The sequence below is a fragment of the Sphingomonas sp. 22R3R2A-7 genome (assembly GCF_036856055.1).
Taxonomy (GTDB): domain Bacteria; phylum Pseudomonadota; class Alphaproteobacteria; order Sphingomonadales; family Sphingomonadaceae; genus Sphingomonas.
Window position 1 is genome coordinate 1053057 of sequence record NZ_JASPFR010000001.1, and the last position, 230686, is coordinate 1283742.

Below are 230686 nucleotides of genomic sequence, written 5' to 3' on the forward strand. Positions count from 1 at the left end.
TGTCACCGACCGAGGCGGGCCGGATCGCCGCCGTCCTCCCGCTTCCCAAGAAGCGCGCGGCAATCGCCCCCCGTGGGTTCGTCCGCAAACACGGCAACACGCTGTCACGCCGCGTTTCGACCGTTCGCAGCGAAGGCCTCGACGGCTGCCTCCGATAGGGACAGCCGCCGGGACAATCTCGATAATAGGCTAGGCGATCAGAACGGCAGCTTGAAACCTGGCGGCAGCTGCAGACCGCTGGTCATCTTCGACATCTCGGTTCCGGAAACGGCGTCGGCCTTGGCACGCGCGTCGTTGAACGCCGCGGTCAGCAGATCTTCAAGCATCTGCTTCTCGCTAACCTGAATCAGCGAGATCGTCGATCGCGATACCGATGATCCGGCCCTTGGCCGACGCCTTGACCTTGACGAGGCCGCCACCGGATGCGCCTTCGACCTCGATCGTGTCGAGATTGGCCTGCGCCTTTTCCAGCTCGCTCTGGACGTTCTGCGCCATGGCGAGGATTTCGTCGATATTCTTCATGCGTTGCTCCTTTGACCCGGCCACGATTCGAGCTTGGCGTCCGGAAACGCTGCCACCGCGGCCTTCATGATGGGGGATTCGAGAATGGCTTGGCGCACCGCGTCGTCCGCTGCGTCCTGCGCTTCACGCAACGTCGGCGCGCCGGGTGCATCGACGATCGACACCTTCCACGCAGTCCGCGTCACCGTCTTCAACAGCGTGTTGAGCTCGGCAAGCGTGTCCGCCGATATCGGTCGGCTACCGCTGAGCGTGATCTCGGGGGGCGCATAGCCGACGATTCGCGCGCCGTGCCGCAATCGCGCCGCGATCGCGAGGCCACCCGATTCGTCGAGCAGGTCGACCAGTGCCTCGAACGTCGGCGGCAGGATCGGGCCGGTTGCGACGGGCTCGGGAGCCAGCGTCGACGCAGCGGCATTCCACGGCGGCGATCTCGCCTGCCCCCGCAGGCGCCGGTGGCGGTGCAGCCGGCGCTGCGGTCGCAACGGGCCCGCCATTCGCGATCTGCCGCGCGAGCTCGCCCGGATCCGGCAGCGTCGACGCATAGATCGCTCGCAGAAGCGCCATTTCCGCCGCCTCGATCGGCAGCGCCGCCTTGGCGACCTCGTCATGCCCTTTCAGGAACAGCTGCCATAGGCGGTGCAGCGCGGGATAGGACAGGCTCGCCGCCCACTCCTCGCGCGCGGCGCGTTCCTCGGCGGGTTGCGCCGCGTCGATCGGCGTCCCGACCTTGGTCAGCGTGATACCGTGGACGGTCTCGAGCAGTGAGCGCAACACCGACAGCGGATCGACGCCATAGTCATATTGCCGCCGCATCGACGCGAGCGCCGCCGCGCCATCCCCTGCAAGAACCAGCGTCAGCAGGTCGCGCACCGCACCGCGATCCGACAGGCCGAGCATTTGCCGCACCGCATCCGCGGTCACGCCCGCGCCGTCGAGACTGCCGTGCGCGATCGCCTGGTCGAGGATCGAAAGACCATCGCGCGCCGACCCCTCCGCCGCGCGCGCGATCAGCATCAGCGCCTCGGGCTCGGCGACGACGCCTTCCTCGCGCGATACCCAGTCGAAATGCTTTGCAAGCTGTTCCGCCGAGATCCGCCTGAGGTCGAATCGCTGGCAGCGCGACAGCACCGTCACGGGCACCTTGTTGACCTCGGTCGTCGCGAACAGGAATTTCACATGCGCCGGCGGTTCCTCCAGCGTCTTCAGAAGCGCGTTGAACGCGTTCTTCGACAGCATGTGGACTTCGTCGATGATGTAGATCTTGAAGCGAGCGGTGACCGCCGAATAGCGCGACGCGTCGATGATCTCGCGCACGTCGTCGACGCCCGTGTGGCTCGCGGCATCCATCTCGATCACGTCGATATGGCGTCCCTCGGCGATCGCGCGGCAGGGCTCGCACACGCCGCATGGATCGATCGTCGGACCACCCTGCCCGTCGGGACCGATGCAGTTCAGCGCCTTGGCGATCAGCCGCGCGGTCGACGTCTTGCCGACCCCGCGCACGCCGGTCATCAGGAACGCATGCGCCAGCCGGTCGCGCTTGATCGCGTTGCCGAGCGTCTGCACCATCGCATCCTGCCCGATCAGTTCGGAAAAGGTCTGAGGACGGTATTTGCGCGCCAGCACGCGGTAGGCGACATCCGCCTTGGCGGCCGGCTGCGGGGGTTCGCCCAGGTCGAAGGAATCTGACATTGCGCTCGATATAGGAGGTTTGGGTCGCGCTGTCGAAGGGCTAGCGAACCCTTTCTGTTCCCTCGCGGTCGGGAAGGCGGATTGCCAGGCTCAGGGCGCCGTGCGGCATTCGCGGTGGGAGCCGGGACGACCCGGAGCGAAATCGTTGTGGCTGCTTCCTTCCGGACCTGACCAAGTTGGCGACGACCCCGTCCGCCCGACTCCCGCGGCGCATATGGCGGGGTCGGGCGGGATGATCAAGCGTTTGCTGTGATCACCGGGCTGCCGGATGGGTCAGCGGCTGAGGCGCACCGTGCGGCAGACGCGCTGGCGGTGATGATTGCGCACGACATTGCGGCAGACCTGACGCGTCCGCGTGCGATGACGAATGCCCGGACGGCTATCGTTGTGACGAACGACGGTACGCTCATGAACGACCGTCCGTTGCGCCGAGGCCTGCGCCATCATGGCAGCAGGCGCGAACCCGGTGAACGCGACAAGACCGGCGGCGGCGAGTGTAAGCAACTTCATGAGAGTCTCCTGATCGGCCGGAAACGTGAGCGATCCTGACCTATGCGCACAACTCGCTGCCGTTCGTTACGGTTCCGTATCAGCGACGGAAGCAGCGACGCACCGGCCCGTAATAGCCGCGCTGGATCCGACAGACGACGCGCGAGCGCCCGTAACCGCGCGGACCGCCATAGCCATAATGACGGCGATACCCGCCGCGCGGCCCATGATAGCCGCCGCGATACCCCCGATACCCGCCGCGATACCCGTCATAGCGATGACGCGGCCCATGCCAGCCGCGACCGCCATGACCATGACCACCGCGCGGCCCGTCCCATCCGTGACGCTGCGCGTCTGCAGGCGCCGGGGTGACCAGCGTTCCGGCCGCCAGCGCGCCGGCAGCGAAAAGGGCTAATATTTTCATGATGATACTCCTCTCATGCCCGAAGGTAAGGCCCCGTACATTGGGGCGATGGAGGCATAATCATCTTGGCGCGCTGGACACTCCCTGAACCGCGTGTTGCGGATTTGTAAGGTTCGCGGTTCAACCCTGGCCAGTGCCGTCAGGGGATCTGCACGGTCAGCCCGTCGAGCGCCTCGTCGAGCCGGATCTGGCAGGCGAGCCGGCTGGTCCGCGTCGCGCCGGGGGCGAGGTCGAGCATGTCCTCCTCGTCCTCGCTCGCCGGGGGCAGCCGCGCGAAATCGTCGGGATCGACGATCACGTGACAGGTGGCGCAGGCGAGCTGGCCCTCGCACGTCCCCTCGAGCGGCTGGCCATCGGCCTGCGCCGCATCGAGCAGGCGGTCACCCGGGACGGCGACGACGGTACGGATGGTCCCGTCGCGAGCGACGAAGCGGACGTTCATGGCCATTGCGTCCGGGCTGCGGCGGCAATCGCATCGACCGCGTCGCGCAGTTCCGCCTCGCCGGTATAGCGCCCGAAGCCCAGCCTGATGCTCGATCGCGCCTGCGTCTCGCTCAGCCCGATCGCACGCAGGACATGGCTCGACCGCCCCGAACCGCTGGCGCAGGCCGATCCTGCCGAGAATGCGATGTCGCGCAGGTCGGACATCAGCCGGTTCACGTCGAGCCCGTCTCGACGGACGTTGAGGTTCCCGTGATAGCGGTTCGCGACCGCGCCGCCGCCCGTCGCACCGTTGATCATCCATCCCGGCCCGAGCCTCTCGACCGCCAGCGTCCAGAGCCGCTCGACATGCGCGGCATCGGCGTCGCGACGATCGACCATCAGCCGCGCCGCCATGCCGAACCCCGCGCACAACGCGGGCGATAGCGTCCCCGAACGCCCCGGCGTTTCCTGGCCGCCGCCATGCAACAGCGGCGCGAGATCGACGCCGTCGCGGATCCAGAGCGCGCCGACGCCTTTGGGCCCATGGATCTTGTGCGCGGAGATTGCGACGAGATCGACCGCGTCGGGGATCGCGACCCGCCCATAGCCCTGCACCGCGTCGCACAGCAGCAACGCGCCGGCATCGTGCGCGGCGTCGGCAAGCGCGGCGATCGGCTGGATCACGCCGATCTCGTTGTTGACCAGCATCGCGGCGACCAGCCCGGGGCGGATGGCCCTGCGTGCGACGTCGAGGTCGATCCGGCCGTCGGCACGGACCGGAAGGACGCTCACATCACGCGCTCCCGGCCCGGTGCGCACCGCAGCGACGGTGTCGAGCACGGCGGCGTGTTCGGTCGACAGCGTGACGATCGCGCCGGTGCTGCCCTTGATCGCCCAGTTGAGCGCCTCGGTCGCACCGCTGGTGAACGCGACCCGGCCACCCGACGGCAGCAACGCCGCAACCTGGTCGCGAGCCGTCTCGACGGCCGCGCGCGCACGGCGACCCTCGCGGTGCGCCGAATGCGGGTTGGCATGCTGCGATTCGAGCCAGGGCAGCATCGCGGCGAGTGCTTCGGGCGCGAGCGGCGTGGTCGCCTGGTAGTCGAGATAGGTCATGCGGCGCGCACCACGTCGCGGGCGATTGCCGCCCACGCGTTGGCGAAGCGCGCGACGTCGTCGGGCGTGGTGGTCCAGCCGAAGCTGACGCGGACGATCTCGGCGGCGACGTCTGGCGGATAGCCCATCGCCGCAAGGACATGACTTGGCCGCATGCTCCCCGACGAACATGCGCTGCCCGCCGAGACTGCAAACCCCGCCATGTCGAGCCGGATCAACTGCGCCGCCGAACTGACACCCGGCATCCGGTAGGCGGCGATCGTCGCGATCCGCGGCGAGCCCTGCGCGACGACTTCGCCGCCCGCGGCAATGATCGCGGCATCGAGATCGGCGCGAAGCTGCTCCATCCCTGCGACCCAGTCGCGCGGTGCCTCGAGCGCAGCGGCAAAGCCCAGCGCGCCGGGCAGATTCTCGGTCCCGCCGCGATAGCCGCGCTCCTGACCGCCCGTCGGTTCGATCGTCCCCAGATCGCGCACCAGCAAAGCGCCGATCCCCGGTGGTCCGCCCAGCTTGTGCGCGGACACGATGACGATATCGGCATCGGGCAGCGGCAGCTTGCCCGCGGTCTGCGAACAGTCGGCGATCCTAAACCCCGCGACATGGGGCTGCACGACACCCGTCTCGCTGTTGGCGGACTGGAGCGCGATCGCGGCCGGGGACGAATCCTGCGCGACGACGCGCCCGCCCAGATCGACCCCGAGCATGACCGGCTGCTCGGCGACGCGCAGGACCGCATCATGCTCGATCGCCGCCAGCCCGATTCCGGTCCGCCCGCGCAGCGCGATCGCCGCGGATTCACTCGCGCCGCTCGTCAGGATCACATGGTGCGGCCAGTCCAGTGCAGCCGCGATTCGCCTGCGCGCATCCTCGAGCGCTGCGCGTGCCGCGCGCCCCTCGGCGTGCGGCGACGACGGATTTGCCCAGCGCGTCATCCCCTCGATCACCGCCGCGGTCGCCTCCGGGCGCATCGGCGTGGTCGCGGCATGATCGAGGTAGATGCGGGACAGGATCGGTTCCAATTGCGAAAAGAGGCGTGTGGCCTATATAGCGCGCATAGCCCGGCACTCCACCCGAGTGCGTATTCCAGCTCGCGAGTGCTCATGCCAGAAGTCATTTTTCCCGGCCCCGAAGGCCGTCTCGAAGGTCGATTTGCTCCGGGGCCGCGCCCGCGCGCGCCCGTTGCGATGATCCTCCACCCGCATCCCTCGGCTGGCGGCACGATGAACAACGCGATCGTGCAACAGCTTTACAAGACCTTCCAGCGCCGCGGCTTCGCGACGCTGCGGTTCAATTTCCGTGGCGTCGGCAAGAGCCAGGGCGTGTTCGACAACGGCGTCGGCGAGCTCTCCGATGCGGCAAGCGCGCTCGACTGGGTGCAGAGCTTCCACCCCGAGGCGCAGACGACATGGATCGCAGGCGTGAGCTTCGGCGCGTGGATCGGCATGCAGTTGCTGATGCGACGCCCCGAGATCCGCGGCTTCATCTCGATTGCACCGCCTGCCAATCTGTACGACTTCACGTTCCTCGCGCCGTGCCCGTCGAGCGGGATCATCATCCAGGGCGAAGGCGACGAGGTCGCGACACCGGGTGCCACGCAGAAGCTCGTCGACAAGCTGCGCACGCAGAAGCACATCACGATCCATCACGATACGATCCCGAAGGCGAACCACTTCTTCGAGCATGAAATGCCGCAGCTGATGGGCAGCGTGGACAAGTATCTCGACATGCGTCTCGACCCCAACTCGCCGATCCGCTGAACCCTGACGACGTTTAGACGAGGGGCGTCAGGCGGACCGGTTCCGCGGACGTCCCCGTCCACCGCGCGACGTGCAGCGCGTTCTCGCCAGCGCAGGTGGGGCGTTACAGCGTCCAGATCGCGACATTGGCGAGCAGCACGGCCGCCATCACCAGCATCAGCACGCCCTTGGTGCGGTCGCGTTTCTTGACGATCAGCACGACTCCGCCGACCAGGCAGGCGAACATCCCGAGCATGGCAATTGCGGGCGCGGCGGCGGCGATCGTGACGAGGGCAGCGTTCATGCCCCGTGTTAGACACAGGCGCGGCGATAAGGAAACCGGCTCGCCGCATTGACTCGGGCGAGCACGAAAATAGCATCGCGATCGTCCATCCGGACATGGGAGCCGTAATGCCGATCCTCATTGCCCTAGTCGTCGCGCAGGCCGCCCCAGTCGCTGCCGGTCGGAAGCCCCCGCTCGCCGCGCCGACGCCTGCGAGCTGCCGGTACGACAAGGCCGCGATGCTCGCACTCGACGAACGTGCCTTCGACCAGACGATGTCCGGCGGCTGGCGCGCGCTCGCGGCGGCCGGGTGCGATCTCGCCGCGGCCGACGCGATCCAGGCGTGGCGCGCGGCGCATGGCGGCGAGCCGAGAACCGCCGGGTTGCTCAACTGGCACGAAGGTCAGTTGCGCGCCAATGCCGGCCAGACGGCCCCGGCGATCGCGTTGTTCGAAGCCGCAAGCAAGGCTCCGGCCGAGGATGCCGCGTTCGGCTGGAACCTCTATGTCGACGGCAGCATCGCCTTTCTGCGCCGGGACCTTGCGGGTCTCGATGCCGCGCGCGCCAGACTGGCGGCATTGCCGCGACCGCCCGGCTATGCACCGGTCGGCGTCGACGGAAAGCCGCGCGCCTTTGCCTGGCCGATGAACCTCAACATCCTCGACGGGCTCGTCGCCTGCTGGAACCGCGGCTACAAACAGGCCTATGCCTGCGCGAAACCGGCGGTCCGCACGCTGTCGACCGCACCCTGAGATCAGCCCGCCATGACCTTCGCATAGGCCGCCCGGTCGACATTGCCGCCCGACAGGATGACGAGCAGTCCCGGCTCTAGCGGCACCTTGCCCGCCAGCACCGCCGCCAGCCCGACCGCACCCCCCGGCTCGACCACCAGCCGCAACGTCTCCGCCGCCCAGCGCTGTGCCGCGGCGATCTCCGTTTCGCTCACCGCGACACCGGTCGCATCGCGCCGCGACAGCACGTCGAAGGTCAGCGGCGACACGCGCAGCGTCTGGAGCGAATCGCACGCGGTCGGCGGCGGGTTGTCGCCAACGGGTTCGATCCACGACGCTTCGAGCGACCGCCGCATGTCGTCCCAGCCCTCGGGTTCGACGACGGTGATCCGGGCGTCCTTCACCGCCAACGCGACCCCCGCGGACAGACCGCCCCCGCCGCACGGGATGACGATGCGCGCGGGCGTACCCAGACCAAGCGCCGCCATCTGTGCCGCGGCTTCGATCCCCGCACTTCCCTGCCCTTCGATGATCCACGGATCGTCGAAGCTCGGCACCAGCGTCGCGCCGCGCGCCTCCGCCAGCCGTGCCGCAATCGCCTCGCGGCTTTCGGTCGCCCGGTCATAGGCGACGACTTCCGCCCCCAGCGCCAGCGTCGCATCGCGCTTCGTCCGCGGTGCGTCCGACGGCATCACGATCGTCGCCGCGATCCCCAGGCGTTTCGCTGCCCACGCGATCCCCTGGGCATGGTTGCCGGACGAAAAGGCCACGACTCCCCGTGCGCGAGTCGCGTCGTCGAGCGCGGTCAGGCGATGCCATGCACCGCGGATCTTGAACGCTCCGACCGGTTGCAGCGATTCCGCCTTGAAAGACACCACGACACCCTTGATCTCATGGGTGAAAAGCGGCGTTGCGGGGAGGATTCTGGCAATCTTTTCCGCTGCGTCGCGAACCCCCGCCCGTGTCGGCTGTCGCAAAATCGTCACACGTCGTCTCCTACGCGGCCTACGCTATTTACATGGGGGGCAAGCGACCCTAAATCGCCCTTCCGCTGCCCCATGGGACTTCCAACCGCAAGGCAGTGTTTTCGTAATTTGTCTCAGGACATTGGAGGTCCCTTGAATTGCACAAGCATCATAACGCGCTGGGGCTAGCGAAAGCCCATTCGACCGCCGTCTCCGCCAATCAGGGGCGCGGCATCGACATCGCTAAGGGGCGCCCGGTTGACCCGGTCACGCTCGTTCGACCGCACGCCGCTGCGCGCGCCGCCCGCTTCTTCTCGGAGAAGTTTCCGGGCCGCTCGATGTATGCGGTGAAGGCGAACCCGAGCCCCGAACTCCTGCAGATCCTGTGGGACAATGGCATCACGCATTATGACGTGGCGTCGATCGCGGAGGTGCGCCTTGTCGCCCGTACGCTCCCTGAGGCGACCCTGTGCTTCATGCACCCGGTCAAGGCCGAGGAAGCGATCCGCGAGGCGTACTACACGCACGGCGTACGGACCTTCAGCCTCGACAGCCTGGAAGAGCTGGACAAGGTCGTTCGTGCCACCAACGAAGCCGTCGACCTGACGCTGTGCGTCCGGCTGCGTGTGTCGTCGGAGCATTCGAAGCTTTCGCTCGCATCGAAGTTCGGTGTCGCCCCCGGCGAATCGAAGGAGCTGCTGTTCGCGGCCCGCCAGGCGGCGGACGCGCTGGGCATCTGCTTCCATGTCGGTTCGCAGGCGATGACTCCGGAGGCCTATTCGAACGCGATGGAGCGCGTCCGTGCGGCGATCGTCGAGGCGGCGGTCACGGTCGACGTGATCGACGTCGGCGGCGGCTTCCCGTCATCCTATCCGGGCATGGAGCCCCCACCGCTCGAGCATTTCTTCGAGACGATCCACCGTGCGTTCGAATCGCTGCCCGTCAGCTATTCGTCCGAGCTGTGGTGCGAGCCGGGCCGGGCGCTGTGCGCGGAATATTCGTCGATCATCGTGCGCGTCGAAAAGCGCCGCGGGACCGAGCTGTACATCAACGACGGTGCCTATGGCGCGCTGTTCGATGCGGCGCATATCGGCTGGCGCTTCCCGGTCGAGCTGCTCCGCGAGCCGGACAGCCGGGCGAAGGACATGGAGTTCAGCTTCTACGGTCCGACGTGCGACGACATGGATTACATGGTCGGGCCGTTCCTGCTGCCCGCCGACATCCAGGCCGGCGACTATATCGAGATCGGCATGCTCGGCGCATACGGCTCGGCGATGCGGACCGCGTTCAACGGGTTCGGATCGGACGAGACGGTGATCGTCACCGACGAGCCGATGGTCTCGCTGTACGACGAACGCTACCAGGACCTCGCGTCCAACGTCGTCACGCTGTAACAGCCGACCGCAATAATAACCGTCATCCTGACGAAGGTCAGGATCCAGAGCCACCAGCGATCGTCTGGGTGGCTCTGGGTCCCGGCTTTCGCCGGGATGACGACGTATGAGGACCTCTCCCAATGACCGAAGACACCCGCATCGACGCGCAGCGCAAGGCTGAGCTCCTGTCCACCACCGTCGAGCATATCGACATCACCAGCTTCGACGCGCGGCCGATCGTCGACGCGATGAAGAAGATGTCGTTCACCAGCCGCGACCTCGGCCGTGCGACCGACATCTACAACCAGATGCTCGCCGACAAGGACTGCACGATCTTCCTCGTGATCGCGGGCTCGACGAGCGCCGGCGGCTGCATGGACCTGTATGCCGAGCTGCTGCGCAACAACATGATCGACGGCATCGTCGCGACCGGCGCGACGATCGTCGACATGGATTTCTTCGAGGGCCTTGGCCACAAGCATTACCAGGCGCTCGAAGTGCCGCACGACGACGTGCTGCGCTCGCTGATGATCGACCGCATCTACGACACCTATATCGACGAGGAAGAGCTCCAGCACGTCGACCACACGATCTTCGAGATCGCCGAGACGCTGGAACCCCGCCCCTATTCGAGCCGCGAGTTCATCCGCGAGATGGGCAAGTATCTCGTCGAGCACGGCAAGAAGGAGAACAGCCTCGTCAAGCTCGCCTATGAGCATGACGTGCCGATCTTCTGCCCGGCGTTCGTCGACAGCTCGGCCGGCTTCGGTCTGGTCAAGCACCAGGTCGATGCCGCGAAGGCGGGCAAGCCGTACATGGTGCTCGACGCAATCGCCGATTTCCGCGAGCTGACCGAGATCAAGATCAAGGCGGGCACCACCGGCCTGCTGATGATCGGCGGCGGCGTGCCGAAGAACTTCATCCAGGACACCGTGGTGTGCGCCGAGATCCTCGGCCATGACGACGTCCAGGTCCACAAGTACGCGGTGCAGATCACGGTCGCCGACGTGCGCGACGGTGCGTGCTCGTCCTCGACGCTGCAGGAGGCCGCCTCGTGGGGCAAGGTCAACACCGGCATCGAGCAGATGGTGTTCGCTGAGGCGGGTTCGGTCATGCCGCTGCTGGCATCGGACGCGTATCACCGTGGCCTCTGGAAGGACCGTCCGGTCCGCAAGTGGGGCGCGAGCTTCGACAAGGCCTGACCTCTAAATCCTCCCCCGCAAAGGGGGAGGATCGGAATGGGGACGACCTTGCTACGCGCCGGTGATTGATGCAGCCTCCTCCGGGGAACCGGGGAGGCTTTTTGATGCATGACGACCTGATCCACAGCGAGATCCTGCGGCCGATGGTGGCGCTGATCGCCTGGACGCTGGTGATGCTCCTCTGGATGCTCGCGACGCGGCTGCCCGCAATGAAGGCGGCCGGCGTCCGCCTCGGCAGCCTGGTCGGCACCCGCGCCGCCGATGCCGATCGCTCGCTGCCCGCCAGTGCGCAGTGGAAGGCGCATAACTACAATCATCTGATGGAACAGCCGACGCTGTTCTACGCGGTCTGTACGGTGATCGCGCTCACCGACACCGGCGACGGCGTGAACGCCTGGATCGCCTGGGCCTATGTCGGCTTGCGGATCCTCCACAGTATCGCACAGGCGACCACCAACCGCGTGCAGACCCGGTTCATCCTGTTCCTGCTCTCGAGCCTCGCGCTGGTAGCCCTCACGCTGCACGCGGCACTGGCGGTGTTCTGACGACGCAGCCGTTTCGCCGGGCGTCGATGTCCCCTTCCCCTGCGCGATCCGGATCGGCTAGCAGGGTCACCATGACCTTCGACCGTCGCACGCTGCTCGCGCTTCCGCTCGCTGCCGGGCTCGCTCCCGCCGCGCTGGTTTCCGATGCTGCCGGCCAGTCCGCGGCGGCCACTGGCACGACGCGTCTGCCCGGTGACCCCGTCTGGCCGCCCGCCGAACGGTTCGGCCTCTGGCCCGGCATTCCGGCCGGTGCGCCAACGCCGCTGCCCCGCCCGCGTCCGATGATCACCGGGCGCCCGGGCCAGTATCGCGACGTCCAGATGCGCGGCGTCGTCCAGCCCGAGGTCGGCGTCTTCCGCCCGCAGCGCCCCGACGGGCGCGCGGTGCTCGTCTGCCCCGGCGGCGGCTATTCGATCACCTCGCTGCGGAACGAAGGGATCGACGTCGCGCGCGTGCTGAACGGCTTCGGCATCACGGTGTTCGTGCTCAGCTACCGCTTGCCCGGCGAAGGCTGGGCGGATCGCGCCAACGTGCCGCTGTCGGACGTGCAGCGTGCGATGCGGCTGATCCGCGCCAATGCGCGCCGCTATGCCATCCGTCCCGATACGCTCGGCGTGCTGGGCTTTTCGGCGGGTGGGCATCTCGCCGGCTCGCTCGAGATCCATCACGGGCTGGAGGTGTATCGCCCGGTCGATGCCGCCGACCGCCAGTCGGCGCGTCCCGCCTTTACCGGGCTGATGTACGCCGTCTCTAACATGGATCCCGGCCGCAGCCATGGCGGGTCGCGCGCGCAGTTGCTCGGCCCCGATCCGGATCCGGGGATGCAGGCGCGCTATGCGATCGACCGCAACCTGCGCAACGGCGACTCACCGCTGTTCCTGGTGCATGCGGAGGACGACGACACCGTGCCCGTCGCCAACAGCCTCGACATGCTCGCCGCCGCGCGCCGTGCGGGTATCCCCGTCGAAGCGCACATCCTGCGCCGCGGTCGCCACGGATTCGGCACGCGCCTGCCCGTGAGCTCGCCGGGCTCGCTCTGGCCGCAGTTGTTCGACCGCTGGATGCGCGAAGCGATCGGCCCCGAAGCGCCGCTCTGACGGCGGGTATGCGCGACTGGTGTTAGCCGAACACCCGCTTCAGCGACCGCTCGAGCATCAGCAGCTGCCACAGCGTCCGGCCATGCTGGGCACGCCCGCCGCGATGCGCCTCGGCAAGCGCGGTGATCGCCGCCATGTCGAACCACCCCGTCTCGCCGAGCATCCGCGACGACCCCAGCGCACTCGCCTCGCCCGCCAGCGCGCCGCGGAACCACGCGCTGATCGGCGTCACGAACCCCATTTTCGGGCGATACAGGATGTCCTTGGGCAGATACGGCTCCATCGCCTTCTTCATCAGCCACTTCCCCTGCCCCGCGTGCAGCCGCATCCCGACGGGCAGCGTCGCGCAGAATTCGATCAGCCGGTGATCGAGCAGCGGCTCGCGCGCCTCAAGCCCGACCGCCATGCTCGTCCGGTCGACCTTGGTCAGGATATCGCCGGGCAGCCAGTGCTTGATATCGGCATATTGCGCACGGTCGATCGCATCACGCGCGGGCGCATCCGCCATGCTCGCGACATAGCGCTCCTCCGCCCGGTATCCGCCAAGCGCGACCCGCGCCACGCCCGAGAACAGCTGTGCACGAACCTCGGGTGCCGTCACCCCGACCGACCGCGCATAGGCCTCGCCGCCGCCCGCCGCGAGCGCGAGCAGGGTCGACTTCGCGCGAAACGGTCGCGGCGCCCAGTCGGCCTTGGGGTAATGCCGCCCCAGCGCCCCGAACACCTGCGTCCGCAACGACGCCGGCAGCATGCCGCGCACGCGCTCCTCCGCCGCCTGGAACCGATAGCGCCTGTAACCCGCGAGCGCCTCGTCCGCGCCATCTCCCGACAGCGCGACCGTCACCCGCTCGCGCGCCAGCGCGCAGACCTGATAGGTGGCAAGCGCCGATCCGTCCGCAAACGGCTCGTCGAACGCCGCGACGAGCGTATCGATCAGCGCGAAGTCGTTCGTATCGACCACCCGCTCGACATGATCCGTCGCGAACCGCCGCGCGATCGTCGTGGCATAGGTCCGCTCGTCATGCCCTGCCTCGTCGAAGCCGATCGTGCAGGTCCGGACCGCGCGCGGACTCGCCTCCGCCATCAGCGCGACCACTGCCGAGCTGTCGACCCCGCCCGACAGGAACGCACCCAGCGGCACGTCGGCGACCATCCGCGACCGCACGCCCGCGCGCATCCGCTCGACCAGTTCCTCGCCCAGCGCCTTGGCAGAGCCCGTCGCGCGATTGGAGAAATCGACGTCCCACCAGCGCCGCGGCGCGGGCACGCCGCGCCCGCGCTCGATCAGCAGGAAATGCCCCGCGGCGAGCTTCTTGACGCCCGCGACGAGGCACGCGTCGTCGGGGACATAGCCGAGCGCCATGTAATCCTCGACCGCGGACAGATCGGGCGCACGCCGCACCAGCGGATTGGCGAGCAGACCCTTCAGCTCGGAGGCAAACGCGACTGACCCGTCAGCCAGCTCGACATAGTGCAGCGGCTTCACCCCGAGCCGGTCGCGCGCGAGGAACAGCACGCGCGCGCCCGCGTCGTGAATCGCAAAGGCGAACATCCCGTTCAGCCGGTCGAGCATCGACGGCCCCCAGGCGCGCCACCCGTGCAGCAGCACCTCGGTATCGCCTTTGGTCCGGAACCGCGCGCCGCCCGCGATCAGCTCGGTTCGCAGCTCGGCGAAATTGTAGATCTCACCATTGTAGCTGATCGTCAGATCGCCGTCCGACATCGGCTGCGGCGAGCCTTCAAGGTCGATGATCGACAGCCGGCGATGCCCCAGCCCGACGCCCGGCGCGGTCCAGATGCCGTCGCCGTCGGGACCACGATGTGCCTGCGCGGCGATCATCGCGTGGATACGGTTGGGATCGACCGGCTTGGGGATGCCCGGGTGGAAGATCCCCGCGATACCGCACATCTAGCGCAGCCCTGCGGCGTGATCGGCGACCGCGCCGACCGGCCCCAGCGCCTCGAGAAACCGCGCGATCGGCCGTGCGTCCGCCCCCTCGACCGACACATGTATCGCCACCGCGCGCTGCGGTCCGCCCAACAGCCGCGCCTTCATCGTCTCGATCTTCACGATCATCCCGTCATCGGTGGTAGCATTGCCGACCCGGTACCACGTCGCGACGATGCGCTCCACGGGTCCGGGCGCGGTAATCCGCATCGCCGAGCCACGCGCGCCCGCGGCGTCCGCGACCGCCGGCAGGTCGGCGACGCGGACCCAGCGATCCTCCTCGCGCAGCACCCCCGTGCCGAACGCGATCAGCTCGTGCCCGTCGCCCTGCCGCCCGAACACTGCAAGGCTCATGTCGACGGTCGCGCCCGAGGCGTCGGCATAGCGGCCGAACAGATAATGGTCGGCGCCCGGATACCAGGGCATCCACGGCGCGCGGACGCTGACATCGACGCGGTGCCAGCCCGGCACGTCGGGCAGCGTGATCTGCGCGGGCAGCGCCTGCCGCCGCCCCGCGACTGCCGCACTCCACGCGGGAAACGCCAATGCCACCGCCAGCACGAGCAAAGTGACGATGGCGAGATCGCCACGATAGCGCGGCATTGCCTGTAGCTGCGCAGGATCGAAGGCGGGATCGTCGGGCGCGCGATCGAACCAGCGCCAGCCGATCGCCAGCACGGCGGCCATCACGAGCGCGAAGAACAGCCAGCCATAGACGATATGATCGATTCCCGTCGCCGCCTCGACCGAGGTCAGCTCGGCCGCCCAGATCGTCCCGAACGCGCGAAACCCGTTGGCGATGACGGGCACGACCACTGACACCGCGAGGAACACGGCGCGCCGCCGCCACGACACGAAACAGACATTGGCGACGAGCACCCCGAACGCGACCATCGCAATCACGAACTTGGCGCCCGAGCACGCCTCCGCCACCTCGAAATAATAGCGACCGGCATGGATCAGCACGCCGTCGACGACCGCGGGCACGCCGACCAGATGCAGCAGCGGCATGACGATCGCGACGGTCATCGCCTGCAACGGCGGCTCGATCCCCTCGCCGAAGGGCACGAGGAACACCGCATAGCCGAGCGGAAACAGCAGCCCGCGCGCGACATTCGGCCCGAGGATCGTGACGATCGCGCCCTGCAGCATCATCACCAGCCCCAATTGCCGCGCGAGATTGACCGACGCCGCATCGCCCATCAGCCACCCCGCGCCGCCGACCGCGACCAGCGCCAGCCCCGGCCACCAGCCAACCGGCGTCAGTTGCGCGAGCTCGCCACGACGCTGCCACACCAGCCAGGCGATCACCGGGCCGATGAACAGACAGTGCCCGAAGGTCGTGCTGGTCCACCAGATCGTCGTCAGATCGGCGACGTCGCGGCGGAACAGCGCGAGCAGCGCGGTCGCCGCGATGCCGAGCGCGAGCAGATGCCGGGGCCAGGACGTCGCCAGTCGACCGGTCACAACGCGGTCCGGTCGCGGTCCTCGAACCCGAACAGCGCATCCAGCGGCGCGAGCCGCGCATCCCAGCCATAGCGTCGCAGCACCTGCGCACGCGCCGCCTGCCCCAAAGTCGCGGCTGCGGCAGGCGTATCCAGCACCGCGCAGACCTGCGTTGCGAAGTCGGCCGCGTCCGCCGCAACGCGGATCGTGCCGGCGTGGTCGATGCCTTCCGCCGCCGCCGCCGAGGCGACGACCGGCCGCGCCATCGCCATCGCCTCCAGCACCTTGTTCTGGATCCCGCGTGCGAGCGTCAGCGGTGCGACGCACACATCGGCTGCGGCGAGCCAGCCGCGCACATCGTCGACCGCGCCGGTGACGGTGATGGCATCGTCTGCCAGTGCCTGCACCGCCGGGGTCGGCGCGCGACCGACGATCGCGAACCGCGCCGTCGGATGTCGCGCGCGGATCTGGGGGAGGATGTCGCGCGCGAACCACGTCACGGCTTCGATGTTCGGGCGGTAGTCCATCTGGCCGGTGAAGACGATCAACGGGTCGTCGCAACTGCCGCCTGGTAGCGCCCCACCCTTTACCTCCCCAGCCTGAACCGCCCCAGCCTGAACCGCCCCACCCAGCGCCTCCCCGGCGGAGGCCGGGGTCCAGTTGGGGGACGTCGATGACGACGGACTGCTCGTCGTTACTGCGACCTTTCCAACTGGGCCCCGGCCTTCGCCGGGGTGGAAAGCAAGGATTGCACCCTGCCCAGCCGGATCGAACGTCGCCGAATCGATGCCGTTCTCGACCGCGAGGATGCGTCCGGTCGCGCCGCCTGCGCGGAACAGCGCTGCCTCGGCCTCGCTGACGAACAGGCTGGCCGAGACGCCCGCCGCGATCTCCTGCTCGAACGCGCCCAGCAGCCGCGCCTCGCGACGCATCATCCAGCGCATCGGGCCACGCGAATCGTCCGCGAAACCCGCGAACTTGGCGGAGTCCATGTCGACGAAATCCATGACCACGCGCGCCCCGTCATCGGGGAGATACTGCGCCATCTGTCCCGAGAAGCAGTAGATGCCGCCGACCTGTGGCAGGATGCGGTCGACCGCGACCTGCATGGCGGAAGACGCGAACGCCGTGAGCGATACGGGCTTGCCAGTGGCCAGCGCCTCGATCGCGGCACGCGGCTGCGACTTGCCGCGTGGCAGGATCGTGCAACTCGCCAGCATGTCCGTGAAGGCCACAGGCGGATCGAGGTCCGCCGCGTCGTCGGCAAACGCTACCAGATGGACGCGCATGCGCTGCGCCAGATAGCGGAGCACATGAAAACTGCGGATCTTGTCGCCGCGATCGGGCGGAAACGGCACGCGGTGCGCCAGGAACAGCAGGTCGCTCACCCCAGACCCCGGGAGATCCACGGTCCCGCGAGCTTGGCCGCCCAGAGCGGCATCTTCTTCCAGCTCCGCACCATCAGCGCATATTTGGGGTTGAGCGGATTGACCTCGCGCGCCGGCCCGTCGCTACGCTTCGCATAAAGCCGCGGCACCGGCGTGAAGCCCCAGTTCTTCTTGAACGCGGCCGCCCCCGTCCCCGTCTTCGACCGTCCGAAATCGAACCGTGTACAGCCGCGCGCGCGCGTGCGCCATCAGCGCGAAATACATCCGGTCATTCGCGCGCAAGCCGCGCGCTGCCTCGATCCCGCCCCCCAATAGGGATAGACCGTGCCCCCGAAATACAGGCTGAGCACGCTCGCGACCGCCCGCCCCTGATGCCGCACGGTCAGCACGTCCGCATCCATCGTCTCGACGACAGACCGGAACAGCCGCGCCGGAAAGACCGGCGTCCCGAGGTTGCGGACCGATTCGGCATAGACCCGGTAATGCTCGGCGAGCAGCGCGCGATCGTTCCCGGTCACGACGTCGAGCGCATAGCCCAGCGCACGCCGCACCTCCGCGCGTTGCTTGCGCGGGATGGCGAGGAGTTCCGCATCGTCATCCGCGGCCAGATCGCGCGCAAAGCCGAGATAGCTGTCCGCGTCGCTCTCCCACCCCGCCGGCACCGCGCCACCGCGCAGCTCGACCGAAGGGCAGCCGATCCGCTGCGCCAGAGCCCAGGCCGCCGCCGCCAGCGGTTCGACCACCGCATCGCCCAGCACGCCGCCATCGACCGCGAACCCCGCGGAGACCAAGGCGCGCCCGAACAGTGGCGAACGCATCTCGGTCAGCGGCAGCACGCCGACGATCGCGCCGCCCTGTTCCGCCACCAGATAGCGCGCGCGCTGCCCGCAGCCGCGTGCGACCGCGATGCTCCACGCGGGCAGATGAAACGGCGTCCCCCCTTCGGTCGCGGTCACGAACGCCGCGATCCGCGCGCGATCGCCCGCGTCTTCCAGATCGGCCTCGCGGACCATGGCCGTCGTCACTGCAAACGGCCCGCCTCGGCTGCGACCACCGCATCGACGCGCCCCCAGTCATGCCGCCCGATCAGCCCGCGCAGCTTGCCCGCCATCGCCCCGAGCCGCGAATAATGCCGGATCTTCGAGCGCAGCGGCGCCGCGGCGACACGCGGCTGGCCCGGATCGATCTCCCAGGGGTGGAAATAGAACATCGCCGCGCGGTCCTGCGCGTTCACCTGGCGCACCGCGAAATCCATCAGCGCCGACGGCAACAGCCGGAAGAACCCGCCCCCCGTGGCGACGCGCCGTTGGCCGAACTGCGCAACGGTCACCGGCACTTCGAGCAGCGTGGTGTCGGGCAGCGGCCTGAAGGCGAAGCGCGGCGCGTCGCGCCAGCCGTAATGATCGTGGACGAGCGGTGCGACGCTCGACGAATAGGCATAGCCCTCCTCGGCCAGCACGACGTGCGCCCAGGGGGTACGCTGGTCGATCGAGAAGCTGGGCGCACGATACCCCGTCACGCGCTGCCCCGCCGCATCCTCGATCGCCGCGCGCGCGCGGGCGAGATCGGCGCGAAACAGGCCTGCATCCATCGTGAAGACGCGCTGGTGATCCCAGCCGTGGCTGGCGATCTCGTGCCCCGCATCGACGATCCGGCGGATCAGTCGGGGATAGCGATGCGCAACCCAGCCGAGCGTGAAGAACGTCGCCCGCACCTCGCTTTCGGCGAACAGCGCGAGCACCGCATCGGTATTCGCCTCGACGCGCGGCTGGAGGCTGTCCCAGTCGCCCTTGTCGATGACCGTCTCGAACGCGCCGACCTGGAACCAGTCCTCGACGTCGACCGACATGCCGTTCAGGATCGTCCGCTGCGTCATCCGGTCAGGCCGCGTCGTGCCAGTGCGCAGCCCCGCGGATCGGCGCGTAATCGGGCTTGGGCTCGTCGCCCTCGATCCAGTCGACGAGCAATGTCAGGATCCGACGCATCGCCTGATCCTGCTGTTCGACGCGCGCCTCCAGCGCAGCCACGCGATCGCTGATTGCCGGGTCGGTCATCATGGCGGCCGGCTCGGCCGCCGCCACGGCGGCGGGCTGGACGTCTGGCGCAGGCTTTGCCGCCGCCGTCGTGACGACCGGCATATCGGACATCAGGTCGCGCTGCACCGTGCGCACCACCTCGCCGTCGATCACGCGCAGATCCTCGATCGCGGCATACAGCATCACGCGACCGGCGAGCATGTTGAGCCGCCGTGGTACGCCGTCCGACCCGTGGTACAGCGCGGTGAACGCATCGTCCGCAAAATCGGGATTGCCCTGCCAGCCGACCACCGAAAGACGGTGCGCGATATAGTCGGCGACCTCATGCTCCTCCATCGGATCGAGGTGGTGGATCGCGATGACGCGCTGACGCAGCTGCTCGAGCCGGTCCGACCCGTGCAGCCGGTCGCGGAATTCGGGCTGGCCGAGCAGCAGGATCTGCAGCAGCGCGTGCCCGCCCGTCTGGAAATTGGACAGCATCCGCAATTCCTCGAGCGCGGACACGGGCAATGCCTGCGCCTCGTCGACGATGAGCAGCGTTCGCTTGCCCGTGCGCGCGACGGCGTGAAGCCCGCGTTCGATCGCCGTCAGCAGCTGTGCCTTTTCGAGCCCCGCCGGATCCACGCCGAGCGCGGTCGCGATGATCCGCAACAGGTCGTCCGCCTCGATCGCGGTCGACACCAGACGGATCGCGTTCAGGCTCTCATGGTCGATCGTGTCCATCAGATGCCCGACCAGCGTCGTCTTGCCCGCGCCGATGTCGCCGGTGATGACGATGAAGCCCTCGCCCTGCGCCAGGCCATAGCCGAGATACGCCATCGCCTTGCGATGCGTCCCCGTCTCGTACCAGAAACGGGGGTCCGGGGTGAGCTGGAACGGGCGTCCCGTCAGTCCGTAATGTTCGTCGTACATCTGCCAAATATCCTAGAACTGATACCGTGCACCGAGCAGCGCCTGCGCGGACCAGTCGCTGTCGAAATCGCCGACCTTGAAGCTGTACAGTCCGAGCGACGCGGTCGTGCCAAGCCGTCCGAAATTATGATAATAGGTCCCGGTCGCGCCATAGGACCACACGCCGTCGTCGCCCGTCGCGATCAGCCCGCTGCCGGGCTGGCCGCCAGACTGCCCGCCCAGCTGCGTCTCGAAATAGTTGACGAACGCGGTGGCGTTCAGACCCGACACCGCACTGAGCGAGCGGCCGTAATAGAGCTGACCGTAATAGCTTTCGTCCTCGAGCCCGCTGACCACGAGCCCGGGGGCACCGTCGGGCGCATACAGCTTGCGGCTGGCATAGCCGATCCCGCCGCCGAACGTGTTGCGCCCACGCGTCGCGACCAGCACCGCGTCGATCCCGCGCGCGCGGTAGCTCGACGTCGAGATCGACTGGAACACGTCGTCGAGGCACCCGCCCGGCGCCGCACCGGTCGCACCGAACACGCACCCGTTGAACTGCTGCGCAAAACCCTGGCTCGGCGAGATGAAGCTCGTCGGCAGGTTCGCCAGTCCGGTGCGCAACTGCCGTCCGAACGTCTGCACGCCGTCATACACGTTGACCGCGAGCCCGACGTCCTTCGATGCCTGATAGGTCGCGGTCCCCGTGAAGCTGAGCGATCCGTATCGCTCGCCGACGCGCGCCGCGACCGAGGTGCGCCGGTTCGGCCGCCAGATCACACCCGCGTCATAATATAGCCCGTCGGTGCGATACGCGATCCGGCGCGGCGATCCGGGCGCGGTCCGGAACCGGCCGTCGCTGTCGAGCACGGGAACGCCCGTCGCATCGACCAGCGCGTCCTTCTGGCTCGTCTCGATCTTTTCATAACCGACGCCCGCGGTCAGCGCGACATAGGGCGACACCGGCAGCAGCGCGTCGCCGCGACCGAAATACCCTTCGTAGCGCTGGCTCAACTGCCCCGCCGTCTCCCGGTCGTAGCCCGCGCTCGCGGTCAAACCGACGGGCAGCAGCGTTCCCGGCCGGAACCCCGCGCTCGCCGTCGCGGTGTGCCCGACCGAATCATCGTAATAATCGAGCCGTTGCCCGCCGGTCGCCGTCGTCCCGAACGTCGGCGTCTCGACCTTGGTATAGCCGAGACGGTAATTGGCGTTGACGACGACGTCGCCCGACTGCGCGTTGAAGCTCGGACCGCCATACACCGCATAGACCTGCGCGATGTTCGACACGTTGCCGACCAGCACGCCGGGCGCGGCACCACGGATGTCCGACCGCGACCGCGTCGCGATGCCCCCCGCCTCGAGCGACAGGTTCCGGGTCAGCTGCGCATCGACGCGCGCGAGACCCGAATGGATATCCGTATCGCCGATGTCGTCGTCATAGGAGAACCGGCGCTCGTAGCGATAGCTCAGCTGCCCGTTGACGCGCGCGGTCGCGACCGCCGCATCGACGCCCGCGGCAAGCGAGGTGTAGGTCAGCACGTTGCTGTCGCCGCTCAGGTCGGCGGCGAGGATCTGCGTCGCCTCGATATACGGCACGACCACGACCCGGCGCGTGGCCCCGCCCGCGGACGACGCATCGGCCTGGGCCAGCGCGGGCGTGGCGAACAGCGCCGCCGTCCCGCCGATCATGGCCCGAAATTTCGTCACCTCGCGCCTCCCTGATCATAATAGCTGCCGAACCGCGCGCCGCCGGGGACGAACGATACCGCGTTCAGGACGAGTTGAATATGCTCGCAGCTGTCAAGCCGCTGAACCGCAGCGCGAACCTCGCCCTCCGGGGTCCGATCCGCGCGCACCACGAGCATCACCTGCCCAACCAGCATCGCCAGCACGCCGGCAGGCGACGCCGCGAGCGCGGGCGGCGAATCGAAGATCACAATGCGGCGCGGATCGGCCGCCATCAGCCGCGACAGCACGTTGCGCGTCCGGGCGCTGGCGAGCAGTTCGGTATCCATCGCGGTCTTGCGACCCGCAGGCAGGATCGACAGATGCGGGACGTCGGTCCGCACCACGAGCGTCTCGACGTCGATGCTGGTATCCGCCAGCGCGTCGAGCAACCCCGGCGCATCGGTCAGCCCGAGTTGCTTCAGCACGTCGGGCTTCGCGACGTCGGCATCGACCAGCACCACCTCGGTGTCACGCTCGGCGGCGATCGACATCGCCAGGTTGATCGCACAGAATGTCTTGCCGTCGCCCGGCCTTGCCGAACACACCAGGATCGTCCGCGCGCGTTCGGATGCGCCGTCGATCTCCGCGATCCGCGCGCGCGTGATCAACAGCTGCCGCTTGATCAGCCGGAATTCCTCGGCGAGCGGGCCGACCGGCGCACCCGGCACCATCATCCCGTTGGCCGCGAGCATCCCGCGATCGATCATGGCGACGTCGCCGGGCTCGTCGGGCAGATGAAACTCGTCGGGCAGCTCCTGCCCGATCGGCGCGCGCAGCTCCTCGGGAATCGCGAGAAACGTCGGATCGGTGAAGACCGCCGCGTCGGGATCCGGCACCGATCCGGCCCCGGTTCCGGCGTCCGTCATCGTCCGGTCGGCCGTCCTTGCCGACGCCGGATCCACCAGCGGCGGCACCGCGGCGCGGCTGCGCACGTGCTGGCTGAAATCATAGACCTTGGCGGCGCGCTCCAGCAGCGAGGCTTCGCGCGCGCGCGACCCGGTCGATGCCGGCCGCTTGTCCGATGATGGTGTCGTGTCGGGCATGGTCATGTCCTCAGGCCGCGAGGCCGCGCTGCAGGATCTCGACCCCGAGCAGCAATATATACGCACCGCCGAGCGCCGCCGTCCCGCCGAGGAACAGCTTCAGCTGCTTGGCGCGGTGATCGGATTGCGTCCGCGTGACGACCTCGCCGATCGACCCGATGACGGGCATGCCCGCGGTCCGCTCCAGCTTCGCGCTCGTCGGAAACGTCCCACGGAGCTGGCCTAGCGCGAACGCTCCGCCGATCCCCGCGCCCAGACCTGCGATCAGCACCCCCGTCAGCAACAGCATCCGGTTCGGCGCGCTCGGCGTCTGCGGCGTCGTCGGCGGATCGATCACGCTAAACTTCACGCGATCGGTCTGCGACTGTGCCTGCCCGCGCAACGCGATCTGTTCACGCTGCGTCAGCAGCTGGTCATACTGGTCCTTGAGCACCTGGTAATCGCGGTCGATCGATCCCTGCTCGGCGGCGACCGTCGGGTCTTCGGACAGCTTGGCGTTGAGCTGCTCGAGATCACCCTGCAATTGGGCCTTGCGGATCCTCAGCGACGCGACTGCGGCCTGCTTGTCCGCCATCATCGCCTGCAACGACACGTAAAGCGGGTTCGGCGTCGACCCTGCCCCCGAGCCACCCGACAACGGCTCGCTCCGCGCGGCGGAGGTGGCCTGGGCAAGCTGTGCCTTCAGGGCGATCACGTCGGGATGGCTCTCCGTATAGCCCCGTGCCCGTGCATCCGCGAGCTGGCCCTGGATTGCCGACAGCCGCGCGCGTGCGGGTCCGGCGGTGCCCGCGGTCCCGCCGCTGCCCGCAACCGACTGCGGCGTGCCCGCCATCTGCCCCTGGACCGCGGCAAGCCCGGACTGCGCCGCCGCGAGGTCGCCATCGACCTGTGCCATATGCGCACGCGACGCGCCGATCCGGTCGCCGACCGATCCGGTGCCCGGCAGTGATCCGAGATAGCGGTTCTGGAAATCCGCGCGCTTGGCCTCGGCGTCCTGCAATTGCTTCTGTCGCTGCTCAAGCTGCTTGTCGAGGAACGACAGGCTCTGGCTCGTGCTCGTCCGATCGCCCGCCAGATTGGCCTCGACGAAGATGTCGATCAGCTTCTGCGTGATCGTCCGCGCAAGCTTCGGGCTCGCGGCGGTCGTCGCGATCTCGAACAGATTGTCCTGCGCCGAGGTCACCTTGATGTTCTGCGCCAGGCTCGCGACGCGGTCGGCGACGTCGCGGTCGCTGGCGACCGTGTTGGCGAGGTCGGTCCCGCGCACGACCTTCTCCAGATTGACCGCGGAGGTCAGAGTCTGGCGGATCGTGTCGATGCTCGTCTGGCTCGACGGCGTCGGTTGGTCCATGCTCGCAGGCAGCAGCGACTGCATCTGGACGAAGACGCGCGCGCGCGATTCGTAGCGGCTCGGGATCTGCGACACGAACAGCCAGCCCAGCACGCACACGCCCCACGCCACCGCGAGCGCCAGCCAGCGTCGCGTCCAGATCGCGTGGAGCGCGACCCGCACCTCGTCGTAAATGCCGTTCATGCGATCACGTCCCTCAGAACATCGATTCGGGGATGATGATCACGTCGCCGGGCTCGAGCCTGACATTGGCTGACGAATCGCCCTTCTTCAGCAGGTTCGAGATCTGCAGCGAGAATTCGGTCTGCTTGCCGCTCGCGCGGTCGTACCGCACCAGCCGCGCCTTGTTGCCCGCGGCATATTGGTTGAGCCCGCCGACCGCGATCATCGCGTCGAGCAGCGTCATGTTCGCGCGGTACGGGATCGAGGCGGGCTTTTCGGTCGCGCCGACGATGCGGACCTGCTGGCTGTAGGTGCCGCTGAAATTCTCGACGATGACCGACACGATTGGGCTCTTAACATATTCGCCGAGCGCGATCTTCATGTCGTCGGCCAGCTGTGCCGGGGTCTTGCCGACCGCGGGCATGTCGTTGACCAACGGCGTCGTGATCCGGCCATCGGGGCGGACCTGCACCTTCGACGACAGCTCGGGATTGCGCCAGACGAAGATGTTGAGCTGATCGAGCGGCCCGATCACATATTCCTCGCCCGGCAATTCCTTGTTCGCGACATAGGCCGCGGGCGGGAGCACGGGCCGGCTGCCGCCGCTCGTACACGCGCCGAGCGTCGACGCTGCGAGCCCCAGGATCGTCAGGGAACGGGATACGGGTCCGGAACGCATGGGCACTTATTCTCCTGGCGCCATACCGGCCGTCGGACGTCCGACAGCCGGCTAAACTCATGATCGGCTATGCAGGGAACAGGTGAAGATAGCGTTAGGAGCGCCCCGTAACCATGCTCCCCTCGGCGCGGTGGCTGGGGTTAGACTGGAGTAACGATCTCGCGCGCCGGAGGATGCCCGAGAAACGCCGCGGGGCTCGCGCTCGCGCCATAAGCGCCCGCCAGGAAGATCGCGACGAGGTCGCCGACCGCGACCGGCGGCAGCGCGACCTTGTCACCCAGCCTGTCGAGCGGCGTGCAGAGCGGCCCCACGACCGACACCGTGTCGGCGGCCGGATGCCCCATCCGCGTCGCCACCGCGATCGGATAATTGCGGCGCACGACCGTCCCGAAATTGCCGCTGGCCGCGAGCTGGTGGTTCAGCCCGCCATCGACCACGACGAAGGTCTCGCCTTGGCTCTGCTTCACGTCGATCACGCGTGTCAGGTAGACGCCCGCCTCCGCGACCAGCCACCGCCCGAGCTCGATCGCGAACCGCGTCTCGCGCAGGATCGCCGCGCGGTCGTCGAGCGCGGCGCGCAAGGCTTCACCGACCCGCTCGACGTCGAGCGCAACGTCGCCCGCGAAATACGGCACGCCGAACCCGCCGCCGAGATTGACGAGCGGCGGCGCCACGGCAGCCTCTTCCGCCAGCCGCGCCGCGAGCGCGATCGTCGCCGCCTGCGTCTCGATGATCGCCCCCGCATCGAGCGCCTGGCTGCCCGCATAGATGTGAAACCCGCGCCAGTCCGCACCGGCCGCGACGATCGCCGTCACCAGCGCGGCGGCCCGGACGGCATCGACCCCGAACGGCGACGCCCGTCCGCCCATCCGCATGCCCGATCCCCGCAGCTCGATATCGGGGTTCACGCGCACGGCCATCCGCGGCGCGATGCCCAGTCGCTCACCGATCGCAAAGCCGCGTGCCGCCTCGCCTTCCGATTCGACGTTGAGCGTCGCCCCCGCGCGGATCGCCGCCGCGAGTTCGTCGTCGCGCTTGCCCGGCCCGGCGAAGCTGATCGCCGACGCGCGCTTGACGTCGAGCGCGGTCGCGAGCTCGCCCGCCGATGCGACGTCGAGCCCGTCGACCAGCGGCGCGATCGCCGCGAGCAGGTCGCCGTGCGGATTGGCCTTGATCGCATAATGAAGGTCGATCGCGGGCATCGCCGCGCGAAACCGCGCGATCCGGGCCGCAACGATCGCGCTGTCGTAGACGAAGAGTGGCGTGTCGCCGGCCTGCGCGACCCAGTCCGCCGCCGACCGCCCACCGATCACCAGCGGCCCATGCTGCTGCGCGAACTCAGGCGAAAATGCACCCATCGGCTTCATTGCGCGCCCTCCTCATCCGCGGCGGACCAGGACCTGATCTCACCCGCGATGGCAGACCTGTCCAGCTTCCCATTGGCATTGCGCGGCAATTCGTGTCGCCACAGATATACGCCCGGCTGCATGAAGCTCGGCAGCGCGGTCCGCAACCGCGCTCGCAATGCGGCCTCGCCTGACGCATCGCCCGCCAGCATCACGATGATCGCCTGTCCCAGTCGCGCGTCCGGCACGCCGACCGCGACCGCTTCGTGCGCCTCGCCGCCCGCCAGAACCGCCTCTTCCACCTCGAGCGGGCTTATCCGGTTGCCCGCGCTCTTGATCATCTCGTCGTCGCGACCGACGAACCGGAGCAGGCCGTCCGCCCCCTCGATGACGGTATCGCCCGACCAGACCGCCATTCCCCCGCCCGAACCGAGTGCCGCCGGCACGGGGCGGAAGCGTTGCGCCGTCCGCTCCGCATCGCGCCAATAGCCCTGCGCGACGAGCGGTCCCGCATGGACCAGTTCCCCCGTCTCGCCCGGCGCCGCACGCGTGCCATCGGGCTTCACGACCCAGACGTCGGCGAACGGGATTGCCCGCCCCATCGCGTCGGGATGCGAATCGATCAGCGACGGGTCGAGATAGGTCGAGCGGAACGCCTCCGTCAGCCCGTACATCGCGTAGATGTCCGCAGCCGGAAACCGTGCGCGCAGCCCCCGCACCAGCCGCGGCGTCAGCGCACCGCCCGAATTGGTCAACCGCGCGAGCCGCGCTGCGGTCGCCGCCGGCCAGTCCGCCTCGAGCAGCTGCACCCAGAGCGGCGGCACACCCGCGAGCGTCGTCGCCCCCACGCGTTCGACGGCCTTCACGACGTCGCGCGCGACCAAGTAGTCGATCGGCGCCACCGATGCGCCCGCCACCCAGGTCGAGAACAGCTGGTTCTGCCCATAGTCGAACGAGAGTGGCAGCACGCCCAGCACGCGGTCGGTGCGGTCGAGCTTCAGGTAATGCGCGACGGAAATCGCACCCAGCCACAGATTCGCATGGCTCAGCATCACCCCCTTGGGCCGCCCGGTCGATCCCGAGGTGTAGAGGATCGCTGCAAGCGTATCCGGATCGGCATCGGACGGCCCCGAGCCCCCATCACGCTGCAGATCGAGCACTGCCTCGTCGACAATTCTGCAGCCCTTGGGCACGTCGCCCGGCTCGAGCGTCGCCGCCCGCGCGCCTTGCGTCACCAGCAGCGCCGCGCCGCTGTCGTCCAGGATATGCGCGACCTGCGCGCGCCGCAGCAGCGGATTGACCGGCACATGGACCAGCCCCGCGCGCGCCGCCGCGAGCGGCATCACGCACGCGACGCGCGTCTTGGGCAGCCAGGTCGCGACGCGCGCACCCTTTGCCAACCCCTGCCCCGCGAGCCAGCCTGCGAGCGAACCAACCGCGATTTCGAGGTCGCGGAACGTCATCGTCCCCGCGCGGTCGATCAGCGCGACATCGTCGGGCACACCACGCAGCGGGAGGTGGTCGATCGGATACGGGACGGGGTCGAGCGGGATCATGATCCCCCCATAGCGCCAAGCCGTTGCCGAATTCACCCCCACAGGCTAGCGGGGCCGGGTTCGTAACGGTTCAGGCGATGCTCGTGATCTTCGAAGGCACTTCCCAAGTCGAAACGACGGTGCGCGCCGTCCTCGCCGACATCCTCGGCCTCGACGCCGGCCGAGTCGCCGCGTTTACCGCCGACACGCCGCTGTTCGGCGCGCTGCCCGAACTCGATCTCGATGGCCGTGGCAAGCGTCCTGACCGAACTCGAGGACCGTCTCGCTATCCTGATCGAGGACGACGAGATCGACGGGGAAATGCTTGAGACGTTCGGCGCGCTCGTCCAGTTTGCCGCGCGCAAGGCGCTGGTCTAGCCTCCGCCGGGATGACCGGCGCGCGCTTCGACCATTATGACTGGGCCGGTGGGCGCGAGGCGACGTTGCGCTTCGGCCCCGACACCGGACCAATCGTCGTCGCCGCACTGCCATTGTTCGAGGAGGCAAACCGCACGCGCGCGTTCCTCGTCGAAATCCTGCGCGCGCTGGCCGGGCGCGGCATCGGCAGCATCCTGCCCGACCTGCCCGGTACCGGCGAGAGCCTGATCGATACGGGCGGCCTGCGGCTGGCCGATCTGCGTCAGGCCTTTGCCACGCTTGCCGGCACACTCGACGCGCCGGTTTACGGGCTCACGATTCGCAGTGGTGCGCTCGTCGATAGCGACGCGCGCCTCGTCGGGCGGTGGCGGCTCGCACCGCAGACGGGCGGTGACCTTCTGCGCGAGCTGAACCGGATCCGCGGCGCGTCGACGATGCCCGACGAGGATGGTTACGCGGGTAACAGCCTGTCCGAGGCGCTGCTCGCCGATCTGCGCGACGCCGCACCGCATGCCGCGTCGCGAACGGTTCGACTCGAAAGCGATCCGCGTCCCGCGGATGCGCGTTATCCCGGCGCGCCGCTGTGGCGGCGATCGGAACCCGGCGGCGACGCGACGCTCACGGAGGCGCTCGCCGCCGACGTGGCCGGGTGGATCGCCACATGCGCCGACTGATCGCGGTCCCCTGCGAGGGCGAGACGCTGGTCGCGACGCTCGACGACGCCGCGGGCGCGACCGGGCTGCTGATCGTGTCGGGCGGCAACGAGATCCGCAGCGGCGCGCACCGCGGCATGGCGATGCTAGCGCGGCGGCTGGCGGCGGGGGGCACGCCGGTGTTTCGCTATGACCGCCGCGGTGTCGGAGATTCGACGGGGGAGAATACGGGCTTCCTCGGCGCGCAGCCCGATCTGGTCGCCGCCGCCGCCGCGTTTCGCGCCGCCGCGCCGCACGTCACGCGGCTGGTCGGCTTCGGCAATTGCGACGCCGCGAGCGCGCTCGCGCTGTTCGGGGGGCGGCCGGCATCGACCGGCTGCTTCTCGCAAACCCCTGGGTGATCGCGCCGACCGACGACCTCCCCCGCCGCCGCGATCCGCGCGCGCTATGCGGCGCGGCTGCGCGATCCGGCCACGTGGAGACGCCTGCTCCGCGGCGGGATCGACCTGCGCAAGCTGGTCCGGGGTGTGGCGAGACTGTCGCGTCCGTCGGGGGAGGTCGAGGGCGACCTCGCGAGCCGGGTCTGCGGCGCGATCGACGGCTGGGCGGACCGCGTCGTCATCCTGCTCGCGACCGGGGATGCGACCGCGCAGGTGTTTGCGGCGCGTTACCGCGGCGCGGCACGGATCGTGCGGCTTGCCACCGGTTCGCACAGCTTTGCCGGTTCCGCCAATGCCGCTGAATTGGAGGCCGCGGTCAGGGAGGCGATCGCCTGCACGCACGATGCACAGCCCCCCACCTCCCATCACTCGTCATCCTGACGAAACTCAGGACCCAGCGTTACGGGCGGTGCCGTTCCTGGCTCTGGATCCTGACTTTCGTCAGGATGACGGAGGGTGGGATGGGACGCTGGCGCTTCCCCCGCCCGTCAGCCGGACGAAAGATGTGAGGGGAACACAGGCACCTCCCCACGCTCGTCATCCTGACGAAAGTCAGGATCCAGGGTTACAGACGATGCCGTTCCTGGTTCTGGGTCCTGACTTTCGTCAGGATGACGGGTGGAGGGGCGTGGATCGGAAGGACGCACGCCCCCGCAGTTACTCCGCGGCTTCGGCCAGTTCGGCGAATTCCGCCGCCGCGAGGAACCGCTCGGCGTCCAGCGCCGCCATGCAGCCCGTGCCCGCGGCAGTCACCGCCTGGCGGTAGACCTTGTCGGCGACGTCGCCGCACGCGAACACGCCCTCGACGCTGGTACGCGTCGACCCCGTCTCGACCGAGATATACCCGTCCGAATCGAGATCGATATGCCCGCGGAACAGCTCGGTGGCGGGGTGATGCCCGATCGCGACGAACCCGCCATCGACCGACAGCCGCGACCGCTCGCCCGTCACCGTGTCCTCGAGCTCGAGCGCAACCAGCCCGGCATTGCCGCCGCCGTCGACGAACTCGCGGACTTCCTTGTTCCACAGCACCGTCACGCCCTTGTGCGCGAACAGCCGCTCCTGGAGGATCTTCTCCGAACGCAGCGAGATCGCGGCGGTGGATCAGCGTCACGTCGGGCGAATGGTTGGTCAGGTACAGCGCTTCCTCGACCGCGGTGTTGCCGCCGCCGATCACCGCGACCTTCTTGCCGCGGTAGAAGAAGCCGTCGCAGGTCGCACACGCGCTGACGCCCTTGCCCTTCATCGGCTCCTCGCTGTCGATGCCGAGCCATTTCGCCTGCGCACCCGTCGCAATGACGAGCGTCTCGCCCTCATAAATGTCGCCGCTATCGCCGGTCAGCCGGAACGGCCGGCTGCTGACGTCGACCTTGACGATCGTGTCCCACATCATCCGCGTGCCGACATGCTCGGCCTGCGCCTGCATCTGCTCCATCAGCCACGGCCCCTGGATGACGTCCTTGAAGCCGGGATAATTCTCGACATCGGTGGTGGTGGTCAGCTGGCCACCCGGCTGAATGCCCTGAACGACGATCGGCGCCATTCCGGCACGCGCGCCATAGATCGCGGCCGACAGCCCGGCGGGCCCCGAACCGAGGATGAGCATGCGGGTGGTATGCGTCGTCATTCTGATATCCTTGGAGAGTCAGACGTCATCTAGGCGATCAACCGTGTGATTTGAACCATCGACAGAACGCTTTGGCCTGCATCGAAACCATTCGCGCTTCGTTGAAGGAGGAAATCGGAGATTATGATGAGCGAAGACCGCACGATTGAGATCGAGGATTACACCGCACCCGCAGGTGGCTGGGGATCGATGAAATCGCTCATCGAGATATCCGCGCGCGAAAAGGTCGGTCCCGAAGTCGTCCGCGAACTCGCACGCCAGAACAAGCCCGACGGCTTTGCCTGCGTCAGCTGCGCCTGGGGCAAGCCCGCGCACCCGCACGTCGCGGAATTCTGCGAGAACGGTGCGAAGGCGACTGCGTGGGAGCTCACCTCGTTCCGCGTCACCCCCGCATTTTTCCAGGAGCATACCGTCAGCGAACTGCTCGGCTGGAAGGATTACGACCTCGAACAAGCCGGGCGCCTCACGCATCCGCTGAAATACGACGCCGCCACCGATAAATATGTCGCGTGCAGCTGGGACGAGGCATTTGCCGGGATCGGCGCGAAGCTCAAGACCTACGACCCCACCAAGGTCATCTTCTACGCCTCGGGCCGCGCCAGCCTCGAGACCTCGTACATGTATAGCCTGCTCGCGCGGATGTACGGCAGCCAGAACCTGCCCGACAGTTCGAACATGTGCCACGAGACGACGTCGGTCGGGCTGAAGTCCGCGATCGGCTCTGCGGTCGGCACGATCCATCTGACCGACTACGAGAAGTGCGACGCGATTTTCTACTTCGGGCAGAACCCCGGCGTGAACAGCCCGCGGTTCCTCCACCCGTTGCGCGACTGCGCGAAGCGTGGCGTCGAGATCGTCGTCTTCAATCCGCTGAAGGAGCGCGGCCTCGAGAAATTCCAGGATCCGCAGAACCCGATCGAGATGGTCACCGGCAAGTCGACGCCGATCGCATCGCAATATCACCAGGTGAAGACTGGCGGCGACGTCGCCGCGATCATGGGGATGTGCAAATATCTGATCGAAGCGGACGACCGCGCGAAGCAGATCAACACGCTGCCCGTGCTCGATCACGCGTTCATTGCCGAGCACACCACACGGTTCGACGATTTCGCGAATTCGGCGCGCCAGACCGACTGGGCGACGATCGAGCATGAGAGCGGCCTGCCTCGTGCCGATATCGAAGCGGCGGCAAAGGTGTATGCGAAGTCGAAGGCGGTCATCGCGGTCTATGGCATGGGGCTGACCCAGCATGTCGGCGGCATCGACAACGTCCACATGGTCGTCAACCTGATGCTCTTGCGCGGGAATATCGGCAAGCCGGGCGCGGGCATGGGCCCAGTGCGCGGTCATTCGAACGTGCAGGGACAGCGTACCGTCGGCATCACCGAGAAGCCCGAACTCGCCCCGCTCGATCTGCTCGCCGAGCAATATGCCTTCGAGCCCCCGCGCGAAAAGGGCTGGGACACGGTCGCCTCGTGCGAGGCGGTCCTCGACGGCAGCGCCCAGGCGTTCATCGGGCTCGGCGGCAATTTCGTCCGCGCCATCCCCGACCATGCGACGATGGAGCCCGCATGGGGCGATCTCGACCTGACCGTCCACATCGCAACCAAGCTCAACCGCTCGCACCTCCTGCCCGGCCAGACCTGCTACCTGCTCCCCTGCCTCGGCCGGATCGAGACCGACATGCAGGCGACCGGCCCGCAGAGCGTATCGATCGAGGATTCGTTCAGCCAGATCTACGGGTCGAAGGGCAAGGCGACGCCTGCCGCGGAGACCCTGCTGTCCGAACCCGCGATCGTCGCCGGGATTGCCAAGGCCACGCTCGCGCCCAACCCGAAGCTCGACTGGGATACGTGGGTCGGCGACTATGGCCATGTCCGTGACGCGATCGAGGTGTCCTATCCCGACATGTTCGGCAACTTCAACGCGCAGATGTTCACCCCCGGCGGCTTCTGGAAGGGCGTCCCCGCGGCACACCGTGAATGGAAGACCGAAAGCGGCAAGGCCGAATTCAACGTACCCCAGTCGCTCAACGTGACCGGGTTCGAGGAGAGCGAAGGCCGCTTCCGCCTGATGACGCTGCGGTCGAACGATCAGTTCAACACCACGGTCTATGGCTATCACGACCGGTTTCGCGGTGTGAAGGGGACGCGCGACATCGTCTTCATGAATGCGAAGGACATCGCACGGCTCGGCATCGCCGACGGCGACGACGTCGATCTGGTCGGTGATGCAGGGTCGAACGCGGACCGGCGCCTTGGCAAGCTGAGGGTCGTCGAATATTCGATCCCGGAAGGCTGTGTCGGGGCCTATTATCCCGAGTGCAACCTGTTGATGCCGGTGTCGCATCACGCGCGCGAAAGCCATGTTCCCGCCGGCAAGTCCGTACCCGTCCGGATCGAGAAATCGCGCTGACGCAGGACAGTATCCTCGGGGTCGTCCTGGCGGGCGGGCAATCCTCGCGCTTCGGGTCGGACAAGGCACAGGCGCTGTTCGGTGACCGGCCGCTCGCGCATCACGCAGGAAACCTGTTGCGGCCCTATGTGGCGGACGTCGTCATCGCTGGGATCGGCGGTACCATCGTCGACCTGCCCGAGCCCGGACTCGGGCCGCTCGGCGGGATAGCGGGCGCACTCGACCATGCCGCGACGCTCGGGTTTACCTCGGTCATGACGATCGCCTGCGACATGCCGGTGCTGCCCGATGGCCTGCTCGCGGCACTCGCGCGCCGTGCGCCCGCCTATTGCAACGATGCGCCTGTGCTCGGCCACTGGCAGGCCGCGTTCGCCGCACATCTGCTCGCGCATATCCAACGGACGCCGCGGCGGTCCGTACGCGGCTGGGCCGAGGCGATCGGCGCGTTGCCGATCATCGCCGCGGGCCCGGTCCCCAACGTCAACACGCCGGCCGACATGGCAGCATTATGACCGTCTCGCGGATCCAGCCGACCACGATCCTGCGCCCCGATTCGCAGACGCGCGGCGAACGCGCGATTGCGGTCGAAGTCCCGGTCGCGATCGAGGTCGACGGGCTCGGCTATGCGGTGATGATGATGACGCCCGCCGACCTGGCCGAGTTCACCACCGGGTTCCTCCTGACCGAACGTCTTGCCGACGCTGCCGACGACGTGCGCGACATCGACGTGTTCGAGGCGGAGGCGGGCTGGATCGTCCGCGTCGGTCTGTCCGACCGGTGCAAGGGGCGAATTCATGACCGCGTCCGCCACCGCACCAGCGACACGAGTTGCGGGCTGTGTGGCATCTCCGGGCTCGAACAGCTCCGCAAACCCGTCAGGACCACCCCGCCCCGCCCGGAGGCGTCGGTAGAGGCGCTGTTCGCCGCGCTGGCGGGGTTGCGCGCGCATCAGCCGCTCAACGCCGCGACGGGGGCGATCCATGCCGCCGCCGCGTGCGACCGGTCGGGAGACGTGCTGGCCGCCTATGAGGATGTCGGCCGCCACAATGCGCTCGACAAGCTCGTCGGCGGGCTGGCGATCCGGCCGACCGAGCCGCCCGCCTTCATCCTCGTCACGTCGCGGATCAGCTTCGAGATGGTCGACAAGGCGCTGGTCGCAGGCGTGGCGATGCTGGTGGGAATTTCCGCACCGACCAGTCTCGCGATCGATCATGCGCGGGCGCACGGCCTGACGCTGCTCGCGCTCGCCCGGAGCGACGCGATCCTGGTCGTCAACGATCCGTTCGGCGTGTTTGAAAATGGTAGCGAAGGAGGGACTTGAACCCCCGACCCCAGGATTATGATTCCCGTGCTCTAACCAACTGAGCTACTTCGCCGTACCGTCTGCAGGAGCGCGTTCGTCCCTGCGAGGCGCGGCCTATAGGAAGCGGATTCGAGGCGGTCAAGCAAACATGTGCCGGGAAATCGCTTCCCAGGGTCCGCCGCGGTACCACCACGCACCCAGACCGGCGATCTCGACGTCCCGCGATACGAAATCACGCTGCAGGTTGCCGAGCAGCAGCTTGGCGACCGACGGATTGACCTTGTTCTGGATCGTGACGTGCGGACGCCAGCCGCCCGCGTCCTGCGGCGTCAGCATCCCCGTGAAGGCATCCGCCAGTCGCGCACGGATCCCGACCAGCTCGGGCGATTCGATCCGGTAGGCGACGCCGCGCCCCAGCGACATCAGCCCGCCGATCCGCGCCCGCGGTGCTGGCAGCCCGCGCGTCTCCTGGTTCAGCCGGTGCTTCAGCTCGTCGAGCCCTGACGGTGGCAGGTGGTGGAACAGCGTCAGGTGCAGAATCGAGCTGGTTGCGCTCGGGCGGAAAATGCTCGCGCCGCATGGCGTCGAAGAACGCCGTGTCCTGCCGCCCGAACAGCGCCGTCACGATGATCGGCGCAGGCACTATCTCGGTCATCGTCAAATCTCGATCTGGCTGCCGAGTTCGACCACGCGGTTGGTCGGCAGACGGAAGAATTCCATCGCGCTTTCGGCGTTGCGCAGCATCCACGCGAATAGCTTCTCGCGCCAGATCATCATCCCCGGCTTGTCCGACGCGAGCAGCGTCTGCCGCGACAGGAAGAAGCTGGTGTCCATCATCTTGAAGTCCGCGCCGCAGCTATGCACCTGGCGCAGCGCCGCGGGGACGTCGGCGTCCTCCATGAAGCCATAGCGCAGGATCAGCCGGTGGAAGCCGTCACCCAGCTCCTCGCGCACCGCCCGGTCATGCGCCGGCCAATAGGGCTGGCCGACGATCTTGACCGTCAGCAGGATCACGCGCTCGTGCAGCACCTTGTTGTGCTTGAGGTTGTGCAGCAGCGCGTGGGGCACACCGTCCGAGGTCGAGGTCATGAAGACCGCGGTGCCCGGCACGCGCGACGCCGAACCGGCCGCCGAGCCGATGAACACCTTGATCGGCATCGCCGCCTCGCGCATCCGGTCGATCATCAGCTGCCGCCCCTTCGACCACGTCGTCAGGAAGGTGAAGATGATGAGGCCGATCAGCAGCGGGAACCAGCCGCCATCGGGCACCTTGGTGAGGTTCGCGGCCAGATAGGCGCCGTCGACGGTGAAGAAGATCGCGAGCAGCGGGATCGCGGCGATCTTCGGCCAGTTCCACAGCCGGAAGAGCACGACGCCGAGCAGGCAGGTGTCGATCAGCATCGCCCCCGTCACCGCGATGCCGTAGGCGCTGGTCAGGTTCGACGAGGTGCGGAAGAACAGCACCAGCAGGATCACCATCACCATCAGCGCGCCGTTGACCAGCGGGATATAGATCTGGCCCGCGGTCGCGGCACTGGTATGCTCGATCCGCAGCCGCGGGATGAAGCCGAGCTGGATCGCCTGTTGCGTGACCGAGAACGCGCCCGAGATCACCGCCTGCGACGCGATCACCGCGGCCATCGTCGCGAGGATGACGAGCGGCAGCTGAAGGCTTTCGGGCGCGAGATTGTAGAACGGGCTGACGAGCGCCGCCTGCCCGTCGCGGAACAGCAGCGCGCCCTGCCCCATGTAGTTGAGGATCAGCGCGGGGAGCACGAAGAACAGCCAGGAAATGCCGATCGGCCGGCGGCCGAAATGCCCCATGTCCGCATAGAGCGCCTCCGCGCCGGTCACCGCGAGCACGACCGAACCGAGCGCGAGGAAGGCGCGGGTCGGGTCGATCAGGAAGAACTCGACCGCATAATGTGGCGAGAACGCCCAGAGCACGCCCGGCGTCTGGATGATGCTGAGGATGCCGAGCACCGCGATGACGCTGAAATACACCAGCATGATCGGCCCGAACACCATGCCGATCCGCGCGGTGCCGCTCTTCTGGACCCAGAACAAGGCGATCAGGATCGCGATCACGATCGGCAGGACGAGCCCGGCAAAGCTCGGTGCGGCGACCGCGAGCCCCTCGACCGCGGACAGCACCGACACCGCGGGCGTGATCATGCTGTCGCCGTAGAACAGCGCGGTCGCGAAGACGCCGAGCAGGATGATCCCCTTGCTCCATCGCCGCGTCTTGGTCTTGCCCGAGACGAGCGCGAGCAGCGCGAGACTGCCGCCCTCGCCCTTGTTGTCCGCGCGCATGATGATGATGACGTATTTCACCGTCACGACGATCATCATCGACCAGAACATCAGGCTGATGACGCCCATGATGTGCGCCGAATCGAGCGCGAGCTTGTGGTGGCCGGCAAAGGTCTCGCGGAACGCGTAGAGCGGGCTCGTGCCGATATCACCGAACACGATGCCGATCGCCCCGAAGGCGAGCTTGAGCATGCCGTCCGAATGATGGTGGCCGGTATCCGGATCAAGGCCGGCGGGGGGCACGGTCGAAGCCGCGGCGGTCTGGTCGACGCTCACTGGACGGTGAATCGACCCGGAAGTGCAGCAATCATCATCGAATGTCCGATTTCACCCTGTGCCCCAAGCGCGCGCATTTAGCATGCACGTCAGGGGGCGGCAACGGCACCGCCGGCAACGTGGATTAACCGCTGCTGATCATGTACCGCCGCTCCCCGAGCCGGTTGCGACGCATTTTGCGCCCGTCTGGGCGTCGAACCGTCAGCGCGTGATCACCTCGCGAATCACGAAGTGCGACGCCAGCCGCGTGACGCCCGGCAATTGCGACAGCGTCTCGCGGTGGATGCGTTCGAACGTCTCGCCCTGCCGTATCTCGACGTGCAGCATATAGTCGGCCTCGCCGCTCATCAGGAAACACTGCACCACCTGCGGGCAGCGCACGATCTCCGCCTCGAAGGCCGCCATCGTCTCCTTGCGCTGGTCGCGGAGCGTCACGTTGACGAGGACGATGCTGGGATCGCCGCGCGCCGCGCGCGACAGCACCGCGCGGTACCCGCTGATCGCACCGCTTTCGCGCAGCTGCGCCACCCGGCGATGCGCCGCGCTCGCGGACAGCCCGACCGCCTCGCCAAGCTCCGCACTCGTCAGATCCGAATTCGCCGCCAGCAGGTCGAGGATCCTGCGCTCGATCGAATTGCTCAAGAATTTCTCGCTAATGAGCAGGGGATCACACAAATCATGCGTTTGACATAGCTGACCGGGACATGTTTGCGAACCCTTCCCGCGCGAAGCAGCGTAAAAGGCGCGCAAACATAAGGAGTGGAAGCAATGCGTGTCGGTGTCCCCAAGGAAATCAAGAATCACGAATATCGCGTCGGCCTGACCCCGCCGTCGGTCGCCGAGCTGGTCGCCGCAGGCCACGAGGTCGTCGTCGAGACTCAGGCCGGGTCGGGCATCGACTTCGAGGACCAGGATTACATCGACGCGGGGGCGACGATCCTCCCCGACGCGAAGTCGGTCTTCGCCGCCGCGGACATGATCGTGAAGGTCAAGGAGCCGCAGCCGGTCGAGATCGCGATGCTCGAACCACGCCACCTGCTCTTCACCTATCTCCACCTCGCCGCCGACAAGCCGCAGGCCGAAGGGCTGATGAAGTCCGGCGCGACCTGCATCGCGTACGAGACCGTCACGGACCACCGCCGCGGCCTGCCGCTGCTCAAGCCGATGTCCGAGGTCGCGGGCCGCATGTCGGTGCAGGTCGGCGCGCATTATCTCGAAAAGGAACAGGGCGGTCGCGGCGTCCTGCTCGGCGGCGTCCCCGGTGTCGCGCCCGCCAAGGTCGCGATCCTCGGCGGCGGCGTCTCGGGCGTCAACGCCGCGCAGATGGCGGTCGGCATGCGCGCCGACGTCACGATCTACGACATTTCGAACGACCGCCTCGCCGAGCTCGACATGTTCTTCTCCAGCCAGATCAAGACCGCCTATGCCTCGAAGGCCGCGATCGCGGCGGCGGTGAAGAATGCGCATCTCGTGATCGGCGCGGTGCTCGTCCCGGGCGCAGCAGCCCCCAAGCTCGTCACGCGCGAGATGCTGAAAACGATGAAGCGCGGCTCGGTCCTCGTCGACATCGCGATCGACCAGGGCGGCTGCTTCGAGACGAGCCACGCCACCACGCATGAGGATCCCGTGTTCGAGGTCGACGGCGTGATCCATTACTGCGTGGCGAACATGCCCGGCGCGGTCGCGCGTACGTCGGCGTTCGCGCTCAACAACGCGACGCTCCCGTTCGCGCTGAAGCTCGCGAACCTGGGTGCGGAGGCGGCCATGAAGGCCGACCCGCATCTCGCCAACGGGCTCAACGTCTACAGGGGCAAGATCGCCTATAAGGCGGTCGCGGATGATCTGGATCTACCTTACGAAGCGTGGTCGAATTAACCGGGAACGGATGCGGAACGCGGGTGTTGGACAGGGGAAAGGAATTTCCGATGTCCGACACCCCGAACCCCAAGTCCGAGCCCTTTTCGAACGCCGAGAAGGATCCGCACGACTGGACCACCGGCGACGAAAAGATGACAGGCGCACAGGCGAGCTATCTCAAGACGCTCTCCGAGGAAGCGCATGAGGAATTCGACGAGACGTTGAGCAAGGCCGATGCCTCGCTCAAGATCGACGAGCTCCAGGGCAAGACCGGCCGCGGCCAGTAACGGCTCGCGCGGAGGAGAGATCGGACGCGATGCGCCGATCTCTCCCCGTCTCCCCTAATTCTCCGAACCGCCCTGACGAACGTCGGGCCTCAAAGACCGCCACCCCGCGACCATCAAGGTCGCGTCGCTTGGGCCTCCAGCAGCCGGTCGAGCAGCGCCAGCCGCGTGGCAATCGCATCGTGATAGGAAATCCGCGCCGGCGTCAGCGCCAGCGCGCGCGCCCAATAGGGTCGCGCCGCCGCGAAATCGCCAGCACGCACATATGCCAGTCCCAGAAAGAACGGCGGCGCCGGATGTCGTGGCGCCAATCGCGTTGCCTGCTGGAATGCGAACAGCGCGGCCGACGATACTTGGTTGCCGTCATGCGCGGCGAGCGCGTTGCCGAGGCCGGTCCACAACACCACGCTGCGCGGCGCGATGCGGATCCCGCCGAGCAGCACCTGCACCGCCGCACGACGGTCACCGAGGCGCGTCATCGCATCCGCTGCGACCAGATACGCCGCTGCCCCGGTATACCGCTCGAGCATCTGGTCGCGCAGTTCGATCGTCGCGCCGTCGTCGGGCGCCGGCGCGAGTCCGCCGATCACCGGCTGCCCCGCAAGGCCGGGCCGGCCCTGCAGCGCATAGCCCGCCGCGCCCAGCATCAGCGCGGACGCGACCATCGACCACAGCATCCGCTCGACCTTGAGCAGCGCCAGAACGCCGAACGCCGCAGCCGCGATCGCCGCCAGCATGACCCAGCCCATCAGCGCGCCCTCCGACGAAAACTCGACCGCGCGATCCAGATCCCGGCCAGCAACAGCGCGATCGGCGCCAGCCACAACGGCCAGGTCAGAGCCGACAGCGGCGGGTCATAGGTGACGTAATCGCCATAGCGCGACACCAGCCACGCGCGGATCGATGCGGGTGCCTCGCCCCTGTCGATCCGTTCGCGGACCAGCGCGCGCATGTCGGCCGCCATGTCCGCATCGCTGTCGGCGATCGACTGGCCCTGACAGACCAGGCACCGCAGCGTTTCCATCAGGGCCTTTGCGGAGGCTTCCTTGGCGGGATCGGCGAGCTGGACATTGGCATAGGGCGCCGGCGGGGTGACCGGCTGCGCGGTGGCAGGCGCGGCGACCAGCAACAGCGCCGTCAAGACACGACCCCGCATCACCGCGCCGCCCTGACGGCCTGGACGATCTCGTCGACCTGCTCGGGCCGGATGTCGCCGATGATCTGCTTCACGACGATCCCGCGGCCGTCGACGACGAAGGTCTCGGGGACGCCCGACGATCCCAGCGCCATCTGGACGCGGCTTGCCGAATCGCTGCCGATCCGCGCATAGGGATCGCCGTTGCGCGCGAGAAATCCCGCGATCGCCGTCCCCGTGTCCCGAACCGCGATCGCGTCGATCGGCACGCCCGCCGCCTTCAACCGCATCAATTGCGGCGCCTCCGCGATGCACGGCACGCACCAGCTCGCGAACACGTTGAGCAGTCGCGGCTGCCCCTGCCTGAACGTCGCAGCACTCAGCCCCGGCTTGCCCGCGACCATCGCCGGCAGCGCGAAGTCGGGGACGGGCTTGCCGACCATCGCCGAGCGCACGACAGTTTCGCCGGGCTTCACCAGCCCGCTGATCACGACGACGAACACCAGCGCGAAGATCGCCAGTGGCGCCCACAAGGCGACGCGCTTCACGCCCACTCCGCCCGCAGCATCGTACGGCGTTCGCGCCGCACGCGTCCGATCAGCGACAGCATCCCGCCGAGCGCGATCAGCACCCCGCCGAACCAGATCAACGTCACGAACGGCTTCCACCACAGGCGCAGCTGCCAGCGTCCCTGCGCGTCGGGCTGGCCGAGCACCGTATAGAGCTGCCCGTCGAGCGCGGTCAGGATCGCGGACTCGTTGGTGCTCGTCGGTGGATTGGCAAAGAACCGCAGCTGCGGGTGCAGCACGCGCGTCTTCGTGCCGCGGACCACGGACAGGCGTGCCTCGAGCGCCGACCAATTGTCGCCGATCACCGGCGCGATCCCGTCGAGCGTGACCTGGTACGGTCCAACCCGCGCCGGCTCGCCCGCACGTACCGCGACCAGCGTTTCCTGCGTGAACGCGCTGTCCGACGCCATTCCGGCAAGGCTGACCGCGATGCCGAGATGCGCGATGACCATGCCGTAGGTGAACAGCGGCGTGCGGCGCAGGTTGCGCTTCCACAACGGCGCGACGCTCGCCACCGCGAGTCCGGCGGCCAGCGACAGCCCTGCCCAGGCCAGTACGCCCGGCCAGACGAATATCAGCGCGATCGCGGCAGCGACCGTCGCGCCGATCGGCAGCGCCATCCGCGCGATCACCGCGCGAGCCTCGTCGCGTCGCCAGCGGAGCAGCGGCCCCGCCGCCATCACCGCGACGAGCAGCAGCGCGATCGGCCCTGCCGCCTTGTTGAAGAACGGCGGCCCGACCGAGAGCTGTACGCCGAAGCTCGCCGCGACGATCGGATAGAGCGTTCCGATCAGCACGATCCCGAGGATCACCGACAGCAACAGGTTGTTGGCGACCAGCCCGCCCTCGCGGCTGACGGGGTCGAACGTCGTGCCCGCGCGGACGGTGCCGATCCGCGCGGCGAACAACGCGAGCGCACCGCCGATATAGATTGCCAGCAGCGCGAGGATGAACGCACCACGCTCAGGGTCCACCGCGAACGCATGCACGCTCGTCAGGATGCCCGACCGGACCAGGAACGTCCCGATCATCGACATCGAGAATGCGACCACCGCGAGCATCACCGTCCACGCGCGCAGGCCGTCGCGCGTCGCCAGCACGGTCACTGAATGGAGCAACGCCGTCGCCGCCAGCCACGGCATCAGCGACGCGTTCTCGACCGGGTCCCAGAACCACCAGCCGCCCCAGCCGAGCTCGTAATAGGCCCAATAGCTGCCAGCGGTGATCCCGAGCGTCAGGAATATCCAGGCGATCAGCACCCAGGGCCGCATCGCCCTGGCAAATGCCGGCCCGACGTCGCGCGTCACGAGGGCGCCGACCGCGAACGAGAACGCGACCGACAGTCCGACATAGCCGGCGTACAGAGTCGGCGGGTGGAACGCCAAGCCGGGATCCTGCAACAGCGGGTTGAGCCCCAGCCCGTCGGGCGCCGCCGGGCTCAGCCGCGCAAACGGGTTCGACGAGAATAGCAGGAACGCATAGAATCCGAGCGCGATCACCGCCTGCGCACCCAGCGTCGCGGTCAGGGTCCGCTCCGCCAGCGAACGCTCGAAGATCGCGACCGCGCCCCCCGCCAGCCCCAGGATCGTCACCCAGAGCAGCATCGAGCCCTCGTGATTCCCCCACGCGCCCGCGAACTTGTACAGCCACGGCTTGGCCGAATGGCTGTTCTCGACGACGAGCTTCACCGACATGTCCGACCGCAGGAACAGCCAGATCAGCAATATCATCGCCAGCGCCGACAACAGACCCTGGACGATCGCGACCGGCCGCACCGCCGCCGAGACGTCGTCGCGGTTCCGTGCGATCCCGATTGCCGCCATGGCGAGTTGCAACGCCGCCAGCGCGCCCGCGAACCAGAGCGCGGCAAGGCCTGCCTCTGCGATCACGGCGTCTGGTCCGTCACCAGCGTCTTGGTCTCGTGCATCTTGCCCGCCATTTCGGGCGGCATGTATTTCTCGTCGTGCTTGGCGAGCAGATTGGACGCGACGAAGCGGCCATCGGGCTCGAACCGGCCCTCGGCGACGACGCCCGACTTTTCGCGGAACAAATTGGGGACGATGCCGGCGAACACGACCGGTGTCGTCGCCGCGCCGTCGGTGACGGTGAAATGCACCGTGACGCCGTCGGCCGCACGCTTTACCGAGCCGTCCTCGACCATCCCGCCAAGCCGGACCGCGCGCCCCAGCGGGATGCCGTCGCGCCGCACGTCCGACGGCGCATAGAAGAACGCCGCCTGATCCTTCAGCGCCGACAGCGCGAGCAGCCCCGCGACGACGACCGCGCCCAGCGCGAGCAACGCAAGCGTCAGCCGCTGATGCTTCGCCTTCATCGCTCCGCCTTCCGCATCGCAAGATAGCTCAGCAGCGCGACCACGCCGCCGCCGCCGAGCGTCACGCCATAGGCGGCGATCACGAATGGCCAGGCGGTCATGACCGCGCCATCCGCCGCATCCGGGCCTCGGCCTTGGCCACCGCTAGGATCGTCCGCATCCGCATCAGCACGATGCCCGCGAACAGCAGCGTGAACCCCAGCAGCATGATCGGCAGCGGCCACAGGATCGCACCGGCAATGCTCGACTGCGTCAGGCCGATGCTCGGCCCCTGGTGCAGCGTGTTCCACCAGACCACCGAATAGCGGATGATCGGCAGCAGCACCGATCCCGCGACGCCGTACAGCGCGGGGATCCGCCCGTCGCCGCCACGATCCGCATCCGCCTTCGCAAGTGCCATATAGCCGAGATACACGAAGAACAGCAGCAGCATCGACGTCAGCCGCCCGTCCCACTCCCACCACGTCCCCCAGGTCGGCCGGCCCCAGATCGACCCGGTCGTCAGGCACAACGCCGCGAAGACCGCCCCCGGCAGCGCGATCGCGCGCGCGGCGATCGTCGCCAGCGGGTGCCGCCAGACTAGCGCCATGATGCTGCTGATCGCGATTCCACTCCATCCGGCCATGCCCAGCCACGCGGCGGGAACATGGATATAGAGGATCCGCACCGTCTCGCCCTGGAGATAATCGGGCGGCGTCAGCGTCAGTCCTGCCCAGCAGCCGATCGCGACAAGCACTACCCCCGCCCAGAACAGCAGCGGCGTCAACGGCTTGGCGATCTTCAGAAAGCGCGCAGGATTGGCGAAGGCATGGAGCGTAGGCACTGCCGCTCCCTTATCGGCTCATTGCCCGGCCGTCACGCGAGACTTCGCCCGACGACGGCAACGAAGACGCGGCGGAGACGCATGCCGGACAACGCCTCCGCCCATGACGCAACACGCGTCCCGCGCTTACCGCCCGATCAGTCGCTTCGCGATCGAGTCCGCGACATCCGACGACGGCTCGCCGCTGCGATCGCTCTCGTCCCAGACCTGGATCAGCCGCTCGGGAATGCGCGCGATCCGCGACTTCACTTCGGCTTCGTCGCCCTGGCCGAGATATTCGAGCCCGACATTGATGATCCCGCCCGCGTTGATCACGTAATCCGGCGCGTACAGGATACCGCGTGCATGCAGCCGCGCACCGTCTTCGCGCACGCTCAACTGGTTGTTCGCGCCGCCCGCGACGACCTTTGCCTTCAGCGCGGCGATCGACATCTCGGTCAGGATCGCGCCGAGCGCGTTCGGGCTGAAGATATCGGTCTCGGTCGTCAGGATCGCTTCGGCCGCAACCGCCGTCGCGCCGAGCTCGCCGGCCAGCGCCTGTGCGCGCGCCTCGTCGACGTCCGCCAGCGTCAACACCGCGCCGTCCTTCGCCAGCAGCCGCGCGAGCCCGCCGCCGACCGAGCCGACGCCCTGGATCGCGACGCGCACGCCCTTCATGTCGGTCGCGCCCAGCCCGCGCTGCGCCGCCGCCTTGACCCCCAGATAGATGCCGAGCGCGGTGTACGGCCCCGGATCACCACCCGCCGCGCCGCTTGCGACCGGCAGGCCCGAGACATACCGCGTCTGCGTCGCGATGACCTTCATCCGCTCCTCTGACATGCCGACGTCCTCGGCCGTCACATAGCGACCGCCGAGTGCCTCGACCGCGCGACCGAAGGCTTCGAGCTGCGCGGTCGTGATGACGTCGCCGGGCTTCGCCGCCAGCACGACACCCTTGCCGCCGCCGAGCTCGAGCCCGGCCATCGCGTTCTTGAAGCTCATGCCGCGCGACAGGCGCAGCGCATCGGTCACCGCGCGGCCATTGTCGGCATAATGCCAGAAACGCGTCCCGCCCGCCGCCGGACCGAGCTTGGTCGAATGGAGCGCGATTACCGCGCGCAGACCCGATTCGGGATCGGTAAAGCTGTGGACGCCCTCATGGTCGTCGAAATCGGGAAGGTCCCAAACCGCTGTCATCGCCGGCTCCGTCAGGAGGAATAAAATTGCTGTAAGGTGAAATATTATTTTCCGGCAGGATTTACCAGCGCAAAGCTGCACGATGCCAGGGACTTGGCAAAATAATGCCAGTGGGGAAAATAACGCCCGGTACCAGGACCGGGAAATAATGGGGCGACCGACGGGACTTGAACCCGCAACATCCGGCATCACAAGCCGACGCTCTAACCAATTGAACTACGATCGCCGCGAAGGCCCGTGCCCCTAAGCGGGCTGTCCGGGTCCGTCAAGCGCCGCGATGTCGCTCGCGTTCAAAAACTGCCCTCGATCGCCTGGCGGTACCCGCCTGCCCCCGTACGAACCCGAGCGTTTCGAGCGTCTGCTGTGCAACCGGGTCGGTCGGCTGGAGCGTCAGCTCTGCCCGATACCGTCCATCATTCTCCAGCCGCAGCGTCACGCCCTCGGTCCCCGCCTGGCTGACGAGCGGCAGGATCACCGCGCTCCCGTCGCACCGCGGCGTGCCCGCAACCGACTGCGGCAGCGTGATCCCCGCCACCGTCCCGCCGAGAGTCGCCCGCACGCGCCCCTCCGCACTCTGGCACTGGCCGTCGGCGAACCCCACAGTGACCGCCTCCAGCTCCAGCGCGGTCACCGGGACGGGCGCGAACACCGCCCCCGCCGCGATCGTCCCGCTCAGTGCATCGACGCCGAAACCGTGACGGCTGACGCTGGCCGCGCCGCGCAGCGCCCGGGTAGCCCGTCCGGCCCTGCCAGCACTATGCGCGCCTTCCCGACCAGCAGCGGCAGCGGCGACAGCCGCGCGTGGAGCGACCCGAGCGCGACGTCGCCGAACCGCGCATCGGTCAGCGTCGCACCCCAGATCGTTCCCGTGACGCGCCGTGCCACGAGCCCCGCGTCACCGACGCCGAACCAGCCGAGCGCCGCGCGCATCGGCAGGAACACGAGCAGCGCAACGACCAGCATCGCGCCGAACAACGCGGTCGGTCCGGTTTTCAACCTGATCCGCCTCATGCCGCGCGCGCCTTCAGCGTCATCGTCGCGCTCACCGTCCGGTCGCCCGAATTGGTCATGGTCGCCGAGTCCACCAGGATCCCCGCGCGCTCGAGCCGTGCCAGCCAGGCGGTCAGCGCTGCCGGGCGCGCCGAGGGGATCGCGATCCGGACGCGGTCAGGCCCATCCTGATCGAGGCTTGTCACCGCGAACCCCGCGACATCCGCCTGCACGCGAACCACGTCGGCGAGCGCGCCCGTGAGCGGCGCGGGTCGCGTGCGTTGCGCCTCGCGCAGGATCGCGACCTGCGCCTGCGTGTCGCCCAGCCGCGTCACCGCGCTTGCATGCCGTTCACGCGCACTCGACAGTCCGTCGCCGACGGGCCGGATCACCGCGCCCCAGATCAGCGTCAGCACCGCCAGCGCCGCCATCGCGACGAGCAGCCGCTTTTCCCGCAGCGATCGTCCCTCGAACCAGTGTCGCAGTCCCGTCATCGTCACGCGCCCCCACCGGTGCTGAGCGTCAGGTCGCCGGCGACGCGCCCGTCGGCCGCCTGGAAGACGCTCGCCTGGACGGCGAACCCGGCCGCCTCGAACGCGGTCTTCAAATCGGTCGCGAGCGATTCGCGCTCGACGGCCACGCTCAGCCTCACGGTCCCGTTTGGCTGGAAGTCGAGCGCGGTGATTTCGCTGCCGGGCACCGCGCGCACCACCGCGAAGATCGCTGCGCTGGTTGCGCTGAACCCCAGCCCGGGGCCGCGCACGCGCGACAGCCGCTCGTCGAGCTGCCGCGTCGCGTCGGTCACCGTCTCGCCGCGTGGCAGGCCCGATCTTGCGACTAGGTCCGCCTGCGTCGCGAGCATATCCGCACCGAAGCTGTATTTCGCGATCCGCACCAGCGAGATCGCCAGCGTCACCGCCAGAATGAGCCCGGCAAGAACCGCCAGCCGCCGGATCAGCGCCCAGTCGAGCGCGAACCGCCGCCGCCGTGCGAACACCCCCTGCCGAAGGTCGAGCGACGGTGCCGCGACCGCCCCGACCAGCGCCGCTTCCAGGTCTGCGCGCTCGATCGCGACCGGCGCGCTGTCGCCCGTGACGAGTGCGGTCATCGGCGCCTCGTCGGCGAACCCGCAGGTCGTCCCGCGGATGATCGCGCTGCCCGCCAGGACGGTGCCGACATATCCCTCGTCCGGGCGTGGCAGCAGCATCGGTGCGGGGATGACCGCGACCGGATCGATCCCCGCCTCCGCGAGCATCCGCAGCCAGCCGAGCATCACCGCGCTGCCGACGACGCCGATCGGTCGTTCGGCGTTGCCCTCGTCGCCGACGACGACGTGAAGCTCGGCCAGCGGCGCGGCGCTCGCCTCGGTGACGAGAAGCCGCGCCGCCGCGGTCGCCTGCGCGGGGCTGCGCGACGGGAGTTCGGCCCAGTGGAGCGTCACCGCCTCGGCCGGGGCGACCGCGAGCGTCGCACCATCGGGATCGGGCGCGGGGATCCCCTCGCCCTCGTCGACGACGCGCCTGTCCGCCATGCAGAATCCAGCGATAACCGGTCTCGCCGGACGGAAGGAACACCAGGGTCGTCATGAGTCTTCGCCCCATTGCCGCGATACGAGCCGCGCGGGAAGCGTCGTCGCATCGATCAGCGCATGTTCCTGCAGAACCGTCGTGCCGATCGTCACGTCGATCTGCAGCGTGAACCATTTCGACACGATCGCGGTCCCGCGCTCGCCATCCGCATTGGCATTGCCCTGCAACGCCGCGCTCTTGAAAAAAACATCGGTGCTGCCAACGCCCTGCGGCGGGCGCTGAAGGATCATCTGGCGCGCGCCGGCGATCGACATCGTGTCGGGGAACAGCATCGCGAGGATCGGCGCCTGCTCGGGGAGCAGCGTGTTGACGTTGATCGGCGCGGCCTGCGCTATGGGCAGCGTGCATATCCACGGCTTCAGCGTCGCATAGATTTGCGGCGTCATACCCGCCACCGCGCAGATCTCGCTCGGGTCGGTCATCAGCGTGTCCGCGGTCCGGTACGGCGTCTCGCGGTTGAGATACGCGGCGTCCTCCGCCCCCATCGCCTGCTGCGCCTGATCGCTGTCGATCCAGTCGGCGGTCCCCGCCGCGATCTGTTCGGCAACCTGCACGGGCACGTCGAGCAGCCGCATCAGCCGGACGAATTGCGGGCGCATCAGCGGGTCGGTGACATAGGCCCCCGCCCGACCGCTCACGAGGCTGTTGAGATTGAAGCAATTCCCGCCGTCGCGCACGCGCGCGGTCGCAAATCCACCACCCGGCAACGGCATCCCGAACGGCCGGCCGCTCCAGTCGCCCTGCAACGTCACGCGCTTCGGGCTCGCCTCGAGCATCGCCCCGATCCGCGTCGTCGCAAGCGTCTCGGCGGCCAGCGCATAGGCGCGCGCCTGCTCGCCCGCTGCCGCATTGCCGGCCAGTCGCGTCGACAGCCGCAACTTCTCGAGCGCCGCCCCCGCCATCACCGCGATGATCGCCACCAGCATCAGCACGGTCAGCAATGCCGCGCCCCGCTCGCGGGCTGGAATTGCAACGTCACGGCGTTTCATTGACGACCTCCCGGGGCGGCGGTGCATAGCCCGATCCGACGAGGAACATCTGGCGGAACAGCGTCCCGTCGGTGCGTTGCAGCGTGAGCTCGAGCGCCTCGGGCAATGGCACACCCTGCAGGCCGTCCCACCGGTCGCTCCACGCGCCCGCCAGCCGATAGCGCAGCCCGATGCGCGTCACCCCCGCCATCAGCGCGGCGGGCGGCAGCGGGCCCGCGCCATCGACCATCGGATAGGCGATCCGCTGCACCACGCCGTCGCTCAGCCGATAGGCGACCTTCTGCGCGTTCGATCGTGCCGCACCGTCGATATTGGTCCAGCCCCCGCGCACCAGCCGCAGAATCGGGGCGTCGCCGCTGCCACTCCCGCTGTCACCGACGAACGCGGGAATCGGCGCACCCGATTCGTCCCGCGCTGCCCGCAGCGACGCCTGACCGAGATCCGCCGACATAATCGACAGCGTTCGCGTCAGCGCGCCGATATCGTCGAGCCGCGCGCCCGTCGTGCGCTGCGCCGTCACGCTGAACGACAGGATCGCCGCCCCCGCCGCGGCGATCATCCCGAAGATCATGAGCGAGACCATCACCTCGACGAGCGTGAAGCCGTGTTCGGCGGACCGTCGATCGTCTTCGAGTGCGTGTTCGAAACGTTGGCCGCTCTCGGGCATGAACGAGACAGCCGCGCCATGCGCGTGCGCGTGCGTCCTCAGCGAGGCAGCGCGCCGCCCGCTCATGTCGACGCCGCCACTGCCGTAGCCTGGCGCGGCGCAGGACGGATCATCGTCGATCGGCCGAGGATTGCGCCGCTGCGATCTCGCCACCGTGACGTCGATCCGCAGCACCTGCGATCCGCCCATCGCGCGCACGCTGCGCATCCAGGCCCAGCTTCGCCCGCCATTGGGCTCCGCACCCGCGACCGCACCGGCGGTCGGCGGCTGCGCGGCGGTCACCGCGTCGATCGCGACGTTGCGCGCGACCATCTGCGCGATCAGCGTATCGTCGAGGATCGTCGCCCCCGGATCGTCGCGCTCTCCAACCTGACGAGCGCCATCGCCGCGAGGCTGAACACCGCCAGCGCGACCATGATCTCGATCAGCGTGAAGCCCCGTTCCGGGCGGCGGATTCGTCCCGCGCGCAACGGCGCGCGTATCGCTCGTTCAGCGCGCATCGGCGCGCACGCTGCCATCGGCGTCGATCGTGACGCTCGCCTCGGCTCCACCGCGGCTGAGCGCCACCGTCGCCGGTCGATCGACAAGACCCGTCGGATCGAACGTCACCCGCACGCGTCCGCTCAGGTCCCCGATCGTCGCGCGCGTACCTTCGGTCCAGCGTTCGACGCGCAACGGCTTCTCGCTGATCGGTGTCCAGCCGCCCGCAAGTCGCCGGTCGAAGCCGTAGCCGCCCCCCGTGATCCACACGCTGACCGGTCGCGCCTCGACGATCGCCGAGTCATGTGCAGCGCGCACCCGCGCGGCAAAGCGCGTCGCCTCGTCGAACACGCGGCCGCGCGGATCGGGCATGACGAACACCGCCACGGCCGATGCCAGACCGATGATCGTGACCACGACCATCAGCTCGACCAGCGTGAAGCCGTGTTCGGCGGAACGCTTCGAGGACGTGAAGCCGTGTTCGGCGGAACGCCTCAAGGACGTGAAGCCGTGTTCGGCGGAACGCCTCAAGGACGTGAAGCCGTGTTCGGCGGAACGCCTCAAGGACGTCAAGCCGTGTTCGGCGGAACGCCTCAAGGACGTGAAGCCGTGTTCGGCGGAACGCCTCAAGGACGTGAAGCCGTGTTCGGCGGACCGCCTCAAGGACGTGAAGCCGCGCCTGCCCCCGCCGGCACGAACGCCGACGGAAAGCCCGGCCAGAGGCTTACTGCCAGCTGCCGATATCGGCATCGATCCCCTCGCCGCCTTCCTTGCCGTCGGCGCCGAAGGTCCAGACGTCGGCCTCGCCATGCGTCCCCGGCGAGGCATAGAGATACGGACGACCCCAGGGATCGTTCGGCAGCTTCTTCAGATACCCGCCCCGCTGATAGCGCGACGGATCGGTCAGCCCGGCCGGCGCCGTGACAAGCGCGTTCAACCCCTGCGACGTGTTCGGGAAGGTCATGTTCTGAAGCTTGTACAGCTCGAGCCCGCCCTCGATCTGCGCGATGTCGGCCTTGGCCTTCTGGATCCGCGCGGTATCGCCCGATGGCAGCACGTTGAGCGCGACGATCGTGGCGAGCAGGCCGATGATCACGATCACGACCATCAGCTCGACCAGCGTAAAGCCCGCTTCGCGCTTCCTGGAGAGTACGGGACGCTTTTTCTGTTCGGTACGCATACGAGACCTCATTGTCCGGCCAGCGTGTTGAGCTGGAGGATCGGGAGCAGGATGGATAACACGATCGTGGCGACGATGCCGCCCATCACGACGATGATCAGCGGCTCAAGCAGCGACAAGGCGGTGGCGGTAAATCGGTCGAACTCGCGCTCGAGATAGTCGGCCGCGCGCTCGAGCATCTCGTCGAGCCGCCCCGCCGCCTCGCCCGATGCGGCGAGATAGGTCAGCAGCGGCGGGAACACGCCCGCGCGCCGCATCGCCGCCGACAGGCTGCCACCGCCGCGGATCGCCTCGACGATCTGGTCCGACGCGAGCCGGAGGCGGCGGTTGTGGATCGTGCTGGCGGTCAGGTTGAGCCCGTCGAGCAGCGGCAGGCGGCTCGCGACCATCGTCCCGAGCGTGCGCGCCATCCGCGCCGCATGCAGATCGCGCAGCAGCCGCCCGAGCAGCGGGATCCGCAGCAGCCAGCTGTCGAAGGCGAGCCGGATCGACGGGTCCTTCAATGCCTGCCACCCACCCAGCGCGGCGACCCCGACGACCAGCAGCATCACCCACCAATAGCCGACGAGGAACGCCGAAAACGCCATCACCATCCGCGTCAGCAGCGGCAGTTCCTGGCCGACCGTATCGAACTGCTCGACCACCTGCGGCACCACGAACATCATCAGCGCGGTGACGACGCCCAGTGCAACCAGCGCGAGGATCGCGGGATAGGCGAGCGCGGTGATCAGCTTGCCGCGAATCTCCGCCTGCCGCTCGAGCAGCGCGGCGAGCCGGTCGAGGATCGTCGGCAGCGACCCCGAGCTCTCGCCCGCCGCGACCATCGCGCGGTAGAGCGGCGGAAAGCTTTTGGGCTCGCGCGCCATCGAATCGGCGAGACGCCGGCCCTCGACGACGCCCGCGTGAACATGCTGGACGATCGCGCGGACGCTGTCCTGCTCGGTCTGCCGCGTGATCGTGCGGAGCGATTCCTCGAGCGGCGACACGCGGTTGAGCGTCGCGAGCTGGCGCGTGAACAACGTCAGATTCTTGCCCGACATCTTGGGCTTGCCGAGCTGCAACCCGAACAGCGGGCGGCCCTTGGTCGCCTGCGGCGGCGCGCCAGGCGTGATCTTGACGACGTAGAGCTTGCGCGCATCGAGCGTCGCGCGTGCGGTGTCGATGTCGGACGCGGCGACATGGCCGCGGCGTTCGGCACCCTTGGTATCGATGGCGAGATAGTCGAAATCAGCCATGCGGGTGCATCACGCCGCCGGCTCGCCGACGATCTCGGTCGTATCGCGCCGCGACACGCGAACCGCTTCCTCGGCCGTCGTCTGGCCGGACAGCACGAGGTCGCGCGCGGACTGGGCAAGGTTCGGCGACCGCGCGAACGCATGCGCCGTAATCGCCGATTCATGGCCGTCGGTGTTGATCAGGCGGCGGATCGTGTCGTCGACGCGGACCGCCTCGAACACGCCGATCCGGCCCTTGTATCCCGTCTGGTTGCAGTCGTCGCAGCCTTGCGCGACATAGACCACCGCATCGGGCGCGATCCCCAGCAGCGGCGCGACCGTTTCCGAGGCCGCCACGGGTTTCCGGCAGGTCGGGCACAGCCGCCGCACCAGCCGCTGCGCGATCACCGCGCGGAGCGTCGAGGCGAGCAGGAAGCTCTCGACCTTCATGTCGCGCATCCGCGTGATCGCGCCGATCGCGTCGTTGGTGTGGACGGTCGACAGCACGAGATGCCCGGTGAGCGACGCCTGCACCGCGATCTCGGCGGTCTCGCGGTCGCGGATCTCGCCGACCATCACGACGTCGGGATCCTGACGCAGGATCGCGCGCAGTCCCGCCGCAAATGTCAGCCCGACCTTCGGATTGACCTGCGTCTGGCCGACGCCGTCGACCGCATATTCGACCGGATCCTCGACGGTCAGGATGTTGCGGCTGCCATCGTTGAGCAGGCGCAGCGCGGCGTAGAGCGACGTGGTCTTGCCCGAGCCCGTCGGCCCGGTGACGAGGATGATGCCGTTGGGTTCGCTCAACGCTTCGTTGAGCAGCGCGAACAAAGCGGGCGGCAGGCCCAGCGCCTCGAGGTCGATGCCGGCATTCTCCTTGTCGAGGATACGCAGCACGACGCGTTCGCCCGCGCGGCTCGGCAGCGTCGAGACGCGCACGTCGAGCAGCTTGCCGCCCAGCGTCAGCCCCATCCGGCCGTCCTGCGGCACGCGCCGCTCGGCGATGTCGAGCCGTGCCATCACCTTGATCCGGCTGACGACGACCGGCGCGACGTTGGGCGGCATCCGCAGCGTCTCGCGCAGCACGCCGTCGATCCGCATCCGGACGACGAGCCCCGTTTCATAGGGTTCGATATGAATGTCGGACACGCCGTTGCGCGCCGCGTCGGCGATGATCCCGTTGATCAGCCGGATCGCGGGCGCATCGTCCGCAGTATCGAGGAGATCCTCCGCGGTCGGCATGTCGCCTGCGAGCAGGTCGAGTTCGTCGCCCATCCCGACCGCGGCCAGCGCGTTGGCCTGTCCGTCCATCGCATAGACGTTCGACAGCAGCCGGTCGAACGCGGGCGCCTCGACCAGGCCGACATCGAACGCGCGACCGAGATAGCGGCGCAGTTCGAGCAGCACCTTCGGATCCGCCCCCGCGCGCATCGCGATCGTCAGCTGCGAGTCGGTCTCGGTGTGGTCGACGACGACGCCGAACTTGCGCGCGAAGCCATAGGGAATGGTGATCTGGGGAAGGTCGCCCCCGCTGGGTCCCCGCCCCGGCGAAGGCCGGGGTCCAATTGGGCAAGGGGCTCGATCGGGTCGACGGCTTCGCCCAATTGGACCCCGGCCTCCGCCGGGGGTGTCGAGATCGGCGGGGAAGCCCTCGCGGATGATCATTTCTTCACCGGCCGGAACACCGTCGTCGAGGTCCGCACCGGCACCGCGATCCGAGGGTCCTCGATGCTCCCTGGCACAGGGCCGGACGGGATCGGCGGCGCGGCGCCGAGGTAATCGCGGACCAGCTGGTCGATCGACGGTTCGCGCTCGGGCTCGGCGAGACCCTGCTGCAACCGCAGATAGCCGTAACGCTGCTCGGTGATCCGCCGGCTGTCCGCGGCGGTGCGCAGGATCGTCGGGCGGATGAAAATCATCAGATTGGTCTTCGAGCGCTGTTTCGCCTTCGACGTGAACAGATGCCCGAGCACGGGCAGGTCGCCGAGCAGCGGGATCTTCTCGATCGTCCGCCGCTCATTATCGTCGAGCAGCCCGCTGATCACCGCGATCTGCCCGTCGTCGACGGTCCGCGTCGTCTCGACCTCGCGCTTGTTCAGGATCAGGTCGCTATTATCGCTCGACACCGGTCCCGCGATCGAGCTGACCTCGAGGCGAAGGTTGAGCTTGACCGTACCACTCGAATTGACCTGCGGCCGCACGGTCAGTTCGATGCCGACATTCTGCCGCTGCGTCGTGCGGAACGCGTTGTCGAAATTGTTGCTGAGCGCCTGCCCCGTCGTGATCGGAATCTCCTGCCCGACCAGGCTGTGCGCCTCCTGGTTGTCGAGCGTGACGAGATGCGGGACCTGCAACAGGTTGGACGTCGTGTCGCTCTTCACCGCGTTGATGATCGCGCCGAAGAAGGTGCTGCCGATCTTGCCGCCGAACCCGCCAAAGCCACCCGTCGCGGCGAGGATCGACGAGATCGCCGACTGCGCGAGCGAGTCCGCGGCGGCATTGGGCGTGTTGGTTTCCGTGCGCGTGCCATCGGGCGCGACGACCATCGTACCGTTGCCCGTGATCGAGCGCGCGCCGATCGCACCCGCGATCTGCAGGATGTTGGGCGCCGAGTTCGAGAAGGTCGACGCGCCGAACGCCCCGCCGCTGGGATCGCCGACGATGAACTGCGCGCCGAGCGTCCGCGCGGTCGTGTCCGACACCTCGGCGACGATCGCCTCGACCAGCACCTGTTCGCGCCGCGTGTCGAGCTGGCGGACGACCTCGGCGAGCTGCCGCTGGATCTCGGCGGGTGCGGCGATGACGATCGCGTTCGCGCCGACGAAGCGCGTGACGACCGCGGCAGTCCGTCCCCCGGCGGCGGTGATCGCCGGCTGGCCCGACCCCGATCCCGACGATCCGCCGCTGGTCTGGACCGGCTGGATCGCCTGTGCCTGCTGCGTGCCGCCAAAGCCCGATCCGCCACCGCCGTTGCTGCCGCTGTTCGCGCCGAAATTCGACCGCGACAGCGCCTGCGTGGTCGGCTGGGTCGGCGTCTGCCCGACCAATTCCTGCAGCACGGGCAGCAGCTGCTCGGCATCGGCGTTTTCGAGGAAGACGACCTTGATCTCGGTCCCGTTGCGCGCCTTCTGGTCGAGATCGGCCGCCACCTGCGCCAGCCTCGCGACGGTCGTCGGGTCGCCGCGCAGCGCGACCGCGTTCGATCCCTCGACCGCGACCACCGACGCGCTCGGCCCGGTCGCAGCCGCGCCGCCGCCCTGCCCACCGCCGGTGCCCGTCCCGATGAGCCCCTGAAGCGCGGTCGCGATCTCCTTCGCGCTCGCATTCTTCAGTGCGACGACGCGCGTCGACGAGCTGTCGGTATCGATCCGGCGGATCACCTCGCGGATGCGGCGGATATTGTCGGCGAAGTCGACGACCACCAGGCTGTTGCCGCCGCGGTTCGCGGTGACCGACCCCTGCGCGCTGACCAACGGCCGGACCGTGTCGACCGCGCTTGTCGCGTCGGTCGATCGCAGCCGGATGATCTCGGTGACATAGCTGTTGCGCGCGGCACCCGCGACGCCGATCCGGCTCGGCTGCGACGCCGCATTGTCGAGCGGCTGCACCCTGAACGCCCCGTTCGACGTCGGCACCGCGACCAGCCCGTTGGCGCGCAGCGTCGAGAGGAACACCTCGAAATATTCCGACCGCGTCAGCGGCCGGTCGGTGACGACGGTCACCTTGCCCGCGACGCGGTTGTCGATGATGAACGTCCGCCCGGTGACCTTGGCGGCATCGGCAATGAACGCGCGGATATCGGCATCGCGGACGTTGAGCGTCGTCTGCGCGCGCGCCTCGCTCGCGACGGCGAACGCCAGCACGGGCGCCAGAACCGAGGCGAGAACCAGTTTCTTCATTGCGGCCTTGGAGTTTCGAGAAGCGGGGGACGGCGAATGCGTCATTGCGGAGGGGCGATCGTGATGGCGAGCGGCAGCGTATCGGTGCCGCGCTCGACGGTGATGGGGACGTTGCCGCCCTTGGCGAAATCGGTCGCGACGCGGTCGAGGTCGGCGGGGCCGCTGACGGGGCGCCCGCCGATCGAGGTGACGACGTCGCCGTCGCGCAGCCCCGCCTGGCGGAACGCCGCGCCCGATCCCTGCGATCGCACCGTCAGCCCGCTCACGCGGCCGCCGTCGATCCGCGGGATGAAGCCGATGTCGCTGCGCAGTTGGCCGATCTGGATGCCAGCGCCCGTCGCGGATGCGCCGCCGCCGATCGCCCCACCGGGTGCGCCCGTCGGCGACACGGGCGCGACCGCGTCCGACTGGTCGAGGAACAGGTCCTCGTCGACGCCGCCGCGATCGATCGTCACATGATCGAACGCGACTGCCTTGAGCTTGACGCCGGGCTGGATCTCCTCGCCGACGACGACGCTGCGCTGGACGCTGTCGGCCCCCGCGAGGATCGCCGAACTCCGTCCCGTCGCATCGTCGATCCGCGTCCCGAACAATGTCAGTTGCAGCGCGGTGACGGTTGCCGGCCCGGCGCTCGCGGGCGTGCCGAGGCGGAAGAACGGGTCGAACCCCCGCAGGATGTCGGCGGTCGCGCCCGCAACCGCGACCGGCACCGGGCGCCACGCGCCGAGTGGACTGACCGGTGTCACCGCGACCCAGATCAGCCGCGCGCACTGCACCGCCAGCCCCGCCATCAGCGCCAGTTCGGCGGCCGAATAGATCGTGATCACGGGCAATCGTCGCAGGATGCGGCGCGCGCGCGCGTCGAACGTCAATCGCATCTGCAAACCCTCCCGCCACAGTCCCCGGCCACCCAGGCCCCCTGCCCGCCTAGGCATGCCATGTTACAGTTACGCGTCAAGGCGCCGATAGATTAATCCTGGTCTGGCGCAGCCGCGGATCGCTTGGCAAAACAGGACCATGGCCCAGACTCCCCGCCGAACCCGACCCCGTCCAACCCGACCCCGACGGATGCGCGCCTGCTCGGCAGCGGCCTTGCCGCCGAGCCGATCGTCGCGCGTCTGACGGCGGCGCCCGGCGTCCAGCGCGTACCGAGCCCCAAGCTCACGCTGTTTCTCAGACGTGGCTTGCTGTCGCCCGAGCTTTGCGCCGCGTTGATCGAGCGGATCGACGACGTCCGTCGCCCTTCGACGATCTCGGATCTCGAACGGCGACGCGAGCTACCGGACCAGCGAGACGGGCGACCTCGACCCTGCCGACCCCGTCGTGCTCGAGGTCGAGGCGCATATCGCCGCGCTGACCGGGCTCGACGGGATCTACGGCGAGCCGCTCCAGGGACAGCGTTATGCGATCGGGCAGGAGTTCAAGGGCCATACCGATTATTTCGAGCCGACCGGTATCGACTATGACCGCTATTGCAGCGTTGCCGGCAATCGCACCTGGACCGTGATGGTCTATCTGAACCAGCCCGAAGCGGGCGGCGCGACGCGGTTCAAGGCGATCGACAAGATCGTCCAGCCCGAGACCGGCAAGCTGCTCGCCTGGAACAACCGCCGACCCGACGGCACGCCCAACCCCGCGACGCTCCACCACGGCATGAAGGTCCGCAGCGGCGTCAAATACGTCATCACCAAATGGTACCGCGAACGGCGCTGGGGGTAGCCACCCCCGTCATCCCGGGGTCGACCCGGGATCCAGAGCCAAACAACGCCGTCCTCTGCAACCCTGGATCCCAGCCTCCGCTGGGATGAGGGGGAAGGAGGCAGACGCACTGCTCACCTCACCCACCCCGTCATCCTGGGCTCGACCCAGGATCCAGAGCCAAACAGCGCCGTGCTCTGCAACTCTGGATCCCAGCCTTCGCTGGGATGACGGAGGAGGGGGACGGCGCCCTGCTCACCGCCCCACCCCGTCATCTTGGGCTCGACCCAGGATCCAGAGCCACGCAGTGCCGTGCTCCGCGACTCTCGATCCCAGCTTTCGCTGGGATGACGGGCCGGGGTAGCCCCCCGGCTCGTCCCGACCTCAGCCGGCCTCAGAACGTCGTGCTCAGTCCCAGCGTGAACACCCGCCCGAGATTATACCGGTTGATGAACACCTGCGCGCCGTTGTCGAAGGTCTGTCCCTCCTGGAACCGCGTGCCCGTCAGGTTGCGCGCCTCGGCCTTGAGCTCCCAGCGCCCGCCGACCAGATCGAAGCCCTGCCGCGCGACGACGTCGAGGCGGATACCGGGCTTCTCGACGATGTCCGGCTGGAACCCGACGCCGCTGAGGTTCGACGGCCCGCGATTGGTCACGCGGTTGCTCGCATAGTTGAACAGCACCGTGACCTGCGACAGCGACGCCGTATCCTCGAGCCCGACCTGCACGTTGACGAGGTGATCCGACTGCCCGGTCAGCGACGCGCCGTCGCGGAACTGGAGCGCGGCCGGACCGAAGCCCGCCTGACACCCGCCGAGCGTCTGGTTGAGCACGTTCGGGACGCAGCTGTCGTCCGCAGTGATCGACGACTTCGAATAGGTGTAGTTGGCGATGAACAGCGCGCGCCGCGTCGCGAAGAAGTCCGAATTGAGGAAATCGAGCGCGAAATATTTCTGAAGCTCGACCTCGGCGCCGTACAACGTCGCTTCGGGCAGGTTGGTGAAACCGGTCTGCAACCGGTCGTCCGCGCCGGTGTAGAAGCCGACCTGCTCGACCGGGTTCTTGATCTCCTTGTAGAAACCGCCGAGCGTGAAGCGCTGATCGCGCGCGAAGAACCACTCGTAGCGGCCTTCGAGATTGTAGAGCTCCGAGTCCTTCAGCAGCGGGTTGCCGAAGAACAGCCGATCCGATTCGGGATCGCGGAACTGCTGCGGTGCGAGCTCGCGGAACTGCGGACGCGAGATCGTCTTCGACGCGCTCGCGCGCAGCTGCATGTTGCTCGCGAAATTATAGGTGAGCGTCGCGGCGGGCAGGAAATAATCGTTCTTCAGCCGCGTCGTCGTGGTGCCGATCGGCGTCACGCGCTCGTCGGCGGTCTCGTAGCGCACGCCGATCGTCGCGCGGACGCCGTCGGTGGCTTCCGCCTCGGCCTGCACATAGCCCGCATGGATGCGCAGCGACGCATCATAGGCATAGGCGCCGAGCGGCGTGTTGAACTGCAGCTGGATCTGGTTCGCGTCGAGCGAATCGATCCCGAGCAGATAGTCGGGCCGCAACAGATTGTACGGATAGCCAGGCGCGGTGCCACCACCCGCGGCGGTCTGGTAATTGAACTGGAGGCGCGTCGAATTACGCGTCGTGTCCGAATAGAAATAGCCCGTCGACAGCGTCATCGGCCGCTCGGTGTCGAGCTTGTACGACAGGTCGCCCTGCCCCGTGTACAGATCCTCGTTCAGGTCGCTGAAGATGATCGAGGCGAACGGCGTGAAGCGCTGCGTCACCTGATACGCGCCGTTGCACTGCGCGCCGTCGGAGCCGTTGGGCGCCTCGACGCTGATCGGCAGACCGGTCGTCGTCGTCGCCGAGCAGAGATAGTCGAACTGCCGCTCGTACGGCGCGTTGCGCTTCGAATTGGCATAGGCGCCGCGCGCGTCGAATTTCAGCGCGTCGGTGAGCTTGAACTCGCCGACCAGCTGGCTCTCGAACAGCTGGCGTTCGAACCAGTTGGTGTTCTGCTGGAAACGCAGACCGCTCGAATTGTTGTAGACCAGCGCGGACGATCCGCGCGCCTGCTTCAGCGTGTCGTGGATATAGACCGTGGTCGAGCGGATCGTGTTCGGCCCGAATTCATAGCCGAGCCCGATCAGCGCGTTGGTGACGATCCGGTTGTCGGTCAGCAGCGTCTGGAAGTCGTTGCGCAGCGTACCGTCGGTCGACACCGAATCCTGCTGCGTCGACGATCGCGTGCGGAACGTGTTGCTCGCGCTCAGCGACGCGATGACGCCCAGCCGGTCCGAACCGAAATTGAACACCGACCCGCCGCTGATCTCGCCGGACCAGTTCGCCGGCAGCTGGTTGTTGCGCTGGAGCAGGGTCGTGCTCGCGTTGCTGAGCTGCGCGACCTGGTCGGTCGGGATCAGTCCCGTCCCGTTCGGCGCGTTCTTGATGAACGCGGGCACCTTGCGCGTGCCGTCGTCGAAGCCGATCCAGTCCGCATCGCCGCCATAATAGGTGTAGCCGAGCTCGCTGGTCGTCGCGGTATCCGCCGAGATCGAACCGCCGACGCTCAGGAAGTTCTTCTCGGGGATCGCCTTGGTCGTGAGGTTGATCACGCCGCCGCCGAACTCGCCGGGATAGTTCACCGAATAGGTCTTCTGGACCAGCGCCGATCCGACGATCGCGGTCGGGAAGATGTCGAGCGGGACCGACCGGCGCAGCGGCTCGGGGCTCGGCAGTGGCGATCCGTTGAGCAGCGACGACGAATAGCGATCGCCCAAGCCCCGGACATAGACGAACCCGTTGCCGACGACGCTGAGCCCGGTGACGCGTGACAGCGCGCCGGCGATGTCGCCCTCACCCGTCCGCGCGATGTCGGCGCTCGACAGCACCGAGACGATCTGTGCGGTCGCGCGCACGGTGTTCGGGATGTTGCGCCCGACGACGACGATGTCCTCGCCCGCCGCGGCGTCATAGCCCGGGCTCGAGACCTCGACCCCGGCTTGCGGCGTCGCATCCTCCTGCGCGGACGTGCCCGGCGTCGCGGCGTTGGTCTGGGCGGCGTCGGCCTCGGGCGTCTGCGTCGGGCGCGGCGGTGCGGCCGGCGCGGGCGCGGTCTGGGCGAGCGCGGTCTGGGCGAGCGCGGCCGGGGCGACCAGCGTCGAGGTGAGGAGGAGGAGCGTTCCGTAGGCGAGGCGCTTGGACATGGCCTGTAATCCCGATCTCGATAAGTCATAGGCGAATGCCGGGACGGCCCCCAAGGACCGCCCCGGCATCACGGCGCATTCAGATGGCGCCCGCCTCAGCGGCCCTGGCAGGCGAAGTAGATCGAGCTGAACGCGGGCGGCCCGACGTCCTGCAGCGCCGCATCCGCCGGACGAACCGTCGTGCGGCCGCCCGTCGTCTGCTCGCCCGCGATCATGTTGACGCAGGCGACGTTCGCAGGAGTCTTCACCACGCCGTTGACGAAGGTCATGTCCGCACCGCCACGCAGACGGATTGCGGCCGGGGCCAGCGCGGTCTGGATGAAGGTGAAGTTGGCGTAGCGGCCGAACGTGCGCGGCAGCAGATCCTCGGCATTGTTCGAGTCGATCTCGGTCGAGAACGAATCCGCCGTCGCGCCGATCGTGCGCTGTGCGGCGATCATGAACTGGATGAAGCCGCGATAGCCATTGTCGATATCGAAGCCGTCATCGTCCGCGCCGGTGATCGCGATATACTTCATGTTGCTCGTGCCGCCGAAGATCTCGACGCCGTCATCCGCCGAATTGTGGCTCTGGATGTGGTCGAGCACGGTGCCCGAGCCGGTGCCGCCGAGCGTCAGGCCCTGCAGCTCGTTGCCGTCGCTGATCGCGATGCCGCTGTAGCGGATCTGGACGAACTGCATCGTGCCGCTGCTGTCGTTGGCGGTCGGGCCACCGTAGAAGCGACCCGTGACGCCCTCGATCGCCTGCTGGCAGGTCGTGCTGCCGCCCGCGGCGTTGTTCGGGCCCGTGCCGGTGGCGCAGACCGCGACCGGTGCGCGGCCGAGCATGACGATCCCGCCCCACTGCCCTTGCGTCGCGTCGCTGACGCCGTTCGACGCGAGGTTCTGCTGCGAGGTGAAGACGATCGGTGCGGTGGCGGTGCCGACCGCGTTGATCTTCGATCCGCGGTTAACGATCAGCAGGTCGTTGGTCGTCTCGCTCGAATCCGCGGCGATCACGACGCCCGCCTCGATGTTGAGGATCGCGCCATTGTCCGCGCCGGTCGTGCCGACGTCGGTGCCTACCTCGGTCTGCCCGCGCAGGCGATAGAAGACGCCCGCGATCTTCGGCAGGTTGAGCGTGCCGCTGATCACCGTCGGCAGGCGGCAGGCGCGGAACGTCGCGACCAGGCCGTCATCGGTCGTGCCGGTCGGGCAGACGCTCGCCGCGGTGACCGCGCCGACCGAAGGCACCGCGGTGCAGCGTGCGCCCGCGCCGCCGAATTCGGCCGAGGTCGAGTTGCAGGTCCAGCCCTGGAACGCGGTATCGGTCGGGCCGTTGAGCGCGCCGACATAGTTGGTGCTGGTGAAGAAGCTGTTGAGCGTCGACGGGTCCATCGCGGTGGTCAGCGAGGTCGCGGCGACCGGATAGATGCCGTTGAGCGTGTTGCTGACGCCGCTGACGTTGTTGTTCGTGCCGGCGTTGACGATCGCGAGCTGTTCGTCCGCGGTGACCGAGATGCCGTTGACCGGGGTGACGGCCGCGAACTGCGCCGCGGTGATCGCGGTCGGCGTGGGCGTCGGGGTCGGCGTGGGCGTCGGCGTTACCGCCGGCGGGTTGATGATGACCGAGCCTGCGCCCGGCGACGCGACGCTGTCCGCGCCTCCGCACGCCGAGAGCGCCGCACAGGCGGTGCTCGTCAGCAGGATAAGGCCGATGCGCTTGAAGCTGGTCATTCACGGAACTCCCGGTCGATCATTGATTGCGTGGATCGACTCGGGTCCCCCTGCCGATCTCGAGACCGCGGTTAGGCGGCACAGATGACAGTGCGATGCGGTTTTGGTGACGGTTGAATGACTGTAATATTGCAGTGCTGTGACGCTCGACGCGGGCGATGCGCGCTAAGCGGTTCTTGCGGCAGATTAGTTGGCGCGGCGCAATCCCAAACGAATCACCCGGCTTTCGCTGCGCGGCACAATGATTTAAGGAGCACGGACGCAAGCACGGCCCGGATCCGGGCAATCCCGCGGATTTCACCGCGATTACAGGAATTTTCGACGAGTATGGCCTCTTTCAAGGACCCCGGTTTTCAGGAACGTACTGCCTCCGCGAACGACGCGAAGCTGAAGGCGCTGGAGAAATTGCGCGCCAAGCCTGCGATCGATCCCGCGGTTGTCGCCGAGCGCGCCGCCGCCCGCGCCGCCAAGGAGGAAGCCGAGCGCGCCAAGCGCCAGGCCAAGCGCGATGCCGAGGAGGAGGCCAAGGCCGCCAAGAAGGCCGCCGCCGCCGAAGCCGCAGCGCGCGCGCTCGAGGCCGAAGCCAAGTCGCAAATGTCCGACGCCGACAAGAAAGCGCTCCGCGACGCCAAATACGCGGCGCGCAAAGCCAAGAAGAAGTAACGAAACGGCCGGGTAACCCCCGGCCGTTTTCTTTTGCGGTGCCGGGATGTCCGGTCGCCGCGATCCCCCACCGTCATCCTGACGAAAGTCAGGACCCAGAATCACAAGCGCCGACGTCCGCAACTCTGGATCCTGGATCAGGTCCAGGTTGACGGAGGCTGGAGACGCCCACCCCACACACACCGTCATCCTGACGAAAGTCAGGATCCAGAGCCACGAACGCCCCCGCCCGCAACTCTGGATCCTGGATCAGGTCCAGGATGACGGAAGCGGGAGAGGCGCATTCCACAAACGCCCCGTCATCCTGACGAAAGTCAGGATCCAGAGCCGCAAGCGCCCCCCACCCGCAACCCTGGGTCCCGGATCAAGCCCGGGATGACGGAGGGGGTGAGGCGCCCGCCCTTCAGGCGGCGAGCGCGTCCTCCTCCTCGGGCGCCAGCCGGATCATGTAATCGAACGCCGCCAGCGCCGCCTTCGACCCCTCGCCCATCGCGATCACGATCTGCTTGAACGGCACGGTCGTCACGTCGCCGCCCGCGAACACGCCAGGGATCGACGTCTCGCCGCGGTGATCGACCTCGATCTCGCCGCGCATCGTCAGCGCGACCGTGTCGGTCAGCCATTCGGTGTTGGGCACCAGCCCGATCTGGACGAAGATCCCCTCGAGCTCGACCTGATGCACCGTGTCGTGGTTGCGGTCCTTGTAGCTCAGCCCCGTCACCTGCTTGCCGTCGCCGAGCACCTCGGTGGTCATCGCCGAGGTGACGACCTTGACGTTGGGCAGGCTGGCGAGCTTGCGCTGCAACACCGCGTCCGCGCGCAGGTCGCTGTCGAACTCGATCAGCGTGACGTGCGCGACGAGGCCCGCCAGGTCGATCGCCGCCTCGACGCCGCTATTGCCGCCGCCGATCACCGCGACGCGCTTGCCCTTGAACAGCGGGCCGTCGCAATGCGGGCAATAGGTCACGCCCTTGTTGCGATACGCCTCCTCGCCCGGCACGTTCATCTGGCGCCAGCGTGCACCGGTCGACAGGATCACGGTGCGTGCCTTGAGCGACGCGCCGCTCGCCAGCTGCACCTCGTGCAAGCCACCGACCTGCGTGGCCGGGATCAGCTTGCTCGCGGTCTGCAGGTTCATCACGTCGACGCCATATTCGGCGACATGCTGCTCCATGTGCGCGACGAGCTTGGGCCCCTCGGTATGCGCGACCGAGATGAAATTCTCGATCGACATCGTGTCGAGCACCTGCCCGCCGAACCGCTCGGCGGCGATGCCGGTGCGGATGCCCTTGCGCGCGGCGTAGATCGCCGCCGCCGCGCCGGCGGGGCCGCCACCGACGACGAGCACGTCGAACGGATCCTTGCCCGCGATCTTCTCGGCGGCGCGCGCGGTGCTGCCCGTGTCGAGCCTGGCGACGACCTGCTCGACGCTCATCCGGCCTTGCGCGAACGGCTCGCCGTTGAGGAAGATCGCGGGCACCGACAGGATGTTGCGGTTCGTCACCTCGTCCTGGAACACGCCGCCTTCGATCGCGACATGGCTGATCCGCGGGTTGATCACGCTCATCAGATTGAGCGCCTGCACCACCTCGGGGCAGTTCTGGCAGCTGAGCGAGAAATAGGTCTCGAACGCGAAATCGCCGTCGAGCCCGCGGACCTGCTCGATCACCTCCTGTGTCAGCTTCGACGGGTGCCCGCCGACCTGGAGCAGCGCAAGCACGAGCGACGTGAACTCATGCCCCATCGGGATGCCGGCGAAGCGCACGCCGATATCAGTGCCAGCGCGGCGGATCATGAACGACGGACGACGCTTGTCGTCATCCTTGCGGACCATCGTCACCGAATCGGACAGCGCCGCGATCTCGGTCAGCAGGCCCTCGAGCTCGCGCGACTTCGCGCCGTCGTCGAGCGAGGCGACGAGTTCGATCGGCTGGACGATGTTCGCCAGATAGGTCTTGAGCTGCGCGGTAAGGTTCACATCGAGCACGGACGCTCTCCTGTCGGTCAAAAGGAACGCGCGGCAGGCTGCCGTCGCGAAAATCGTCACCCCGGACCGGGTCCGGGGTCCACCGTGCCGCACGACATCGGGGGTCATGCGGCAGGGTGGCTGCCGGACCGGAGTTCGGCAGGCCGGGGAAGGCGCGAACCCCTTCCCTTTGGTGACGAAGCCGGGCGACCGGCTCCGTCAGTGGCTCAGATCTTGCCGACGAGGTCGAGCGACGGGGCGAGCGTGGTCTCACCCTCTTCCCACTTGGCGGGGCAGACCTCGCCGGGGTGCGCTGCGATATACTGTGCGGCCTTGACCTTGCGCAGCAGCTCCATCGCGTTACGGCCGACGCCTTCCGAGGTGATTTCCATCAGCTGGATCACGCCCTGCGGATCGACGACGAACGTACCGCGATCGGCCAGCCCCTGGCCTTCGCGCATCACGTCGAAGTTGCGCGTGATCGTGCCCGACGGATCGCCCAGCATCGTGTAATCGATCTTACCGATCGCCGGCGACGTGTCGTGCCAGGCCTTGTGCGAGAAGTGGGTGTCGGTCGACACGCTGTAGACCTCGACGCCCATCTTCTGGAACGCTGCATAATTGTCGGCCAGATCCTCGAGCTCGGTCGGGCAGACGAACGTGAAATCGGCCGGGTAGAAGAAGAAGACCGCCCACTTGCCCGTGACGTCGGCGTCCGACACCTCGATGAACTTGCCCTGGCGATACGCCTGGGTGGTGAACGGCTTCAGCTGGGTGCCGATGATCGACATGGGGTAGCTCCTCAAATTTGTGCGACGCATCATATATGGGATGCTGCGGCGCAGCGTGAAATGCAGAATGCCGATCTAGTACATTCACGCAGTCGATCACAGAGGCATCAAAGATCGACTAAGGCACTGAAACACCTGTAGAGACAGAAACGCCGGCCCGCTCGCGATGGAGAGGACCGGCGTAAATCTGGTGGGCGCGACAGGGATTGAACCTGTGACCCCACCCGTGTGAAGGGTGTGCTCTACCGCTGAGCTACGCGCCCGAAACTCGTTCGGAAGCGGGCCTTTAAGCGCGGCCGCCCGCGCTGTCCAGCCCTCTCGTCATGATCGCCCGATCAGTTGACCGAATCCTTCAGCCCCTTGCCCGCCTTGAACTTGGGTTGGGTCGATGCCTTGATCGTCATCGGCTCGCCAGTGCGCGGATTGCGTCCGGTCGACGCCTTGCGCTTCGAGATCGAGAAGGTGCCGAATCCGACGAGGCGGACCTCTTCACCCTTTTTGAGCGAGGCGGAGATCGCGTCGAATACGGCTTCGACCGCCTTGGTCGCATCGCCCTTCACCAGCCCGGACGTATCGGCGACCGTAGCGATCAGTTCCTGCTTGTTCATACTCTTAATCCCCCAGAGACTATCGAATCGCTCGCGACCGGATCGCGACCATGCTTCCCCGGCAGTAACCCGGCCAGCCGGTCCGCTGTCAAATTAATCCGCCGCACAAAGCTCTCGGCACGGCTGTTTCCCGTGCCGAGCCCAGCATTTACACGCGATCGATCGCGGATCCGTAGCGCTGAACGCCCCGATCCCGCTGTCGCCCCATGCGGACGGCGGCGGGATCGGCAGCACATCACGCTCAGTGGTGCAGCGTGGCCCCCACCGGGGGGATCGGCGCGGGGGCAGCGCCGCCAGTTCGTCCGCATCGGTCCACTCGATCGCCTCGAGCGGCTCGGTCAGTGCGAGGCGGAGCACCTCGTCGACATGGCTGACGGGGATGATCTTCAGCCCCTCCTTGATGTTCGCCGGGATGTCCGCGAGGTCCTTCTCGTTCTCCTGCGGGATCAGCACCGTCTCGATGCCGCCACGCAGCGCCGCGAGCAGCTTCTCCTTAAGTCCGCCGATCGGCAGCACGCGACCGCGCAGCGTCACCTCGCCGGTCATCGCCACCTCGCGCCGCACGGGCACGCCGGTCATCGTCGACACGATCGACGTCACGATCCCGACACCCGCCGACGGCCCGTCCTTGGGCGTGGCGCCCTCGGGCAGATGGATGTGGATGTCCTTGCGGTTGAACAGCGACGGCTTGATGCCATAGCTCGGCGCGCGCGCCTTGACGTAGCTGAACGCGGTTTCGATCGACTCCTTCATCACGTCGCCGAGCGTGCCCGTCAGCTTCGCCGCGCCCTTGCCCGACACGGTGACGCTCTCGATCGTCAGCAATTCGCCACCGACCTCGGTCCAGGCGAGCCCGGTGACCGCGCCGATCTGGTTCTCCGTCTCGGACAGGCCGTGGCGGTATTTCTGCACGCCCGCGAACTCGGCGATGTTGTCGGGGGTGATCGTCACGCTCGTCGCCTTGCCCTCGAGGATCCGGCGCAGCGCCTTGCGCGCGAGCTTGGCGATCTCGCGCTCGAGCGTCCGCACGCCCGCCTCACGAGTGTATTGCTGGATCAGCGTGCGCAGCCCCTCCTGAGTCAGGATGAACTCGCCGTCCTTCAGGCCATGCGCCTCGATCTGCTTGGCGATCAGGTGCCGCTCGGCGATCTCGACCTTCTCGTCCTCGGTATAGCCCTCGAGACGGATGATCTCCATCCGGTCGAGCAGCGCCTGCGGCAGGTTCAGCGTGTTCGCGGTGGTCACGAACATCACGTCGGACAGATCGAGGTCGATCTCGAGATAATGATCCTGGAACTTGCCGTTCTGCTCGGGGTCGAGCACCTCGAGCAGCGCGGACGCGGGATCGCCACGGAAATCCTGACCGAGCTTGTCGATCTCGTCGAGCAGGAACAGCGGGTTCGACGCCCCTGCCTTTTTCAGGTTGGTGACGATCTTGCCCGGCAGCGAGCCGATATACGTACGGCGATGCCCGCGGATCTCGGCCTCGTCGCGCACGCCGCCCAGCGACTGCCGGATGAACTCGCGGCCGGTCGCCTTGGCGATCGACTTGCCGAGCGAGGTCTTGCCGACGCCCGGAGGGCCGACGAGGCACAGGATCGGCCCCTTCAGCTTGTTGGTGCGCGCCTGGACCGCCAGATACTCGATGATCCGGTCCTTGACCTTCTCGAGCGCATAATGGTCCTCGTCGAGCACCGCCTGTGCCGCCGAGATGTCCTTCTTGATCTTCGACTTCTTGCCCCAGGGAAGCCCCAGCAGGACGTCGAGATAGTTGCGCACGACGGTCGCCTCGGCGCTCATCGGCGCCATCGTCTTGAGCTTCTTGAGTTCGGCCGTCGCCTTCGAGCGTGCTTCCTTGCTCATCTTGAGCGTCGCGATCTTCTGAGTCAGCTCGGCGATTTCGTCGCCTTCACCCTCGTCGCCCTCGTTGCCGAGCTCGCGCTGAATCGCCTTCAACTGCTCGTTGAGGTAATATTCGCGCTGCGTCTTCTCCATCTGGCGCTTGACGCGGCTCTTGATCTTCTTCTCGACCTGCAGGACGCCGAGCTCGCCTTCCATCGCCGCAAACGCCATTTCGAGGCGCTTGGCAGGATCGGTCTGCATCAGCATCGCCTGCTTGTCGGCGACCTTGATCTGGATGTTCGCGACCACCGCGTCGGACAGCTTTGCAGCGTCCGTGATCTCGGACAGCTGCGTCGCCGTCTCGGTCGGCAGCTTGCGGTTGAGCTTGGCGTAATTCTCGAACTGATCGACCACCGATCGCATCAGCGCGGTGACCTCGGCGCCCTCGACCTCGACATCGGCGACGGTCGCGACCTCGGCCTTCAGGAAATCGCCGCTCTCGTCGAGCGTCTCGAGCGTCGCACGGACCTTGCCCTCGACCAGCACGCGGACGGTGCCGTCGGGCAGCTTGAGCAGCTGGAGCACGGTCGCGGTGACGCCCATCGTGTACAGGTCGTCGCGCGAGGGATCGTCCTCGGCCGGATCGAGTTGCGCGACGAGGAAGATCTCCTTGTCGGCCGCCATCGCTGCTTCGAGCGCCGCGACCGATTTGTCACGACCGACGAACAGCGGCACGATCATGTGCGGGAAAACGACGATGTCGCGCAGGGGAAGGACGGGATATTGGGTCATGCAAGCTCCGGTACCGGACCAAACGAGGTCCGCGTCATCACATTATATGGTGCGGATCGCGCGTCCATCAATCTCACGCGTATCTTGACGCCTGTCATCCCCCTGATCCTCCCCCATCGCCCCTTGCCATGCGGCGTTTGAGCGAGGACACCGGCACGACAATCTCCGGAGATCCTGCCACATGGTCCGCATGCCGTCCGCCGTCCGCCTGCGTCCTCTCACGGCGCCGCTTGCGGGTCTCGCGATCCTGCTCGCCGCCCCGGCGCTGGCGGATCCGGGCAAGCCGCCGCTGACGGCACAGACCACGCAGTCGGGTGGCCCCCTGGACGCTGCGCAGAAGCGCGTCCGCTTCGACAGCGCGGACCTCGCGATCGAGGTGTTTCCCGACCGCGAGCAGATCGCCGGCGTCGCGACGCTGCGTTTCACCACCACCGCGACGACCGACCGGCTGGTGATCGACCTCGACCGCAATCTCCCGGTCAGCGCGGTCGCGATCGACGGTGTCGATCTCAAGCCGGGCGCATGGCGCAACCCCGAAGGGCGCATGACGATCATGCTGCCGCGCCGCATCGCGAAAGGCGGCAAGGTCGCCGCGCGGATCACCTATGCGGGCACGCCGCACGTCGCGGTCCGCGCGCCCTGGGACGGCGGCTTCGTCTGGTCGCGCACGCCCGCCGGTCAGCCCTGGGTCGCGACCGCGGTCCAGATGGAGGGCTGCGACCTGTTCTGGCCGTGCATCGACTATCCGACGTACGAGCCCGACAGCATCGACCTGCACATCACCGTCCCCAAGGGCCTGAAGGCGCCGTCGAACGGCAAGTTCATGGGCGTCACGACGCTCGCCGACGGCCGCACGACGTGGAACTGGCGTGCGCTCGACCCGACGCTCTACGGCATCGCCCTCAACGTCGGCCCCTATGAGGAGATCAGCGGCAGCTACAAGAGCCGCTTCGGCAACGTCATTCCGATGTCCTATTGGTACCTGCCCGGCGAAAAGGCGCAGGCCGAGGCGCTGTTCGCCGAGTTCGCGCCGACGCTCGACTTCTACGAAAGCATCGTCGGCCCCTATCCCTGGGCGAACCAGAAGGTCGGCGTCGTCGAGACCCCGCACAAGGGCATGGAGCATCAGACGATCAACGCATATGGCAACGCCTATGCAAAGACCGTCAACGGTTTCGACGATCTCTTCCAGCATGAATTCGGGCATGAATGGTTCGCCAACCAGCTGACCGCGAGCAACTGGGACGACTTCTGGCTGCACGAGGGGTTCACCGCCTATATGCAGCCGCTCTACGGCCGCTGGCGCGAGGGTGACGGCCGCTACACCGCGATGATGCTCGCCGCACGCGCGGGCATCCAGGCGAAGTCGCCGCTGGTGACGGGTACGCCGCAGTCCGCCGAGGACGTCTACGAAAAGGCGCCGGGTCGTGGTGGCGACATCTACACCAGGGGCGAATGGACGCTCCACACGCTGCGCAACCTGATTGGCGACGCGGCCTTCGCGCGGCTGCTCCGGCTCGAAGTATACGGCCGCGAGGATCCCCGGCCCGGCAATTTCCGCCCGCAGTTCCGCACCACGCCGCAGTTCATCGCCTATGTGAACCAGGTGACGGGGAAGGATTATCGCTGGTTCTTCGACGTGTATCTCTATCAGGCTGCGCTTCCCAGGCTGGTCCAGACGCGCACCGCCGACGCGCTGACGTTGCGCTGGCAGGTCCCCGGCAACACCCCCTTCCCGCTGCCCGTCGAGGTCGAGGTCGACGGCCAGACCCGTCTCGTCCCGATGCCGGGCGGCACCGCCACGCTGACCGTCCCCGCCGGCGCGCACGTCGTCATCGACCCGATGGCGTGCATCCTGATGCAATCCGATCAGGTCGACGCCTTCCAGACATGGCGCGCCGCGCAGCCCCCGGAACTAACCGATCCCGACCCCGGTCCAGGCGAAGTTCAGGACCGGGGACCAGCCTGCCACCACCGCCACCGTATCGCTCTTGTGTCGTCCCGCCCCGCGCGCGACAACGCAGCGCATGATCCCGCGTCTTCTCCTCACCGCCAGCATCTGCGCGCTTCCCGCCGCGCTGCTCGCCCCGCCCCTTTCGGCCCAGCTCCCGCAAAAGGGCGAGCCTGCGATCACCGCGCAGACCGAGCGATCGGGCGGCGTACTGACCCCCGAACAGACCGCATTACGCTTCGATCACGCCGATCTCGTATTCGAGGTGCTGCCCGACACGCGCACGCTGAACGGTGTCGCGACGCTCGCCTTCACCGCGACGGCGCCGATCGCGCGGCTGCCGATCGATCTCGATCGCAACCTCCCCGTGAGCGCGATCGCGGTCGACGGTGTCGCGCTCCCCAGATCCGCGTGGAGCAATCCCGAGGGCCGGTTGACGATCACGCTCGCGCGGCCGCTAGCCGCGGGTGCGAAGACCAGCGTCAGGATCACCTATGGCGGCACGCCGCACGTCGCGGTGCGCGCGCCGTGGGACGACGGCATGGTCTGGTCGCAGACCCCCGATGGGCGCACTTGGTTCGCGACCACCGCGGAGGGCTATGGCTGCGATCTGTTCTGGCCGTGCCTCGACTTCCCGACCGGCGAACCCAGGCTGGTCGATCTCCACATCACCGTGCCCAAGGGGCTGAAGGCCCCCTCGAACGGCGTCCTGCTCGGCGTCGACACGCTGCCCGACGGTCGCACGCGGTGGAACTGGCGCGCCAAGCATCCCAACACCTATGGCATCGCGCTCAACGTCGGTCCCTATGAGGAGATCAGCGGCACCTACAAGAGCCGCTACGGCAACAGCATCCCGATGTATTACTGGTATCTGCCGGGCGAGAAATCGCAGGCGGAAAAGCTGTTCGCCGAGTTCGCGCCGACGCTCGATTTCTTCGAAAGCATGATCGGTCCCTATCCGTTCGGCGACGAGAAGGTCGGCGTCGTCGAGACCCCGCACAAGGGCATGGAGCACCAGACGATCAACGCGTACGGCAACGACTATGCGAAGGCGCCCGAAGGGTTCGACTGGCTGTTTCAGCACGAATTCGCGCATGAATGGTTCGGCAATCAGCTGACCGCCGCCAACTGGGACGATTACTGGCTGCACGAGGGCTATGGCAGCTACATGCAGCCGCTTTACGGACAGTGGCGCGAGGGGCGCGCGCGCTACGCGACGATGATGCTGGGCAGCCGCGGCGCGATCCTCAACCGCAGGCCGATCACGCAGCAGCGCGTCACCACCGAGGAGGAGGTCTACGAGCTCGACAAGGGGGAGCGGGCCAGGACATCTACAACAAGGGGTCGTGGATGCTCCACACGCTGCGTTCGCTGATCGGCGACGCCGCGTTCTTCGACGTCACGCGCCGCGCGGTCTATGGCCGCGCCGATCCGAAGCCCGGCAATTTCAGCCCGCGCTTTGGCTCGACCCGCGAATATGAAGCGCTGGTCCGCACCGTCACGGGGGAGGATTATGGCTGGTTCTTCGACGTCTATCTGCGTCAGGCCGCGCTTCCCGACCTTGTCGAGACGCGCACCGCCGACACGCTGACGCTCGCGTGGAAGGTCCCCGGCAACGGCCCCTTCCCGCTCCCCGTCCAGATCACCGTCGACGGCGAGCTTCGGACGCTGCCGATGACGGGCGGCAAGGCAAGCGTCGCGGTGCCTGCCGCGGCGCACGTCGTGATCGATCCCGACGCACTGCTGCTCCGCCGCAGTCCAGCGCTCGAGGATGTCGCCGCCTGGAAAACGGCGCAGGCGGCAAAGGCCGATGCGGCAAAGGGCAAGCCGCAATGACTGCTTCCCCGCCCCGCCGCGACAATGCGAGCGACGCGCCCCGCGAGACGCCATCCGTCGTCGGTGCAGGACCGAAGGCCCCCTGGATGGCGCGTGCGGCGGAAATGGCGGCGATCTTCATGGTCGGCGACGGCCTGATCGGGCTGACGCAGCCGCGCCGCCACGTCGACCTGTGGAAGGACGACGCGCTCGGCACCGAGACGCTCGTCGCACCGTTCGTCGATCGTCCCACCCGCCGGCGGCTCTACGCCGTGCTGCAGATCGCCGCCGGGCTCGCGCTGGCGGCGCGCCAGCGGCCGTGATCACGGCGCGCTGGACCGCGTTGGTGCCGATAGCGGCGCTGTCGCTTGCGGCCTGCGGTTCGGATCCAGCAGGCGACACCCGCCGCGCCGCGAGCGGCGTCGCCTCCGCCGAGGCGGGCGCCCGAATATTCCGGCGCTGCGCTGCCTGCCACACGATCGGCCGCGATCTCGACCGACACCGACGGACCCAATCTCTACGGCGTGATGGGCGGCCCGATCGGCGAGCGCCGCGCGCGCTTTTCCTACACCGCCGGGCTCAAGGCGCTCGGCGGGCGCTGGGACGACGCGCGCATGGACCGGTGGCTGACCAATCCGCGCGCCCTTGTCCCCGGCACGACGATGAACTTCGGCGGCCTGCGCGACCCCGCGGACCGCGCCGACGTCATCGCCTATCTCAAGACGCAGGGGCCCTGACCCCCGCCAGCGCCTTCCCCAGCGTTTTGGTCAGCGAACGACGAACGTCGTCGTCGTGATCCGGTGCAGCGTCGTCACCGGCCCACGCGGCAGGCGATGCTCGACCGAATCCTTCGCCGCCGACGACAGCAGATAGCGTCCCTTCTCGGTGAACCGCGGCGCGATCATGCCCTTGGCATCGGCGACGACATTGGTCGAAACGCGCGCCGGCGACACGATCGTCACCTTCGCACCCGGCACGGCCCGCCCCTCGCGCGTCACGACGAAGCGCGCTCCGTTCGGTGTCGCGGGTGCGATCTCGAACGGCAGCCGTGCGCGCGCTTCGGCATGACCGGCGCGCGCATAATAGATGATGCCTTCCTGCTTGTCGGGATCACCCCAGGGCGCGAACACGTCGTCGTCCCAGACCCGTACGTCACCCGCAGGCAGCGCTGCCTCGAGGAACCCCGCCTTGCGGACCAGCGTCGCGCCAGCCTTGGACAGTACGCGCGGTGTCTTCAGATTGGCGAATTCGGGATCGCCACCCGGCGGCTGCGCTTCTGCCGGTTCGCCCAGATAGATCCGCGCCGGTCCCGCACCATCGCGCTCGACCCAGACCTCATGCGCCTGCGCAGTCCCTGCCAGCACCAGCAACGCCGCACCCATCCACGCGATCTTCACATTGGCTCTCCCGTTTTGCCGGCCATATACCGACCAAACGGACGCTATTGCAAATCACTCGCGCAGATTCAGTCCGTCGCGACATTCTCCCGTCACGGCCACCCGATCCAGCCTCAATCCGCGCGCATCCAACTTCTGCGGGCAAAAGAAAAGGGCGCCGATCGCTCGACGCCCCTTCTCTAACACTGCGTACGCGGATTACGCCGCGTCGCCGGCCTTCTTCTTCTCGGCATAGACGCGGATCGGTTCCTTGCGGCCCTCGATCACGTCCTTGTCGATCATCACCTCATCGACCCCGTCCATGCCCGGCAGGTCGAACATCGTGTCGAGCAGGATGCTCTCGAGGATCGAGCGAAGCCCGCGTGCACCCGTCTTGCGTTCGATGCCCTTCTTGGCGACCGAGACCAGCGCGTCGTCGGTGAAACCGAGCGCGACGTCCTCCATCTCGAACAACTTCTGGTACTGCTTGACCAGCGCGTTCTTCGGCTCCTTGAGGATCTTCACCAGCGCGTCGACGTCGAGATCCTCAAGCGTCGCGATCACCGGCAAACGGCCGACGAACTCGGGGATGAGCCCGAACTTGAGCAGATCCTCAGGCTCGACCGACTTCAAGGTCTCGCCCGTCTTGCGCTCGTCCGGCCCGGCGACATACGCGCCGAAGCCGATCGACTTGCCCTGCAGACGATCGCCAATGATCTTCTCGAGACCCGAGAACGCACCGCCGCAGATGAACAGGATGTTCGTCGTGTCGACCTGCAGGAATTCCTGCTGCGGATGCTTGCGACCACCCTGCGGAGGAACGCTTGCGGTCGTGCCTTCCATCAGCTTGAGCAGCGCCTGCTGGACGCCCTCGCCCGACACGTCGCGCGTGATCGAGGGGTTCTCGGCCTTGCGGCTGATCTTGTCGATCTCGTCGATGTACACGATCCCGCGCTGCGCCCGCTCGACGTTGTAGTCGGAGGCCTGAAGCAGCTTGAGGATGATGTTCTCGACATCCTCGCCGACGTAACCGGCTTCGGTCAGCGTCGTCGCATCGGCCATTGTGAACGGCACGTCGAGGATGCGGGCGAGCGTTTGCGCGAGCAAAGTCTTGCCGCAACCGGTCGGCCCGACGAGCAGGATGTTCGACTTGGACAGCTCGACATCGGCACCCTTGGCGCCGTGATTGAGCCGCTTGTAGTGATTGTGCACCGCCACCGACAGGACGCGCTTGGCGCGCTTCTGGCCGATCACATAATCGTCGAGGACGTCGCAGATCTCCTGCGGGGTCGGCACGCCGCCATCCTTCTTGGACACCAGCGCCGACTTCGTCTCCTCACGGATGATGTCGTTGCATAGCTCGACGCACTCGTCGCAGATGAAGACCGTCGGCCCGGCGATCAGCTTGCGCACCTCGTGCTGCGACTTGCCGCAGAACGAGCAATAGAGGGTGCTCTTCGAGTCGCCACCGCTCAGCTTCGTCATTCAATCACCTCTCGTGCATGTCGGTGCACGTGCCGTTTCCGGGGCGGTCATCGTAACGCACCCCGGATATCCTACAATCAAATAAACCCGCGAGGCTTACGATCTGCCTTATGCAGGCTTCGTATCGTCGGCGACCGCGGGCCGCTTTTCGAACACTTCGTCGAGCAGGCCAAACGCCTTGGCCTCGTCCGCCGACAGGAACTTGTCGCGATCCATCGCGAGTTCGATCGCCTCGAGCGGCTGGCCGGTGTACTTGGCGTACAGCTCGTTCAGACGCGCGCGGATCCGGAGGATCTCCTTCGCCTGGATCTCGATGTCGGTCGCCATGCCCTGTGCTCCGCCCGATGGCTGATGGATCATGATCCGCGCGTTGGTCAGCGCGACGCGCATCCCCGGCTCGCCCGCGGCCAGCAGGAAGCTGCCCATCGACGCGGCCTGGCCGATGCACACCGTCCCGACGCGCGGCCGGATATACTGCATCGTGTCATGGATCGCCATGCCCGCCGTGACGACACCGCCCGGCGAGTTAATGTACATGAAGATGTCCTTCTTCGGGTTCTCGGACTCGAGGAAGAGCAGCTGCGCGGTGATCAGCGAGGCCATGCCGTCCTCGACGCCACCGGTCACGAAGATGATGCGCTCGCGCAGCAGGCGCGAGAAGATGTCGAACGAGCGTTCGCCGCGGTTCGACTGTTCGATGACGATGGGAACCAGGCCTGCTTGCGTCTGCTGCAGGCCGAGCCCGGCGCTGGCCAACGGGCTCGCGAAATCGCCGGTCTCGAACGGATTGTGCATGGAAATCTCTCTTATGCCCCAGTGAACCGCCAACATCGGCGCTCGCACGGGGAGTTCAAGCCCATCCAACGCTTCCCCTCGCCCCTCCGGAGAGAGGGAGGGGCCCGCACGCACTTGCGGGCGGGAGGGTGAGGGGCAGTTGCGATCCACCAACCGCCCCTCACCCTCCCGTCGCCTACGGCTCCTCCTTCCCTCTCCCCGCAGGGGCGAGGGAGTCAGACGCCAGGTGCGGGATAAGCCAGATAGGCCAGCCGGCGCACCTCGCGACGACCGCGGACCACCGTGTCGAGGATAAGCCCCGTAAAGACGTTCAGCGCGGCGAAGATGCCCAGCCCCGTGATCAGGATCGCAGTCGGAAAGCGCGGCACCTGGTGGATCTCGAGATAGGTCAGCACCAGCGGGATACCCAGCACGAGCGCGAGCAGCGCGAACGCCCCGCCGATTGCGCCGAAGAACCAGAGCGGCCGCTCGATCCGGTAGAGCGTCATGATCGTCCGCAGGATACGCCACCCGTCCCCGTACGTGCTCAGCTTCGATTCGGACCCCTCGGGCCGCGCGAAATAGGGTGTCTCGACCTCGCCGATCGGCATCTTCAGCTCGAGCGCGTGGACGCTGATCTCGGTCTCGATCTCGAACCCCGCAGACAGCGACGGGAAGCTCTTCACGAACCGCCGCGAGAACACGCGGTAGCCCGACAGGATATCGGTGAAGCTACGCCCGAACAGCCGCGCGAGCATGCCGGTCAGCAGCGCGTTGCCGAACCGGTGCCCGCGGCGATAACTCTCCTGGACCTGACTGATTCTGCGAGCCGACGACCATGTCGAGCTGCTCGTCGAGCACGCGTGCGACCAAAGCCGGCGCGGACGCCGCGTCATAGGTCGCATCGCCGTCCGCCATCACATAGATGTCGGCGTCGACGTCCGCGAACATCCGCCGCACGACCGCGCCCTTGCCCTGGATCCGTTCGGTCCGCACGACGGCACCCGCCGCGCGTGCAACCGCGACCGTGCGGTCTGCGCTGTTGTTGTCGTAGACATAGATGGTGGCGCCCGGCAGCGCCGCGCGGAACCCCGCGACCGTCTGCGCGATCGCCGCCTCCTCGTTGTAGCACGGCAGCAGGACGGCGATTCTCGGTTCGGTCATGCCCTGCCCTGTACACTTGGACAGGGTATCGAAGATCGAGCAGCGGGCGAAGCTTCAGTCACCGAACCATCCCAAAACGCACTTCCCCGGCGGAGGCCGGGGCCCAGTTGGGGAAGGTCCATAACGAAGCTTTGCGCGCCGTCACAGCAACCTTTCCAACTGGACCCCGGCCTCCGCCGGGGAAGTGGCCCGAAAACGGGGGAGTGCCTCAGCGACGAGGCGCTCCGATCGGCTTACGCCTCGGTCTTGGTCGCCGCCTTCTTGGCGCGCGGCTTCTTAGCCGGCGCGTCGGCAGCTTCGGTGCCCTCGGCATTTTCAGCCGCGACCGGCGACGATTCCGTCACGGCCGTCTCTGCCTCGACCGGAGCCGCCTTCTTCTTGGCAGGTGCCTTCTTGGCAGGCTTCGGCGCGTCTTCCGCGGTGTCCGAGGCGGCTGCCTCTTCGGTCACGGCCGCGTCGTCGGCAGGCGCTGCCTTCTTCTTGGCGGCAGCCTTCTTCTTCGGCTTGTGGTTGTCATGGTCATGCACGTGCGTGCCGCTGGCGAAACCGTCCTCGCTCTCGATCGCAGCTTCCAGCTCCTCACGGGTGGCTTCGCGATCGGTGATCTCGGCCTTCTCGAACAGGAAGTCGACGACCTTGTCCTCGTACAGCGGTGCGCGCAGCTGGGCGGCCGCCATCGGCTCCTGCTGGACGTACTGCATGAACTGCTGACGCTGCTCGGCCGGATACTGCTGGGCTGCCTGCGCCAGCAGACGCTGCATTTCCTGGTTGGAAACCTCGACGCCGTTCGCCTGGCCGATCTCGGACAGCAGCAGGCCGAGGCGCACGCGACGCTCGGCGATCTTGCGGTAATCGTCGCGCTCGCCTTCCATCTCGGCCATTGCGGCCTCGGGATCGGCTTCATGCGTGGCTTCGTGCTGGAGTTGCGACCAGATCTGGTTGAACTCGGCTTCCACCATCGACGGCGGAACCTCGAAGTCATGACCCTCGGCGAGCTGATCGAGCAGCTTGCGCTTCATGTGCGTGCGCGTGAGCCCGTTATGCTCCTGCTCGATCTGACCCTTGAGCAGGCCCGTGAGCTGCTCGAGGCTCTCGAGACCCAGCGACTTGGCCAGATCCTCGTCGATCGCGCTCTCGCCCGCGGTCTTCACCGACTTGACGGTGATGTCGAACGTGGCCGGCTGACCCGCGAGCGACTTCTCCTGATATTCCTCGGGGAAGGTCACGTTCAGGACCTTGTCGTCGCCGGTCTTCACGCCGACGAGCTGGTCCTCGAAGCCCGGGATCAGACGCCCTGCGCCGAGCTCGACGCCCATGTCGGTGCCCGTGCCGCCGTCGAACGCGACGCCATCGGCGGTCTTGCCGACGAAATCGACGGTGACGAGATCGCCCATCGCCGCGACGTAATCGTCAGCGGCGTCGTCCCACTTCTTCTGCTGGTCGGCGAACTTCTGGAGCTGCTCGGTGACCGCCTCGTCGGCGACGGGCACGGTCAGGCGCTCGAGCTTCAGGCCGTCGATCGCGGGCGCCGGGACCTGCGGCAGGACTTCCAGCTCGACCTTGACGACCGCGTCCTTGCCGAGGTCATAGCCGTCTTCGAGCTCGACCGAAGGCTGCATCGCGGGGCGAAGCTGCTTTTCGGCGACGAGGTTCTGGACGCTCTCCTGGATCGCCGCGTTCAGCGCGTCCTGCGTCAGCGCCGGGCCGTGCATCTTGCGGATGAGGTTCGCCGGCACCTTGCCCGGACGAAAGCCCGGCATTTTCATCTGCGGCGCGAGGCGCTTCAGCTCGACATCGACCTTCGCATCGATATCCTTCGCAGTGATGGTGAGGGTGTAGGCGCGCTTGAGGCCCTCGTTCAACGTCTCGACAGTCTGCATGTCCGGCCTTTGTCTAAAAGAGCATTCGGGAAAAATTCGTCTGGGTGTCGCCCCGCCTGGGCGGCGGAGTGGTGCGGGCGAAGGGACTCGAACCCCCACATCTTGCGATGGCAGGACCTAAACCTGCTGCGTCTACCAGTTCCGCCACGCCCGCACAGGACATCGCCGTAGCGGGCGCGTCTATACCAACGTTGTATCCCGGGGCAAGCACGCAAGGCAACACGGTTGGCACTACCGGGGCAACTCCCGACGATTGCGCGCGTTGATGCACGAGAAGGAGAGACGATCATGGCCACCCAGCCGCCGCAAGAGACCCCTGCCCCGACGCCGCCAAGCGAGCCGACGGCGCCGCCGCCTGAGTTTACCCCGCCCGCGCCGGACAGCGACGTCCCCGCACCCGGCATGCCGTCGAATGATCCGGCCCCCGTCCAGCCAGAGTTCTGAGGACCATCATGCCTGACACGAAATCACCGACGCATTCGGGCACTGATCCCGACACGCTTCCCGAGGACCGCGACGCGGACACGCGAAGCGACATCGAACAGGCTGTCGCCTCCCGCTCCGACGCGGTCGAGCGTGGCGACGGCGGGGCAGAGCCCGGCACCTTCACCGATACGGGGCTTCCCGACGGTGTCGGCGGCACGGGCGGCGTGACCAAGAACCAGGACGCGGACGCTCAGTAACCGCGTCGAAGCGCGTTCAGGACTGCGGCAGATGGTGGTCGGCGCGATACGTGTCGACCGCCATTAGCATGCCGGCGATCTCAGCGGTCGACAGCATCAGGATGCGCGCACTGCCCGCCCTTGCGGACACCTTGAACTGCCACGGGGTCAGCAGGCCTGGCATGTACCGCTCGGCCTGTTGCCGGAAAACACTCGCTGCCACCCCGAACCCGATCGTTTCGGAGCGCGGGCAGACCCATCCTCGACGACACACGGTCCGCAGCCGGGCAATCCGATCGACGTGCGCGGCCTGCGGGCCTCCCGGCGTTTCGTAGTTCGCACTGTCCCACTGTGCCCAGCTATAGCCGCGGTACCGAATGGTTACATAAACCTGATAGCTGACGCGGCCCGTCGCCTTCTCGACAAACGCGCGCAGGAAGACATCGTCCGATGCGTGCCCCCCGAAACTCCGGTGCTCGACGAACCCGTTCGTAGTGGTCAGCGTCGCAAACTGGTCGAGCGCATCGTCGGACACGCTCGTCCGAGCCTGAAAATCCGCCGGGGTCATCACGCGCAGCCGGTCGACATCCCCCGTTTCGACTGGCGCGACCGGCACCGTCGTGGCGGGCGCGATCGCGGTCAACGCGGTCGCCGCTGTCAGGAGCACAGCCGCATAGCTACCGTGTTTCAGCATATCTCGCCCGCCCCCGCCCCGCGCAGGACCAGACGTAGCGTCCGCGCCATACTTGCGCGACGGCAACCCGGACCGTTCTGGACCGGCTTGCGACCAGCCATTCGCACGACGCACAACCGGTCAGCCTCGATACAGCGCTGCGTCGACACTATGTTCCCGTTTCACCCTGCCGCCCGAGGACCCGCCGATCTTCACCTTTCCTGATTTCGCGCAGCATCAGACGCTTTATGGCGCGATCGCCGTCGCGGTCCTCGTGCTGATCGTCGCCCAGCGTATTCCGATCATCCGCACGCTCGTGAATGGCGCGATGACGCTTGCTCTTGTCGCGCTGCTGTTCGTGGCGATCGGCCAGCGGAGCCAGTTCGATCCTTATCTGGGCAAGCTCGCGAAGCTGCTCCGGATCGACGAGCAGGAGGTCGTCGGCGGCGAGGTGCGGATCCGCATGTCGCCCGACGGGCATTTCTGGGCGCGCGCGCGGATCGATGGGGTCGAGCGCCGGTTGCTGATCGACAGCGGCGCGACCATCACCGCACTGTCGACTAAAACCGCGGATGCCGCGGGGATTGATGCGCGGACTAGCGTCGTGCCGATCGTCCTTCAGACCGCTAATGGCGCGATCCCGGCGCAATCGGGGAAGATCGGCGAATTGAAGCTCGGCGCGATCGTCGCGCGCGACCTGCAGGTGGTGGTGTCGCCCGCGTTCGGGGACACCAACGTGCTGGGGATGAACTTCCTGTCGCGCCTCGCGTCGTGGCGGGTCGAGGAGAATGTCCTGATCCTGGTGCCGCATCATCCACAGAAGGTGAACGCGTAACGCCTTCCGCTAGCTCAACCACCCCGGCGAAGGCCGGGGCCCAATTGGGAAGGTCTTGATAACGAAGCGCCGACCTTCGTTAGCACCGTTCCCCAATTGGGCCCCGGCCTTCGCCGGGGTGGGGCCGGTGGGTGGACGTTTCTCTTTGTCTGCTTCTACCGTTCCCCCGCGAATGCGGGGGCTCAGGAATCAAGCAGCGCTGCGCTCCATTACCCTGGGCTCCCGCCTTCGCGGGAGAACGGAGGCGTTACGGCGCCACCGACTCCCCGAGCGCGCTCTTCAGCACCTCGTTCACCACAGCCGGGTTCGCCTTGCCACCCATCGCCTTCATCGTCTGCCCGACGAAGAACCCAAACAGCTTGTCCTTGCCACCACGGTAGTCCGCGACCTTGTCCGCATTCGCCGCCATCACCTCGGCGATGACCTTCTCGATCGCGCCGGTGTCGCTGGTCTGCTTCAACCCGCGATCCTCGACGACCTTCGCCGCGCCGTCGCCGGTCTCGAGCATCACCTCGAACACCTGCTTGGCAAGGCTCCCCGACAGCGTACCGTCGGCGATCAGCCCGAGCAGTTCCGCCGCCTGCGCGGGCGACACCGGCGAGTTGGCGATATCCTTGCCCGTCCGGTTGAGCGCACCGAACAGCTCCGACGTCGTCCAGTTCGCCGCCGCCGCCGGCTTCACGCCCGCATCGAGCAACGCATCGAACCACCGCGCCGCCTCGACCTCGGCGGTCAGCACCGTCGCCTGATACGCCGTGATCCCGAGCGCCTCGTACCGCGCCCGCTTCGCGTCGGGCAGTTCGGGCAGCGACGCGCGGCATTCCTCGAGAAACGCATCGTCGAGCACGAGCGGCAACAGGTCCGGATCAGGGAAGTAGCGGTAATCATGCGCGTCTTCCTTCGACCGCATCGACCGCGTTTCGTTGCGATCGGGATCGTAGAGCCGTGTCTCCTGCTGGATCTTGCCGCCGGCCTCGAGCACCTCGACCTGGCGCTTGGCCTCCTGCTCGACCACCGCCATCACGAAGCGCACCGAATTGACGTTCTTCGTCTCGGTCCGCGTGCCGAGTTCGTCGCCGGGTTTCCGCACGCTGACATTGACGTCGGCGCGCATCGAGCCCTCTTCCATGTTGCCGTCGCACGATCCAACATAGCGCAGGATCGACCGCAACTTGCGCAGGTACGCGCCGGTTTCCGCCGGCGATGCGAGATCGGGTTTCGACACGATCTCCATCAGCGCGACGCCCGAGCGGTTGAGATCGACATAGGACTGGGTCGGATGCTGGTCGTGCATCAGCTTGCCCGCATCCTGCTCGACATGGATCCGCTCGACGCCGATCCGCTTGCCCGCAGCATCGGGGTTCTTCTCGTCGAGGCTGATGTCGATCGCGCCTTCGCCGACGATCGGATGATAGAGCTGGCTGATCTGATAGCCCTGCGGCAGATCGGCGTAGAAGTAATTCTTCCGGTCGAAGCGCGACCATTTGTTGATCTGCGCCTCGATCGCCATGCCGGTGCGCACCGCCTGGCGGATGCATTCGCGGTTCGGCACCGGCAGCATGCCGGGCATCGCCGCGTCGACGAGGCTGACCTGCGTGTTGGGCTCAGCCCCGAATGCGGTCGCCGCGCCGGAGAACAGCTTGGCGTTCGACGTCACCTGCGCATGGACTTCGAGGCCGATCACGACCTCCCACTCGCCGGTTTCGCCCTGGATTCTGTAATCGCTCATGTTACCACCAAGCCTCTGGCCGTGCCGTAAATCCTGCCCGCTGTTCGATCGCGAGCCCTGCGTTCAGCACACCTTGTTCGTCGAGCGGCTTGCCGATGATCTGCAAGCCCAGCGGCAGGCCCTGCTTGTCGAGACCACCCGGCACCGACATCGCGGGCAGACCCGCCAGCGACGACGGCACGGTGAAGACGTCGTTCAGATACATCGCGATCGGATCGGCCGATTTCTCGCCAAGCGCGAACGCGGCGGAAGGGGCGGTCGGCGTGAGCAGGACGTCGCACGTCTCCCACGCCTTCTCGAAATCGCGCGCGATCAACGTCCGGATCTTCTGCGCCTGCGTGTAGTACGCGTCGTAGTAGCCGGCCGACAGCACATAGGTGCCGATCATGATGCGGCGCTTCACCTCGGGACCGAAGCCGTCAGCGCGCGTCGCGGCGTACATGTCCTGCAGCCCCGAGCCCGCGGGCAGATCGCGAATGCCGTAGCGCACGCCGTCATAGCGCGCGAGATTCGACGACGCCTCGGCGGGTGCAATGATGTAATAGGCGGGCAGCGCGTATTTGGTGTGCGGGAGCGAGACCTCGACGATCGTCGCGCCGGCATCCTTCATCCACTCGATGCCCTTCTGCCAGAGCGCCTCGATCTCCTCGGGCATGCTGTCGACGCGGTATTCCTTGGGAATACCGACGCGCAGGCCGGCAAGGCTGGCCGACAGACCCGCTTCCCATTTCGGCACCTCGAGCTGGAGCGAGGTGCCGTCCTTCGAATCGAAGCCGGCCATCGCCTCGAGCAGGATCGCGCAGTCGCGGACGTCGCGCGCCATCGGCCCGGCCTGGTCGAGCGACGAGGCGAACGCGATCGTCCCCCAGCGCGAGCAGCGGCCATAGGTCGGCTTGATCCCCGAAATGCCGGTAAAGGCGGCAGGCTGGCGGATCGAGCCGCCGGTGTCGGTGCCGGTCGCGCCGGGGCACAGCCGCGCGGCGACTGCCGACGACGAACCACCCGACGACCCGCCGGGTGCGAGCGAGGCGTTGCCCCCCACTCCATTGGCGTCGTTGCGCTTCCAGGGGCTGATGACGTTGCCGAACGCGGAGGTCTCGTTCGACGATCCCATCGCGAACTGGTCCATGTTCAGCTTGCCGAGCATCCCCGCGCCCGCATCCCACAGATTCTGCGAGACGGTCGACTCATAGGTAGGCGTGAAGCCTTCGAGGATATGGCTCGCCGCGGTCGTCGTGACGCCCTTGGTGCAGAACAGGTCCTTCATGCCGATCGGCACGCCGGCCAGCGGCTTGAGCGTCTCGCCGGCGGCGCGCGCGGTATCGGCGGCGGTGGCGGCGGCGATCGCATGCTCGGGCGTCTCGACCAGGAACGCGTTGAGCGCCTTGGCCTGGCTCACCTTGACGATGAACGCATCGGCGACGTCGCGCGCCGTGAAGCTGCCGTCGCGCACGCCGTCGCGAATGCCGGCAATGCCGAGATCGGTAAGGTCGGTCATTATTCGATCACCTTGGGCACGGCGAAGAAGCCGTGCTCTGCCACGGGGGCGTTGGCCAGCACCTGCTCGCGGATGTTGCCGCCGGTCAGCGGATCGGCGTTGACGACGTCGTCGCGCAGCCGCAGCGTGTTGGGGATGACGGCGGTCATCGGCTCGACGCCGGTCGTATCGACCTCGCCCAGCATCTCGATCCAGCCAAGGATGTTTCCGAGTTCCGGCGCCATGCGGGCGGCGTCCTCGTCGGTGATCGCGATGCGCGCAAGGCTCGCGATCCGCTTCACGGTTGCAGTATCTACGGACATGCCCCGCGGCTAGCACCGCGCGACGCGGCCGCGCAATATGTTTAAGCCGAGCGCCCCCTCATCCTCCCCCGCCAGGGGGAGGTGGCAGGCGCCAGCCTGACGGAGGGGGAGGAACGCGAAACGCCTGATCCGTGTCCGCCCCCTCCGTCGCCTTCGGCGCCACCTCCCCCTGGCGGGGGAGGATTCATCAGAAGCTCACACCCCGCTTAGCGAGACGCGCCCGTTGCAACCGCCCCCGGGTTGCGGCACGGGGGCGGCACCGCCTGCACGGAAGGTCCCGCTTGGCCCGCAAATTCCTCTATTTCGTCACCGCGATGATCGTCCTCGCGATCGCCGCCCTGCTCGCCTATCGGCTTTTCGGCACCGACCTGATGCGGATCGCGATGGTCCCCAGCGAGACGTTCCAGCCGCAGCGCGAGGCGCCGCGCAACATCTATGCGCGCAAGGTCCTGTGGCTCGCGCGACCCGACCGCCCTGGCAATCCGGCGCTCTGGACGCCGCCCGGCTACACCCCCGGCAAGCCGGGCACGGGCGCCGCGATCTTCTTCATCCACCCGACATCGTACATCAACCGCGACCATTGGAACGCGCCGATCGACGATCCGGAGACGAATGCGCGCGCCGAGCTCTTCCTGCGCGGCCAGGCGAGCGCGTTCAACGAAGCGGGCGACATCTGGGCGCCGCGCTACCGCCAGGCGACGTTCGGCGCGTTCCTGACCAGCGAGGCCGACAGCGAACGCGCGCTCGCGCTGGCGTACGGCGACGTCACCGCCGCGTTCGACCGCTTCCTCAAGGAAGCCGGCCCGACCCGCCCGATCATCCTCGCCGGACACAGCCAGGGCGCGCTTCACCTTACCCGCCTGCTGCGCGACCGCATCGCCACCGACCCGAAGCTGAAGGCACGGATCGTCGCGGCCTATGTCGTCGGCTGGCCCGTCTCGCGTACCACCGACCTGCCGCGGATGGGCCTTGGCGAATGCCGCACCGCCGATCAGACCGGGTGCATCCTGTCGTGGGAAAGCTTCGCCGAGCCCGCCGACCCTTCGCTGATCGTCGACACCTATGACAAGACGACGGGCTTCGATGGCCAGCCGCGGAAGGATACGCCGATGGTCTGTACCAATCCGCTGACCGGCACCGCTGACGCGGCGGCACCCGCGACCGCCAATCTCGGCACGCTCGTACCGTCCGCCGACCTCGCCACCGCGACGATGACGCCAGGCAGCGTGCCCGCGCGCTGTGCCGATCGCGGCATCCTGCTGATCGGCGACGCGCCCGATCTCGGGCCCTATGTCCTGCCCGGCAACAATTATCACGTCTATGACTACAGCCTGTTCTGGGCGAACGTCCGCGCGGACGCCAACCGCCGCCTTGCAGCCTTCACGCGATGATCACGCTCTCCCCCGCGCAGTTCCGCGACGCGCTTCCCGACGGCGGCCGGCTGATCGGGCTCGACGTCGGCACCAAGACGATCGGCACCGCTTTGTGCGACGCGGGCTGGTCGTTCGCGAGCCCCGCGCTGCTGATCCGCCGCACCAAGTTCCAGAAGGACAAGGCCGCGCTCGCCGAGATCATCAAGGCGCAGAAGGTCGTCGGCCTCGTCATCGGCCTGCCCATCAACCTCGACGGCAGCGAAAGCCCGCGCTCGCAATCCACGCGCGCGTTCGCACAGAATCTAAAGGACATGGGGCTGCCGATCCTGCTCCAGGACGAACGCTGGTCGACCGTCGCGGTCACGCGCACGCTGATCGAACAGGACGCCAGCCGCGCCAAGCGCGCCGAACTCGTCGACAAGATGGCCGCCGCCTATATCCTACAGGGCGCGATCGACGCGCTGGTGACCAGACAGATCTAGCGGACGACCTGGTACAGGGTCGAAGACCCGTTGGTCCACACGACGCGCAGGTCCGCGGCCTGTGCCGCCCCCGGTGGAAACCCGATCGTCCAGACATGCGTGAACGCCGCACGGGGGAAGCCGGCGATCGCTGCGTTGAAGTTGGACCCGATATCGGAACATTGGGCGGGATAGACGCTCTGGCTCGGATCGGCGAGATAGGGGGCGGCGACCTGGTGCCGGATGCTCAGCAGTTGCTGGCCCGCGATCACCCACTGGTCGTTGGTGAAGACGTCGCGCCGGACGATCGCCAGCCCGGGCAGGTGATCGCGACGCAGATCGGTCCACGCATTACCGCATGGCCGTGCGATCAATGACAGCACCGCCGCACCCCGCGGGATCGCAGCGATCGCGGCGAGTTCGCGCTGCTGTTCGGCGGAGCGCTCGGCAAAGCTCAGCGTCGTGCCGCCAAGGCGGACCGCGACGAACAGCAAGGCGAGCAACGCGGTCGTCCGCGTCGCCCTCGCCGCGATCGGCGGCGCGATCGGCGGCGCGATCGCGACGAGCGCGAGCATCATCGCGGCGGGCGCGATCCGCATGTCGACATACGCGCCGCCCATCAACAACCGCGGCAGGATGACGAACGCCGCCAGACACGCAGCGGCAGGCCAGCCGAGGAGCCGCGAAAACCCCCAGTCGGGGCTCCGCACCGCGACGTAGAGCAGCAGGACGAGCGGAACCAGCGAGAGCAGATCGAACGCCTGCCACCGGTCCCTGAACAGCGACAACAGCCAGAGCGCCTTGATCGGCGCGTTGAACCAGTCCGACGCGCCGAGGCCACCTGCCCCCGCTCCCGCCCCGTATCCCGCCTGCGCGGCCATGACGATCACCGGCCCCGCGAGCGGCAGGCACTGCAGCATCGTGGTGCCGAGCGCGGCCCCCAGCCCCTCCCCGCCGCACGCATGCGCGCGAGTTCGGCGGCTGCTGCCATCAACCCGAACATCCCCCAACCGAAGCTGTGCGACACCCACAACACGAACGCGATCGCGAAGAACGCCACCGCGCGCACCGCAAACCGCCCCTCGCGCCCCCAGCGGATCCACAAGGCCAGTGCGCAGAAGGCCAGCGCCTGCGACAGCGTAAAATTGACGAAGCCGAACTGGAACGGCCAGGCATAGGCGAGCGGCACCGCAAGGATCGCGGTCGGTGGAACGCGCCCATGCGCCTCGCGCGCCGCCCACAGCAGGCCGATGACGGTCAATACCGGGATCGCCATCACCGCGAGCTTGGTCGCTGCCTCGAAACCGACCACGCGGGCGAGCGCGGGCACCAGCAGGTCCATCCCCAGATTGGGGATCAGCGCCCAGTGAAACGCATAATAGCGCGCCAGATCGGGCGAGTCGCGCAGCGCCATCGCGATATGCCAGCGACCCATATGCCCCGGCAGGTCGCTTAGCGGCGGCAGCGACGGCCATGCCAATGGCACCGCGGCGGCGACGACGAGCGCGGCCAGGACCCATCGCCGCTCCCACCACCGCGCGCTGCTGCCGATCACGCCATCGTTCGCGTTGCTTGTCCCCACCATGCGCCGCCCATCGCACGCTGGCCCTAAAACGGGGTTAACCATCCACGGCCCGGGGGCAAAGACGGCGGCAAAGGCGCCGGCAAACCTTGCCCCCGCCGCCGCAGCCCACTACCCAGCGCGCTTGATGCAACGTTCAGATCACCGCCCCGCCACCCTTATCGAGGGCGGCGCCGTCTTCCCGCACCGGCACCTCACCGGGATCGACGGGCTCCAGCCGCACGAGATCGCGTTCCTGCTCGACGAAGCGGAGACCTGGGTCGAGGCGAACCGCACGCATGCGACCCCCGACAAGCGGCTCGCCGGCCTCACGCAGATCAACGCGTTCTTCGAGAACAGCACGCGCACGCTGCTGTCGTTCGAGATCGCGGGCAAAAGGCTCGGCGCCGACGTCGTCAACATGCACGCCGCGCAGTCGAGCGTGAAGAAGGGCGAAACGCTGATCGACACCGCGATGACGCTGAACGCGATGCGCGCGGACGTCATCGTCATCCGCCACATGTCGAGCGGCGCGGTGCGGCTGATCGCGGACAAGGTCGATTGCCCCGTCCTGAACGCGGGCGACGGCCGCCACGAACATCCAACCCAGGCGCTGCTCGACGCGCTGACGATCCGCCGCCGCCGCGGGTCGATCGCGGGGCAGCGAGTCGTGATCTGCGGCGACGTGCTCCACAGCCGCGTCGCACGGTCGAACATCCTCGCGCTGACCGCGCTCGCCGCCGAGGTCCGCGTCTGCGCGCCCTCGACGCTGATGCCCGCCGCGATCCACAAGATGGGCGTGACCCCGTTCACCGATTTCGATGCCGCGCTGGAGGGCGCCGACGTGGTCATGATGCTCCGGCTTCAGAACGAGCGGATGGACGGCGCGTATGTCCCGTCCACGCGCGAATACCGGATGCGTTACGGGCTGACGCTCGACCGGCTCGCGCGCGCGGCGCCCGATGCGCTGGTGATGCACCCCGGCCCGATGAACCGCGGCGTCGAGATCGATTCGGCGGTCGCCGACCATGCCCGATCCGCGATAACCGAACAGGTCGAGATGGGCGTCGCGGTGCGGATGGCGTGTCTCGACGTGCTGACCCGCCGATCGCGCGGCGTGGAGGGCTGGGCATGATCCTCGCGCTCACCAACGCGACGCTCGCCTGCCCCGTCGGCGGCGTCACCAAGGGCAATCTGCTCGTCCGCGACGGCGTCGTCGTTGCGACAGGGCTGGTCGAGATCCCCGCCGACGCGCAGACGATCGACTGCGCGGGCAAGACGATCGCGCCCGGGATCGTCGACCTCGGCGTCGCGCGGATCGACCGCGCCGCGTTTCGCGCGGGCGGAATCGTCCGCGTCGGGCTGATGCCCGACCAGTCGCCCGTGCTCGACGATCCCGGCATCGTCCAGCGCGCCGCGCTGATCGGCAAGCCCGATCTGTGGATCCACCCGATCGCCGCCGCGACTAAGGGGCTTGCCGGCACCGACCTCGCCGAAATGGCGGTCTGCCTGTCGGCGGGTGCGCGCGCGGTCGGCACCGGCAAGCGCTGGATCGCCGATACCGGCGTCATGCACCGCGTGCTCGCCTATGCGCGCGACCTCGACATCGCCGTCGTCACGCATGCCGAGGATGGCGGGCTGACCAATGGCGCGGTCGCGACCGCGGGCGAGACCGCGACGCGGCTCGGCCTGCCCGCCGCCCCCGCGATCGCCGAGGCGCTCGCGATTGCGCGCGACCTGATGCTGGCGGAGGAAACCGGCGCGCGCATCCATGTCCGCCAGGTCACGACCGCCGCGGGTTTCGATCTGATCCGCGCGGCCAAGCGTCGCGGCGTCGCCGTGACGTGCGGCATCACGCCCGCGCATCTCCATCTGTCCGATATCGCGGTCAGCGATTTCCGCAGCTTCGCGCATCTCTCGCCCCCGCTCAGAGGCGAATCGGATCGTCAGGCGGCGCTGGCGGCGGTCGCCGACGGCACGATCGACGTGATCTGCTCGGCGCACGACCCGCGCGGTCCCGAGGAAAAGCGCCTGCCCTTCGCCGATCTCGACCGCGGGGATGGCGGGTGCCGAGACGCTCCTGCCGCTCGCGTTGATGCTCGTGCGCGACGGGCACGCGACGCTCGACCGGCTGTTCGCGCTGCTCGCGCGCAACCCCGCTGCGGTGCTTGGGCTCGACACCGGTACGCTCGAGGTCGGCAAGCCCGCCGACCTGCTCCTGTTCGACGCGGATGCACCGTGGCAGATCACCGGCGACGCGTTTGCCGCGAGCGCGAACAACACGCCGTTCGACGGACTACCGGTGCAGGGAAAAGTGCTGCGCGTGTGGAAGGGCGGCCGCGAGATCGTCTGAAGCGGGATAGCCCGCCAAGACGTCTGCGCGGGGATCCCGGTCGGTTACCGCGAAGCCACCTGCATCCCGCCCTTTCGCAGCCACTGCGCCATCTGGTCGCCCGCGCCCTCGCGGACGAAGCACGCGCCCCCCGTCGTGCGATAGCGGCGGCAGAGCCGGTCCGCCTCGCCGCGGCTGAAGCCCCCGACCGACAAGCGGTAGAACGCGTCGCCGTTCGCCCTGAACGTCATCCCGTTGGGCTGCTGGCCGGCAAATGCCGCAAAGCGCCGCGTCGCGCGGGTCCAGGCATCCTTCGCCACGCCGACCGTGTCATAGGCGCCGATCTGGACATACCAGTCGCCCGAGCGTGCCGGGATCGCAGACCGCATTGCCGCCGCCTGTACGGCCGACGCCGCGGTATCGGGTGCAACACTTGTACTGCGGTCGGCGAGCCGCGGTGTGGCGTCACGCAGCATCATCGCGGGGCTTCGCGACGGCAGCGCCTGGACGACCTCGCGCCGGGGCGCGAACGTCACCTTTGAAAACCCTGCGACGACGCCCGGCGTTACCGTCGCATCGTCCTGCCCGGCCGCCGCGAAGGCACGACGGTCGTCGGATTCGTCCGTGGTCGCCGCCGCCAGTGCCTCGACCGGTGCGGCGCCCGAGGCCGGCGCCATCGGTGCCATCAGCGGCGCGCGGTTGAGCGCCAGCGCGACGGGCTGCCCGGCATCTGCCACCGCGCGAACGCCGAGCAGCGCGGCAATCTGCTCATGGGCCGCGGCGGGCTGCGCGAAGGCGGCCCATTGCGCGAGCCGGACATCGACGTCGGCCGGTGCGAGATCGGTCGCCGCGACGACGCGCGCAGCCTGCCACTGGCCCGCAAGCGCGAGACTGAGCGCAAGATTCTGCCGGACCTTCGCATTGCTCTCGGACGAGCGGGCGACGTCGGTAAGAAGCGTGATCGCGCCCTGCGCATCCCCCGCCAGCGCCAGCGCCAGCCCGCGATCGCTCGCCGGGATGATCGCCGCGTTCTGCGCCAGCGTGAGCCGTGCCGCCTGCCAGTCGCCCCCCGCGGTCTGCATCAGCGCGAGGTTCAACGCCGCCTTGCCATTCTCGGGTGCCAGCGCGAGCGCATCGGCAAATCCCTGTCGCGCGGAGGTGAACCGACCCGCCTCGAGATAGCCTTGCGCCAGCAGCAGGCGATAGTCGGCGGATTGCGGCATCATCCCCACGGCAGCCTCGGCGAACCGCACCGCGCCGTCACCATCGCGCTTGGCGAGCGCCACTTGCGCGCGGCGCGCGTTCGCCATCCCGGCCTTCGCTGCAAAGGCATCGTCGCGGCTGCTCGCCGAGGCGATGCCGTTGCCGCCGTCGGATGCACTGCACCCGACCATCGTGCCGCCAAGGACTAGCGCAGACAGGCCCATCGAAAGGAAAACGCGCGTCTTCATCGGATCAAACCCCACCGGTTTACGTGTCGCCCGTCATCGGCAGGCGCGTCGACCGCGTCCTCCCCGGGCAATGTCTCTAGAAAGGCGTCCAGCGCCTCGGTCAGCAGAAACTGGGCGGATCGCCCCGTCGCCGCACTCGCCTGTTTCAGCCGCGCGTGCCGCGCAGGCTCGAGCCGCAGCGTGAAGGCGATCCGCTTGACCTTGGCGGGCATCACCGGATCGTCCGCAATATCGTTCGCCATCGCCATGTCGGCGGCCGGCAGGCTGAGCGCCATGCGCCTTGGCCCGCGGCGATCGCCCGGCTTGCGCCCCAGCAATGCCGACGACAGCGACGCCAGCGGCTTCGGGTAGGGCGTCATGCCCCTCCCCCACGACGCGGCGACCGAAGCCCACAGGCGCGGTGCGCTGGCCTCGGGGTGCCGGATGAACCGGGACCGCGAACACCGTCCGCCGGAAATTCTTCTCGAGCCGGTCGCAGATATAGGTCCAGAGCGACTCGACCTCGGCCGCCGACTTGCTCCGGGCATCGACCTCCATCACCGTCCGGCCGTCGATCATCGAGGCGGCGAAGTCGGTGCGCTGGTGGATCGTGATCGGCGCGACCGTCCCGTGCTGCGACAGCGCGACGATCGCCTCGCCGGTGATCCGCGCCTTGGGAGTCGCCGCGTTCACGACGAAGATCAGCGGTTTGCCGGCACGGTCGCACAGGTCGACGGTAGCACCCACCGCGCGCAGGTCGTGCGGGCTCGGCCGGGTCGGGATGACGATCAGCTCGGCGACCGCGATCACGCTCTGGATCGCAATGGTGATCGCGGGCGGCGTATCGATCAGCGCCAGCTTGAACCCCTGGAGACGAAGGATCTCAAGATCGGCGGCCAGCCGCGAAACCGTCGTCTGCGCGAACGCCGGCGTCTCGTCCTCGCGCTCGTTCCACCAGTCCGTGAGCGACGCCTGGGGGTCGATGTCGATCAGCACGACCGGCCCGTGGCCGGCGCGCTCGGCCTGCACCGCGAGATGGCCCGACAGCGTGGTCTTGCCCGATCCCCCCTTCTGCGATGCCAACGCCAGAACGCGCATGAATCCGCCAACCCCTTGAATGCCTATCTCGAATATCGTCGGGAATGCCATGATGGCGGATAAGAAGAGGTTAACGCGGAGGCAGGAATCGCCTCCGCGGTGCGCGGCAAAAGGCTTAACGTGATCTTTGCCTTCACCGGGCTATGACGGCATGAGGAACGGCAATGGCTTCGATGAGGTGGACGATGCGGAACGTGTTTTTCGGCGCGGTGGCGATGGCAGCCGCCTGCGCCGCTGTACCGGCGGCGGCGGATGTGAAGGCGGGCGTCGACGCATGGAGCCGCGGCGACTATCGCACCGCGATCGACCAGTGGCGGCCACTCGCGATCGCCGGTGACGCCGACGCCCAGTTCAACCTCGCCCAGGCCTACAAGCTCGGGCGCGGCGTCCCGCTCGACCCCGCGCTTGCGGAAAGCTGGTTCCGCAAGGCCGCGGCGCAAGGACACGTCCAGGCGCAGGACAATTACGGGCTAGCACTGTTCCAGGCGGGCAAGAAGTCGGAGGCACTGCCCTGGCTGGAAAAGTCGGTGGCACGCGGCGAACCCCGCACACAGCTGGTGCTGGGGACGATGCTGTTCAACGGCGACGGCGTGCCCCGCGACTATCCCCGTGCCTATGCCTTGATGACGCGCGCCAGCAGCGCGGGGCTGCAATCCGCCTCGCAGACGCTCGCGCAGATGGATCAGTACATCACCGCCGAGGATCGTCAGCGCGGTACCGCGCTCGCCCAGCAGATCGCCGCGCAGCAAAAGCTGGCGCAGGCCAGCGCTCCCGCAACCATTCGCCCGCAGCAGGCGCCCGCACCGATCGTCCGCACGCCCGTCCCGGCCTCGACACCGGCACAGCCACCGCGTGTCGCCGCGAGTACCACCCCCGCACGCACGGCAGCGCCTGCCCGCAAGGCCGAAAAGCCGGCGCCGAAGCCCGAGGCACCGGCCAAACCTGCCCCCAAGGCAGCGCCCAAGCCCGCACCGGTGAAACCGGCGCCAGCCGCCGCACGCGCATCGGGCAAATGGCGGATCCAGCTCGGCGCGTTCCGCGACCGCGCCAATGCCGAGACGCTGTGGAGCCGTGTCCGCGGAAAACTCGGTGGTGCACAGCCGAGCTATGTCGCCGCCGGCCCCGTCACCCGGCTTCAGGCCGGCGGGTTCGCGACGCGCGCGGATGCGACTCGCGCCTGTGCCGCGTCGGGCCAGCCCTGCGTCGTCGTCAATCCCTGACGCGTCCGGCGGCGGACCTGCCCGCGTCCGGGCACGTCCGTCGCCTCGGTCATCTCACTCGGTTCGCGCCGGGATCCAGCTGATGTCGCGCTCGGCGCGCTGCGGCAGCTCGGCATAGTCGATCAGCCGGGAATGGTCGGTGATCGTGATCTCGCCGCGGCGCCACACCGCGACCCCCTCGGTACGCAGCTGCCGAAGCGTCCGATTGACATAGACCGGGGTCAGCCCCGTCAGATCGCCGATATCCTCCTGCGTCAGGGGGGCCGGGAACGCGGTGTCGACCGCCGCATCGCTGCGCCGCAGCCGCGACCGCAATTCGAGCATCAGCGCGGCGACGCGGCTGATCGCGCTGGTGCGTCCGATCGAGGCAAGGCGCTCCATCAGCAGCACGCGTTCCTGCTGCGCGACGAGGAAGAACAGCGCAGCAAGCCGGGGGTTCTCGGCGAAGACACGGCCGATCGCCGTGGTCTCGACCACCCCCATCGTCACGTCGCTCAGCGTCTGGATCGTGTCGCACGCCGTGGTTGCCGCGATGCTGGGCATCCCGACCAGATCGCCGGGCAGATGCACCTTCACGATCTGCCGTGCGCCATGCCCGACGTTGATGCTGCACGTCACCCAACCACTGATCAGCATGTAGACCTGGGGATCGGACGAGCCTTGGCGCCGTACGATATCACCGCGCTTCAGCCGTATCGACGGCCCCGCCATCTGCTTGAACCGCTCGATGTCCGCGACGTCCGCGCCCGTGAATTCCTTGAAGCGCTCAACATTCCAGCCCGCATCCATCCCGTCGACCATTCCTCGTAACGCGTTGAGCAAGCCCCTTAAAACGCATTGGTCGGGTAACAAGGCCGGAGTGGTAAACCCGCTAACCTATATCAACAACTCAGACGACATGCATGCGCGCCTTCACGTCGGTTGTCAGGGTGTCAGGCGACGATCCAGTCTCGCCGCGGCAGTCCCTGCGCATGGAGGAGCGCGGTCAGGTCGCCGTGATCGACGCGCGCCGCCGCGGCCGCCGCGACGATCGGCTTCGCACGGAATGCGACCCCCAGCCCCGCCGCCTCGATCATCGCCAGATCGTTCGCGCCATCGCCCACCGCGAGCGACTCCTGCACCGCGATCCCCCGCTCGGCAATCGCCGCGTTGAGCGTCGTCAGCTTCGTGGCGGACCCGACGACCGGCTTCGTCACCGTCCCCGTCAGCACGCCACCCGCAACCTCGAGAACGTTGGCGATCGCGCGGTCGAAGCCGATCGCCTTGGCCACCGGCTCCGCGAACCGCGTAAACCCGCCCGACACCAGCACCGCCAGCGCCCCGCGCGACCGCATCGTCCGGACCAGCGCCTTGGCGCCCGGCATGATCGTCACGCGCTCGGCGAGACATCGCTCGATATCGCTCTCCGCCAGCCCCTTGAGCAACGCGACGCGCGCATCGAGTGCCGCCTCGAAATCGAGTTCGCCGCGCATCGCGCGTTCGGTGATCTCCGCGATCTGCGGCTTGATGCCGGCATAGTCGGCGAGCTCGTCGATGCACTCGACGGTGATCATCGTCGAATCCATGTCCGCGACCAGCAACGTCTTGGTACGTGTGTGGCTCGGCTGGACCACCACGTCGGTACGGTCGAATGCCCCCTCGAGCGCAGTCCGGGCCGCATCCGGCGCCATCCCGAAGATCAGGTCGGCGGCATCGCCCTCGTCGATCCAGCCGCTCGCGCCCGGTGCGCAGCCGGCGTCGCGCAGCCGATCCATCGCGGTCGAAATATCGCCTGCGGTCAGCGTGCCCGAGGCTATAAGCGTTGCCGTGAACATAGAACATCTCCCGAAGGTCGCGCTCATCGCAGGGCCGACCGCGAGCGGCAAGTCCGCGCTCGCGGTCGCCATCGCCGCGCGCCACGACGGCGTCGTCATCAACGCCGATTCCGCGCAGGTCTATGCCGATCTCCGCATCCTCACCGCGCGCCCTTCGGCCGAGGAGGAGGCGAGCGCCCCGCACCGCCTGTTCGGCCATGTCGACGCCGCCGACGCGACCTATTCCGCCGCACGCTGGGCCGCCGAAGCGACGGACGCGATCGATGCCACGCTCGCCGAGGGCAGACTGCCGATCCTAGTCGGCGGCACCGGGCTATACGTGCGCACGCTGCTCGACGGCATCGCCCCCGTCCCCGCGATCGACCCGGCACTTCGCGAGCAGATCCGCGCGCTCCCCGTCGCCGACGCGCATGCCGCGCTCGCGTTGCTCGACCCGCCCGCCGCCGCCCGGCTGAACGCCGCCGACACGACGCGCGTCGCGCGCGCGCTGGAGGTGGTCCGCGGCACCGGCCGTACACTGGCCAACTGGCAGACCAAACGCGTGGGCGGCATCGGCGACCGGCTCGACGTCCGCGCGCTGATCCTGATCCCCGACCGCGACTGGCTGAACGCGCGCATCGACCAGCGCTTCGCCGAGATGGCCGAGACCAGCCAAGCGGAAGTCGCCGCGCTCCTCGCCCGCACCGACATCCCGCAGGACGCGCCGATCCGCCGCGCGATCGGCGTCCCCGAAATCGCCGCACTGGTCCGCGGGGAAACATCGCTAGCCGACGCGATCGCGGCCGGATCAATCGCCACGCGGCGCTATGCCAAGCGCCAATATACCTGGCTAAGGCACCAGCCACCAGCCGCCTGGACCCGCACGGACGCGCTCGATTTTCCAACGCGCCTGCAGCAATTTGAAACTATATTGCTCAAATGATGTTTGACACGCATCTTTTATATCGGTAGCCGCCCCCTCCACGAGGCGCTAAAGGCGGCGCATTCGAAAGGATTTTGACGTGATGACCGAGAAGAGTGGAGCCGATATCCTGATCGAGGCGCTGTGCGATCTCGGCGTGGAGGTCGTGTTCGGTTATCCGGGTGGTGCCGTGCTGCCGATCTACGACGCACTGTTCCGCAGTGGCCGGATCAAGCACATCCTGGTGCGCCACGAACAGGCCGCGACGCACGCGGCGGAGGGCTATGCCCGCTCGACCGGAAAGCCCGGCGTTGTGCTCGTCACCTCTGGGCCCGGCGCGACCAATGCGGTCACCGGGATCACCGACGCGCTGATGGATTCTGATCCCGATGGTGGTGATCACCGGCCAGGTACCGACCGCGCTGATCGGCACCGACGCGTTCCAGGAGGCCGATACCGTCGGCATCACGCGTCACTGTTCGAAGCATAATTATCTCGTGAAGGATCCGGCCAAGCTCGGCGGGGTGATCCACGAGGCGTTCCACATCGCCACCTCGGGTCGTCCGGGGCCGGTGGTCGTCGACATCCCCAAGGACGTGCAGGTCGCGACCGCGCGCTATGCGAAGCCCGGCCCGATCCAGCACAAGACCTATCGCCCGCAGGTGAAGGCCGACCAGTCGCAGATCGAGCAGCTGGTGGACATGCTCGCCGCGGCCGAACGCCCGATCCTGTACACCGGCGGCGGCATCATCAATTCGGGGCCTGCCGCGAGCCAGCTGCTGTGCGAGCTCGTCCGCATCACCGGCGCGCCGGTGACGTCGACGCTGATGGGCCTCGGCGCCTATCCCGCGAGCGGCGAGCAGTGGCTCGGCATGCTTGGGATGCACGGCACCTACGAGGCTAACATGGCGATGAACCAGGCCGACCTCGTCGTCGCGCTCGGCAGCCGGTTTGACGACCGCGTGACCGGACGGCTCGACGCGTTCAGCCCGAATTCGCGCAAGGTGCATGTCGACATCGATCGCTCGTCGGTGAACAAAACCGTACGTGTCGATCTCGGGATCATCGCGGACGTCGGCCATGCGCTCGAGGACATGGTGCGGATCTGGAAGAGCCGCCAGCATCCCAAGCCCGACACCACCGACTGGCAGCGGCGGATCGCCGGCTGGCGTGCAGTCCGGTGCCTCGACTTCCCCGAGAACGACCCGAACGCGATCATGCCGCAGCGCGCGATCCGGGCGCTGTTCGACGCGACGCACGCGCGCAACCCGATCATCACGACCGAGGTCGGCCAGCACCAGATGTGGGCAGCACAGCATTTCGGCTTCGAAAAGCCGAACAAGTGGCTGACCAGCGGCGGTCTCGGCACGATGGGCTACGGCCTGCCCGCCGCGATCGGCGCGCAGCTCGGCAATCCGAACGCGCTGGTGATCGACATCGCCGGCGAGGCATCGATCCAGATGAACATCCAGGAGCTGGCGACCGCCACCCAATACCGGTTGCCGGTGAAGATCTTCATCCTCAACAACCAGTATATGGGCATGGTCCGCCAGTGGCAGGAGCTCACCTATGAGAGCCGCTATGCCGAGAGCTATTCGGATTCGCTGCCCGATTTCGTCCGGTTGGGCGAAGCTTATGGCTGGAAGGGCATCCTGATCGAGACGCGCAACCAGCTCGACAGCGGGATTGCGGAGATGCTGGCCTATGACGGCCCGGTGATCGTCGATTGCCGCGTGTCGCAGCTGACCAACTGCTTCCCGATGATCCCGAGCGGTGCTGCACATACCGACATGATCCTGCAGGCGAACGAAGTGTCGGGCACGATGGACGACGAAGCGAAGGCGCTGGTTTGATGCATATTTCCGAGGAAAAGGCCGAGCGGCACACGCTCGCGGTGATCGTCGACAACGAGCCGGGCATCCTCGCCCGGATCGCCGGCCTGTTCACCGCGCGCGGCTATAATATCGAGAGCCTGACCGTGTCGGAGATCACCGCCGACAAGGCGGTCAGCCGGATCACGATCGTCACCAGCGCGTCGCCCGCGACGATGGAGCAGATCCTCGCGCAGCTCGACCGGCTCGTCCCCGTCCACAAGGTCACCGACCTGACCGCGCAGGGCGCGCACGTCGAACGCGAGCTGGCACTGGTCAAGGTACGCGGCACCGGCGACCACCGGATCGAGGCACTCCGCCTCGCCGACGTCTATCGTGCGCGTGTGGTCGATGCGACGACCTCGAGCTTCGTGTTCGAGGTGACCGGCGGGATCGACAAGATCGACAAGTTCGTCGAACTCATGGGCGAAGTCGGCCTGATCGAAGTCGCCCGCACCGGCATCGTCGCGATCGCCCGCGGCAAAGAACCGGCCTGAATTTACCCCCAACCAAGATTTTTACCGAAGCGCGTCGCCCCCACTCCGTCACCCCAGCGAACGCTGGAGTCTCCCGCGGCTCCTGTCCTGCAGGAGCCGCATGAGATACCAGCTTTCGCTGGTATGACGGATGTGCGGGCGCCGACGCTTTCCAACGCAACGCTTCAAGAAAGGACTCTCCCAATGCGTGTCTATTACGATCGCGACGCCGACCTGAACCTGATCACCGACAAGAAGATCGCGATCGTCGGTTACGGCTCGCAGGGCCATGCGCATGCGCAGAACCTGCGCGATCTGGGCGTCAAGGACGTCGCCATCGCGCTGCGTGAGGGCTCGGCGACCGCCAAGAAAGCGATCGAGGCCGGCTTCGCAGTCAAGTCGAACGCCGAGGCGGCCGCCTGGGCGGACATCGTCATGATCCTCGCCCCCGACGAGCATCAGGCGGCGATCTACGCGACCGACCTGCACGACAATCTGAAGCAGGGTGCGACGATCGCGTTCGCGCACGGCCTCAACGTCCATTTCGGCCTGATCGAGCCGCGCGCCGATCTCGACGTCATCATGATCGCGCCCAAGGGCCCCGGCCACACCGTGCGCAGCGAATATGTCCGCGGCGGCGGCGTCCCCTGCCTGATCGCGATTGACCAGGACAAGTCGGGCAACGCGCACGACATCGCGCTCGCTTATGCGTCGGGAGTCGGCGGCGGTCGCTCGGGGATCATCGAGACCAATTTCCGCGAGGAATGTGAGACCGATCTGTTCGGCGAGCAGGCCGTGCTGTGCGGCGGCATCACGCATCTGATCCAGGCCGGGTTCGAGACGCTGACCGAAGCCGGCTACGCGCCCGAAATGGCCTATTTCGAGTGCCTGCACGAGACCAAGCTGATCGTCGACCTGCTCTATGAGGGCGGCATCGCCAACATGCGCTATTCGATCTCGAACACCGCCGAATATGGCGACATCACCACGGGTCCGCGGATCATCACCTCGGAGACCAAGGCCGAGATGAAGCGCGTGCTGGCCGACATCCAGTCGGGCCGCTTCGTGAAGAAATTCATCCTCGACAACCGCGCCGGGCAGCCCGAGCTGAAGGCGGCGCGCAAGCAGGCGCTGGCGCATCCGATCGAGAAGATCGGCAGCGAACTGCGCGGGATGATGCCATGGATCGGGAAGAACGCGCTCGTCGATAAGGCCAAAACTGACGCCGTCAGTTTTCGCTTTATCGACCGGCCGGCACGCCGGAGCCCGCCCACAGGGCGCGGCTTCGCCGTGGCCGACGGGCGGGCGTGGGGCATGGGCGTCGCTCGGCCCAACACCCCTACCCACCCCGGCGAAGGCCGGGGTCCAATTGGCAAGGTTGTAGTAACGGAGAACGATGCTTCGTTACCGACGTCCCCCAATTGGGCCCCGGCCTTCGCCGGGGTGGTGGCGTTTTGGGGGTAGCACTTCTCTCCCCCACCACTCCCCTTGCTAGCCCACGCCCGCAGCCCGTTACTCTCGTTCCCGACCCAGTCCCCCCTCTCGTTCCCCCGCGAAGGCGGGGCCCAGGATTCCGGGCGGTGATCGTGGTTTAGCTGGGCTCCCGCGTCCGCGGGGGAACAACAGCGAGCGTGGCTTCCCCCCGCCCCCCACCGACCAAAATCCGAAACACAGCGTTGGCATAACGCCGTTTGACGCAGCGCAGCCGCTCGGCCAGCATCACGCGTTCAACAGGAGACCCCCCATGCGCCTAGTCCTAGCCACGATCCTTGCCCTCACCGCCGCCCCCGTCCTCGCCCAGACCGCCGCCGTCCCCGGCGCCCCCGTCAAGGCGCGCGTCGCCGCCGGTACCTATGCCGTCGACCCCAACCACACGCAGGTCACGTGGCAGGTCAACCATATGGGCTTCTCGATGCTTGAAGGTCAGTTCGGTGCATCGGGCGGCAGCATCATGATCGATCCCGCCAAGCCGAACGCGACCAAGGTCGAGGTCAATTTCGCCATCGACCAGCTGTCGGTCACCTCCGCACCGTTCACCGGCCATCTCAAGTCGAAGGATTTCTTCGATGTCGCCACGCATCCGACTGCCAAGTTCGTCTCGACCAAGGTCGTCGCGACCGGCGACAAGGCGACGATCACGGGTGACCTGACGATCAAGGGCATCACCAAGCCCGTCGTGCTGCAGGCGACGTTCGTCGGCGCGGGTGCCAACCCGATGAACAAGAAGGTGAACTTCGGCTTCCGCGCGACGAGCTCGATCAAGCGCAGCGATTTCGGGCTCGGTGCGGCGGTACCGGTGGTCTCTGATCGCGTCGACCTGACGATCAACGCGGCGTTCGCTGCGCAATAATACGTAACCCTGCCCTATCGCGCTGGACATTTACCGTGTCCGCGCGATAGGGAAGACGCAATGACTCACGGTCGCCTCCTGCTGCTTCGACTTACGCGCCCTTAGGCGCGCCGATCGTTTGCGTGGTGGCCAGCCCCCGCGCCTCGCGCCTAAGGGCTGACCCGAACGCTCCCGATCACGAGAGACACGAGCCATGCTGCGCGACCCATCGACCAAATACCGACCTTTCCCACAAATCGACCTGCCCGACCGCCAATGGCCGTCGAAGACGATCGTCCAGCCGCCGCGCTGGCTGTCGACCGATCTTCGCGACGGCAACCAGGCGCTGATCGACCCGATGGATGCCGAGAAGAAGACGCGTTTCTTCGACCTGCTCTGCAAGGTGGGGCTGAAGGAGATCGAGGTCGGCTTCCCGAGCGCGGGCGCGACCGAATTCGACTTCATCTCGGGGCTCGTGAAGACCGGCCGCATCCCCGACGACGTGTCGATCCAGGTGCTGACGCAGTCGCGCCGCGACCTGATCGAGACGAGCTTTGCCAGCCTCGTCGGCGCGAAGACCGCAATCGTCCACCTCTACAACGCGGTGTCGCCGGCATGGCGCAAGATCGTGTTCGGCATGGACCGCGCGCAGGTGAAGCAGATCGCGATCGACGGCGCCAAGGTGCTGCGCGACGAGGCCGCGAAACAGCCGAACGTCCGCTGGCAGTTCGAATACAGCCCTGAGACCTTCTCGACCGCCGAACTCGATTTCAGCCTCGAGGTCTGCGAGGCGGTGATGGACGTGCTGATGCCGACGCCCGAAAATCCGATCATCTTCAACCTGCCCGCCACCGTCGAGTGCGCGACGCCGAACGTCTATGCCGACCAGATCGAATGGTTCGGCCGCCACATCCGCAATCGTGACTCGGTCGCGATCAGCCTGCACACGCATAACGACCGCGGCACCGGCGTCGCCGCCGCCGAGCTCGGCATGATGGCGGGCGCGGACCGCGTCGAAGGCTGCCTGCTCGGCAATGGCGAACGCACGGGCAATTGCGATCTCGTGACCGTCGCGCTCAACATGTACACGCAAGGCGTCGACCCGAAGCTCGATCTGTCGGACATCGACGGCGTCGTGAACACGGTGAATTATTGCACCAACATCCCCGTCCACCCGCGCACGCCCTATGCCGGCGACCTCGTCTTTACCGCGTTTTCGGGTAGCCATCAGGACGCGATTAAGAAGGGCTTCGCCGCGCAGGAGGCGAAGAACGACACGCTCTGGGAGGTCCCGTATCTTCCGATCGACCCCGCCGACCTGGGCCGCAGCTACGAGGCGGTGATCCGTGTCAATTCGCAGTCGGGCAAGGGTGGCGTCGCCTGGGTGATCGAACAGGACAAGGGGCTGAAACTCCCCAAGCGGTTGCAGGCCGACTTCAGCCGCCACGTGCAGGCCTATGCCGACCAGACGAGCCGCGAGCTGAATGCCGCGGATATCTGGAGCCTGTTTGAGCGCACCTACATGCCGCAGGCGGACGACCGCGTGACCCTGCGCGATTACGAGGAGAGCGGCACCGCGGGCCAGCGCGTCTTCATCGGCCGCGTCGCGATCGATGGCGAGGAGCGGTCGATCTCGGGGCGCGGCAACGGGCTGATCTCGGGCGTTATCGCGGCGATCGCGGAGTCGACCGGGCCGACGCTCGATGTGGTGGATTATAACGAGCACGCGATCGGCCACGGCGCGGATGCGCAGGCGGCAGCGTATGTCGAATGCCGGACCGCGGCGGGCAAGACGGTGTTTGGTGTCGGCATGGACACCGACATCGCCACCGCCTCGGTGCGCGCGGTGCTGTCGGCAGCGAACCGCGCCTGAACCACCCCACCCCCGTCATCCTGGGCTCGACCCAGGATCCAGAGCCACGAGCGCTGGCGTGAGTGGCTCTGGATCCTGACTTTCGTCAGGATGACGGGGTTAGGCTTAGCGCTCGCGGATAATCTCGCAGCCGACGCGGGCGTCGGGATAGACGTCGGCCTTCACCGTCCGCACCTTCACCCGCCGCACGCGCGCATCGCCGAGACACAGCGCGGCGATCGCCTCGCACAGCGTCTCCTGCAACGCGAACGGCCGGTCCGCCGCGAGCGCGAGGATCCCCTCGCGGACGAAATCATAATCGAGCACCTCCTCGATCGCATCCTCGCCGAGCGGCGCCGGATACGCGACCGTCATCTCGACCGCGACGACTACGCGTTGCGGCGCGACCTCGTGCGGGTGGATTCCCAGCCGCATCATCACCTCGAGCCCGTCGAGGATCGTCGTGAATTCAGCCATTGCGCCCCCCGCTGCGCCCCTCGAACATCACGTCGCCGTCGCGCGCGAGGAAACGCTGGCCGCAATCCACGAACAGCGTCTGCCCGGTCACGCCCTTCGCAGCCAGCAACCACGCGACCGCGTCCGCCACCGCGTCCGCACCGACTGGCCGCCGCAGAAGATTGTCGCTCGCCACCGCCGCGAACTCGGCGTCGGTCTGGTCGCCGCTCGGCAGCGTCAGCCCCGGCGCCACCGCGTTGACGCTGATCCGCGGCCCCAGCGCCTGTGCCAGCATCACCGTCGCCCCCTCGAGCGCGATCTTGCCGCAGCTGTAGGAGAAGAAGTCGGGATTGAGGTTCGCGACCTTCTGGTCGAGCAGGTTCACGACCGCGCCGTCGCGGACATCCTCCTGCGACGCGAGCGCCGACGCGAGCAGCACCGGCGCGCCGCAATTGATCGCGGCAAGCTCGGCGAACAGCGAAGGATCGACTCCGGGCGGCCGGTCAAAGTCGAACTTCGATGCGCAGTTGACCAGCCCGTCGATCGGTCCACCGATCGCGCCCCGCGCCGCCGCGAACAGGTCGGCGATCGCGCCCAGATCGCTCAGATCGCCTTCGACCGCCGCCGCACGCCCGCCGGTCGCGGCGATCTCGTCGACCAGCGCCGCGGCCTCATCCGGCGAATGCCCCTGATGCACGACCACCGCATGCCCGTCCGCCGCCAGCCGCCGAACGATTGCCGCGCCCAGCCGTTTCGCCCCGCCCGTCACGAGCACGGTCCGGCACAGCGCTGGCATCAGGCGCGGTGCCCCATCAGCGACAACACCTCCTTGCGGCTGCGCTCGTCGTCGCGAAACACGCCCATCATCCGGCTCGTCACCATCGCGACCCCCGGCGTCCGGACGCCGCGCGCGGTCATGCACGCGTGGCTCGCCTCGATGACGACCGCGACGCCGAGCGGCTTGAGATTTTCCCAGATACAGTCCGCCACCTCGGCGGTCAGCCGCTCCTGCACCTGCAACCGGCGCGCGAAGCCATGCAGCACCCGCGCGAGCTTCGAAATCCCGACGACATGGTTGCGCGGCAGATAGGCAATATGCGCCTTGCCGATGATCGGCGCCATGTGATGCTCGCAATGCGACTGGAACGGGATGTCCTTCAGGAGCACGATCTCGTCATAGCCCCCGACCTCCTCGAACACGCGCGCGAGATGTTGGGCGGGATCGTCGCCATAGCCCGCGCAATATTCCTTCCAGGCCCGCGCGACGCGTCGCGGCGTATCGATCAATCCCTCCCGCGTGGGATCGTCACCGGTCCAGCGGATCAGCGTGCGGATAGCCGCCTCGACGTCTTGCGGGACGATCAGCTTGCCATCTGCTCCGACCGTATCGGAGAAAGGCGTTTCAGCGATCATCACGGCGCTCCATCATTCTGCCGCGACTGCGGCGTCCAGGGTGTCATAGGTCTAAATCGGCCGCATTGCATCACGGCGCATGGGCCGCCGCGGCTCGTCGCCGCAGCACCCATGGAGTTCCCCATACAGCGTATAGGCGCCAACGCACGGTCGCGCGACCGGCCAGCGTCACCGCACGGGTCTGCGGTGCTTGGCCGTAGGGTGCCGGTCAGCGCGGTCCCAGGCGTTCCGCATGCCAGGCGACATGGTCCGCCATGAAGGTCGATATGAACGCATAGCTGTGATCATAGCCCGGCTGCATCCGCAACGTCAGCTCGATCCCCGCCGCGGCACACGCCGCCTCGAGCAGGTCGGGCTTGAGCTGCTCGTGCAGGAAGCCGTCGGCATCGCCCTGATCGACGAGGATGTCGGCGATCCGCGCGCCGTCGTCGATCAACGCACACGCGTCATAGGCGCGCCACGCCGCGCGATCCGGGCCGAGATACCCCCCAGCGCTTTCTCGCCCCACGCACAGTGCAGCGGCGACGCGATGGGCGCGAACGCCGAGACGCTCGCGAACCGGTCTGGATTGCGCAGCGCGATCGTCAGTGCGCCATGCCCACCCATCGAATGGCCCATGATCCCCTGCCGCGCCATGTCCGCCATGGCGAATTCAGCGGCGATCAGCGCGGGGAGCTCGTCCTCGACATACCGCTTCATCGCGAAGTTCGCGGCCCAGGGTTCCTCGGTCGCATCGACGTAGAAGCCCGCACCCTTGCCGAAATCATAGCCCTCGTCGTCGGGCACCGCGTCGCCGCGCGGGCTCGTATCCGGCGCGATCAGGATGACGCCATGCTCGGCGCACGCGCGTCGATACTCGCCCTTGTCCATGACGTTCGCGTGGGTGCAGGTCAGCCCCGAAAGGAACCACAGCACGGGCAACCGTGCGCCATCGTCGTGCGGCGGGACATAGACCGCGAAGGTCATGTCGGTGCCGGTCGCGGCCGACGCATGGCGGTACACGCCTTGCGTTCCGCCAAATGCCTTGGTGGTGGAAACCGTCTCCATGGCCATCACGCGACGCGGTGCAGCGCGCACAGCTTGTTGCCGGCCGGATCGCGCAGATAGGCGAGGTACAGCCTGCGTCCACCGGTCGCCTCGCGGATGCCGGGGGATCTTCGCAGGCCGTCCCACCCGCGGCCAGCCCCGCCGCGTGCCACGCATCGGCGGCGTCGGTCGATTCGGCAGCGAACCCCAGCGTGCCGCCATTGGCGTGCGTCGCAGGCTCGCCGTCGATCGGCCTGGTCAGCAGGAAACGGCTGCCGCCATGCGCGTAGATGACCCGGCCCCATTCGTCGACGACACCCGCCGGCACGCCGAGCGCGCCCAGCGCGGCATCGTAGAACGCCTTCGATGCGCCGATATCGTCGGCGCCGATCATGATGTGCGAAAACATGGCGTTCCCTCTCAATAGATCACGACGGAGCGGATGCTCTCGCCGGCATGCATCAGGTCGAAGCCCTTGTTGATCTCGTCGAGCGTCAGGCGGTGCGTGATCATCGGGTCGATCTCGATCATCCCGTTCATGTACCAGTCGACGATCTTGGGCGTGTCGGTCCGTCCGCGCGCGCCGCCGAACGCGGTCCCGCGCCAGTTGCGCCCGGTGACGAGCTGGAACGGGCGCGTGCTGATCTCCTTGCCTGCCTCGGCCACGCCGATCACGATCGACGTGCCCCAGCCACGGTGGCATGCCTCGAGCGCCTGCCGCATTACGGTCGTGTTGCCGGTCGCATCGAAGGTGAAGTCCGCGCCGCCATCGGTCAGCGCGACGATGTGGGGGACGATGTCACCCACCTCCTTGGGGTTGGCGAAGTGCGTCATGCCGAAGCGACGCCCCCATTCCTCGCGGTCGGGGTTGATGTCGACGCCGACGATCATCCCGGCGCCCGCGAGCTTGGCGCCCTGGATCACGTTCAGCCCGATCCCGCCGAGCCCGAACACGACGACGGTATCGCCAGGCTGGACCTTCGCCGTGTGGACCACCGCGCCCACCCCCGTCGTCACGCCGCAGCCGATATAGCAGGACGTGTCGAACGGCGCGTCATCGCGGATCTTGGCGACCGCGATCTCGGGGAGCACGGTGAAGTTCGAGAAGGTCGAACAGCCCATGTAATGGAAGATCGGCTGCCCCTTGTAGCTGAACCGCGTCGTGCCGTCGGGCATCAACCCCTTGCCTTGTGTCGCGCGGATCGCAGTGCACAGGTTGGTCTTGCCGCTGAGGCACGACTTACACTGGCGGCATTCGGGGGTGTAGAGCGGGATGACGTGATCGCCGACCGCGACGCTCGTCACGCCCGCGCCGATCTCACGCACGACGCCGGCGCCTTCATGGCCAAGAACGCTCGGGAAAAGACCTTCCGAATCAAGCCCATCAAGCGTGTACGCGTCGGTGTGACAAAGGCCCGTGGCCATGATTTCGACGAGGACCTCACCGAATTTCGGGCCTTCCAGGTCGAGCTCGACGATCTCGAGTGGTTTTTTCGCTTCGAACGCGACGGCAGCGCGGGTCTTCATGAACGGGTCTCCTGACTGGCCGCCCTGATGCCCGCAGGTCGTGGCGTCCGCAACCCGCGCGCCGTGCAACCAATGCGTTAATCACGCGCTTGATCCTTACTAATCAAGGAGATGGCAGAGTGAAGGATCCCAAAAAGGGCGACGAGGTCACCTGGAAGTCGCCCGGCGGCGAGGCGCACGGCGTGGTCGAAAAGAAGCAGACCAGCGATACCAAGATCAAGGGACACACCGTCCGCGCCTCCTCGGACGACCCGCAATACATCGTAAGGAGTGACAATGGCGGCAAGGCAGCGCACAAGGCGGGCGCGCTCAACAAGGCGTGACCACGCGCGCAGTGCCTAACGCACGCACGCGAACAGGAAGGAATGCTTATGGCTACAGCTCCCAAGACCGGCGGCATCCACGCCCCCGTCCAGCCCTCTCCCGAGCTCGCTGAGATCGTCGGCAAGGACAAGCTGCCGCGCAGCGAAGTGATCAGCAAGGTGTGGGTCTATATCAAGGCCAACAATCTTCAGAATCCCGAGAACAAGCGTGAGATCCTCGCCGACGAGAAGCTCAAGAAGGTTTTCGGTCGCGACAAGTGCACGATGTTCGAGATGAACAAGTACATCTCGCAGCACGTGAAGGCCTGAGCCCGACCGTGATGCCAGGCGACGCCGGCCGCTTCGACGAAGTGGCCGACGTCGCCTGATCGGCATCTTGGGCAACCTCGCGACCAGATCAGCGACGCGCAGGCCCGCTTGATCCGCTCGCCCGACCGACCTAAAAAGCCTCGATGCCCCCGTAGCTCAGCCGGATAGAGCGACGGTTTCCTAAACCGTAGGCCGCGTGTTCAAATCTCGCCGGGGGCACCAGCTTTCACGACGCATGCGCTCTCGCCGAACGCGATGCCGTGCCTGCATGTGTTCCAAACGCCAAGCCGACGCGCGCGATGCGCGTGTCAGTTCACCTTGTTCGGCGGAACGACCGGCAGCAGCAAAGGCGCGATCGGCACGCCGTCATCGATCAACGCACGCGCTTCGGCGACACTGGCCTCGCCATAGATCGCATCCGACGTCTCTTCGCCCAGATGCATCGCCCGCGCGCGATCGGCGAACCGGTCTCCGACCCATTTGGATGTCTTGAGCGCCTCCGCCTGGAACGCGGCCAGCGCGGTGACGGCGGCCTTTGCGGCCTCTGGCGAGAACTTGCCCGACCGCTCAGGCCGGCTGTTGCCCTTGCTCGCGATCGCTGGCGCCATCACCGCCTTGCCCACGTCATGATCGTCGCAGAGCGGACAGCGGACCTGCCCCTTCGCGCGCTGTGCGTCATAGGCTGCGGTCGATCCGAACCAAGCTTCGAACACATGATCCCGGCTGCATTTGAGATCGAAGACGATCATCGAACCACGGTCACGCGCGGGATCGCGCGTCGGTGCGACAGTGCCGGGATCCGCGCGCGGACGTCGTCGAGCCGCGCCGGGTCGATGTCGGCGAATTGCAGACCCGCCGCTTCGCGCATGTCGAGGATGACATCGCCCCAGGGGTCGATCACCAGCGAATGCCCATAGGTCGCGCGGCCGTCGGCGTGGATACCGGTCTGCGCCGCCGCGACGACGAATGCCCCCGCCTCGATCGCACGCGCGCGCAACAACACTTCCCAGTGCGCACGGCCGGTCGGCTGCGTGAACGCGGCCGGCACCGACAACAGCGTCGCGCCGGCGTCGCTCAGCGCGCGGTAGAGATCGGGAAACCGCACGTCGTAACAGATCGATGTCCCCAGCATCCCGGCGGGGGTCTCGACAACCGTCGCCGTCTCGCCGGCAGCATAGGCCGCGGATCTGCGCCAGCTCTCGCCAGTCGGCAGATCGACGTCGAACAGATGGAGCTTGTCGTAGCGCGCGCGGATCGCACCCTCCGCATCGATCACGAACCCGCGATTGGCGAATTTTCCGTCGGTGCGCCGCACCGCGAGCGATCCGAGATGGACCCAGAGGCCAGCCTCTGCCGCCGCCTGCCGCACCGGCGAGAGAACTGCGTCGTCAGCTTCCGTGGTGATCGAGGCCGATCCGCGCGCGCGGTCACGATCGATCAGCCCCGACATTTCAGGCGTGAACAGCATCGCTGCGCCCCCCGCCGCCGCCGCATGGATCGCATCGACAATCGTCTCGGCATTGCCGGCGGGATCGATCCCGCTGGTCATCTGAAGGACGCCGATCCGCGGCATCAGGTCAGCAGCGGGTCCAGCCCACCCCTGGCATCCAGTGCCGCCAGATCATCGGAGCCGCCGATATGGCGCCCGTCGATGAAGACCTGCGGCATCGTCATGCGACCGCCGGAGCGCTCGACCATCTCTGCCTTTTTCGGGCCGCCCATCGTCACGTCGAACGTTTCGGGCTCAACGCCCTTGGATGCGAGAAGCTTCATCGCCCGCGAGCAATAGGGGCAGAATTGCTTGATGTAGATTTCAACTTTTGCCATGTTTCCCACCTGTGGTCTCACCCCTAGCTTGTCAATAATCTCCGGTCTCGGGCAGCACTCTTGCCCAGCACAGGATCGTCACGGACCGCGCACCCGCCGAGCGCAGCACGCGCGTGCAGGCATCTGTCGTCGCACCGCTCGCACAGACGTCGTCGACGAGCACCACGGCCTTGTCGCGCACGCGTCCCTCCCGGCTCGCCTCGCCGCTGATCGCGAACGCCCCCGCGACGGTCCTTGCCCGCGCGCGGCCCCCAAGTCCGCGCAGCGACAGCGTCTGACGCCGACGCAGCAGCGCATCATGATCGACCGGCACGCCCGATCGCGACGCCACGCCCGCCGCGATCAGCCCGGCCTGGTTGAACCCGCGCGACCAGAGCCGCCAGCGATGCAGCGGAACGGGGACGATAAGGTCGGCCCCCTCTGGCAGCAACCGCGCCATCGGCCCCGCCATCGTCTCGGCGAACGCGATACGCCCGCCATATTTCAACCGGAGCGCGAGACTGCGCGCGACCGGTCCATAGGCCACCGCGGCGCGCAGTCCCGCGTGACGGGGCGGATCCGCCAGACAGGCGGCGCACCGCGCGCCGTCGCCGCGATCATGCGCGAACGGCAGGTTGCACGCTGCACACCAGGGCGGGCCGAGGAAGCGCAGGCTGTTCCAGCACGTCGCACAGAAACGGTGATCGGCCACGACAGGGATCCCGCATCCGGGGCATCGCGGCGGCAGCGCCAGCCGCGCGGCCGCGCCAATCGGATCGAGCCATCGCACGCACTCTTGTCGTCAAACCATGCACGCGGCACAAGCGCGGCGTGCAAACCCCCGACCCCCACCACGCCGCGCCCGAAATATTCGACCGTGCCGCCCGCCGGACCCGCCGCGACCGCGCGGCACCGGTCTATGGCGATCATGATTTCGTCCGCGCGACGATGCTCGACGGTATCGCCGAGCGACTCGATGCGGTGAAACGCGATTTCGTCGACGTGCTCGATCTCGGCAGCTTCGACGGCGCGTTCGTCCCGCCGCCCGGCACGCGCGTCGCGCGGTGTGATGCGGGATATGCGTTTGCCGCAGCTCATGGCGGCGTCCAAGCGGACGAGGATCGCCTGCCGTTCGCCGATGCGTCGTTCGATCTGGTGATCAGCGCGGGCGTCCTCGACCAGGTCAACGACCTGCCCGGCGCATTGAGCCTGATCCGCCGCGTGCTGCGGCCCGACGGGCTGTTCCTCGGCGCGTTCGCGGGCGCGGGCAGCCTGCCCGCATTGCGCGGCGCGCTGCGGATGGCCGAGGCAGAACGCCCGGCCGCGCGTCTGCATCCGCAGATCGACGTGCGGTCCTCGGGGGATCTGCTGATGCGCGCGGGGTTCGCGCTTCCCGTTGCCGATGTCGAGACGCTGAATGTCGGCTACCGCGACGTCGGGCGCCTGCTTGGCGACCTGCGCGGGATGGCGGCATCAAACCTGCTCGCGACGCGCACCGCGATGACGCGCAGCACGCTGGTCGCGCTCGCGCAGGCCTTTGGTGCCGCGGGCGACGACGACGGCCGGACCGCCGAGCGGTTCGAGATCGTGTTCCTGACCGGCTGGGCCCCGTCCCCGACGCAGCCAAAGCCCGCGCGCCGCGGCAGCGGGCGGACCTCGCTCACCGAGGCACTGCGCAAGGCGGGCCCGCCGACGCCATCCGATCCCGCCTAGCGCGGCATGCAGGCTATTCCGGCGTAGCGGGCTTCGATCGGCCGAACGGGATCCTGAGCGACACGACCGCGCCAGACCCCGTCGCTCCTGGCAGCGTGCTCTGGACCGCATGCACATTGCCCTGCCCGCCCCCCGGCAGCCGGAACGTCAGCGGCGCCTCGGGCGCCCGCCGCTGCGGTTCGGGCAGACGGCCAAGCCGTTGGTCGTCGGGGCGACCGCAGACGATGATCTCATCGCCCGGGACGATCTCGGGACACGGGACCGTGGCTGGCTGGGTCTTGCGCACGATACGGGGGGCCGGTGGGCCGGCGACGCCTTGCAGGATCAGCAGCATCGCAAGCATCTAGAATCTCCGCGCAATACCCGCATAGAGACGGGCATCGGGCGTATCATGCGTCAGGCCGACCGCGCCGAACAGGTCGAACTGCAGATCGTCCGTCGCCAGCCAGGCAAGCGATGCCGCCGCCACGGCCTGCGTCGTCGCGCCGCCGGGGTCATCGTCGCGCAACGCCTGGACTTCGCCCATCGCGGTCAGCGACTTGCCGAGCTTGAACGCGAGTCCCGCGGCAGTGCTGAACGCGACGTGGCGGCCGTGGCCATCATCGTCGACCGCGGCATCCACCTCGGGGGTCAGATCGACCGAGACGCTGTCGCTGATCTCATAGGTAACCGGCAGCAGCATGCCGCCGCCCCAATCGCCATCGCCGATCGGCCGACGCCCGACGGGCAAGCTCACGAACGGCAGAAGCGCGATCGCCAGACCACTGCCGTCCGGATCGCGCAGATTGGCCTTCATCCCGAGCGATACGTCGCCTACACGATTGGCGGACTCGACCGCCGCCCCATCGCGCGTCCGGTCATGGCCGAACGGCGTGAACCCAAGCCTGGCCTCGATCGTGTCCGACACGCCGACCCGCACGAGCGTATCACCGACCAGCACATTGTCCTCACGCGTGCCTGACTGATCGTCGCGCGTCCAGTCGGCGATCGACGTCTCGACCGACACGCGGCCCTTCGCCATCGTACAGGCTGGCGTATCGATCCCCGGACGTTCGGGGCAATAGGGCCGGTCCTGCGCGAAGGCCGGCGAAGTCCCCGTGATAGCGATCGCAGCCGCCAGCAGCGGCAGCAGCCTCACCGCAACCGAACCCAGGTCGGTGCGTGGTCGCTGGCCTTGTCACGGCCGCGATAGGCCTTGTCGACGCCGGCATCGATCATCCGGTCCGCCGCCTGCGGGCTGAGCAGCAGATGGTCGATACGGAACCCCGCATCGCGCTGCCACGCTCCCGCCTGATAGTCCCAGAACGTCCAGACGCCACCCTTGGGAAACTGCGTGCGGAGCGCATCGGTCCAGCCCTGCCCGACCAGAGCGCGATAGCATTCACGGCTTTCGGGCTGCATCAACGCATCGTCCTGCATCGCGCGTACCGAATAGGTGTCGTCGTCGTTCGCGATGACATTATAGTCGCCGGCAAGGACCGCGGGCACCTCTTCCGCGAGCAGCACGCGCGCGCGCGCGGCCAGCCGGTCCATCCAGCGCAGCTTATAGTCGAATTTCGGCCCCGGCTGCGGGTTGCCATTCGGCAAGTACAACGCAGCGACGACGATCCCGCCTGTCTCGGCCTCGATGTACCGGCTATGTTCGTCCTCGGGCTCGCCGTCCAGCCCGCGCTGGCGCACTACCGGCGTCGCACCCTTTGCGAGGATCGCGACGCCGTTCCACGCCTTTTGCCCGTGCCAGACGGCGCCGTAGCCCGCCGCCTCGATCTCGGCGACCGGGAACGTCTCGTCGCTCGACTTGAGTTCCTGGAGGCACACGATGTCCGGCTGGTCTTCGGTCAGATACTCGATCAGCCGCGGCAGCCGCGCCTTGATGCCGTTGACGTTATAGGTGACGATCTTCACGCGACATCAAACCGAGAAGCTGGAGCCACAGCCGCATCCCGATGCAGCGTTCGGATTCTCGACCTTGAAGGCCGCGCCGGCGAGCGATTCGACATAATCGACCGCGCAGCCACGGACCAGATCGATGCTGACCGCATCGACGACCAATCGGACGCCGTCGGTCTCGGCGATGACGTCATCCGCGTCGATGTCGTCTGCAAACCCGAATTTATACTGGAACCCGGAGCATCCGCCGCCGTCCACCGAAAGGCGGAGGATCGCGGGCTTACCCTGCTTGGTGGCGATCGCAGCGACGCGCGCCGCCGCAGAAGGGGTCAGGATGATGTCGGGTGCAAGCGTTGCCATGCACCCGAGATAGGCGGTCGGCAGGACCGCGGCAACCTAAGTAAACCTATCCGCCGCCTCGATACGCCGAAGCGCTCAGTCCTGTGCGGCAGGACCGCTCGTCGAAACCGGGATCGCACCGACCGACCGGTCCTGCGCGGCGAGCAGATAGTCTGCCGTGGTCAGGAACGGGATCGGGTTGACCGCATGGCCATCGATCCGGACCTCGTAATGCAGATGCGGACCGGTCGAACGCCCCGTCGATCCCATCAGCGCGATCAGCTGCCCGCGCGTCACGCGGACATTGTCGCCCACCAGGATCTTCGACAGATGGCCATAGCGCGTGGCGATGCCCTTGCCGTGGTTGAGCTCGACCAGATTGCCATAGCCGCCCTGGCGACCGGCGTGCGAAACGATGCCATCCGCGGTCGCATAGATCGGCGTGCCGACCGGACCGGGAATGTCGACGCCTGCGTGCATCGCGGCCGTACCGCGGAACGGATCAGAGCGGATGCCGAAATTGCTCGTGAACGACAGCAGGTGAACCGGCTGGACCGACGGGATCGCGATCACGCCCTGCTGCAGCGTGTCGGCCTTCTTCCAGGTCTGGAAGAGCGTGCGGAACTGTGAGTCGGCGCGGAGATCGGCGAGCGTCTCGGGGCTGTCGGCGGGGGCAAGCGGCCCACCCATTGCAACCCGGGTCGCATGTGCGGTGGTCTTCGCGGCGGGCGAGATCGTCGGCGGCCTGTGCGGTGCCGTAAGCGGGAAGGCAGAAAGCGACGGCGCCAATCGCGAGGACCGTGACGTGACGCTTGATGCTACCCACAGCCTTGGAAGCGAACGCTGCAGCGGTACCGGTGATGTTGACCATTAGTCCCCGACAGATATCGAGCGCGGATCCTTCGGGACCCGGCGCCAAGGCAATGTCTCTGATCGCAGCCCCTCCGCGCTCCAGACCGTGCTTTTAGGGCCGATGCCGCCGCGTTAAGCAAGTCCGGCGCCGCGATGTCGGGCCAGACCGGGAGCCGCGCACGGCGAACCGTTGAAACCTTCGCCGGGCCGCAACGCACTTCACACGGTGATTTCGCCCCAGAATCGCATCACGTCGGCACAGACCTGCTTGAGCGCCGCTTCCACGCCGCCCCAGTCCGACACCCCGAGCGCCCGCGCGATGACCGCCTGCGTCGCGTCACCCGGAAGCACCGCATCGGGCGCGACGAGGCGCAGCGTCACCAGCAACCGTGTCAGCACGTCGTGCGCCTCGAGCATCGACGCAGGCATGGCCCGCTCGTCGACCAGGCGCGCGATCGCGGTCCGCAGATTGGGGTCAAACCCCGATTTGCGGGTCAACTGGACGACGTGGGTCGCGAATTCGAGATCGACCAGCCCCCGGGCAACAGCTTTGCGTCCAGCGGTCCCTGGGGCGGCTTGTGCGCGGCCATCTTCGCGCGCATCTCGCGCGCGTCGCCCACGATGTCGTGCGCGACGCGGTCCCCCGACAGGACAGCCGCGATCACGTCGGTGACCGCGACGTGCGCCGTCGGCGAGCCGAACACCGCGCGCGCGCGGGTCAGCGCCATATGCTCCCACGTCCACGCCTCGTCCTGCTGATAGCGGCGGAAGCTGTCGAGCGACACGACCAGCGGGCCATTGCCCCCCATGGGGCGCAACCGCGTATCGATCTGATAGAGCGGCCCCGCCGCGGTCGGGACCGACAATGCGGCGGTGATCCGCTGCGCGAGCCGATTGTAATAGAGCGACGCACCAAGCGGCTTTGTGCCATCGGACTCCGCGTTGAAGTCGCCGGTGAACAGATAGACGAGGTCGAGATCGGACGCATGCGTCAGCATCGCGCCACCCATCCGCCCCAGCGCGACGATCACGAGCTCGCTCCCCGCGACACGACCATGCGTCGCGACGAACGCCGCGACCGTCGCACTCGCCAGCACGTCGATCGCAGCCTCCGCGACGCGCGCATAGCCTGACGCGACGTCGAGCGGATCGGACGTCCCCGCGACGATCTGCACCCCCAGCGCGAACCGCATCTCGCCCGCGGTCCGCCGCACGTGATCGAGCAGCGCCTGATAGTCGCCATCGGTATCACCGCCGTGCATCGACGCCTTCAGCGTCTCGAGGTCCGCGACGGGCATCAGCGCGCTCGCGTCGATCAGCCCGTCGAGCAGGTTCGCGCGGCGCCCCAGTTCATCCGCGAGCGTCGGCGCATGGCTGAGGATCGTGACCAGCAGCCTCGCCAGAGGGGGCCGTGCGTGGAGCAGGCGGAAGATGTTGATCGCGCTCGGCAACCGCTCGATCATCGCATCGAGCCGCATCAGCGCCTGTTGCGGCTCGGGGGCCGTCGCAAGCGCCGGGATCAGCGTCGGCAACACCTGTTCGAGCGCCTCCTGTGCGGCGGCACTTCGCAGCGCCGGATAGGCACCGCCGCGCCACGCATCGATCCGTCGTCGCGCGGCATCGGGATCGGCGAAGCCCGCGTCGACGAGATTGGCCTCGAGCCCGCGCGGATCGTGCGGCAACCCCGCCGCCGCATCATCGTCAAGCGCGTCGTAGATCCGCCCCGTCGACGCGACATGCGGCGCGATCTCCGCAAGCAGCGCGGCACCGTTCTCCGCCCCGTGAAGCCATGCCAGCCGGTCGAGCGCCTCGCCTTCTGGGAGACGATGCGTCTGGCGATCGTCGACCATCTGCACGCGGTGCTCGATCGTCCGCAGCAACGTATAGCTCGCGCTCAGCGCCCCCGCCTCGTCGCGCCCGATCCATCCGGCATCGGCGAGCCGGGCGAGCGCGGTCCGCGTCGCGGGCGCCCGTAACGCGGGATCTCGCCCGCCGTGGATCAGCTGGTGGATCTGCGCAAAGAACTCCGCCTCGCGGATCCCGCCACGCCCGCGCTTGAGATCATAGCCCGCGCCGAACGCCTGCCCCTGCGCATAATGGTCGCGGATGCGGCGCGAGATGCCGCGAAGCTCGCGTATCGCGCCGAAATCGAGCGCCCGGCGCCAGACGAACGGGCGGATCGTGTCGAGGAACGCGCTGCCCAGCGCGATGTCACCCGCCGCGGCGCGCGCGCGAATGAACGCCGCGCGCTCCCACGGCAGCGCCTGTGCCTCGTAATAGCTGATCGCGGCCGACACGGGCAGCGCGATCGGGGTGATCTCGGGCGATGGCCGCAATCGCAGGTCGACGCGGAGCACATAGCCATCGCCGTCGCGCGCCTGGAGCAATTCGACGACGCGCCGCGCAATCCGCACCGCGGCGACGTCGGGAGTCTCGGTGCCTCGAACGGGCAGCGTCCCGGGATCGTAAAGCAGGATCGGATCGATATCGGACGAATAATTGAGCTCGCCGCTACCCTGTTTGCCCAGCGCGATCGCGACGAAACCCCGGACTTCGGCATCCGGGGTTCGTTCCTTGATCGCGGTGCGGATCGCGGTATCGAGCGCGTGATCGGCAAACCGCGTCAGCGCCGTCGTGACCGCGCCGAGGTCCAGCACACCCGCCAGATCGCCAACCGCGACCTTGAGCGCCAGCGCACGCCGCTGCAGACGCAACTGCCGACCGACGGGGACGTCATCGGCAAATGTCTGGTGCGCCAGGTCGAAGCGGCCGTTCGCCAGATCCTCGGCGACGGCTGGCTCGCGAGTGAGGATCATCGCCAGAAACGGCGACCAGCGTCGTGCCCGATCAAGCGCGTCCGCGAGCTGCCCTGCCGGATACGTCGCTGGCTCAGGATCTCGGATCATCGCGCACCCCGCAAAAGGCAAGTAAAGTCAAGTCAAAATGCAACGAAGAGCGTGGCTCATCGTTATGGACGCATGACTTACGAACCTCAAATCTCGCGCGGCGTCGAGGATGGCGGCCGCGTCATACGTGCGCCCCGCCGCACCGATGCGATCGGGGCCTCCTTGTGCCGCGTCTACGGTCGTCCGTCGACCATGCCCCGGGACTTCGCCGCGCTTCTCGACCAACTCGACGACGCGCCGCACCGCGCGCACTAGAGATCGAGAAACGTCGGATCGACCGATACCCGACCTATCCGACAAACAGATTAACGGCCGCGGCTCAAATGCTCGACATCACCCATGATCGAATCGAGTGCGCTCTTGCTCGCATCGGTCTCGTGATCACGGCGTGAGGGAAGCGACCCGTCGGTCAGAATGGTTTCGAGCGCAACGCGACCACGTGCGACACGGCTCTTGATCGTGCCGACCGCGACGTTGCAGATCTCCGCCGCCTCTTCATACGCGAAGCCACCGGCGCCGACGAGAATGAGCGCCTCACGCTGCGGCTGTGGCAGATGCATGAGCGCACGCTGCATGTCGCCCAGTTCGACGTGACGATCCTGGCTGGCGGGTGCCGCGAGGATACGGTCCGCGACCAGATCATCCCATTCGCCCTTGAAGCGCGCGCGACGCATCTGCGACAGATACAGGTTGCGCAGGATGATGAACGTCCAAGCGCGCATGTTCGTGCCGGCCTGGAAACGCAGACGTGCGGCCCATGCCTTCAACAGCGTTTCCTGGACAAGATCATCGGCAAGATCGCGACTGCCCGACAGCGAGCGCCCGAATGCGCGAAGATGCGGAATCACCTGGGCGAGTTGAACCTTGAACTCGGCATCCGAAAGCGAAACGTGCTCCAGCGGCGCGACTTCGGCCTCACCGGCGTCGACCTCGTCGTCACGCTGAGCAGACTGTATCATGTAATTCCGATCGTCTCGTTAGGACGACTGTGCCCGAAAGCCAGCCGCCATGGCAGCACGGATCGGCAAACACCGCCCCGCACCTGTCGTCATATGCTATCGAATGACCAGAAAAGCAAAGATCGCAATGACAAGGACGAGGGATATCGCGAGGATATACCGCGTCATGTGCGGCGTTTCGCCTGCGCGAGCGTCTTCGCCATCGACATGGATCGGTTCGTTTGGATCAGCCATTTCGGTCAAACGACCAAGGACCGTTTTGGGTCCGTAACCTTCGAAACTTATCGAGCGGCATGACCTCTCGGGGCCATGCCGCTCGATGACAGCGCCAGCTTAGAGGCCGGGAACTGTCGCCTGGTCGAAGAACAGCGCCTGGCTGATTGCAGCCTTGACGGTCGACCGCTGGAACGGTTTCGTGATCAGGAACGTCGGCTCCGGGCGCTCGCCCGTCAGGAGGCGCTCAGGGAACGCGGTGATGAAGATCACCGGAACCTCGAACTCGGCGAGGATGTCTTTCACCGCATCGATGCCCGAGCTGTCGTCCGCCAGCTGAATGTCGGCCAGCACGAGGCCGGGACGCTCTTCCATCGCCAGCGCGACCGCCTCGTCGCGCGTTACCGCGACGCCTGTCACGTCGTGACCCAGATCACGAACGATCGTCTCGATATCCATCGCGATGATCGGCTCGTCCTCGATGATCAGCACGCGCGCACGCGTCTGGTTCTCGATCTCGGCAAGCGCCTCGGTGACCAGCTCCTCGACTTCGCTCGGCTCGACGTCGATCAGATACGCCGCGTCCTCGGGGGTGAAGCCCTCCATTGCGGTGAGCAGCAAGGCCTGACGCGACAACGGCGTCATCCGCGACATGCGGGCACGGGCGACAGCCGCCTGGCCGTCCATGTCGCCCGGACCTTCGTCGGCGACTTCGTCATAATTGGCCGAGGCCCAGATCGCCTGGAACATCCGGTACAGGCCAAGACGAGGGTCGACGTCCTTGGGAAATTCTTCCGGCGCCGCGACGATGGCCTCCAACGTCGCGCGCACATATTTGTCGCCATGACTCTGACTGCCGGTCAGAGCCCGGCCGTAGCGCCGCAAAAAGGAAGATGCGGGGCGAGTTGCTGTCCAAGCGACATGGGTATTGGTAACTCCCTGATCGGTACGACGCCCCGACTGGAACGCCGTCATTGTAATGCGCCACGAGCCTTCGTCCGTCGCAATATCGTCCGGGTTGTGCCCTTTCGTAACGACGGTGTCGATTTTTCGCTCGAACGGGGAACCATCGAGAGGCTATTTGGTTTCACGAACAATATTCCGAGTGTGTGCCTGTCGCGTCGCGTCCGGTGCGCATTCGCCATCACATGCTCGCCAACGTAACGTGCGTCGTGCAGGGGGAAGTTTGAGTTTGGGCCACGACACGCAACAGAAGACCCCGGCAAGCAAGACGCCCCGTTCCACCGCCGACAAGGATCGGCAGATGGGCAGCGCCTTGCGCTCGGTCTATCAGAAAACCGTTGAAGAGGCCGTTCCGGACGAGTTTCTCGCGCTGCTCGGCAAGCTAGACTGACGGCGGGCCGGATGGCCTCGCCCTCATCGCCACCGCGTTTCGAATCCCCGGCCGCCCCTGACCTTGACGGGGGCGATACAGCCGCCCCCGTCGTACGACAGCGCTCGGCCTTGTCCGCATCGCTCGGCCGATTGCCGACGGGGGCAAAGCTTTTCCTGATCCTCAGCGCGGCATTGCTGCCGCTTGCGCTGATCGCGGTGTTCGCCACGCTCCAGACGACGCGTGTCGTCGATGCCGAGGCGCGCGCACGCCTGCGCGTTGCCGCTGCCGAAAGCGCGCGCGCGATCGCGATCGAACTCATTGGCGACATGACTGCGCTGCGCGTCGCGGTGAACGCGCTCGGCTCGGACCCTGCCGACGCGCCGAGTTGTGCCCGCGCACAGGGAGTCTTCGCGCAGCAATCGTCCGCGGGGACCCGGTTCGTCATCACCGACCGCGCCGGCCGCGTACTCTGTGGCCAGGCGCTTCCCGATCCGGTCGCGCTGAACGCCGTGTCGAACCCGGTCGAGGCCGCGATCCTGCCCGACCGCGGGCTCGTGCTTGCCATCACCGGGCCCGGCGGCGACACGTCGGCGCGTGCCTATTTTCCCCGGATGTTTCTCGAACGGATTGGCCGTCCGTCAACCAACACGCTCGATTTCAGCAGCGCGCTCGTGCTTGGCCAGGATGCGCTGCGGCTAGAGATGATTTCGGACGAGGCACCGCTCGATCGCATGGAAACGATGCGCACCGATCTCGGCGTCGCTGGACTGGCGCTGCGTACCAGCGTCCGCAGCGCGCCGATCACCTCGTCGCTGGTCATCGCGATGCTGCTCCCGCTGCTGATGTGGGCGGCGGCGGCGGGGATTGGCTGGTTCGTCGTCGACCGCCTGTTGATCCGTCCCTTGCGCCAGCTTCGCGCAGCCGTCGCGGCCTATGTCCCCGGCGAGGTCATCGATACGGGCACGGTGCGCGCGCTGCCGGCGCAGGAGATCCGCGAGCTCGGCGACACGTTCCAGTCGATCAGCCAGACGGTTGCGGCGCATGAGGCCGGGCTTGCGGCGGGGCTCGTCCGGCAGACCAAGCTGACGCGCGAGGTCCACCACCGGGTCAAGAACAACCTCCAGGTCATCTCCAGCCTGATCAATTTCCACGCCCGCAGCGCACGCAGCGACGACGCGACCGATGCCTATTCCTCGATCCAGCGCCGCGTCGATGCGCTGGCGGTGGTTCACCGGAACCACTTCGCCGAACTCGAGGAAAACCGTGGGCTGAACCTCAGGACGATGCTGGGCGAATTGTCGTCGAACATCCGCGCCACAGCCTCCAGCCGGTCGCACGGGCTCGGCATCACGCTCGACGTCGATCCCTATCTCGTCAACCAGGACGTCGCGGTCGCGGTGGCGTTCCTCGCCACCGAGACGATCGAGCTGGCGATGAGCTGCGATCCGGCGGCGCAGATCCGGGTCTCGATCAAGCCCGGCGACGATCCGAACCGCGCCGTGCTCCGCGTCATTTCGCGTGCGCTGATCGAGAGCGATGCGCTCCGCGAGGCGTCGCAGCGTTATGGCCGCGTCATGGAGGGGTTGTCGCGCCAGCTGCGTTCAGCGCTTCACCACGACCCGCTGGTGGGCGCCTACGAGATCGCATTCGCAGTGATCGGACGTGACTGAAGACGCTAAATCCGGCGCCTTAAAAAATTCCTCACGACCGCCGGAACCGACGACCACCGCCGCCGTTCTACACTTCGGATAGCGACATTATGCCCCCCGCTCTCGCTATCCAAGTCATAGGCCCGGAAGTATCACCCCCCCCCGGTGATGCTTCCGGGCCTTTATCGTCTAGGGTCATGTCGCGGCATTTGTGTGGTTCCGGCGTCGGAACGAAAATGCAGCCCGGACATTTGACCTGTCGGTGGCATCAAGCCCGTCTAGGAGGAATATCATGCGTAAGTTGGTTGGATTGGCGATTGTTGCCAGTGCTCTGGTCGTGTCGGCATGCAACACGGTCGAAGGCGCGGGCAAGGACGTGAGCTCGGCGGGCCGCACCGTTGCGAAGACCGCGAGCGACGCCAAGTAAGCCTTTGCGCTTAAAATGAAACGGGGCCCGGTGCACATGCACCGGGCCCCGTTTTTGTTTGCCTGGGGACACCGCGCGCGACGCGCGGTCAGGGAACGAGATCAGTGCTTTCCTCGTCCGTCTCGAGCGCCTTGGCCTTCTCGCGACTCCGCTCGGTGAACCAGATCCCGATAAGCGCGAACTCGTACAGGATGACGAGCGGGATCGCGAGCAGCAGCTGCGAGCCGATGTCCGGCGGGGTCAGCACGGCGGCGATCGCGAAGGCCGCCACGATCGCATAGCGGCGCGCGCCGACGAGCTGCTGACGCGTCACGATGCCCGCACGCTCGAGCAGCATCAGCAGGACGGGCAGCAGGAACGCGAGGCCGAAGCCGAACAGGAACTGCATCGTGAACGACAGGTAATGGCCGATCGCGGGCAGCGCCTCGCGCTTCACGCCGCCAACGACGCCGTCGAACCCCAGCAGGAAGTGCAACGCCATTGGGATCGCGATGTAATATGCCATCGCGGCGCCGGTCAGGAACAGCACCGGCGTCGCGAGGATGAACGGCAAGAGCGCACGCTTCTCCTTCTTGTACAGCCCCGGTGCGACGAACTGCCACAGCTGGTTCGCGATGACCGGGAACGACAGCATCATCGCGGCGAAGAACGCGACCTTCACCTGGACGAAGAACGCCTCGAAGATTTCGGTATAGATCACCGTGTCCTGCCCCGCCGCGAGCAGCGGGTGGACAAGGAACCCGAAAATGTCCTCGGCGAAATACATCGCGATACCAAACGTCACCACCAGCGCGGCGATGCAGTAGAGCAGCCGTCGGCGCAGCTCGATCAGATGGTCGAGCAGCGGCGCCCGGCTTTCGTCGATTTCACTCATGCGGTTAGGCTCTCGGCATTCGAGGCTGCAATTCTTCGACTGTCACGATGGTCACGACGGGGCGATGTCGGACGTCGTGCCGGGCGTTTCGCCCTTCGCACCGGCGCGTGGCTTGCCAGACGACGTGTCGGGCGCCGGGGCATTGGTCGCGTGCGCGTCCTCGAACAGGTCGAGGCTGTCCATCGACTTTGCAGGCGCGACCACGGGTTTCTCCACCATCACCGGATCACCGCTGTGATCGTCCGCGGGTCGATCGACCGGATCCTGCGTGCCGTGCGACGAAATCGCCGCGACGTCATCAGCCTTGGCCGGCTCGGTCGGCGGATGCTCGCGCATGATCCGCTCGTTCTCGGCGGCCCAGCGCTTCTCCATTTCCTCGAGCTCGGCCTCGCGAACCATCGAATCGAAGCCGGACCGGAACTGCCGGGCGACGCCACGCGCCTTGCCGACCCAATAGCCGACCACGCGCATCGCCTTGGGCAGGTCCTTCGGACCGATCACGACGAGCGCGACAAAGGCCACGAGCAGGAACTCGGAGGGAGCGATATCGAACATTCAGTCCCGCCTGTCTGGACGCATCGAAACTAGCCGCGTCAACCGACGCTCAGCGCTCTTCGCGAACGCGGTTGCCGTCGCGATCGAACGCGGGGTCGGCGGCCTTCTGCGCCTCGATGCGCGCCGACGGCTTGGCGGTCGCGTCGTCGTCGGGCTCGGCCATGCCCTTCTTGAAGTTCTTCACGCCCTTGGCGACATCGCCCATCAGGCTGGAAAATCGACCACCACCGAGCAGCAGGATCGCGACGACCGCAAGAACGAGCAAGTGGATAGGGCTGAAACCACCCATGATATTTCTCCTAAGACCGGTTACTATCTAGGCGTCATCGTCCGCGTTTGCCACAGCGCTTTCGCGGTTCGCGCCCTCGATACGCTCTTCCTCGGCACAATCGACCGGATCAAGCAGCCCCGCGGCACGAAGGTCGCTGATTCCCGGCAGGTCCGCGCGGCTGGCGAGCCCGAAATGCGCGAGAAACGCCGGCGTCGTCGCGAACAGCAGCGGTCGCCCCGGCACCGCGCGCCGCCCGGCAGGCCGGACCCAGCCCGCCTCCATCACGACGTCGAGCGTGCCCTTCGAGATCTGGACGCCGCGGATCGCCTCGATCTCGGCGCGGGTGACGGGCTCGTGATAGGCGATGATCGCAAGCGTCTCGGTCGCGGCGCGGCTCAGCCGGCGCGGCGATTCGCGCGTATGCCGCACGACATGCGACATGTCCGCGGCGGTCTCGAAATGCCAGCGCTCGCCGCGCCTGACCAGTCCGACGCCGCGTCCCGCATAATCGGCGACGAGGCGGTCGAGCGCCGCGCGGACGTCCCCCGCCGCGCCACCGACATGCCCGCGAGATCGCATCGATCGTCAGCGGTGTCTCCGCCGCGAACAGCACCGCCTCCACCGCGCGTGTCACCGCGTCGGGCGGGCTCATCCGCACCGCCTGAGATACAGCGGCGCAAAGGGCTCTGTCTGCCGCAGCTCGACCTTCCCTTGCCGCGCAAGCTCGAGCGCGGCGACAAAGCTCGATGCCAGTGCCGACCGCCGCAGCCGCAACTCCGCATCGGGCAGGAAACTCGCGATCTCGCTCCAGTCGATCCGCTCGCCGAGCAACGCCGATACCCGCGCGAGCGCCGTCTCGAGCGTCATGACCGCACGGTCCGCGACCACGTGCATCACCGGACGGCTCCGCGCCGAGACCCGTCCATACGCCTCCAGCATCTCATAGAGCTCGACGCGCCACGCCGCGGTGCGCATCGATTTCAGCCCCTCGGGTGCGCCCCGTGCGAACACGTCGCGGCCCATCCGGTCGCGTGCCATCAGCCGCGCGCCCGCCTCCCGCATCGCATCGAGCCGTTCGAGCCGTCGCTGCAGCCGCGCCGCCATCGCTTCGGGATCCGGCTCGGCAAGCGGATCGCGCGGCAGCAGCAGCGCCGATTTGAGGTAGGCGAGCCATGCGGCCATCACCAGATAATCCGCCGCAAGCTCGAGCGTCAGCACGCGCGCCGAGCGGACATACGCCAGATACTGTTCGACCAGCGCAAGGATCGAGATCGCACGAAGATCGACCTTCTGACCCCGCGCGAGCGACAACAACAGATCGAGCGGCCCTTCCCAGCCCTCCAGATCGAGCGTCAGCTGTGGATCGTCCATGACCGCGGCCTACACCATCGACGCGCCGCATGCAGCCGGCTTGTCGCCAGCGACAGGGTCGACGGCGTCAGGATTGACCGCAAGGCTTAGGGATCGAGGCGCGCCTAGACCCGCGCGAGCAAGGCGTCGCGCGTCGCGATCATCTCCGCGAAGTCACCCGTCGCGCGCCCTACCGACGCCATCGCGCGATCGAGCCTGGCGCGCGACACGTCCGCAATCTCGCCGAGCCGTCCCGCGATCTCGATCATCTCGTCCATGCGCGCCCAGCAGTCGAGGACCAGGTCGCATCCCGCCGCGATCGCCCCCGCGGCCTTTTCGCCCGCGGTTCCCGACAGCGCCTTCATGTCGATATCGTCGGTCATCAACAGTCCGTCGAAGCCGATCCGCTCCCGGATGACGCGCTCGATCACGACCGGTGACAGCGTCGCGGGACGATGGGCGTCCCAGGCTTCGAACACGATATGCGACGTCATTCCCATCGGCGCGCGGTTGAGCGTGCGGAACGGTTCGATGTCGACCTCGAGTTCCGCGTCGGTCGCAGTGACGGTGGGGAGATGATGATGCGTGTCGACGCGTGCTCGGCCATGCCCCGGCATGTGCTTGACGACGCCGGCGACACCGCCCGCCGCAAGTCCCTCAAGCGTCGCGCGGCCCAGCGCCGCGACGCGCATCGGGTCCGACCCATAGGTCCGCGTCGCGACCGCCTCGGTCGTGTCCGGCTGCGCGACGTCGAGCAGCGGCAGGCAGTCGACGGTGATCCCGACTTCGCTGAGCATCAGACCCAGCGCATGCGCGTTCGCCCGCGCCGCCTGGATCGCGGTCATCGGTGCCCGGTCATAGGCTGCATCGAATATCGGCCCCGCCGGAAATGCGGGCCATTCGGGGGACCCATCCGCGCGACGCGGCCCCCTTCCTGGTCGATCAGGATCGCCAGATCGTCGCGCCCTGCGAGCGCGCGAAGCGAGATCGGTGAGCGCACGGACCTGCGCGCGATCGACGACGTTGCGCCGGAACAGGATATAGCCTGCGGGCTCGCATTCGGCGAAGAATGCGCGTTCGTCGGGGGTGAGCACGGGGCCGGACAGGCCGAAGATGACGGGCTTCATGCCCGCCGATCTACCCACTCACTCCCGGTGCGTCACGCTAAACCCGTCATGCAGGTCGACCGGCAGACCTCAGCTCGCGACGAAGCAGGTCTCGCCCGCGACGCGCAGACGCCCGCAGATGTCCGCCGCCTGGTTCGCGCTGCCCGCGTCGACGCGCAGCCGGTACAGCGTGCTGCCGCCGCGCGCGACGGGTTCCACCGACTTGGCGAGCGGTGCCAGATAGCTGAACCGCTTGGAAAAGTTGGTCCAGGCCGCATTGGCCACGGCCGCGCTTGGAAACGCACCGAGCTGAACCAGCGACCCTCCGGCAGCCGTCCCCGCAGCCGCCGGCTTGGCGCGCAGCGGCGCCGCGGCGACGAGCTTGCCGCCCGATTCGGGCACCTGCGCCACCGCATTGCGTCCGGCTTCACCGCTCGGTTCCGCGACCTTTGCCGTCGAGCGCGTCCCCGCGACGGGCGCCTCGGGAACGCCGGTCAGGTCGATCGCCCCATTGCCCGCGCCCTTGCCGGCGCTGGTCGCGATCGCGCTGTCGCCCTCACCATTGACCTTCAGCCCGCCGACATCGTCGGGCTTGACCTTGTACGGTCCTTCCTGGGCCGCGATCAGCCGTCCGTCGCCGGTCGGGGCGCGGTTCTGCATCGAATAGACCCCGAAGATGATCGCAGCCAGCACGCCCAGCCCCAGCACAACGAGCGCGACCACGCGCGCGGCCGACGGCCCCTCGCGGTCGTCGGGCTCGACGGTTTCGAGCCAGGGAAGGCGATCCTCGTCGCGAAGGTCCATTTCGTCGGCCATCAATTCAACTCCGAAACCGCCTCGACGCCCATGATTGCCAGGCCGTTGCGGATGATTTGCCCGATTGCGTCGGCAAGGAAAAGCCGTGCCGCGGTCGCGCCGGGATCCTCGACGACGAGGAAGCGGCGATCGGGGCGGTCGTTCCCGACATTCCACAATGCGTGGAAGGCTGCTGCCAAGTCATAGAGATAAAAGGCTATCCGGTGCGGCTCGCGCGCGGTTGCCGCGGTCTCGACGATCCGCGGAAACTGGCTGGCGAGCTTCATCAGCGCGAGCTCGTCCGTATCAAGCCGGGACAGGTCAGCCTCGATTTCCGCGATTCCCGCCTCTGCCGCGCGCCGGTGAAGCGACGCAATCCGCGCATGCGCATACTGGACATAGAAGACCGGGTTGTCCTTCGACGCCTCGACCACCTTGGCGAAGTCGAAGTCCATCTGCGCGTCCGAGCGGCGCGTCAGCATCGTGAAGCGCACGACGTCCTTGCCGACCTCGTTGACGACGTCGGCGAGCGTGACAAAGTTGCCCGACCGCTTCGACATCTTGACAGGTTCGCCGTTGCGCAGCAGCCGCACCATCTGGACGAGCTTGACGTCGAACCGCGTCTTGCCGCCGGTCAGCGCCGCGACGCCCGCGACGATCCGCTTGACGGTCCCGCCATGATCCGCACCCCAGATGTCGATCAGCTGATCCGCGGTCTGGCTCTTCTGGAAATGATAGGCGAGATCGGCGCCGAAATAGGTCCATGACCCGTTGGACTTCTTGATCGGGCGATCCTGATCGTCGCCGAACTGCGTCGAGCGGAACAGCGGCAGCTCGACCGGCTCCCAATCGTCCGCCATCTCGCCCTTGGGGGCCTCGAGCACGCCGTCATAGACGAGGTCGCGCGACCGCAACTCGGCCTCCGCCGCCTCGGGCTTGCCGAGCGCCTGCAATTCCGCCTCGGACGAAAACACCTCGTGCTCGATCCCCAGCAGCGCGAGGTCGGCGCGGATCATCACCATCATCGCGGCCACGGCGCGCGTCCGGAACGTCGCCAGCCAGTCGCTCTCGGCCGCATCGACGAACCGGTCGCCATATTCGGCCGCGAGCGCCTGCCCGATCGGCACGAGATAATCGCCGGGATACAGGCCCTCGGGGATCGTGACCGTCTCGCCCAGTGCTTCGCGGTAGCGCAGGTGCACCGACCGCGCGAGCACGTCGACCTGCCCGCCCGCATCGTTGACATAATATTCGCGGATCACCCGGTGCCCGGCGAATTCGAGCAGGCTGGCCAGCGCATCGCCGACCACCGCGCCACGGCAATGCCCCATGTGCATCGGCCCGGTCGGATTGGCGGAGACATATTCGATGTTGACCGTGATCCCCGCGCCCTGCGTCGAGCGGCCATAATCCGCGCCCGCAACGGGTACCGCGGCCAGTTCGTCGCGCCAGGAATCGTCCGTGAGCTTCATGTTGATGAACCCCGGGCCGGCGACGCTCGCGCTTTCGACCGCGTCGATCTTGCCGAGTTCGACAACGAGCGCATCCGCCAGCACGCGCGGGTTGGTCTTTGCGGGCTTGGCGAGCACCATCGCCGCGTTCGTCGCGAGATCGCCGTGGCTGGCGTCGCGCGGCGGCTCGACCGTCACGTTCCTGCGATCGAGCCCGGCCGGCAGGAGTCCCGCCTCGGTCAGCGTATCGAGCGCCGCATCGATATGCGCGGCAAAGCGGGTGTAGAGCGTCATGGCAATTCCGGTATCGTAAAGAAGTAAATATTCAGCCCGGCGCTCTAGCCCAAACGCTTCCCGCGCTCAATTCATCCCTCGCGCACCCCGCGGAGCGCCGCCGGTGCCCGCACCCGCCGCTTTCCGTGCACGACGTGCAACCGCGACGGACTCCTTTGCATTTGCGACCGATGCTGCACCGCAATATCTTTGGGCATGACAGTCGGGCTGGAACGATCCCGCCCGACACCCCTGGAAGACGGAGCACAGACCATGCGCAAGACCGTATACATCCTGGCCGCCGCCGCTGCCGCACTGACCTCGACGATCGGCATGGCCGACGAGGGCAAGCAGTCGTTCGTCCATGAGGGCGACACCTATGTCTACACGAGCAACGTCGACCATGGCCGTCAGGTGATCAGCGGTCGCCGCTATCCCTCGGGCCAGGCGTTCCGCCTCGTCGTCAACGGCAACCGCGTGTCGGGCGTGTCGGGCGGCGTCCCCGTTGCGTTCAAGACGACCGAAGCCACCGGCGCCGCTGGCGGTATCGCTGCCGTCGCGCGCTGAACCGCGCCATCTGGCATGACAAAGGGGTGTGCGACACGCGTCGCACACCCCTTTTCGTGCGCGCGTGGTTCAGAAGCCCTCGGGCAGGTCGATCGGCCCTATCAACGCCTGATACCGCGAGATCGCATAGCGATCGGTCATCCCCGCGATGAAGTCGGCAATGTGCCGGCTCCGGTCGGGATCGCTCTCGGGCAGGCGTTCGCGCCATTCCTCGGGGATGGCGCGCGGATCGTCGTGATACACCGCGAACAGCCCCGTCACGATCCCGTGCGCCGCTTCCGCCGCGGCGATCTGCCGCGGATGATGATAGAGATTGGCGTACATGAAGCGCTTGAGGTCGCGTTCCTCCTCGCGCATCTGGGCGGAGAACCCGACGAGGCATTGCCCCGCCGCGCGTACGTCCTCGACGCTCCCCACGCCGCTCGCCGCGATTCGCGCCTGCGTTTCAGCGATCAGGTCGTTGGCCATCGTCCCGATCTGCGACCGGACGAGCTCGCCCATCAGCCGCTTGGGATCGACGTCCGGAAAGCGCGCGCAGACGTCGCCCCAGCCGCGCGCGATCAGCGGCACTGCCATCAGCTGGTCGAGCGTCAGCAGTCCGGCGCGCAATCCGTCGTCGATGTCGTGATTGTCATACGCAATGTCGTCCGCGATCGCCGCGACCTGCGCCTCGAGCGACGAGAAGCTCGTGAGCGCCAGCGGAAACGCGTCGTCCGCCGCGCGCAGTGCCCAGCCCGGATGCCGCACCGGCCCGTTATGCTTCGCCAGCCCCTCAAGCGTTTCCCAGGTCAGGTTCAGGCCGTTCCACCGCGGATAGGGCCGCTCGATCTCCATCAGCGTCCGCAGCGTGTGGCCATTATGATCGAACCCGCCCCGCCCCGTCAGCGCGATCTTCAGCGCGTCCTCGCCGGCGTGGCCGAACGGCGGATGGCCGATATCGTGCGCCAGGCACAGCGCCTCTGTCAGATCCTCGTTGAGCGCCAGCGTCCGCGCGACCGCACGACCGATCTGCGCGACCTCGAGGCTGTGCGTCAGGCGGACGCGGAAATGATCGCCGTCGGGTGCCATGAAGACCTGCGTCTTGTGACGCAGCCGGCGAAAGCTGATCGAATGGATGATCCGGTCGCGGTCGCGCTGGAATGCATCGCGCGGACCACGGACGGTCCCGTTCTGTTCCTCGTGAAGCCGACCTTTGCTGCGCGCCGGGTCCGATGCCCAGGGCGCGTGCGGCCTCACTTCGCGGGCAACTTCGTGATGACCTGACCCGCGTCGCTGGTGAAGGAGAAGGTCGAGACCCCTTCCTTGGCGAGCGCGTTGACGAACGTCCGCGCCTCGGCCGCGGTCTTGAACGGCCCGGCCAGCACGCGGTTCGTCGCGCGCCACGGTGTCGTCCAGCCCCCACGCGTACCGACCACGGCAGGCGCCTTGGCCTTTACGTTCTTCCACGCCTTGGGAAGATCACCCTCGGTCGCGCCGGTCGACACCTGGACCCAGATCCGCTCGGGATTGGCGCGCGCAATGCGCTTCTCCTCCGCCGCTTCCTTGTCGGCGATCGCCTTCTTCTCGGCCGCTTCCTTCTTCTCGGCGAGCAGCTTCTTGTCCGCCACGGCCTTGCGATCGGCGGCCTTCTTGTCCGCGGCAAGCTTCGCTCGCGCAGCCTTGGCCTCGGCCGCCTTCGTCACTGCGAGCGCGTCCGCCGCCGCACGATCGGCCAGCGCGTCGCGCGCGGCCTTGGCTTGTGCTTCGGCGACCACGCGCGCTCCGTCGTCGGGTACGGGAGCTGCTCCCGCAGCCGCCGCGGGCTGCGCCGCGGAGGAGCGTGCAAGCGGCGCAACGTCGAGCTCGGATGCCGGGATCGACAGGCTCGCGACGATACGCGCAAGGATCGAGTCCTCGCTCGCCGTAACCGCTCGGGTCGGCATACGCGACGTGTTGGCCGCAAGCTCGACCGGAGCGGCCGACGTGAAGCCGGGCGTCGGCGAGGTCGTGGCGGTTTGGGTTGGCGTCGGCGTTGGCGCCGCAGCCACCTGCGCAGGCGTGGACGCGACCGGTTCGGCAGCGACCACGGTCGCGCCCGCGCGCGACACGATCGGCGTGCCTGCCGACGACGCGGGCAGCGCCGCCATCTGCGCGGTCAATGTCTCCGGCAGCGTACCCGACGGCGTCGGCGTCGACACGGTGGTCGACGGCCGCGCAGTTGCCAGCGCGGCACCGGGCGCGCGCGTCGACGAGCCCGCCAGCGCGACGGGTGGCCGCACGGGCAGCGGTTGGACGAATACCGGCGCGGGCGTCGACGATGGCAACGCCGGGGCGGCGACCGAGCCGGGCTGCGTCGGCGCGGTCACGGGCGCCGTCGCGCGGGGAAGCGGCTGCACGCTCGCGAGTTGCGTGGCGCCACCTGCAGGCGTCGATGCAGGCGGGGTGGACGGTGCCGGCGATGCAACACCCGCAGTCGAGGCGACGCGCGTACCGGCTGCGCTGCCGGTCGCGGGTACGCCAGCCGCGGCTGTCGGCGCGACGGTTGCAGGCACCGGCACGGCCGCCGCCATCTCGACGCGCCCGGGCAAGGCCTGCCGACCCCGACGGTCACGCGATTTCTCCCGTCGACCGGCATTCGCCGATGCCGTCGCCTGTGGCAGCGCCTGCGGCTGAACCTGAGCGAGCATCACGGGTGCGGTCGGATCGACGCCCATGACGGGCAAGGCCGGCGTCAGCCGCGCATCGGCGATCCGCTGCGGCGTGGTGTGCACTTCGCCGAAATGCACGGCGAACGCGCGGTCGGCGGGCGACAGCGTCGGCAGCCGCTGGAAAAAGGGTTGCAGCCCCTGCGCCGCAGCGCCGGGCATCATCGTCGTCACGATCGTCTCCGCGCCGCGCTGATCGTTGCTCATCGCCAGGATGAACGCGCGCGCGCGCCACGCTCCGCGATCCTTTTTCAGGACCAGCGGATCGAGCTGTTTCAGCGCGAGGTCGCGTTTCCCCGATATGCCAAGCGACAGCGCATAGCGGCGGATCGTCTCGTCGTCGCTCGCATCGCGCAAGGCGACACGGTAGTCGCGTTGCGCGCGATCCTGTTCGCCGATCAGGTCATAGGCGAGTCCGCGATCCGAGGCGAAAAAGCGCGGCTGCAATCCGAACGCCTCGGCCTGCGCGAAATAGCGCAGCGCCTGCCCCGGCCGCTCCGACCGGACGAGGATCGACGCCATCCCCGCCTTCATCCGGCCGTTGCGCGGATCGACCTTTTCGGCGCGCGCGAACAACGCCGCGGCACCGCTCAGATCGCCAAGCCCCAGCGACAATTCGCCCGCCCGCACGAGCGCATCGACGTTGCGCGGATTGGACGCGAGTTGCCGCATCGTATCCGCGAGCCGATCCGCGTCGGTCGTCCCGGGCAGCGGCTGGACGACCTCCTGCGCTGCAACCGCCTGTGGAACGGCGGCAAGCACGAGCGCCAGGCTGGCGGTCAGGATGTGATGGGACAAGCGAGTCATGGGAAGCCCGTTGCTAGACCCCAACGCGTCTCAACCGGCAATATCCGGTTGCGGGCAGCGCGCCGAAGCGGGGCGCGCCGGCGGTGAACCGGCGCGCCTGCCGCAAAAAGTCCTACTGGTTGTTCTGACGATGCAGGAACCGCGGAATATCGAGCGGATCCTGCGGCGCGGTATCGGCGTCGTCCTTGGCTGCGCCACGGGCGGCGTTCGACATCCGCTCGAACAACGTGCCGCCCAGCTTGACGCGCGGTGCCGCCGGGACACCCTCGGGTGCACCTTCGGCGCCGGGCGCAAGCCAGCGGCGACGTGCACCACCTTCGTCCGCGGCAGGCGTCGGCGCGGGCGCCGATTGCGGCGTCACGGGTGACGCCGACTGCGGTGCGGCGGGGGTCGACGGCACGGCGGGCGCCGGCGCGTAGCGATCATCGGCATAGGCACGCGGTGCGGGCGTATAGCTCGGCGCCTGGGGCTGGGGCGCGCGTGCCATCGGCTGCGCCGGCGCGGGTGCCGGCTGCGGCTTGGCCTGGGGCTGCGCCGCAGGGGCCTGCACGATCGTCTCGCTGCCGAGAACGAGCTCGTCGCCGCTGCCGCCGTCGTTCACCGCGTCTGCGCTCGACAGGTCGAGCGGCTCGTCATCGGCGGCGATCGGCGCAGGGGCCGATCCGGTCGACTGGCCCGCGGCGTCGCTCGGGCGGAAGGACGTGGTCTCGTCATTCTTGCGACCCATGCCGAAGCTGAACGAGCGCGTCGGCTCGGGTGCGACGGCGGGCTTGGCGTCCGCGTCGATCCCGGTCGCGACGACCGAGACGCGGATCTTGCCCTCGAGCTCCTGGTTGAACGCCGAGCCCCAGATGATGTTGGCATCGGGATCGACCAGGTCGCGAATGTGATTCGCGGCTTCGTCGACCTCGAGCAGGCGCATGTCGTCGCCGCCGGTGATCGAGATGATGACGCCCTTGGCACCCTGCATGCTGACGCCGTCGAGCAGCGGGTTCGAGATCGCCTTCTGCGCGGCCTCGAGCGCGCGGTTGTCGCCGCTCGCCTCGCCGGTGCCCATCATCGCCTTGCCCATTTCCTGCATCACCGAACGGACGTCGGCGAAATCGAGGTTGATGAGGCCCGGCATGACCATCAGGTCGGTGATGCTGCGCACGCCCTGCTGCAGCACCTCGTCCGCCATCGAGAACGCTTCCTTGAAGGTCGTGTTCGCGTTGGCGATCAGGAACAGGTTCTGGTTCGGGATGACGATCAGCGTATCGACGTACTTCTGCAGTTCCTCGATCCCGCCATCGGCCGACTTGGCGCGACGATTGCCCTCGAATGCGAACGGCTTGGTGACCACGCCGACGGTCAGGATGCCCATGTCGCGCGCCGCCTTGGCGATGACCGGCGCCGCACCCGTGCCGGTGCCGCCGCCCATGCCCGCGGTGATGAAGCACATGTGCGCGCCTTCGAGCATCTTGGCGAGCTGGTCGATTGTCTCCTCGGCGGCCGCGCGGCCGATCTCGGGACGCGAACCGGCGCCGAGACCCTGCGTGATCTTGGTGCCCAGCTGGATCCGCTGCGGTGCGGTCGACTGTTTGAGAGCCTGGGCGTCGGTGTTGGCGACGAGGAAGTCGACCCCCTGCACGTCCGCTCTCATCATGTTCGCGATCGCGTTACCGCCCGCGCCACCGACCCCGATCACTGCGATCCGGGGGGCCAGCTCGTCCACTTCGGGACTAAGGAATTCGATGCTCATCGCCTGCTTCTCCGCCCATCCCGGTGATACGCTACGGCCGGGCCCCTGATTAACCTGTGTGCACCAACGCCACCGGCTGTTCCAGCCGAAATAGCGCCAGCCGCTTCGAAACTCTTAATAATTCGCGCGGGCCGCCTGAATCAACTTGCGGACCATCCCGATTCCCTTCGGCCGGTGGACGATCGTCCGTTGCGACGCGATCCCGCGCAGATCGACCGGATCGGTCGCCGCATAGAAGGCCAGTCCCGCTAGCGTCGCAAACGCCGGTCCGCCATGCGCCTCTGGCAGGGCGGTCAATCCGCGCGGTCGGCCGATCCGAACCGAGCGTCCGAGCGCCTGTTGCGCATAATCCGCGATCCCCTTCAGCTCGGCGCCGCCGCCGGTCAGCACGACCTGCCGCCCGACCGGCCCCTCGAACTTCAGCGTGGTCAGCGCGTTGCGCACCTCCCCCATCTGATGCTCGAGCCGCTGGCGGATCACGCCGATCAGCTGCGCCTTGGTGATCTGCGCGCCCTCGCCCGCGCCGTCCTCGGCCGAGATCGGCATGACCGGGATCATGTCGTGATTGTCGCGCGGGCTGGCATTGGCCGATCCGTGGAAGCACTTCATCCGCTCGGCATTCTGCCGCCGCGTCCCGAATGCGCTCGCGATGTCGTCGGTGATGTCCTGCGCGCCGATAGGGATCGAGGTCAGCCCGACGAGCATCCCGCCCGCAAACAGCGACACGTTGGTGATCCCCGCCCCCATCTCGACCAGCGCGACGCCGAGCTCGCGCTCCTCGTCGCTGAGGCACGCGAGCCCCGTCGCGACCGGTGAGGCGATGATCGACTTCACCTCGAGATGCGCTGAGCGCACGCACAGATCGAGGTTGCGCACTGGCGACCCGTCCGCTGCGACGACATGGATATGCACGCCAAGCCGGTCGGCATGCAGCCCGAGCGGCGTCTTCACCCCCGTCAGCCCGTCGAGCGTGTAGAGCGCGGGCTGCGCGTGCAGCACCATCCGCCCCTGCGGATCGATCGAGTTGCGCCCGGCGGCGAGCAGCGCATCGATATCCTGCTGCTCGACGCGGTGGCCGCCCAGTTCGAACTCGACCTCGGCGACGTCGGACACCAGCCCGCCGGCCGAGAACCCGACCCAGACATTCTCGATGTTGATGCCCGCGATCCGCTCGGCCTGCTCGACCGCCTCGCGCACCGCGGCCTCGGTCGTCGCCATGTCGGCGATATAGCCGCGCTTGACGCCGCGGCTCTCGCGCTGGCCGGTGCCGAGCACGATCAGCTCGCCCCCGTCCCCTTTCTGCGCGATCATCGCCGAAACCTTCGACGACCCGATATCGAGCGCCGTGATCAGCCCTTCCGGTGCCACCTTCGCCATGTCATCCCTCCCCGCCCGTTGCGCCCGCGCCCGCCGTTTGCGACGGCGTCGTCTGTATGTCGCTCGAATTCGTCTCGCTCGTCACCGGTGCCGGCACGTCGACGCTATGCGCGAGACTGGCCCCCGGCTTGCGCGCGACCAGCTTGGTCGGATCGCGCATGTCGAACCGGATCCAGCCGCGCCCCAGCAGCGGCCGCGCCCCGTCGAGCTCGGCGAACTTCACCAGCGCGCGCGGTGCGCCGTCCTCGGGGAGCGCCAGCGTCTCGCCGCTTTCGAACGTCAGGTCCCAGCGGCGATTGCCGACCCAGGTTGCCGCCTTCACGCGCGGCTTGAGCGCAGGCGCCGCGCCCAGCAGCGCCTGATACGACGCCTCCTGCCGGTCCGCCCCCGGCCCGATCACCAGCGGCAGGTTCGGGATGGCATCAGGCTGCACCGGTTCAAGCAATACGCCCGACGCATCGATCAGCGTCAAATTGCCATTGTCCTGCCAAACCGCCGCGGGCGTCCGCTCGACGATATCGACGAGCAGCGTGTCGGGCAGCCGCCGCGACACATGCGCGTCCGCGATCCAGCCATAGCGCAGCAGCTTCTGCCGCACCGCCTCGAGATCGACGAGCGGCATCGCGCGCGACTGCTGGTCGAGCGCGACCGCATAGACCGACATCCGGTCCATCCGCTTGAGCCCGGTCACCTCGATCTGGTCGACCTTGAAGCCCGCGCGCCCTGCGCCCTCGGCCATCGCGCCGCCGATCATCCCCGGGATCCCGATCCACGTCGCCGCGGCGATCACGACCGCGCCGCCCGCGCCGAGGATCGACCAGGTCGCGATCTTCTTCAGCGTCTCCTCGCTGACGGGCAGCATCCCGACCAGCCGGTCGAGCACAGACACCTTCTTGACCGCGACCTTTCGCCGCGGGGCGGGCCGCTTGGGCGGCGGACCGCGCTTGATCGTCCGGCTCATGGCGCGCCGGCCTGCGCCAGCGGATGATCGGCGAGCGCCTCATCGACGATCGCCTGCACCAGCTCGGCATAGCTCATGCCGATGTGCCGCGCCTGTTCGGGAACGAGGCTGAGCGGAGTCATCCCCGGCTGCGTGTTCACCTCGAGCAGGAACAGCCCGTCGACCCCGCGCTCGTCATCCCAGCGGAAATCCGACCGCGACGCGCCCTTGCAGCCGAGCAGCCGGTGCGCCTCAAGCGCGAGGCTCTTGCACGCGTCCGCGATTTCGTCGGGGATCTCCGCCGGGCAGACATGCTCTGTCATCCCGTCGGTGTATTTCGACTCATAGTCGTACCAGCCCGTCTTGGGCTTCAACTCGGTGACGCCGAGCGCACGGTTGCCGAGCACCGCGGTCGTCAGCTCGCGCCCGCGGATATAGGGCTCGGCGAGCAACTCCTCGAAATCGATCCACGGCCCGACCGCGTCGCGCGCGATCGGGTTGCCGTAATTGCTGTTATCGGTGACGATCGCGACGCCGACCGACGACCCTTCGTTGACCGGCTTCAGGACATAAGGCCGCGCCATTGGGTCGCCCTCGAACAGGTCCGCCGACTTGACGATCCGCCCGCCCGGCATCGGAATCCCTGCGGGCACGAGCAGCAGCTTGGTCAGCACCTTGTCGATCGCGATCACCGACGTCGCGAGCCCCGAATGCGTGTAGCGCACCCCCATCAGGTCGAGCAGCCCCTGCACCGAGCCATCCTCGCCGGGCGTCCCGTGGAGCGCGTTGAACACGAGATCGGGCTGAGCCTCGGCCAACCTGGCGGCAACGTCGCGCCCCATGTCGATCCGCGTGACGCGGTGGCCGAGCGATTCGAGCGCATCGGCACAGCCATTGCCCGACATCAGCGAGACCTCACGCTCCGCCGACCAACCGCCCATGAGCACCGCGATGTGAAGAGGACCGCTCACTTCGCCACCCCCGTCATCCTGACGAAAGTCAGGATCCAGAGTTACCGAGCGCGCCGCTTTTGGCTCTGGATCCTGACTTTCGTCAGGATGACGGGCGACACCCACCCGCTGGATTTCCCATTCCAACGTCACCCCAGAATGCGCCTTCACCTTGTCCCGTACCTCTTCACCCAGCGCCTCGATCTCCGCGCTCGACGCGGACCCGAGGTTCAACAGGAAATTGCAATGCTTCTCGCTCACCTGTGCGTCGCCGCGCGTGAGCCCGCGGCACCCGGCCGCGTCGATCAGCGCCCAGGCCTTGTGCCCCTCGGGGTTCTTGAACGTCGATCCGCCGGTCCGCGACCGCAAAGGCTGCGACGCCTCGCGCTCGGCGGCGATCCGGTCCATCTCCGCACCGATGACGCTAGGCTCGCCGGGCGTGCCCGAAAATACCGCCTCGACCACCACCGCCCCCGCGGGCAGGTCCGAATGCCGGTACACATAGCCGAACCGCGCCGCGGGCCATGTCTCGACCGCGCCGTCTCGCGTGACGACGGTCGCCTCGATCAGGATATCGCTGACGTCGCGCCCATAGGCCCCCGCGTTCATCCGCACAGCACCGCCCACGGTCCCCGGAATCCCGCGCAGGAACTCGAGCCCGGCGATCCCCGCATCGCGCGCGGCGCTGGCAACCGTAATCCCCATCGCCCCCGCCCCTGCGCGGACGCGACCGTCCTGGACCGACACCTTCGCCATAGCCTTGGGCAGCCGCACCACGACCCCCGGCACACCCCCGTCACGAACGATCAGGTTGGAGCCGACGCCAACGGGCAGAACCGGCGTCGCAGGATCGAGGGTCTTCAACAGCCCGGCCAGATCCGCGACATCCGCAGGCCGCACGAGCCACTCGGCCGGCCCACCGGTCCGAAACCAGATGAAGTCCGCGAGCGACCCACCAGCCTCGACGCTCCCCCTGATGCTCTCCCGCGACGGCGGGAGCCCAGTCTGGGTCCCCGCCATTGCGGGGACACAAGGAGATGCAGAGCTCACGCCGGCACCTTCGCGCGCTCGACCGCGATCGCATCCGCGAGCCCGGCCGCCCATTTGGTAATGTCGCCAGCGCCAAGGCAGACGACCATGTCGTCCGCCTCGATCGTCGCCGCCAGCTCGACCGCCAGCGCCTCCGCATCCGCGACCACGCCCGCAAACCGGTGCCCGCGCCGCTTCAGCCCCTCGACCAGAGCCGCCGCATCGACACCCTCGACCGGCACCTCTCCCGCCGCATAGACCGGGGTCACCAGCACCCGGTCGGCGTCGTTGAACGCGGTCTGGAAATCCTCCATCAGATTGCCGAGCCGCGAATAGCGATGCGGCTGCACGACCGCGATCACGCGCCCCTTCGCCCCCTCGCGAGCCGCAGCCAGCACCGCGCGGATCTCGACCGGGTGATGCCCGTAATCGTCGATGATCGCCACGCCGCCACCCTCGACCGGAACCTCGCCCACCTTGGTGAACCGCCGCTTGACGCCGCCGAACTTGGCAAAGCCCTGCTGGATCGTCGCATCCTCGATGCCAAGCTCAAGCGCGACGCCGATCGCGGCCAGCGCGTTCTGGACGTTGTGCCGCCCGGGCATCGGCATCTCGATTCCCGCAATCGTCCGCGTCGCACCGTCGCGCGTCCGCACCACGCAATCGAGATCGGTTGCCGCCCGGGATCGGCGTGACCTCGACGCCGCGGACATCCGCCTGCGCCGAGAAGCCATAGGTCACGATCCGCCGGTCGCGCACGCGCGGCAGGATCCCCTGCACCTCGGGATGATCGAGGCACAGCAACGCCGCGCCGTAGAAGGGCACGTTCTCGACGAACTCGACGAACGCATCCTTCACCGCGTCGAACGATCCGTAATGATCGAGATGCTCGGGATCGATGTTGGTGACGACCGCGATCGTCCCGTCCAGTCGCAGGAAGCTGCCGTCGCTCTCGTCCGCTTCGACCACCATCCAGTCGCTCGCACCCAGTCGCGCGTTCGACCCGTAGGAGTTGATGATCCCGCCATTGATCACGGTCGGATCGACGCCGCCCGCATCGAGAAGCGCGGCGACCATAGACGTCGTCGTGGTCTTGCCGTGCGTCCCCGCCACGGCAACCGTCGACTTCAGCCGCATCAGCTCCGCGAGCATCTCCGCGCGCCGCACCACGGGCACGCGCGCGTTCAGCGCCGCCTCGACCTCGGGGTTCGACCGCACGATCGCGGTCGACACGACGACCACCGCGGCATCGCCGATATTCGCCGCGGCATGGCCGATCGCCACCGGAATGCCCTTGTCGCGCAACCCCTGCACGACATAGCCCTCGGCGACGTCAGAGCCCTGCACGCGGTAGCCGAGATTCTTCATCACCTCGGCGATACCCGACATGCCGATCCCGCCGATGCCGACGAAATGGATCGTGCCGATATCCGTTGCGACACCCTTCATGCGAACTGCGCCTTTGGCTTGGACGGCGCACCGACCGGAACCCGCGACACGGGCGCATCGAGGCTCTCGACCAGATCCGCCAGATCGCTCGCGGCATTGGGCCGTCCGCAACTGCGCGCCCGTCCCGCCGCGTTCTGCAACGCGGCCGGGTCGAGCCCGAGTTTCTGCATCTGCTTGGCCAGTTCCACTGCGGTAAAGTCTCCCTGCGCGATCGTCCGCGCGCCGCCTGCCCGCGTGATCTCGCGCGCGTTCGCGGTCTGGTGGTCGTCGGTCGCGCCCGGCAGCGGGACGAGGATCGCCGGACGCCCCGCCGCGGTCAGTTCGGAGATCGTCGACGCCCCCGCGCGCGCGATCACCAGATGCGCCCAGGCAAGCTGCTCGGGCATGTCGGGAAGGTACGTCGCGAGCTCGGCGGGAATGTCATGTTCGGCATATTTCTTCCGGACCGCGTCGATATCCTCGATCCGGGCCTGGTGCGTCACCTGCAACCGCCGACGCAGCGTCACCGGCAGCATCGCCAGACCGTCGGGCACGACCTGCGACAGGATGCTCGCCCCCTGGCTTCCGCCGGTCACGAGGATCCGGAAGATCCCGTCCTCCTCGAGCAGCGGATACGGGCGCGTACGCAGCGCCAGCACCGCCTCGCGCACCGGATTTCCGACCAGATGCGTCTTGGCGAGCAGCTTGGGCGCCAGCCGCTCGGTCGGCTCGGACGAGGTGGCGATCGCATCGACGCGGCGCGCGACGAAGCGATTGACCCGCCCCAGCACCGCATTCTGCTCATGCACCGCGGTCGGGATCTTGTCTGCGAACGCCGCCAGCAGCGCGGGCAGCGCGGGATAGCCGCCGAACCCGATCACGGCGGCGGGCCTGAACGTCCGGTACAGTTCGCGCGCCATCGTCCGGCCACGCCACATCTCGCGCATCGCCTTGCCCCAGCCAAGCGGCCCACCGCCGAGACGGCCGGCCGGCAGGACATGCGTCTGGATCCCCTCGAACAGGCCCGGAAACCGTACGCCGCGCTCGTCGCTGACCAACGCGACACGGTGGCCGCGCTTGGTCAGTTCGGCCGCGAGCGCCGCTGCCGGCACCATGTGTCCGCCGGTCCCGCCGGCTGCCAGGACGAAATGCCTTGGACGCTGATTCACACTCATTCCCCACTCCAGCGGACGACATACGGGCTCCGCGTGAGAAACGGATTGCGCCGGGTGAACGCCAGCAGCAACCCCATGCCGATCGACAACGCGATCATCGAAGACCCGCCATAGCTGATGAACGGCAGCGTCATGCCCTTGGACGGCGCAAGGCCGGTGTTGACCGCCATGCTCACCAGCGCCTGCGCGCCGAACTGCGTGGCCAGCCCCGCCGCTGCGAGCAGCTTGAATTCATCCTGCTCGTCCAGCAGCTTGACGAAAACGCGGACGACGATCGCGAGGAACGTCACCGCGATCACCGAACACGCGATCAGCCCGAATTCCTCGCCGATCACCGAGAAGATATAGTCGGTGTGTGCCTCGGGCAGCCCGAACTTCGCGACGCCGCCGCCCGGCCCCGTCCCGGTCCAGCCGCCTGCGGTCAGCGTATGGTGCGCGGCATTGGTCTGGAAATGATCCGATGCGCCCTCGCCGTCGACGCCGGGGAACAGGAACGCGTCGATCCGCGACCGTGCGGTGCCATAGAACATGTACGCCGCCCCCAGTCCGACGGGGACGCACGCGACCAGCCCGGCCATCACGCGCAGCGGCGTTCCGGCGATCATCAACAGCGCCATCCAGACCGTGCAATAGATGATCGTCTGCCCGAAATCGGGCTGGAGCATCAGCAGGACGGCGATCGCGCCGGTCAGCGCACCGGTGATCAGCACCGTCGGCAGCTCGGGGTCCTTCGCGCGCAGCGATAACAGCCACGCGACGGTGACGATGAACATCGGTTTCAGGAATTCGGACGGCTGGAACTGCGCAAAGCCGAAGCCGATCCAGCGCCGCGCGCCATTGACCTCGGCGCCGACGAATGGCGTCACCGCAAGGATCGCGACGAGCACGACCGCCCCGGTCAATGCCATCCGCCGCGCCATCGACACGGGCATCATCGACACGCCGAACAGCACGGGCATCGACACGCCGACCCAGATCAGCTGTCGCCAGAAATAATAAAGCGGCGTCAGCTTGTGATGCTCGCCCGAATAGCGAACCGCGGTCGCGGGCGACGCCGCGGCGACGGCGATCAGGCCGATCGCGATCAGGAACAGCGTCAGCAGCAGGAGCATCCGGTCGATGTCCCAGAACCACGTGCCCAGCGGCGACTGGTCGCCGCGGCCGCCACGCCGCTTCATCTTCGCGACAATCCCGGTCCGTTGTGCCCCCATATCGATGGTCCTAGCACGCATATCGGTCATGCCAACTGCTCCACCGCGGCGCGAAACGCGGCGCCGCGCGCTTCGTAATCGGCAAACTGATCGAAACTCGCGCATGCCGGCGACAGCAGCACGGTATCGCCGGGCTGCGCGCGGGCGGCGGCACTCGACACCGCGACCGCAAGGGTGACCGACTGCTCGACCGGCATCACCGGCTGGAGCAGATCCGCAAACGTCCTGCCCGCCTCCCCGATCGTATAGGCGTGGACGACGTGCCCGAACGCCGGCGCGCAGGCGTCGAGATCGTCGCCCTTCGCCCGGCCACCGACGATCCAGTGCACCCGCTCGAACGCCGCGAGCGCAGGTGCGCTGCTCTCCGGGTTGGTCGCCTTGCTGTCGTTGACATAGCCGACGCCGCGGATCGTCGCGATCCGCTCCATCCTGTGCGGCAGCCCGGTAAAGCTGATCAGCGCGCGGTCGATATCGCGCGCATCGACGCCCAGCGCCTCGGCCGTGGCGATCGCCGCGGCGGCATTCTGCCGGTTGTGCGGCCCCTGCAAGGCCGGCCAGTCGGCATTCGACACGGCCGGGTCCGCGGCGATCGGCACGAGCCGATGACCGCTGCCGCCAAGCCGCGCGGCAATCGCGCCCGATGTCGCATCGCCGGTCCCGACGATCGCCACGCTGGCTGCGGTCTGCATCGCGAAAAGCCGGGCCTTCGACGCGGCATAGCCCTCGAACCCGTCATAGCGGTCGAGATGGTCGGGCGTGACGTTGAGCAGCACCGCGACGTCGCAGTCGAGCGTCTGCGTCAGGTCGATCTGATAGCTCGACAGCTCGAGGACGTAGACGCCGCCCGCGGGCAACGGATCCTGCCCGAGGATCGGCAGCCCGATATTGCCCCCCATCAGCGTGGGGACGCCCGCGGTCTCCAGGATGTGATGCACGAGCGCGGTCGTGGTCGACTTGCCGTTCGTGCCCGTGATCCCGACGACCTTGTGCGACGGTAGGTCGCGCCGCGCCTGAGCGAACAGCTCGATATCGCCGATGACGGGGATTCCGGCCGCACGCGCGCGCGCGGCGAGCGGATGCGTGTTCAGCGGCACTCCCGGCGACACGATCAGTGCGTCGAACCCCGCCAGATCCTCGAGCGGAGCCAGCTCGAGACACGCGTCGTCGCCCCGCACGGGGTCGGCAGCGAAGACGGCACGCTTCGACTCGTCGGCGTCCCAAGCGACGACGTTCGCCCCGCCGGCGACCAGCGCCCGGACGGTCGCCGCGCCCGACCGCGCGAGCCCGAGCACCGCGAAGCGTTTCCCGCGCCAGGCCTGCGCGACGATCACCGCAGCTTCAACGTCGACAGGCCGACCAGCGCCAGCACCAGTGCGATGATCCAGAAGCGGATCACCACGGTCGGCTCGCTCCAGCCGAGCTGTTCGAAATGATGGTGGATCGGCGCCATCCGGAACACGCGCTTGCCGGTCCGCTTGTAGAAGAACACCTGGATGATCACGCTCAGCGCCTCGGCGACGAACAGCCCGCCGATGATCCCGAGCACGATCTCGTGATGCGCGACGACCGCGATCGTCCCGAGCGCGCCGCCCAGCGCGAGGCTCCCGGTATCGCCCATGAACACCGCGGCCGGCGGCGCATTGAACCACAGGAACGCCAGCCCGCCGCCGACGACCGCGCCGCAGAAGATCGCAAGCTCGCCCGCCCCCGGCACGTGCGGGATGCCGAGATAGTCGGCGAACTTCACGTTGCCCGCGAGATAGACGATGACCATGAACGCCACGCTCGCGATGATCACCGGCATCGTCGCCAGTCCGTCGAGCCCGTCGGTCAGGTTCACCGCATTGCCGAACGACACGATCGTGAACGCGGCGAAGACGGGGAAGAACCAGCCGAGATCGATATACATGCGCGACGTGAACGGCAGGTACAGATGCGGCCCGTTCTGCGACATGATGATCGTCGCGGCGATCCCCGCGATCGCGAATTCGAGCAGCAGCCGCGTGCGCCCCGAAATCCCCGCGGTGCTCGCCTTCCGCACCTTGTCGTAATCGTCCATGAACCCGATCGTGCCGAACCCCAGCGTCACGAACAGGCAGGCCCAGACATAGGGGTTGGCAAGGTCCATCCACAACAGGATCGCCAGCGTCATGCTGGTCAGGATCATCAGCCCGCCCATCGTCGGCGTGCCGCGCTTGGCGAGATGCGTCTGCGGGCCGTCGGCGCGGATCGGCTGCCCCTTGCCCTGTCGCACGCGCAGCCAGCCGATGAACCGCGGCCCGATGATCAGGCCGATGATCAGCGCGGTCGCGACCGCACCGCCCGTCCGCGTCGATTGATAGCGCAGCAGGTTCAATATACCCGGGAAACCCAGATGTGCGGCGATCCAGTACAGCATTTACGTCTTCCCGCCCCCGAGGCTCGCCACGACACGCGCGAGCCCTACACCGTTCGATCCCTTGATGAGAACCGCATCGCCCGGCGCCAGGATCGTCCGTAACGACGTCAGCGCGGCCGCAGCGTCGCCCACATGGACGGTTTCGACTTTCCCCTCAAGCGCCTGCGCGAGCGGCGCCATCGCTTCACCGACCAGCAGCGCCATTTCGACGTTTGCCGCGAGGATCGGCTCGGCGAGCCCCGCATGATAGTCGGCCGACGCCGCACCCAGCTCGCGCATTTCGCCGAGGACCGCGACATGCCGCCCCGGTTCCTGCTTCAACACCGCGAGCGTCGCGCGCATCGACGACGGGTTGGCATTGTAGCTCTCGTCGATCACGAGCGCCTCGCCGTCCGGCAGCGATGCCATGAACCGCGCCCCGCGCCCCTGCAGCCCGCCAAGTTCGGCAAGTGCCAGCCCCGCGAGCCCCAGATCGGCCCCCGCCGCATCGACACAGGCGAGGACCGCGAGCGCGTTCGATACCCAGTGCATGCCGGGCTGCGCCATCGTGAAGCTCAGTTCATGCGCGCCGAACTGCGCGGTGACGAAGGTCGACCCCGTCGCCAGCCGCACCGTCTCGATCGCGCGGACGTCCGCACCCTTTTCGAGCCCGAACGTCACGACCGTCGCCGCATGCGGCGCTGCCGCTGCGACGAGCCGATCGCGGTGCACGCTGTCGAACGGCACGATCGCGCGGCCGCCGGGCTCGAGCCCCTCGAAGATCTCGCCCTTCGCGTCGGCGATCGCGCTCTCGTCGAGAAAGAACGCCGTGTGCGCGGGTGCGATCGCGGTGACGACCGCGATGTGCGGGCGAACGATCCGGGTCAGCGCCGCGAGTTCGCCGGCATGGTTCATCCCCATCTCGAACACGCCGAAGCGCGCGTCGCGGGGCATCCGCGCGAGGCTCAACGGCACGCCGGTATGATTGTTGTAGCTCTTGACCGAGCGATGCACCGCGCCGGGCGCGCCGCGATCGAGCGCCGCGAACAGCGCCTCCTTCGCGCTGGTCTTGCCGACCGACCCCGTCACCCCGATGATCGTCGCACCGCTGCGCTTCCGGCTCGCGCGTGCCAGATCCTCCAGCGCGCGAAAACTGTCGGCGACGAGGACGTGCGGATGATCGCATGGCTCGGAGACGATCGCGCCCGCCGAGCCTTGCGCGAACGCCTGGTCGATGAACAGATGACCGTCGCTCGCCTCGCCCTTCATCGCCACGAACAGGTCGCGCGGGCCGACCTCGCGCGAATCGAACGCGACGCCGTCGACTAGAAAGTCCGCCGAGGCGGTCCCTCCGGTCGCCGCCGCGATCTCAGCGGCGGTCCACAGCGATGCGGCGCCGGTCACGCGGCGCACTCGCGCGCGACGCCGACATCGTCGAACGGCAACACCATGTCGCCGACGATCTGGCCCTGTTCATGCCCCTTGCCCGCGATCAGCACGATGTCGTCGCCGCCGGCCTCGTCGATCGCCGCCTTGATCGCCGCACGCCGATCGCCGATCTCGATCGCGCCGGGCGCGCCCTTCAGGATGTCGCGGCGGATCAGCGCGGCGTCCTCGGTACGTGGGTTGTCGTCGGTGACGATGACGCGGTCGGCATAGTGCACCGCCACCTGCCCCATCGTCTCGCGCTTGCCCGTGTCGCGGTCGCCGCCCGCGCCGAATACGACGATCAGCCGCCCCTCGGCATGCGGCTTGAGCGCCGCGATTGCCGCCTCCAGCGCATCGGGCGTATGCGCATAGTCGACATAGACCGGCGCGCCCGACCGCGCGATCACCGCGCGCTCGAGCCGCCCGCGCACCGGCTGCAACCGCGCGAGGTTGGCGATCGTCGTCGCGACATCGCCCCCAGTCGCGATCACCAGCCCTGCGGAGACAAGCGCGTTCGCCGCCTGATATCCGCCGATCAGCGGCAACGTCACCGTGTACGTCGTGCCACCCGCCTCGATCTCTAAGCCCCTGCCCCAGCAAGGTCGGATCGCGCCCGACCAGCCGCAGCGTGTCGCCGCGCGTGCCGACGGTCACCAGCCGGTTGCCGCGTTCGCGCGCCAGATCGATCACGCGCGCCGCCTGCGGATCGTCGGCCCAGACCACCGCGACGCCGTCGCGTCCGAGCACCTCGGAGAACAGGCGGATCTTCGCCGCGAAATAGGCCGCCATGTCACCGTGATAATCGAGGTGATCGCGGCTGAGATTGGTGAACGCGGCGGCCGTTACGGGAAGCCCCTCGGTCCGATACTGCGTCAGCCCGTGGCTCGATGCCTCGAATGCGAGGTGAGTCACGCCCTCGCGTGCGAGCCCGGCGACGTTCGACAGGAACGTCACCACGTCGGGCGTCGTCAGCCCGGTCGTCACGCGCTCGTCCGCGGTCGTCACGCCGAGCGTCCCGATCGAGGCGGCGTGGAACCCCGCCATCCGCCACAATTGCCGGGTCATCTCGACACAGCTGGTCTTGCCGTTGGTGCCGGTAATCGCGACCGTCGTCTCGGGGAAGGGGGCAAAGAACCGCGCCGCGAGCTGCGCGAAACGCTCGCGCGGGGTCTCGTCGGCGATATAGGCCGCGCCGTCGATCATCAGCCCGGGGCGCGCGACTACTGCGATCGCACCCGCGCGGATCGCGTCGGGGATGAAATCCTCGCCATTGACGCGTTCGCCCCTGAACGCGCCGAACACCGTCCCCGGTGCGACCTTGCGGTGGTCGATCGCAAAGCCGGTGACGTTGCGGTCCATGTCTCCGCCGGATGCGACCGGTCGGACGGCGGCCTGTACAGACGACGCATGTCCGCCGCTGCCGGTCTCTTCGCCGATCAGCGTAGCCAGTTTCATGCAAACATCCTCATTGGCACAATCCCCATGGCCGTCCCGTCACGGCCAAATCTCATGACCGGACGTTCAGCCGCTTACTCCGCGCCGGTCGTCGGCTTCGCACCGAATGCCGGAGTCCCCGGCGCATGCCACAACAACGGGAGCAAGTCGCTCTCGTCGATATCGCGATTGGTGTCGGGTATCACCCCCAGCATCGATCCGGTCCGGCTGATCACGCGCGAGACGACCGGTGCCGCGGTCCAGGCGGCGGTGGTGAACCCGTAGGACTCCTTGTTGCCCTTCGCCGAGTCGAGCGTCACGACGACGACATAGCGCGGCGCGTCCATCGGGAACGCTGCGGCAAAGGTCGAGACGTTGGTATGCTTGTTGTACCCGCCCGCCTGCGCGATCTCCGCGGTGCCCGTCTTGCCCCCGACGCGGTAGCCGGGCGCCTCGCCCTTGCGACCCGTACCATATTGCACGATCAGCCGGAGCAGCTGGCGCATCCGCGCGCTCGTCGTCGTGCTGATCACGCGCCGCCCTGCGGGAATATGCGCCGGATCGATCTTGAGCAGCGTCGTCGGCCGCCAGATCCCGCCATTGACGAGCGTGGCATAGGCGTTGGCGAGGTGCAGCGGCGTCACCGCGATCCCGTGGCCATATGCCGACGTCATGACCGTCGTCCGCGCCCAGAAGGTCGGCCAGATCGGACGCCCCTTCTCACGCAGCTCGATATCGGGCTTGGTGTCGAACCCGAGCTTGCGGAACATCGTCTGCATGCCCGTCGCACCGATCTGGTCGGCGATCCGCGCCGTCGCGATGTTCGACGAATAGATCAGCGTTTCCGGGATGTTCAGCCAGCGCTTCTCCTCATCGCCCGGATCGTCGTGGATCGTGTAGCCGCCGACGCGCATCGGCGCCGTCGCGTCGAACCGGCGCGACATCGACGTGACGACGCCCGTGTCGATCGCCGCCGCCATCGCGATCGGCTTGAACACCGAACCGAGCTCGTACACGCTCTGCGTTCCCATGTTGCGCAGCTGTTCGGTGCCCGCCATCCCGACGCGGTTGGGATTGAAGACGGGCATCGAGGTCATCGCGATGACCTCGCCCGTATCGACGTCGAGGACGATGCCCGACGCCGCCTTGGCCTGGAACGACGCCACCGCGCGCGCGAGTTCGCTTTCCATCGCGGCCTGGACACGCGTGTCGATCGACAGCGCGACGGGGGTGCCGTTGAGCGCCGGGTTGGTCAGCCGCTCGTCGAGCACGCGCTCCATGCCCGACATGCCGTGCCCGTCGGTCGACAGGAAGCCCAGCGCATGCGCGGCCATCGTCGACTGCGGGTACAGCCGCTGCGTCTCGCGCGCGAACACGATCGCGGGTTCGCCGATCGCGTTGACCTGTTCCACCAGCGCGGGCGACGCGCGTCGCTGGAGATAGCTGAAGCTGACATTCTTGGTCAGCAGCGCATAGAAGAACGCCTGGTCGCCACGGTCGGGCATCAGCGCCGCGAGCCGCGCCGCGATCTCGGTCGGGTCGCCGATCAGCTTCTTGGGATGGACCGCGATCGTCCATGCATCGATCGTCCGCGCGAGCGGTGCGCCATTGCGATCGACGATGTCGCCGCGGGCGGCGATCGCGGCGGCGCGTGCCGCTGGATCGCTCAGCGACCCCTGGATCGCCAGCATGCCCAGCCGACCGATGACCAGCAGCACGGCCGCGCCGAACAGGAACATCAGCATCATCAGGCGCATGTGCGCCGTCGCGACCAGCGCATGGCGCTGCGTCGCGGTACGCCGCTCGGAGACTGGCCGGGCGACGAGCGTGGTCAACGCAGGCGCCCGGCCTCGGCGCGGGCGCCGTTCAGGATCGAGCCGAGCGTGGTATCGGACAGCAGCTTGCGATCGAGCATCGCGACCGCCTGCGGACGAACCTTGGCGACCGCGGCGAGGCGCTCGGTCGAGGCTGCGCGGACGATCGCGGCCTCGGCGGACTTGGGCATCTGGACCGACGCACGGATCACGACGGGTTTCAGCGCCGCTGCGACCGCGGCGGTCTGCACGCCGACGTTGGTCACGGCTGCGGGCGCTGCAACGGGCGCTGCAACGGGCGCGATCACCGGCATCGACGGCACCAGGAGCTGCGCGGTCTGGATCGTCCCGCGGTTGCCGATCTGGTTCACGTCGAGCGCGGCCAACGCCGATCTGCTTGCGACGAACTGGCCAGCGGTCGGCGCGGACAACGCCAGCGTGTCGCCATTCCAGCGTTCGAGCTGCACCAGGTTGGCGCGCGTGTCGAACTCGGTCTCGAGCGCACGGATGTCGCGCTCGGCGAACCGGATCTGACCATTGACGGCCTCCAGCTTCTTGCGTTCGGCGGCGACCTGCAGCGAAACGAGGTAGAAACCGAGCACGACGGCCACGCAGCCCCCGAACCAGCCCACACCCTTCAACCGATACGCCGCCGTCATGTCGTCACCTCTTCCGTCCAAGGTTGCGCGGAGGTCCGCCGCGCCGTTCGTAAAGTCGCAGAGCGTGCACGCGGGTTGCGTGCCAGCTCGTCCTCGCCGGCGCGCACGGGGCGTCCGACATCGGTAAAACTCGGTTCCGCCACGCTTTTCGCCTGCGGAAGATGACGCGAACCTGAAGGCGCAGCGCCGGACCGCGCGCGCAGGAACCGCTTCACCATCCGGTCCTCGAGGCTGTGAAACGTCACGATCGCGAGCCGTCCGCCGGGCTTGAGCGCGCGCTCCGCGGCGAGCAGGCCGTCCGCCAGTTCGCCGAGCTCGCGGTTGACGTGGATGCGGATCGCCTGGAACGCGCGCGTCGCCGGGTCCTTCTTGTCGTGCGCCTTGTAGCCGAGCGCGCGACGGATAACGTGCGCCAGCTCGCCGGTGCGCGTCAGCGGCCGCGCCGCGACGATCGCACGCGCGACGCGCCGCGACTTGGGCTCGTCGCCATATTGATACAGCACGTCGGCGATCTCGGCCTCGTCCGCCTCGTTGACGAAGTCCGCGGCCGACATCCCCGCCTGCGCCATCCGCATGTCGAGCGGACCGTCCGACTGGAACGAAAAGCCACGCTCGGCCCGATCGAGCTGCATCGACGACACGCCGATATCGAGCGTGATCCCGTCGACGGGCAACGCGTCGCGTGCCTCGAGCTCGGCGACCATCGCGGAGAAGTCGGCGGCGACCAGCGTCAGGCCGTCATGCGCATCGGCGAGCGCGCGACCCGCCTCGATCGCATCGGGATCGCGATCGAACGCGATCACGCGCGCGCCTCGCGACAGCAGCGCGCGGGTATAGCCGCCGGCGCCGAACGTCCCGTCGACCATCGTCTCGCCGGGTGCGGGGGCCAGCGCGGCAAGCACCTCGTCCATCAGCACGGGAACGTGCGGCGCATCGTCCTGGGGCAGCAGATCGCTCACAGCGCGACCCCCTTCTCGGCCATGTAAAAGCGCGCCATCTCCTTGACGACATCGGGCATGTCCGGCGTCGCGACGAGCGCGGCGGGGTCCCAGATCTCGATATAGTCGAGCACGCCGTAGAAGAACGCGTGCGTCTTGATCCCGGCATAGAAGCGCGGAAAGGCGGGCATGATGAAGCGGCCCGAGCCATCGAACGGCACCGCCTCGCCAGACGCCGCGCGACGCTTGATGTTATAGTCGTATTCGCCGTCCTCGCGCGTGTTCTCGGCCTCGCGCCGGTCGAGCTTTTCAGCGAGCAGCGCGACATAGCCCGGGTCATACGCGACCAGGCACCGGTTCTTCTGATGCGCGCCGATGATGATGGTTCCGCCGTCCTTGCCGTTTGCCTTGGGGGCGTTTGCCGACAGGATCGTCCGAAGTGCGGAAGGGATGGCTACCCGGCCCTTGTCGTCGACAAGGCCGATGCCGTCTCCCTGATACCGCCCTCTGTCCGACACGCCAATATCCCGCGAATGGCGTGCACGACTTCCCGCTTCGAATCGCAGCTCGCGCTGCAATCCGACCGCGCAATCGCGCTCGGTGACCGTGCCCCTGTGTTAACCTCGGTCTATCACAGCGAAACGGGGACGCAACGGGATTTTTGGGGATTTCACGGAATCAGAAGGTTAATTCGTCCAATCGAGCGGGCGCGCGCGACCAACGGCGGACCAAGCCACACGCCATGATATTGAGACTCAAGGGAAAGTCGGGCGCAAGGCCAATAGCGCGCAAAGCACGAAAGGACGGCGTGATCCGGCAGCATCCGGCGGTTAAGGCTTGGCGGCAGGCGCCTGCGCATTGACGCTCGGCGCGAGCCCCATTTCGGCGAGTGGCTCGTCAGTGCCGTCGGAGGCCGTGGTGTTCGAGACCGCCATGTTCGCGACGACATCCGCCTGCGCCGAGCCCGCGGCAACGACGGGCCGTTCCCGCGTCGCCGATCCAATGATCGCGCTTGCAAGGCCGATGAACAGAACCACCGCGGCAAGGCCGATCATACCGACCTTGATCCGCTGCATGGTCTGCGAAGGTACGTGTCCGTTCTGCATCTTGGCGTGTTTAGCTACCCGATCACCGCGCATTTGTCGAACGGCCGCATCCGGGGTGGCTTGGATGCTTCTCAAGCAAGTCCCTTCGACGCGCGCCATTCGGCATTATAGAGCGTCGACAGGTAGCGAAATCCGGTATCGCACAATATCGTCGCGATCCGCTTTCCCGGCCCCAGCTGCCGCGCGAGCGCGACCGCGCCGGCGACGTTGATCCCCGACGACAGGCCGAGGCACAGCCCCTCCTCGTCGAGCAGCCGCCGCGTCCATTCATAGCCCTCGGCATCCGAGATCCGGAACTGCGTGTCGATGGGTGCGCCTTCGAGATTGGCGGTGATCCGCCCCTGCCCGATCCCCTCGGCCACCGACGATCCCTCGGACTTCAGTTCGCCATGCGCATAATAATTATACAGCGCAGCGCCATGCGGGTCGGTGAGCGCGATGCAGACCCCCTCGTCCTTGGCCTTGAGCCCGAGACCGACACCAGCGATCGTGCCCCCAGTGCCCGCCGCACAGGTGAAGCCGTCGATCCGGCCGTCCATCTGCGCCCAGATCTCCTCGGCGGTGCCGACGATATGCGCGCGGCGGTTCGCGGTATTGTCGAACTGGTTCGCCCAGATCGCACCCGGCGTCTCCTCGGCGATCCGCCGCGACGTGTGGACGAAATGGCAGGGGCTCGAAAACGCCGCCGCGGGAACGAGGACGAGCTCCGCGCCCAGCGCGCGCAGCGTGTCCATCTTCTCCCGGCTCTGCGTCTCGGGCATGACGATGATCGTCTTGTACCCCTTGGCATTGGCGACCAGCGCAAGACCGATCCCGGTATTGCCCGCCGTCCCCTCGACGATCGTTCCGCCGGGTGCCAGCATCCCGCGCGCCTCGGCGTCCTCGACGATCGACAGCGCCGCGCGATCCTTGATCGAGGCGCCCGGGTTCACGAACTCGCATTTGCCGAAAATGTCGCAGCCCGTCGCGTCGCTGGGCCCCTTGAGGCGTACCAGCGGCGTGTTGCCGATCAGGGCGAGCGTGTCGGGTAGCGTCTGCGTATCGGTTGTCATCTGCATCCGGGCTAGATGGCGCCGACCCCAGCCAAGGGCAAGCACGCGAATCTATACGCCACAGAAGCGATCTCCGCACGGCAGGGATAACGCGGATCGCAAAGGCCAGCTCCGCATGGAGCCGGGAGCATGAGGGTCAGCGGTTAGGAGGCTGGCAGGCTCAGGACCGCCCGCAGCCCAGCCGCCGGCCACCGGCCAGCATATCGAGGCGCGAGTCCACGCAGGCCTGCGCATCGGACAGCTTGGCGCCGAGCAGCGATTCACTGCCTTCGTCCGCGAGCGCGAGTGCGTCCGCAATCAACTGCGCGATCGCGGTCAGGCGATCGAACGGGTCGTCATTTCGCGTCATGCGTCGTCCTTTCGACGGTGTTTCATACTATAGCGCAGCCGTTGATCGCACCGTTGCCGCCGCCATGTTTTTCGCCGGCGCCACCATCCCCGCGCCGTCGTCCCCGATTCGCCGAGGCGCTCTTCCGATCGTGCCCATGGGCCCGCCATGGCCTCGAGCGAAAGAGCAGAATCATGCGTCCCGGACGGCAGTGCACCAAAACGATCCAGCTCCGCCTCGCCAACGCCGTGCCCGGCACGCCTGTCCCGGCCGACGACAGCCTGCCCGATCAACCGTTCGCTGCCCGACCGCAATGCCCGACATATCCCCGCCAAACAACGTTTCGCGCGTCGGCGCTGCATGGTCCAACATGCGGATTGCGGCGAGCCGACCTGCCGCAGGGATGGTCCGAAGGCGCGCCGCGGTAACGGTACCGCTACGGCTTGACGGCATTTGCTGCATGCGCGAAGTCGCTTCGCACCATGAAGACCCCCTCCCCATCACCGCCGTCGCCGCGCTGCTCGCGCTGGCCGCCTGCAACTCCAAGCCCGCCGCGCCCGAGGTTGTCGACAGCAACCCGGATCCGATGGCCAACCAGCTCGCCAATGCCGGCCCGGTCGAACTGCCGCCATCGATCAAGTCCGAGCAGACGATGCGCTGCAAGGACAACAGCCTGGTCTATGTGACGTTCTTCCAGGGCGACAAGCAGGCCAATATCCGCCTCAAGGAAGGCGACACCGCCACCACGCTCAAGGCCCCCGCTGCCGGCGAGCCGCTGGTTGCCGAGGGTGGCTGGTCGATGACCGGCAACGAGAAGGCAATCGACCTGACGCGACCCGGCAAGGGCAGCCAGACCTGCCACATCTGATCGCTGTCCGATCCTGATCGATGCCGTCGGGGAATGGTCGCGGTGTGTCCGCGACCGTTCCCCGCTTTCGGTTGGACGGACTGCCCGGCGCCACGCCCGGCCCCGCGGCCCAGTCCCGCGGCCAAGCCCCGCGCTTGCCGCTCAGGGGAGCGTGCCTTGCCATTCGCTGCTGGCCGCGCCACGCTGACCGCCATGGCAACCATTGCGATCTACAGCCTGAAGGGCGGCGTCGGAAAGACGACGCTCGCGGTCAATCTGGCGTGGTGCTCGGCGGCGCGGTCCGCGCGGCGCACCTTGCTCTGGGATCTCGATCCGCAGGCGGCCAGCACCTTCCTGATGCATGGCGGTGCCGGGCGCGATCAGGCGCAGGCGATGTTCTCGAAGGACATTGCGGTTCGCAAGCGCGCGCAGCCGACCGCGATTCCTCATCTCGACCTGATCGGCGCCGACGCGTCGCTGCGTGGGCTGGATCACCTCTTCCATGCGATCGACAAGAAGAAGCGGCTGGAAAAGCTGATTGCCGAACTGACCGATTACGACCGTGTCGTTCTCGATTGTCCGCCGGGACTGACCGAGACCGCGGATCAGGTCATGCGCGCCGCCGACCTGATCGTCGTGCCCGTCATCCCCTCGCCGCTGTCGCAGCGCGCCTATGAGGATGTCGTGCGGCATCTGGGCGGCCGGACCCCGATCCTTCCCGTGCATGTGATGGTCGATCGCCGTCGACGCCTGCATGCCGACGCGATCGCCGCGCGACCCGAATGGCCGGTAATCCCGATGAGCAGCGTGATCGAATCGATGACCGCGCAGCGTGCCCCCGTCGGCGTCTTCGCGCCGCGATCGAGCGCCGCTGCCGCGTTCGACACGCTGTGGCGCACGATCGAACGGCGCCTGGCAGGCTGATCGTCCATAACCATGGAGCAACTCGATCCCAAAATCGTGCTCGGTGGCTATGCCGTCGGCGTCTTTCCCATGGCCGACAGCCGCGACGCGGACAGCGTCTACTGGGTCGAACCCCGACGCCGTGCAATCCTGCCGCTCGACGGCTTTCATCTGGCGCGCTCGCTGCGCAAGACGATTGTCAGGGATCGCTTTCGCGTCACGGTCGACACCGCGTTCCCGGACATCCTCGCGTTGTGCGCGGAAAGCGTCGACAACCGACCCGAGACCTGGATCAACACCGGGATCGAGCGCGTCTTCCTTCAGCTCCACACGATGGGGTTCGCGCATTCGATCGAATGCTGGGACGGCGAAGCGCTGGTCGGCGGGTTATACGGACTCGCGCTGGGCCGGGCATTCTTCGGGGAGAGCATGGTCAGCCGCGCGACCGACGCATCGAAGGTCGCGCTCGCGCATCTCGTCGCACGCATGAAGGCGGGCGGGTTCGACCTGCTCGATTGTCAGTTCCAGACGGCGCACCTCGCCTCGCTGGGCGCCGTCGAGATCGACCGCAACGCCTATGTCGCGTTGCTCAGGGGCGCGATCGAGGGCGTGGCCGGCGAGGATTCAGCCGGGACCGGCTCGGCGGCGGGCGATTTCTTCGCGCTCGACCGCTTCGCCGCGGCTTCCGCGACGGGTGCGGTATCGGGCCCGGTCGCCGGGAACGTCATCGCGCAGCTCTTGGCCCAGACGTCGTAGATCGGGTGCTGGACCGCGTTCAGCGCGGGACGCTCCTTGTAGAGCCATCCCGAAAATGTCTGTCGCCAGCGCTTGTCGGTGCCGCGCACCACGACCTGGACGAACGCACCGGTCAGCTGCTCCGTCTCCCACGGCGCGGTCTGTTCGCAGGCGCGCAGGCGTAGCACGACGTCGCCCATGCGCGTCGCCTGCCCCGGCTTGAGCGTGACCTCCCGGGTATCGCCATTACGCTTGTTGAGCAGCCCGATCACCGCGACGCGCTGCGCCATCGGCGTGCCGCCATTGGCAAGCGATGCCGCGCCCGTGTCGATTGTCTCGATCGAGATCGTCGCCGGGCTGGTCCGCGCCAGGCAGATCCTGCTGGACCGCAGCGACCGGCGCGGCGCCACGGTCGGACATGGCGCGGTATCCCAGCCAGCCCCCGATCACCACGACGACAATCAGGATCGCCGCAGCGATCCGCCGGGTCATCCTTCGGGCGTCCAGGCTTCATAATCGCCCGTCGCGGCCGCACGGCGTCCACCCTTTTCGAGTGCCCCCGCGGGACGATAGGCCAGGGCGGTGCCCGTCAGATTCGCGACCGCCGGCTTCTGCCAGGCACGGACCGGCGGCAGCGCGCGGTCGGGAACATCAGCGACCTGGTGATGCAGCCAGCTGAACCACGCCGGGGGAACGCGGCTCGCATCCGTCGCCCCCTGGTAGATCACCCAGCGGCGGGGGTTGCCCGCGGTGTCCTTGCCGCCCTCGTAATAAACGTTCCCGAGCGCGTCCTCGCCCATCCGCGTCTTGCCGCGAAGGCCGAATTTGGTGCCGAGGGTGGCGCCGTTCCACCACGTGAAGGTCGATGCGAGAAATCCCATAGCCGCCGCTTAGCGAGTGAGCGCGGCGCCAGCAACCTCGAACGCGATCACGCCGTCGAACCGCACCGCGCTCAGCCGGCCTTGTCCGTCCATTCGACGCGATCGCCTTCCGCGATCCCGAGCTCGCCGGCGCGCCCGCCCATGATCTCGAGCACCGCGGCGACCGGCTCGCCGGACGGGATCGGCGCTTCGGAAAACGGCACGGTATTCTCCGCGATGCGCGCAATCGTCTTGTCCGCGCGGATATAAACGATGTCGAGCGGGCTCGGCGTGTTCTTCATCCAGAAGTTCGCCTCGCGCGGGCCCCCGCCACCGGCGGGATAGGGCGCGAACAGCATGCCGCGGTCGGGCTTGAGGTCGGTGCGGTACATCAGTCCCTGCGCCTGCTCCGCGTCGGTCCGCGCGGGCTCGACCGTGAAGACATGCGCACCGTTTGCACTGCGGATCGTCACCGTCAGCGTCTTTGCGGCGTCCGCGACGCCCCCGTTCGCCGCACCGCGATCCCCCCGCACATCCCCACCATTGGCATCCCCGCTCGAGCAGGCGCAAAGCCCCAGAGCGAGAACGGACGCGAGCAAGATCTTACGCATGACATTATCCCAAATTATACCGGGCGCGGCTGCGACCGGGCCGACCAGCACGCGCGGTATCAGGCCCCGGGCCCTTGCTCCACGGCAACCGCAAGCGGCCCCTTGCGACCCGTGACGATCCGCGCCTGCAGCGGCTGGTCGGGTTCGACCGCATCGATCCCTGCGCGCCGCAGCGTTTCCATATGGACGAAGACGTCGCGCCCATCGCTGTCGCGGACGAGAAAGCCATAGCCCTTCAGCCGGTTGAACCATTTGACCATCACGGGTTCGAAAGGCCCGGCCGCATCGATCAGCGTGACGGGATCGATCCGGTCGGGTGCCCCGGCAGCGCTCGCCGCGGCACGGATCGCGGTTTCATCGACCGCGTTGCTCAGATCGATCGAGAGGATCTCGCGCGCCTGAAAGCCACGCCCGCGTTGCACCGCCACCGCCTCGATCCGCGCACCCTCGGGCAGGCTGCGGCGGCCATGCGGCTGGAGGACGGAGAAATGGATGAGGATATCGCCGATCGCGGAATCGTCGGCGACCGCGAAGCCGAACCCGCGCGTGACGTCGAACCATTTGACGACGCCGCCATAGACCGCCGGCTCGGCCACGGGCACCTGCTCTCCGGCGATCCCGATGTTCGGGACCGCGTTGATCGCCATCGCGACGGGCATGCCGATCACGGCGTCCGCAACCTGCTGCGCCGCCCTGTCCACGCCACCACCAACTTGCGTCTCACCACGCATCGTTACGCACCCCCACCCCTTGCTAGCACGCTTCCTCGCAGCCGCAACAACATGCGATGTACTGTCACGCGAAATCCGCTGGATCGAAATCGTCCGCGGCCGGAGCCGCCAGGATTTTGCGCGCCAACTCAAAGCTATGACCCGCACGGATCATCGCCGCGAGTTGTTTCTGCCGAACCGCGCGATCGTCGCCCTGAACGCGATCGGGATCGCCGTACGGGCCAAGCCGCTTGCGACGGGCATAGGCCAGCGCGGCATCGACGCCGCGATCGGCAATCGCGGGCGCCACCGCATCCGCGTCGCTGTCCTCGATGCCGTCCGCGCGAAAGGCGCCCGCCACCCGCCGCGCGCCCAGCCCTCGGCGCTGCATCGACGCGGCTCGCGCCTCGGCAAAACCCCGATCGTCGATATAGCCGAGATCGGCGAGCCGCTGCGCCAGCGCGTCTGGATCCGGCGCCGCGCCCGCGCCGTCGGCCCAGCCGCGCTCACGCAGCTTGCGACGCAGATAGTCGCTCAGCCGTCCGCGGGTCGTCGCGAATCGCTCGACATAATGCAGCGCAAGACGCTCCAGCGACGCAGCATCGAGCGGCTTCGGCACGCGTTTTTCAGGCTTTTCTCGACGACGGTCTTTGGTCACGCCATCATTGTGCCACACTGGGATAGGATTTTGAACGCCACGGCCTGCGTGCGTGCTCCAAAACGGGGCGTGGCATGCGAGGTCACAGGAGTGGAATGTCCGAAGACAGGCCGCGACGGGACAGACAGGACGCAGATGACGATCGACACTTCTCGGGCGATGACGACCGACCCGCTGGCGAAGCCGGCGATCGACCGGGCTGCCCCGAACGTGACGGCGACCCCGACCGAGGATGCGCTGCCGCGTCGCTTCGCCGACTTCGCGACGCTCGGTGATGCGCTCGACTATGCCGCGACCGGGACACGCGGGCTCAACTTCCACGACGCGCGCGGTACGCTGACGCAGCCCTATCCCTATGCGCAGCTTCAGCGCGATGCGCGCAAGATGGCGGATCGCCTGATCGCCGCGGGGGTTGCACCGAAGGACCGCATCGCGCTGGTCGCCGAAACCGGCGCCGAGTTCGCCGCGCTGTTCTTTGGCGTCGTCTATGCCGGCGCCTGGCCGGTGCCGCTGCCGCTGCCGACGTCGTTCGGCGGCCGCGTGTCCTATATCGAGCAACTCCGGATCCAGCTGTCGAGCTGCGATCCCAAGATGCTGATCTATCCGCCCGAACTCGCGCAGATGGCAAGCGAGGCGGCCCGTCTGGCCGAGACGATCGGCGTCGACTGGTCCGAGTTCGCGACGCGCGATGCCCCCGAAGCGGCACTGCCCGAAGCCCGCTCCGACGATATCGCCTATCTGCAATATTCGAGCGGCTCGACCCGTTTCCCGCACGGCGTGGTCATCACGCACGAAGCGCTGTTGAACAACCTCGCCGCGCACAGCCACGGCATGGAGGTCTGCGCGACCGATCGCTGCGTATCGTGGCTGCCCTGGTATCACGACATGGGCCTGGTCGGCTGCTTCCTCTCGCCGATCGCCAACCAGGTTTCGACCGACTATCTGAAGACCGAGGATTTCGCGCGTCGTCCGCTCGCCTGGCTCGACCTCGTCAGTCGCAACACGGGGACCACGCTCAGCTATTCGCCGACGTTCGGCTATGATATCTGCGCACGCCGCATGTCGTCGCAGACCAAGGCGAGCGAACGGTTCGACCTGTCGCGCTGGCGCGTCGCGGGTAACGGTGCCGACATGATCCGCCCCGACGTGATGCAGTCGTTCGTCGATGCCTTCGCCGATGCCGGTTTCAAGGCGTCGGCATTCCTCCCGAGCTATGGCCTCGCCGAGGCGACGCTGGCCGTATCGCTGATGCCGCCAGGCGAAGGCATTCGCGTCGAACTGGTCGAGGAAACGCAGCTTTCGGGCGGCTCGCGCGGGGAAGACCGACCGCAGCGTTACCGCGCGATCGTCAATTGCGGCAAACCCGTCCGCGACATGCGGATCGAGATCCGCGAAGAGGACGGCACGCCGCTGCCCGAGCGCGCGATCGGCAAGGTCTGGTGCAAGGGCAAGTCGGTCATGGTCGGCTATTTCCGCGACGACGCGGCGACCGACGCGTGCATGGCCGACGGCTGGCTCGACACCGGCGACATGGGCTACATGTCCGACGGCTATATCTACATCGTCGGCCGCGCCAAGGACATGATCATCGTCAACGGCAAGAACCACTGGCCGCAGGACATCGAATGGGCGGTCGAACAGCTGCCGGGCTTCAAGGCCGGCGACATCGCCGCGTTCGCGATCACCACGCCCGGTGGCGAGGAAACGCCTGCGGTCCTCGTGCAGTGCCGCAGTTCGGACGAAGGCGAGCGACTGCGTCTTCGCGACGAGATCCGCGAGCGCGTCCGCTCGGTGACCGGGATGAACTGCGTGATCGAGCTGATACCGCCGCGCACGTTGCCGCGCACGTCGTCGGGCAAGCTGAGCCGCGCGAAGGCGCGCAACCTGTATCTGAGCGGTGACATCAAGCCTTACGATATCGCCGCTTGAGGGGCCGCTGACCGATAGCCCCAAAATGGACCAGTTATTTCTTACAAAATTGGCGTTCCTAGGGATGTGATAACTAACATTCGTTAAGTGCAGAGGGGTGAACAGATTGTCGCTTCTCCCCAACGAAACGTTAGCTTGCGTCCCGCAGGAGGCGGAACGCGTCACTTTGAAGGCGTTGCTGACGTTTTCGGCGACCGATTCGCACGAATGGGGCTTGATCCGTGCGCGCCAGTTGCTGGCGGGGCGACACCGTATCTGGTTGATGCTCGGCGCGGCGGTGCTCACCGTAACGCTCTGCGGCGCGCTGCTGTATCACAGCATGCCGTTGTGGGAGATCCTCCTCTGGATGGTCATGACCGTGGCGACGGCGGCAGCGGGGGCGGTCCGGATGGCATTGACCCCGCCCCGTGCGTTCAGTCACGCGAGCCGAACCGACATCCGTCAGACCGCGTGGAACGGACTTGCGCTCGGGCTGGTCCTGTCGGTTCTGCCGATACTTTTGTGTATGCAGGGAAAGCCGATCCGCGCCCTCGGGCCGGGCATCGCGCTCATGCTGTTCTCGACCGCCACCGCCTTCTTCATGGCACCGCTGGCGCTGGCGACCACCGCCTTCCTGCTTGCGTTCGGTCTGGTCACGGCTTCGTGCCTCGTGCTCACCGGCGCGCCCGTGGCGGGTGTTGCCACGCTGATCTTCACGATCCTGCTGCTGACGATCTGCATGAGCCGCGCGAAAGCGCTCGCCATCATCGAGACCGCGGGACTGGCGCTTGACGAGCGCGACGAGACCGTCAGCCTCCTGCTGCGCGAGTTCGAGGCGACGGGCGCGCACTGGCTGTGGGAGATCGACGGCGGACGTCGTATCGTGCGTGCCAACAGGCAACTCGCGGTCGCATGTGAGCAGGACGCGGCGCTTCTCGAGGGCATGCCGTTTCTGCAGGTCCTTGCCGGCCCGACATGGGATACCGGTCACTTTGCCCCCGGACTGCGCACCCTCGCCAAGAAGTTGAAGGCGCGGAAAAGCTTCAGTGCCGTGCGCCTGCCCGTGTGGATCGCGGGGGAAGAACGCTGGTGGGAGGTCTCGGCATCGCCGCGCTTCGACAATCGGGGGACGTTCTGCGGTTTCCGGGGGTCGGGTCGGACGTCACGGACCAGCGCGCATCGGCCGACAAGATCAATCGCATGGCCCGGTACGATGCGCTGACGGGCCTGCCCAACCGGCTGATGATCAACGAAACGTTGTCGCTGGCGATCAGCGAAACCGATCCCGTGATCGGCCGGTACGCGTTCATGATGCTCGATCTCGACCGCTTCAAGGCGGTCAACGACACGCTCGGCCACCCGATCGGCGACCGGCTGCTGTGCGGCGTTGCCGCGCGCCTCGACGCGCTGATGGGGGCAAGCGGGACGTGCGGCCGGCTGGGCGGCGATGAATTCGCGGTGATCATTCCGGATGCGACCGATGTCGCCGGCGTCGAGACGCTCGCGCAACGGATCATCGACGCGCTGTCACGCCCTTACGAGATCGATCACCACACCTTGTATATCGGCGCGAGCGTCGGAATCGCGGTCGGCCCGCGCGACGGCCGTACTTCCGAGATGCTGGTCCGCTCCGCGGATCTGGCGCTCTACCGCGCCAAGGATGCCGGCCGCGGAGTTCTACCGCACCTACGAACCCGAATTGCACGCACAGGCAGAAGAGCGTCGGATCCTCGAGATCGCGCTGCGCAGCGCGATCGAACGGGACGAGATGCATCTCGAATATCAGCCCATCGTCGATACCGACACGACGATGTTGCAGGGCTTCGAGGCGCTGCTGCGATGGCGGAGCGCCGATCTGGGCGACGTCTCCCCGGCCAAGTTCATTCCGATTGCGCAGGAAACGCGGCTGATCGCCCCGATCGGTGACTGGGTGCTGCGAACCGCGTGCCGCGAGGCGGCGCGCTGGCCGGCGAACGTGCGCGTTGCCGTCAACGTTTCGCCCGAGCAGCTCTACAACCCGGGGTTCGTAGCGATGGTCACCGCCGCGCTCGCAAATGCGGACCTCGCACCCGAAAGGCTCGAGCTCGAGGTGACCGAGGGTCTGTTCCTGCACAAGGGACACGGCGTCGGCATCGTTCTCGATCGGATCCTCAAGCTCGGCGTACGGCTCAGTCTCGATGATTTCGGGACCGGACAATCATCGCTCGGCTATCTCAGCCGGACGCGCTTCTCGTCGATCAAGATCGACCGCAGCTTCGTCGAGGCGGCATCGCATGGCGGCCGCGAGGCGCTTGCGATCATCCGCGCGGTGGTCGCGCTCGCGCACAGCCTAGGCATCGCCACCACGGCGGAAGGCGTCGAGACCGAGGCCGAGCGCCGGATCGTCGAGGCACTCGGCTGCACGCGGGCGCAGGGCTATCTGTTTGGCCGCCCCCTGCCCGTCGAGGAAGCGCGCGCGCTCGCCAACGAACTGGTCACCACCATCATCGCGGCCTGAGCTCATCGCCCTTACAGAGCAGATCGGCGATATTCGTGCCGGTCGCTCCCGATCAATCCCAGAATCGCTTGCGATCGAGCAGCCTGCGGTGCGCTTTCCCCGCGCGGTGAACCAACTTGTCCACCCCGTGCCGATCGATCAGCGCCGCCGCGCCGTCCAGCTCGAGCAGGCCGTGGTCCCGCAGCAGCATTGGCGCTGTCGAACGATCGTTGAGGATCCCGAGCCGGTCCTGGAGTTTTTCCAGTGTGCGGACGAACCCCGCGCGCCGCCGCTTCTGCCCCTCCTTCTCAAAGAGCCCGGCAAAGAATTCGGCAGCGTAGCGCAAGGTCTTGGCCGATTTGCGGAGGCGATGACGCGCGTTCGTGTCGAGATCCTCCAGCGACGCGTGATTGATCTTCAATTGCTTGCGTCGTTTGCGAAGGCTCATCGCGGCAAATTCCGATACCGGCATCGCCCTAGCCGTCGCCGTCGCTGCCGCATCGAGCCAGGGACCCGTTGCCGACCATGCCACGAGATCGAGCATCACCTGCATCGTCCGTGCCGATCCAAGTGTGGCGTCGACCGCCTCATACGCGGTATCGCGGAGATGCTCGACCTGCGTATGGACCGGCCCCCGACCGATTTTGCTCGTCACGGCGTCGGACAGCACGTCGAGATCGCGTGCCGTGCCGAGGACGCGCGCCAGTGGCCGCACCTCCGCCTGTAACCGGCCCGCGTCTTCCTTTCCCACCACGGATTTGAAGATCTTGAGCGCGGAGCGAAGCCGTCTCAGTGCGACGCGCGCCTGATGCAGCGCCTCTGGCGCGCGCGTTTCGAGCAGGATCGCCTCGTTCAGCCGATAGTGGCGCAGGCACCCGCCGATGATCGCCTGCAGCGCCGCCGCAGGTGTCATGGCCACGTCGAGGTGCACTGGCTCTGCCTTGAACGCGCGCGCGCTGGCGTCGGACAGCGCGTATCCCCGCTCCGACTTCGTCAGGACGCCGAGCCGGACCGGGATCAGTTCGCCGATCCGCCGCGCCAGCGCAAACAACACGGCGGGATCGCCCTGCTTGAGCTCGAGTTCGATCTCGCAGACGGGAGAGCTTCGATCCCCGGCGGTGACGCTACCCCGGTCGAGTACGATCTCGATATCCGCGACGTCATCCCGCACCCGCCAAGTCGTCCGCTCGACGGCGACGGTGAACACAGGGTCGACACCCTCCAGTGGCGGACCCGGCAAAAGCGCCAGCGGCGTCGTATCGTCAAGGATCGGAGTATCGTCGTCGACCGCGCGTTCCCATTCGGGACGACTGAACAGCCCCGCCCCCTTGGCCGAATCGGTCTTGATCGTCTGGATCCGCTCGTCCGCCCTGCGTCGAATGCGGAGCGAGGCGCCGTGTTTGCGCAGCCGCTGATCGGGCGTATCGAAATAGGTCGCGTGCAACGTCGCGGTACTGCCGGACACATCGGGGAACAGCGTGGCCGCAACGAGGTCGGCGACCTTGTCGGCGGCGGCGTCCGTCACCACCAGCTTCAGCTCGATTTCCTGCGCCATGACGTTTCCCGATCGCGATTGCCTCACGGGACAACGTACGAGCGCGGCTGACAGCCTCAAGTCATGACGGGCATCAACCGACCAGTTCGCGCGCGGCCTTGGTCATGCGTGCTCAGGCATAGCAAAGAGCGGGGGCCACGGCCCCGCGCTTGTTCAACGTGGCGTGGTAGGACAGCAAGTCGTTGCCGTATGTCTTGTTCGGACCGAACGAGATTTCGATCCTGTCACCGGCCGCGACATTGACGGGAAGCGCCGTGATCATGATCTTGTCGATCAGCACGCCGGTGGCCAGTGCAACGCCATTGCGTTCGATGCGGTAGTCGACGCCATCGCCCGCGACCGCCTTCATGAAGCAGGCATTGAGATCGACCTGCATGGCCTTGGGCGCGGTATAGCGGATGACCGCGCGCATCGGCGCGGCACCATCGCCCGACGGCGCTGCCGACGTGGTGTTGATGCGAAGAGGCTGAGACCAGATGTCGCCGAAATAGCTCGTGAACTTGTTATCGAACAGCTCGAGCGCGGTGTTCTTTCCCGCCCCATTGCGCCGCAAATACGTCCAGGGTGCGACGCCATATTGCAGCAGCGTGTCCGCGATCACGCTGTCCTCGCCGAGCGTATACCCGGTCGCACCACTGATGATGACCGGCTCGGGCCGGATCGTGATCGCCCCGCCGGCACCACCGGGGATGACCGCGCCGTACATGTCGCGGAGCGTCGTGGTCCCCGTGAAGGCAATCGTGCCGCCGCCGCCCCAGACGACGTAGCGATCGGCTCCGATCTTGTAGAGATAGATCGGGCGCGTGCCGAGATTGACACGCACCGGCGCACCGAATGGCAGGATATGATCGACCACCGCACGATAGGCGACGCCGACCGGCTTGATCGTGTTCGACGCGAACAACCCCATGTACGGAAAGCCGCTCTGCTCGACCAGCGCGTACCAGTTCGCATGCGTCACGCCCGAAGCGTAGAGGAGCAGCACCGATTTGACGAGCGATGCAGACGCGAGCCGCGGATCGGGAACGCCGTAGCTATATTCGGTCGCCCAGACCGGCTTCGGCGTTCCGTACCGCCGCATCACGTCGTTCAGATGGTTTATCTCGAGGTCGATCCCCTCCGCCTCGGGCCGATAGGGATGCACCGCGACGCCGTCGACGACGTCGAGCATTCCGGCAGCGAACATCTTGTCGAGGAAGCCGGTGCCGATCGTATTGGTCGATCCGCCGAGGATCGAGACTTCGGGGTGCGCCGTCTTGAGCGGCTGATACATGGCGCGGAGCGTGGCGACATAGGTCTGCGACTGGTCATAGCCGGCCGGATAGTCGAGCGCGTTGTTGCCGTTGATCTCGTTGCCGATTTCGAGCGCGGTGACGCATCCGCCGAACCGGTCGAGCAACTTGCGAAGATAGGTCGCGAATGCCGCCTGTCCGGCAGTCGAATAGACCATCTTGCCATCGTCATACAGCGCGTTGCGCGGCACGATCGTCAGACTGAGCTTGCCGCCGGTCGCGCAGAAACCGGCAAGCGTGTCGATCGCGGTGCCCGTGAAGACATAGGTCCCGGGTGTCTTCTCGACGCTCGCCCAGTTCACCGTGTCGCGGATGACGCGCGTACCGATCTGCGACGTCAACGCCAGCCATGACGGCTGCCAGCCCTGGCTGAAATGCGTCTGGACGCCGAATTGAAAGCCCGTCACCGGGGCAGGAATGGTCGCCGCCTCCGCGGTCCGGCCGACCGATGTCGCTGGTGCGCCGTTGATAGCACCTGCGCCATTTGACGTCGCACCGGCTGCGACGACCGTCACCGCCGCTGCGGATGCCCCGCTCCCGTTGGTCGTCGCGGCCGCCAATGCGGCCGCGACGATGATCGTCGCGACGCCGGCCAGTCTCATCGAGCGTTTTGCGGTCATGATCCACCCCCTCCGAGACCCAGCCCAATTCCTGCGAAGGCTCTCTCTTGATGCGTATATTATAGAGAATGGGAGAATCGTTAGTTACGATTTGTGCTTATATCGATCAAAATCAGAACGGGTCCAATAGGCGATCATCTCAACCCGATGCAGAGCATGACTATATTATAACCCTTAATCAAAGACTTGTTTTGATAGCAGGGAATTAAACGACAACCAGTGTGATATAGCCTCGATACCCAGAGCGTAACTTGCCTTACAGCAGCCGGTACAGCGTCAAGGCGACACCCCAGGCCGCGACGGCCGAGCCAATCAGCGTCACGAGACGCACCGGCGCTGGCCAGCGCTCCGGTGCCGGCTCCGCCAAGGCCTCGCGACCAGCCGGAGATGTCTGCAACGCGGTGACCGCTGGACGGGGATCGAACGATCTGGCGAAGTCGGCCTCGGACAGTTCGGGCGAGAAGGCACATCCATATCCCTCCTCCGCGGCGTGGACGACATGCCCTTGCGCGACGCCTCCCCCGTCAGGCCAAGCCTGAAACTGGTGCCGACATCCATCGCGAGCCCCGTCAAACGGCATCCGGTCGTCGAGACGTCATGGACCATGACGTCGCGCACCAAGCCGTTCCCGCCCCCGGCCGAACCGATCGCACGCGCGTCGTGTCGATTGCCATGCCCGACCCGCACGGCCGCGGGCTGGCCGATGAGTTCGATGGTAGCCAATATCGACATCAATCCTCCTGCCAGGACACAGCTAATGATCGCCCGTTAACAAGTCCTGTCGATTGATGAGTTCTTTACATTTTCCGCCAAATATTGGCAAGCATTGTATGTATTGAATAGATCGGGCAGTTCGAGCCACGATGTATTGCCGACCGCCTATACCGGGACCAGCGGTCCGCTCGAGGGGCGGCACTTATCCCGACCACGGTCACGCACGCAGCGGCAGAGTGTGGCAGAATGAGCCATATCGCGCGCCTCGCGTCCGGATCTCAGCCTTCGCGAGACCAGGACGGGAAAGACCGCGACGCCGCTCGCTCCGGTCGACGCGCCGCGCCTGCGGGGCTCAGGCGACCGAGATTTCGGTGATCAATATGAGCCGCGTGCAAGCAGGACGCTGGGCACCGTCATCGCAATGATCCTGATGTCCAATATCATCGATCGCCGGCGCGAATACATGACATCGAACGCGACTCTCCGCCGATAGGACACGTCGTTGCGCCCGCTGACCTGCCACAAACCCGTGATGCCCGGCCTGACGTAGCAATAATGGGCGAAGTATCGCCCGTACCGCGTAACTTCGGCATCGACGATCGGCCGCGGCCCGACGATGCTCATGTCGCCGCGCAGGACATTCAACAGCTGTGGCAGCTCGTCGAGGCTGCTCTTGCGCAGCACGCTGCCAATCAGCGTGATGCGCGGATCGTCGCGCAGCTTATGGTCGCGATTCCACTCCGCTTGCGCGGCCGGATCGGACGCCAGCAGCTCGGCAAGCCGCGCCTCTGCATCGACGACCATCGATCTGAATTTGAAGCATCCGAATTTGCGGCCACGATGGCCGATCCGGCGCTGCGCGAAGAGGATCGGGCCCGGATCACGCACGTAGATCGTAATCGCGATCAATATCATCAATGGACTGAAGAACAGCAACGCCGTCAGCGCGACCGATATGTCAAAGAGTCGAGCGGCGCCATATCGCGATGTCATACCGAATATTTTCACCGGCGGCATCGCACTTGATGGCTTCAACGCTGCCGGATGATACATCGCGCTCTTCCCCCGACTACAATGCTTGTGCATCGCACAATAGTTCTGTCGGCATTTTATTACTACGTCATTTTACTATATCGAGTCTGAATCTGCACCATTAATGATGTATTTGTCAGTTCTTTTAATACAAATATTACCGATGTATTTGAATTACCAAGACATCACTCGAGGATGGCATCGACCAGTTTTTGCACTTGAGTCCGCCATGAATAGAGCCGGCAGCGTTCGTACCCGGCCTCGACGAGTTGTCTCGAATAGGCGGGATTATTCATCACCCGTCGGACGGAAGCGACGATGTCGTTGATATCAAAGGGATCGCAATAATCGGCTGCATCTGCGCAGCGCTCCCGAATCGCGGGGATGCTGGACCCGATCACGGGGCAGCCGAAATGCATGGCTTCGAGTGGCGGCAGCGGAGACGCTTCGTAAAAGGACGGAAAGAGCAGACAGGCTGCATTCGCGTAGAGACGGCCAAGCTCGGCAAGATCCTCGACCTGCCCCCTGAGATGGACGAGCCCGGCCACGTCGCAGGGAATCTCTACGCCCCCCGGCGCAAGATACCTTCCGCGCGAACCGACCAGGATTGTCGCGACATTATCCTCGCGCGCCAAGCGGATCGCGGCCCGCAACACGCCATCCCAATTCTTGCGCTGCGAAAACGACCCCACATAGAGGACATAGCCCGCCTGATCGCGCGAAACCTCGGGACTGTCGATGGCGGCCACAGAGACGTCAGGCGTCGCACCGTGGGACCGCGCGCCGGCCACGACCAGGCCGCCATCGTCGCGCCAGCCGCCATTCTGGGCAACCTTGATATTCTTTGCCGAGCTCGGCGCGATCGTCGCGAGCATCGCCTTTTCGGTTTCCGAAACGGTCATGATCGGCGCCGCCCGACGAAGCAGGATTGGCAGCATCAGGCCATGAACCAGCCGGTACCGCCACGTATAAGCCTCCGGGTACAGGCGATACGACAGGTCGTGCAGCATCAACACGACGCGCCGCCGGGTAAACAGCGTTACGACCGGGGCCGTGTTGCCGAGGCACAGCAGCCGCGCACCGCGCAGGCTCAACGGCAACAGCACCTGCTCCCAGACATGGCCCGTCGCACCACCGACACGGTCCACCTGCGTCACACGCAAGTCGAGATCCGACACATCGGCACGCGGCTCGCACACCAGCCGCAGCCTCAGTGCAACTTTACCTTCCGAAACAAGATGATCGAGCTCCCGCGTCACTTCACGGGCAACGCGCTGTACTCCGGTTGTCGGCTGGGTCAGAAACCTGCCATTAATTACAATTTGCGCGACTGAATTGTCCATGGGATTCAGCTATATTTCGGGATAGAGCATGGTCTATACGTCATATTGTTCCAATATTTATTTACCACTCTGCAGCATAGCATTGCCATCTAATGCATAGATACTCTAGATGATGATTGCCGATCTCGGGAGGTTTCATCGAATGCTCGCGATACATGTAGCGATCGCGACAGTCGGGCGACCGGCGCTCGTCGCATCGACGGTCGCGCGTCTCGCGCGTCAGACACGGCAGGCCGACGGCGTGCTCGTTGTGTCGGTGTCTCCGACCGACGTCGACGGGGTCGATGCGATCCTCACCCCCGCGGATCGCATTTGCCGAACGCGGGCTATGTCGACAACGCAACCGCGCGCTCGACCTGCTCCGGCACGACGCCGATATCATCGTCTTCTTCGACGACGACTTCATCCCCGCGGATGATTATCTCGAATCCGTCGAACGGCTGTTCATGGCGCATCCCGACGTCGTCGGCATCACGGGCGACCTCGTTGCGGACGGGATCGGCGGTCCAGGCTACACCGTCGACGAGGCCGAGATGCTGATCGCGCGTGACGCCGCGTCGCTGCCCGCGCGGATCAAGACGCGGGAGGCGTTATACGGATGCAATATGGCGATCCGGATGCGCGCCGCGGTGGATCTGCGGTTCGACGAGGCGCTCCCGCTTTATGGGTGGCAGGAGGATATCGACTATACCTATCAACTCGGTCGCCGCGGCCGCCTGATCTCGACAGGGCAAGTCACGGGCGTGCACATGGGGGCAAAGGGCGGACGCACATCGGGGCGCAAACTCGGCTATTCGCAGGTCGCGAATATCGTCTATCTCAGGCGAAAGGGCACGATGCAGCCGGGCCTGGGCGGCCTTTTGTTACGCAAGAACATCGCCGCCAACCTGATCCGGAGCTTTCGTCCGGAACCGCTGATCGATCGGCGCGGGCGGCTGATCGGCAATGCGCTGGCGTTGATCGACGTCATCCGTGGCCGCGTCGATCCGCGCCGCATCGAGCAGATGTGACCGACTTGCGCGCTGTCTACTTCAACGGCAAATTCTACGCCGGCGCTCTGAACGGCGTTCACCGCGTTGCCGACCGGCTGATCCGCGAAGTCGATACGCTGCTGTGGGAAATGCCGATCGATACGCGGCCTGAGGCGGTCCTGTTCATACCCGAGAAGCGGCGATGGCAGCCCACGCTCCGCGCGATCACGGTGGCGGAACAGCCAGGTGCGCTCGGCCAGCGCTGGGAGCAGCGCGTCCTGCCGCGTCTGGCCCGGGGCGGCGTGCTCGTGAACCTCGCCAATCTCGCCCCCTCTCGCATCCCGACAAGATCCTGTTGCTGCACGATGCCCAGTTCCTGTTTCCCGACAGCTCCTATCCATGGCGTCAGCGGTTCGGCTATCGGCTACTCGTGCCGCGGATGGCGCGATCGAGTGCGATCGTCCTGACGGTGTCCGACTATTCGCGTCAGATGCTCGACCTGCTCGGCGTGTCGGCCCGGGCCCGCACGCGACGGATGCACAATGGCGGCGACCATATCCACGACATCGCCGCGTCGAGCGATGCGCTGTCGAAGCTCGGCATCCAGCCCCTGCGCTACGTCCTGCTCTTCGGCAGCGCAAAGGCCTACAAGAACAACCGTGTCGTGTTCGACGCGCTGGCGACCGACGTCCGCGGCCTGCGCCTCGTCGTCATAGGCCCCGATCGGCAGGCGCTGCATGCCGCAGGTCTCCCCCGCCCCCGGCACGGTGTTTGCCGGCGCGTGCGACGATGCGGCGCTGCGTGCATTCTATGAAGGGGCGTATGCGCTGCTGTTCCCGTCGCGGACCGAGGGGTTCGGCCTGCCCCCGGTCGAGGCGATGCTGTGCGGCTGTCCTGCGATCGTGACGCCCGCGGGCGCGCTTCCGGAGGTGTGTCGCGATGCGGTCCTCTATGCCGATGTCGACGATCCCGCGAGCTGGCGAGAGGCGCTCTCCCGTCTCGCCGATCCCGAGCTGCGCGCGGAAAAGATCGCTGCCGGCCGCGCGCTCGCGGCACGGTATCGTTGGCGGGCGGCGGGCGAGCAGCTGCTTGCAGCCATTCTCGAGCGGGCATCCGTGCCCGGCGACGAGGACGCCAACCCCGCCCCCGTAGAGGTTGAGACAATCGCATGAGCAAGGGCCGTCAGGGTGCCATCGCGACGCTGATCGCGATGACGTCGCGTGCCAGCAGCCAGATCGTCCTGATCGGGGTGACGCTGGTCGCGACCCGCTATCTGAACCCGGCCGATTTCGGGGTCTTCGCGCTGGCCACCGCGTTCGTGACGCTGGCGCGAACGCTGCTGTATGCCGGGCCGTTCGAATATCTCATGAAGGCGCCCGATCTCGAAAAGTCCGCGCTCGAATGTCTCGTCGCCAATGCGCTACTCGCTGCCGCGTCGACGATCGTGCTGGCGTGCATCGCATTTCTGTCGCCGCTGATCTTCCGATCGCCCGCGGTAGAACCCGTGCTGCTGATGCTCGCGCCGTCCATCCTCATTGCAGCCGTCGCCAGCTGGGAAGAGTCGCAGCTCCTGCGACAGGGCAACATCCGCACATATTATGCCATCACGACCGGCGTCGAACTGGTCAGTTCCGGGCTGGCGGTCGTCATGCTCGTCAGGGGATATGGCCTGATCGCGCTGATCGTGCAGAACTACGTCCGCGCCGTGCTGCTGACGATCGGCTACTGGTGCATGCTGACCCTGCCAAGGCTCCGGCGTGTCGACCCGCATCATCTGGCGACGGTCGTACGGTGGTCGATCAGCCGCTATGGCTCGGTCATCCTGTCCTTCACCAACAATTACAGCGGCGACCTGATCCTCGGCGCCATTCTTTCGCCGGCCTCGACGGGCGTGTACCGGGCAGGCAGCCGGATCGTCGGGGCAGCGTCGGACATATTCGCGCAGCCGGCAGCGATCATGTCGATGGCCGGCCTGTCGCGCCGATATGCCGCGGGCAACCCCGCGGATGGCCAGTGGCTGACCATGCTGTCGGGTATCGCGCTGTTCGGCTGGCCCGCACTCGCCGGCATGGCGATCGTCGCGAACCGGCTCGCTCCGATCGCGCTTGGCGAACAATGGACCGCTGCGGGCCCGGTGATCTCGATCCTGTGCATGGCGCGAATGGGGGGATTCTTCACGATCTTCGCCGGTACCTCGCTGTTCGTCTATGATCGTCAACGACTTGTGCTGATCATCCAGATCGTGACCGCGATCGCCAGTGCAGGCCTGACATTACTGTTCGCTCCCCTTATGGGCGTTATCGGCGCCGCAACCGCCGCCGCCTGCTCGTCCGTCGTGTCGGGAGGGGGCTGGTGTATTTCGCAGCGAGGCAGGGTGGTTTCGGATCGCGCCAGCTGCGAACCGCCGCGGCGGTCATGGTGATACCGCTGTGCGCGACGGTCATCGCTGCGGTCATGGGTGACATGATCGCCGCACATGTCGCCAGCGACGCGATCGCGCAGCTCGTCATCGTCATCACCCTCGGCGCCGGAGGCTGGGCGATGAGCATCGCCCTGTTGCGCCGCCAGGTCCTGAATGCATTGCATTCGCTGAGCCATGCCCCGGCCGAAACCAATACCGCGACCAACACCGAATCCGGCGTCACGACCGGTGCACCCGCGATGATAGGCGAGCCCGCCATACGGTCGTCACCCGCGTAAGATGTCCGGCGTTACCGCCAGACAATCCGGATCCGCTGCCGCCCCCGCGGAATCTGGACGATATTGTAGAGCTGGTTTGCCAAGGCCTTGGCCCAGAGCAGTCGATGCTTCCGGCGGCGATGCGACGGCCGTTCACCGATCGAACTCCGCAGCGTCGTTACCCCATGCTTGAAATTGTCCTGGATAAATGGCGCGGGTTGCAGTTGCCCGATCTTCAGGCCGTTCGTCTCCGGCGAACATAGCGCATAGTCGCAGGGCATCATCGAGCTTTCGAGGCGCTCGATCAACTCGATCGCGGTCGATCGCTTCACCAGATACGCCGCGGTTCCGAGATTGAACGACAAGAGATCATGTAACCGCCGCTCACCGGGAAGCCGACGATAGGCCCGCGAGACGAACGTCCGCATCGGCGTCGCCTCGAGCTTGATAAAATCGAACGCCGGCAGATGCTCTGCGGCTAGGTCGTCGAGCAATTTACGGGCGTCCAGCGCGATATGCACGTCGTCCTCGATGATGAGCGCATGTGGCTCGTCACTCTCGACGAACAGCCGAAGCGCACGGACATGGCTGAGCAGGCAGCCGACTTCACCCGGGGACAGGTCATGCGGCGCGAGGTCGTTGGGCGACAAGTCCTTCAGCGCGATGGCCCCTGCGTGATCCGTGGCCGCGCGGTGGCGCGCGAGCTCTTCGGCGCCGAGCGTGCTGCCCAGTACCGCGGGCACGCGGGTCAGGACGAGCCCCGCTGCGCTCGCCTGCGCCTCGACCCAGGCGCGCCGATCCACGTCACGGTCGAGGTTGATGCAATAGCATTTCATGACGACCTCATTCCAATCCGCAACCCGAATGGTCCGGGGCACCGCGGTTCCGCACGCGCGCCGCTCTTGAGGATCCGCATGCGAAGACTGGACGCGCGACACGATGCGACCATGCCGCGGCGCCGTGCGCGATCGTGTCGCCGCCTGCCCCTTCCACTGGACTGGGGTCCGCACCGATCTCGGACGGGCCATCGCCAGTCATGACGCCGCCGCAGAATACATGGATCGCCGCTCGGCCGCCAAACCGACTTTGGTCCGAGGCGTCCCAGACACCATAGCGGACCAGAAAAAACTGGAGGACGCGAGTGGCGGCATGCCTACCGAAACGAAGCGGACCAGCGCCCGCGGCAGCGGCTGGCGCGCTCGGATCCGTCGAACGAGTGCCGGCACAGAGCACGGGCGGCGATAACGGCGACGCCCCCGACGGCGGCGCGTGTAGCAGCCGCGACCACGACGGCCCGGCTCCACGCGCCCGCGCGAACGACGCGACGGTGTTCCGATGCTCGCTCAGCACGCGTGCGCTACCCGACGGACGGGCCGCATCACCAGCATGCCGCGATCGCATCGCGGATTCCGCGATCGAACCGCTCGGGTGCGAAACGCTCGGCATGCGCCATCGCCGCGTCGGGATCGAATTCGGGCAGAAACCGCTCCATCGCCTCGACACCTTCGATCAGCGACTCGACGGTCTGCTCCGCGAAGAACAGCCCCGACACGCCAGCGCGCACCGTCGACAGCGCGCCGCCCCGCGCATAGGCGAGCACCGGCCGTCCCGACGCCATCACCTCGACGGGCACGATCCCGAAATCCTCCTCCGGCGTGAAAATCAACGCGCGCGACGTCGCATAGGCCTGTTTGAGGTCCGCAAAGCTCATCCGCGGCACGATCCGGATCGTCGGCCCTGCCCGCTTGCGCAGTGCGTCCGCCATCTCGCCCGTGCCCACCATCAGCAGCGGCAGGCCAAGCGCGTTGAACGCATCGACCGCGAGATCTGCCCGCTTGTACGGCGTCATCTGACCGACCCACAGATAATGCGGCTCGATCACGTCCGCCTTGTGGAACAGGCTGGTCGCGACGGGAGGATAGACGATGGTCGATGGCCGCCGCCATGCGCGCTCGATCCGCTTTGCAATGAACTCCGAATTCGCGACGAACGTGTCGACGCGCGCCGCCGATGCCGTGTCCCATGTCCGCAACCGGTGGAACAGCCACGGCATCGCCAGCCGATTGACCAGTCCGGCGGCATCGCGATAGTCGTGATAATGGTCCCACAGGTACCGCATCGGCGAATGGACGTAGCAAAGGTGCAGCGCATCCGGCGCGGCGATCACGCCCTTTGCCGGCCCGGATTCGCTGCTGATGACAAGGTCGTACCCGCGCAGGTCGAACTCCTCGAGCGCCATCGGCATCAACGGCAGATATTTCTGATAATGCCGCCGCGCGCCCGGCAGCTTCTGGATGAAGCTGGTCTTTACCGGACGGGCCCGGATGATGTCGGATACCGCCAAGGGATCGTAGACGTGCGTGAAGATATCCGCGTCGGGAAACAGATGCAGCAGGCGCTCGACCACCCGCTCGCCACCCCGCATCGTCACCAGCCAGTAATGGATGATCGCAACGCGTAGCGGACCGGCGCCGCGGCGCGCTGACGCGATCGGTGGCGGGATCATCGAATGTTCGATAACCCCGCCCCCGTCCCGCCCCCGTCCCCCGTCCCGGGCACGCGCCACGCGCCACGCGCCACGCGTCATGCATAATAATTCTTGTACGCCGGGTAATAGAAGGTCTCGTCGCCATAGCCGAAGCGCGCCTGCTTCCGCATGTCGACACGCGTCAGCACGACACCGGCGAGCGCGACGTGGCTGGCGGGCAGCATGCGAAATGCGGCACGGATCGCGTGATCCGGGGTCTTGCGCCAGCGGACCACGAACACCGTCGTGTCCGCCTTGCCGAGCACCAGACGCGCGTCGGCAATCGGCAACACCGGCGCGGTATCGATCACGATCACGTCGTACAGCGAACGCAGATCGTCGAGCAGCCGGTCCATCTGCTCGCCCGTCACCAGTTCGGCATCGAGATCGCCCCGCGTCGAGACCGGCAGGACGGCCATCGACGTCGATTCGTCGACGATGATCGCCTGTTCGAGCGTCGCCTCGCCGCGCAGGACCTCCGTCAGGCCGGGCGCATCGTGCTCCCGGCGCAGGAAACGGCTGACCCCATGCTGCCGCAGATCGCAGTCGACGAGCACGACGCGCTCCCCCGCCATCGCCATCGAACGGCCAAGGCAGATCGCCGTGGTCGTCTTGCCTTCCTGGGGCAGCGCAGAGGCGACCGCGATGACCCGCGCCGGCCCCGCCTGCGCGAACTGCAGCGACGCACGCAGCGACCGGAACGATTCGGCGAACGCGGACCGCGGGTCGTTCAGGATCGCCATCACCGGCGGCTGCTTGCCGCGGCGCATGACCGATCCGAGCAACGGGATCGAGCCGAGATAGCGGACGCCGAGACGCTGCTCGATGTCGTCACCCGTGGTGATTCCGGCGAACCCCATCTCGGTGACAAACGCGACCGCGATCCCGAGGCCGATCCCAAGCACGATCCCGAGGATCAGGTTGAGAAGCACGTTCGGGCTGCTCGCCCGCGTCGGAGTAAGCGCCGGGGTAAGCACGCTCGCATCGGCTTGCTCGGTCCCCTCGCGTGCACTCAGCTCCTTGTACCGGTTGAGATAACTCTCGTAGAGCGCCTCCGATGTCGCCGCACGCTTCTCGAGGTCGTTCAGACCGGGAAGCGCCTCGTTGCGGACCGCAAGCCCGCCCTGCGCCGATCCGAGCGACGACCGAAGCGAGGACAGACGCTGCGCGGATACCCGGCGCTTTGCATCGAGGTTCGAGATGATCCGCCCGATCTCGGCCTGGATCTGCCCGTTGACCTCGGCAAGCTGGCTGCGCGCCTGCCGGACTTCGGGGTGCGCCGATCCATATCGCGTCGTCAGTTCGGCGAGACGCTTCGCGGTGGCGCTCTGCGTGCCGCGCATGTTGCTGATGACGGGGGACCCCAAGGCTTCGCCGATATCCCCACCCGTCGAGCCGCCGCGAAGCTGCGTGCGTGCCGTCGCCAGCCGCGCCTCGTCCTCCGCGGACTGCGCCTGCGCCGACGCCACCGCCTGGTTGTAGCTCGAAATTTCCTGCTCGTTGAGCGACGCGGTGGTCGATGTCAGCAGGCCATTGCTATTGCGATAGCGCTGGACCGCATTCGTCGCGGCCTGCGCATCAGCCTGAACCTCGCGCAGGCGCCCCGAGAGGAATCTCAGATTGCGCTCGTTGGCGGCGCGGTGTTCGCGCAGCGCGCCCTGCGTATACTCGATCGCATAGGCGTTCGCGATGTCTGCGGCTTCGCGTGGATCCTCACTTTCGGCTACGATATCGAGCGCATAGGTCTCGCCGACGCGTCGGCCCGTCACGTTGCCGAGCAGGTACCGAAGCGCGGAAGCTCGCGCCACCGCCGGCTCGATCGGCCCGCCCGCACCGGGGGTCAACCAGCCGCGGAGGCCGGTTGCCGGTTCGCGGCGCGTGAACTGCCGCCGATGATCCAGGCCAAGGCGATCGACGACCTTCATCGCCATCGTCTGCGATCCGATCACCGAGATCTGCGTATCGACATACGCGTCGCTCGGCACGGTCGAGGGGAGCGAGCGATCGGTCTGTCCCACCGGGGTGATCTGGTCCTGCTTGACGTCGAGCGCGATCGAGGCGGTCGCGGTATATCGCGGCACCTGCAAGGTCGTCAGCACCAGCGCGGTGACGATCACCGCGACCAGCACGGTCAGGAAGATCCCGACCCGACGACGAAAGATCGCCGCGAGCGCACGCAGATCGATCCGATCCGTCTGCGACCGCGGTGGGGTCGGTGCGACATAAGGCATGATCGCGCCTCCATTGTCGTCCCCCTGAAAGCTTTTGATCAGCGCAACCACGTGTCACCCCCTTCTTGATGTTCGGCATGCCTGCGGCCATCGCGGCGTTCGTCGTGCGTGCCGGGCGTCACAATTGGATCGCCACGCCGGCATTGAGCTGATGTCGATCATAGGATCGCCCCGTGATCGAAGCCCCTCCGGGGCGTTGACGCGAATATGCCTCGGACAGCGTGATCGACAGATTGCGGTTCAGCGCGTAGCGGGCCGAGACGCCGCCATTCAGGCGGTTGTCGCTACGATCGATGCCGCGATAGCCGACGTCGAAATATCCGACATCGGCGTGCAGGATCAGATTGCGCAGCAGTTCATGATCGACGCCGACGCGCACCTCGCTCTGAATGACGCCGGCCACGCCGATCGTCGGCCCGCGTTGCAGCGAACGATTGGCCTGCAGCGTCACCGTCGAGAGCGTTGTCGGGGTCCAGACGAGCGAACCGCGATAATTGAACCCGCCGACATCGCTGAACACCGCGTTGCCGAACTTCTGCGAGATGTACCCGATGCCGACCTGCCCGACGAGCAGCGAGGTCAGCTCGACCGCAACGCCGCCGAGAAGCTGATAGCCGTGCGAGTCGCGATCGATCGTTCGCGACGATTCGGGGTAGCTGGCCTTGTTGTACGATATGCTCACATAGGGCGCGACGCTCGCCGAGACGTGGTAGCCGATCCGGCCGTCCAGACCGACGGACCGGAAGTCGCGAAACGACAGGTCGGCGATCTGGTTGGCGACGCGGGTCCTGCCGTACCGGAAGACGCTGTAATTGCCGCCGACCTGAAGTCCGACCGCGCCGAGCTGCTGCTGCAGGCTCGCATAGGAGGTGATCACCCGATAGCCGATCGGCGCGCCACCGATAAAGGTGTCGCCCTCCGTCCCGCGTGGCTCGATCCGTTGCGCTATCGTCCCACGGAGCGTGACCTGCGTCTGGCTGCCGATGTCGAGCAGCCCGTCGGCCTGTGCGCCATATTGCGTGCTGTTTGCGATCGTCCGCTCGGCATAACGCTGGATGTTGGCGTCGGCGACGATCGACAGGCGATGTCGTCCCCATTGCGATCGCGCGGCCATCCGCGGCGCCAGCGTTACGAACGCATCCGCCACCTCAATGCGCGAACTTGCATAGATATTGGTGTCATACCCCGTGTTGATCGTCGTCGTCGGGAATAGCGTGAAGCCGCCGACATCGATGCCGATCGCCTCGTATCCGGACGCGACGCGCGCGGCGACTGACGCCTGTCGCGATCCAAGCCCCGTCTGCGACGGCACAGCCTGCGCGAACGCGAGTGCTGGCAACCCTGCAAAGGCAACCGCACATGCCTTCAATATGACAGGGACAGTGATCGACCCACCCCGTTGCGATACCAGCATCACATTCAAAGTCTAACCCCCGCACCCCTGCCTTTCGTGGCCTTAACCATCGATCCGTGCAAGCAGTCATTTGCAGTTGATCAAGACAACATGAGCGAAGCTACGCTATTGATTGGCATATTGTACGAAATATTAAGTGCTGTCCAAATCAGTCACAACACTGTTATCTTGATTGCGTGGCAGTATCGTGGGAGCCTTCGGCGATGGACAAATGGTCGGTTGATTTTTCATCCGCACTGTACAACCGGACGGGTAAGTTTTTCATAGGACGCGATATTATTTGCGATCAGGCACTCGCCATCGAGAAAATATATTATTGGCGCCTGCCCCGGAGCCGCCACCCGACCGGCGTGATGGCCAGGTGCCTTGGCCGCGCGATCACCGTCGACCAGGCTTTGCAGGCGTCGCCGCTATCCACACTCATCCCGGCGTTTCGCCCCAGCGAACGCATGCTGCACCTCGACCCGTTCACGGTCCTTCATGCCAGGCTGGAACGCCGCGACGCCGTGCTGTGTCATGATCTCGGCCCGATCACGCATCCCGACCTGTTCGGGGGCGAGGTCGCCGCGCTCTACGCGCACGCTTATGCCCGAATCGCCGCGCGGGGCTGCCGGATGGTGTTCGTCAGCAACGCATCCGCCGATGCCTTCGCACGCCATTACGACGCGCCGGCCGATGGACGCGTCATCTACCCGCCGCTGCGGCGCGATCTCGATACGGTGCAGGGTTCGCCCGTCCGCGAGATCGATACCCCCTTCCTGCTCACCGTCGGCAGCATCGGGCGACGCAAGAATCAGGCATCGTCGATCGCCGCCTATGCGAAGTCCGGGCTCTGGGCGCAGGGTATAGGCTATGTCCTCTGCGGCGCCCGCGAACCCGGTAGCGACGCGGTCGACGACGCCGCCCGGGCGACACCGGGAGTCACCCTGCTGCCCTATGTGACCGATGCGCAGCTCGCCTGGCTGTACGATACCGCGTCGGGGTTCGTGCTTATGAGCCTGCTCGAAGGTTTTGGCGTTCCGGTCGCCGAGGCGATCGCGCGGGGTCTCGTGCCACTCGTCTCGGCTGGCGGTGTCCTGTGCGAAGTCGCCGGCGACGGCGCGCTCGTCGCGGACCCGCACGATATCGAACAGATCTCGGCCCAGATGATCGCGCTGGCATCGCTGACGCCCCCCGAACGCGAGACCCGGCAAAACCGGCTGCGCGCATCGCTGGACCGGTTCACCCCCGCAAGATTTCGCAACGACTGGCAGACCATGATGAGTGAAACCGCATGATCGATCGACAGAGATGGGTGGGCGATGGCTTTGCCGAGCTCGATGACCGCATCGACTATTTCATCAAGTTCGCGCCGACGCAGAATTTCGGCGACTATCTACCCGAGCTGTTCTGCAAGGAATTGCTCGCCTACCCGCGGATCGACGCGGACATGTTCCGCCTCGTCGGCAGCGTCATCGACGAACGCTGGGTCCGGCGCGACCTGACGCGCACCAACGGCCATGTCGCGGGGCTGATCGCCTATTGGTGCTGCGGCGCGCGCAGTGCTGCCGGCCTGACGCAGCAGACACGCGCGCATTGTCGGTTCTTCGGCATTCGCGGACCGCTGTCGCGCGATGCGCTCGACCTGCCCGCGGATACGGTCATGGGCGATCCAGGGCTGCTCGCGCCGCTCCTCCACCGCCCGACGCCGCATCCTCGAACATCGGGCAAGACGATCTGCATTCCGCATATCCAGGACGGCCGGTCGCGCGATGCGTTGCTCGCTTTGTCAGGGGCCGATTGCCTCGTGCATCCGGAAATCGCGGCGTCGGAGACGGCGTTGCGCGATCTGCTCGATCAGATCGCCTCCGCCGATTTCGTCCTTAGCGCCTCGCTGCACGGCGCGATCGTGGCCGCCGCCTATGGCCGCCCCTTCTGCTTCTGGGACAATGGCCATCTCGATGTCCCGTTCAAATGGTCCGACTTCGCGCGCTCGATCGGCATCGATGCGGTCTTCGCCGCGAACATGACGGACGCACGATCGATCTGGGCGACGATCGCGCCGCATATCGTGATTCCGCCACTCGCCCCCATCCTCGAGGTCGCACCCTTCACGCCGCAGCCGCACGCCCTGCTGCGCGCGCTGGCGCATGACAGCCACGACGCCACGCTCGCCGCGGCCGCAGACACGGTTGCGCTCGCCGCCGCCCGGCGCAGGTCCGAAACCTGCGCCGATCAACACGAATCGTCGGACCTGCGCCGTGCACGTAAGACATTGTCCTATGATCTACAAAGACGCGTCGGTGCCAGACTGCGATCCGCCAAGAAGCGAATCTTTCGATAATAACGAGTTAGCAACCCAACAGTATGTACTACACTTAGATCCGTACAAATATTTGCCGTATTTGCTATCTGCGTCGATAGATACTGGAACGCCGCCAGCATCTTCAATAGATATCGCCATCAAGGGGATTTCATATGCGCACTACGATATCGGTTATGATGACGATTGCGATGGCGACAGCAGCGATGACGGGATGCACAGTCAACCCGCCGCCGTTATCGCAGGCGCAGCTGGGGACGATCGACCAACCCTATGTGCTCGATGCAAACGACAAGCTCAGGATCACGGTCTACAACGAACCGAACCTCACGGGCGAATATACCGTGACCGGGTCCGGCGCGATCGCCTTTCCGCTCGTCGGGCTCGTTCCCGTCAGAAACCTGACGCTGGAAGCGGCATCAGCGGCGCTTCAGGCGCGACTCGGGAGGGATCTCGTCAATGATCCCAAGGTCAGTATCGAGGTCCTGAACTACCGCCCCTATTATATCCTCGGTGAAGTGGTACGACCCGGACAATATCCCTTCATGAACGGCATGACCGTACAACAGGCGGTCGCCACGGCCGGGGGTTTTACTACCCGGGCCAACACGACAATACTATTCATACGACGGTCCCGCGCTGCCGAGGAAGGTTCGGTCAATGGCCGTGGCAGCGCCGTCCCGGTTTTACCCGGCGATACGATTCGCGTTGGTGAGCGATATTTCTGATCCGGAAGTACGCGATGACCCATATGGTAGGGTTAATCGTTTTTTAGGGCGCGATGTCTATGCACTGCGCATATGTCTCGTCTCCACCCGCTGCGTTTCATTACGCCACGCCATATCCAGCGTGCCGCCCAGCTCCTGATCGCGCCGATCATGATTGGGATCGCGCTGGTCTATGCGCAGGGTTCGGCCGACATGATCCGTGCGGCCGCGGGCAGTTACCTGCTGGCGATCACGCTGCTTCTGGCGTTTCCCAATATCCGAAGTGGCGATCTTGCGATGACCGCGGTGCTGTTCCTGACCGGCGCGGAATTCGGGTCCGCACTCCAGGGAACGCCGGTCGACTTCGCGCGGTGGCTGGTCACGATGGGTACGCTCGGGACGGTGGTCGTGCCGCTCAAGGCGCAGCGGTTCCGCGCTCTCGCGCTGCATGATGGCTGGAGCCCGATCGCAGGCGCGGGGCGCCGGCGTCCGCGCGCAACCGGCCCGATCATAACCGACCCTCGACCGTCACCGATGAGGGTCGAGATGCTGTTGCTGCCGCATCGGACGGATGCCCCGCTGGGCGCCGCACTGCAGCCAATCGGTGGCCATAGATAAGCAGCAGGCGATCGATCCACGCATCGGTCGACAGCGCGATCCGTCCGCCAAGTCCGACCGCCGCCTCGCTCATCCGCCGCGCGCGTCGATCATCCTCGGCGATCAGCCGGATCGCGGAGGCAAATGCGCAAGTGTCGCGCGGCTCCACCCCCAGCCCCGCTCCCGCCGCCTCGATATCGGCGGTCAGGAACGCGGTGTCCGCTGCGATCACGGGCAATCCACTTCCGAGCGCTTCGGCCGCGACCAGGCCGTAGGGCTCCGGATAGCGGCTCGGCATGACCAGCAGGCGCGCCTGCCGCGCATGCTGCGCGATCGCGTCGGGCGGCTGGTGGCCCATGATCATGATCTCGGGATAGTCGCGTTCGAGCGCGGCGCGAAGGACACCGTCGCCGATCAGCCGAAGCGGGACGCCCGCCGCCCTGCAGGCCGCCGCCGCGAGGTCCGGCCCCTTGGTTTCCTCGAGCCTCCCGACGAACAGCACCTCGCGGTTCCGCTCCACCGGGATGCGCTCGCGCGTCCATGGCGCGGCCGGGTTGGGCAATGTCTCGATCGCGCTCCCGGGAATGCCGGCGCGCATCAGGAATGGCCGCATCGTCTCGTGGATCGCCAGGATTGGGGGCGAATGGTGCCGGTCATAGACCTGGTTGAGAATCGCCTGGCGACCGACCCGCCACAATTTCTGCGCATAGCTGCGCCGGTCGCATCGTGCGGTGATGCAACCGACCGACATCGGCACGTGCGGACAGACGCGCCCGGACCGCAGGAATGCAAAGCTCCCATTCGGGCAGGCGAGGAAAAAGTCGTGCGCCGACAAAACCACGCGGTCGATCACCGGGCTGAGCGCGGCAAACAGCGCAGGAGACAGGATCTGCGACCAGCCATGGACATGATAGATCGCTCCGGGCGTGTCGTTCGCGGCGATCCACGTCGCGACATGATCCCTGGCGGCCCGGTTATACAGCCCCGTCGACAGCGCGCCGAGCGTCGATCGGGAGAGAAGTCGTCCGTGCCCGAGCGCCGCGATCTCCACCCCCAGCGCGCGGAGCCCGGCATTGTCGCCCGCGTCACCCGTCAGGTAAGTGACCGCATGCCCCCGTGCGCGAAAATGCCGCGCAGACAGCAGCGCGAGCGCAGTCGCACCGCCCTTCGCCGCGGAAATGTCGTTGATGACGACGATCCGGTCGATCGTCATCGTGCAGCATCGACGAGCAGCGCCGCCAGACGTTCGACGTCCGCGCGGCCACGTGAGATGAGCGTGACCCGCATCACGGGATCGAGCGGTTCGTCTCTGGCATGATCCGCCAACGCGACGATGCGCGCCGCGGGGACGATCGCGGGGGTCAAGATATAGTCGCTCCGCTCGGTCAGCGCGAAGAAGCTGTCGAGCTTGACGTCCCATGCCAGTCCGACCGGCGGGATGCCGAGCGCATAGGCGGCGATGCACGCGTGCATGCGGTGTGCGACGACCAGCGCGCACCCCCGATGAAGCGCACCAGATCTCCCGGGGTCGCGAAGTCCTCGGCCCGGCGCACGCGCCCGTTGCCGCGATCGACGAGCGCCGGCGCGATCGTGTCGAGAAACGCACGATCCTCAGGGCTGCCGTTGGTGAACAGCACCACCTCGCGTCCGCTGTTCGCCAGTGCCGATATGGCGTCGGCATACCAGCCGGCCAGATCACTGCCGATCACCGAGGCTTCGCCGTGATAGCGCAGCAATAGCGGATCGGTGATGCAGAACCCGACGGGCTTCACGCAATCGCTCGCCGTGCAGTCGCCATAGCGCGACGCTGCGAGCAGACCCGGATCGCAGGCCAGCCCCGCCGGCTGGATCGACCGGCCTGCGAGCAGGTCGTTCCACACGGCCTGCGATCGCGTATCGCGCACCGTCACGTCGATCAGCCTCGCCCGCGAGAACGCGCGCGCGAACAGCCGCGTGCCGGTACGCGTCCAGTTCCGCGTGACGCCGACACCGAATACCGCCACCGGCAGCCCGCGCCGCGTCGCTTCGGCAAGCGCCGCCTCGATCTTGATCGGGAAATTGAGATCCGAATCGGCGAGGAGATTGCCGCCGCCAAGCACGACCGTGTCGACGCCCGCCAGGCTGTCGGCATAGAATTTGCGAAGCCGTGTCCGCACGAGCGTCTTCAGCACGACGTACATCATCGGCTGACGCACCCAGTCGGGCATCCCCTCGAGCGTCTTGAGGACCGTGCCGCGAAGCCCGCTCCCGCTGCTGAAGCCGGTTCGCCCGGCGAGATCGATCGACTCGACGACGATCGGCCCGCCCGCGCCAGCAACCCGGCCCAATGCCGACGCAAGCGCGCCTTCGAGGCATTCGGACAACAGGCCATCCCCCAGATTCTGCGCTGTATTTCACGTTGAGCAACGCGACCTTCATCGCGCGGCTCCGACGTATCGGCCCGAACCCATCCGCTGCATCCTCGATGGCGCGGATGATCCGCGATCGCTTGGGGCTGTCATGATCAGGGCTCCTTGCGCGCCAGACAGGCTAGGCGTCCGATGACGCGCGCCACGCGGGACGGTCCCGCGGTCTCCTCGTCGCCGCGCCCCCGATCATGCAGATCGAAGACGAATTCGCGCCACCAGTGGCGGGGATCGTTCGAGATCAGGTAATGCCCGAGATTCTTGCGCGTCGCCCCCAGCTTGGTCGCCTCGAGCTCGGTACCGCTTTCATCGCCGACAAGACTTTGCCACGCGATGCTCGTGATCCAGCGCATCCTTCGATCGTGCGCGAAATCGCGTTCGAGCCGCTCGGGTACCGCTGTTCCGTAAAGCTTCGCACAAAGGATGATGCCCGGACCGACCAGACGTTTCAGGCGCGCGGCATGGGCATGCGCGTACAGCCGGTGCGCCTCTCCACTCGACCGCGCGAGCAATGCCCCGAGATCGGCGAGCCGCTTCATCCGCGCCCAGCCATGCTCGCCACCATGCGCACAGATATAGAGCCATGCCGTTTCCTCGGGGAGCGTCGGCACGTCCGCCCCGGGAAACAGGGCCAGCCTCGTCAGCGGCCCCTCCACCGTGTTTGGCATCAGATAGGAATTCTGGAAGAGCCGCCAGTGAAGTTCGACGACCGTCTCATCATCCGGGTGGACGAATACGACGTCCTTGTGATGCGCCATCCACGCCCGAACGTCTGCCGCGGTCGCCAGCTCGGGCGGATCGACCCGGACATAGCCCAGCGCGCGCATCGTGTCCGCGGCCGCGTCGATCGCGGTCCGATCGACCAGCAGATCGATATCCACGCTGTAGCGAACGCCGTAGCGGCCGAACGCCATCATCGCGCTCGTCACGCCCTTCAGCACGAAGTGGCGAATCCCGGCGGCGTCGAGGGCGCGCGACAAGGCCAGTGTGCGATGAACCTGCTTGAGTTCATGGACGCCGTCTGCGGTCGCGCGCGCCTGCAGGATCGCACCAAACGGCGCCGGGATCGCGATATCGGCAACCGTCAGCGCATGATGGACCAGCCCCGCGATCCGGTGGCGCTCGATCAGCGCCAGCACCTGCTCCCAGTCGAGTAGTGAACCATCCGACTCGGCCGCCCGTATCGCCGCGAGTTGAGGCCCGTGCAGCGGCCAGGCGCTGCAGGCGGCGACCAAGGCAAACGGCGCGGTCGCGACGTCAGGCAGACTGGCGGCTGCGAGCGACTGCGATATACCGAGCGTCACGCGTCCCGCTCATGAACGGCCGGTAACGGCGGGCGGGGACGCAGCGGCCCGGTGTGCGTACGCCCCGAGGGAAAGCTCGCCAGCGGTGCATAACCCGTCAGGTCGTCGCCGCCCGTCAGGTCACCGCCGCCCGTCACCTCGACGGAGTCGACATGCACCCAGACGTGCGCGCGCAGGACGCTGCCGTCGCTGCCACCCGGCGCCACGCCGTAGACCAGCGTCGAGTCGATCCCGCGACGGCGGAGCATCAGATGCGCCGCGAGCCCGCGTTCGAAGCACAGCGCGCGCGTCGGCACACGCTTGGCCGATCGGTCGATCGCCCATGCGACGCGTTCCACGGTCGCCGCGATCACGGCCGCGTCATGTCGCGCCGACCCTATCGGCGTGGACATAGCCGCGGCGATCGTCCGAAAAGGGACGAGGCGGATCAGCGGCGCGGCAAGACCGAGGAGCACGATCGCCTCGGCCAGCGCGACCGCGTCGGCCCCGGACAGCGCGTGAAGCTTGCCCGCGAGCGCGCGACCATGCCGGAGCTGGTTCGCCAGATACCGATCGTCACGCGGCGACGCCGATGCGGCGGGGGGACCAGGGTCAGACATTGCTTCGCGACACGCGACGCATGTGGCTCGCGATCGACACCGTCCGCAGCAGCGTCAGGCGATAATCGACCTCGGTATCGCCCTCCTGCCAGCGCGGCGAATCGAGATCGGGCATATCGGCGACGAGCGCCTTCAGCCGGTCGATATCGATCAGCGAGGCAACCGGATCATACATCTCGATCCGTTCAATCTCGTCGATCAGCGCGCTGCGCGACTGGATCAGGCCTTCGTGCCAGTCGGCGCTCTGCAACCCGCGGCGACGGTTGTCGACGATCGACGCCGGCAACCGCCCCGCGATCGCCCGGCGCAGGATCGCGCGCGGCTCGCCGTCCCAGATGAGGCGTTCGACGGGCACGCGCAGCGCAAACTCCATCAACCGCCGATCGCCGGTCGGGTCGCGCGTATCGATCCCCCATTCGCCGAGCTGCGCCTTGTGCAGACTGCCGATATCCGCCGAGGCGATCGCAAGCCGGTTCTGGACGCTCGTGGCGACCGGCTGCGCCGATTCGGCGACGTCGATGACGGTGTAGGGATCCGCGGTCGCGGTCTCACGCGCTATGCTCCCGGCATGGTCGTAGACGGCATCGCGCAGCAGCGTGAAGCGGCGCGTGGCGATCGGCGCGCGGCCCGAGCGTGTCTCCATGAACCGCCAGACGCGTTCCGGAAGCTTGCCGGCAACGCTGTTCCACAAAACGCCGCGCCACTGCATCCACCCGTTGCGCACCAGCCCGCGCGCGATCCTAAACCAGGTCGGAAACCGTCCGGCGGCAATCAGTTCCTGCAGCGCGAGAACGCCGGGTTCGCTCAACGTCATGTTGCCCATCCCGCCCTGCAGCATGATGGTCAGCCCGCGCGCGCGTGCCGCGTCCGCGATCGCATCGACCCAGGTCAGGTTGCACAGATTGCGGATCGGCAACGGATACAGGCCGCTCGTCCGGCCAAGCGTATCGAGCGTACCGTGATCGACGCTGACCCGCACATGATCGACATTGGGCAGGCTTGCCGCGACCTCGGCTGCGAGATCGCCCTCGTCGGCGATGTGATGGGCCAGCACCTGCGTATGCCGGTCCGATCGCGGCACCGCAGTGAACGCGGTTATCTTCACCGGGCCGGCATCGCCCGAACGGCGTGCGAGCTGCGACGCCGCAACCGCGAGCACCGCGCTGCTGTCGAACCCCGAACTCAGCTGCGCGCCGACGCAGCCGGAAACGCCGCGCAGACAGGCTTTCACCGCCTCTTCGAGATGCCGGGTCAATGCAGCGGCATAATCGTCCTGATCGGCGAGGATCAGCGGCGTCAGGTCCGGTTTCCACCACCGGACGCGGTCGATCCCGTCCTTCCGCACGATCACATGATGTCCGGGCATGACCCGCGATATGCCGCGCAACGGCGTCCGATCCCGTTCGGGCGCCAGATCGCGCAGCAGCCGGACATATTGGTCCGTATCCATGCCCGCGTCGACCGCCGGCAGGACCGTCAGCCCTTCAGGCATCGACGCGAAGGCGAGCAGGTCGTCGGTCGCGTGATAGAATAAGGGGCGCGCGCCGAGTGGATCCCGCGCGAGTATCAGCCGGCGCTCATGCGTGTCCCAGGCGGCCACGGCAAACGCCCCGTAGATACGGTCGAACGCAGCCTCGTCCCAACGCTCGACCGCCGCCGCGACCAGCGCCGCATCCGACAGGAGCGCGACCGTCTGCGCGTCGAGATCGAGTTGTGCGACCAGCGACTCCCGCTCGCTCAGATGCACGTCGGCAACCACCGCATAGCGCCGTCCGCGCTCGTGGATTTCGGGCACATGCTCGTCTTCGGGAAGCAGCGCGTGACGCGCGATGCCGAGTGCGATCGAACCCGCCGTCCAGTGATCCGACCCGGATCGACCGAAGCGCCGCAGTGCGGCCGCCATTCGGGGCAGGTCCCGATCTGCAATCCCGCCGTCCCACCGACAAAGCCCGTACAGCGCGGTCACGGGCGTCCTGCAACCGCGTGAGGGGTCGGCACGCCCGCCCCCTTCGACCACCCCCTCGGAATCGAAGACGCGTGGTGCGGGCCGGCGGAGTCGCATCGTCGGCGATCGGCCGGGCCCGTCGTACGTACGCGCCGCAATCCGGTCAGGTGCCTGCGGCGGCGCTGCCGATCACGTCCGGGAAGCGGGATGAGCCAAGCCCGCAGCCTGCAATTCCGCAAGAAGACCGGTCGTCTGCGCAAGGCACTCATCCCGATCAACGTCGTACACCTCACAAAGTCTATCGCAAATATCCGTAGCCCGCATCGGCGCCTCGATCATGTTCCAGATTCGAGTAGCAACGCCGTTTAATCCGTAACACGTCCCTTTTTGAACATCCAGCGCCACGAGTTGTCCACCAATTTCCGCGGTAACTGCCGCTGCATTACGAATCACTGAAGTATCCTCTTGATTCACCACGACATAACCCCATCATTACGAAGTGGAACCCGGCGCATCTCCCCCGTAATGGCTCGAAGGCGCACAGGCCGGACGATAGCTCGAATCTCAGAAGGATTAGCTTTCGACGCACTTTGCGCCGGCGATACTGCGGTACGACCCGACGCGGGCGAGGTCGGGCGTTGCTCGTGATTGCGGAATAACGGGCACCACATTGGGGCCTGCACGCCCCAGCCACGCAGAACCCAGCGCACATTGCCGGCAGCCGAGATTTGTTGTCAGCAGCCATCCCGCACGCTGGGACGGAACGCGCCGATTGGACGCAGACAGGCGGGCCTTCACCCAGCGGCAGATGCCCCACACGAATGCTGTCCGGACGGACTCGGTCATGCCGACCACACGCCCCTGTCACCACGCCACCGTCATCGTCATCGTCATCGTCATCGTCATCGTCATCGTCATCGTCATCGTCACCACGTCGAAAAAAGCGCGACCCGCAAGCCGCGCTTTTCGCCGTCAGTTCTGTAGGGCCGGCTTGCATTGGCCCGACAGTGATCAGGAACCAGTGTTGCGTCTGAAGTTAAACTGATCGGTGTGGTGCAAATTGCCGCTCTTCGCATCGGCCGCGTCCATGCGCGACAGCATCGGACGTTCCCAGACCAGGCGCTCGCTATTGGTGTTCATGACTGTCTCCCTGCCCCCGACCATCGGGTCGCTCACAAGGCAATGGCTAAGACAACCAAGTTCCAAAGTCCACCATTGGTTAATATCTTGTAAACAAGTCTTGAGAACTGGGTTGCGTTCTTACAGTCCATTGCAACACGGCATTAGTTGCTTGAGAACTTTTCTTCCATCATCCGATAGTTATCCGGAAATCGCTTGAACGCGTGGATGAGGCTTGCCTCTGGCAACGCCGCCCCCTCCCCCTCACAGGAAGCTCGAAGACCCCATGTGCCGCTCTGCTGCGAGTGCTTCCGCCTCGAAGTGCGAAAGGCCCCATTTGCGGTTCACCGAATAGACCGGGATGTCGCGGGCGATCCGGACGGCACCCGAAAGATAGATCGCGGCCAGCCCCATCAGATCGCCGATACGCCGCCGATAGATGTTCGCGGTGACGGCGTTGACCGCGTCGAGACCGGCGAGCCGGTGGATGCCGTGAACCCGCCCGTCGCTGTCGTCACGCAGGTGATACACCGCCCCGACCGGGAGATCGCCGGTCACGCGGTCGTCGGCCAGCGGCATTTCATATTTGTCGACCTGCCAGGGGAGTTGCCGCAGCCCCGCGCGCTCGCGCCCCAGCAGTTCGAGCGATTCGCCCCACAATTTAAGCCGCGCAAGGCCCGGCGACGCGGTGATTGCCCCCGTCGGCCCCTGCAGCATCACCGGACACACGTCATCGGTCAGCAGCCGGTGGCCACGCATTTCGAGAAACGCGGCGAGCGTCGATTTCCCCGCCCCCGAGTCGCCGCAGAACAGCATGGCGCGGCCGTTCATCTCGACGGCATTACAATGAAACGGAATATAGCCGCGCTGGTACAGGATGATCCCGAAGACGCTGCCGAGCAGGAACAGCAGCAATTCGTCGTCGGCCACGCCGTGATCGCGGTCGACGACGATGCGTCGGCCGCCCGCGACCGAAAACCGCCCGACCTCCTCGATCGCGACCAGCACCACGTCACCCGATACCGCGATCGTCAGATCGCCCATCGTCACGGCGCCATCGGGCAAATGCACGCGCCCCAGATCCACCGTGACGTCGATGTGCTGGCCCGATACGCGCTGCGTCGGACCGATCGACGGCATCGGGATCACGCTGGCGAACGACAGGCCGAAGCCGCGGTAGAAATACCGCTCGGTCATACCGTGTCTGCACCGGCACGCAGACGGGACGCTCGATCGGGCGTGAAGCTATCGTCCCCGAGATACGGCGCGACGATCGCGTAACTCCCGCTTGCGATCACGCGCCCGTGCGACAGGACGTGGACATGGTCGCAGTGCGCGAGTGTCTCGGATCGATGTGCGATCGAGACGATCGTGAGGGCGGGACGTGCGCTGCGCAGCCTGGCGAGCAGTGCCGTCTCGGCTGCGACATCGATCGCGTTGGTCGCCTCGTCGAGGATCAGCAGCGCCGGATCCCGCAACACGGCACGCGCGATCGCCAGCCGCTGCCGCTCGCCGCCGGACAGCAATGCCCCGCGCTCGCCGACCAGCGTATCCAGCCCCTGCGCGAGCCGTGCAACGAGAGCATCGGCGCCTGCGATGGCGAGCGCGTCGTGCATCGCCGCCGCATCCGCCCCCGTCCCCCAGGCGAGGTTCGCCCGGACGCTGTCGTGAAGCAGGAACGGATCCTGCGAGACATAGGCGAGCCGGTCGCGCCAGGCGGTCATCGCGACGAGATCGACGATCGTTCCGCCGACGGAGATGACGCCGCGTTCGGGCCGGTACAGACCAACCAGCAGATCGGCGAACGTCGTCTTGCCGGCGCCCGATGCCCCCGCCACGCCCGTCATCGCGCCGCGTTTCAGCATCAGCGAAAGCCCGTCGACGCCGCCAGACCAGCCCTGCGCCGATGCGCTGCCATGCCGATAGACCACGTCGTCGAACAGGATATCGCCATCGGGCACGTCGCCCCGCGCGACCACCGCCCGCGGCCTGCCGCCATCCGGACGCATGCGACCACCCAGATCCTTTTCCAGCGCGCGAAGGTTGCGATATGCGGGCAGCGCGCGGACGAAGCTCACCGACTGCGATTGCAGCAGACCCAGCGGACCGCCCATCCTCGACAGGATCAGGAGCAGGACGACGACGCTCGTCGGCGCGACCGCGAGCCAGGCGAACCCGACATAGGCGGTCACGCCGCCGACCAGTGCCGCCAAAACCGTCAGCCGCATGCGCATCGCGTTCTGGTCGTCGACGAATGCCAGCTCGCGCGCGTTCGACTGATCGAGCGCCCTGGTGAAGTCGGCGACGAACGCATGCTGGAGATTCTGGCTCGCGGACAGCTTGAGCGATCCTAGGAACTGCCCGGTGTTGTCGAGCAGGCGAAGATGCAGACCCGTCACCGCATCCCCCATCGCGCGTGCGGCATGGAGCAACTTGCGGGTCATCGCCCCCGCCAGCGTGAACAGCAGCAGCGCGACGATCGTCAATCCCGGGCTGAGCCACATTGCGAGCGCGACCTGCACGACGAGCATCGCGCATGCGACGAGCGATTGCAGCAGTCCCAATGCGGCCTCCCCGACGCGCGCGACGTCGCTGCCAAGCGCCTGTACGACGCGCGCATGACGCAGCCGCGCGACGCGCTCCCACCGCGCCCCCGCCAGCCGCGTCACGAGCCGCTGCTGTATCCGGGCGAGGTAATCGAGCTCGAGCTGTGCAAGCAGGACCTGCCGCCGGGCAAGCAGTGCGGTCCGGACGATCATCAGCACGCCGAACAGCATCATGATGACGGCGAGCCGGTCGCTACGCCCGGACAGTCCGACGCGGTCGAAAAGCCAGGTGGCAGCCTGCGCGATCCGGTCGCCATCGGGGCCGGTGACCGCCGCGAACAGTGGTACGAGCAGCATGATCCCCAGCCCTTCGACCAGCGCCCCCATGCCCACGATGATCGTGGCAAGCATCACGCGGCGAGGCGCGAACCCGAAAAAGTCCGCAACAAAGGATCGCGCATCGCCCGCTCTCATCCGACGACGGGATCATCAGGACGGGATGCGATGTCGGGATCGTACCGTCTTCGAAAAAGACACGGCTCGGTCGCCACGTGCCGGAGTCTGAGGCCCGAGCGGTCGTAATGCGGGGTGATCGACTCGTCCCACATGACCGCGTCGAAGCCATCGGCGATCGCAGTGTCGGCGAAGCGGAAATTGGCGTGGCGGATCGCGAAATATCCCCCCGGCCTTACCCGCACGGCAAGCTGCGAGACGGCAGCTTCGAACCGGTCGAACGACAGGCCGGCGCCTATTCGCGCGGGTCCATCAGCCAGGTCGCCGTGGCGGAAAACCGCCATCGCGAGAACCGCATCATAGCTGTCCGGCAATTCGCCCGCGGCCGACGCTGCCACGACGAAGCGCGTCGTCTTTTGCTGGCGGGCCGGCACCTCGCGCCGCGCCACCGCGATACGCGGCGCGCTGATGTCGATCCCCGTGATCGTGGCGGTCGGAAAATACGTGCGCAGCGTGAACACCTCCTCGCCCGTCGAGCATCCGAACGACAACAGCCGGAGCGGGACGTCGTCGTGCGTGGCGGGATGCGGCTGCAACGCCTCGCGCAGCCGGCCGAAGATCGCCGGATAGCGATCGACCCCGGTCGTGCCGAACGGCTGGAAGAGCCCGGCGGGTCGTCGCAGGCGCAACAGCGCAGCCGCGCGCCGGTCGCCCGGCCGCGTCAGATCACGCAGCGCAAGCGCCATCCGGTATCCCGGAACGCGTTCAGCGACGTTGCGCCATTGCCCCATGCCTTGCCCTTCCCCTTCGCAAACCGTGCGCCGCCCTCGCCAGGGCAGCATCGATCGTTCCTGACGGCGATCGTCTGCGCGTCGCCCGCAGTCACGTGCTGCCACCGGCCAAACGTCCGGCGGTCAGCCCGGCAGTTCGTCCTGGAACCCCGGACTGCCGCGACCCGGCCGGATCACCACTGGCGACGGCGTCGCCGGCGCGACGTGCAGCGCCTGCGTCGGCGTCCCGATGACCGCGGCGCGTGCCCGCAGGCTCGCCTTGAGAAACACCGTTTCCGACGCGAGGAACCGCCGCGGCGTCGTTCCGAGAAAGGTCGAGGCGTCGCGAAGGAAATGCGACGCGTCGAAGTAACTGCTGTCGATCGCCGAATAGTCGATCCGGCCATCGGGCTGGATCAGCTTGATGAACGATCGCAGAAACCGCGCCCGGCGGAGCAACATCTTTGGCAGCATCCCGAAATGCCGCGTCGCAAGCCGCCGCAAGGCATGCGTCTCGATCCCCAGTCGCTCGGCGACGTCGTGCATTTCGATGACGCCGTCGGTGACTGCCAATGTCGTGAACGCACGGATCAGGTCCTCGTGCGGATGGCGGCGCAGGAACAGCGGCTCGAAGATCGAATCGAGCAACGGCTTGATCATCGCATCGTCGGACAAGGCGTCCAGACCCTCGGTCAGCCGACGCGCGACGACGCCGCCGACCACGGTGTCGAGCGGCACGATCTTGTTGCGGAAATCCCCCGCGAGCCGCGACGTGAGCCGCGACCAGCCCAGCGCGCTGACGCCGATGCCGACCGCGATGCCGCCATGCGTCACCGTCTGGAACGCGCGGCTCGTCGGGCCATAGAGGCTGACGCGGTCCAGCGGGCCGAACCGGTGGTTGCCGATCGCGACCGAGACTGGACCGGCGTCCACGAGCACCGAAATCATCGCCGGCGCGGGCAGGTACCAGTTGACCATCGGCGCCCGGCTTTCGGCCGCGTAGATCGCATAGCCCGTCAGATAGTCGGACAGCGAGGCATGCGGCGGATCGTACCGCATCCGCATGCCGGGCGGCATGGCGAAGGCGCTTGCCGGCACCCCAGCGACACATGTTCCGCCCACGACTTGATCAATGTTCATTTGCCACCCCTGCCCCGACGACCCCCGACGCTCGCATTGCCCGAAACCCCCTCGGCAACGCGAACCACCACCCCGGACTTAGCGCCACCATGGTTTACACCAAATTATTTAACAAATACCTTGCGAATATTACAACACGAACAGACTATTCACTAAGATATTCTTACCAATACCAAGAATAGAGTTAATGTTAAAGATCATCCGTGAAATTCTTCAGCTATAGTGCCGCATCGTGCTTCGTCCCTCATAAACCTTGTATTATAAAGAGCTTGCCCCGAACAGCCGTCATCATCGGACGCCGGACACGATGTGCGGGACCGCCTTTCAAGCCGACCGGAACGCACTCATGGTGAACGCGCCACTGGCGAGACGTAACGGGATATGCCGCGTCATCGGTACGCAGGCTGCCCGGAGGTTTCCCACGCACGACGGACGCATCACGACAGCGAATGGTGGTGAGTGACCGCTGCGTCGCCTATTCCTGCCCCCTGCCTCGGTGGTCCGCCACGCAACGCGGCGATCTTGGAGCTGGGGCGTTCAGCACCGACACGGACCTCTGCCGTTCCCTACCTTCTCTTATTCAGCAACGGAGCATCGTCATGACCGACGCCTCATCCTACACTCCCCCGGCAATCTGGACATGGAATCGGGAGAATGGCGGCCGGTTCGCCGCAATCAACCGTCCCATTGCGGGCGCGACGCATGACAAGGCGCTTCCCGTCGGACGCCACCCGCTCCAGCTCTATTCGCTCGGCACACCCAATGGCGTGAAGGTGACGATCATGCTCGAGGAGCTGCTCGCGCTCGGCCATGCCGGGGCAGAATACGACGCCTGGCTGATCCGGATCAACGAGGGCGACCAGTTCGGCAGCGACTTCGTCGACATCAATCCCAATTCGAAGATCCCTGCGCTGATGGATCGCAGCGATGCGACGCCGATTCCGATCTTCGAGTCCGGCGCGATCCTGATGCATCTTGCTGAAAAATTCGGCGCGTTCCTGCCGACCGAGCCCGCGGCACGCGCGACCTGTCTCTCGTGGCTGTTCTGGCAAGTGGGCAGCGGGCCGTTCATCGGCGGCGGCTTCGGGCATTTCTACGCCTATGCACCCGTCAAGATCGAATATGCGATCGACCGTTTCGCGATGGAGGCCAAGCGCCAGCTCGACGTCCTGAACCGCCGCCTCGCCGACAACGACTATCTCGCCGGCGATGCGTACACGATCGCCGACATGGCGGCCTGGCCGTGGTACGGTGTCCTCGCGCAGGACGAACTCTACGACGCCGGCGAGTTCCTTCAGGTCCAGGACTATCCCAATGTTCAGCGCTGGGCGGCAGCGATCGCTGAACGACCTGCGGTGCGCCGCGGCCGGATGGTCAACCGCGTCATGGGCGATCCGGCCAGCCAGTTGCGCGAACGTCACGATGCCGCCGACTTCGACACCCGCACGATGGACAAGTCGTCCGACGCGTAAATCCAAGCGCACCAGAATACTGCCGGGGATTAGTATAATTCGATAATTTGCCTTGCCTTATCATTTAGTTGCAACTTTATCTCCCTGATCCCGTTTCTGGGTCGTCGAGCACGTGAGAGCGCCCAGCGAAGGCGACCCACGCGCTGGCCATGTGCCGACGTGCCTGGTTCAGGGAGATGAAGCCAATGACCGAATCAAACCATCTGATCGATGCCCTCGATGCCCGTGTCGAACGGCGCAACGATCGGCGGGAGTTCTTCAAGAGCGTCGTCGGTGCTGCTGCGATGACCGCCGCCGGTGCGACCGCGATGACGTTGTCGACCGCCGCCGCCGCCCAGTCGGTCACCGACGCCGATGTCCTGAACTTCGCGCTCAACCTCGAATATCTCGAGGCGCAGTTCTACTCCTACGCAGCCTATGGCACGGGGCTCGACAATTCGCTGCTGACCGGCACCGGCACGCAGGGTGCGGTTCGCGGTGGCACGCAAGTCAATTTCAACTTCGATCCGCGCGTCGCTGAATATGCGCGCGAGATCGCGCAGGATGAGATCGCGCATGTCCGCTTCCTGCGCACTGCGCTTGGCAGCGCGGCCGTCGCCCAGCCGGCGATCGACGTCAGCGTTTCGCCGACCAGTGCCTTCTCGGTTGCCGCACAGGCAGCCGGTCTCGTCCCTGCCGGCACGGCGTTTAACCCCTATTCTTCGCCTGAGAACTTCCTGCTCGGCGCCTTCATCTTCGAGGATGTCGGCGTTACCGCCTACAAGGGCGCAGCACCGTTGCTGACCAGCAAGACCTATCTCGAGGCCGCAGCCGGTATCCTCGCGGTCGAGGCCTATCATTCGGCGATTGTCCGCACGACGCTGTATGCGAAGGGCATTGCTGTTCCCGCGTTGCGTACCTCGGCGGATGCCATCTCCAATGCCCGTGACCGGCTCGACGGCGCGACGCTCGATCTCGATCAGGGCATCTCGCCGCTGAGCCAGACACCCACCAACCTGTCCACGACACAGGCTGCGGTGCAGGCGTCGAACATCGTGCCGCTCGACGCGAATGGCGTCGCCTATAGTCGGTCGACGAGCCAGGTGCTCAACATCGTCTATCTCAACGGCAGCGCGGCTTCGGCTGGCGGCTTCTTCCCCGCGGGCCTTAACGGAACGATCCGGACCAGCACCACGTCGTCCTGATCCGACACGCATCCGCCAAAAGCCACGCTTACGATTTTCAAGGGGATAGACCCATGACCGACATCCAGACAAAGCTCGAAATCTTCGACAGGATCGCCACCCGCCGCAACGAACGCCGCGGTTTCCTGCGCTTCGCCGGTGGTGGCGCGCTTGCCGTTGGCGGCGCATCGCTGCTCGCCGCATGCGGCAATGACGACAGCGACCTCGCACCCGGACCCACGCCGACCCCCACTCCTGCACCGGCCCTCAACGACGCCGACGTCCTCAACTTCGCGCTCCAGCTCGAATATCTCGAAGCGCAATTCTACGCCTTTGCCGTGTTCGGTGTTGGTCTCAATGCAAGTTTGCTGACCGGCACCGGGACGCAAGGTGCAGTGACCGGTGGCCGCCAGGTTCCGGAGTTCGCCAACGGGACCGGGGATGCGGTCATCCGGGAATATGCGCGCGAGATCGCCCTCGACGAGATAGCGCATGTCGCCTTCCTTCGCAGTGCGCTGGGCACTGCAGCGGTCGCGCAGCCTGCGATCAACATTTCGGCCGGCACCGTCGCATCGCCGGGGTCGTTCACGGCAGCAGCGCGTGCGGCCGGTCTCGTCACCGCGAACCAGATCTTCGATCCCTACGAAAATGAGAACAATTTCCTGTTGGGCGCTTTCATCTTCGAAGACGTGGGCGTTTCGGCATACAAGGGCGCATCGGTTCTGATCGCCAACAAGACCTATCTCGAGGCTGCTGCCGGCATCCTTGCCGCCGAGGCCTATCATGCCGGCCTGGTCCGGACAGTGCTCTATCGTCGCGGCCTGGGTACGCCGGCAACACCAACCACCGCCGCCGTTGCCGCGGTCCCGGCGCTCATCACGGGCGCGAATGCGATCAGCAACGCGCGCGACAGCCTCGACGGCACTGTCACCAACACGTCGACCGGCGTGATCGGGGACGACGATCAGGGTATCACCGGTACCGATGCCAACGTCTCGAACATCGTGCCGACCGACGCCAACGGCATCGTCTACAGCCGTTCCGCCGGGCAGGTCCTCAACATCGTGTACCTCAACAGCGCATCCGTCTCGTCCGGCGGGTTCTTCCCCGCGGGTCTCAACGGCAACATCAAGACGAGCGCGGCCAACGCGTAACCCCGTCCCGCGTCCCGTCGGGGCGCGGTCCACTCCTCGAGCCGCGCATGCCTGGTCGGCCTGTGCGGCTCCCGAATTCGGGATGATCACACCATGAAGACTTCGCACCTTCTTTCCTGCGCAGGCCTCGCTCTGTCCTGCGCCTTCGCCATGCCTGCCGCCGCGCAGGAAACGACCGAAGAGCGTCCGTTCTCGGGCATCTATATCGGCGCTGCGGGCGGGTATGACGTGCAGGGCAACGATGTCGGCTCGTCGATCCAGTTCGACCGCAACCTCGACGGGACCTTCGGCGACCAGGTCAGCACGATCGGCGGCGCCAACGCGTTCTCGCCGGGCTTCTGCAACGGCTCCGCACGCACGGCAGTCCCGACCTTTGGCTGCCGCAACGACGATGACGGCTGGGCCTATTATGGCCGGGTCGGCATGGATGCGCAGCGCGGCAACATCGTCGTCGGCGTCGTCGGCGAATTCGGCAAGTCTGAGATCACCGACAGCGTCGCGGCCTTCTCGAGCACGCCCGCCAGCTACACGATGGCGCGCAAGATCGATTGGGAAGCCTCGGTGCGCGGCCGCGCGGGCTATGCGGTCAACACCACGCTGTTCTACGGCACGTTCGGTGCAGGCTATGCCAAGATCGACCGGCTGTTCTTCACCACCAACACCGCCAATGCCTTTGCGGCGTCGGGCAAGCGCCAGCAATGGGGTTTCCTCGGCGGCGGCGGCATCGAGCAGAAGCTGACGAAGAACATCTCGATCGGGATGGAATATATGTTCCATCAGTACAAGGATGACGACTTCCGCGTCCGTACGACTGCGGGTCCCGCCATTTCGGGCAGCCCGATCCTGGTCGCGAACAACCCGTTCGTGCTGGCCCCCAACACCACCGGCACCGACTTCAAGCGCAGCGACGAGAAGTTCCGCTGGCACAGCCTGCGCGCGACGGCCGCGTTCAGGTTCTGATGCAAGACGGGCCTGCGCCACATGGCGCAGGCCCGGATGCGACCGGCTGGCGGCAGCGCGCTGCTGGAGCCCCGCTCCTACAGTCCCTCGCCGCCGACCCACTGCGCGTTCGACAACCGCCGCGCCAGGTCCCAGCTCTGCTGACGGATATCGGGCACCGCGACGACCTCCCACAGCCCTCCCCGCGTCATCGGGCCGATGCAGTGCAACCGCTGCTCGACGACCCCGTTGCGACCGACCGCACGCGATTGCGCATCCACATCGACACCAAGACGCAGCGGATCGGGACGGATCACGCCATCCGCGATCAGATGCCGGATCAACGGCTCGCCGGAGCGCAGCAGATCGCCCTGCGGCCCGGTACAATTGACGATCCGTGCCGCACGCGTGACGATGGGCGTATCCTCGCCGCGCGGCCGCCACGTCAGGTCGACGGCCTCCCCTGCCGTCGTCGCCGACACGATCTTGCCCGCGGCAAAGCGCAGGGTGCCGCTCGCGACGAGCGCATCGACCCGGTCGGCGACGGTGGGCGCGAGACGGTGACGGTGGACGTCCCAATAGGGCCGCGCATGCCGGAGGAACCGCGCGCGCTGCGGCGTCGGCGCAGCGGCCCACAGCATCTGCGTCACCGGTCGAAGCTCGTCGACCGCCGCGCGCCAGCCGTCCGCCCCTGCCCGCTCGCGGATATGGCGGACGATCGCGGACAGATCCCCCTGCGGTTTGTCGAGCACGCGTGCGGGTGGCGCGCCGTCGACATGCCGACGCGGCGACAGCCCCCGCCGCGACACGGCCAGGATCTGACCCGCAAAGCCCCGCGCATCGAGCAGCAACGCGGCATCAATCGCCGTCAGCCCGGTCCCGACCAGCACCACCGTGTCGTCAGGCCCGAGCCCCTCGCCGATATCGGAGGCCCAGGGATCCGCGCTGTAGCGGCCGGGCGGCAGGTCCTCGGGCATCAGTCCCGGCGGCGTGTGCGGCGGCAGGTTGCCCAGCGCGAGCACCGCGCGGTCGGCGGCGATCCGGCTTCCGTCCGCCATCCCGACGGAAACGCCGCCCCGCGCGACCAGATCGATCGAGCAGACTTCGCCCTGGGCAAGCGACAGCCGCCCTTCCGAGCGTGTGACCGCCGCGTCGAGCATCTCGCGGAGATACGCCCCGTAGGTGGTCCGCGGCACGAACGTCTTGCGGTCGCCTTCGCCGCGCGTCTTGAGCCAGCGCACGAAATGGTCGGGATCGTCGGGCAGCGCGCTCATGTTCCCCGCGCGCACGTTGAGCAGGTGGCTGGGATGCGCCGCACTATAGGCGACGCCGCGCGCGAGCTGGCGCGAGCGACGCTCGATCAGGGTTGCTCGCGGACCGCCATGGCGCATCAGGTTGATCGCCAGCAATGTCCCCGAAAACCCCCGCCGACGATGACCACGTGATCCTCGGGCCCTGCGATAAATGTCATCTCGTCCCCATCTGCTTTCGATCGTCTCGCCGCGCTCGATAGGACAATCGGCCGCCGCGGGACACCCGATGCCGGCAAGTCCCTGTCAGGACTGACGTATTGCACAAACGACAGCGCTGTTGCACTTTCCCGTCACCGGCTCGCCCCGTCCGGTGCGTGCTGATCCATTGCGGAGACCATCCTTTGAAGACCAGGTTCGTCATATTTGCCTCTGTCGTCGCGATCGCCGCGTCGTCCGCCACCGCACAGGATCTGCACGCCTGCATCGACGATGCCTGCACGATTGAATCGATCATGCCGCAGGACGCCGCCTCTGCCCCCGCCGCCGCCGATTCCGCCGCCACCCGCTATGGCCGCTGGGGCTTCGACCTTGCCGGCATGGACAAGAGCGTGAAGCCCGGCAACGACTGGTTCGACTATGTGAACGGCAGCTGGGTCAAGAAGACGCAGATCCCGGCGGATCGCTCGTCCTATGGCGCCTTCGCGGTGCTGCGCGACCTGTCCGAGGCGCGGATGCGCACGCTCGTCGAGGGCTATCGTCCCGCCGATGCCGCCAACCCCGACCGCGCCAAGGTGGCGACGCTGTATCAGGGCTTCATGGACGAGGCGGCGATCGAGCGCGCCGATGCGGCACCGCTCATCCAGCGGCTGGCGCCCGTGAAGGCGGCCGCGTCCAAGGATGACGTCGCCGTGCTGATGGGCCAGTCGATGGGCGGCTTCGGCGCGAGCTTCTTCGGCCCCGGCGTCAACGACGATGCGAAGCGCCCCGATGTCTACGCGCTCTACCTGCGCCAGTCGGGGCTGGGCCTGGGCGACCGCGACCTGTATCTCGACGCCAAGTTCGCGTCCCAGGTCGCGCGCTACCGCCAGTATGTTGCACAGATGCTGACGATGGCGGGCTGGGCCAATCCCGACGACGCCGCCACCAAGATCGTCGCGATGGAAACGCGCATCGCGCAGGCGCACTGGACCCGCGCGGAAAGCCGCGACCGTGACAAGACCTATAATCCGATGACGCTGGCGCAGTTGCAGGCACAGGCCCCCGGCTTCCCCTGGGCGAAGTTCTGGACGGCGGCGGGCGTCGCCAAGGCGGACCGCGCGATCGTCGCGCAGAACACCGCCTTCCCCAAGATCGCCGAGGTGTTTGCGAGCACCGACCTCGACACGCTCAAGGCCTGGCAGGCGTTCCGCACCACCGACGACATCGCGCCGATGCTGTCGAAGCGGTTCGTCGACGCGAATTTCGATTTCCGCTCGAAATTCCTCAACGGCCAGCCGCAGCAGCGCGATCGCTGGAAGCGCGGGATCGGCGTCACCGAGCGCGCGCTGGGCGAGGCGATCGGCCGCGATTACGTCGCGCTCTATTTCCCGCCTTCGTCCAAGACCAAGATGGACGCCCTCGTCGCCAACCTGCGGATCGCGCTGCGCGGCCGGATCGACGGCCTGCCCTGGATGGGCGCCGCGACCAAGCAGGAGGCACAGGCCAAGCTTGCCAATTTCAGCGTCAAGGTGGGCTATCCCGACAAATGGCGCGACTATACCGCGCTGCGCATCGTCCCCGGCGACCTGATCGGCAATGTCGAACGCGCGAGCCGGTTCGAATGGGACTATCGCCGCAACCGCATGGGCGGTCCGGTCGACAAGGCCGAATGGGGCATGACCCCGCAGACCGTGAACGCCTATTACAACTCGGTGAAGAACGAGATCGTCTTCCCGGCGGCGATCCTGCAGCCCCCTTCTTCGATCCCGACGCCGATCCGGCGGTCAATTACGGCGGCATCGGCGGCGTGATCGGTCACGAGATCAGCCACGGCTTCGACGATCAGGGGCGCAAATCCGACGGCAAGGGCGTGCTGCGCGACTGGTGGACCGCGCAGGATGCCGCCAAGTTCGAGGCACAGGCGGTCAAGCTCGGCGCGCAGTACGAAGCCTATACGTTCGACGGACTGCCCGGCGTGAAGATCAACGGTCGCGCGTCGATGGGCGAGAATATCGGCGATCTAGGCGGCGTGCTGATCTCGCTCGACGCCTATCACACCTCGCTTGGTGGCAAGCCCGCGCCGGTGCTCGACGGCTATAGCGGGGACCAGCGCTTCTTCCTCGGCTGGGGTCAGGTCTGGCGTACGCTGTTCCGCACCGAGGCCTTGCGCCAGCAGCTCGTCAGCGACCCGCACTCGCCAGGGCAGATCCGTGCGATCAACCCACTGCGCAACGTCGATGCCTGGTACAAGGCGTTCGACGTGAAGCTCGGCGACGCACAGTATCTCGCGCCTGCGGACCGCGTCCGCATCTGGTAAGCCGCCAAGGCCGCCGCCGGACAAAAAATCCGGCGGCGGGCCAAGGTCGGGGCGGCATGGCTCCGTCCAGTCAACGAGGGTGGCGGTGTTCCTGCTCGTCCGCCGTCATCCTCGCTGCTGCCGTCCCCGTCACGGCCGGCAGGGGCCCGTTCAGGGCATCGCCCGCTTCAGGAAGGCCACGCTGTCGGCCAGCACCGGCGCCTTGCCCCGGAACGGCTTCGAGAGTGCCATCGCGACGTTTTCATGGCTGAGGCCGGGATAATCGACATGCGTCACCGGTGCGCCGAGCGTCTTCAACCTTGCGGCGAGGTTGATCGCGTTGTGCGGCTTCACCTGCGTGTCGTCGCCCGCGCTCACCAGCAGCATCGGCGGTGCGTCGTGCCGCGCGAAGTGGATCGGCTGGGTCATCACCGGGTCCGTCGCGCCCTGCATCGCATCGATCGCGCGCTTGGCGGTAAAGGGATAGAAATCATATGGCCCGCACAGCCCGACTGCGGCTTTGACGATGCGCGGGTCGACGCCCTCCGCCCTCAGCCAGCGCTCGTCGAGCGTCAGCATCGCGACCGTGTACGCTCCCGCGGAATGGCCCGCGACCGCAATCCGGTTCGGGTCGCCGCCGGACTGCGCGATATGGTCGCGCGTCCATTTCATCGCCTCGGCGCCGTCCTGGAGGAAGGCGGGGAAGCGCACGTCGGGGACCTTGCGATAGTCGGGCATCACGACGACGTAGCCTGCCTTCGCATAGGCGCGCGCGGCAAAGGCATAGTCGCTGCGCGACCCGTGCACCCACCCGCCGCCATACCAGAAGACGAGCACCGGCAGTCCCGTCTTGATGCCCCCCGATGGCCGCCACACGTCGAGCTTCTGCCCGTGCGTCCCGAACGGCACCCCCTCGCGCACCCGCGCGGTCCCGCGCCCGCCGCCCATCACGCCGTCCAGCACGCTGAGCGTGCCGGGACCCGCGCTGAACGCCGCACCCGCGATCAGGATGACGATCAGCGCCAGGACGATGGCGGCGCGTTTCATCAGGCGGTGTAGCGTGCCGTCGTCTTCGCCGCGACCTCATCCGCAGTGACGCCCGGCGCGAGTTCCATCAGCTTGAACGGCGACCCATGGTCGGCGCGCTGGAACACCGCCAGATCGGTGACGATCATGTCGACGACGTTCTTGCCCGTCAGCGGCAGCGAGCACGACGGGATGAACTTCGGCGTGCCGTCCTTCGCGGTGTGATCCATCACGACGATGATCTGCTTGACGCCCGCGACGAGATCCATCGCGCCGCCCATGCCCTTGATCATCTTGCCCGGGATCATCCAGTTGGCGATGTCGCCGTCTTCGCTGACCTCCATCGCGCCGAGCACGGTCAGGTCGATATGCCCGCCGCGGATCATCGCGAAGCTGTCCGACGAGCTGAAATACACCGACGAGGGTAGTTCGCTGATCGTCTGCTTGCCCGCATTGATCAGGTCGGCATCCTCCTCGCCCGCGAAAGGAAACGGACCGATCCCGAGCATCCCGTTCTCCGACTGGAGCGTGACGGTCATGCCGTCGGGGATGTTGTTCGCGACAAGCGTCGGGATGCCGATGCCGAGATTGACGTAATAGCCGTCCTTCAGTTCCTTGGCGGCACGCGCGGCCATCTGGTTGCGATCCCACGGCATCAGTTGAGCGTTCCTTCCTGGATGGTAGTAATGGTCGTGACCTGGTCGCGCAGCTCCGCGCTGACGCCGTCGACGATCGCCTGCAACGCGGCGTCCTCGGCGATGTCCCAGGTGGCCGCATAGGCGCGCGCGGCGTGACGGATCGTGTCGGCGAGGAGATAGCCGAACACCGTCGGATCCTCGAGCACCCCCGCATCGATCAGCACGTTGCTGCCCGCATTGTTGGTGATCCAGATCCGCGCCACCTCGAGCGATTCGCCGGTCAGCGCGGCGCCTGCGTCAAGCTTGATCGCATTGGGATGGTCGGTCATCACTGGACTCCCTGTGTCGGCGCCCAGTGGATCGCGGGCGGAAAGACCTCGTCGCGCGTGCCTTTCAGCGCGGTGCCGTAGACGGGATTGGGCAGCACGAACCACCCCGCCCCCCATTTCGCGGCGAGCGCGGGCGACTGGACGACGGCACGACGCGCCGCGGAGTCTGGCCTGCGTTGAACAGATCGCTGAAATCGCCGAGCTGATCGCCGCCCATCGCGACGACGCAGTATTTCGCGGCGATCATCGCGCGCCGGCCATCCTTCTTCGACCCCATCGCGTCGTCGCCCGCGAGGAACAGCGTGTCGCCGTGGCGCGCGGGACCAAGGCCCGCGGCGTCGATCGCCGCCTGCGTCTGCGCGGCGTTGGCGGCGGAACGGTTGGAGTTGAAGACGACCGTGACGCCCATCGCGCGGAGCTGCGTCAGCGCCGCACGCGCGCCGGGGACGGGCGCGACCTGCTTGATGCCGGTGCGCTCCCACGCCTGCCAGCGGCTATCGGACCAGGGCTGGCCGGATGCCGCGTCATATTCGAAGCCGAGGTTGAGCAGGACGGTTTCGTCGACGTCGAACACCGCGGCTTTCGGCTTGCCGCCGCACGCGATCCAGCTCGGCGCGGCCAAGGTCGCACCGGGTGCGAGCACGACCGATACCGGCGAGCGCTGCGCACGGACATAGCCGACGAGCGCGTTCCACGCCTGGATGCTGACCGCGGCAGCCTCGCCCGAGGCATAGAGATACTGCATCCCCGCGGGGACGCCGTCGACGGTGACGGGCACGGCTGCGGTCGGTGCAGGCGCGATCGAAGTCGGCGCCGACACGCTGACGCACCCTTGCAGGGCGAGTGCCCCTGCGAATGCAGGGGTCCAGGCCACCCGTCGGAATGCCCGCGGCCCGGCGCTCCCGCGGGAGCGGGAGAACGGCGCCGATGTCACGCCGAGACCCGCTCGCGGACAGTGCGGAATTCGATCTTCTTGTCGTAGGGCGCACCGACGATCATCCGCTTCACGTAGATTCCCGGCAGATGGATCGTGTCGGGATCGAGGCTGCCAACGGGGACGATCTCCTCGACCTCGGCGACGCAGATCTTGCCCGCGGTCGCCATCGGCTGGTTGAAGTTGCGCGCGGTCTTGCGGAAGATGAGGTTGCCGCTCTCGTCCGCCTTCCAGCCCTTGATGATGCTCAGGTCCGCACGGATGCCGCGTTCGAGGATGTAATCCTGCCCGTCGAAATTCTTCACCTCCTTGCCCTCCGCCACCAAAGTGCCGACGCCGGTCTTGGTATAGAAGCCGGGAATCCCCGCGCCGCCTGCGCGGCAACGCTCGGCGAGCGTGCCCTGCGGGCAGAACTCGACCTCGAGCTCACCGCTCAGATATTGCCGCTCGAACTCCTTGTTCTCACCGACATAGGACGAGATCATCTTCTTGACCTGGCGTGAGCGGAGCAGCTTGCCGAGCCCCTGCCCGTCGATGCCGGCATTGTTGCTGGCGATCGTCAGATCCTTGACCCCCGACGCCTCGATCGCATCGATCAGTCGCTCGGGGATGCCGCACAACCCGAACCCGCCCGCACAGATCGTCATGCCGTCGAACAGCACGCCTTCAAGTGCCGTTGCCGCATCGGTGTAGCGCTTGTTCGCCATGCATCCTCCTCTGGTCTTTGCCATCGCATAAAGCGCGAGGCGGGCGACGGCAACGCCTCGACTTCGCGCGGATCGCGCGGTTAGGGTGCGGGCAGGAGATTGTTATGACCAAGCGTACCGGCGGCCGCATCCTCGTTGATCAACTCGTCGCGCAAGGGTGCGACCGGATCTTCACCGTGCCGGGCGAGAGCTTTCTCGCGGTCCTCGATGCGCTTCACGATACGCCTGCGATCGAGACGGTGGTGTGCCGACAGGAGGGCGGCGTCGCGTTCATGGCGTGCGCGGACGGCACGCTGACGCACCGGCCGGGCATTGCCTTCGTGACGCGCGGGCCGGGTGCGACCAATGCGTCGATCGGCGTGCATGTCGCGATGCAGGATCTCGCAGCCGATAATCCTGTTCGTCGGCGATATCGACCGCGGCACGCGCGACCGCGAGGCGTTCCAGGAGATCGACTTCCAGGCGATGTTCGGGGCCGTCGCCAAATGGGCGGCACGGATCGACGACGCACGACGGATCCCCGAATATGTCGCGCGCGCCTATGCGACGGCGCTTTCGGGGCGGCCGGGGCCGGTGGTGCTCGCGCTGCCCGAGGACATGCTGCTCGACGTCGTCGACGCGGTCGATCGGCCGCGGGTCGAGCGCGTCGCGCAAGGCTGCGACACCGATACGATGGATCTGCTCGCCGACCTGCTGACCACCGCCGAGCGGCCCGTCGCGATCGTCGGCGGTGCGGGCTGGGACGTCGCCGCGTCGGGCGCGTTTTCGACCTGGGCGGATCGCAACGGCATTCCGGTCGCCGCGGCGTTCCGGCGGCAGGACGCGATTCCGAACGATTGCCCCGTCTGGGCGGGCAATCTGGGCTATGGCCCCAACCCCAAGCTGGTCGAGCGGGTGAAGGCGGCAGATCTGCTGCTCGTCGTGGGCCCGCGGCTGGGCGAGGCGACGACCGATGGCTATGCGCTGGTCACGCCCGATCATCCGGGGCAGCGGCTGATCCATGTCCATCCCGATCCGGATGAGCTGCACCGCGCCTACCGCGCCGACGTCGCGGTGTGTGCGGGGATGGCGGAGTTCGCCGAGGCGTTGCTCGCGGTCGACCTGCCGCCACGCACCGCCGGGCAGGAGGCGCATGCCGAGTGGCTCGACTGGTCGACGCCGCGCCCGCGCGACCTCGCGATGGACTTGGGGCCGTGCGTGACCGCGATGCGCGAGCGGCTGCCTACGGATGCAATCATCTGCAACGGCGCGGGGAATTATTCGGGCTGGTGGCATCGCTACTGGGCCTATGCCGGACCGGGCACGCAGCTCGCGCCGACTGCCGGGGCGATGGGGTATGGCGTACCCGCAGCAGTGGCGGCGTCGCTACGGCATCCCGAGCGGACGGTAGTCGCGCTCGCGGGCGACGGGTGTTTCCTGATGAACGGGCAGGAGCTGGCGACCGCGGTCGCGCACGGGGCGGACATGCTGGTACTGATCGTCGACAACGGGGGCTACGGCACGATCCGGATGCACCAGGAGCGGGAGTATCCGGGGCGGGTGTCGGGGACGGCGCTGCGCAATCCGGACTTTGCGGCGCTCGGGCGCGCTTATGGATGCTGGGCGGAAACGGTGACGCAGACGGGCGATTTCGTCGCTGCGCTGGACCGCGCGATGGGGCAGTCGGGCGTGCGGCTGCTGCACCTGGTGACGGATATCGAGGCGATCACCGCGGGCACGACGCTGACGAAAGTGCGCGGGGCGGCGTAATGCTTAGCTGGTGATGAGGCCACTACCGGAGCCTATGCACCACCCCGGCGAAGGCCGGGGCCCAATTGGGGGACGGCAATAACGACCGACGGCCTTCCGTTACATCGACCTTCCCAATTGGGCCCCGGCCTTCGCCGGGGTGGGGGCGATGTTTGGTAAGCGCCCTACCCTCGCTGTTCCCCCGCGAAGGCGGGGGCCCAGGGTAGCGGGAGCTATCGGTACTTAGCGGGGCCCCCGCGTCCGCGGGGGAACGGCACGGAGCAGGAAGCCGGTGAGCCCCTCAGCCCGCCAGCGCGGCCCGCACCGCGGCCACCGCGTCCGCCGCCTTGGCGCCATCGGGACCGCCGCCCTGCGCCATGTCGGGACGGCCGCCACCGCCCTGCCCGCCGAGCGTCGCGACCGCGATCTTCAGCAGGTCGACCGCGTTGCGGGTGCCGACCAGATCCGCGGTCACGCCGACCGCGACCGAAGCGCGACCATCGTTGATCGCGACGAGCATCGCGATCCCCGACCCCAGCCGCTGCTTGGCCTCGTCGACCGCGCCGCGCAGGCCCTTCGCCTCGAAGTCGTTGAGCACCTGCCCTATGAACGCCACGCCGCCGATCTCTTCGGGGCCCGCCGCCTCACCGCCGCCGCCGCCACCGAGCGCCAGTGCCTTCTTCGCATCGGCGAGCTCGCGCTCGAGACGCCGGCGATCCTCGATCAGCGCCGCGACGCGCGCGGGCACTTCGTCGGGGGTCGATTTCAACGCCGCCGCCGCCTCGCGCAGGCGATCGTCGCGCCCGGTCAGATAGGCGCGCGCAGCCTCGCCGGTCAGCGCCTCGACGCGACGCACGCCGCTAGACACCGCACCCTCGCCGACGACCTTGAACAGCCCGATATCGCCAAGCGCGGTGACGTGCGTGCCGCCGCACAGCTCGATCGAATAGGTGCCCTCGTCGGTCGATCCCATCGACACGACGCGGACCTCGTCGCCATATTTCTCGCCGAACAGCGCCATCGCGCCCATCGCGATCGCGTCGTCGGGGGTCATCAGCAGCGTGGTGACCGCGCCGTTGCCGCGGACCTGCGCGTTCACGTCGGCCTCGACCTGCGCGATGTCGGCGGGCGTCATCGCGACCGGCTGCGAGAAATCGAAGCGCAGGCGATCGGGCGCGACCAGGCTCCCCTTCTGCGCAACATGCTTGCCGAGCCGTTCGCGCAAGGCCTCGTGGAGCAGATGCGTCGCCGAGTGGTTGGCGCGGATCTGTGCGCGGCGCGCGACGTCGATCTGGAGCTTGACGGACTCGCCGACCTTGATGCCGCCCGCATCGATGATCGCGTGATGGACGAACACGCGGCCGAGCTGCTTCGACGTCTCGGTGACGGTCGCGCGCAGCCCGGTATCGGTCGAGATGTGCCCGGCATCGCCGACCTGCCCGCCGCTCTCGCCGTAGAAGGGCGTCTGGTTGACGACGATCGAGACCGTGTCGCCCGTGGTCGCATGGTCGACGCGCGCACCGTCCTTGACCAGTGCGACGACCTCGCCCTCGCCGGTGTCCGACGCATAGCCGAGAAACTCGGTGCCGCCGCTCTGCTCGACGATGTCGAACCAGATATCGTCCGAAGCCTTCGCGCCCGAGCCCTTCCAGGCGGCGCGCGCGGCGCGCTTCTGCTCGGCCATGGCGGTGTCGAAACCTTCGCGGTCGACCGCCAGACCGCGTTCGCGCAGTGCGTCCTCGGTCAGGTCGTACGGGAAGCCATAGGTGTCGTAGAGCTTGAACGCGACGTCACCCGCGAGCGTCCCCTCGGTCATGTCCGCGGTCGCCTCGTCGAGGAGCTTCAGCCCCTTGTCGAGGGTCTGGCGGAACCGCGTCTCCTCCTGCTGCAGCGTCGCCTCGATCAGCGGGCGGGCGCGCGACAGCTCGGGATAGGCGGCACCCATCTCGGTGACGAGCGCAGGGACCAGCCGGTGCATCAACGGCTCCTTGGCGCCGAGGATATGCGCGTGCCGCATCGCGCGGCGCATGATCCGGCGCAGCACGTAGCCGCGGCCTTCGTTCGCGGGCAGCACGCCGTCCGCGACCAAGAAGCCCGCGGTGCGCAGGTGATCCGCGATCACGCGGTGGCTGGCGGTGTTGGCGCCGTCGGTCGCGGTATGCGTCAGTGCGCCCGACGCGGCGATCAGCGCCTTGAACGTGTCGGTGTCGTAATTGTCGGTGACGCCCTGCATCACCGCGGCGATCCGCTCGAGCCCCATGCCGGTGTCGATCGAGGGCTTGGGCAGATTGCCGACGATCTCGGCATTTTCCTGCTCATATTGCATGAACACCAGGTTCCAGATCTCGACGAAGCGATCGCCGTCCTCGTCGGGGCTGCCGGGAGGGCCACCGGGGATGTGGTCGCCGTGGTCGTAGAAGATTTCCGAGCACGGCCCGCACGGCCCGTTGTCGCCCATCGACCAGAAATTGTCCTTGGTCGGGATGCGGATGATGCGGTGCTCAGGGAGGCCCGCGATCTTCTTCCAGAGATCGAACGCCTCGTCGTCGGTGTGATAGACGGTCGCGGTCAGTCTGTCCGGCGACAGGCCCCATTCCCTGGTCAGCAGCGTCCAGGCGTGCGTGATCGCCTGTTCCTTGAAATACTCGCCGAACGAGAAATTGCCGAGCATTTCGAAGAAGGTGTGATGCCGCGCGGTATAGCCGACATTGTCGAGATCATTGTGCTTGCCGCCCGCGCGGACGCACTTCTGCGACGAGGTCGCGGTCGTGTAGGGGCGTGTTTCGAGGCCGGTGAAGACGTTCTTGAACGGCACCATTCCGGCGTTGACGAACATCAACGTCGGGTCGTTCTGCGGCACGAGCGGCGCAGAGGGCACGATCTGGTGCCCCTGCGAACCAAAATAGTCGAGGAAGCCGCGGCGGATGTCGTTCGTCGATGTCATGCCGCCGACTTAGGCGAGCAACGGGGTTCGCTCAAGTGACCGCGTTACGCGGTTTGGGGCAGCGCCGCCGCGAGCCAGTCATCCGCGTGAAGCCCGTAGATCAGGCTGTCGCGCAGCCCCATATGCGTCTCCCATTCGCCGCGCAGCAGACGCTCGCGCCGGAACCCCAGCCGCTCGAGCAATAGGATCGACGCGTTGTTCTCGCTGTCGGCATCGGCGAACACGCGGTGCTGCCCCTCGGCGAACAGCTGGTCGAGCACCGCCGACACCGCTTCGCTGGCAAGGCCGCGGCCCCAGTGCGCGCGCGCGAGGATGAAGCCGATCTCGGTCACCCCCTGCCCGCGCATCCGCCCGCCCGACACCCAGCCGATCGCGCGGTCGTCGCCGTGCCGCGTGATCGCCCAGGCGCGCCAGTTCACGTCGGCGGCATCCTCGAGCAGATAGGCGCGCGTCGCCTCGATCGACGTGAGCGGGCCATCCGCCGAATAGGTCATCAGCGCTGCATCGGCGAGCGTCGGATGCAGCGCGACCGCATCCGCCTGTACCAACGGCCGCAACCGCAGGCGCGGAGTCACCAGCACCGGATGGGGTAGTGCGCGACGCCTCAAGCGATCAGGGCGTCGACGAGCGCACGCACTTTCTTCTGACGCCACTGCGGCAGCGGCGCGACGAGCCAATAGCCCCCGCGCGACGGCTGCGCATCGCCGATCAGCCGGACCGTGCCGGCGTCGAGCACACGGCGCGCGAGCAGCTCGGGCACGGTCGCTCGGCCAAGCCCCGCCGCCGCTGCATCGATCGCGAGTCCCGCATCGCCGACGCGGACGAGCGCGGTGGTATCTCCCGCCGCTGGATCATTAACAGGCGCGCCAGGCCAGGCGATGATCGCCTCGGACACGCTGCCGGTCGCCGCAATCGTGACGAGCCCTTCGGATTCGAGCGCCTCGCCCTCATTCTCGCCCGGACCATCGCCCCAGCGGATCGCGAGGTCGAGATTGGCTTCGGTGAAATCGACCGTCTCGTCCGCGGTGATCAGCACGAAACGCAGGTCCGGGTCCCCCGCCGCGATCTCGGCGAGCCGCGGCATCAGCCATTTCTCGGTCAGGTCGCGCGGTGCGGCGATCGTCAGCGATTTGGACGTCTGCCCCGCCTGCATCGCACGGACCGCCTCCTCGAACTGGAGGAAGCCGTTGCGCAGTGGTCCGAGACCCGCCTCGGCCTCGGGGGTCAGTTCGAGCCCGCGCGTGGTACGCCGGAACAGCACGACGCCAAGCGTATCCTCGAGCGCGCGGATCTGCTGCCCGACCGCGGCGGGGGTGACCGCGAGTTCGTCGGCTGCGCGCGTGAACGACAGATGCCGCGCCGCCGCATCGAGCACGCGCAGTCCGTTGAGCGGCAGATGCGTCCGCTTCACGATGTCACCGCAGGCGCGCTGAGCGAGAAGTTCGGGATCGTCACGTCGAACCCTGCGCCCGTGTCGTCGACCATCCGGTACGAGCCCTGCATCGCGCCGGTCGGCGTGGCGAGCGGGCAGCCCGAGACATAATCGAAGCTCGCGCCCGGCTCGATCAGCGGCTGTTCGCCAACGACGCCCTCGCCCTCGACGCTGTGCCGCGCCCCGCGCCCGTCGGTGATGATCCAGTGCCGGGTGAGCAGCTGCACCGCGCCGGGCCCGTCATTCTCGAGCCGGATGTGATAGGCCCAGAACCAGCGGCCGCGCTGCGGCTCGGACTGTTCGGGCAGATAGCTGACCGAGACGCGCACCGTTACCCCGCGCGTGGTCGCCGCGTTGGGGAACAGCGCCTTCATAGTCCGACCCGGCCCAGCGCGCGATCGAGGTCGTCGATCACGTCGCGGACGTCCTCGAGCCCGACGTTCAGCCTGAGCAGCCCCTCGGTCACGCCCATCTCCGCCTGCTTGTCGGGCGAGACGCTGGCATGCGTGGTCGAGGCGGGGTGAGTCATCAGCGACCGCGAATCGCCGATATTGTTCGAGATATCGACCAGTTCGAGCGCGTCGAGCAGGCCGTGCGCCTGTTCGCGTCCCTCGACCTCGAACGCGAAGATCGGGCCGCACGCGTCCATCTGGGTCATCGCGAGCTCGTGCTGCGGATGGCTGGCGAGGCCCGGGTGCAGGATACGCGGCACGCGCGCTTCGAGAAACGCGCCGACCTTTAGTGCATTCTCCGACTGGCGGCGGATACGCAGGTCGAGCGTCTCGAGTCCCTTGAGCACCACCCAGGCGTTGAACGGCGAGAGCGTCGGCCCGGTGTTGCGCGTGAAGGGCAACAAGGTGTTGGTGATGAAATCCTCGGTCCCGCACACCGCACCCGCGAGGACGCGCCCCTGCCCGTCCATCATCTTGGTCGCGCTATAGGCGATAACGTCCGCACCGAATTCCATCGGCCGCTGCAACGCCGGCGTCGCGAACGCATTGTCGACGACGGTCGTGATCCCGCGTTCGCGCGCGATGTCGCACACCGCCTTGAGGTCGACGATGTCCATCGTCGGGTTGGCGGGCGTCTCGAAGAAGAACACCTTGGTCTCGGGGCGCACTGCGTCGAGGAACGCCTGCGGATCGCGTGCGTCGACGATCGTCGTGGCGATCCCGAACTTGGGCAGCAGCGTGTCGGTCAGCCAGCGGCACGACCCGAACGCCGCGCGGCCGCCGACCAGGTGATCGCCCGCCTGCAGCTGGCACAGCAACGCCGCGGTCATCGCTGCCATGCCGGTCGCCATCGACCGGCACGCCTCGGCCCCCTCGAGCAATGCGATCCGCTCCTCGAGCATCTGCACCGTCGGGTTCTGGAGCCGGGAATAGGTCATCCCGTCCTGTTCGCCGGAAAAACGCGCGGCGGCGTCGCCGGCCTTGTCGTAGCAATAGCCCGAGGTCAGGAACAACGCCTCGGACGTCTCGCCATATTCGCTGCGGGCGGTGCCGCCGCGAATGGCCTGCGTCTGGGGACGCCAATTCTGGGTGATCGAACGATCCTGGCCGGTCTTGCGCTTCATGGCGACGCTTTGCCGGGGGCGGGCGGTGATGACAACCCCTGCGGAGGGTCGATCGCGCTAGTAACGCCCCCAGGTAAACTTGGATGACAAGGCGTAATTCCAGACGGCACCGACCAGCACGCCGACCAGCGCCGACGCGGCCCAGGCATCGTTGCGCATGTCGTGCAGGAATGCCGCGATCCCGACATTGGCGACGGCGCCGACCGAACAGATCACCGCGAACGACACCCAGCCATCCGCGAGCTGCCGCCAGCCCTTCAACCGCCGGTCGCGATAGGTCAGCGCGTTGTTGAGGAAGAAGTTCATCGTGAGCGCGGCGAGCGTTGCGATGATCTGCCCGACGAGAAACGATGTGCCGAGCCCGATGAACACCGCGGTCAGCACCGCCATGTGGATGCCCACCCCGAATACCCCGATCGCGGAGAACATCGCGAACCGGACGGGGACGAACCGCCCGAACATGCGGTCGTACAGCGCGATCAGATATTCCATCGCGACGACGTGATCGAGCTTGCTCTCGCCCTCTGTCCGGACGCGGAATGTGTAGGGGAGCTCGGCGAAGCGCAGCGGGTGCGGGCTGGCGGTCAGCAGGTCGAGCAGGATCTTGAACCCGATCGCCGACAGCGACGGCGCGAGCGTGCGCACGACCTCGGTGCGGATCGCGAAGAAGCCGCTCATCGGATCGCTGAGATCTGCCTTCAGCACGCGGCGCGACAGGCGCGTCGCGAGCGCGGATTTTGCGACACGGTCGCGGTCCCAGTCGCCCGTCCCGCCGCCGCTGACAAAGCGCGACCCGATCACGACGTCGTGATCGCCCGCCTGCAGCAGGTCGAGCATCGCCGGCAGCAACGTCTCGTCATGCTGGAGATCGCCGTCGATCACCGCGACGACCGGCGCCGCGGTCGCGCACATCCCCTCGATACATGCCGAGGACAGGCCGCGGCGGCCGATCCGCTGGATCACGCGCACCCGCGTATCGATCCGCCCGAGTTCGCGCGCAGCATCCGCGGTACCGTCGGGACTGTCGTCGTCGACGAAGATCGCCTCCCAGCGACGTCCCGCCAGCGCCTGGTCGAGCTTGGCGATCAGCGTCGGGACGTTGGCCTTCTCGTTGAACGTGGGGATGACCACCGCCAGTTCGAGCAAGGCGGGGACGTCCGACACGTCGAGCAAAGCGGGAATCATCCGAGCGCTGCGATCACCGCATCGCCCATCGCGCGCGTCGTCATCGATCCGCCGAGATCGGGCGTCCGCGCACCGTCGAGGATCGCCGCGGCGACCGCCGCCTCGATCCGGTCGGCAGGGTCTGGCAGATCGAGCGAATGCCGGAGCATCATCGCCGCGGAGAGGATCGCGGCACAGGGGTTCGCCTTGCCCTGCCCCGCAATGTCCGGCGCGCTGCCGTGGATCGGCTCGTAAAGCCCGCGCCCGGTACCATCGAGCGCGGCGGAGGGGAGCATGCCGATCGACCCCGCGCACATCGACGCCTGATCGGACAGGATGTCGCCGAACAGATTGCCGGTGACGACGACGTCGAACTGGCCGGGATCGCGCACCAGCTGCATCGCCGCGTTGTCGACATACATGTGGCTGAGCGCGACGTCGGGATAGTCCGCCGACACCTCGATCACGACGTCGCGCCACAGCTGCGACGTCTCAAGGACGTTGGCCTTGTCGACCGACAGAAGCTTGCTCTTGCGGGTGCGCGCGGTCTCAAACCCGACGCGCGCGATCCGGGCGATCTCCGCCTCGTCGTAACGCATCTCGTCATGGCCTTCGCGCAGGCCCCCGTCGGTCGTCCGGATGCCCTTGGCACCGAAATACACGTCGCCGGTCAGCTCGCGGACGATGACCATGTCGATCGTGCGTGCGATCTCCGGGCGCAGCGACGACGCATCCTCGAGTCCCGCGAACAGTTTGGCCGGACGCAGGTTGGCGAACAGCCCCAGCTCCTTGCGCAACCCCAGGATCGCCTGTTCGGGGCGCAGGTGCCGCTCGAGCCGATCGCAATCGGGGTCGCCGACCGCACCGAACAACACCGCATCCGCGCGGCGCGCGAGCGCCAGCGTCTCAGGGGGCAGCGGATGCCCCGCCGCCTTGTACGCGGCACCCCCGACGAGCGCCTCTTCGAAGGTCAGATCGAGGCCGAGCCGGTCGAGCACGCGTCGCGCCTCCGCCGTCACTTCGGGTCCGATGCCGTCGCCGGCCAGTATCGCGATCAGGGGCATGTGCGTTCCTCCGCCGCCGCCCTTGCCGGGCAAGCCGCGCTCACGCAACCGCCCTTTGAGCCGATCGACGAGGCGGCCGCGCGCCGCGAGCGGTTCGGCGCGGCGCTCGACAAGGATATCGCGCGTCAGGAAATGCTCGGTCAGACGCAGCCCGTCGAAGATGTCGGGCCATCCCGCCTCGCCGCCGGTGACGAGAAACGCGGGCAGCGGGAGCAGCTTGGCCTCGTAACCATGCGCAGCACCGCGCGAGACCGCCGCCCCGCTGCGGGGGCTGACGAACGCGAGATCGTCGACCGCGCCGCTCGCGACGCACCGGTCGAGATCGAGACCGAAGCCGAGCTCCGCCAGCACGAGCAATTCATACCGCACGAGCGCCGCTGCCCAGCCGCGCGCGGTCGGCGCCGCCTCGATGGCCCCGAGCACCCCGTCGAGCGCATCGTGGATATGCGGATAGGGCTGCGCCTCGGGGAGCGCGACCGCCGCGAGCGCGGTCGCCCATTCGAGCGCTCCCGCCGCGAGCGGTTCGCCGTGCAGCGTCGCGCGGCTGTGGATCAGTTCCGCGGTCAGCGCGGCAAGCTGCTCGCCGGTCCGCGCGCGCCATTCGCCCTGGATCACGTTGGCGGCCAGCAACACCGGCCGCATCGCCCGCGACCGCCCGCCGCGCACATAGCCCGGCTGCACGCCGTCCTCGCGCGTCAGCGCGCGCACGATCGCGCCATGCTCGCCGTGCTGGCGAACGGCGACGACGATGGCGGACGCACGAAGATGCATGCGCCGTCCTTACGCGTCCCGCGCAGCGAGGGGGAGTACGGAATAGGAGAACCGGCACAGCCGCGGCGTCATCCCGATCACGATCGGGAGGCACAGCCGAACATCACCGCCGTACCGCCCGTAGCGCCCGCACGAGCCGCGGATGCGACAGCGTCCGCTTCGCCCAGCTAGCCGCCCCGTCGAATGCGCCCAGCGACGCGATGATCGTGCGGTTCGCCAGCGTCGGCCGCAACAACAACAGGTCGACGCACGCCGTCCCCCCGGTCGCGAACTGCCGTTTGTGCTGCCCTTCCCCCTCGGTGAAGTCGAACCGGGCGAAACGATCCGCAAACAGCGCGCGCATCGCCTCGACCTGCAGCACCGCGCCGGGCGACAGCGCGTTACATGCGGGGTCGTGGCCGACATGATCGTAGCGCAGAGTGTCTCCATCCGCGGTGCAGCACAGATAGGCGACCGGCCGGTCCTCGACGAACAACAGCCATGCGCGCAACCGGTCCTCGGCGGCGAGCGCGTGAAAACGGTCCATCGCCCCGGTGCCGTCGGGCAGCCCCGACCCCAGCAGCGCCTCCTGATATGTCGTCGCCGACACGGCGCGTGCGAGGGGATGAAAAATCGCGAACTCGGCTGCGGTGCGATAGGCGCGAACGTCGAGCGTGCCGCCCGACAGCGCCGCCAGCTTCTTCATCTTGCGCTTCAACCCCGACCGCGCACTGCCCGACAGCGTCGCGAGCCATGCCTCCGCGCCGATCGTCAGGTCGGTATGATAGCGCACATAACGCTGCCGCACGAAGGTGAGCAGCCCGCCCGCCCGGATCTCCCCGATCCGCGACACGGGGAGCGAAGTGATCGCATAGCCTTGCGCATCCGCGGGCAGCGGCGGGAGCGAGACCGGACAGTCCCTCAGGACGTCGTCGAGCGACAGCGCGACCCGCACGAGCCGCCTAGGGATCGCCGCCACCGTCCGCGCGCCGATCTGGAATTTCAGCTGTATTGAAGCGGTCGAAGCCACCGCCGGGGCCGCAGCGGTCATCAGCCCGCGCGTTCTTCGACCCAGTTCGACCAGAGCTGCTCCGCCTGACGCAGCCCCCGGCGAATCGGATCGCGCGCGAGCGGCCGGTCGTCCTGTCCCAGCGCCAGCGGCGGTCGATCCCCGAAATGGCAGGTCGGCAGCGCGTCGCGCATCGCATCGAGCGTGGCGCAGAGCGCTTCGAACCGGCGGACATGCACGGCGTTCGCGCGGTTGCCCTGCCGATTCGCGAGCTCGAAACCATGACTGACGATCGTCACCGCGACATGACCCGCCGCGACCGCATGCTCGAGCGCGCGTCGACTTTCCCCGACGACAGCGCGCAAAGCTGCAGCGTCCGCAAACGCCCCGGCGTATCCTCGACGACGGTGACGGGAATTTCGACCAGACCCCGGCCCGCAATCCTTAGCGGCACGATCGGTGCAATCTGGCGCTTGGGCAGCATGATGTGGCTCGATCCGAACACCGCGCCGTTATGGCTGCTGTCATAGGCGAAGCCGAGTTCGGCAAGCGCATCCAGCGTGTGATCATTCGCGGCATAGCTGCCCGCACGAAACGCGACAGGGTGCGGTGCGCCTGCCGCGATCAGCAGATCGGTGGCGCGGACGATCAGCGCGCGTTGCGTCGCGCGGTCATGGTCGGACAGATCGAAACGGCCATGAGCGCGACCGCCGTCGCCTGCCACCGCATCGGTCCATGCCGGGTGGAGATGCAGCTGCACCTCCTGCCCCGCATCGCGGATCGTCGAGACCATCCGCCGAATCGGCTCGATCCCGTACAGGAGCGCGGGCATCGGATCGACGAAGAAGCACGCCTTCAGATCATGGCGCGCAAGCTCGGCCAGCTGATAGCCAAGCCCGACGCCGGCGGGTTCGAGCGACCGTGCATAAATCTCCTCGACGTCCAGCCCCGCGGCATGATGCCGCCAGGCGAACTCGGTATCGATCGTCAGGAACGCGGCCGTGGTCACTAATCACGTGTAGCAATATATGATGAAGATTAAGTTGCTAGTTTCGTCCAAACGCCGCGTTGCTGTCGCACTTCGGCGGATTGCCGTCGGGACGACAGCATCATTCACCGCGAATGGTAGAAGTCGTACACCTGTTGCGCGACCCCCGCCGAGACGCCCGGTGCCTGTTGCAGATCCTGCAGGCTCGCATTGCGGACCGCGCGGCCGGTGCCGAAATGCATCAGCAGCGCCTTTTTCCGCGCGGGACCGATACCGGGGACCTCGTCGAGCGGGCTGGCGCCGATCGCCTTGCTGCGCTTGTCGCGGTGGACGCCGATCGCGAAGCGGTGGACCTCGTCGCGTAAGCGCTGGAGATAGAACAGCACCGGCGCGTTGACGGGCAGCTGGAATTCGCGGCCGTCGAGCATGTGGAACACCTCGCGCCCGTCGCGGCCATGCTGCGGCCCCTTGGCGATCCCGACGAGGCATACGTCCTCGACGCCGATCTCCTCGAGCGCGGCCTTGACCGTGTTGAGCTGCCCCTTGCCGCCGTCGATCAGCACCAGATCCGGCCACTCACCCGAGTCGCGATCGGGATCCTCGGCCTGTGCGCGCGCGAAGCGCCGCGTGAAAACCTCGCGCATCATCCCGAAATCGTCGCCCGGGATGGTCTCCTTGTTCTTGATGTTGAACTTTCGATACTGGCCCTTGCGGAAGCCCTCAGGGCCCGCGACGACCATCGCGCCGGTCGCGGCGGTGCCCTGGATATGGCTGTTGTCGTAGATCTCGATCCGCTGCGGCGGCTCGGCGAGGTCGAACAGGTCGGCCACCTCGCGCAGCAGCTTCGCCTGCGTGGTCGATCCGGCCTGGCGCCGCTCGATCGCCTCGATCGCGTTGCGCTTGGCCTGGTCCATCAGGCGGCGGCGATCGCCGCGCTGCGGCACCTGGAGCGCGACCTTGTAGCCCGCGCGCTCGCCCAGCGCCTCGACCAGCAGCGCAGCCTCGGGCAGCTCGCGGTCGAGCAGGATCTGGCGGGCGGGCGGCACGTCCTCGTAGAACTGGCCGAGGAAGCTGGTGAGCACCTCGTCCTCGGGCACGTCGTTGGTGTGCTGCGGGAAGAAGCTGCGATGCCCCCAATTCTGGCCGCCACGGATGAAGAACGCCTGGATGCCGATCAGCCCGTCCTTGCACGCCATCGCGAAGATATCCGCGTCGCCCACGCCTTCCGCGTTGATCGCCTGCGTGCCCTGGATGAACGTCAGCGCCTTCAACCGGTCGCGCAGCAGCGCGGCGAGTTCGAAGTCCATATTCTCGGCGGCGGCCTGCATCTGCGCGCCGAGCTTGGCCTGCACGCCGGTCGACTTGCCCGCGAGGAAGCTCTTCGCGTCCTCGACGAGCTCCTTGTACGCGCCCTCGTCGATCCGGCCGACGCACGGCGCGGAGCAGCGCTTGATCTGGTACAGCAGGCACGGCCGGTCGCGCGTCTTGAAGAAGCTGTCGGTGCAGCTGCGCAACAGGAACAGCTTCTGGAGCGCGTTGAGCGTGTTGTTGACCGACCCTGCGCTCGCGAACGGGCCATAATAATTGCCCTTCGCGCGCCGCGCGCCGCGGTGCTTCTGGACGCGCGGGAAATCGTGATCGTCGCGCAGCAGGATGAACGGGAAGCTCTTATCGTCGCGCAGCAGCACGTTGTACGCGGGGCGATAGCGCTTGATGAGCTGCGATTCGAGCAGCAGCGCCTCGGCCTCGTTGTTGGTCGTGACGATCGTCATCGACCGCGTCTGCGACACCATCCGCTGGAGGCGTTTGGTCAGCCGCTCGACCTGGACGTAGTTGGCGACGCGATTGCGAAGCGCGCGCGCCTTGCCGACATAGAGCACGTCGCCGCGCGCATCCTGCATGCGATAGACGCCGGGCCGGATCGGCAACGTCTCGAGTACGTTGCGGATCGCCGCAACGCCGGCCGCAAGATCGGGCGCTTCACCGCCACCGCGCACGGCGAAGGTGGATTTGTCTTCGTTGAACCGGTCGGGGGAATTGGGGGAGGACATCGCTGGGGAATCTAGGGAGTGCGAGGGGGTTATGCCAGCCGAAGCCAGTGATGGTCACGCGAAGGCGCGAAGGCGCGACGAGAAGGAGTTTGGTTCACGCGGAGACGCGGAGCCGCGGAGAGAAGATTAGGGTGGCGGTGTTCGCCCATGATCGCCGAAGGCTCGCATCACCCGCTGACTGGCCGCCACGTCAGCCAAAAGCGCAACACCTCCGCGTCTCCGCGCCTCCGCGTGAACCATTCTTCTCTTCGCGCCTTGGCGTGGATCAACCTTCTTCATGCCCTTCGGGCCGAGAGACCATCAGGCCTGCGCGAAGACCTTGGTGCCGACGATGCCGACCACCGTCAGCGCCATGAAGCACGCCTGGACGCCGCTGACCTTGTCGCCGAACAGGATGACGCCGCCGATGATGACGCCAATCGCGCCAGCACCGGTCCAGATCGCATAGGCAGTCCCCGCAGGCAGCCCGCGCATCGCGAGTGCGAGCAGACCCATGTTGACGAAGCTGAGGACGATCGGGACGCTCGACGCCTGCCACGTGGCGATCGTCGCCGCCCATTTCAGGCTGAGCGCCCAGCAGATTTCGGTGATCACGGCAACGCCGAGGATAAGCCAGGACATGATTATTCTCCAACGGGCTCAGATTGGAGACTCGGCCGCCGGAAACCCGGGAAGAGACGGCCGTCAAAAATGGTAGCGCGGGAGGGACGCGTGCCCTCACCTTCCCACTGCTTCGCAGCGGGCCCCTTCCTCTCCCCCTAGGGGAGAGGAGAAGCGTCAGTTCAGGCGACCGAGCCCCGAGATCGAGCGATCGACCATCATGCGGTCGGCAGCGGCGTCGTGGTGCTCGGCGATCAGGATACCGGCAGCCTTTGCCGCAGCATCGGCGGCACGCGCGCGGACTTCGGCGACTGCTGCACGTTCTGCAGCGGCGATCTTGTCCTCGGCCATCTTGGCGCGACGGTTCATCAGGTCCTCGGCACCCGCCTTGGCCTTGGCGATGATCGCCGCAGCCTCGTGATGCGCGTGCGCCTTCATCGCCTCAGCCTCGACATGCGCCGTCTTCGCCTTGGCTTCATATTCGGCCCGGATCGCCTCAGCTTCGGCGCGCAAGGCGGTCGCCTCGTCGAGCTGCGTGCGGATCCCGGCGATCCTGGCGTCGAGCATCCGCCCGATCATCCCAGGAACCTTCTTCCACACCATCAGCACGAGCACGACGATCATCGCGATCGCGACCCAGCCGGTCGAATTGATGCCGAGCGCGGTCGGGTCGACGACATGCTCGACACCGCCCGGGGCGGTCGTGTGACCCTGGATACCCTGCTGGTCGATCGCGCCTTCGGGCGCCATGCCCTCGGCGGATATCACCTCAGCCGGAGCGTCGGGGTTCGCGGCCGAAGTGGCGGCGGGGGTATTAGCCATGAGCCATCGTCCTGCGTACCGCGTCGCTCGCCGAATCCAGGCTTACCTGAAGTCCGGCGACCTTGGCGGCCAGTTGCTGTGCCGCTTCTGCCGCGACACCCTGAAGATTGGCGAGAGCCTCGGCCTTCGCGTTCGCCACGGCGAGATCGTGATGCCCGAGACGCTCGGCGATTTCGGCATCGGCCGCATGGACCTGCTGCTCGAATGCGGTAGCCGCCCGCTTTGCAGCAGCCGCGGTTTCCGCCTGCGCCGCAACGCGGGCAGCGTCCATTTCAGCCTGCCAGTTCGCCTGGACCGTATCGGCCTGCGCACGGGCAGCGACCGCCGCCGCCAGATCGCCGGCGATCCGGCCTTCGCGCGCGTCCACGGTGGACACAATCTTAGGCACCATCCCCTTGCCAATCCCGAAATACAGGATTCCGAAGGTCAGGAGCAGCCAGAAGATCTGCGAGGCGTAGGTGGCGGCTATCTGGGCAATCTGGGGCATTGGTCTGTCCTTCGTGATACGGCCGGACGGGGTATCGCCCGGCCAGATCAGCGAGTGGTTAGGCGACGAACACCAGGATGATCATCGTCACGAACGCGAGCAGGCCGAGAAGCTCTGCTGCTGCGAAACCGATGAACAGACGGCCCTGCTGGCTGTCTGCAGCGCCCGGGTTGCGCAGCGCGCCGGCGAGGAACTGTGCGAAGACGTTACCCACGCCGAGTGCGGCGAGGCCCATGCCGATCGCTGCGAGGCCGGCACCGATCATCTTTGCTGCTTGTGCGTCCATGTCGAAAACTCCCTTGGAAAATCAGTAACGTTGAGAAGAAACTTAGTGAAGGTTCACGGCGTCGTTCAGATAGACCGACGTCAGCAGCGCGAACACATAGGCCTGGATCGCGGCGACCAGCAGCTCGAGCAGCGTGATGCCGATCATCAGCAGCATGCTCGGCGCGGTCACCAGACCGATATAGACGCCGCCCAGGTTGATGCCGTTGATCACGAACGCCGCGAGCACCTTGAGCAGGATATGCCCCGCGGTCATCGCCACGAACAGTCGCAGGCCGAGCGAGAACGGACGCACGAGGAACGACATCAGCTCGACCACGAAGATCAGCGGGATCATCAGCGCGGGCGTGCCGCTCGGCACGAACAACGAGAAGAAGTGAAAGCCATGCTTGCCGAAGCCGACGAGCAGGACGATCCCGAAGCTGATCAGCGCCAGCACGCCGGTCACCGTCATGTGGCTCGTCACCGTGAACGGGTGAACGCCGGGGACGATACCGAACGGCAGCAGGCCGATGATGTTCGCGAACAGGATGAACATGAACAGCGAGAAGACGTACGGCACGAAGCGCTTGCCGCCCGGGCCGACATTCTGCTCGAGCATGCCAGAGATGAAGCCCGTAAAGCCTTCGACCGCGGCCTGCCAGCGACCGGGGACGAGCTCGCGCTTCATCCCGCCGATCATGAAGGCCCAAAGTGCGACCAGCGTCACCACCATCCACATCGCGGAATTGGTGAAGGACAGGTCGTAACCACCTACGATCCAGTGCGAGCCGAACGCCGGCTCGATCAGGAACTGGTGCATCGGATCGATCTTGCCGCCCTGTTCTGCCGCCACGTGGAATCCCTGCCGTCTTGAAACGACAAACGCCCGGTTACTCCGGGCGTTCGCCTGAAATTCGAATGATCTGCCTGAACGCGACCGCTATCCCGAGGAACAGCAACACGATCAGCCCCCAGGGGCCAGTACCGAACCAGTGGTCAATCAACCAGCCGATCAGCGCACTGCCAACAAGACTCCCGATCAGCGCGGAGATGACACGATTGCCCTGCGAGTAGCCCCGCTCGGCATCCGGTCCTCCCTGCCCCGTCTTAAGCGCCTCCCGAGCCTTGACCTCCCTCAATCGCTCATCGAGCGCGGAAAGTCGCGGATCTTCAACACCGTAGGGGTCCTGTCCGGGTTCGATCTCCGCCACGATATGCTCTCCACCTGATACGACACCGGGGAGATATACGCAGCGACGAGCGATCCCGCCAAGGCGCGGTCCGTTTAGAAAACAGGCTTGCTCAAGTCAACCGGTGTGACAGTATCGTCATCAATGGGGTGACTACGGGGCGCGTTACGCCCTCTCCCATCCGTCATCCTGACGAAAGTCAGGATCCAGAGCCGCAGGCGGACCATGCGTGGCTCTGGATCCTGGGTCGAGCCCAGGATGACCGATGGCCCCAGGCCGGCGCCCTCAAACGCAGCGCGAATCACGCTCCGGGGCGGCGGCGGTGCGCGTCTTCCAGACACCACCCGGCGTCTTGTACTTCTCGCCCGGGTTGGTCCCGGCGATCAGGTTGCACCCGCTGGTGAACGCCAGCTGCTCGACCGTCGCGCCGCTCGCCTGCGCCTTGGCGGTATAGGCCGACTTGCGCTGGATGTTGATGTTGTTGACCAGCGCGCGCAGATCGCCGCTCGCCGCGCCGACCAGCCCCAGATAGCCGTCGGGCTGCTCGCCGACCTCGCCGCCCGCGCGCGCCGCGGCATAGGCCGGATCGCGCTGCGCCGAGGCGGCCACCGAAAGGCCGCCGAGAGCCACCGCTGCGGCAACCATCATCATGACCTTGGTCTTCATCTTAGAATATCCCCGGATTCTGCTGAATGAGCGACTTCGCCTCGCCATCGAGACGATAGACCACTTCCTGCGTCACGTTGATGTTGAGGTTGATCTCGATCGGCTTGTCGGGGGCCGACACGTTGATGCAGCCCGGCAGGGCGGCGGTCAGCCCGATAATCGCGATCGTCCTCGTCATCATCCGCAAGATCGGCCTTTGCATACGCTTCTTCAATCCTGTTTCGGTCATGGCACGATCCTGCTTTCGGGCGGCTGAATGGTTGGCGGTGTTGGGGCTGGGGTTGCAGCTGGGGTCGGGGGCGGCGGGGCGGCCTGCTGCTGCAACAACGCGGGCAGGTTGCGCTGGATCAGCCGTTTGGGATCATAGAAGCTCTGCGCCGAATCGAGCAGCCCGCGGAACGGCGCCTTGATGCGGATATTGAACACGAACGGCAGCCGCTGCAGGCGGCGGACGATGAAGTTCGATTTCGCCCCCTCGCCCTGGCTGATCCCGGCGAAGCGCACGTCGGTGACCATCTCGCCCGCCAGCGGCCCGTTCATCCCGACGCGCAGCGACTGGTAGCGCAGCGATTTCAACGCCTGGAACGCGATGTTCGCCCAGATGCCGAGATCCTTCTGGCTGAGATCGCCGACATAGGCGAGCGTCCCGCCGCCCGGCCGCACGCGCAGGTCGCCACCCTCGATCCGCCCGCCGCTTTCGTCGAAGATCATCGGCAGCACGCCATCGAAGATCCCCGTCGCGTCGAGATTCTTGAAATCGAACTGCTGGAGGAACTGGTCCGCGGCCATGTTGGCGATATGGAACGTCATCCGTCGCTCCGACGCTGCGGAGAAATCGAGCAGGGTCGGATCGAGCGTCAGCGATCCGCCGGCAAACGGCCATGCCCCGCCTTCGACCCGGACGCGCGCACCGGGCAGCGTCTGGTAGCGGATCGTACCGTCGCTGACCGGGATGCCCGGATTGAGCGTCGTGATCGTCGCCACCTGCCCCGGCGCGCTCTGGAGGTTGAGCAGGTCGGTGAAGCGGATCTCGGTCGCGATCCCGGTGACCGGACCGAACGCGGCGGCAAGGTCGGTGCCCGCGGTCCGGAAGATGCCCGTGCTGGTCACGCCGCCCGTATTCCACGCGATGTGCCCCTCGCCGCTGACCGATCCGTTGACGTCGGCGATCACGCCGAAGGTCAGCGGGGTGAGCGCGTCGGGTTGCAGCGTGTCCTTGGCGAAGGTGATGCCGGGCACCGACAGGTCGGCGCGCCCGGTACCCGTGCCGAGCGCATGCAGCAGCGTGACGTCGGCGACCTTGGTGCTGCTGACCGGTTCGAACAGCGTCCCCGCCGCGGTGATCGTCCCGCCGACCAGCGACAATGTCACGCCCCGCGCGGCGACCGGCTTGAACCGCGCGCTGCCTGCCGCATCGCTGACGCCCATCGTTCCGTTCAGCCTCAACGCCCCGCCGACCAGCGTCCAGTCGCCCGTGGCTTCGCCGAGCAGCAGCGGCACGTTCGCGATCTGCCCCGACCCGCCGGCGAACGCGCCTGCAATGCCCTGCGCTGTGGTCCGGCCCGTCACGGTCCCGAAATCGAGCCGCGTGACACGCTCCGGCGTGCCGATGCGGGTCTGAACGCCGTCGATCGCGAAATCCCGGTCCGCCAGCCTGATGGACGCACCCGCCGCGGCCAGGGTCAGCGGCGTGCTGCCCAGCCGCCCCTTCAGCGACGCCGCCGCAATCCGCGCGCCACCGGACACGCGTCCGCTGTCGATACGCAACAGCGCCGTATCGATCGGGCACAGCGACAACCGCGTGGGGTCGAGCACCAGCCCCGACACTGAGAGCCGCTGCACCGCGAGCGGCATGCAGCCGGTGTTGACGACGAGGCGCGCGCGACCGTCCCACCGCGCATCGATCGGTATCGACAGCCCCTCGACGCGGTCCCGCAGGGTGCCGATCGGCCCGTCGAGCGTCACCTGCGTCGTGATCGCGGTAGCCCCGCCGGGCGTGGCGCTGAACCGCACCGGCGTCAGCGCCAGCCGTGCGCCGTTCGCCGCATAGGGCGCGATCTGCGCGACCCCGCGGATCGGCGCCCCCGGCCGTGCCTGCGCGATCGACACGCGAGCCT

202 protein-coding genes, 5 tRNA genes, 1 other RNA gene and 30 pseudogenes (2 of these 238 only partly in view) are annotated in these 230686 nt (G+C 67.2%); 68 read left to right on the forward strand and 170 right to left on the reverse strand.

Annotated features, from left to right (window positions below):
* Window positions 1–158 carry the final stretch of a monofunctional biosynthetic peptidoglycan transglycosylase gene (gene mtgA / locus QP165_RS04955; RefSeq protein ID WP_333994158.1) on the forward strand. Its footprint begins 514 nt before the window's first position, so 158 of the gene's 672 nt are visible here — the last part of the coding sequence; the start codon falls outside the window, past its left edge; its stop codon occupies window positions 156–158.
* Window positions 159–197: 39 nt separating this feature from the next.
* Here mtgA and QP165_RS04960 read toward each other — a convergent pair.
* From QP165_RS04960 to QP165_RS04995, 8 genes and pseudogenes are all read right to left on the reverse strand, one after another.
* Window positions 198–522, reverse strand: a pseudogene (locus tag QP165_RS04960) (YbaB/EbfC family nucleoid-associated protein).
* A pseudogene (locus QP165_RS04965) lies at window positions 519–2214 on the reverse strand (DNA polymerase III subunit gamma/tau). Before QP165_RS04965 ends, QP165_RS04960 begins: the two co-directional pseudogenes overlap by 4 nt.
* A gap of 112 nt (window positions 2215–2326) precedes the next feature.
* Window positions 2327–2420: signal recognition particle sRNA small type (gene ffs / locus QP165_RS04970), an RNA gene on the reverse strand.
* Window positions 2421–2487: 67 nt separating this feature from the next.
* A complete protein-coding gene (locus QP165_RS04975) occupies window positions 2488–2724 on the reverse strand; it encodes a hypothetical protein (protein ID WP_333994159.1) in 237 nt (78 codons plus the stop codon).
* A 79-nt stretch (window positions 2725–2803) separates the two neighbouring features.
* Entirely contained in the window at window positions 2804–3127 is a 324-nt protein-coding gene (locus QP165_RS04980; protein ID WP_333994160.1) for a hypothetical protein, read from the reverse strand.
* Between the two features lie 139 nt (window positions 3128–3266).
* Window positions 3267–3569 carry a 2Fe-2S iron-sulfur cluster-binding protein gene (locus QP165_RS04985; protein ID WP_443019264.1) on the reverse strand — a complete coding sequence of 101 codons (303 nt, stop codon included), beginning with the start codon at window positions 3567–3569 and terminating at the stop codon, window positions 3267–3269.
* A complete protein-coding gene (locus QP165_RS04990) occupies window positions 3566–4666 on the reverse strand; it encodes a cysteine desulfurase family protein (RefSeq protein ID WP_333994165.1) in 1101 nt (366 codons plus the stop codon). Before QP165_RS04990 ends, QP165_RS04985 begins: the two co-directional genes overlap by 4 nt.
* Window positions 4663–5676 (reverse strand): cysteine desulfurase family protein, encoded by a 1014-nt coding sequence (locus QP165_RS04995; protein WP_333996952.1) that lies wholly within the window; start codon window positions 5674–5676, stop codon window positions 4663–4665. The genes QP165_RS04990 and QP165_RS04995 overlap by 4 nt, the downstream gene beginning before the upstream one ends.
* 90 nt (window positions 5677–5766) lie before the next feature.
* Here QP165_RS04995 and QP165_RS05000 point away from each other — a divergent pair, with 90 nt between their 5' ends.
* Window positions 5767–6423, forward strand: a complete 657-nt coding sequence (locus tag QP165_RS05000) for an alpha/beta hydrolase (RefSeq protein ID WP_056015710.1) — start codon at window positions 5767–5769, stop codon at window positions 6421–6423.
* A gap of 103 nt (window positions 6424–6526) precedes the next feature.
* Here the strand turns inward: QP165_RS05000 and QP165_RS05005 are convergent, their stop codons facing one another.
* A complete protein-coding gene (locus QP165_RS05005) occupies window positions 6527–6706 on the reverse strand; it encodes a hypothetical protein (protein WP_056015713.1) in 180 nt (59 codons plus the stop codon).
* 107 nt (window positions 6707–6813) lie between these two features.
* Between QP165_RS05005 and QP165_RS05010 the strand changes: the two genes are divergently transcribed.
* Window positions 6814–7437, forward strand: a complete 624-nt coding sequence (locus tag QP165_RS05010; RefSeq protein WP_333994168.1) for a hypothetical protein — start codon at window positions 6814–6816, stop codon at window positions 7435–7437.
* Between the two features lie 2 nt (window positions 7438–7439).
* Here the strand turns inward: QP165_RS05010 and QP165_RS05015 are convergent, their stop codons facing one another.
* Window positions 7440–8402 carry a threonine ammonia-lyase gene (locus QP165_RS05015; RefSeq protein ID WP_333994170.1) on the reverse strand — a complete coding sequence of 321 codons (963 nt, stop codon included), beginning with the start codon at window positions 8400–8402 and terminating at the stop codon, window positions 7440–7442.
* Between the two features lie 137 nt (window positions 8403–8539).
* Here QP165_RS05015 and QP165_RS05020 point away from each other — a divergent pair, with 137 nt between their 5' ends.
* The 4 genes from QP165_RS05020 (at window position 8540) to QP165_RS05035 (ending at window position 12601) form a co-directional block, all read left to right on the forward strand.
* Window positions 8540–9775, forward strand: a complete 1236-nt coding sequence (locus QP165_RS05020; RefSeq protein WP_333994173.1) for a type III PLP-dependent enzyme — start codon at window positions 8540–8542, stop codon at window positions 9773–9775.
* A gap of 122 nt (window positions 9776–9897) precedes the next feature.
* Window positions 9898–10959 (forward strand): 1,9-bis(guanidino)-5-aza-nonane synthase, encoded by a 1062-nt coding sequence (locus QP165_RS05025; protein ID WP_031396469.1) that lies wholly within the window; start codon window positions 9898–9900, stop codon window positions 10957–10959.
* Window positions 10960–11078: 119 nt separating this feature from the next.
* Window positions 11079–11504, forward strand: a complete 426-nt coding sequence (locus tag QP165_RS05030) for an MAPEG family protein (protein ID WP_333996953.1) — start codon at window positions 11079–11081, stop codon at window positions 11502–11504.
* A 71-nt stretch (window positions 11505–11575) separates the two neighbouring features.
* Window positions 11576–12601 carry an alpha/beta hydrolase gene (locus QP165_RS05035; RefSeq protein ID WP_333994176.1) on the forward strand — a complete coding sequence of 342 codons (1026 nt, stop codon included), beginning with the start codon at window positions 11576–11578 and terminating at the stop codon, window positions 12599–12601.
* A 22-nt stretch (window positions 12602–12623) separates the two neighbouring features.
* Here the strand turns inward: QP165_RS05035 and QP165_RS05040 are convergent, their stop codons facing one another.
* From QP165_RS05040 to QP165_RS05095, 12 genes and pseudogenes are all read right to left on the reverse strand, one after another.
* Window positions 12624–14510: an XrtA/PEP-CTERM system amidotransferase gene (locus QP165_RS05040; protein WP_333994178.1), complete on the reverse strand. Its 1887-nt coding sequence runs from the start codon at window positions 14508–14510 to the stop codon at window positions 12624–12626.
* A complete protein-coding gene (gene xrtA / locus QP165_RS05045) occupies window positions 14511–16016 on the reverse strand; it encodes an exosortase A (RefSeq protein ID WP_333994180.1) in 1506 nt (501 codons plus the stop codon). It abuts the gene before it with no gap.
* Window positions 16013–17383, reverse strand: a complete 1371-nt coding sequence (locus tag QP165_RS05050) for a glycosyltransferase (protein ID WP_333994182.1) — start codon at window positions 17381–17383, stop codon at window positions 16013–16015. The genes xrtA and QP165_RS05050 overlap by 4 nt, the downstream gene beginning before the upstream one ends.
* Window positions 17380–18396, reverse strand: a pseudogene (locus QP165_RS05055) (FemAB family XrtA/PEP-CTERM system-associated protein). The gene QP165_RS05050 and the pseudogene QP165_RS05055 overlap by 4 nt, the downstream one beginning before the upstream one ends.
* Before the next feature lie 8 nt (window positions 18397–18404).
* Window positions 18405–19259 carry an XrtA system polysaccharide deacetylase gene (locus tag QP165_RS05060; RefSeq protein ID WP_333994184.1) on the reverse strand — a complete coding sequence of 285 codons (855 nt, stop codon included), beginning with the start codon at window positions 19257–19259 and terminating at the stop codon, window positions 18405–18407.
* Window positions 19260–19263: 4 nt separating this feature from the next.
* A complete protein-coding gene (locus QP165_RS05065; protein ID WP_333994186.1) occupies window positions 19264–20331 on the reverse strand; it encodes an XrtA/PEP-CTERM system-associated ATPase in 1068 nt (355 codons plus the stop codon).
* A gap of 12 nt (window positions 20332–20343) precedes the next feature.
* A complete protein-coding gene (locus QP165_RS05070; RefSeq protein ID WP_333994188.1) occupies window positions 20344–22017 on the reverse strand; it encodes a hypothetical protein in 1674 nt (557 codons plus the stop codon).
* A complete protein-coding gene (locus tag QP165_RS05075; RefSeq protein ID WP_333994189.1) occupies window positions 22014–23081 on the reverse strand; it encodes an AAA family ATPase in 1068 nt (355 codons plus the stop codon). The genes QP165_RS05070 and QP165_RS05075 overlap by 4 nt, the downstream gene beginning before the upstream one ends.
* A 10-nt stretch (window positions 23082–23091) precedes the next feature.
* Complete coding sequence (locus tag QP165_RS05080; RefSeq protein WP_333994192.1) at window positions 23092–24615, reverse strand: XrtA system polysaccharide chain length determinant; 1524 nt, start codon at window positions 24613–24615, stop codon at window positions 23092–23094.
* Between the two features lie 13 nt (window positions 24616–24628).
* Window positions 24629–25273: an XrtA/PEP-CTERM system exopolysaccharide export protein gene (locus QP165_RS05085; protein ID WP_333994194.1), complete on the reverse strand. Its 645-nt coding sequence runs from the start codon at window positions 25271–25273 to the stop codon at window positions 24629–24631.
* Between the two features lie 140 nt (window positions 25274–25413).
* Window positions 25414–26640 (reverse strand): pyridoxal-dependent decarboxylase, exosortase A system-associated, encoded by a 1227-nt coding sequence (locus QP165_RS05090; RefSeq protein WP_333994196.1) that lies wholly within the window; start codon window positions 26638–26640, stop codon window positions 25414–25416.
* Window positions 26637–28175: an acyl-CoA ligase (AMP-forming), exosortase A system-associated gene (locus tag QP165_RS05095; RefSeq protein WP_333994198.1), complete on the reverse strand. Its 1539-nt coding sequence runs from the start codon at window positions 28173–28175 to the stop codon at window positions 26637–26639. The genes QP165_RS05090 and QP165_RS05095 overlap by 4 nt, the downstream gene beginning before the upstream one ends.
* 77 nt (window positions 28176–28252) lie before the next feature.
* Here QP165_RS05095 and QP165_RS05100 point away from each other — a divergent pair.
* The 4 genes and pseudogenes from QP165_RS05100 (at window position 28253) to QP165_RS05115 (ending at window position 30006) form a co-directional block, all read left to right on the forward strand.
* Window positions 28253–28532, forward strand: a pseudogene (locus QP165_RS05100) (acyl carrier protein).
* 11 nt (window positions 28533–28543) lie between these two features.
* Window positions 28544–29206 carry a hypothetical protein gene (locus QP165_RS05105; protein ID WP_333994200.1) on the forward strand — a complete coding sequence of 221 codons (663 nt, stop codon included), beginning with the start codon at window positions 28544–28546 and terminating at the stop codon, window positions 29204–29206.
* Window positions 29194–29586, forward strand: a complete 393-nt coding sequence (locus QP165_RS05110) for a hypothetical protein (RefSeq protein WP_333994202.1) — start codon at window positions 29194–29196, stop codon at window positions 29584–29586. The genes QP165_RS05105 and QP165_RS05110 overlap by 13 nt, the downstream gene beginning before the upstream one ends.
* A 126-nt stretch (window positions 29587–29712) precedes the next feature.
* Window positions 29713–30006 carry a hypothetical protein gene (locus tag QP165_RS05115; RefSeq protein ID WP_333994203.1) on the forward strand — a complete coding sequence of 98 codons (294 nt, stop codon included), beginning with the start codon at window positions 29713–29715 and terminating at the stop codon, window positions 30004–30006.
* Between the two features lie 276 nt (window positions 30007–30282).
* Here the strand turns inward: QP165_RS05115 and trxB are convergent.
* A pseudogene (trxB, locus tag QP165_RS05120) lies at window positions 30283–31252 on the reverse strand (thioredoxin-disulfide reductase).
* Between the two features lie 126 nt (window positions 31253–31378).
* Here trxB and QP165_RS05125 point away from each other — a divergent pair.
* The 3 genes from QP165_RS05125 to fdhD are packed head-to-tail and all read left to right on the forward strand — an operon-like array spanning window position 31379 to window position 34988.
* Window positions 31379–33667: an FdhF/YdeP family oxidoreductase gene (locus QP165_RS05125; protein WP_333994206.1), complete on the forward strand. Its 2289-nt coding sequence runs from the start codon at window positions 31379–31381 to the stop codon at window positions 33665–33667.
* Entirely contained in the window at window positions 33574–34179 is a 606-nt protein-coding gene (gene mobA, locus QP165_RS05130; protein WP_333994209.1) for a molybdenum cofactor guanylyltransferase, read from the forward strand. Before QP165_RS05125 ends, mobA begins: the two co-directional genes overlap by 94 nt.
* Entirely contained in the window at window positions 34176–34988 is an 813-nt protein-coding gene (gene fdhD, locus QP165_RS05135; protein ID WP_333994212.1) for a formate dehydrogenase accessory sulfurtransferase FdhD, read from the forward strand. Before mobA ends, fdhD begins: the two co-directional genes overlap by 4 nt.
* Here fdhD and QP165_RS05140 read toward each other — a convergent pair.
* The 4 genes and pseudogenes from QP165_RS05140 to QP165_RS05155 form a co-directional block, all read right to left on the reverse strand.
* Window positions 34967–35043 (reverse strand) — tRNA-Met (locus QP165_RS05140). The genes fdhD and QP165_RS05140 overlap by 22 nt on opposite strands.
* 65 nt (window positions 35044–35108) lie before the next feature.
* Window positions 35109–35625, reverse strand: a pseudogene (locus tag QP165_RS05145) (2'-5' RNA ligase family protein).
* A gap of 2 nt (window positions 35626–35627) precedes the next feature.
* Window positions 35628–37559, reverse strand: coding sequence for a potassium transporter Kup (locus QP165_RS05150; protein WP_443019265.1), 1932 nt, complete (start codon window positions 37557–37559; stop codon window positions 35628–35630).
* 201 nt (window positions 37560–37760) lie between these two features.
* On the reverse strand, window positions 37761–38201 hold the full coding sequence (locus tag QP165_RS05155; RefSeq protein ID WP_333994214.1) for an Lrp/AsnC family transcriptional regulator: 441 nt from the start codon (window positions 38199–38201) through the stop codon (window positions 37761–37763).
* A 126-nt stretch (window positions 38202–38327) separates the two neighbouring features.
* Between QP165_RS05155 and ald the strand changes: the two genes are divergently transcribed.
* Window positions 38328–39434 (forward strand): alanine dehydrogenase, encoded by a 1107-nt coding sequence (ald, locus tag QP165_RS05160; protein ID WP_333994216.1) that lies wholly within the window; start codon window positions 38328–38330, stop codon window positions 39432–39434.
* Between the two features lie 50 nt (window positions 39435–39484).
* Window positions 39485–39703, forward strand: a complete 219-nt coding sequence (locus tag QP165_RS05165) for a DUF3072 domain-containing protein (RefSeq protein WP_056015776.1) — start codon at window positions 39485–39487, stop codon at window positions 39701–39703.
* 113 nt (window positions 39704–39816) lie between these two features.
* On the opposite strand, the gene QP165_RS05170 is transcribed toward QP165_RS05165, so the two are convergent.
* The 20 genes and pseudogenes from QP165_RS05170 to QP165_RS05270 form a co-directional block, all read right to left on the reverse strand.
* Complete coding sequence (locus tag QP165_RS05170; protein ID WP_333994219.1) at window positions 39817–40449, reverse strand: hypothetical protein; 633 nt, start codon at window positions 40447–40449, stop codon at window positions 39817–39819.
* A complete protein-coding gene (locus QP165_RS05175; protein WP_333994221.1) occupies window positions 40449–40856 on the reverse strand; it encodes a cytochrome c-type biogenesis protein in 408 nt (135 codons plus the stop codon). Before QP165_RS05175 ends, QP165_RS05170 begins: the two co-directional genes overlap by 1 nt.
* A complete protein-coding gene (locus tag QP165_RS05180; protein ID WP_056018694.1) occupies window positions 40856–41383 on the reverse strand; it encodes a redoxin family protein in 528 nt (175 codons plus the stop codon). The genes QP165_RS05175 and QP165_RS05180 overlap by 1 nt, the downstream gene beginning before the upstream one ends.
* Window positions 41380–43293 (reverse strand): heme lyase CcmF/NrfE family subunit, encoded by a 1914-nt coding sequence (locus QP165_RS05185; RefSeq protein WP_333994224.1) that lies wholly within the window; start codon window positions 43291–43293, stop codon window positions 41380–41382. The genes QP165_RS05180 and QP165_RS05185 overlap by 4 nt, the downstream gene beginning before the upstream one ends.
* Entirely contained in the window at window positions 43290–43736 is a 447-nt protein-coding gene (gene ccmE, locus QP165_RS05190) for a cytochrome c maturation protein CcmE (protein WP_333994225.1), read from the reverse strand. The genes QP165_RS05185 and ccmE overlap by 4 nt, the downstream gene beginning before the upstream one ends.
* A gap of 97 nt (window positions 43737–43833) precedes the next feature.
* Window positions 43834–44559 carry a heme ABC transporter permease CcmC gene (ccmC, locus tag QP165_RS05195; RefSeq protein ID WP_333994226.1) on the reverse strand — a complete coding sequence of 242 codons (726 nt, stop codon included), beginning with the start codon at window positions 44557–44559 and terminating at the stop codon, window positions 43834–43836.
* Between the two features lie 126 nt (window positions 44560–44685).
* A complete protein-coding gene (locus QP165_RS05200; RefSeq protein ID WP_333994229.1) occupies window positions 44686–45735 on the reverse strand; it encodes a Leu/Phe/Val dehydrogenase in 1050 nt (349 codons plus the stop codon).
* Window positions 45736–45884: 149 nt separating this feature from the next.
* Window positions 45885–45961, reverse strand: a tRNA-His gene (locus QP165_RS05205).
* A gap of 39 nt (window positions 45962–46000) precedes the next feature.
* Window positions 46001–46746: pseudogene (gene gspN / locus QP165_RS05210) on the reverse strand (type II secretion system protein N).
* Window positions 46743–47219, reverse strand: a complete 477-nt coding sequence (gene gspM, locus QP165_RS05220) for a type II secretion system protein GspM (protein WP_333994231.1) — start codon at window positions 47217–47219, stop codon at window positions 46743–46745. Before gspM ends, gspN begins: the two are co-directional and overlap by 4 nt.
* 2 nt (window positions 47220–47221) lie before the next feature.
* Window positions 47222–48256 carry a type II secretion system protein GspL gene (gene gspL, locus QP165_RS05225; protein ID WP_333994232.1) on the reverse strand — a complete coding sequence of 345 codons (1035 nt, stop codon included), beginning with the start codon at window positions 48254–48256 and terminating at the stop codon, window positions 47222–47224.
* 51 nt (window positions 48257–48307) lie between these two features.
* Window positions 48308–49303 carry a type II secretion system minor pseudopilin GspK gene (gspK, locus tag QP165_RS05230; RefSeq protein ID WP_333994234.1) on the reverse strand — a complete coding sequence of 332 codons (996 nt, stop codon included), beginning with the start codon at window positions 49301–49303 and terminating at the stop codon, window positions 48308–48310.
* Window positions 49290–50282, reverse strand: coding sequence for a type II secretion system minor pseudopilin GspJ (gene gspJ / locus QP165_RS05235; RefSeq protein ID WP_333994237.1), 993 nt, complete (start codon window positions 50280–50282; stop codon window positions 49290–49292). The genes gspK and gspJ overlap by 14 nt, the downstream gene beginning before the upstream one ends.
* Before the next feature lie 8 nt (window positions 50283–50290).
* Window positions 50291–50470, reverse strand: a complete 180-nt coding sequence (locus QP165_RS05240; protein ID WP_333994239.1) for a type IV pilus modification PilV family protein — start codon at window positions 50468–50470, stop codon at window positions 50291–50293.
* On the reverse strand, window positions 50460–50948 hold the full coding sequence (locus QP165_RS05245; RefSeq protein WP_333994240.1) for a GspH/FimT family pseudopilin: 489 nt from the start codon (window positions 50946–50948) through the stop codon (window positions 50460–50462). Before QP165_RS05245 ends, QP165_RS05240 begins: the two co-directional genes overlap by 11 nt.
* Window positions 50949–51174: 226 nt before the next feature.
* Entirely contained in the window at window positions 51175–51630 is a 456-nt protein-coding gene (gene gspG, locus QP165_RS05250) for a type II secretion system major pseudopilin GspG (RefSeq protein WP_082445719.1), read from the reverse strand.
* Window positions 51631–51638: 8 nt separating this feature from the next.
* A complete protein-coding gene (gene gspF / locus QP165_RS05255; protein WP_333994242.1) occupies window positions 51639–52865 on the reverse strand; it encodes a type II secretion system inner membrane protein GspF in 1227 nt (408 codons plus the stop codon).
* 9 nt (window positions 52866–52874) lie between these two features.
* Window positions 52875–54512 carry a GspE/PulE family protein gene (locus tag QP165_RS05260; RefSeq protein ID WP_333994244.1) on the reverse strand — a complete coding sequence of 546 codons (1638 nt, stop codon included), beginning with the start codon at window positions 54510–54512 and terminating at the stop codon, window positions 52875–52877.
* Entirely contained in the window at window positions 54509–56746 is a 2238-nt protein-coding gene (gene gspD / locus QP165_RS05265) for a type II secretion system secretin GspD (RefSeq protein WP_333994246.1), read from the reverse strand. Before gspD ends, QP165_RS05260 begins: the two co-directional genes overlap by 4 nt.
* Window positions 56747–56787: 41 nt before the next feature.
* Window positions 56788–57624, reverse strand: a complete 837-nt coding sequence (locus QP165_RS05270) for a type II secretion system protein N (protein ID WP_333994247.1) — start codon at window positions 57622–57624, stop codon at window positions 56788–56790.
* A gap of 198 nt (window positions 57625–57822) precedes the next feature.
* Here QP165_RS05270 and QP165_RS05275 point away from each other — a divergent pair.
* A pseudogene (locus QP165_RS05275) lies at window positions 57823–58465 on the forward strand (prolyl hydroxylase family protein).
* 373 nt (window positions 58466–58838) lie between these two features.
* Here the strand turns inward: QP165_RS05275 and QP165_RS05280 are convergent.
* Together QP165_RS05280 and QP165_RS05285 are read right to left on the reverse strand one after the other, a co-directional pair.
* Complete coding sequence (locus tag QP165_RS05280) at window positions 58839–61646, reverse strand: TonB-dependent receptor domain-containing protein (protein WP_333994248.1); 2808 nt, start codon at window positions 61644–61646, stop codon at window positions 58839–58841.
* A gap of 95 nt (window positions 61647–61741) precedes the next feature.
* Window positions 61742–63361 carry a hypothetical protein gene (locus tag QP165_RS05285; protein WP_333994250.1) on the reverse strand — a complete coding sequence of 540 codons (1620 nt, stop codon included), beginning with the start codon at window positions 63359–63361 and terminating at the stop codon, window positions 61742–61744.
* A 327-nt stretch (window positions 63362–63688) separates the two neighbouring features.
* On the opposite strand from QP165_RS05285, the gene QP165_RS05290 reads away from it, so the two are divergent.
* The gene (locus QP165_RS05290; protein ID WP_056015824.1) at window positions 63689–64024 is read left to right on the forward strand and encodes a DUF6481 family protein; all 336 of its coding nucleotides are present in this window, start codon (window positions 63689–63691) and stop codon (window positions 64022–64024) included.
* 403 nt (window positions 64025–64427) lie between these two features.
* Here QP165_RS05290 and ahpF read toward each other — a convergent pair whose 3' ends face one another.
* The 5 genes from ahpF to lon all read right to left on the reverse strand — a co-directional run bounded on the left by ahpF (window position 64428) and on the right by lon (window position 70023).
* A complete protein-coding gene (gene ahpF / locus QP165_RS05295; RefSeq protein ID WP_333994252.1) occupies window positions 64428–66011 on the reverse strand; it encodes an alkyl hydroperoxide reductase subunit F in 1584 nt (527 codons plus the stop codon).
* 206 nt (window positions 66012–66217) lie between these two features.
* Complete coding sequence (gene ahpC, locus QP165_RS05300) at window positions 66218–66781, reverse strand: alkyl hydroperoxide reductase subunit C (RefSeq protein ID WP_031396422.1); 564 nt, start codon at window positions 66779–66781, stop codon at window positions 66218–66220.
* 188 nt (window positions 66782–66969) lie between these two features.
* Window positions 66970–67044 (reverse strand) — tRNA-Val (locus QP165_RS05305).
* A gap of 72 nt (window positions 67045–67116) precedes the next feature.
* Window positions 67117–67389, reverse strand: a complete 273-nt coding sequence (locus QP165_RS05310; RefSeq protein WP_056015835.1) for an HU family DNA-binding protein — start codon at window positions 67387–67389, stop codon at window positions 67117–67119.
* Between the two features lie 93 nt (window positions 67390–67482).
* The gene (gene lon, locus QP165_RS05315; RefSeq protein ID WP_443019266.1) at window positions 67483–70023 is read right to left on the reverse strand and encodes an endopeptidase La; all 2541 of its coding nucleotides are present in this window, start codon (window positions 70021–70023) and stop codon (window positions 67483–67485) included.
* 190 nt (window positions 70024–70213) lie between these two features.
* On the opposite strand from lon, the pseudogene QP165_RS05320 reads away from it, so the two are divergent.
* The 4 genes and pseudogenes from QP165_RS05320 to QP165_RS05340 form a co-directional block, all read left to right on the forward strand.
* Window positions 70214–71929 (forward strand): annotated as a pseudogene (locus tag QP165_RS05320) (M1 family metallopeptidase); the annotation flags it as partial.
* Window positions 71930–72050: 121 nt separating this feature from the next.
* Window positions 72051–73810: pseudogene (locus QP165_RS19970) on the forward strand (M1 family metallopeptidase).
* A complete protein-coding gene (locus QP165_RS05335; RefSeq protein ID WP_333994257.1) occupies window positions 73807–74112 on the forward strand; it encodes a hypothetical protein in 306 nt (101 codons plus the stop codon). The pseudogene QP165_RS19970 and the gene QP165_RS05335 overlap by 4 nt, the downstream one beginning before the upstream one ends.
* A 45-nt stretch (window positions 74113–74157) precedes the next feature.
* A complete protein-coding gene (locus QP165_RS05340; protein WP_333994259.1) occupies window positions 74158–74526 on the forward strand; it encodes a c-type cytochrome in 369 nt (122 codons plus the stop codon).
* 30 nt (window positions 74527–74556) lie between these two features.
* Here QP165_RS05340 and QP165_RS05345 read toward each other — a convergent pair whose 3' ends face one another.
* From QP165_RS05345 to QP165_RS05375, 7 genes are all read right to left on the reverse strand, one after another.
* Window positions 74557–75186, reverse strand: coding sequence for a DUF4198 domain-containing protein (locus QP165_RS05345; protein WP_333994261.1), 630 nt, complete (start codon window positions 75184–75186; stop codon window positions 74557–74559).
* Window positions 75187–75384: 198 nt separating this feature from the next.
* Window positions 75385–76650: an ATP-dependent Clp protease ATP-binding subunit ClpX gene (clpX, locus tag QP165_RS05350; protein ID WP_031396414.1), complete on the reverse strand. Its 1266-nt coding sequence runs from the start codon at window positions 76648–76650 to the stop codon at window positions 75385–75387.
* Window positions 76651–76758: 108 nt separating this feature from the next.
* On the reverse strand, window positions 76759–77445 hold the full coding sequence (locus QP165_RS05355; RefSeq protein ID WP_333994262.1) for an ATP-dependent Clp protease proteolytic subunit: 687 nt from the start codon (window positions 77443–77445) through the stop codon (window positions 76759–76761).
* A 215-nt stretch (window positions 77446–77660) separates the two neighbouring features.
* Entirely contained in the window at window positions 77661–78182 is a 522-nt protein-coding gene (locus QP165_RS05360; protein ID WP_333994264.1) for a hypothetical protein, read from the reverse strand.
* The gene (locus tag QP165_RS05365; protein WP_333994265.1) at window positions 78157–78588 is read right to left on the reverse strand and encodes a glycosyltransferase; all 432 of its coding nucleotides are present in this window, start codon (window positions 78586–78588) and stop codon (window positions 78157–78159) included. Before QP165_RS05365 ends, QP165_RS05360 begins: the two co-directional genes overlap by 26 nt.
* A gap of 233 nt (window positions 78589–78821) precedes the next feature.
* Entirely contained in the window at window positions 78822–80468 is a 1647-nt protein-coding gene (tig, locus tag QP165_RS05370) for a trigger factor (RefSeq protein WP_333994267.1), read from the reverse strand.
* A 69-nt stretch (window positions 80469–80537) separates the two neighbouring features.
* Window positions 80538–80622 (reverse strand) — tRNA-Leu (locus QP165_RS05375).
* A 298-nt stretch (window positions 80623–80920) separates the two neighbouring features.
* On the opposite strand from QP165_RS05375, the gene QP165_RS05380 reads away from it, so the two are divergent.
* Window positions 80921–81151 (forward strand): hypothetical protein, encoded by a 231-nt coding sequence (locus tag QP165_RS05380; RefSeq protein WP_333994269.1) that lies wholly within the window; start codon window positions 80921–80923, stop codon window positions 81149–81151.
* A gap of 16 nt (window positions 81152–81167) precedes the next feature.
* On the opposite strand, the gene QP165_RS05385 is transcribed toward QP165_RS05380, so the two are convergent.
* Window positions 81168–81824 (reverse strand): hypothetical protein, encoded by a 657-nt coding sequence (locus QP165_RS05385; RefSeq protein ID WP_333994271.1) that lies wholly within the window; start codon window positions 81822–81824, stop codon window positions 81168–81170.
* Window positions 81825–82077: 253 nt separating this feature from the next.
* On the opposite strand from QP165_RS05385, the gene QP165_RS05390 reads away from it, so the two are divergent.
* Complete coding sequence (locus QP165_RS05390; protein ID WP_333994272.1) at window positions 82078–82638, forward strand: retropepsin-like aspartic protease family protein; 561 nt, start codon at window positions 82078–82080, stop codon at window positions 82636–82638.
* A gap of 247 nt (window positions 82639–82885) precedes the next feature.
* Here the strand turns inward: QP165_RS05390 and gatB are convergent, their stop codons facing one another.
* The 3 genes from gatB to gatC are packed head-to-tail and all read right to left on the reverse strand — an operon-like array spanning window position 82886 to window position 86167.
* The gene (gene gatB, locus QP165_RS05395) at window positions 82886–84367 is read right to left on the reverse strand and encodes an Asp-tRNA(Asn)/Glu-tRNA(Gln) amidotransferase subunit GatB (RefSeq protein ID WP_333994274.1); all 1482 of its coding nucleotides are present in this window, start codon (window positions 84365–84367) and stop codon (window positions 82886–82888) included.
* Between the two features lies 1 nt (window position 84368).
* The gene (gatA, locus tag QP165_RS05400; RefSeq protein ID WP_333994277.1) at window positions 84369–85865 is read right to left on the reverse strand and encodes an Asp-tRNA(Asn)/Glu-tRNA(Gln) amidotransferase subunit GatA; all 1497 of its coding nucleotides are present in this window, start codon (window positions 85863–85865) and stop codon (window positions 84369–84371) included.
* Window positions 85865–86167: an Asp-tRNA(Asn)/Glu-tRNA(Gln) amidotransferase subunit GatC gene (gatC, locus tag QP165_RS05405; protein WP_031396405.1), complete on the reverse strand. Its 303-nt coding sequence runs from the start codon at window positions 86165–86167 to the stop codon at window positions 85865–85867. Before gatC ends, gatA begins: the two co-directional genes overlap by 1 nt.
* 281 nt (window positions 86168–86448) lie before the next feature.
* Here gatC and QP165_RS05410 point away from each other — a divergent pair, with 281 nt between their 5' ends.
* Together QP165_RS05410 and ruvX are read left to right on the forward strand one after the other, a co-directional pair.
* On the forward strand, window positions 86449–87558 hold the full coding sequence (locus QP165_RS05410; protein ID WP_333994280.1) for a DUF3089 domain-containing protein: 1110 nt from the start codon (window positions 86449–86451) through the stop codon (window positions 87556–87558).
* Window positions 87555–88022: a Holliday junction resolvase RuvX gene (ruvX, locus tag QP165_RS05415; RefSeq protein ID WP_056015867.1), complete on the forward strand. Its 468-nt coding sequence runs from the start codon at window positions 87555–87557 to the stop codon at window positions 88020–88022. The genes QP165_RS05410 and ruvX overlap by 4 nt, the downstream gene beginning before the upstream one ends.
* On the opposite strand, the gene QP165_RS05420 is transcribed toward ruvX, so the two are convergent.
* The gene (locus QP165_RS05420) at window positions 88019–88921 is read right to left on the reverse strand and encodes a hypothetical protein (RefSeq protein WP_333994284.1); all 903 of its coding nucleotides are present in this window, start codon (window positions 88919–88921) and stop codon (window positions 88019–88021) included. The genes ruvX and QP165_RS05420 overlap by 4 nt on opposite strands.
* Complete coding sequence (locus tag QP165_RS05425; protein WP_333994286.1) at window positions 88888–89586, reverse strand: hypothetical protein; 699 nt, start codon at window positions 89584–89586, stop codon at window positions 88888–88890. Before QP165_RS05425 ends, QP165_RS05420 begins: the two co-directional genes overlap by 34 nt.
* Window positions 89587–89710: 124 nt before the next feature.
* Here QP165_RS05425 and QP165_RS05430 point away from each other — a divergent pair, with 124 nt between their 5' ends.
* Entirely contained in the window at window positions 89711–90697 is a 987-nt protein-coding gene (locus QP165_RS05430; RefSeq protein WP_333994288.1) for an aspartate carbamoyltransferase catalytic subunit, read from the forward strand.
* Window positions 90694–91915, forward strand: a pseudogene (locus QP165_RS05435) (dihydroorotase). Before QP165_RS05430 ends, QP165_RS05435 begins: the two are co-directional and overlap by 4 nt.
* Before the next feature lie 44 nt (window positions 91916–91959).
* Here QP165_RS05435 and QP165_RS05440 read toward each other — a convergent pair.
* Both QP165_RS05440 and QP165_RS05445 read right to left on the reverse strand, forming a co-directional pair.
* Window positions 91960–93345, reverse strand: coding sequence for an SPOR domain-containing protein (locus QP165_RS05440; protein WP_333994290.1), 1386 nt, complete (start codon window positions 93343–93345; stop codon window positions 91960–91962).
* A gap of 369 nt (window positions 93346–93714) precedes the next feature.
* Window positions 93715–94422: pseudogene (locus QP165_RS05445) on the reverse strand (AAA family ATPase); the annotation flags it as partial.
* Window positions 94423–94607: 185 nt separating this feature from the next.
* Here QP165_RS05445 and QP165_RS05450 point away from each other — a divergent pair.
* Window positions 94608–95642 (forward strand): SPOR domain-containing protein, encoded by a 1035-nt coding sequence (locus QP165_RS05450; RefSeq protein ID WP_333994291.1) that lies wholly within the window; start codon window positions 94608–94610, stop codon window positions 95640–95642.
* Window positions 95643–95696: 54 nt separating this feature from the next.
* On the opposite strand, the gene QP165_RS05455 is transcribed toward QP165_RS05450, so the two are convergent.
* Complete coding sequence (locus QP165_RS05455; RefSeq protein ID WP_333994292.1) at window positions 95697–96443, reverse strand: Crp/Fnr family transcriptional regulator; 747 nt, start codon at window positions 96441–96443, stop codon at window positions 95697–95699.
* 131 nt (window positions 96444–96574) lie between these two features.
* On the reverse strand, window positions 96575–97456 hold the full coding sequence (gene serB / locus QP165_RS05460) for a phosphoserine phosphatase SerB (protein ID WP_333994293.1): 882 nt from the start codon (window positions 97454–97456) through the stop codon (window positions 96575–96577).
* Between serB and miaA the strand changes: the two genes are divergently transcribed.
* The 6 genes and pseudogenes from miaA (at window position 97449) to leuA (ending at window position 104906) form a co-directional block, all read left to right on the forward strand.
* Window positions 97449–98378: a tRNA (adenosine(37)-N6)-dimethylallyltransferase MiaA gene (gene miaA / locus QP165_RS05465; protein ID WP_333994295.1), complete on the forward strand. Its 930-nt coding sequence runs from the start codon at window positions 97449–97451 to the stop codon at window positions 98376–98378. The two genes, serB and miaA, sit on opposite strands and share 8 nt — an antisense overlap.
* A gap of 82 nt (window positions 98379–98460) precedes the next feature.
* Window positions 98461–100210, forward strand: a pseudogene (locus tag QP165_RS05470) (acetolactate synthase 3 large subunit).
* The gene (ilvN, locus tag QP165_RS05475; RefSeq protein ID WP_333994297.1) at window positions 100210–100725 is read left to right on the forward strand and encodes an acetolactate synthase small subunit; all 516 of its coding nucleotides are present in this window, start codon (window positions 100210–100212) and stop codon (window positions 100723–100725) included. The pseudogene QP165_RS05470 and the gene ilvN overlap by 1 nt, the downstream one beginning before the upstream one ends.
* Before the next feature lie 183 nt (window positions 100726–100908).
* A pseudogene (gene ilvC, locus QP165_RS05480) lies at window positions 100909–101922 on the forward strand (ketol-acid reductoisomerase); the annotation flags it as partial.
* Between the two features lie 526 nt (window positions 101923–102448).
* Window positions 102449–103054, forward strand: a complete 606-nt coding sequence (locus tag QP165_RS05485) for a YceI family protein (RefSeq protein ID WP_333994298.1) — start codon at window positions 102449–102451, stop codon at window positions 103052–103054.
* A gap of 193 nt (window positions 103055–103247) precedes the next feature.
* A complete protein-coding gene (leuA, locus tag QP165_RS05490; protein ID WP_333994299.1) occupies window positions 103248–104906 on the forward strand; it encodes a 2-isopropylmalate synthase in 1659 nt (552 codons plus the stop codon).
* 105 nt (window positions 104907–105011) lie between these two features.
* Here leuA and QP165_RS05495 read toward each other — a convergent pair whose 3' ends face one another.
* From QP165_RS05495 to QP165_RS05520, 6 genes and pseudogenes are all read right to left on the reverse strand, one after another.
* The gene (locus QP165_RS05495; protein WP_333994301.1) at window positions 105012–105362 is read right to left on the reverse strand and encodes a dihydroneopterin aldolase; all 351 of its coding nucleotides are present in this window, start codon (window positions 105360–105362) and stop codon (window positions 105012–105014) included.
* Complete coding sequence (locus tag QP165_RS05500) at window positions 105355–106137, reverse strand: SDR family oxidoreductase (protein ID WP_333994302.1); 783 nt, start codon at window positions 106135–106137, stop codon at window positions 105355–105357. Before QP165_RS05500 ends, QP165_RS05495 begins: the two co-directional genes overlap by 8 nt.
* Window positions 106137–106754, reverse strand: a complete 618-nt coding sequence (gene folE / locus QP165_RS05505; RefSeq protein WP_056015896.1) for a GTP cyclohydrolase I FolE — start codon at window positions 106752–106754, stop codon at window positions 106137–106139. The genes QP165_RS05500 and folE overlap by 1 nt, the downstream gene beginning before the upstream one ends.
* Before the next feature lie 208 nt (window positions 106755–106962).
* A pseudogene (gene fghA, locus QP165_RS05510) lies at window positions 106963–107807 on the reverse strand (S-formylglutathione hydrolase).
* Window positions 107807–108189 (reverse strand): annotated as a pseudogene (locus QP165_RS05515) (VOC family protein). The pseudogenes fghA and QP165_RS05515 overlap by 1 nt, the downstream one beginning before the upstream one ends.
* A gap of 11 nt (window positions 108190–108200) precedes the next feature.
* The gene (locus QP165_RS05520; protein WP_333994305.1) at window positions 108201–109307 is read right to left on the reverse strand and encodes an S-(hydroxymethyl)glutathione dehydrogenase/class III alcohol dehydrogenase; all 1107 of its coding nucleotides are present in this window, start codon (window positions 109305–109307) and stop codon (window positions 108201–108203) included.
* Window positions 109308–109426: 119 nt separating this feature from the next.
* Between QP165_RS05520 and QP165_RS05525 the strand changes: the two genes are divergently transcribed.
* The 3 genes from QP165_RS05525 (at window position 109427) to QP165_RS05535 (ending at window position 110161) form a co-directional block, all read left to right on the forward strand.
* Window positions 109427–109630: a DUF2945 domain-containing protein gene (locus QP165_RS05525; RefSeq protein WP_056015902.1), complete on the forward strand. Its 204-nt coding sequence runs from the start codon at window positions 109427–109429 to the stop codon at window positions 109628–109630.
* Window positions 109631–109678: 48 nt separating this feature from the next.
* Complete coding sequence (locus QP165_RS05530) at window positions 109679–109939, forward strand: SWIB/MDM2 domain-containing protein (protein ID WP_056015904.1); 261 nt, start codon at window positions 109679–109681, stop codon at window positions 109937–109939.
* Between the two features lie 145 nt (window positions 109940–110084).
* Window positions 110085–110161 (forward strand) — tRNA-Arg (locus QP165_RS05535).
* A gap of 86 nt (window positions 110162–110247) precedes the next feature.
* Here QP165_RS05535 and QP165_RS05540 read toward each other — a convergent pair.
* Genes QP165_RS05540 through QP165_RS05555 form a run of 4 tightly spaced genes read right to left on the reverse strand, consistent with a single transcriptional unit; the run spans window position 110248 to window position 112535 of the window.
* A complete protein-coding gene (locus tag QP165_RS05540; RefSeq protein ID WP_333994307.1) occupies window positions 110248–110688 on the reverse strand; it encodes a DUF1178 family protein in 441 nt (146 codons plus the stop codon).
* Window positions 110685–111512, reverse strand: coding sequence for a carbon-nitrogen hydrolase family protein (locus tag QP165_RS05545; RefSeq protein ID WP_333994309.1), 828 nt, complete (start codon window positions 111510–111512; stop codon window positions 110685–110687). Before QP165_RS05545 ends, QP165_RS05540 begins: the two co-directional genes overlap by 4 nt.
* Window positions 111512–111766: a glutaredoxin 3 gene (grxC, locus tag QP165_RS05550; protein ID WP_056016046.1), complete on the reverse strand. Its 255-nt coding sequence runs from the start codon at window positions 111764–111766 to the stop codon at window positions 111512–111514. The genes QP165_RS05545 and grxC overlap by 1 nt, the downstream gene beginning before the upstream one ends.
* A gap of 31 nt (window positions 111767–111797) precedes the next feature.
* Window positions 111798–112535, reverse strand: coding sequence for a ComF family protein (locus QP165_RS05555; RefSeq protein ID WP_333994312.1), 738 nt, complete (start codon window positions 112533–112535; stop codon window positions 111798–111800).
* A 41-nt stretch (window positions 112536–112576) separates the two neighbouring features.
* Between QP165_RS05555 and QP165_RS05560 the strand changes: the two genes are divergently transcribed.
* A complete protein-coding gene (locus QP165_RS05560; RefSeq protein WP_333994313.1) occupies window positions 112577–113458 on the forward strand; it encodes a class I SAM-dependent methyltransferase in 882 nt (293 codons plus the stop codon).
* Between the two features lie 13 nt (window positions 113459–113471).
* Here the strand turns inward: QP165_RS05560 and QP165_RS05565 are convergent, their stop codons facing one another.
* The 8 genes and pseudogenes from QP165_RS05565 to QP165_RS05600 form a co-directional block, all read right to left on the reverse strand.
* Complete coding sequence (locus QP165_RS05565) at window positions 113472–113801, reverse strand: hypothetical protein (RefSeq protein ID WP_333994315.1); 330 nt, start codon at window positions 113799–113801, stop codon at window positions 113472–113474.
* Window positions 113802–114596, reverse strand: a complete 795-nt coding sequence (locus QP165_RS05570) for a transporter (protein ID WP_056016058.1) — start codon at window positions 114594–114596, stop codon at window positions 113802–113804.
* Complete coding sequence (gene xth, locus QP165_RS05575; protein ID WP_333994317.1) at window positions 114593–115363, reverse strand: exodeoxyribonuclease III; 771 nt, start codon at window positions 115361–115363, stop codon at window positions 114593–114595. The genes QP165_RS05570 and xth overlap by 4 nt, the downstream gene beginning before the upstream one ends.
* Window positions 115364–115369: 6 nt before the next feature.
* Window positions 115370–115708: an iron-sulfur cluster insertion protein ErpA gene (erpA, locus tag QP165_RS05580; protein WP_333994319.1), complete on the reverse strand. Its 339-nt coding sequence runs from the start codon at window positions 115706–115708 to the stop codon at window positions 115370–115372.
* Between the two features lie 75 nt (window positions 115709–115783).
* Window positions 115784–116386, reverse strand: a pseudogene (locus tag QP165_RS05585) (M23 family metallopeptidase); the annotation flags it as partial.
* Between the two features lie 372 nt (window positions 116387–116758).
* Window positions 116759–119445 (reverse strand): annotated as a pseudogene (locus QP165_RS05590) (bifunctional [glutamine synthetase] adenylyltransferase/[glutamine synthetase]-adenylyl-L-tyrosine phosphorylase).
* A gap of 305 nt (window positions 119446–119750) precedes the next feature.
* A complete protein-coding gene (locus tag QP165_RS05595) occupies window positions 119751–120404 on the reverse strand; it encodes a sigma-70 family RNA polymerase sigma factor (protein WP_056016074.1) in 654 nt (217 codons plus the stop codon).
* Between the two features lie 333 nt (window positions 120405–120737).
* Window positions 120738–121540: pseudogene (locus tag QP165_RS05600) on the reverse strand (response regulator).
* Window positions 121541–121809: 269 nt separating this feature from the next.
* Between QP165_RS05600 and QP165_RS05605 the strand changes: the two are divergent.
* The 3 genes from QP165_RS05605 to QP165_RS05615 all read left to right on the forward strand — a co-directional run bounded on the left by QP165_RS05605 (window position 121810) and on the right by QP165_RS05615 (window position 124029).
* Window positions 121810–121971 carry a NepR family anti-sigma factor gene (locus QP165_RS05605; RefSeq protein WP_156350073.1) on the forward strand — a complete coding sequence of 54 codons (162 nt, stop codon included), beginning with the start codon at window positions 121810–121812 and terminating at the stop codon, window positions 121969–121971.
* A gap of 11 nt (window positions 121972–121982) precedes the next feature.
* Entirely contained in the window at window positions 121983–123623 is a 1641-nt protein-coding gene (locus QP165_RS05610; RefSeq protein WP_082445730.1) for a sensor histidine kinase, read from the forward strand.
* Between the two features lie 271 nt (window positions 123624–123894).
* Window positions 123895–124029: an entericidin A/B family lipoprotein gene (locus tag QP165_RS05615; RefSeq protein ID WP_056016086.1), complete on the forward strand. Its 135-nt coding sequence runs from the start codon at window positions 123895–123897 to the stop codon at window positions 124027–124029.
* 88 nt (window positions 124030–124117) lie between these two features.
* Here the strand turns inward: QP165_RS05615 and tatC are convergent, their stop codons facing one another.
* The 8 genes and pseudogenes from tatC to argS form a co-directional block, all read right to left on the reverse strand.
* Window positions 124118–124903: a twin-arginine translocase subunit TatC gene (gene tatC, locus QP165_RS05620; protein WP_333994322.1), complete on the reverse strand. Its 786-nt coding sequence runs from the start codon at window positions 124901–124903 to the stop codon at window positions 124118–124120.
* A gap of 51 nt (window positions 124904–124954) precedes the next feature.
* Window positions 124955–125458: a Sec-independent protein translocase protein TatB gene (gene tatB / locus QP165_RS05625; protein ID WP_333994323.1), complete on the reverse strand. Its 504-nt coding sequence runs from the start codon at window positions 125456–125458 to the stop codon at window positions 124955–124957.
* 49 nt (window positions 125459–125507) lie between these two features.
* Entirely contained in the window at window positions 125508–125747 is a 240-nt protein-coding gene (locus tag QP165_RS05630) for a twin-arginine translocase TatA/TatE family subunit (RefSeq protein WP_056016091.1), read from the reverse strand.
* A 27-nt stretch (window positions 125748–125774) separates the two neighbouring features.
* Window positions 125775–126381: pseudogene (gene scpB, locus QP165_RS05635) on the reverse strand (SMC-Scp complex subunit ScpB).
* Window positions 126378–127100 (reverse strand): segregation and condensation protein A, encoded by a 723-nt coding sequence (locus QP165_RS05640; RefSeq protein WP_333994327.1) that lies wholly within the window; start codon window positions 127098–127100, stop codon window positions 126378–126380. Before QP165_RS05640 ends, scpB begins: the two are co-directional and overlap by 4 nt.
* Window positions 127101–127204: 104 nt before the next feature.
* Window positions 127205–128206 (reverse strand): annotated as a pseudogene (locus QP165_RS05645) (glycoside hydrolase family 3 N-terminal domain-containing protein).
* 69 nt (window positions 128207–128275) lie between these two features.
* Window positions 128276–129001 carry an SPOR domain-containing protein gene (locus QP165_RS05650; RefSeq protein ID WP_333994330.1) on the reverse strand — a complete coding sequence of 242 codons (726 nt, stop codon included), beginning with the start codon at window positions 128999–129001 and terminating at the stop codon, window positions 128276–128278.
* Entirely contained in the window at window positions 129001–130725 is a 1725-nt protein-coding gene (argS, locus tag QP165_RS05655) for an arginine--tRNA ligase (protein ID WP_333994333.1), read from the reverse strand. Before argS ends, QP165_RS05650 begins: the two co-directional genes overlap by 1 nt.
* Window positions 130726–130977: 252 nt before the next feature.
* On the opposite strand from argS, the gene QP165_RS05660 reads away from it, so the two are divergent.
* On the forward strand, window positions 130978–131271 hold the full coding sequence (locus tag QP165_RS05660) for a hypothetical protein (protein ID WP_056016105.1): 294 nt from the start codon (window positions 130978–130980) through the stop codon (window positions 131269–131271).
* Window positions 131272–131340: 69 nt separating this feature from the next.
* Here the strand turns inward: QP165_RS05660 and QP165_RS05665 are convergent, their stop codons facing one another.
* The 21 genes and pseudogenes from QP165_RS05665 to QP165_RS05765 all read right to left on the reverse strand — a co-directional run bounded on the left by QP165_RS05665 (window position 131341) and on the right by QP165_RS05765 (window position 155770).
* Entirely contained in the window at window positions 131341–132507 is a 1167-nt protein-coding gene (locus tag QP165_RS05665) for a deoxyguanosinetriphosphate triphosphohydrolase (protein WP_333994335.1), read from the reverse strand.
* On the reverse strand, window positions 132504–134762 hold the full coding sequence (locus tag QP165_RS05670) for an SPOR domain-containing protein (protein ID WP_333994337.1): 2259 nt from the start codon (window positions 134760–134762) through the stop codon (window positions 132504–132506). Before QP165_RS05670 ends, QP165_RS05665 begins: the two co-directional genes overlap by 4 nt.
* 112 nt (window positions 134763–134874) lie before the next feature.
* Window positions 134875–136503 (reverse strand): cell division protein FtsZ, encoded by a 1629-nt coding sequence (gene ftsZ, locus QP165_RS05675; protein ID WP_333994339.1) that lies wholly within the window; start codon window positions 136501–136503, stop codon window positions 134875–134877.
* A gap of 114 nt (window positions 136504–136617) precedes the next feature.
* A complete protein-coding gene (gene ftsA, locus QP165_RS05680) occupies window positions 136618–137880 on the reverse strand; it encodes a cell division protein FtsA (RefSeq protein WP_056016117.1) in 1263 nt (420 codons plus the stop codon).
* A gap of 1 nt (window position 137881) precedes the next feature.
* Window positions 137882–138841 carry a cell division protein FtsQ/DivIB gene (locus tag QP165_RS05685; RefSeq protein ID WP_333994343.1) on the reverse strand — a complete coding sequence of 320 codons (960 nt, stop codon included), beginning with the start codon at window positions 138839–138841 and terminating at the stop codon, window positions 137882–137884.
* Window positions 138838–139791 carry a D-alanine--D-alanine ligase gene (locus QP165_RS05690; RefSeq protein ID WP_333996956.1) on the reverse strand — a complete coding sequence of 318 codons (954 nt, stop codon included), beginning with the start codon at window positions 139789–139791 and terminating at the stop codon, window positions 138838–138840. Before QP165_RS05690 ends, QP165_RS05685 begins: the two co-directional genes overlap by 4 nt.
* Before the next feature lie 108 nt (window positions 139792–139899).
* A pseudogene (gene murB, locus QP165_RS05695) lies at window positions 139900–140874 on the reverse strand (UDP-N-acetylmuramate dehydrogenase); the annotation flags it as partial.
* A pseudogene (gene murC / locus QP165_RS05700) lies at window positions 140817–142248 on the reverse strand (UDP-N-acetylmuramate--L-alanine ligase). The pseudogenes murB and murC, both read right to left, overlap by 58 nt.
* Window positions 142245–143396, reverse strand: coding sequence for an undecaprenyldiphospho-muramoylpentapeptide beta-N-acetylglucosaminyltransferase (gene murG / locus QP165_RS05705; RefSeq protein WP_443019267.1), 1152 nt, complete (start codon window positions 143394–143396; stop codon window positions 142245–142247). Before murG ends, murC begins: the two are co-directional and overlap by 4 nt.
* Window positions 143397–143398: 2 nt before the next feature.
* On the reverse strand, window positions 143399–144613 hold the full coding sequence (locus QP165_RS05710; RefSeq protein ID WP_333994344.1) for an FtsW/RodA/SpoVE family cell cycle protein: 1215 nt from the start codon (window positions 144611–144613) through the stop codon (window positions 143399–143401).
* A gap of 26 nt (window positions 144614–144639) precedes the next feature.
* Entirely contained in the window at window positions 144640–145944 is a 1305-nt protein-coding gene (murD, locus tag QP165_RS05715) for a UDP-N-acetylmuramoyl-L-alanine--D-glutamate ligase (protein WP_333994346.1), read from the reverse strand.
* Window positions 145941–147011 (reverse strand): phospho-N-acetylmuramoyl-pentapeptide-transferase, encoded by a 1071-nt coding sequence (mraY, locus tag QP165_RS05720; protein ID WP_056016134.1) that lies wholly within the window; start codon window positions 147009–147011, stop codon window positions 145941–145943. The genes murD and mraY overlap by 4 nt, the downstream gene beginning before the upstream one ends.
* Window positions 147012–148403 carry a UDP-N-acetylmuramoyl-tripeptide--D-alanyl-D-alanine ligase gene (locus QP165_RS05725; protein ID WP_333994347.1) on the reverse strand — a complete coding sequence of 464 codons (1392 nt, stop codon included), beginning with the start codon at window positions 148401–148403 and terminating at the stop codon, window positions 147012–147014.
* A pseudogene (locus tag QP165_RS05730) lies at window positions 148391–149777 on the reverse strand (UDP-N-acetylmuramoyl-L-alanyl-D-glutamate--2,6-diaminopimelate ligase). Before QP165_RS05730 ends, QP165_RS05725 begins: the two are co-directional and overlap by 13 nt.
* Before the next feature lie 170 nt (window positions 149778–149947).
* Complete coding sequence (locus tag QP165_RS05735) at window positions 149948–151687, reverse strand: peptidoglycan D,D-transpeptidase FtsI family protein (RefSeq protein ID WP_056016137.1); 1740 nt, start codon at window positions 151685–151687, stop codon at window positions 149948–149950.
* Window positions 151684–152325 carry a hypothetical protein gene (locus tag QP165_RS05740; RefSeq protein WP_333994350.1) on the reverse strand — a complete coding sequence of 214 codons (642 nt, stop codon included), beginning with the start codon at window positions 152323–152325 and terminating at the stop codon, window positions 151684–151686. The genes QP165_RS05735 and QP165_RS05740 overlap by 4 nt, the downstream gene beginning before the upstream one ends.
* Window positions 152322–153284, reverse strand: a complete 963-nt coding sequence (gene rsmH, locus QP165_RS05745; RefSeq protein WP_333994353.1) for a 16S rRNA (cytosine(1402)-N(4))-methyltransferase RsmH — start codon at window positions 153282–153284, stop codon at window positions 152322–152324. The genes QP165_RS05740 and rsmH overlap by 4 nt, the downstream gene beginning before the upstream one ends.
* A complete protein-coding gene (locus QP165_RS05750) occupies window positions 153281–153781 on the reverse strand; it encodes a division/cell wall cluster transcriptional repressor MraZ (protein WP_333994355.1) in 501 nt (166 codons plus the stop codon). The genes rsmH and QP165_RS05750 overlap by 4 nt, the downstream gene beginning before the upstream one ends.
* Before the next feature lie 312 nt (window positions 153782–154093).
* Entirely contained in the window at window positions 154094–154369 is a 276-nt protein-coding gene (locus QP165_RS05755) for a hypothetical protein (protein WP_235532194.1), read from the reverse strand.
* Between the two features lie 71 nt (window positions 154370–154440).
* Window positions 154441–155421 (reverse strand): cysteine synthase A, encoded by a 981-nt coding sequence (locus QP165_RS05760; RefSeq protein ID WP_056018761.1) that lies wholly within the window; start codon window positions 155419–155421, stop codon window positions 154441–154443.
* A gap of 160 nt (window positions 155422–155581) precedes the next feature.
* Complete coding sequence (locus QP165_RS05765; RefSeq protein WP_333994360.1) at window positions 155582–155770, reverse strand: hypothetical protein; 189 nt, start codon at window positions 155768–155770, stop codon at window positions 155582–155584.
* Between the two features lie 439 nt (window positions 155771–156209).
* Here QP165_RS05765 and QP165_RS05770 point away from each other — a divergent pair, with 439 nt between their 5' ends.
* From QP165_RS05770 to aat, 3 genes are all read left to right on the forward strand, one after another.
* The gene (locus QP165_RS05770; RefSeq protein ID WP_333994362.1) at window positions 156210–156617 is read left to right on the forward strand and encodes a hypothetical protein; all 408 of its coding nucleotides are present in this window, start codon (window positions 156210–156212) and stop codon (window positions 156615–156617) included.
* A gap of 192 nt (window positions 156618–156809) precedes the next feature.
* Window positions 156810–157520, forward strand: coding sequence for a ParA family protein (locus tag QP165_RS05775; protein WP_333994364.1), 711 nt, complete (start codon window positions 156810–156812; stop codon window positions 157518–157520).
* Between the two features lie 12 nt (window positions 157521–157532).
* Window positions 157533–158255 carry a leucyl/phenylalanyl-tRNA--protein transferase gene (aat, locus tag QP165_RS05780; RefSeq protein WP_056016155.1) on the forward strand — a complete coding sequence of 241 codons (723 nt, stop codon included), beginning with the start codon at window positions 157533–157535 and terminating at the stop codon, window positions 158253–158255.
* 35 nt (window positions 158256–158290) lie between these two features.
* Here aat and QP165_RS05785 read toward each other — a convergent pair.
* Window positions 158291–158524, reverse strand: a pseudogene (locus tag QP165_RS05785) (DUF2155 domain-containing protein); the annotation flags it as partial.
* On the opposite strand from QP165_RS05785, the gene QP165_RS05790 reads away from it, so the two are divergent.
* Window positions 158433–158750 carry a hypothetical protein gene (locus QP165_RS05790; RefSeq protein WP_333997077.1) on the forward strand — a complete coding sequence of 106 codons (318 nt, stop codon included), beginning with the start codon at window positions 158433–158435 and terminating at the stop codon, window positions 158748–158750. The pseudogene QP165_RS05785 and the gene QP165_RS05790 sit on opposite strands and share 92 nt — an antisense overlap.
* On the opposite strand, the gene QP165_RS05795 is transcribed toward QP165_RS05790, so the two are convergent.
* The 4 genes from QP165_RS05795 to QP165_RS05810 all read right to left on the reverse strand — a co-directional run bounded on the left by QP165_RS05795 (window position 158723) and on the right by QP165_RS05810 (window position 161073).
* A complete protein-coding gene (locus QP165_RS05795; RefSeq protein WP_056016158.1) occupies window positions 158723–159115 on the reverse strand; it encodes an NADH:ubiquinone oxidoreductase subunit NDUFA12 in 393 nt (130 codons plus the stop codon). The genes QP165_RS05790 and QP165_RS05795 overlap by 28 nt on opposite strands.
* 71 nt (window positions 159116–159186) lie before the next feature.
* On the reverse strand, window positions 159187–159705 hold the full coding sequence (locus QP165_RS05800; RefSeq protein WP_333994368.1) for a DUF192 domain-containing protein: 519 nt from the start codon (window positions 159703–159705) through the stop codon (window positions 159187–159189).
* A gap of 59 nt (window positions 159706–159764) precedes the next feature.
* The gene (locus QP165_RS05805; RefSeq protein ID WP_443019357.1) at window positions 159765–160352 is read right to left on the reverse strand and encodes a cold-shock protein; all 588 of its coding nucleotides are present in this window, start codon (window positions 160350–160352) and stop codon (window positions 159765–159767) included.
* 148 nt (window positions 160353–160500) lie between these two features.
* Complete coding sequence (locus tag QP165_RS05810) at window positions 160501–161073, reverse strand: regulatory protein RecX (RefSeq protein ID WP_333994372.1); 573 nt, start codon at window positions 161071–161073, stop codon at window positions 160501–160503.
* A gap of 159 nt (window positions 161074–161232) precedes the next feature.
* Here QP165_RS05810 and QP165_RS05815 point away from each other — a divergent pair, with 159 nt between their 5' ends.
* The 4 genes and pseudogenes from QP165_RS05815 (at window position 161233) to QP165_RS05830 (ending at window position 165478) form a co-directional block, all read left to right on the forward strand.
* On the forward strand, window positions 161233–163002 hold the full coding sequence (locus QP165_RS05815; protein WP_333996957.1) for a fatty acyl-AMP ligase: 1770 nt from the start codon (window positions 161233–161235) through the stop codon (window positions 163000–163002).
* A gap of 106 nt (window positions 163003–163108) precedes the next feature.
* Window positions 163109–164203: a PAS domain-containing protein gene (locus QP165_RS05820; RefSeq protein ID WP_333994374.1), complete on the forward strand. Its 1095-nt coding sequence runs from the start codon at window positions 163109–163111 to the stop codon at window positions 164201–164203.
* A gap of 20 nt (window positions 164204–164223) precedes the next feature.
* Window positions 164224–164595: pseudogene (locus QP165_RS05825) on the forward strand (diguanylate cyclase domain-containing protein); the annotation flags it as partial.
* A gap of 154 nt (window positions 164596–164749) precedes the next feature.
* Window positions 164750–165478, forward strand: a complete 729-nt coding sequence (locus tag QP165_RS05830) for an EAL domain-containing protein (RefSeq protein WP_333994376.1) — start codon at window positions 164750–164752, stop codon at window positions 165476–165478.
* Window positions 165479–165530: 52 nt separating this feature from the next.
* Here QP165_RS05830 and QP165_RS05835 read toward each other — a convergent pair whose 3' ends face one another.
* The 5 genes from QP165_RS05835 to QP165_RS05855 form a co-directional block, all read right to left on the reverse strand.
* Window positions 165531–167012, reverse strand: coding sequence for a CYTH and CHAD domain-containing protein (locus QP165_RS05835; protein WP_333994378.1), 1482 nt, complete (start codon window positions 167010–167012; stop codon window positions 165531–165533).
* 112 nt (window positions 167013–167124) lie between these two features.
* On the reverse strand, window positions 167125–168924 hold the full coding sequence (locus QP165_RS05840) for a hypothetical protein (RefSeq protein ID WP_333994381.1): 1800 nt from the start codon (window positions 168922–168924) through the stop codon (window positions 167125–167127).
* A 256-nt stretch (window positions 168925–169180) separates the two neighbouring features.
* A complete protein-coding gene (locus tag QP165_RS05845) occupies window positions 169181–169504 on the reverse strand; it encodes a hypothetical protein (RefSeq protein ID WP_333994382.1) in 324 nt (107 codons plus the stop codon).
* 509 nt (window positions 169505–170013) lie between these two features.
* Complete coding sequence (locus tag QP165_RS05850) at window positions 170014–170724, reverse strand: sugar transferase (RefSeq protein ID WP_333994385.1); 711 nt, start codon at window positions 170722–170724, stop codon at window positions 170014–170016.
* A gap of 131 nt (window positions 170725–170855) precedes the next feature.
* The gene (locus QP165_RS05855) at window positions 170856–172013 is read right to left on the reverse strand and encodes a glycosyltransferase family 4 protein (protein WP_333994387.1); all 1158 of its coding nucleotides are present in this window, start codon (window positions 172011–172013) and stop codon (window positions 170856–170858) included.
* Between the two features lie 284 nt (window positions 172014–172297).
* Between QP165_RS05855 and QP165_RS05860 the strand changes: the two genes are divergently transcribed.
* The 5 genes from QP165_RS05860 (at window position 172298) to QP165_RS05880 (ending at window position 175684) form a co-directional block, all read left to right on the forward strand.
* A complete protein-coding gene (locus QP165_RS05860) occupies window positions 172298–173023 on the forward strand; it encodes a glycosyltransferase family 2 protein (RefSeq protein WP_333994390.1) in 726 nt (241 codons plus the stop codon).
* A 316-nt stretch (window positions 173024–173339) separates the two neighbouring features.
* Complete coding sequence (locus QP165_RS05865; protein WP_333994393.1) at window positions 173340–173798, forward strand: hypothetical protein; 459 nt, start codon at window positions 173340–173342, stop codon at window positions 173796–173798.
* On the forward strand, window positions 173722–174156 hold the full coding sequence (locus QP165_RS05870; RefSeq protein WP_333994395.1) for a glycosyltransferase: 435 nt from the start codon (window positions 173722–173724) through the stop codon (window positions 174154–174156). Before QP165_RS05865 ends, QP165_RS05870 begins: the two co-directional genes overlap by 77 nt.
* Window positions 174153–175406, forward strand: coding sequence for an oligosaccharide flippase family protein (locus tag QP165_RS05875; protein WP_333994397.1), 1254 nt, complete (start codon window positions 174153–174155; stop codon window positions 175404–175406). Before QP165_RS05870 ends, QP165_RS05875 begins: the two co-directional genes overlap by 4 nt.
* Before the next feature lie 32 nt (window positions 175407–175438).
* Window positions 175439–175684 (forward strand): hypothetical protein, encoded by a 246-nt coding sequence (locus tag QP165_RS05880; protein ID WP_333994398.1) that lies wholly within the window; start codon window positions 175439–175441, stop codon window positions 175682–175684.
* Between the two features lie 11 nt (window positions 175685–175695).
* On the opposite strand, the gene QP165_RS05885 is transcribed toward QP165_RS05880, so the two are convergent.
* The 4 genes from QP165_RS05885 to QP165_RS05900 form a co-directional block, all read right to left on the reverse strand.
* A complete protein-coding gene (locus QP165_RS05885; RefSeq protein WP_333994400.1) occupies window positions 175696–176499 on the reverse strand; it encodes a glycosyltransferase family 25 protein in 804 nt (267 codons plus the stop codon).
* Window positions 176500–177041: 542 nt separating this feature from the next.
* Window positions 177042–178169, reverse strand: a complete 1128-nt coding sequence (locus QP165_RS05890) for a glycosyltransferase (RefSeq protein WP_333994403.1) — start codon at window positions 178167–178169, stop codon at window positions 177042–177044.
* Between the two features lie 77 nt (window positions 178170–178246).
* Complete coding sequence (locus tag QP165_RS05895; protein ID WP_333994405.1) at window positions 178247–180472, reverse strand: GumC family protein; 2226 nt, start codon at window positions 180470–180472, stop codon at window positions 178247–178249.
* A 67-nt stretch (window positions 180473–180539) separates the two neighbouring features.
* Complete coding sequence (locus tag QP165_RS05900) at window positions 180540–181790, reverse strand: outer membrane beta-barrel protein (RefSeq protein WP_333994407.1); 1251 nt, start codon at window positions 181788–181790, stop codon at window positions 180540–180542.
* A 398-nt stretch (window positions 181791–182188) separates the two neighbouring features.
* On the opposite strand from QP165_RS05900, the gene QP165_RS05905 reads away from it, so the two are divergent.
* The 4 genes from QP165_RS05905 (at window position 182189) to QP165_RS05920 (ending at window position 185462) form a co-directional block, all read left to right on the forward strand.
* Window positions 182189–183112, forward strand: a complete 924-nt coding sequence (locus QP165_RS05905) for a glycosyltransferase (RefSeq protein ID WP_333994408.1) — start codon at window positions 182189–182191, stop codon at window positions 183110–183112.
* Window positions 183109–184158, forward strand: coding sequence for a polysaccharide pyruvyl transferase family protein (locus tag QP165_RS05910; protein ID WP_333994409.1), 1050 nt, complete (start codon window positions 183109–183111; stop codon window positions 184156–184158). Before QP165_RS05905 ends, QP165_RS05910 begins: the two co-directional genes overlap by 4 nt.
* 155 nt (window positions 184159–184313) lie before the next feature.
* On the forward strand, window positions 184314–184865 hold the full coding sequence (locus tag QP165_RS05915; protein WP_333994411.1) for a polysaccharide biosynthesis/export family protein: 552 nt from the start codon (window positions 184314–184316) through the stop codon (window positions 184863–184865).
* A 72-nt stretch (window positions 184866–184937) separates the two neighbouring features.
* A complete protein-coding gene (locus tag QP165_RS05920) occupies window positions 184938–185462 on the forward strand; it encodes a hypothetical protein (protein WP_333994413.1) in 525 nt (174 codons plus the stop codon).
* Here the strand turns inward: QP165_RS05920 and QP165_RS05925 are convergent.
* The 7 genes and pseudogenes from QP165_RS05925 to QP165_RS05955 form a co-directional block, all read right to left on the reverse strand.
* On the reverse strand, window positions 185353–186654 hold the full coding sequence (locus QP165_RS05925; RefSeq protein WP_333994416.1) for a glycosyltransferase family 4 protein: 1302 nt from the start codon (window positions 186652–186654) through the stop codon (window positions 185353–185355). The two genes, QP165_RS05920 and QP165_RS05925, sit on opposite strands and share 110 nt — an antisense overlap.
* Window positions 186651–186914 carry a hypothetical protein gene (locus QP165_RS05930; RefSeq protein WP_333994418.1) on the reverse strand — a complete coding sequence of 88 codons (264 nt, stop codon included), beginning with the start codon at window positions 186912–186914 and terminating at the stop codon, window positions 186651–186653. Before QP165_RS05930 ends, QP165_RS05925 begins: the two co-directional genes overlap by 4 nt.
* Window positions 186915–187648: pseudogene (locus tag QP165_RS05935) on the reverse strand (polysaccharide pyruvyl transferase family protein); the annotation flags it as partial.
* Window positions 187649–187944: 296 nt separating this feature from the next.
* On the reverse strand, window positions 187945–189150 hold the full coding sequence (locus tag QP165_RS05940) for a nucleotidyltransferase domain-containing protein (RefSeq protein WP_333994422.1): 1206 nt from the start codon (window positions 189148–189150) through the stop codon (window positions 187945–187947).
* Entirely contained in the window at window positions 189147–189749 is a 603-nt protein-coding gene (locus QP165_RS05945) for a lasso peptide biosynthesis B2 protein (RefSeq protein ID WP_333994424.1), read from the reverse strand. Before QP165_RS05945 ends, QP165_RS05940 begins: the two co-directional genes overlap by 4 nt.
* Entirely contained in the window at window positions 189742–191715 is a 1974-nt protein-coding gene (locus QP165_RS05950) for an asparagine synthetase B family protein (protein WP_333994427.1), read from the reverse strand. Before QP165_RS05950 ends, QP165_RS05945 begins: the two co-directional genes overlap by 8 nt.
* A 168-nt stretch (window positions 191716–191883) precedes the next feature.
* Window positions 191884–192147: a PqqD family protein gene (locus tag QP165_RS05955; RefSeq protein WP_333994429.1), complete on the reverse strand. Its 264-nt coding sequence runs from the start codon at window positions 192145–192147 to the stop codon at window positions 191884–191886.
* Window positions 192148–192538: 391 nt separating this feature from the next.
* Here QP165_RS05955 and QP165_RS05960 point away from each other — a divergent pair, with 391 nt between their 5' ends.
* On the forward strand, window positions 192539–192739 hold the full coding sequence (locus QP165_RS05960; RefSeq protein ID WP_333994431.1) for a hypothetical protein: 201 nt from the start codon (window positions 192539–192541) through the stop codon (window positions 192737–192739).
* Between the two features lie 338 nt (window positions 192740–193077).
* On the opposite strand, the gene QP165_RS05965 is transcribed toward QP165_RS05960, so the two are convergent.
* The 4 genes from QP165_RS05965 to QP165_RS05980 all read right to left on the reverse strand — a co-directional run bounded on the left by QP165_RS05965 (window position 193078) and on the right by QP165_RS05980 (window position 197659).
* Window positions 193078–194010, reverse strand: a complete 933-nt coding sequence (locus QP165_RS05965) for a hypothetical protein (protein ID WP_333994433.1) — start codon at window positions 194008–194010, stop codon at window positions 193078–193080.
* Window positions 194007–195770, reverse strand: a complete 1764-nt coding sequence (locus QP165_RS05970) for an ABC transporter ATP-binding protein (RefSeq protein ID WP_333994434.1) — start codon at window positions 195768–195770, stop codon at window positions 194007–194009. The genes QP165_RS05965 and QP165_RS05970 overlap by 4 nt, the downstream gene beginning before the upstream one ends.
* A gap of 59 nt (window positions 195771–195829) precedes the next feature.
* Window positions 195830–196603: a class I SAM-dependent methyltransferase gene (locus tag QP165_RS05975; RefSeq protein WP_333994435.1), complete on the reverse strand. Its 774-nt coding sequence runs from the start codon at window positions 196601–196603 to the stop codon at window positions 195830–195832.
* A gap of 123 nt (window positions 196604–196726) precedes the next feature.
* The gene (locus QP165_RS05980; protein WP_333994437.1) at window positions 196727–197659 is read right to left on the reverse strand and encodes a helix-turn-helix domain-containing protein; all 933 of its coding nucleotides are present in this window, start codon (window positions 197657–197659) and stop codon (window positions 196727–196729) included.
* A gap of 662 nt (window positions 197660–198321) precedes the next feature.
* On the opposite strand from QP165_RS05980, the gene yghU reads away from it, so the two are divergent.
* The 4 genes from yghU to QP165_RS06000 all read left to right on the forward strand — a co-directional run bounded on the left by yghU (window position 198322) and on the right by QP165_RS06000 (window position 202471).
* Window positions 198322–199194, forward strand: coding sequence for a glutathione-dependent disulfide-bond oxidoreductase (yghU, locus tag QP165_RS05985; RefSeq protein ID WP_333994438.1), 873 nt, complete (start codon window positions 198322–198324; stop codon window positions 199192–199194).
* 185 nt (window positions 199195–199379) lie between these two features.
* Window positions 199380–200378 (forward strand): ferritin-like domain-containing protein, encoded by a 999-nt coding sequence (locus tag QP165_RS05990; protein WP_056016245.1) that lies wholly within the window; start codon window positions 199380–199382, stop codon window positions 200376–200378.
* A gap of 53 nt (window positions 200379–200431) precedes the next feature.
* The gene (locus QP165_RS05995; protein ID WP_333994440.1) at window positions 200432–201511 is read left to right on the forward strand and encodes a ferritin-like domain-containing protein; all 1080 of its coding nucleotides are present in this window, start codon (window positions 200432–200434) and stop codon (window positions 201509–201511) included.
* Window positions 201512–201604: 93 nt separating this feature from the next.
* On the forward strand, window positions 201605–202471 hold the full coding sequence (locus QP165_RS06000) for an outer membrane protein (protein WP_056016252.1): 867 nt from the start codon (window positions 201605–201607) through the stop codon (window positions 202469–202471).
* 77 nt (window positions 202472–202548) lie between these two features.
* Here QP165_RS06000 and QP165_RS06005 read toward each other — a convergent pair whose 3' ends face one another.
* Window positions 202549–203841: an FAD/NAD(P)-binding protein gene (locus QP165_RS06005; protein ID WP_333994442.1), complete on the reverse strand. Its 1293-nt coding sequence runs from the start codon at window positions 203839–203841 to the stop codon at window positions 202549–202551.
* A 263-nt stretch (window positions 203842–204104) separates the two neighbouring features.
* Between QP165_RS06005 and QP165_RS06010 the strand changes: the two genes are divergently transcribed.
* Window positions 204105–205712 carry a M13 family metallopeptidase gene (locus QP165_RS06010; RefSeq protein ID WP_333994443.1) on the forward strand — a complete coding sequence of 536 codons (1608 nt, stop codon included), beginning with the start codon at window positions 204105–204107 and terminating at the stop codon, window positions 205710–205712.
* Window positions 205709–206218, forward strand: coding sequence for a M13-type metalloendopeptidase (locus tag QP165_RS06015; RefSeq protein WP_333994444.1), 510 nt, complete (start codon window positions 205709–205711; stop codon window positions 206216–206218). Before QP165_RS06010 ends, QP165_RS06015 begins: the two co-directional genes overlap by 4 nt.
* Window positions 206219–206368: 150 nt before the next feature.
* On the opposite strand, the gene QP165_RS06020 is transcribed toward QP165_RS06015, so the two are convergent.
* The 5 genes and pseudogenes from QP165_RS06020 to QP165_RS06040 all read right to left on the reverse strand — a co-directional run bounded on the left by QP165_RS06020 (window position 206369) and on the right by QP165_RS06040 (window position 209831).
* On the reverse strand, window positions 206369–207244 hold the full coding sequence (locus QP165_RS06020; RefSeq protein ID WP_333994446.1) for an alpha/beta hydrolase: 876 nt from the start codon (window positions 207242–207244) through the stop codon (window positions 206369–206371).
* Complete coding sequence (locus QP165_RS06025; protein WP_333994447.1) at window positions 207244–207879, reverse strand: 3-oxoacid CoA-transferase subunit B; 636 nt, start codon at window positions 207877–207879, stop codon at window positions 207244–207246. Before QP165_RS06025 ends, QP165_RS06020 begins: the two co-directional genes overlap by 1 nt.
* Window positions 207879–208190 carry a DUF5076 domain-containing protein gene (locus QP165_RS06030; protein WP_056016266.1) on the reverse strand — a complete coding sequence of 104 codons (312 nt, stop codon included), beginning with the start codon at window positions 208188–208190 and terminating at the stop codon, window positions 207879–207881. The genes QP165_RS06025 and QP165_RS06030 overlap by 1 nt, the downstream gene beginning before the upstream one ends.
* A pseudogene (locus QP165_RS06035) lies at window positions 208190–209064 on the reverse strand (HAD family acid phosphatase). The gene QP165_RS06030 and the pseudogene QP165_RS06035 overlap by 1 nt, the downstream one beginning before the upstream one ends.
* 56 nt (window positions 209065–209120) lie before the next feature.
* Window positions 209121–209831, reverse strand: a complete 711-nt coding sequence (locus QP165_RS06040; RefSeq protein WP_333994449.1) for a CoA transferase subunit A — start codon at window positions 209829–209831, stop codon at window positions 209121–209123.
* A 104-nt stretch (window positions 209832–209935) separates the two neighbouring features.
* On the opposite strand from QP165_RS06040, the pseudogene QP165_RS06045 reads away from it, so the two are divergent.
* Window positions 209936–211580 (forward strand): annotated as a pseudogene (locus QP165_RS06045) (thiamine pyrophosphate-binding protein).
* 280 nt (window positions 211581–211860) lie between these two features.
* Here QP165_RS06045 and alaS read toward each other — a convergent pair.
* The 21 genes and pseudogenes from alaS to QP165_RS06150 all read right to left on the reverse strand — a co-directional run.
* Window positions 211861–214503: an alanine--tRNA ligase gene (gene alaS / locus QP165_RS06050; protein WP_333994450.1), complete on the reverse strand. Its 2643-nt coding sequence runs from the start codon at window positions 214501–214503 to the stop codon at window positions 211861–211863.
* Window positions 214504–214547: 44 nt separating this feature from the next.
* Complete coding sequence (locus QP165_RS06055) at window positions 214548–215078, reverse strand: GNAT family N-acetyltransferase (protein ID WP_333994452.1); 531 nt, start codon at window positions 215076–215078, stop codon at window positions 214548–214550.
* Window positions 215079–215107: 29 nt separating this feature from the next.
* Window positions 215108–215914, reverse strand: coding sequence for a LysR family transcriptional regulator (locus QP165_RS06060; RefSeq protein WP_333994453.1), 807 nt, complete (start codon window positions 215912–215914; stop codon window positions 215108–215110).
* Window positions 215911–216309: a Co2+/Mg2+ efflux protein ApaG gene (gene apaG, locus QP165_RS06065; protein WP_333994454.1), complete on the reverse strand. Its 399-nt coding sequence runs from the start codon at window positions 216307–216309 to the stop codon at window positions 215911–215913. The genes QP165_RS06060 and apaG overlap by 4 nt, the downstream gene beginning before the upstream one ends.
* A complete protein-coding gene (locus QP165_RS06070; protein ID WP_333994456.1) occupies window positions 216306–217511 on the reverse strand; it encodes a trans-sulfuration enzyme family protein in 1206 nt (401 codons plus the stop codon). The genes apaG and QP165_RS06070 overlap by 4 nt, the downstream gene beginning before the upstream one ends.
* A gap of 57 nt (window positions 217512–217568) precedes the next feature.
* Window positions 217569–218696, reverse strand: a complete 1128-nt coding sequence (locus QP165_RS06075; protein WP_333994458.1) for a glycosyltransferase family 2 protein — start codon at window positions 218694–218696, stop codon at window positions 217569–217571.
* The gene (leuB, locus tag QP165_RS06080) at window positions 218693–219739 is read right to left on the reverse strand and encodes a 3-isopropylmalate dehydrogenase (RefSeq protein ID WP_333996958.1); all 1047 of its coding nucleotides are present in this window, start codon (window positions 219737–219739) and stop codon (window positions 218693–218695) included. The genes QP165_RS06075 and leuB overlap by 4 nt, the downstream gene beginning before the upstream one ends.
* 54 nt (window positions 219740–219793) lie before the next feature.
* Window positions 219794–220510 (reverse strand): annotated as a pseudogene (recO, locus tag QP165_RS06085) (DNA repair protein RecO); the annotation flags it as partial.
* A 103-nt stretch (window positions 220511–220613) separates the two neighbouring features.
* On the reverse strand, window positions 220614–221540 hold the full coding sequence (locus QP165_RS06090) for a GNAT family N-acetyltransferase (protein WP_333994460.1): 927 nt from the start codon (window positions 221538–221540) through the stop codon (window positions 220614–220616).
* Window positions 221540–221797, reverse strand: a complete 258-nt coding sequence (locus QP165_RS06095; RefSeq protein WP_333994463.1) for a hypothetical protein — start codon at window positions 221795–221797, stop codon at window positions 221540–221542. The genes QP165_RS06090 and QP165_RS06095 overlap by 1 nt, the downstream gene beginning before the upstream one ends.
* A complete protein-coding gene (locus tag QP165_RS06100; protein ID WP_333994466.1) occupies window positions 221794–222507 on the reverse strand; it encodes a hypothetical protein in 714 nt (237 codons plus the stop codon). The genes QP165_RS06095 and QP165_RS06100 overlap by 4 nt, the downstream gene beginning before the upstream one ends.
* 104 nt (window positions 222508–222611) lie before the next feature.
* Window positions 222612–224537, reverse strand: a complete 1926-nt coding sequence (gene uvrC, locus QP165_RS06105) for an excinuclease ABC subunit UvrC (protein ID WP_333994469.1) — start codon at window positions 224535–224537, stop codon at window positions 222612–222614.
* 300 nt (window positions 224538–224837) lie between these two features.
* Window positions 224838–225158, reverse strand: coding sequence for a DMT family transporter (locus QP165_RS06110; RefSeq protein ID WP_056016307.1), 321 nt, complete (start codon window positions 225156–225158; stop codon window positions 224838–224840).
* A 156-nt stretch (window positions 225159–225314) separates the two neighbouring features.
* A complete protein-coding gene (locus tag QP165_RS06115; RefSeq protein ID WP_056016311.1) occupies window positions 225315–225959 on the reverse strand; it encodes a F0F1 ATP synthase subunit B family protein in 645 nt (214 codons plus the stop codon).
* Window positions 225952–226446, reverse strand: a complete 495-nt coding sequence (locus tag QP165_RS06120) for a F0F1 ATP synthase subunit B family protein (RefSeq protein WP_056016314.1) — start codon at window positions 226444–226446, stop codon at window positions 225952–225954. The genes QP165_RS06115 and QP165_RS06120 overlap by 8 nt, the downstream gene beginning before the upstream one ends.
* A gap of 58 nt (window positions 226447–226504) precedes the next feature.
* A complete protein-coding gene (locus QP165_RS06125; RefSeq protein ID WP_055873230.1) occupies window positions 226505–226732 on the reverse strand; it encodes a F0F1 ATP synthase subunit C in 228 nt (75 codons plus the stop codon).
* A gap of 42 nt (window positions 226733–226774) precedes the next feature.
* Window positions 226775–227533, reverse strand: a complete 759-nt coding sequence (locus QP165_RS06130) for a F0F1 ATP synthase subunit A (RefSeq protein ID WP_056018773.1) — start codon at window positions 227531–227533, stop codon at window positions 226775–226777.
* A 70-nt stretch (window positions 227534–227603) separates the two neighbouring features.
* Window positions 227604–227924: an AtpZ/AtpI family protein gene (locus QP165_RS06135; protein ID WP_333994475.1), complete on the reverse strand. Its 321-nt coding sequence runs from the start codon at window positions 227922–227924 to the stop codon at window positions 227604–227606.
* A gap of 264 nt (window positions 227925–228188) precedes the next feature.
* Window positions 228189–228569 (reverse strand): YdbL family protein, encoded by a 381-nt coding sequence (locus QP165_RS06140; protein WP_056016319.1) that lies wholly within the window; start codon window positions 228567–228569, stop codon window positions 228189–228191.
* Window position 228570: 1 nt separating this feature from the next.
* Window positions 228571–228750: a YnbE family lipoprotein gene (locus QP165_RS06145; protein WP_082445295.1), complete on the reverse strand. Its 180-nt coding sequence runs from the start codon at window positions 228748–228750 to the stop codon at window positions 228571–228573.
* A 44-nt stretch (window positions 228751–228794) separates the two neighbouring features.
* A protein-coding gene (locus QP165_RS06150) for a YdbH domain-containing protein (protein WP_333994479.1) crosses the window boundary here: on the reverse strand, window positions 228795–230686 show its 3' portion. 1321 nt of this gene lie beyond the right edge of the window; 1892 of the gene's 3213 nt are visible here — the last part of the coding sequence; its start codon lies beyond the right edge, outside the window — the gene reads right to left on this strand; it ends in the stop codon at window positions 228795–228797.

What these genes read in the sequence shown, in the direction of transcription:
- QP165_RS05500 (WP_333994302.1), bottom strand. Translation starts at nt 106,137, where the DNA reads ATGCCAGCGCTGTGCCGGACCGTGCTCGTGACGGGCGGGGCGAAACGG.
- QP165_RS05920 (WP_333994413.1), top strand. Translation starts at nt 184,938, where the DNA reads ATGTCTCGTCTCCACCCGCTGCGTTTCATTACGCCACGCCATATCCAG.
- clpX (WP_031396414.1), bottom strand. Translation starts at nt 76,650, where the DNA reads ATGACGAAGCTGAGCGGTGGCGACTCGAAGAGCACCCTCTATTGCTCG.
- QP165_RS05455 (WP_333994292.1), bottom strand. Translation starts at nt 96,443, where the DNA reads ATGGTCGACGGGATGGATGCGGGCTGGAATGTTGAGCGCTTCAAGGAA.
- gspD (WP_333994246.1), bottom strand. Translation starts at nt 56,746, where the DNA reads ATGAAGAAACTGGTTCTCGCCTCGGTTCTGGCGCCCGTGCTGGCGTTC.
- gatB (WP_333994274.1), bottom strand. Translation starts at nt 84,367, where the DNA reads ATGAGCGATTACAGAATCCAGGGCGAAACCGGCGAGTGGGAGGTCGTG.
- QP165_RS05010 (WP_333994168.1), top strand. Translation starts at nt 6,814, where the DNA reads ATGCCGATCCTCATTGCCCTAGTCGTCGCGCAGGCCGCCCCAGTCGCT.
- QP165_RS05795 (WP_056016158.1), bottom strand. Translation starts at nt 159,115, where the DNA reads ATGGGATTTCTCGCATCGACCTTCACGTGGTGGAACGGCGCCACCCTC.
- QP165_RS05845 (WP_333994382.1), bottom strand. Translation starts at nt 169,504, where the DNA reads ATGCCGTTTGACGGGGCTCGCGATGGATGTCGGCACCAGTTTCAGGCT.
- QP165_RS05310 (WP_056015835.1), bottom strand. Translation starts at nt 67,389, where the DNA reads ATGAACAAGCAGGAACTGATCGCTACGGTCGCCGATACGTCCGGGCTG.
- QP165_RS05380 (WP_333994269.1), top strand. Translation starts at nt 80,921, where the DNA reads ATGCCTGACACGAAATCACCGACGCATTCGGGCACTGATCCCGACACG.
- QP165_RS05710 (WP_333994344.1), bottom strand. Translation starts at nt 144,613, where the DNA reads ATGGGGGCACAACGGACCGGGATTGTCGCGAAGATGAAGCGGCGTGGC.
- QP165_RS06070 (WP_333994456.1), bottom strand. Translation starts at nt 217,511, where the DNA reads ATGAAGCGCAAGACCGGCCAGGATCGTTCGATCACCCAGAATTGGCGT.
- QP165_RS05365 (WP_333994265.1), bottom strand. Translation starts at nt 78,588, where the DNA reads ATGACCGAACCGAGAATCGCCGTCCTGCTGCCGTGCTACAACGAGGAG.
- QP165_RS06025 (WP_333994447.1), bottom strand. Translation starts at nt 207,879, where the DNA reads ATGCCGTGGGATCGCAACCAGATGGCCGCGCGTGCCGCCAAGGAACTG.
- QP165_RS05485 (WP_333994298.1), top strand. Translation starts at nt 102,449, where the DNA reads ATGCGCCTAGTCCTAGCCACGATCCTTGCCCTCACCGCCGCCCCCGTC.
- QP165_RS05850 (WP_333994385.1), bottom strand. Translation starts at nt 170,724, where the DNA reads ATGCACAAGCATTGTAGTCGGGGGAAGAGCGCGATGTATCATCCGGCA.
- tig (WP_333994267.1), bottom strand. Translation starts at nt 80,468, where the DNA reads ATGCAGACTGTCGAGACGTTGAACGAGGGCCTCAAGCGCGCCTACACC.
- QP165_RS05975 (WP_333994435.1), bottom strand. Translation starts at nt 196,603, where the DNA reads ATGGGGCAATGGCGCAACGTCGCTGAACGCGTTCCGGGATACCGGATG.
- QP165_RS05995 (WP_333994440.1), top strand. Translation starts at nt 200,432, where the DNA reads ATGACCGACATCCAGACAAAGCTCGAAATCTTCGACAGGATCGCCACC.
- gspL (WP_333994232.1), bottom strand. Translation starts at nt 48,256, where the DNA reads ATGGCGGACAGGCGCGTCGTCGACGAGGGCGAGGGGATCCCCGCGCCC.
- QP165_RS05035 (WP_333994176.1), top strand. Translation starts at nt 11,576, where the DNA reads ATGACCTTCGACCGTCGCACGCTGCTCGCGCTTCCGCTCGCTGCCGGG.
- QP165_RS05945 (WP_333994424.1), bottom strand. Translation starts at nt 189,749, where the DNA reads ATGTCTGACCCTGGTCCCCCCGCCGCATCGGCGTCGCCGCGTGACGAT.
- QP165_RS06145 (WP_082445295.1), bottom strand. Translation starts at nt 228,750, where the DNA reads ATGATGACGAGGACGATCGCGATTATCGGGCTGACCGCCGCCCTGCCG.
- QP165_RS05005 (WP_056015713.1), bottom strand. Translation starts at nt 6,706, where the DNA reads ATGAACGCTGCCCTCGTCACGATCGCCGCCGCCGCGCCCGCAATTGCC.
- QP165_RS06110 (WP_056016307.1), bottom strand. Translation starts at nt 225,158, where the DNA reads ATGTCCTGGCTTATCCTCGGCGTTGCCGTGATCACCGAAATCTGCTGG.
- serB (WP_333994293.1), bottom strand. Translation starts at nt 97,456, where the DNA reads ATGTTCACGGCAACGCTTATAGCCTCGGGCACGCTGACCGCAGGCGAT.
- QP165_RS05105 (WP_333994200.1), top strand. Translation starts at nt 28,544, where the DNA reads ATGACCGGCGCGCGCTTCGACCATTATGACTGGGCCGGTGGGCGCGAG.
- argS (WP_333994333.1), bottom strand. Translation starts at nt 130,725, where the DNA reads ATGACGCTCTACACCCGCTTTGCCGCGCATATCGATGCGGCGCTCGAT.
- QP165_RS05260 (WP_333994244.1), bottom strand. Translation starts at nt 54,512, where the DNA reads ATGATCATCCGCGAGGGCTTCCCCGCCGATCTCGACACCCCCGGCGGA.
- QP165_RS05860 (WP_333994390.1), top strand. Translation starts at nt 172,298, where the DNA reads ATGCGATCCTCACCCCCGCGGATCGCATTTGCCGAACGCGGGCTATGT.
- QP165_RS05870 (WP_333994395.1), top strand. Translation starts at nt 173,722, where the DNA reads ATGCCGCAGGTCTCCCCCGCCCCCGGCACGGTGTTTGCCGGCGCGTGC.
- erpA (WP_333994319.1), bottom strand. Translation starts at nt 115,708, where the DNA reads ATGGCAACGCTTGCACCCGACATCATCCTGACCCCTTCTGCGGCGGCG.
- aat (WP_056016155.1), top strand. Translation starts at nt 157,533, where the DNA reads ATGGAGCAACTCGATCCCAAAATCGTGCTCGGTGGCTATGCCGTCGGC.
- QP165_RS05930 (WP_333994418.1), bottom strand. Translation starts at nt 186,914, where the DNA reads ATGCACGCGTGCATCGCCGCCTATGCGCTCGGCATCCCGCCGGTCGGA.
- QP165_RS05835 (WP_333994378.1), bottom strand. Translation starts at nt 167,012, where the DNA reads ATGGCGCAGGAAATCGAGCTGAAGCTGGTGGTGACGGACGCCGCCGCC.
- grxC (WP_056016046.1), bottom strand. Translation starts at nt 111,766, where the DNA reads ATGGCAAAAGTTGAAATCTACATCAAGCAATTCTGCCCCTATTGCTCG.
- QP165_RS05280 (WP_333994248.1), bottom strand. Translation starts at nt 61,646, where the DNA reads ATGTCCAAGCGCCTCGCCTACGGAACGCTCCTCCTCCTCACCTCGACG.
- gspK (WP_333994234.1), bottom strand. Translation starts at nt 49,303, where the DNA reads ATGAAACGCCGTGACGTTGCAATTCCAGCCCGCGAGCGGGGCGCGGCA.
- QP165_RS05890 (WP_333994403.1), bottom strand. Translation starts at nt 178,169, where the DNA reads ATGATCCCGCCACCGATCGCGTCAGCGCGCCGCGGCGCCGGTCCGCTA.
- QP165_RS05805 (WP_443019357.1), bottom strand. Translation starts at nt 160,352, where the DNA reads ATGGCGATCAACGCGGTCCCGAACATCGGGATCGCCGGAGAGCAGGTG.
- QP165_RS05905 (WP_333994408.1), top strand. Translation starts at nt 182,189, where the DNA reads ATGGCCAGGTGCCTTGGCCGCGCGATCACCGTCGACCAGGCTTTGCAG.
- QP165_RS05880 (WP_333994398.1), top strand. Translation starts at nt 175,439, where the DNA reads ATGGGTGACATGATCGCCGCACATGTCGCCAGCGACGCGATCGCGCAG.
- QP165_RS05790 (WP_333997077.1), top strand. Translation starts at nt 158,433, where the DNA reads ATGCGCGTCGCCTGCCCCGGCTTGAGCGTGACCTCCCGGGTATCGCCA.
- QP165_RS05110 (WP_333994202.1), top strand. Translation starts at nt 29,194, where the DNA reads ATGCGCCGACTGATCGCGGTCCCCTGCGAGGGCGAGACGCTGGTCGCG.
- QP165_RS06090 (WP_333994460.1), bottom strand. Translation starts at nt 221,540, where the DNA reads ATGACCGCTGCGGCCCCGGCGGTGGCTTCGACCGCTTCAATACAGCTG.
- gspM (WP_333994231.1), bottom strand. Translation starts at nt 47,219, where the DNA reads ATGACGGGACTGCGACACTGGTTCGAGGGACGATCGCTGCGGGAAAAG.
- QP165_RS05840 (WP_333994381.1), bottom strand. Translation starts at nt 168,924, where the DNA reads ATGACCGCAAAACGCTCGATGAGACTGGCCGGCGTCGCGACGATCATC.
- QP165_RS05335 (WP_333994257.1), top strand. Translation starts at nt 73,807, where the DNA reads ATGACTGCTTCCCCGCCCCGCCGCGACAATGCGAGCGACGCGCCCCGC.
- QP165_RS05815 (WP_333996957.1), top strand. Translation starts at nt 161,233, where the DNA reads ATGACGACCGACCCGCTGGCGAAGCCGGCGATCGACCGGGCTGCCCCG.
- QP165_RS05650 (WP_333994330.1), bottom strand. Translation starts at nt 129,001, where the DNA reads ATGGCCGACGAAATGGACCTTCGCGACGAGGATCGCCTTCCCTGGCTC.
- QP165_RS05855 (WP_333994387.1), bottom strand. Translation starts at nt 172,013, where the DNA reads ATGGACAATTCAGTCGCGCAAATTGTAATTAATGGCAGGTTTCTGACC.
- QP165_RS05000 (WP_056015710.1), top strand. Translation starts at nt 5,767, where the DNA reads ATGCCAGAAGTCATTTTTCCCGGCCCCGAAGGCCGTCTCGAAGGTCGA.
- leuA (WP_333994299.1), top strand. Translation starts at nt 103,248, where the DNA reads ATGCTGCGCGACCCATCGACCAAATACCGACCTTTCCCACAAATCGAC.
- QP165_RS05760 (WP_056018761.1), bottom strand. Translation starts at nt 155,421, where the DNA reads ATGACAACCGATACGCAGACGCTACCCGACACGCTCGCCCTGATCGGC.
- ahpC (WP_031396422.1), bottom strand. Translation starts at nt 66,781, where the DNA reads ATGTCGATCATCGGCACCCAGCTGAAGCCGTTCACCACCCAGGCGTAT.
- QP165_RS05910 (WP_333994409.1), top strand. Translation starts at nt 183,109, where the DNA reads ATGATCGATCGACAGAGATGGGTGGGCGATGGCTTTGCCGAGCTCGAT.
- QP165_RS05530 (WP_056015904.1), top strand. Translation starts at nt 109,679, where the DNA reads ATGGCTACAGCTCCCAAGACCGGCGGCATCCACGCCCCCGTCCAGCCC.
- QP165_RS05615 (WP_056016086.1), top strand. Translation starts at nt 123,895, where the DNA reads ATGCGTAAGTTGGTTGGATTGGCGATTGTTGCCAGTGCTCTGGTCGTG.
- QP165_RS05450 (WP_333994291.1), top strand. Translation starts at nt 94,608, where the DNA reads ATGCGGAACGTGTTTTTCGGCGCGGTGGCGATGGCAGCCGCCTGCGCC.
- QP165_RS05660 (WP_056016105.1), top strand. Translation starts at nt 130,978, where the DNA reads ATGCGCAAGACCGTATACATCCTGGCCGCCGCCGCTGCCGCACTGACC.
- QP165_RS05520 (WP_333994305.1), bottom strand. Translation starts at nt 109,307, where the DNA reads ATGAAGACCCGCGCTGCCGTCGCGTTCGAAGCGAAAAAACCACTCGAG.
- QP165_RS05060 (WP_333994184.1), bottom strand. Translation starts at nt 19,259, where the DNA reads ATGACGCAGCGGACGATCCTGAACGGCATGTCGGTCGACGTCGAGGAC.
- QP165_RS05610 (WP_082445730.1), top strand. Translation starts at nt 121,983, where the DNA reads ATGGCCTCGCCCTCATCGCCACCGCGTTTCGAATCCCCGGCCGCCCCT.
- QP165_RS06140 (WP_056016319.1), bottom strand. Translation starts at nt 228,569, where the DNA reads ATGAAGACCAAGGTCATGATGATGGTTGCCGCAGCGGTGGCTCTCGGC.
- QP165_RS05430 (WP_333994288.1), top strand. Translation starts at nt 89,711, where the DNA reads ATGCAACGTTCAGATCACCGCCCCGCCACCCTTATCGAGGGCGGCGCC.
- QP165_RS06115 (WP_056016311.1), bottom strand. Translation starts at nt 225,959, where the DNA reads ATGGCTAATACCCCCGCCGCCACTTCGGCCGCGAACCCCGACGCTCCG.
- alaS (WP_333994450.1), bottom strand. Translation starts at nt 214,503, where the DNA reads ATGACATCGACGAACGACATCCGCCGCGGCTTCCTCGACTATTTTGGT.
- QP165_RS05170 (WP_333994219.1), bottom strand. Translation starts at nt 40,449, where the DNA reads ATGGGCTGGGTCATGCTGGCGGCGATCGCGGCTGCGGCGTTCGGCGTT.
- ftsZ (WP_333994339.1), bottom strand. Translation starts at nt 136,503, where the DNA reads ATGAGCATCGAATTCCTTAGTCCCGAAGTGGACGAGCTGGCCCCCCGG.
- gspJ (WP_333994237.1), bottom strand. Translation starts at nt 50,282, where the DNA reads ATGGTCGCGCGCAACGTCGCGATCGACGCGGTGACCGCCGCGCAGCCG.
- gspG (WP_082445719.1), bottom strand. Translation starts at nt 51,630, where the DNA reads ATGCGTACCGAACAGAAAAAGCGTCCCGTACTCTCCAGGAAGCGCGAA.
- QP165_RS05925 (WP_333994416.1), bottom strand. Translation starts at nt 186,654, where the DNA reads ATGACGATCGACCGGATCGTCGTCATCAACGACATTTCCGCGGCGAAG.
- QP165_RS05025 (WP_031396469.1), top strand. Translation starts at nt 9,898, where the DNA reads ATGACCGAAGACACCCGCATCGACGCGCAGCGCAAGGCTGAGCTCCTG.
- QP165_RS05165 (WP_056015776.1), top strand. Translation starts at nt 39,485, where the DNA reads ATGTCCGACACCCCGAACCCCAAGTCCGAGCCCTTTTCGAACGCCGAG.
- QP165_RS05640 (WP_333994327.1), bottom strand. Translation starts at nt 127,100, where the DNA reads ATGGACGATCCACAGCTGACGCTCGATCTGGAGGGCTGGGAAGGGCCG.
- QP165_RS06020 (WP_333994446.1), bottom strand. Translation starts at nt 207,244, where the DNA reads ATGAAACGCGCCGCCATCGTCCTGGCGCTGATCGTCATCCTGATCGCG.
- lon (WP_443019266.1), bottom strand. Translation starts at nt 70,023, where the DNA reads ATGACCCAATATCCCGTCCTTCCCCTGCGCGACATCGTCGTTTTCCCG.
- QP165_RS05670 (WP_333994337.1), bottom strand. Translation starts at nt 134,762, where the DNA reads ATGACTCGCTTGTCCCATCACATCCTGACCGCCAGCCTGGCGCTCGTG.
- QP165_RS06075 (WP_333994458.1), bottom strand. Translation starts at nt 218,696, where the DNA reads ATGATTCCCGCTTTGCTCGACGTGTCGGACGTCCCCGCCTTGCTCGAA.
- QP165_RS05545 (WP_333994309.1), bottom strand. Translation starts at nt 111,512, where the DNA reads ATGCCGCGGATCGGCGTCCTTCAGATGACCAGCGGGATCGATCCCGCC.
- yghU (WP_333994438.1), top strand. Translation starts at nt 198,322, where the DNA reads ATGACCGACGCCTCATCCTACACTCCCCCGGCAATCTGGACATGGAAT.
- QP165_RS05800 (WP_333994368.1), bottom strand. Translation starts at nt 159,705, where the DNA reads ATGCGTAAGATCTTGCTCGCGTCCGTTCTCGCTCTGGGGCTTTGCGCC.
- fdhD (WP_333994212.1), top strand. Translation starts at nt 34,176, where the DNA reads ATGACCGTCTCGCGGATCCAGCCGACCACGATCCTGCGCCCCGATTCG.
- QP165_RS05040 (WP_333994178.1), bottom strand. Translation starts at nt 14,510, where the DNA reads ATGTGCGGTATCGCGGGGATCTTCCACCCGGGCATCCCCAAGCCGGTC.
- QP165_RS05875 (WP_333994397.1), top strand. Translation starts at nt 174,153, where the DNA reads ATGAGCAAGGGCCGTCAGGGTGCCATCGCGACGCTGATCGCGATGACG.
- QP165_RS05355 (WP_333994262.1), bottom strand. Translation starts at nt 77,445, where the DNA reads ATGCACAATCCGTTCGAGACCGGCGATTTCGCGAGCCCGTTGGCCAGC.
- QP165_RS05075 (WP_333994189.1), bottom strand. Translation starts at nt 23,081, where the DNA reads ATGCCCGACACGACACCATCATCGGACAAGCGGCCGGCATCGACCGGG.
- ilvN (WP_333994297.1), top strand. Translation starts at nt 100,210, where the DNA reads ATGCATATTTCCGAGGAAAAGGCCGAGCGGCACACGCTCGCGGTGATC.
- QP165_RS05980 (WP_333994437.1), bottom strand. Translation starts at nt 197,659, where the DNA reads ATGCCGCCCGGCATGCGGATGCGGTACGATCCGCCGCATGCCTCGCTG.
- QP165_RS05775 (WP_333994364.1), top strand. Translation starts at nt 156,810, where the DNA reads ATGGCAACCATTGCGATCTACAGCCTGAAGGGCGGCGTCGGAAAGACG.
- QP165_RS05755 (WP_235532194.1), bottom strand. Translation starts at nt 154,369, where the DNA reads ATGCAGAACGGACACGTACCTTCGCAGACCATGCAGCGGATCAAGGTC.
- apaG (WP_333994454.1), bottom strand. Translation starts at nt 216,309, where the DNA reads ATGAAGGCGCTGTTCCCCAACGCGGCGACCACGCGCGGGGTAACGGTG.
- QP165_RS05915 (WP_333994411.1), top strand. Translation starts at nt 184,314, where the DNA reads ATGATGACGATTGCGATGGCGACAGCAGCGATGACGGGATGCACAGTC.
- QP165_RS05385 (WP_333994271.1), bottom strand. Translation starts at nt 81,824, where the DNA reads ATGCTGAAACACGGTAGCTATGCGGCTGTGCTCCTGACAGCGGCGACC.
- QP165_RS05970 (WP_333994434.1), bottom strand. Translation starts at nt 195,770, where the DNA reads ATGCTTGCCACGATCATCGTGGGCATGGGGGCGCTGGTCGAAGGGCTG.
- gspF (WP_333994242.1), bottom strand. Translation starts at nt 52,865, where the DNA reads ATGGCTGATTTCGACTATCTCGCCATCGATACCAAGGGTGCCGAACGC.
- QP165_RS05565 (WP_333994315.1), bottom strand. Translation starts at nt 113,801, where the DNA reads ATGCTTGCGATGCTGCTGATCCTGCAAGGCGTCGCCGGCCCACCGGCC.
- QP165_RS04980 (WP_333994160.1), bottom strand. Translation starts at nt 3,127, where the DNA reads ATGAAAATATTAGCCCTTTTCGCTGCCGGCGCGCTGGCGGCCGGAACG.
- QP165_RS06130 (WP_056018773.1), bottom strand. Translation starts at nt 227,533, where the DNA reads ATGCACCAGTTCCTGATCGAGCCGGCGTTCGGCTCGCACTGGATCGTA.
- tatB (WP_333994323.1), bottom strand. Translation starts at nt 125,458, where the DNA reads ATGTTCGATATCGCTCCCTCCGAGTTCCTGCTCGTGGCCTTTGTCGCG.
- ald (WP_333994216.1), top strand. Translation starts at nt 38,328, where the DNA reads ATGCGTGTCGGTGTCCCCAAGGAAATCAAGAATCACGAATATCGCGTC.
- QP165_RS05090 (WP_333994196.1), bottom strand. Translation starts at nt 26,640, where the DNA reads ATGAAGCCGATGGGTGCATTTTCGCCTGAGTTCGCGCAGCAGCATGGG.
- ccmE (WP_333994225.1), bottom strand. Translation starts at nt 43,736, where the DNA reads ATGAAGGCGAAGCATCAGCGGCTGACGCTTGCGTTGCTCGCGCTGGGC.
- QP165_RS04975 (WP_333994159.1), bottom strand. Translation starts at nt 2,724, where the DNA reads ATGAAGTTGCTTACACTCGCCGCCGCCGGTCTTGTCGCGTTCACCGGG.
- mraY (WP_056016134.1), bottom strand. Translation starts at nt 147,011, where the DNA reads ATGCTGTACTGGATCGCCGCACATCTGGGTTTCCCGGGTATATTGAAC.
- QP165_RS05885 (WP_333994400.1), bottom strand. Translation starts at nt 176,499, where the DNA reads ATGAAATGCTATTGCATCAACCTCGACCGTGACGTGGATCGGCGCGCC.
- QP165_RS05125 (WP_333994206.1), top strand. Translation starts at nt 31,379, where the DNA reads ATGAGCGAAGACCGCACGATTGAGATCGAGGATTACACCGCACCCGCA.
- QP165_RS04985 (WP_443019264.1), bottom strand. Translation starts at nt 3,569, where the DNA reads ATGAACGTCCGCTTCGTCGCTCGCGACGGGACCATCCGTACCGTCGTC.
- QP165_RS05065 (WP_333994186.1), bottom strand. Translation starts at nt 20,331, where the DNA reads ATGTACGACGAACATTACGGACTGACGGGACGCCCGTTCCAGCTCACC.
- QP165_RS06030 (WP_056016266.1), bottom strand. Translation starts at nt 208,190, where the DNA reads ATGACCGACCATCCCAATGCGATCAAGCTTGACGCAGGCGCCGCGCTG.
- QP165_RS06000 (WP_056016252.1), top strand. Translation starts at nt 201,605, where the DNA reads ATGAAGACTTCGCACCTTCTTTCCTGCGCAGGCCTCGCTCTGTCCTGC.
- ruvX (WP_056015867.1), top strand. Translation starts at nt 87,555, where the DNA reads ATGATCACGCTCTCCCCCGCGCAGTTCCGCGACGCGCTTCCCGACGGC.
- QP165_RS06125 (WP_055873230.1), bottom strand. Translation starts at nt 226,732, where the DNA reads ATGGACGCACAAGCAGCAAAGATGATCGGTGCCGGCCTCGCAGCGATC.
- gatA (WP_333994277.1), bottom strand. Translation starts at nt 85,865, where the DNA reads ATGACCGACCTTACCGATCTCGGCATTGCCGGCATTCGCGACGGCGTG.
- QP165_RS05685 (WP_333994343.1), bottom strand. Translation starts at nt 138,841, where the DNA reads ATGAGCCGGACGATCAAGCGCGGTCCGCCGCCCAAGCGGCCCGCCCCG.
- QP165_RS06120 (WP_056016314.1), bottom strand. Translation starts at nt 226,446, where the DNA reads ATGCCCCAGATTGCCCAGATAGCCGCCACCTACGCCTCGCAGATCTTC.
- QP165_RS05425 (WP_333994286.1), bottom strand. Translation starts at nt 89,586, where the DNA reads ATGGTGGGGACAAGCAACGCGAACGATGGCGTGATCGGCAGCAGCGCG.
- gatC (WP_031396405.1), bottom strand. Translation starts at nt 86,167, where the DNA reads ATGTCCGTAGATACTGCAACCGTGAAGCGGATCGCGAGCCTTGCGCGC.
- tatC (WP_333994322.1), bottom strand. Translation starts at nt 124,903, where the DNA reads ATGAGTGAAATCGACGAAAGCCGGGCGCCGCTGCTCGACCATCTGATC.
- QP165_RS05175 (WP_333994221.1), bottom strand. Translation starts at nt 40,856, where the DNA reads ATGCGGGGTCGTGTCTTGACGGCGCTGTTGCTGGTCGCCGCGCCTGCC.
- QP165_RS05765 (WP_333994360.1), bottom strand. Translation starts at nt 155,770, where the DNA reads ATGACGCGAAATGACGACCCGTTCGATCGCCTGACCGCGATCGCGCAG.
- QP165_RS05085 (WP_333994194.1), bottom strand. Translation starts at nt 25,273, where the DNA reads ATGCGTTCCGGACCCGTATCCCGTTCCCTGACGATCCTGGGGCTCGCA.
- QP165_RS05080 (WP_333994192.1), bottom strand. Translation starts at nt 24,615, where the DNA reads ATGAACGGCATTTACGACGAGGTGCGGGTCGCGCTCCACGCGATCTGG.
- QP165_RS05990 (WP_056016245.1), top strand. Translation starts at nt 199,380, where the DNA reads ATGACCGAATCAAACCATCTGATCGATGCCCTCGATGCCCGTGTCGAA.
- QP165_RS05440 (WP_333994290.1), bottom strand. Translation starts at nt 93,345, where the DNA reads ATGAAGACGCGCGTTTTCCTTTCGATGGGCCTGTCTGCGCTAGTCCTT.
- QP165_RS05965 (WP_333994433.1), bottom strand. Translation starts at nt 194,010, where the DNA reads ATGACCGAGCGGTATTTCTACCGCGGCTTCGGCCTGTCGTTCGCCAGC.
- QP165_RS05270 (WP_333994247.1), bottom strand. Translation starts at nt 57,624, where the DNA reads ATGCGATTGACGTTCGACGCGCGCGCGCGCCGCATCCTGCGACGATTG.
- QP165_RS05360 (WP_333994264.1), bottom strand. Translation starts at nt 78,182, where the DNA reads ATGCTCGCGCGGCTGTTCGGGCGTAGCTTCACCGATATCCTGTCGGGC.
- QP165_RS05630 (WP_056016091.1), bottom strand. Translation starts at nt 125,747, where the DNA reads ATGGGTGGTTTCAGCCCTATCCACTTGCTCGTTCTTGCGGTCGTCGCG.
- ftsA (WP_056016117.1), bottom strand. Translation starts at nt 137,880, where the DNA reads ATGGCGAAGGTGGCACCGGAAGGGCTGATCACGGCGCTCGATATCGGG.
- QP165_RS05595 (WP_056016074.1), bottom strand. Translation starts at nt 120,404, where the DNA reads ATGATACAGTCTGCTCAGCGTGACGACGAGGTCGACGCCGGTGAGGCC.
- QP165_RS05285 (WP_333994250.1), bottom strand. Translation starts at nt 63,361, where the DNA reads ATGACCAGCTTCAAGCGCATCGGCCTTATCCTGCTGACGAGCACCGCC.
- QP165_RS06005 (WP_333994442.1), bottom strand. Translation starts at nt 203,841, where the DNA reads ATGCGCCATGGCGGTCCGCGAGCAACCCTGATCGAGCGTCGCTCGCGC.
- QP165_RS05830 (WP_333994376.1), top strand. Translation starts at nt 164,750, where the DNA reads ATGCATCTCGAATATCAGCCCATCGTCGATACCGACACGACGATGTTG.
- folE (WP_056015896.1), bottom strand. Translation starts at nt 106,754, where the DNA reads ATGATCGCTGAAACGCCTTTCTCCGATACGGTCGGAGCAGATGGCAAG.
- uvrC (WP_333994469.1), bottom strand. Translation starts at nt 224,537, where the DNA reads ATGTCCTCCCCCAATTCCCCCGACCGGTTCAACGAAGACAAATCCACC.
- QP165_RS04990 (WP_333994165.1), bottom strand. Translation starts at nt 4,666, where the DNA reads ATGACCTATCTCGACTACCAGGCGACCACGCCGCTCGCGCCCGAAGCA.
- QP165_RS05495 (WP_333994301.1), bottom strand. Translation starts at nt 105,362, where the DNA reads ATGGCTGAATTCACGACGATCCTCGACGGGCTCGAGGTGATGATGCGG.
- QP165_RS05095 (WP_333994198.1), bottom strand. Translation starts at nt 28,175, where the DNA reads ATGATCCCGCTCGACCCCGTCCCGTATCCGATCGACCACCTCCCGCTG.
- QP165_RS05540 (WP_333994307.1), bottom strand. Translation starts at nt 110,688, where the DNA reads ATGATCGTCTTCGATCTCAAATGCAGCCGGGATCATGTGTTCGAAGCT.
- QP165_RS05420 (WP_333994284.1), bottom strand. Translation starts at nt 88,921, where the DNA reads ATGCTGCAGTGCCTGCCGCTCGCGGGGCCGGTGATCGTCATGGCCGCG.
- QP165_RS05290 (WP_056015824.1), top strand. Translation starts at nt 63,689, where the DNA reads ATGGCCTCTTTCAAGGACCCCGGTTTTCAGGAACGTACTGCCTCCGCG.
- QP165_RS05770 (WP_333994362.1), top strand. Translation starts at nt 156,210, where the DNA reads ATGCGCGAAGTCGCTTCGCACCATGAAGACCCCCTCCCCATCACCGCC.
- QP165_RS05240 (WP_333994239.1), bottom strand. Translation starts at nt 50,470, where the DNA reads ATGCGCGCTGAACGAGCGATACGCGCGCCGTTGCGCGCGGGACGAATC.
- QP165_RS05960 (WP_333994431.1), top strand. Translation starts at nt 192,539, where the DNA reads ATGCCGACCACACGCCCCTGTCACCACGCCACCGTCATCGTCATCGTC.
- leuB (WP_333996958.1), bottom strand. Translation starts at nt 219,739, where the DNA reads ATGCCCCTGATCGCGATACTGGCCGGCGACGGCATCGGACCCGAAGTG.
- QP165_RS05740 (WP_333994350.1), bottom strand. Translation starts at nt 152,325, where the DNA reads ATGACGGCGGCGTATCGGTTGAAGGGTGTGGGCTGGTTCGGGGGCTGC.
- QP165_RS05200 (WP_333994229.1), bottom strand. Translation starts at nt 45,735, where the DNA reads ATGACAGCGGTTTGGGACCTTCCCGATTTCGACGACCATGAGGGCGTC.
- QP165_RS06040 (WP_333994449.1), bottom strand. Translation starts at nt 209,831, where the DNA reads ATGGCGAACAAGCGCTACACCGATGCGGCAACGGCACTTGAAGGCGTG.